Here is a 230,686-nt window from a genome sequence, read left to right on the forward strand (position 1 = left end):
TGGTCAAGGTAACTGGGGTGCTCCGGACGACCCGAAATCGTTCGCTGCGATGCGTTATACCGAAGCAAAATTATCTAAGTTTGCTGAGGTTCTTCTAGGTGAACTAGGTCAAGGCACCGTTGATTGGCAACCCAACTTTGATGGCACCATGAAAGAGCCTCAGATGTTGCCAGCACGTCTGCCTCATATCTTACTTAACGGTATTACTGGTATCGCGGTTGGTATGGCGACCGACATCCCGCCTCACAATGTACGTGAAGTGGCGAACGCGGCGATTCATTTGATTGATACGCCGAAAGCTGAACTTCCAGATGTGATGGGTTTCATTCAAGGCCCAGATTACCCGACAGAAGCTGAAATTATTTCGCCGAAGTCGGACATCGAAAAGATCTACCGTACAGGCCGTGGCAGCATCAAGATGCGCGCGGTATGGCACAAGGAAGGCTCTGATATCGTTATCACGTCTTTACCTCATCAAGTGTCAGGTGCGAAGTTACTTGAGCAAATCGCTAACCAGATGCGAGCTAAGAAGCTGCCTATGGTTGACGATCTGCGTGATGAATCAGATCACGAGAATCCAACGCGTATCGTCGTGGTTCCTCGTTCAAACCGTATCGACTGTGACCAACTGATGAGTCACTTATTCGCGTCGACGGATTTAGAGAAAAACTTCCGCGTTAACTTGAACATGATTGGTTTAGATAACCGTCCTCAAGTTAAAGGCTTAGTTCAAATCCTGAAAGAGTGGATTGAGTTCCGTCGTACGACCGTTCGTCGTCGTTTACAGTACCGTTTAGATAAAGTACTGGCTCGTTTGCACATCTTAGAAGGCTTACTTGCTGCTTACCTCAACATCGATGAAGTGATTGAGATCATTCGAACAGAAGACGAGCCGTGTCCTGTTTTGATGAACCGTTTCAACATCTCTGAAATTCAAGCCAATGCGATTCTCGATATTAAACTTCGTAACTTAGCTAAGTTAGAAGAATTTAAAATTCGAGCTGAGCAAGAAGAGCTTGAAGCTGAACGTGAAAAGCTTGAAAAGCTACTCGGTTCAGAGCGTCGCTTGAATACGCTGATCAAAAAAGAAATCCAAGCAGATGCAGATAAATACGGCGATGATCGTCGCTCACCGTTGATTGAGCGTGCTGAAGCGAAAGCGCTAACAGAACGTGACTTAGTACCAAGCGAACCAATTACGGTTGTGTTGTCTGAGAAAGGTTGGATTCGTCATGCTAAAGGGCATGAAGTTGACGCTGAAGGCTTGAACTACAAATCAGGTGATAAATTCTTAGCAAGCACTAAGGGTAAGAGTAACCAACAAGCGGTGTTCCTCGGCAGTGATGGCCGAAGCTACTCCCTTGAATCTCACTCACTGCCATCGGCACGAAGCCAAGGTGAGCCAATTACAGGCCGCTTGAATGTCAGCCCTGGTACTTCTATTCGCCAAGTGGTGATGGGAGAGAATGAACAGCTGTGGTTAGTCGGTTCTGATGCGGGTTATGGTTTTGTTTGTAAGGGCAGTGATCTGCTGTCTAAGAACAAGAGCGGTAAAGCGTTGGTTAACTTGCCACAAGCTTCTGAAGTGATGTTGCCAAGCCCGATTGCTGACTTGGACACTAACCAGATTCTGGCGATTACTAACCAAGGTCGTATGTTGTTGTTCCCGATTAAAGACCTACCTCAGTTGAGCAAAGGTAAGGGTAACAAGATCATCAACATTCCTTCTGCGAAAGCAAAAGAGCGTGAAGAGTTTGTCTCGCATCTAATGGCTATCCCAGAGAATGCGACACTGACAATCTATGCGGGTAAACGCAAGCTTGGCTTGAAACCTGCGGATCTAGAAAATTTCCGTGGTGAACGTGGTCGTCGTGGTGGTTTACTACCAAGAGGACTACAACGAGTGACGCGCATTGATATCGATGAACCTAGCGACGCTTAGTTATGACACTTAGCTCTGACACTTAGCAATGACGCTTAGCTATATAGTTAGTTTTCATTGAGTTTATAATTGGCTTGATTGATAAAAGAAAACCCAGCTTAAGAGCTGGGTTTTTTGTGTCTGGAAGTTTAACAGTGTGGGGTCGCTAACTTCATGTTAGCAATCAACATACGTATATAGGCTACAGGCGTGTATCTTCAGCGATAGTCACCTTGAGGGTCTTGTTTTCACCTTTGCGTAATACACCAACATCAATGACAGTACCTGGGCGCAGGTCAGTAACAATGTCCATTACGCTCTGTCGTCCGCTAATCTGGGTATTATTGATGCTGACAATAATATCTTGTGCTTCAAAGCCTGCATCAGCCGCAGGACCGTTCGGGTCTATCCCTAGTACCACAATACCGCCGATATTCTTATTGCCGAGTAAGCGTGACGTCACCGAGTTGATGTCTTGTCCGTCTATGCCAATATAACCACGAATCACACGACCATCAGCGATGATTTTTTGCATGATTTTATTCGCAAGTGGGTAGGGGATAGCAAATGAAATCCCGTAAGTTTCCATGTCGGTTGCTTGTTGGAAAGACGCGGTATTGATACCGACTAACTCACCTTGTGAATTGACAAGTGCACCACCGGAGTTACCTTCATTGATTGCCGCATCGGTCTGGATAAAGGCTTGATGACCATCGGCACTGATTGAAGAGCGACCGGTTGCCGAGATAATACCAAAGGTTGTGGTTTGGCCTAGGTTATACGGGTTACCGATAGCTAGAACCACATCTCCGACATTTGCAGTGTAATCTTGGTTCAGTGGAATCACTGGTAAGTTGTCACCGCTGACTCTGAGTATCGCGATATCGGTGCGCTTGTCTGAACCGACAAGCTGTGCGGCGGCTACTCGTCCGTCTTGAAGTGCCACGACTATTTGGTCGGCTTGCGCAACAACGTGAAAGTTGGTAATGATGTAGCCTTTTTCGCTAACAATGACCCCTGAACCCAAACCTTGAGTCAGTAGCTTATTGCGATCGCTTTCTGCGTATTTACGACTATAAATATTGACCACAGCGGGTGCAGCGCGTCGTACCGCTTGGTTAAATGAGATCTGAAGAGAGCCAATATTGCCGACTTGAGGACTAGTGACATCTGAAACTATAGCTGGCCTTAAGCTCGGAAATGCGAGAAGAATAAGTGCCGCTGAAACGAGTCCAAGGGAAATAGAACGAAATAGAAAGGACAGCATGTTTCCCTCTTCAACAAGTAAGGTATGGAGCATCCGTCAATGGATGACTGACTTGATTACGAGTGAAGCATAGCATTTTGATTGATCTAAAGAAAAGGGAGACTGAGTAAGTTTAAAGCAAACTTACTGAGCCTCCCTGTAATTGCGCTGACGTATGACTATCGAATAACTAGATAGATAGTCCTGTCGCCTCTTTGGATATTAAGCGCCAACACGCCAGGTTGTTTTTCAAGAATCTTTCTAAATTCAGCAAGGTTCTTAACGGATTGGCGGTTTACCCCGATGATGATGTCATCTTTAAGGAGTTGATAGGCTTCTGCTGGCGAACCTTGAGCGACACTTGATACCTTGACGCCTGTCGTTGAGTCGCTGTCGGTTGTGTTGGTGAGCTCTGCACCGGCAAGTCCTTCATGGAGCTTTTCAGCTTGTGTCTTACTATTGGTGGATTCACCCAGAGTCACATCAAAGGTCATATTCTTTCCGTCACGAACGACACCAAGTTCGATCTGTTTACCTGCGCCGAGGGTTGCGACTTTGGCTCTTAACTCGCTAAAAGTATCAATACGCTTACCATTAATAGAGACAATGACATCGCCCGCTTTCAGTCCGGCTTTGTCCGCAGCACTGTCGGGTACAATTTGGCTGACAAAGGCACCTTTGCTGGATTCATAACCAAGCGCTTCCGCCAATTCAGAGGTGACCTCTCCGCCTTGAACACCCAGCATACCGCGTTTTACTTCACCGAAATCGAGAATTTGTTCTGTCAGGTTTTTCATCATATTGGATGGGATTGCAAAGCCGATACCGACATTGCCTCCGTTAGGGCCAAGGATAGCCGTGTTGATACCAATCAGCTCACCGTTGAGATTCACTAACGCACCTCCAGAGTTACCACTGTTGATAGCGGCATCGGTTTGAATGAAGTTTTCAAAATTTTCTAGGTTTAGGCCGCTACGACCCAATGCCGAAACGATACCGGATGTCACGGTTTGACCTAGTCCAAATGGGTTGCCGATAGCCACACTAAAGTCACCAACTCGTAATTGGTCGGAGTCTGCGACTTTTATCTGGGTAAGGTTCTTGGCTGTTTCAAGTTTTAATAGCGCGATATCCGACATCTGGTCGCCGCCGATGAACTCGGCATCGTACTCTCGACCATCATGAAGTTTTACTTTGATATCGTCGGCACCATTGATGACATGGTAATTGGTAACAATATGGCCTTTCTTGGCATCAATGATCACACCAGAACCTAGCCCGCGGAATGGGCGTTCTCGTGTTTGTTCTGGACCAAAAAAGAATTGAAATTGTTCAGGGATTTGCTGACGTTGTACCTGTTTGCCTTCTACGGCAATACTAACCACAGCGGGGGTCACTTGTTCAAGCATAGGTGCAAGGCTTGGTAATTGTTCATTACCCACACTTAATGGCAGTGCGGCCGTTGCTTGAATGGGGGTGATGATTGAACTTAAGCTTAAAGTCAGTACCGATAAAGCAAGCAAAGGTTTTTTCATCATAAACTCCTCTCTAGTTTAGGTCTTAACCCTCTTATACGTTTAATAAGTATGAGAAGTTTCAAATGACCTGAGTGAAAGTTATGACTCAAAAACCTTTGTAAAGTTCACAGAAGTGTTAAATGTTTACGATGCTTTTGCTGTTACAACATCGGGAGCATCCATGATTTCTTTCTTCTGCTCTGTAAATAAACCCGTTGCGCCATTAGCGTAATCTTTCGGTTGTTCTTCAAGTGTCGCCTCTTTAACTGAAGGCTTGTCTTGTGATTTGTCCGAATGGGCTGCGGCTGTTTTCACAAATGGATTATCTTGCTCTGGCAGGTTAGGGATCAGCTCTGAGCTTGTTTTTTCCATGTGTTGGTACAGTTTTGTGTAGTCCTTACCTAAGGTGTCCAACATTTCTGCTGATTTCGCAAAGTGGTCAGCTAGCTCTTGTCGCTGCTGTTCAAGGGCAAACTTCGCGCTATCTAATTCTTTCTGTACGTTCTTTTGTTTTTTGTATTCAGGTGTCATGAGACGAGAAATAGCGACCCCTAAAATAACTCCGACTAGTAAACCGGCAACGGCATACATCCAAGGCATAACAGCTCCTTATTATTGTTTTTTAACATGTTTGTTACTGCTTAGTTACACGTGATACGGCTCCATGGTACTATGAGAAAGCCGCAGTATAAAGAGAAATGCGTGTGCGCTAGTTAGCAGTTTGATGCTGCATTATTCACCGCATAGCGACATATCTCGTACTGTTTGGGCTCATTTTTATTTGCTGTCTGATATTGCTTTCATTGTGGAAATGTCGTCATGAATCCCATTAAAAAATACGAACAAGATATAAAAGAACATGGATTTCAAAGAGATCCAGCGCAAGAGCAAGCCGTTAAATCTTTAGATGAACTCTTTCATCAATTCCAAGATTACATGAATACGCCTATTCCTCAACTGACTCGATTCCAGAAATTAATGGGCAAAAAGCCAGAGCTGCCAGAGCCACCAAAAGGCCTCTATTTTTGGGGTGGTGTCGGGCGCGGTAAAACGTACTTAATGGATACGTTCTACGATGCCTTACCGACCACAAAAAAAATGCGTGTTCACTTTCACCGCTTTATGTATCGAGTCCATGATGAGCTAAGGGCGCTAGGTAATGTTAGCGACCCGTTGCCTTTAGTCGCAGATAAGTTGAAAGAAGAAGCGGATATTATCTGTTTTGATGAATTCTTTGTTTCAGACATCACGGATGCCATGATCTTAGGCACTTTGTTCCAAGAGTTATTCGCTCGCAAGGTTATCTTAGTCGCGACCTCTAATATTCCACCTGCGGATTTGTATCGTAACGGGTTGCAGCGAGCTCGCTTCTTACCCGCTATTAAGCTTATTCAAGGCAATTGCCATATTCTTAATGTCGATAGCGGAATCGATTATCGTCTTCGTACGTTAGAACAGGCTGAGATCTATCATTACCCGCTGGATAGCCAAGCGAACATCAACCTCGAAACATATTACGCGCAGCTCGTTGGTGAAGATAAAGAGAAACTCAAACAGATTGAGGTCAATCACCGTCAACTGGATGTAGTCGAAGCGAGCGATGGTGTGCTACATGGTACGTTTGCTCAGCTTTGTCAGTCGGCTCGCAGCCAGAATGACTATATTGAACTGTCTAGGGTTTATCACACGGTTCTGCTGGCTGATGTGTTGCAAATGGGCGCGACTTCAGATGACGCAGCAAGACGCTTTATTGCGTTAGTTGATGAGTTCTATGAGCGTAACGTGAAATTGATTATTTCAGCGGAAGTGGAGCTAGAAAAGCTATATACCCATGGTCAGTTAGAATTTGAGTTTAAACGTTGTCAGTCGCGTTTAATCGAAATGCAGAGCCATGAATATTTGGCAAAAGAACACTTAAGTTAGCTTTGATTATGTCGAATAAGAAAGAGAATTAAAAAAATCGTGATTTTGTTCAAAAAGAGGTGATTTTTTCTTCGCTCTTCTCTATAATCCTGCGACCTACCGTTACTGCGGGCCTCTAGCGATGAGTAAAATCACGTTATGCCAAGAGTTTTCCAACACTCGAAGGGGTGATGATGGTAACTCTTAGACAGTGGGAATACGCGAGTATTCCTTAAGTGTAAATTTTTTAAATAGGTAATTATTAGCATGAAAACTTTCGTTGCTAAACCAGAAACTGTAAAACGCGACTGGTATGTTGTAGACGCTGAAGGCAAAACTCTTGGCCGTCTAGCAAGTGAAATCGCTTCTCGCCTACGCGGCAAGCACAAAGCAGAATACACTCCTCACGTAGACACTGGTGATTACATCATCGTTGTTAACGCTGAGAAAGTAGCTGTGACTGGTAACAAAGCTAAGGGTAAGGTTTACTACCGTCACTCTGAGTTCCCAGGTGGTCTTAAGACTATCACTTTTGAAAAGCTAATTGCTAAGAAACCAGAAATGGTTCTTGAACTAGCAGTTAAAGGTATGCTTCCACGTGGTCCTCTAGGCCGCGCGATGTACCGTAAGCTTAAAGTATACGCTGGTACTGAGCACAACCATGTTGCTCAACAACCACAAGTACTAGACATCTAATTGGGGATTAAGACAATGGCAGAGAATCAATACTACGGCACTGGTCGTCGCAAAAGCTCAGCAGCTCGTGTTTTCATCAAACCAGGCTCTGGTGAGATCGTAATCAACAAGCGTAGCCTTGATGTTTACTTCGGTCGTCCAACTTCTCGTATGGTTGTTAAACAACCTCTTGAGCTAGTTGAACTAACTGAGAAACTTGACCTTTACATCACTGTTTCTGGTGGTGGTATTTCAGGTCAAGCTGGCGCAATCCGCCACGGTATCACTCGTGCTCTTATGGAATACGATGAAACTCTACGTCCTGCTCTACGTGCAGCTGGCTATGTTACGCGTGACGCTCGTTGCGTTGAACGTAAGAAAGTTGGTCTACGTAAAGCACGTCGTAAACCTCAATTCTCTAAGCGTTAATTTTTCCTTACCGAAAAATACACGCGACCAGTTTTATTACTGGAATTGTGGTTCAAAGCTCGGCTATATGCCGAGCTTTTTGTCTTTCTGGCTCCCGCTAAACGCTTCCCCCTCCTCGTTTTATTCCTAAATTCTTATATTTTGAAAGCTTTTGTAACCCAATGTGCGCTTTGCCTCATGATTGTTACAAAAAGGTAGCTTTATCTTGTCAAAAAGTAGGGTTTTATTTATCATTTGCCGTCAATAAATAGAACTAAATACATATTTTGTTAGCCATGCTCTTTAATCGGAATTATTTCAATCCATAAGGAGCAAATGGGAGAATGTTTGGATGAGCAACGCGCCTTTAAATAACGGTCGCAGGCGTTTCTTAACCGCAACAACAGCCGTTGTTGGTGGTTTGGGAGCAGCTGCTGTAGCCGTGCCTTTTATTAAATCATGGAACCCGAGTGCCAAAGCGAAAGCTGCGGGCGCGCCGGTGGAAGTGGAAGTCAGTAAGTTAGAACCGGGACAAATGGTTCGTGTCGAGTGGCAAGGTAAACCTGTATGGGTTGTACGCCGTGCTGAGTCGGTACTAGAGAACCTAAAAGCGATCGGTGGTCAACTTCGTGACCCTCAATCTGAAACTGAACAACAACCAGACTACGCACAGAACGAGTTTCGTTCTATTAAGCCGGAGTTCTTCATTGCTGTTGGTTTCTGTACGCACTTAGGTTGTTCTCCAACTTACCTGCCAGATTCTTTTGCAGAACAAGTTCAGGGCGTTAAGTCTGGTTTCTTCTGTCCTTGTCATGGTTCAAAGTTTGATATGGCAGGTCGAGTATTCCAAGGCGTACCAGCCCCATTGAACCTTGTAGTGCCAAAGCATATGTATTTGAGTGACACTAAGATCATGATCGGTGTGGACGAGGGAGACGCATAATGCAAGGATTGCTTGATTGGGTAGAAAAACGTCTACCCGCAATGAATGCTTATAAAAAGCATTTATCTGAATACCCAATGCCTAAGAACTTTAACTTTTGGTACCTTTTCGGTTCTTTGGCAATGTTGGTACTGGTTAACCAAATCCTTACAGGTATTTGGCTAACAATGAACTACGTTCCGTCTGGTGATGGCGCATTTGCATCTGTTGAATACATCATGCGTGATGTGGAATACGGCTGGTTACTGCGTTACATGCACTCGACAGGTGCTTCGGCATTCTTCGTGGTTATCTACCTGCATATGTTCCGTGGTCTAATCTACGGTTCTTACCAAAAGCCTCGTGAGCTACTTTGGCTCTTCGGTATGTTGATCTTCTTAGTGCTTATGGCTGAGGCTTTCATGGGTTACTTACTACCATGGGGGCAAATGTCTTATTGGGGTGCTCAGGTAATCATTTCTCTGTTTGGGGCGATTCCGGTTATTGGTGATGACCTAACGCTTTGGATCCGTGGTGATTACATCATCTCTGGTGCAACGCTGAACCGTTTCTTCGCACTGCACGTTATCGCTCTACCAATCGTACTTCTGCTGCTTATCGTACTTCACGTACTAGCACTGCACGAAGTGGGTTCGAACAACCCAGATGGTATCGAGACTAAGCTTCCTAAAGGCACAATGGGTGACGACTACAAAACTCAGTTCCCATTTCACAAGGATTACACTAAGAAATACGACATCATTGACTCTGTTCCTTTCCACCCATACGGGACGGTGAAAGATATGGTCGGTGTTGCTGGTTTCCTATTCTTGTTCTGTTACGTGCTGTTCTTTAACCCAGAGATGGGTGGGTACTTCCTTGAGCCGCCTAACTTCGAAGCTGCTAACCCACTGAAAACACCTGAGCATATTGCTCCAGTTTGGTACTTCACGCCGTTCTACGCTGTACTTCGTGCTGTTCCTGATAAGCTGATAGGTGTAGTTGCAATGGGTGCATCTATTGTTGTGCTATTCCTACTGCCATGGTTCGACCGTTGTAAAGTGCGCTCTTACCGTTACCGTAGCAAACTGCATTTGATTAACATCATCCAATTCACAATAAGCTTTATTGCGCTTGGTGTACTTGGTGCGCTTCCAGCAACGCCAACGTATACGCTACTGGCTCAGATCTTTAGCTTAGGTTATTTCATGTTCTTCGTTCTACTGTGGTTCTACAGTAAAAATGAAGCGACGAAACCATTACCAGAAAGGGTGACATTCAAATGAAAAAGTGGATTGTAATTTTATTTGCTATGTTGCCGTCACTGGCGATGGCAGCGGGTGCAAGCGTACCATTAGATAAAGCAAACAATGATTTAACAGATAAAGCCTCATTGCAAAATGGCGCTAAGATGTTTATGAACTACTGTTTTGCTTGTCACTCAACGCAGTACCAGCGTTATGAACGTGTTGCGAATGATTTAGAGATCCCTGTAGATCTAATGAAGGAAAACCTGATTTTCGACCCTGAAGCGAAAATCGGTAGCTTGATGGTTAATGCTATGCCCTCTGATCAAGCGGCAAGTTGGTTTGGTGCTCCGCCTCCAGATCTAACTTTGGTTGCTCGTGTTCGTGGCGCAGATTGGCTATACACGTACCTTCGTACCTTCTATGAAGACCCATCTCGTCCGTTTGGCGTGAACAACATTGTTTTCCCAAGTGTTGGTATGCCGCACGTTCTTGAAGAGCTGCAAGGTATTCCAACACCAATCTACGATACTCATATGGTAGATGGCGAGGAAGTGACTACTGTTGTTGGCACTGAAACTGACGGTTCTGGTGAATTAAGTGCTGGTGAATACGACGAAGCAGTTCGTGACCTTGTTAACTTTTTGGTTTACTCGGGCGACCCAGTTCAACTTGAGCGTCATGCAATGGGTTGGTGGGTAATGGCCTTCTTAGTAATCTTCACTATCATCGTGATTTTGCTGAAGAAAGAGTATTGGCGTGATGTGCACTAATTATGCTATAATACCGTGCTAATTCCCAAATTATGTTAATGTTCAATGGAGGCTTTAGGCCTCCATTGTTTTTATTTAAAGTGTACTGGAGGGCTCCATGGCTGTAGCTGCCAATAAACGTTCTGTAATGACTCTTTTCTCAAGTGCTTCTGATATGTATAGCCATCAGGTGCGCATTGTTCTTGCTGAAAAAGGCGTAAGTGTTGAAGTTGAGTTGGTTGATGAAAAAAATCTACCAGCAGAGCTTGTTGAACTGAACCCGTACAAATCAGTACCTACTCTTATTGATCGTGAGCTTGCTTTATATGACTCAAAGATCATTATGGAGTACTTAGATGAGCGTTTCCCTCATCCACCGTTGATGCCTGTATACCCGGTTGCTCGTGGTAATAGTCGTCTAATGATGTACCGCATTGAGCGTAACTGGTATTCAGTTGCAGAGAAGATCGTTAAAGGCAACGCTGAAGAGTCTGAAGCAGCTCGCGTTAAACTGCGCAACGACCTACTGACTCTTGCTCCTATCTTCGCTGAGTATGAATACTTCATGAGCGAAGAATTTAGCCTAATTGATTGTTACCTAGCTCCGCTACTATGGCGTTTACCTGAGCTTGGTATCGAATTAATTGGCCCTGGTTCTAAAGAGCTTAAGATTTACATGAACCGCGTATTCGAACGTGATTCATTCCTAGCTTCTCTAACTGAAGCTGAGCGTGAGATGCGACTCGTTCGCTAAGCGTTTATGGATATTTCAAATATGACTCCACGCCGACCATATATGCTTCGTGCATTTTATGAATGGCTGGTTGATAACGAATTAACTCCACACCTTGTTGTTGAAGCAACATTACCGGGTGTAAGAGTTCCAGAAGAGTTTGTTCAAGATGGTCAGATCATTCTGAACATCGCGCCTCGTGCGGTTGGACAACTTGAACTGGGTAACGAAGCTGTGACGTTTAGTGCTCGCTTTAGTGGTCGTCCACACTCTGTGATCGTGCCGCTTTACGCAGTACAAGCGATTTATGCTCGTGAGAATGGTGCTGGTACCATGTTTGAACCTGAAGAGGCTTACATGGAATCTTTTGAAGAAGGGATTGAAGAAAGTCCTTTTGAAGAACAAGAGAAAGGCCCATCTTTGAGCGTAGCAACGGCAGACGTAGATGCTGAAGAGCCTGACTCAGATCCTGAGCCTCCTCGTCCAGCAAAAGGTCGCCCAAGCCTTCGTGTTATCAAATAACGTTAGCTAAATAACGACTCAAATAAAAAAGCAGCGACTCGTCGCTGCTTTTTCTTTTCTGCTAAATAGCATTTAATTGGTTGGCTTAAGGCTAGTTAACGGCCGTCTCTTCTTCGCCATATTCAAACGCTCGAATCACCTGCTTTACGCCTGAAACATTACGCGCAACTTCTGTCGCGATATCAGCATGCTCTCGAGAGACTAACCCAAGTAAAAACACCTCTGAATCTTCAGTGATGACCTTAACCTTGATACCGTTGAGATCAGCGTTTGCTAGAAGGGCTGACTTCACCTTGGTAGTAATCCAGCTGTCATTACTAATGGCACTGATGGTCAATGGCTCTTTTACTCGCACCTGATTATGGATGCTTTCTACACCTGCCACTTCTTTGGCTTGGTTTTCAAACGCGCGACGCTCTGAGTCAGTGGTTGCTTGCCCCATCAATACAACCGAACCTCGGTAAGAGCTCGCTGTGATACGAACGTTGCCACGATATGGCTGCTTGTTGGTGATGGCTGCGACTTCAAATTCGATATTGTTATCGTTCCAGATTTGTTTGGTGGTTCGTGTGTCAGTGACTAAGTTCGCTGTGGTTGCAGCACCAGCAATGAAAATGCCAGCACAACCAGACAGGGACAGTGTAAGTAGCGAAACACTAATCAGCTTAAACAGCCTCATAGAGGTTAATGATTTCATTGTGATGCTCCGTATATCACTCTTCGTGAGCAGGGAAGAGTACTTGATCGATTAGGTCACATAGGCAATGCAGTGTCACCATGTGTACTTCATGAATGCGTGCTGTACGGTGTGAAGGGATACGAATTTCTACATCGTGTTCGCCAAGTAAGCCTGCCATCTCACCACCATCTTTACCCGTAAAGGCGATGATCGTCATGTCACGTGTTACCGCTGCTTCCATCGCTTTGATGATGTTTTTGCTGTTACCGCTAGTAGAGATAGCCAGTAAAATATCGCCAGTTTGACCAAACGCACGTACCTGCTTAGAGAAGATCTCTTCGTAGTGATAGTCGTTGGCTACTGCCGTTAGCGTGGTGTTGTCTGCTGTGAGAGCCATTGCTGGGAGGCTAGGGCGCTCTGTTTCAAAGCGATTAAGTAGGCACGATACAAATTGCTGAGCATTCGACGCCGAACCACCATTACCACAACAAAGAATTTTGTTTCCGTTAAGCAAGGTCGCAACCATTGCTTGAGCGGCATGCGTGATTGCGTCTGGCAGTGCTTCTGCAGCCGCAATTTGGATCTGAATACTTTCTGTAAAACTTTCTTTAATGCTGTCTAGCATGTTTATCCTTGGGTAATCGCGTTTTGAATCCAGTCGATATTGTCATTCGGCCCTTCTATGGCAACGATATCAAACCTGAAATCTGTAGAGTGCACCGACAAGCCTTGCTGCATAAGCCAAACATTGGCTGTTTTGAGCAGCTTCTGTGACTTCTTTGCTGTCACCATTTCGGCGGCATGTCCGTAGCGGGTTTGCTTGCGGTATTTTACCTCAGCAAACACAACCGTGTTGTTATGGCGCATTATAAGATCAATCTCGCCACATTTAGCTATGAAGTTTTCTTGAATTAACGATAATCCGTGGCCAACTAAAAAATTTTTAGCCACGGTCTCGTATTTATCACCCACTTGTTTGTGGGTGATTGTTGGTTTGGACAGGAACTTTCGGCTAAAAAGCCCCATGCTCTGCCCAGCTGATTTCACGTTGAACAACACAGTTGTTGTCGATGGTTAACACGCCGGTTTCACCTGGAATGCTGTAACCCTGTACGGCTTTCATCTGTGGCAATGCATCCATAAGGTAGTAGGCATCCATCCCCAGTGCTTGCAGACGTTTTTGGCCGTTTGAATGTGCAGGCCATAGGTCGTTTAGCTCTTTGTTAAGTTCGTTCTTGCTCTCAACCAATAGTGGGATGTCACTGTAGAACACACCCGTTAGATCTTCGTACTGCTTGTCACCGCTGTTGCTGCGTGAGTTTGAGAACAAGGCTGGTTGGTCAGCATCTGGATTAATCGCGACTTCAATGAAAGGCTTAATCAACGTAAGCTCTGAGTTCTTCGCCACAATGTAAACAGAGTCGATATCACGACGGCTGCGCGGTTCAGTTTCTAGGTCTAGGTTAAGTAGCCCGTCCATTTGAGCGATACGTTGTTGGCTCTCTTGTAAGCCGAATACCTGATTCACATTGCGCTGAAGTTGGCGCTTGTCAGAGAATAAGGTAATCGCGACTTCGTTGTTGCTGTATTTTTTCCACTCTTTCTCAAACGCTTGCTTAACGCGGTCACCTAAACGCCCTTTTGGCGCAAGAATAAGCGGGTACTTGTAGCCTTGAGCAAAAAGGTGTTTCGCTGCCTGAGCGACTTCTTGCTCTGGCGATAGAGCGAGATAGCAAATATTGGTATCAGGTTCTAGCTGCGTCGGAATATTTAGAGCTAAAGCTGGAATCGAATTTTCGTGGTTTTTCTGCGCTTGCTGAAGCTTGGTAATATTGCTCTTAATCAGCGGGCCAACGATGAAATCTACCTTGTTCTCTTCCAGTGTCGCTTTAATTTCAGCAGCACTTTGTACGTTGGTGTCCATAACCGTTAGCGTTGCGTTTTCTTCGCGCTCTTTGTCATTCATCATCGCAAAGATGAAACCATCACGCACAAGCTGTGCTTGCTTGCCGTACTTACCCGTGAGCGGCAGTAATAGCGCAGTGCTGGTTGGTTTGCTGATCTCTAGCGCCAATATGTCAGTGATCGCCTGAGGTGTGTAGGTTGCTGCAGGATGACGAGGGTTCTCAGCCAGCCAATCAGACAGGGTTTTCTGTAGGTCTGGAAGGTTAGAGTTCAGCGTCTTCATATAAATAGCCAGTTGTAACCAACCTGCTAGAACGTCTTCTGTCGGAGAAGTCTTAAGTTCTAGAATCTCATATTGAGAGTAGCTATTCAGGTTCTGCCAAATACGGTCGGCAGTTATCTGTTGGCTTTCGTCATCAGCGTCTACGTATTCTGAATAAAGGACTAACTCACGGCTTGCTTCGAAATACTCGTTTTGCATTTCAGAAATGTTAGCGCGTAGCTCGTGATAATCTTTCCACTGCTCGTTCGGAAGCTTCCACCAAGGCTGAAAGTTCAGCTGGCTGTACGCTTGCTGTGGTTGCGAGTTATTCACCAGCAGTTGAGCGCGAGCTAATTGCCATTCTGCTTGTTGAATTTCACTCAGCTCTTGTTTGGCTAAGCGCTTGATAAGCAGAGTCGCTTGATCGGTTTTTCCAGCTTGCACAGAAGCCTTAAGTGCCATGATTAACCAGTCGTTTTGTAGACTTCCTTTGCTACTATCCGCCTGCATCATGTAACTTTCAGTTGATTGTGCTGGATCTAGTGTAATATCAACACGCGTTGGTGCTTGAGGACCTGAAGAACAAGCCGCCAATGTAATTGCTAATGCAATTGGAGTTAGTAAGCGTGGTACACTGAGTCTCTTATGGTTCATCGTTGCCATGAGTTCTTTAAATTCCGTATAAATTTGTATCTATATTAATCGTTGAAGTGATGGTAAACAAATGACAGATAACAAAACCTTGCTCACAGAGAGCCCAACTCTCTACATTGTGCCAACCCCAATCGGAAATTTGGGAGATATCACTCAAAGAGCAATTGAAATTTTATCAAGTGTCGATGTTATTGCAGCCGAAGACACACGCCACACGGGTAAGCTGCTTGCTCACTTCAATATATCAACCAGAACGTTCGCTTTACATGATCATAATGAACAAACTAAAGCACAAGTTCTAGTCGAAAGGTTATTAGAAGGTCAGTCTATCGCATTAGTCTCTGATGCGGGTACTCCTTTAATCAGTGATCCAGGTTACCATCTTGTTTCACAATGTCGTCAAGCGGGTGTGAGAGTTGTGCCACTTCCTGGTGCTTGTGCTGTGATTACCGCACTAAGTGCGTCAGGTTTACCGTCGGATCGTTTCAGCTTTGAAGGCTTCTTGCCACCAAAGAGTAAGGGGCGCAAAGATAAGTTCTTAGAGATTGCAAAAGCAGAGCGCACATGTATTTTCTACGAATCACCGCACCGTATTACGGATTCTCTGCAGGACATGCTAGAGATCTTAGGACCAGACCGTGAGGTCGTGTTGGCTCGTGAGCTAACCAAGACATTTGAAACCATTCAAGGTTTACCATTAGGTGAGTTGATTGAGTGGATAGAAGAAGACTCGAACCGCAAACGTGGTGAGATGGTGTTGCTGATCCATGGTCACCGTGAAGAAGCGAGCACCGATCTGCCAGACGAAGCAACTCGCACCCTTGGTATTCTAACCAAAGAGTTACCCCTTAAAAAAGCGGCGGCGATGACAGCAGAAATCTACAATCTGAAAAAGAACGCTTTATACAAATGGGGCTTAGAGCATCTAGACAACTAGATACCTCTTTGTTGATATACCTCTTTATAGAGTAGATAACCTTTATTAAAAAAGCTTCTGAGGAATGATGGTATTACCGTTATTCCTCTTTTTTTGTCTAGATTGTGTAAAAATTATGCGTTCGATTAGAGGTTTGCAGCATATTTGTGATCTCGCTAGACACTGCTCACTAATCTCTATACAATCCGCCCTCGGAGTTGAACGGGTAATCGCTGCTTTGCTGATGTCCTTCGGGAGACTGACGTTGAGGTCCTTCGGGAAACTGACGTTGAAGTCCTTCGGGAGACTGGTAGAGGGGAGGAACGTCCGGGCTCCATAGAGCAGGGTGCCAGATAACGTCTGGGGGGCGCGAGCCCACGACAAGTGCAGCAGAGAGAAGACCGCCGATGGCCTCATTTCTTCGGAAGAGGCACAGGTAAGGCTGAAAGGGTGCGGTAAGAGCGCACCGTGCGGCTGGCAACAGTTCGTAGCAAGGTAAACTCCACCCGGAGCAAGATCAAATAGGCCCTCGCATTGCGCTGCTCGCGTATGGGGGCGGGTAGATTGCTTGAGCCTGTGAGCGATTGCAGGCCTAGACGAATGGTTACCGCCGCGCAAGCGGAACAGAACCCGGCGTATGTGTCAACTCCACCTATATAAAGAACCCATCATTACTTAACGGTAGTGATGGGTTTTTTGCTTTATATTGACGTAAATTATTTAGATTTCCTTAGAATCCTTCACCCTGATATGAGCTTGGGTCAAAAATTCCCAAAGCCTATACACAATATGGTGGAGATACGGCGTGAAATCAGTACACTAAAACGTTAATAGAACAAATTATTGCCGAACTAATGGCTCAATCCACTCACTGAGAAGACTATGACAGAAGCATTCAAACATATTTCAGTATTGCTTAACGAATCTATTGACGGACTTGCGATCAAACCTGACGGTACCTACATCGATGGTACTTTTGGCCGAGGTGGTCATAGCCGTACAATCCTGTCTAAACTGGGCGAGAATGGACGACTCTTTAGTATCGACCGCGATCCACAAGCGATTGCAGAAGCTCAGAAGATTGATGACCCTCGTTTTACGATTATTCACGGCCCATTCTCAGGTATGGCTGAATATGCAGAGCGTTATGACTTAGTCGGTCAAGTGGATGGTGTTTTACTGGATTTAGGTGTTTCTTCACCACAGCTAGATGATGCTGAACGTGGTTTTAGCTTCATGAAAGATGGCCCGCTAGACATGCGTATGGATCCAACAACGGGTATTCCGGTTTCTCAGTGGCTAGTTGATGCGGATCTTGATGACATTACATGGGTTATTCGTGAGTTCGGTGAAGACAAACACGCTCGTCGTATCGCGAAAGGCATCATCGCTTATCAAGAGAATGAAGAGAACGAACCGCTAACGCGTACTGGTCAACTGGCTAAGCTTATCTCTGACGTCGCTCCAAAGAGCTTCAAAGAGAAAAAGCACCCAGCGACACGTGCTTTCCAAGCATTCCGTATCTACATCAATAGCGAACTTGAAGAGATCGATACCGCACTGAAAGGTGCAGCAAGCATTCTTGCTCCTCAAGGTCGTATCTCTGTTATCAGCTTTCACTCTCTTGAAGACCGTATGGTTAAGCGCTTCATCCGTAAAGAGAGCCAAGGGCCACAAGTTCCTCACGGTTTACCGCTAACAGAAGATCAAATTAAAGCTTTAGGCAGTGCCGATCTAAAACCAATTGGTAAAGCGATCAAGCCTTCTAAAGATGAAGTGGATGAGAATACTCGTTCGCGTAGCTCAGTACTACGAATCGCAGAAAAGCTATAGTCAATGAAGACCTCCAAGCCTAACTTAGCCAAGATAATATTTTTTGATTTGATCTCCGTGGGCAAGGTTCCATTGGTACTTCTTATCTGTATCTTTGCGAGTGCGATGGGGGTCGTTCTTACGACACATAATTCACGTCAGGCGATCACGAAAAAAGACATGGCATTAGTGGAACGAGAACAGCTTGATGATGAGTGGCGAAATTTAATGCTTGAAGAGACGGCTTTGGCTGAACATAGCCGCGTTCAAGCATCGGCAAAACGAGAGCTAGACATGAAACGTCCAGACTCTGACAAAGAAGTTGTGATCACACTGAAATGACCGGTAAAAAGGAAAAAGCACCCGCTAAACCCGTTAAGAAATCAACGAAAGAGCGAGTGAAGAGCGAAAAGGATTCGGATCCAATTCTTATTAAATGGCGTTTCAACGTCGTTATTGCTTTCGTGTTTCTTGCCTTTGCTGCACTCGTTGGTCGTGTGGCTTACATCCAAATTATTGAACCAGATAACTTAATCCGTCAGGGCGATCTTCGCTCGGTACGTGTTAAGGCTATTCCTTCCGCCCGCGGCATTATCTCAGACCGCAATGGCGAACCGCTTGCTGTGAGTGTTCCAGTTGAGGCGGTATGGGCCGACCCGAAAACGATTTTCGATAAAAATGGCATGGCCCAATTTAATCGTTGGTATGCGTTAGCTGATGTACTTGGCTTAGAACGACAATCGATGATCGACAAGATCTCTAGCAACAAATCCCGCCGATTTGTTTACCTACAAAGACAAGTTAGCCCAGCGATGGCTAAGTATATTCGTGAACTAAAGCTGGTGGGTGTTGGCCTGAAAGCGGAATCTCGACGTTACTACCCCGCAGGCGAAGTCAGTGCACACCTTATCGGTGTTACCGGAATTGACGGGCACGGTTTAGAAGGCGTTGAACGCAGCTATGACAAATGGCTCACGGGTGAAGCGGGTAAGCGGACGATTCGTAAAGATCGCTATGGACGCGTTGTTGAAAACATTGCTTTAGAAGAGCGTGAAGAAGGCAAACCACTCGAATTAACGATCGATCAACGATTACAAGCCATTGCTTATCGAGCGATTAAGCAGGCCGTGGCCGATCACAAGGCGACTTCAGGCTCTGCGGTATTACTCGATGTAAAAACGGGTGCCGTGTTAGCCATGGTTAATGCCCCTTCTTATAATCCGAACAACCGCGCTGATTTACAAAGCTTCAAAATGCGTAACCGCGTGCTCACCGATGCCATGGAACCTGGCTCGACCGTGAAACCTTTTGTGGTTTTGGCGGCGCTAGAGAACGGCACTGCAGACCCAGATATCGTGATTGATACTGGCAATGGCATTATGCAGATCGGTGGTAGTCGCGTACGAGATTCTTCTAAAGTTGGTAAGGCTGACTTAGCGCTGATCCTCAAGAAGTCGAGTAACATCGGTGTTGCTAAATTGGCGCTTAACATGCCACTTGAAGCTTTGCTTGGTATGTACAGTTCAGTTGGTCTAGGCGAGATGTCTGGGCTGAATTTGGTTGGTGAAACGAGCGGTATTTTCCCGAATCGCCGTCGTTGGTCAAAGTTTGAAATTGCGACCTTAGCGTTCGGTTATGGCTTGTCTGTTACGCCGATGCAGTTGGCACATGCCTATGCGACGTTAGCTAACAAAGGTTTGTATGAGCCGATTCATATTATTAAGAGTAACGACCAAGATTTTTCTAAGCAAATCATCAAGCGCGAGAACGCTGAACTGGTTTTGAATATGCTAGAAGGGGTGACTCAAAAAGGCGGTACGGCGACAAGAGCTGCCGTTCCGGGTTACCGCGTTGCAGCCAAAACGGGTACATCACGTAAGGCTGAAGCGGGCGGCTACAGTGATGAATACATCGCGGTTACCGCAGGCTTTGCTCCAGTTAGTGATCCAAGAGTGGCATTGGTTGTTGTGGTCAATGAACCTCAAGGCGACCTTTACTATGGTGGTTCAGTCGCAGCCCCCGTCTTTTCTGAAATCATGAAGGGCGCACTGCAAATAATGAACGTCCCTGCTGATGAAAATAAGTTTCAAGAATAGAGTTAATCAGGATTCAATATGAGTAATAGCCTCACGCTGTCATCTTTACTTTCTCCTTGGGGAGACTTTGGTTCACCTGAACTGGAATCGATTGCTGTTGAGCAATTGGAGCTAGATAGCCGAGCCATCAAGGAAGGTGATATTTTTGTTGCCGTAGTCGGACATGCTGTTGATGGCCGTCGTTTTATCGACAAAGCGGTCGCACTGGGAACTCATGCTGTTATTGCACAGGCCGATGCTGAAAAGCCTCATGGTCTGATTGAATGGTTGGATACTGTCCCTGTTATTTACATTAACAACCTTAACTTGGTGCTATCTGAGTTAGCTGGTCGTGTTTACTCGTGTCAAGCGACTAAGTTGATTGGTGTTACCGGCACCAATGGCAAAACCACCATCACCCAACTGATTGCTCAATGGCTTGATCTCGTCGGTCAACGCTCAGCGGTAATGGGTACGACAGGTAATGGTTTCTTAGATAATCTAAAAACCGCAGCGAATACCACAGGCAGTGCGATTGAAATACAGCGCACACTGAGTGAGTTAGCTGCAGAAAAAGCTGTCTACACGGCAATGGAAATATCTTCTCACGGTTTGGTGCAAGGTCGAGTAAAGGCTTTGGACTTTGAGGTAGGTGTATTTACTAACTTGAGTCGTGATCATCTTGATTACCATGGCACGATGGAAGAGTACGCATTGGCTAAGAAGAGCCTGTTTACTCAACATAAATGCAAGCACGCAGTGATCAATGTGGATGACGAAGTGGGTAAAGCTTGGATGCCGGACTTATCCAATGCTATTGCAGTCTCACTGTTACCGCTAACGGGCTATCAACAGTCGGTGTGGGCATCTGATGTCGGTTATGCAGAAACCGGTATTAAGCTCTCTTTCGATGGTAGTTGGGGACAAGGGAAGCTTTCTGCTCCACTGATTGGTCAGTTCAACGCATCAAACGTACTGGTTGCTTTTGCTACTTTGCTTTCTTTGGGTATCGAAAAGCAAACCTTGGTCGACACTGCGCCTCAGCTTCAACCTGTGATTGGCCGAATGGAGCTTTTCCAAGTTCCCAACAAAGCAAAAGTAGTTGTCGATTATGCTCATACGCCCGATGCGCTAGAGAAAGCATTGGCAGCACTGCGCGTGCATTGCTCAGGAAAACTGTGGGCAATCTTTGGTTGTGGTGGAGATCGAGACACTGGTAAGCGCCCAATGATGGCTGCGACCGCAGAGCAGTTCGCCGATAAAATCATTATTTCAGATGATAACCCTCGTAGCGAAGAACCGACACTGATTGTCAAAGACATGCTAGCTGGCTTAAGCAAACCTGAAGCTGCGTTTGTCGAACACGATCGCTACCAAGCGGTTAAGTTTGCGCTTGAGCAGGCAGGCAGCGATGACATTATTCTTCTGGCTGGTAAAGGCCATGAGGATTACCAAGTATTGAAAGATAAAACGGTACATTACTCAGACCGAGAGTCTGCGCTTCAACTTTTAGGTATTTCATAATGATTGATGTATCACTTGAGCAAATCTGCTCCGTGGTCAGTGGTGAGCTGATCAAAGCGGGCAACTCGAACAATAACGTAATCAATGCAGTTTCAACGGATACTCGTACCGTTGAAGAAGGCGCCTTGTTTGTCGCTATCGTTGGAGAGCGTTTCGACGCGCATGACTTTTGCCATCAAGCCGTTGAGGCAAACGCGAGCGCGTTGTTAGTCGAACGAAAACTTGACCTAAATATTACTCAAGTTGTTGTCGAAGACACTAAACTTGCTTTAGGTGAACTAAGTGCTTGGATTCACAAACAATGTGACGTGCCAACGATGGCGATTACAGGCAGCTGTGGCAAAACGACCGTTAAAGAGATGGTGGCGAGCATTTTACAGCAGCGTGGCAAGGTGCTGTTTACGGCGGGTAACTTCAATAATGATATTGGTGTGCCTTTGACCTTGTTACGCAGTGAACCCAATGATGACTATGCAGTGATCGAATTAGGCGCTAACCATATTGGTGAAATTGCCTACACCACTCAGCTAGTGAAGCCACAAGTTGCCTTAGTTAATAATGTAGCCGCGGCTCATTTAGAAGGCTTTGGTTCGATTGATGGTGTGAAGCAAGCGAAAGGTGAAATTTTTCAGGGGCTTGCTGCTGGTGATACTGCTATTGTTAATTTAGAGAGCAACGGTGGTGATTTTTGGAATGAAGTACTTGCGGATAAAGCGGTGCTGACATTTTCTGAAGGTAGTCGTGAAGCCGATTATTTTGCTGAAAATATCGAAATCAACGACCAAGGCGAAGCTTGCTTTGATATGCAAACACCACAAGGTGCTACGGCTGTTGAACTTGGTATTATTGGTCAGCATAACGTGGCGAACGCGTTGGCAGCTGCAGCGTTGAGCATTCAATTTGGTGCAACGCTTGATGAAATAAAAAGTGGTTTAGCGAATCTTATCTCGGTTAAAGGGCGAGTTGAGGTTCAACAATTAAGTCAGAATATCAAGCTGATAGATGACAGTTATAATGCCAGCGTACCCGCGATGAAGGCGGCAGCCAAACTGCTGTCGAGCTTCAAAGGTCAACGTTGGTTTATTTTAGGTAATATGGCTGAATTAGGCGACGAAAGTCTTGCACTTCACCGTCAAGTCGGTGAATATGCTGCCCCATTCGCTTTTGAGCATGTACTCACTTACGGTGATGATACCAAGGTGATTAGTGAGGTCTGTAACGGTACCCACTTTGCAACGCATCAAGCGATGATCGCGCACATAGAGCAGCACTTACGCTTGCCAGAAAACGCGTCACATACCTTGTTGGTAAAAGGCGCGAATAGTGCAGGAATGAGTAAAATAGCCGCTGCTTTAAAGGAGAATTTTTCATGATAATTTGGCTTGCAGAGCTACTACAGCCACACCTTTCTTTTTTCCGTTTGTTCGAATACCTATCGTTTCGTGCAATCGCGAGTATTTTGACGGCGCTATGTCTGTCGCTGTGGATGGGACCTCGTTTAATTGAGCGTCTGCAAATGCTACAAATTGGCCAAGTTGTTCGTAATGACGGCCCTGAATCTCACTTTAGCAAACGTGGTACACCAACCATGGGTGGCGTGATGATCCTAGCTGCCATTATTATTACAGTATTAATGTGGTCTGATCTTTCTAACCCTTACGTTTGGGCGGTATTAGTGGTACTTGCTGGTTATGGCGCGGTCGGTTTTGTTGATGACTACCGTAAAGTGGTTCGTAAAAACACCGATGGCTTGATTGCTCGCTGGAAGTACTTCTGGCAATCTGCGATTGCATTGGTTGTGGCATTTGCTCTGTATGCTCACGGGCACGATACTGCAGCAACTCAATTAGTGGTTCCTTTCTTTAAAGATGTGATGCCACAGCTTGGTTTATTGTACATCGTACTGACTTATTTTGTTATTGTGGGTACCAGTAACGCGGTAAACCTAACAGACGGCCTAGATGGTTTGGCCATTATGCCAACGGTGATGGTTGCTGCTGGTTTTGCTGTAATTGCATGGGCAACAGGTAATGTTAACTTTGCAGCATATCTACACATTCCATACATCCCATACACTTCTGAGCTTGTGGTTGTATGTACTGCTATCGTCGGTGCCGGACTTGGCTTCCTATGGTTCAACACTTACCCAGCGCAAGTATTCATGGGCGATGTTGGCTCACTAGCGCTTGGTGGTGCACTGGGTGTGATCGCGGTGTTAGTTCGCCAAGAGTTGGTACTGGTTATCATGGGCGGTGTGTTTGTAATGGAGACCTTGTCAGTTATTCTGCAGGTGGGCTCTTACAAATTGCGTGGTCAGCGTATTTTCCGCATGGCTCCGATTCACCACCACTATGAACTGAAAGGTTGGCCAGAGCCGCGCGTAATCGTGCGCTTTTGGATCATCTCAATGGTATTAGTACTGGTTGGCCTAGCGACACTGAAAGTTCGTTAATCTTATGTGAGCCTCTGATTAGAGGCTCTTTAAAACTATTAAGAGCATCTTGTTTAAATGGAACGTTGGCAAAATATTCAAAATGTAGTGGTTGTGGGGCTCGGTATTACCGGGCTCTCTGTCGTTAAACATCTCGTAAAATATCAGCCTCATACTCATGTGAAGGTGATTGATACTCGAGAGCTACCACCAGGAAAGAAATCTTTACCTGAATCGGTAGAACTGCATTCTGGAAGTTGGAATACCCAATGGTTGGCTGAGGCTGACTTGGTGATTGCTAACCCAGGTATCGCCTTAGCGACCCCTGAAATACAAGATGTTATTCAAGCGGGTGTTCCGGTTGTTGGTGATATTGAACTGTTTGGCTGGGCGGTAGACAAACCCGTTGTGGCTATCACGGGTTCCAACGGCAAGAGCACGGTGACCGATCTAACGGGTGTACTTGCTAAGGCTGCTGGTCTTAACGTTGGTGTTGGTGGCAACATCGGTATTCCTGCCTTAGACCTTCTTGAGCTTGATGCTGACTTATATGTCCTTGAGCTTTCAAGCTTTCAGCTAGAGACAACATCCAGTTTAAATCTTGCAGCGGCGGCCTTTTTGAACTTGTCAGAAGATCATATGGATCGCTACCAAGGCATGGCCGATTACCGCGATGCTAAATTAAGAATTTTTAACAACGCTCAGTACGCGATTGTAAACCGCGAAGACAAAGAGACTTATCCTGACCACAGTATGCCATTAGTGACATTCGGACTCGACGACCAAGAGTTTGGTGTGGCGACGATTGATGGTACTGAATGGCTGGTGGATAACAGCAAGCCAGTACTTCCTACTCAAGATTTAACATTGGTTGGACGTCACAATGTGGCAAATGCGCTAGTCTCGCTAGCACTGCTTAAACAAGTCGGTATTGATTACAGCAAAAGCCTTGAAGCTCTGAAGGCCTACAACGGTTTAACGCATCGTTGCCAAGTGGTGGCTGATAAGCGTTCTATTAAGTGGGTTAACGACTCGAAAGCAACCAACGTAGCCAGTACATTAGCGGCTCTGTCGGGCTTAGAATATCAAGGCACCTTGTATCTTCTGGTTGGTGGTGTAGGTAAGGGCGCTGATTTTAGTGAGCTTGAACCTGTGTTGTCACAGCTAGAGCGTGTTCAACTGTGTTGCTTCGGTGAAGATGCCGCGCAATTTATGCCATTGCATCCATCGGCTAAGACGTTTGATACCATGCGTGACATTATCGAGAGTGTCTCGAAGCTGTTAGTTACCGGTGATATGGTGATGTTGTCTCCAGCGTGTGCGAGCTTCGATCAATTTAATAACTTCATGGCAAGAGGTGATGCGTTCACTGACCTTGCCCATGAGTATGCCTAACGTGTTGAAGGACTAACATTCAGTGCAAAGAGTGAAAGAGATTAATCAATCCATTTGGCAATGGCTAAACCGTGCCACACCAGAGGCGCTCTACGATCGTCAGTTGGTATGGATTGCTCTTGGACTGATGCTGACCGGATTGGTAATGGTAACGTCTGCTTCGTTCCCAATCAGTGCTCGTTTAACTGATCAGCCGTTTCACTTTATGTTCCGCCATGCCATTTTCCTTGTGTTGGCGTTAATCGTATCCAGCGTCATATTGCAAATTCCAATGAAACGTTGGTTTCAATACAGTATGTACTTATTGGGTTTATCCTTCTTTTTGCTGGTCGTGGTATTGGCTGTCGGTAAGTCGGTTAACGGTGCATCGCGCTGGATCCCTCTTGGATTATTTAACTTACAACCCGCTGAAGTAGCTAAGTTGTCGCTGTTTATCTTTATGGCGGGTTATTTAGTTCGTAAACAAGACGAAGTGAGAAAAACCTTCTTCGGTGGCTTTGGTAAACCGATCATGGTATTCGGTGCTTTTGCTGTGTTACTACTTGGCCAGCCCGATTTAGGTACAGTAGTTGTAATGCTGGTGACCTTGTTCGGAATGTTATTTATCGCAGGAGCCAAACTTTCACAGTTTATTGCCTTGATGGTGGCGGGTATTGCTGCGGTCGTTGGCTTGATTGTTATAGAACCTTATCGTGTTCGACGTGTTACCTCATTTTGGGAACCGTGGAATGACCCGTTTGGCAGTGGCTACCAGTTAACTCAATCGCTAATGGCATTTGGTCGTGGTGATTGGATGGGGCAAGGCCTTGGAAACTCGGTTCAGAAGTTAGAATATTTACCAGAAGCACATACCGATTTTGTGTTTGCGGTATTAGCTGAAGAGTTGGGTTTTGTTGGCGTGACCTTAGTGCTGATCCTTATTTTTAGTTTGGTGCTTAAAGCCATTTTAATTGGCAAAAAAGCCTTCGAGAACGACCAGTTATTCAGTGGTTATCTTGCCTTTGGTATTGGTATTTGGTTTGCTTTTCAGACGCTTGTTAACGTAGGTGCCGCTTCAGGTATCGTTCCAACCAAAGGTCTGACATTGCCATTGATCAGTTACGGCGGGTCAAGTTTGATTGTGATGTCGGTGGCGGTTTCGATGCTGCTACGTATCGATCATGAGTGCCGAATACAACAAAAAGAACAAGCCGACAATCAAAACGAATTAGTAGAATAAGAATCTAACGTGATGAAAAAAAACAAAAAACTTTTAGTGATGGCTGGTGGTACTGGCGGTCACGTTTTCCCTGGCTTAGCGGTGGCTAAAAAGCTTCAGCAACAAGGTTGGGAAATTCGCTGGTTAGGAACAGCGGACAGAATGGAAGCGGATCTGGTGCCAAAACATGGTATTGAGATCGACTTCATCAAGGTGAAAGGCCTGCGTGGTCAAGGCATTAGCAAGCTAATTAAAGCGCCATTCCAGATTATTAATGCCATACTTCAAGCAAGACAGCACATCAAAGCATGGCAACCAGATGTGGTACTTGGAATGGGTGGTTACGTGAGTGGCCCCGGTGGTATCGCGGCATGGTTATCCGGTATTCCTGTAGTTTTGCATGAACAAAATGCAGTGGCAGGTTTAACCAACCAATGGCTATCTAAAATTGCTAAAAAAGTATTCCAAGCTTTCCCTGGTGCTTTTCCAACGGCTGACGTTGTTGGTAACCCTGTGCGTGAAGATGTTGTTGCCTTAGCTGAACCCGAGCAACGCATGGCAGAGCGTGACGGCGATATTCGAATCCTAGTTATGGGTGGCAGTCAGGGCGCTAAGATCCTGAACGATACCTTGCCTGTTTCCATGGCCCAGCTTGGTGAAGGTTTTACTGTGGTGCATCAAGCCGGTAAAAACAATCAACAGCAAGTGATTGAACAATACAAATCACATTCTGTAGATAATGTTCAAGTAACTGAATTTATTGATGATGTGGCGCAAGCTTATGAATGGGCAGATCTATTAGTTTGTCGTTCAGGTGCATTAACCGTATCTGAAGTGTCAGCCGCTGGTGTTGGCTCTATCTTCGTTCCGTTTATGCATAAAGACAGACAGCAAGCGTTGAATGCCGATCACCTAGTTGAATGTGGCGCAGCGTTAATGATTGAACAGCCTCAACTAACGGCTGATAAGCTAGCGAACACGATTGCTCAGCTTGATAGAAATGAATTAAAAATGATGGCAACAAAAGCTCGTCAAGCAGCCAAGCTTGATGCTGATGTGACCGTCGCTGAAGCGATTAAAGCTTTAGCAAAATAATGAGATTGAATTGATGACGATTGAACATACCCAAGACTTAGCGCAAATCCGTGCAATGGTGCCAGAGATGCGCCGTGTTAAATCTATCCACTTCATCGGTATTGGTGGCGCAGGAATGAGCGGGATTGCTGAAGTCTTGCTTAATGAAGGCTACCAGATCACGGGTTCTGATATTGCTCAAAACCCAGTGACCGATCGTTTAGTTAGCAAGGGTGCTACCGTTTACATCGGCCACCAAGCAAGTAACGTTGCTGATGCAAGTGTGGTGGTGGTTTCAACCGCTATCAACGAAGAAAACCCAGAGATTATTGCTGCTCGTGAAGCGCGTACACCTATCGTTCGTCGTGCAGAAATGCTGGCTGAGCTGATGCGTTTTCGTCATGGCATTGCTGTGGCAGGTACGCACGGTAAAACCACTACGACCGCGCTAGTGACACAAATATATTCGGAAGCGGGTTTAGATCCAACTTTCGTAAACGGTGGTTTGGTAAAAAGTGTTGGTACCAATGCTCGCCTAGGTTCGAGTCGTATTCTTATCGCTGAAGCCGATGAAAGTGATGCGTCATTCTTACACCTGCAACCAATGGTTAGTATTGTGACTAACATTGAAGCGGATCATATGGATACCTACGGCGGCGATTTTGAAACGCTAAAGCAGACGTTTATTGATTTCTTACACAATCTGCCATTCTACGGTCAGGCTGTGATGTGTGTGGATGATCCGGTAGTACGTGAGCTTATTCCTCAGGTGAGCCGCCAAGTGATTACCTACGGCTTCTCAGAAGACGCTGATATCCGCATTGAAAACTATGTACAACAAGGTCAGCAAGGCAAGTTTACGGTTGTTCGCAAAGGTAAAGCCAATCTCGATATTACGTTGAACATTCCCGGTCGCCATAACGCACTGAACGCATCAGCGGCGATTGCGGTTGCGACGGAAGATGACATCAGCGATGAAGCGATTCTAAAAGCGATGGCTGGAACGGAAGGCACTGGCCGTCGTTTCGATCACCTTGGTGAATATGAAACGGGTAAAGGTGTTGCAATGCTGGTCGATGATTACGGCCATCACCCAACCGAAGTTGATGTCACCATTCAAGCTGCACGAAGTGGTTGGACTGATAAACGTCTTGTGATGATCTTCCAACCGCACCGTTATAGCCGCACTCGCGATCTGTATGATGACTTCGCGAACGTTCTTGAGCAGGTTGATGTGCTTATTCTGTTAGATGTTTATTCTGCAGGTGAGAAACCTATTGCAGGGGCTGACGGACGCTCGTTAAGTCGAACTATTCGTGGGCGTGGTAAGATTGATCCCATCTTTGTTGCTGATATCAACACGCTGCCGTCGGTTTTAGCCAACGTTATTCAAGGCGGAGACCTTGTTTTAACACAGGGTGCTGGTGATGTTGGTCGTGTAGCGAAGCAACTTGAATCGCTACAATTAGACATTAATAAGATGCAAAACGCGTAACAGAATACTGTATACAGACTGTGGTTGATCGCTCACTTCTTGCGATTGACCTAAAATTGACCAAAAATCTTATTATCAACGTTTGATAGTTTGATTTTGCTCAGTATAATTCATAGGTTAAAGTAAGTGCTTTTACCTCTATTACGAAGATAGGGAATAGAATTGCGAACCAACGACAGGGAATGCGGGCTTTGGTAGAAAGTACTTTTAGCGAAAACCGCCACCTATTCAGTTTACCATCGCTAAAGAAACACGCTGTAGGCGGGTCTTTTTTTGTCATGGTACTGCTATTCATTGGATTTCTTTTCTATACCACACTGACTTGGATGTGGGACGATCAGCGATTGCCTCTCTCCAAAATAGTACTTCAAGGCGACTTAACTTACGTAACTGCTGGTGATGTTCAACATGCCTTTGGCGAGCTAGAGCATATTGGAACGTTCATGTCGCAAGACATCGGTGTGTTGCAAGACAGTTTAGAAGCGTTACCTTGGGTTTCAGTGGTGTCCATTCGTAAGCAGTGGCCAGACACAATAAAAGTATTTTTGACTGAGTATCATGCAGCAGCAATCTGGAACGGTAACATGCTGTTGAATGACAATGGTCAGGTGTTTAATGGTGATATCGGTCTTTTGAAGGGCGATAGAGTCAAGCTTTACGGCCCAGACGGCACCAGCCAAAAAGTGATAGAAAAGTGGCGACAAATAACTCCTTTGATTAACAATCTAGGGTTAACCGTTACTTCGCTCGTTCTCAATGAGCGTCGCGCTTGGCAAATAATCCTAGATAACGGTATCCGTTTAGAACTAGGTAAAGATTCTTTAGATGAGCGTGTTGAACGCTTCATTTCGCTTTACAACGAACTTGGTAGTAAAGCGAATCAAGTGAGCTACATCGACCTCAGGTATGATACGGGAGCCGCTGTAGGCTGGTTTCCAGAGCAAGAGTTAGAAGAGAGCACAGATGACTAAGACCGCAGATGACAACATAATCGTTGGTCTTGATATAGGCACTGCGACCATATCAGCTCTAGTTGGTGAAATATTGCCTGATGGTCAAATCAATATCATTGGTTCAGGGCAAAGCCCATCCAGAGGTATGGATAAAGGTGGTGTAAACGACCTAGAGTCGGTAGTGAAGTCAGTTCAGCGAGCCATTGATCAAGCAGAGTTGATGGCGGAATGCCAAATCAGCAATGTGTTTATCTCGCTATCGGGCAAACATATCGCAAGCCGAATTGAAAAAGGCATGGGCACTATTTCTGATGAAGAGGTGTCTCAAGACGATATGGATCGAGCGATCCATACCGCGAAATCAATTAAAATAGGTGATGAGCAGAGAATTCTGCACGTGATCCCACAAGAATTTACCATCGATTATCAAGAGGGGATCAAGAATCCACTTGGTTTATCTGGTGTTCGAATGGAAGTCAGTGTTCACCTAATTTCTTGCCATAGCGACATGGCGAGAAACATTATTAAAGCTGTTGAACGATGTGGTCTCACTGTAGAACAAATCGTGTTTTCAGGACTTGCCTCAAGTAATGCGGTAATTACTGACGACGAGAGAGAGCTTGGAGTATGTGTTGTTGATATTGGTGCTGGTACGATGGATATTTCCATTTGGACTGGCGGCGCATTGCGACACACAGAAGTCTTTTCCTACGCAGGAAATGCAGTAACCAGTGATATTGCCTTCGCTTTCGGCACGCCAGTGAGCGATGCTGAAGAGATAAAAGTAAACCACGGTTGCGCTCTGAGTGAACTCGTAAGCAAGGATGATTCTGTTAACGTCCCTAGTGTAGGTGGCCGTCCATCGAGAAGTTTGCAAAGACAAACTTTGTCGGAAGTGATTGAACCACGTTACACTGAACTTATGGGTCTCGTTAACCAAACTATTGATACGGTTCAATTACAGCTACGAGATGAAGGTATTAAACACCACCTTGCAGCTGGCGTCGTTCTCACTGGTGGAGCGGCACAAATTGACGGATTGGTAGAGTGTGCGGAACGTGTTTTCCGCAATCAAGTTCGAGTTGGTAAGCCGTTAGAAGTTAGTGGCTTAACTGACTATGTTAAAGAGCCGTATCATTCTACGGCGGTTGGTTTACTTCATTACGCAAGAGATTGTCAGATAAGTGATGAGGGTGATTACAGCGAACCTAAGCGTTCAGCACCTTCTATGTCAGGCTTGTTTGGTAAATTGCGTAATTGGATACAAAAAGAGTTTTAACCTGAGTTGCAGGAAAAAACGGAGATAACACATGTTTGAACCGATGATGGAAATGTCTGACGATGCAGTAATTAAAGTCGTTGGAGTTGGTGGCGGTGGCGGTAATGCTGTTGAGCACATGGTACGTGAATCGATCGAAGGCGTAGAGTTCATCAGTGTTAATACTGATGCTCAAGCCCTTCGTAAAACGAGCGTGAGCAGCGTGATCCAAATTGGTGGTGATATCACTAAAGGTTTGGGCGCTGGTGCAAATCCACAAGTAGGCCGTGATGCAGCTCTCGAAGATCGAGAAAGAATTAAAGAAGTTCTAACTGGCGCCGATATGGTATTTATCGCAGCTGGTATGGGCGGTGGTACAGGTACAGGTGCTGCTCCAGTTATTGCTGAAGTTGCGAAAGAGTTGGGTGTGCTAACGGTTGCTGTTGTAACTAAGCCATTTAGCTTTGAAGGCAAAAAGCGTTTAGCGTTTGCTGAGCAAGGTATCGAAGAGCTTTCTAAACATGTGGATTCTTTAATTACGATTCCAAATGAAAAGCTACTTAAAGTACTTGGCCGTGGCGTAACACTGCTAGAAGCTTTCGCAAGTGCAAATGATGTACTTAAAAACGCTGTACAAGGTATCGCTGAGCTAATTACTCGCCCTGGTATGATTAACGTCGATTTCGCGGATGTTCGCACTGTGATGTCGGAAATGGGTCATGCAATGATGGGTAGCGGTATCGCAAAAGGTGAAGACCGTGCTGAAGAAGCTGCTGAAACGGCAATTTCTAGCCCATTACTAGAAGACATCGACCTAGCTGGCGCGCGTGGCGTTCTTGTGAACATCACTGCAGGCCTAGATATGCGTTTAGATGAATTCGAGACTGTGGGTAATACAGTTAAGGCATTCGCTTCTGATAACGCAACGGTTGTTATTGGTACCTCTCTAGACCCTGATATGACGGATGAAATCCGTGTAACTGTTGTTGCAACAGGTATCGGCACAGAGAAAAAACCAGACATTACTCTAGTTGCTGGTGGTAAAGCAAAAGTAGCGCCAACGCCTCAACCTCAAGTTGCTGTTCAAACGGCAGCAAAAGTGGAAGAGAAAGTGGCACAACCATTGCAGGAAAAAACTGAGGTAAAACCTCAAGTTAAACCACAGCCAACAACGTCACCTGTTTCTTCGGGTACAGGCGCTAGCCAGAGTGCAGCACCTAAAGCTGAGAAAGAGAGCGGATATTTAGATATTCCAGCATTTTTACGACGTCAGGCTGATTAACAAATACCCAAAATTTGACTATCGTCGAATTAATGGTAAAATTCGCGGTTGGTAAATACTGACCGTGATTTGTAGCACTGATAACGAGGCAAGCAGATGATCAGACAACGTACTCTGAAAGAAATTGTGAAAACAACTGGTGTGGGTCTCCACTCTGGTCGTAAAGTCACACTTACTCTTCGCCCGGCAGCTGCAAATACAGGTATTGTTTATCGTCGTACAGATGTAAATCCACCTGTAGATTTCCCAGCTGATCCAGCATCAGTTCGTGACACTATGTTATGTACTGCTCTTGTTAATGACGAAGGCGTACGTATCTCTACAGTGGAGCACCTTAACGCAGCTCTAGCTGGAATGGGTATCGACAACATTATTGTTGAAGTCGATGCTCCAGAAATTCCAATTATGGATGGTAGCGCAAGCCCATTTGTATACTTGCTACAGCAAGCGGGTGTTGAAACACTGAATGCAGCGAAGCGTTTTATTCGAATCAAAAAGCCTATCCGTTTTGAAGATGGCGATAAGTGGGCAGAGTTTGTTCCATTTAACGGCTTCCGTATGGACTTTGAGATCGACTTTAACCACCCTGCGATTGAATCGGATGAGCAACGTTTGTTGTTTGATTTCTCATCACAAGGTTTTGTGAAGCAGATTTCTCGCGCTCGTACTTTCGGTTTCATGCGTGATATTGAGTACCTTCAGTCTCAAAACCTAGTACTTGGCGGTAGCTTTGATAATGCTATCGTACTGGACGAATACCGAATTCTTAATGAAGAAGGCCTTCGTTTCGACAATGAGTTTGTAACTCATAAAGTATTGGATGCGATTGGTGACCTTTACATGTGTGGACACGCTATTATTGGTGAGTTCCGTGCATACAAATCAGGTCACGGCCTAAATAACCAACTTTTACGTGCAGTTCTTGCTGACGCAGAAGCTTGGGAGTGGGCAACATTCGAAGAAGAAGCTGGCTCTCCAGTTGCTTTCGCAGAACCGGGTATGGTTCTAGCGTAATTGTTGTTTACAACAATATAAGATTTCAAAAACCAGGCCATTGGCCTGGTTTTTTTGTATCTATTTTCCAGATACAGTGTCGTTAACCTCCGGAAATTGCTGGCTAATGGGCTGCTGTCTGCTTAATCCATCAGCAATTAGAAAGAAAAGTTCCAAGCACATCAAACAAATGGTGTTCTAAATGGTCGTTAGTGTGAAAATTACTTACACTAAAGGGCATTAATTTTAACTCAAGCCTTGAAAACTCTACTCTCAAGTACAATATCAAAGATACTAGATTTATCTCAGTATCCTTGGTTAGTAACTGAAGACTAGTTCATAGCTAGTAGAGACTGACGGCATTTAAAATAGATCGCGGACGATCTGAGAACGAAGAGATTCCAAGCACATGATTACTAAGCTGCTGACAAAGGTAATTGGCAGTCGCAATGACAGAACACTGCGCCGCCTTAGAAAAATTGTAAAAGAAATTAATAACTACGAACCAACGTTTGAAGCACTTTCTGATGAAGAGCTAAAAGCAAAAACGGTTGAGTTTCGTGAGCGCTTAGATAAAGGTGAATCGTTAGATCAACTTCTACCTGAAGCTTTCGCTACGGTACGTGAAGCGTCTAAGCGTGTTTACGGCATGCGTCACTTTGACGTGCAAATGATTGGTGGCATGGTTCTAAATGCTGGCCAAATTGCAGAGATGCGTACTGGTGAAGGTAAGACACTTACCGCAACCCTACCAGCTTATCTAAACGCGCTACCAAGCAAAGGTGTTCACGTAATAACGGTGAACGATTACCTAGCGAAGCGTGATGCGGAAACAAACCGTCCATTATTTGAATTCCTTGGCATGACTGTTGGCGTGAATGTGGCAAACATGGCTCCGCCAGAGAAAAAAGAAGCGTACCAAGCGGATATCCTATACGGAACAAACAACGAGTTTGGTTTTGATTATCTGCGTGACAACATGGCTTTCCGTGCTGAAGACCGAGTTCAACGTGAGCGCTTCTTCGCAGTAGTCGATGAGGTTGACTCAATCTTAATTGATGAAGCTCGTACTCCGTTAATTATCTCTGGCCCAGCTGAAGATAGTTCTGACCTTTATACGCGCATTAACACTCTAATTCCTTCTCTAGAGCGTCAAGATAAAGAAGATTCAGAAGAGTACCGTGGTGAAGGTCACTACACCATGGACGAAAAATCAAAACAGGTTCACCTGACTGAAAACGGTCAAGAATTTGTAGAAGAACTAATGGTCAAAAACGGCTTGATGGAAGAGGGTGACACACTTTACTCTCCAACCAATATCAGCCTATTGCACCACGTGAATGCTGCGCTTCGTGCACACGTATTGTTTGAGAAAAACGTCGACTACATCGTTACTGAAGAAGGCGAAGTGGTTATCGTTGATGAACATACTGGTCGTACTATGCCAGGTCGTCGTTGGTCTGAAGGTTTACACCAAGCTGTTGAAGCTAAAGAAGGTGTGAAGATTCAAAATGAAAACCAAACGCTAGCATCGATTACATTCCAGAACTTCTTCCGACTGTACGAAAAACTGTCAGGCATGACAGGTACTGCTGATACTGAAGCTTTCGAGTTCCAGTCTATCTACGGCCTAGAAACGGTAGTTATCCCAACCAACAAGCCTATGGTTCGTAACGATATGCCAGATGTGGTTTATCGTACTGAAGAAGACAAGTTCAATGCGATCATTGAAGACATCAAAGACCGTGTTGCAGCTGGTCAGCCATCACTGGTTGGTACGGTTTCTATCGAGAAATCTGAACTGCTGTCTAACGCACTGAAAAAAGCAAAAATTAAGCACAACGTACTAAATGCTAAGTTCCACGAGATGGAAGCTGAGATCGTTGCGCAGGCTGGTATGCCGAGTGCGGTAACTATCGCAACTAACATGGCAGGTCGTGGTACCGATATCGTGTTAGGTGGTAGCTGGCAGGCACAAATTGAGAAGCTAGATAATCCAACGAAAGAGCAGATCGACAAGATCAAAGCTGACTGGAGAGTTGTCCACGATACAGTTCTTGAGTCAGGTGGTCTGCACATCATTGGTACTGAGCGTCATGAATCTCGCCGTATCGATAACCAGCTACGTGGTCGTTCTGGTCGTCAAGGTGATGCGGGTTCTTCTCGTTTCTACCTATCAATGGAAGATTCTCTACTACGTATCTTTACGTCTGATCGTATGGCTGGTCTTATCCAAAGTGGTATGGACGAAGGCGAAGCGATTGAATCTAAGATGCTGTCTCGCTCAATTGAAAAAGCTCAACGTAAAGTGGAAGGTCGTAACTTCGACATCCGTAAGCAGCTTCTTGAGTACGATGATGTAGCCAATGACCAACGTAAGGTTGTTTATGAGCTACGTGATGAACTGATGAGTTCTGATGACATCAGCGAGATGATCGAACACAACCGTGAAGATGTACTGGCGTCAGTCATTGATGAATACATCGCTCCTCAATCTCTTGAAGACATGTGGGATATCGCGGGTCTGCAAGATCGTCTGAAGAATGACTTCGACCTAGACTTTGATATTCAAGGTTGGTTAGACGAAGACGACAAGCTTTATGAAGAAGCATTGCGTGAGCGTATTCTTGGTATGGCGGTAGATTCGTACAAACAGAAAGAAGAAGTGGTTGGTGCTCAAGTACTGCGTAACTTCGAGAAGTCTGTGATGCTACAAACGCTAGACGGTCTTTGGAAAGAGCACTTGGCTGCGATGGATCACCTTCGTCAAGGTATCCACTTACGTGGTTATGCTCAGAAGAACCCGAAACAAGAGTACAAGCGTGAGTCGTTTGAACTGTTTGAAGGCCTACTCGATGTGCTGAAAACAGATGTTGTAACCATCCTTTCTAAAGTTCGCGTTCAGCAACAAGAAGAAGTTGAAAAGATGGAAGCTCAACGTCAAGCTCAAGCTGAACAAGCGGCGCGTCGTGCACAAGCACAACACGCAACGGCTGAAAACCAGCTAGCTGACGATGAAGCGGATGCGGCATCTCCACAAACAGTAGTACGCGATGAGCGTAAAGTGGGTCGTAACGAACCATGCCCATGTGGAAGTGGTAAGAAGTACAAACAGTGTCACGGTAAAATTGACTAAGTTTGGTGAATCTTCGCTGTAACGGATAATTGCAGTGTCGGAGGTACTCACTTACTAACGGTATTCACTTACTAACGTAAGCTCCGCGCCTCCTCCTTGCACTTAACACGTTACAACTTAGCTTCATAAAAACTTACTGTTATTAAAAAGAGTCGCTTAGGCGGCTCTTTTTGTATGTAAATTTCATGACTTATTTTTTGTCGAAAGGAAAGTCGTCATTCCCTATAGCGAGGAACGAGCGCAGTAGGGAATCTTGTTTGATAGTTTGGCTTAAGGTTGTTGTATTAGCTTCCCAACTCAGTCGTTGCTCCTTCTGGAGGGTGACGAATTTAGGGGCAACGTAGGCCAAGCGTTTATTAAGGAACATCATCACATGAAAAGAATCCATATTGTCGCGGGTATTATCTTCAACCAAGATAAGTCACAGGTCTTTATCACTAAACGCCCAGACGACAAGCACAAAGGCGGTTTCTGGGAATTCCCTGGTGGTAAAGTAGAAGCGGGCGAAACGATTGAGCAGGCGATGGCTCGTGAACTTGACGAAGAGATTGGCATTAAGGTGACAGATCAGTCTCTGTTTGAGCACCTTGAATTTGATTACAGTGACAAGTCGCTTAAGTTTGATTTCATTCTTGTGACTGATTTCGAGCAACAGCCTTATGGTAAAGAAGGGCAACAAGGTGAATGGGTCGATCTTGAATCATTGAGCCAATACGCATTCCCTGAAGCGAATGTGCCAATTTTAGAGCGAGTAATAAAAGAGTTTTCGTAATTGCTAGCCTGAGTTTGAGATTGTTGTTAGTTTAAAGAGATTAATCGAATGAACGTTGCTGCGACAGATGAGCAGTAATGGTAACCAAAACAATGGAGATATTCGCAGTGGTAAGAATTGCAATTGCAGGAGCAGCTGGCCGTATGGGTCGTAACTTGGTGAAAGCCGCTCACCAAAATTCAGAAGCAAGCGTTGGCGCTGGTTCAGAGCGCCCAGAGTCATCTTTGGTCGGTGTTGATGTTGGCGAGTTATGCGGTGAAGGCCGTTTTGATGTAGCTCTAGTCGATGACCTTTCGAAAGCGATTGAAGAGTTTGACGTGATCGCCGACTTTACCGCACCTGTGAGCACATTAGCGAATATTGAACTTTGTAAACGTCACGGAAAGAAGCTAATTATCGGTACGACAGGTTTCTCTGAAGAAGAGAAACAGGTGATTGATGCGGCGTCAAAAGAGATGCCTATCGTAATGGCTCCTAACTACAGCGTTGGTGTAAACCTAGTATTCAAGCTGCTAGAAAAGGCCGCTAAAGTGATGGGCGATTACTGTGATGTTGAAATCGTAGAGGCTCACCATCGCCATAAAGTCGATGCGCCGTCAGGCACTGCGATTGGTATGGGCGAAGCGATTGCTGGTGCGATGGGCAATGATCTAAACGATGTCGCTGTATGGTCACGCGAAGGCATTACGGGCGAGCGTACAAAAGATGAGATCGGTTTTGCGACCATTCGTGCCGGTGACATCATTGGTGAGCATACCGCTATGTTTGCTGATATTGGCGAGCGCGTTGAAATTACCCATAAAGCAACGGATAGAATGACCTTTGCCAATGGTGCGATCAAGGCGGCTGTTTGGCTAAATGACAAGCCAGCAGGCTTTTATACCATGACGGATGTCCTTGGTTTGAATGACCTGTAAATAGATATTTATGCGCTGGCAATTGCCGGCGCTTTCTTTGTTTGGTGGCTTTTCCTTAATAATCTCTCTTCTACGATCTTCCTTCTACTTTCTTTTTATCGCCATTTTTTCTCTATTTTTGTGCTATTTATGCGGTCTTTGGTGTGTTTTTTGTTTTAGGTCTTTAAATTACCATGTTTTCTCTTGGTATTTATCGATTGCGTTTTGTTGCTGATATTTTTGGCACTCTATGGTTAGCTAAAATGACGGGTTAAAATTAGAAAATCGTAATATTCCTATTAATAGAGTATAAAAGTTGAACTTTTGAAGCTTTGATGGGGGAAATTGAATTAGTTCTTACAAATGTTTAATTTCTTTCTCGTTAAATGTTGACACGTATCACGCAGATCACTAGAATATCGCCAATTTGTCTAATTTCCATAAACACGCAGTTTTTGGTGTTACAGGAAGGTAGATTTGCAAATTAAATCAATTTTAATGCATTTTTATTTCTGGAGGTTGTCTTGAAGAAGTCAGCACTACTCGTCCTAGAAGATGGGACAGTATTTCACGGTGAAGCCATTGGCGCTGTAGGTTCTGCAGTTGGTGAAGTCGTTTTTAATACCTCGATGACGGGGTACCAAGAAATCCTCACTGATCCTTCCTATTCTCAACAAATCGTTACCCTTACTTACCCTCACATTGGCAATACCGGAACCAATTCCGAAGACGAAGAATCTTCTTCAATCCACGCTCAAGGCCTTGTGATTCGCGATCTCCCTCTAATCGCTTCTAACTTCCGTAATGAACAATCCCTTTCTGATTACCTTAAGTCGCAAAACGTTGTTGGTATCGCTGATATCGATACTCGTAAGCTGACGCGTATTCTTCGTGAAAAAGGTGCTCAAAACGGTTGTATCGTAGCGGGTAACAATTTAGACGAAGCTTTGGCTCTAGCTAAAGCAAAAGAATTCCCTGGCCTGAAAGGTATGGACCTTGCGAAAGAAGTTACAACAAAAGAAGCGTATCAATGGAAACAAGGTTCGTGGACGCTTACGGGTGGACTTCCTGAAGCGAAAGCAGACTCTGAATTGCCATACCACGTTGTTGCTTATGACTTCGGTGCAAAACGAAACATCTTACGAATGCTTGTTGACCGCGGCTGCCGCCTAACGGTTGTTCCTGCTGAAACTTCAGCAGAAGAAGTACTCGCTCTGAACCCAGACGGTGTTTTCCTTTCAAATGGCCCTGGTGACCCAGAACCATGTACTTACGCAATTGAAGCAACAAAAGTGTTCCTAGAAAAAGGTTTACCAATCTTTGGTATCTGTCTAGGTCACCAGATTCTTGCTCTTGCGTCAGGCGCTAAGACAGTGAAGATGAAGTTTGGTCACCACGGTGCAAACCACCCGGTTAAAGATTTAGATCGTGATGTTGTGATGATTACTTCACAAAACCATGGCTTTGCTGCTGACGAAGATACGCTTCCAGAGACATTACGAGCGACTCATAAGTCTCTATTTGATGGTTCTCTACAAGGTATCCACCGTACAGATAAGCCAGCATTTAGCTTCCAAGGTCACCCAGAAGCAAGCCCAGGTCCAGAAGATGCGGCACCGCTATTCGACCACTTCATTGAATTAATTAACCAGTCTGTTGCAAACAAACAAGACAAAGCGTAATCCGGAGTAGTAGATAATGCCAAAACGTACTGACATTAAAAGTGTTCTAATTCTAGGTGCTGGTCCGATTGTTATCGGTCAAGCATGTGAGTTTGATTACTCTGGTGCTCAAGCTTGTAAAGCACTTCGCGAAGAAGGCTACCGAGTTATTCTTGTAAACTCGAACCCAGCGACAATCATGACTGACCCAGACATGGCTGATGCGACTTACATCGAACCTATCCAATGGGAAGTGGTTCGTAACATCATCGCTAAAGAGAAGCCAGATGCAGTTCTACCGACAATGGGCGGCCAAACTGCACTTAACTGTGCGTTAGATTTAGAAAAATACGGCGTACTTGAAGAGTTCGGCGTAGAGATGATTGGCGCAACTGCTGACGCTATCGATAAAGCTGAAGACCGCTCTCGTTTTGATAAAGCAATGAAATCGATTGGTCTTGAGTGTCCAACAGCTGATACAGCGAAAACGATGGAAGAAGCTTACAAAGTTCAAGAAATGGTTGGTTTCCCTTGTATCATTCGTCCGTCGTTTACGATGGGTGGTACAGGCGGTGGTATCGCTTATAACAAAGAAGAATTTGAAGAAATCTGTCGTCGTGGTTTGGACCTATCTCCAACCAACGAACTTCTTATCGATGAATCACTTATCGGTTGGAAAGAGTACGAGATGGAAGTGGTTCGCGACAAGAACGACAACTGCATCATCGTATGTGCGATTGAAAACTTTGACCCAATGGGTATTCACACTGGTGACTCGATCACAGTAGCTCCGGCTCAAACGCTAACAGACAAAGAATACCAACTAATGCGTAACGCATCTCTAGCAGTACTGCGTGAGATTGGTGTTGAAACCGGTGGTTCAAACGTACAGTTTGGTATCAACCCGAAAGATGGCCGTATGGTTATCATCGAGATGAATCCACGTGTATCTCGTTCTTCTGCACTTGCTTCTAAAGCAACAGGTTTCCCAATCGCTAAGATTGCAGCGAAACTGGCTGTTGGCTTTACGCTAGACGAGCTAATGAATGACATCACTGGCGGCGCAACGCCAGCATCATTCGAACCAACAATCGACTACGTAGTAACTAAGATTCCTCGTTTTAACTTCGAGAAGTTTGCAGGTGCTAACGACCGTCTAACGACTCAAATGAAGTCGGTTGGTGAAGTTATGGCTATCGGCCGTAACCAACAAGAATCTCTACAGAAAGCACTTCGCGGTCTAGAAGTTGGCGCAACTGGTTTCGACGAAATGGTCGACCTAGATGCACCTGACGCTCTAACGACGATTCGCCATGAACTTAAAGAAGCTGGTTCTGACCGTATTTGGTACATCGCAGATGCTTTCCGTGCTGGTATGTCAGTTGATGGTGTATTCAACCTAACGCAAATTGACCGCTGGTTCCTAGTTCAAATCGAAGACATCGTAAAACTAGAGCAAGAACTTAAAGCGAAAGGCTTTGCTGGTCTGAATAAAGACGAGCTAATGAAGCTTAAGCGTAAAGGTTTTGCTGATGCTCGCCTGTCTAAGATTCTAGGTGTGGCAGAAAGTGAAATTCGTCGTCTACGTGACCAATACGATATTCACCCAGTCTATAAGCGTGTAGATACATGTGCGGCTGAGTTCTCTTCTGATACGGCTTACATGTACTCATCTTACGATGACGAATGTGAATCGAACCCAACAGACAAAGAGAAAATCATGATCTTAGGCGGCGGTCCAAACCGTATCGGCCAAGGTATTGAATTCGATTACTGTTGTGTACACGCATCTTTAGCACTACGTGAAGATGGCTACGAAACAATCATGGTTAACTGTAACCCTGAGACCGTTTCGACAGACTACGATACGTCTGACCGTCTGTACTTCGAACCAGTAACTCTGGAAGACGTACTAGCAATCGTTCGTGTTGAGAAGCCAAAAGGCGTTATCGTTCAGTACGGTGGTCAAACACCACTGAAACTGGCTCGTGAGCTTGAAGCTGCTGGCGTACCAATCATTGGTACTAGCCCAGACGCAATCGACCGTGCCGAAGACCGTGAGCGTTTCCAAGTTGCTGTTGACCGTCTTGGTCTTCTACAACCAGAAAACGCGACAGTAACAACAATGGAGCAAGCGGTAGAGAAATCTCGCGAAATCGGCTTCCCATTGGTTGTTCGTCCTTCTTATGTTCTTGGTGGTCGTGCGATGGAAATCGTATACGACGAGCAAGACTTACGTCGCTACTTTAACGAAGCAGTAAGTGTTTCAAACGAATCTCCAGTACTGCTTGATAGCTTCCTAGATGATGCAATTGAAGTCGACGTTGATGCGATTTGTGACGGTGAGCGCGTTGTTATTGCGGGTATCATGGAGCATATCGAACAAGCGGGTGTTCACTCAGGTGACTCAGCATGTTCTCTTCCTGCTTACACGCTAAGCCAAGAAATCCAAGACGTAATGCGTGAGCAAGTTGAAAAGCTAGCGTTCGAGTTGGGTGTTCGTGGTCTAATGAATACGCAGTTTGCTGTTAAGAACAACGAAGTGTACCTAATCGAGGTTAACCCTCGTGCAGCACGTACAGTACCGTTCGTATCGAAAGCAACAGGCGCAGCAGTCGCTAAGATTGCAGCTCGTGTTATGGCGGGTCAATCGCTAGAGTCTCAAGGCTTTACGAAAGAAATCATCCCACCATACTACTCAGTGAAAGAAGTTGTTCTTCCGTTCAACAAATTCCCTGGTGTTGACCCACTATTAGGCCCAGAAATGCGCTCTACTGGTGAAGTTATGGGTGTTGGTGCAACGTTTGCTGAAGCATACTCTAAAGCTGAATTAGGTTGTGGCAACATCTACCCAGAAGGCGGCCGTGCACTTCTTTCTGTTCGCGAAGGCGACAAAGAGCGTGTTGTTGACCTAGCATCTAAGCTATCTAAGCTTGGCTACCAGCTAGACGCAACACACGGTACTGCAGTTATCCTTGGCGAAGCGGGTATCAACCCACGTCTAGTAAACAAGGTACACGAAGGTCGTCCTCATATTCTTGACCGTATCAAGAACAATGAGTACACGTACATCGTGAACACTGCGGCTGGCCGTCAAGCGATTGAAGATTCTAAAGTTCTTCGTCGTGGCGCACTGGCTGAGAAAGTGAACTACACGACGACGCTAAATGCTGCATTTGCGACTTGTATGGCGCACACTGCAGACGCGAAAACGTCAGTAACTTCAGTTCAAGAACTGCACGCACAGGTTAAAGCTTCTCTAGCTTAATTGACTAACGTGTATCGCTGTTAAGCGGATATAAATGCTCAAAGCCCACTCTTCGGAGTGGGCTTTTTTATGCCTGTCATCTGGTGAAAGTCTGGTAATGGCTAAATGATGAAAATTTGGAATAGGTTACAATCTTGTGTTTCGTTGTTGATTGTTTGCTCACGGTGGTAAGTTGTCGCTACACGAGAATTTAAGGCGTTGGGTATATGGAAATCACTCTAGAAATATTGGCTATCTTGTTTGTAGTTGCAACGGCGGCAGGCTTTATTGATGCAATGGCTGGCGGCGGTGGATTATTGACTCTACCAGCATTGCTAGCGGCTGGAGTACCACCAACGCAGGCACTGGCAACCAACAAACTTCAAAGTTCTTTTGGCAGCTTCTCCGCTAGTTGGTATTTCGTACGCAATGGTATCGTGAACATAAAAGAGATGCGTCTTGCCATTCTCTGTACCTTTATCGGTTCTGCGATTGGTGCTGAGTTAGTGCAGCATATTGATGCGAGCTTATTGACGAGCATGATCCCCTTACTGCTTATCGCCATCTCTCTCTATTTCCTATTAGCACCCCAAACTAGAGCGTCTGAAGGTAAGCAAAAGATCTCTGAAGCCGTGTTTGCTTTGTGTATTGGTGGCGGTGTTGGTTTCTATGATGGCTTCTTTGGCCCAGGAACGGGTTCTATTTTCACCGTCTGTTTTGTCGCTATCGGCCATTTCTCTTTAGTGGATGCAACGGCACGTACTAAGGTTCTTAATTTCACTTCGAATATCGCAGCTTTAATCTTCTTTATTTTGGCTGGTTTGCCAATTTGGGAATTAGGCTTAGTGATGGCGGTTGGTGGCTTTATGGGCGCTCAGCTTGGCGCTAAAGTCGTGATGACAAAAGGGCAGAAATGGATTCGCCCCCTTGTAATCGTGATGTCTATGTTAATGGCGTCTAAACTGCTTTGGGAACAGCATCAACAATGGATTCTATCAGTATTTTAACTCGTGGAGACTGATAGCTGTTCGGCCTTACACAGATATGAATCGGTCGAATCAATCCCTTCAATTCGGCAAAACTAAACAGGTATTGAGGCTCAATATTGAGTGTTTTTACGATAGAGAGCGGGATCAACGCTGGCCCTGTCCCACCCAGCGCTAACTGGGCTGCTGCCGTGTAAGCATCCATCTCCATCAAGGGTTTGATGCCGAACTTTTCAAGCACAGATAACTGATACGAGTTTGCCGGATTGGTCATGTCGTTAGTGATAACCATTGGAGGAAGCTCCGTTAATGGCGACTTACTCACTATGTAAAACGGCTCATCAAACAGGTGGAATGTCATTAACCCATGATGCGGTGGCAGTAAACCAGCACACAACCCTAAGGTCGCCTTGCCAGATTGCACTCTCTCTATGATTCTTGGGGTATGGTTCGTGGTAATGGTGATGTATTTATCTTGTTGGATAAATTGGCCCATCATCTCACCTAGATAACCCGCGATCAGCGACTTAGAGCTATCTAAGGTGATGAGAGTGGTATCTTCCAACTCTTGTTGCTCATAGATAAGCCCTCTAAGTTCATTGAATGCAGGGCCTATACTCTCGATGAGCGCGATCGCGTCCGGCGTCAGTTTGATTTGTCGGCCACTCGGCTCTATGAGTTTCTTACCTAACTTCTTTTCTAAATTTGCAATCCGTTTGCTGACCGCTGATTGGCTGATATAAAGCAAACTGCCGGTGCGGCTCATGGTCTTTGCTTTGCTCAGCACCAATAGAGTTTCGATTCCTTCGAGTAGCATTTAGTGATATTCATGAAAGTTGGGAATGATTGAACCAAGTTACCTTAAACACCATTCATTCTCTAGTCTGAGCTTATAGATATCAGACAAGCTAGGATTTTTGACGTTAGCTCGTTAATTAGGAAATTAGCTAGTTAGATTTTCTTAACTAGACTCGCAATGCGTTGACCAAAATAGAAAGCGGTTTTTAGATCATTACTGTTAATGTGATTATTGGTGCTCTCAGCCGTTTGATCATTACTGGCGACTAAACCAATACTTGAACCTGTGCGATTCAAACCTAGGTCATCAATATGCTTTGAGATATCAAGCCCTGCCCAAATCATGCCATGCTGACAAGCCAGGGTGAAAAAGCTTAGCAAGGTTTGTTGCTGCTCACCGTTAAGGCTACCACCAGTAGTGAAACCTGCAGCGAGCTTATTTCGCCATGCTTTCTTACAGTAGGTATCACTGCTCGCATCCATAAAGCTCTTAAATTGAGCTGCTGGTGATCCCATGTAGGTTGGCGCGCCAAAGATAATCGCATCACAATTGTCTAATGCGCTGAGCTTATCGTCATTGTCATATCTTCCTTCGACTATTTCAGAAGAGAGCACCTCGATGAGCAGTGCTGAGTTAGATTGTTGAGTGTTAATGCCTTCTGCGATTGTCTCAGCGACTTGCTTAGTCGCTCCATTCTTAGAGAAGAAAACAATGCCCACTTTATTGATACTCATTTTGAACTCCTTATTGGCAGACTATATTAGTAAATAAAATAATTTATAAAGATATTTATTTACTAATATAGCCTGTTAACTAGGTAAGTAAACAAAAAGAATTACTAACTCATAAGCTAAGAGCTAAGAGCTAAGAGCTAAGAGCTAAGAGCTAAGAGCTATGAACTAACAAGCTAACTAAATTGAGTGTCAGGAAAAAAGGGGGATCTTTGAAAGGGGAAATTGAGGGGATAAGTAATTTGAAAGCGAATTAAAAAAGGCCCCTTTGCGGAGCCTCTTAGTCATCGTTCTATCTATTTGATAGCGAAGGTTGGCAATGACAAGTGCCAGCGAATAGCGCCAAGCCTAATCAATAGTGTTGTGAACACACCGGCTAAAAATGCGGTTTCTGAATCGTGCCCCATGAGAATCGCCATGGTATGGAAAGCACCACCAATGATACAAGCCGTAGCGTAGACTTCACTTCTTAAGATCATCGGCACTTCACGGGCAAGCACGTCACGGATAATACCGCCACCACAGCCTGTGATAACACCCATGATAATAGCCACTAATGCCGAGTCTTGATAATTCAGCGCTTTCTCAACACCAATGCCAACAAATACGGCTAAGCCGATCGCATCACATACTGGCAGGATCCACCAAGCCAGACGCTTTGGACGTCTTACTATAATCATGGTCAGCAAACAGGTGGTGATGATGACCCAAAGGTAGGTGGTATCGGTGATCCAAAACACGGGAGTTGCACCCAGTGCCATGTCACGAATCGTACCGCCGCCAATCGCGGTTACGCTACCTAAAACGGCGACACCAAAGGGATCCATTTTAAGACGGCCCGCGACAAATACGCCTGAGACAGCAAAAATGGCAGTGCCAAATAAATCGATAATATAAAGCAGCATGGAGTCCATGATACTGGTGCTCTTATAGTTAAAATTGTAGGGACAGGTCGGTGGCGAATTGTACGAAAAAACGCAGCAAATAGTTAGTGATTTTGCCTAGCTCTATCGAAGAAATCGCATACTTGTTGGATCGCTTTCAAAGTTCTTGTCGTCGGGCGATTAATCCAGTCAGAGTTGAGTGACCAAATCTGATTTTGAGCGACTGCTGGGATCTCGTCCTCCCAAGTTTGCCACATGGTTCCATTCTCAATGGCATGCTGAGAAGTGAAGATCACTTGCGGTTTCCTTAATACAACTTGTTCAATACCAACTTGCGGATAAGGGGAAGCACTGTCTTCGAAAATATTCTGGCCGCCACAAAATTCAAACACCTCACTTGGCCAGTGCCCTTGAGCGACGGAGATGATCGGCTTTTCACTTAGCTGGTAAAAATAATTTACGGGCTCGGCGTTTTTATATTTTAGCCTTAACGCGTTGAGTTGTTCTCTGTATTTTTGGGCATTGTTCTCGCCGATACTAGGGTCAGCGGAATATTGGCTGAGTTGATCAATATTGGTCGCGATGCTGTCTAAGCTTTTGGTTCTTGAGTAGTAAATATTGAAACCAAATTGCTCTAGCTTTGCGAGTTCTCTGGGTGGGTTACCAGCAGGCCACGCGAGAATGAGATCAGGTTGAAGCGCGATGATTTTCTCAACCTTGATACCTTGATAGTTCGCTACTTTTTCAAGCTTATCGGCTTGTGGTGGGTAATCACTTCTCTCACTTACCGCAACAAGATTGTCGCCCAAACCTGCGCTATACGCGAGTTCAGTAGCATGAGGAGCAAGGCTTACTACGCGTTGAGCGGGCTGTACTTTTTCTGGAGCCAGTGATGTTTCTTCTGCAAATGATAAAGGTAGCCATAAGCTGGAAGACAAAAGAGTAAGGCTTGTAACAAGTGCTGAACGTTTCACTCTAAATCCCTTGGTGAACAAATAGTAAGATTAGGCTTTGTAAAAATATCCAGATAGCGATGCGGCCAAATAATAGCTTCTGAACCTGAGATAAATGCAGGGCTGATGGGGCTATTCTGCCGCCTAATTTTGCACGAATGGCTTTGGTATTGTCGTAAATCGCAGGGCCGCCCAATGACAGCTCAAGCTTGTTACCTACAGCGGTGATTAACCATGCCGGGCCGGGCAGTGGCCAAGATGAGCTTTGGACCAACATCATTTTAAATGTGTGTGTGGCTTTATCACCACATACGATCATCAAAGCAAACAGACGCATCGGTATGAATTCGAGGATAGCGACTATCTTGATAGCCGTTGAGCCGAACGGAGCAAATCGCTTGCGACTTGGCGACCAAGCTCGAGCTAACTCGACAACAAGGCGATACATTAAAGCCGCAATTCCACCACCAATGGCGTACCAGAATAAAACACATACCACATTGCGAGCGTAACCCATGATGATGGTTTCAGCAGCGGCTTTGCCAAGCCCAAGTGATGAAAGTGATTCGGTTTGACGATTTACAACCGGAGCCAGTAACTGACGAGCGGCAGCTTTATCTTCTCGACCAAGCGCTTTGATCAGCTGATTTGCTAGCTTTTCATTATTGCGCCAATCAATCGCCAGTAATAACAGCGCTAATTCAAACAGTTGAGATTGCCAAACCAGTGGTTGCAGTGCCAATAGAATTATCAGAGTCGGCAGTACCATTACGCCCCAGGCTAATGTGCCCGAGATTAAGCTTTGGGAATAGTTTTGGTTGTTATTAACCTTGCTTGCTAAAAGCTCAGCAAACTTATGCCATAAGGTCGTAGGGTGTGCGGCATGGGGGATAGGTAAAATCAAATGAAAAAGCAGTGCTCCCCACATTACAAGGAGCACGCCATTTGCAAATACCTGATCAAACAGTGTTTGCATGTCTAGTCGCTTACTTTAGTAGGGCAACCATCTTGATAACCATCTCAGAAGAGCTTTGTGCTGCTAGTGGCAGGAACTCTTCGAAGCTCATTGGTGATTCTTTGTCTGCAACGTCAGAGATTGCACGAACGACCACGAATGGTACTTGGAATTGGTGACAAGCTTGAGCGATAGCAGATGCTTCCATCTCTACAGCAACGACAGATGGGAAGTGCTTGCGGATGAACGCTTGGCGTTCTGCTGTGCAAACAAATGCGTCGCCAGTACAGATAAGACCGCGAACAGCGTGCTTATCTTCCATTTGTGCTAGTGCTTGTTCAGCAACAGCCATCAGTTTGTCGTCCGCTTTGAACGCTGCAGGTTGACCTGCCATTTGGCCGATTTCGTAACCGAAAGCTGTAACATCTGCATCGTGGTGACGAACTTCAGTTGAGATAACCACATCGCCAAGGTTCAGTGTTGAATCAAAACCGCCAGCAGAGCCCGTGTTCAGTACTACGTCTGGCTGGTATTCGCTTAGTAAGATTGAAGTACCCACTGCAGCGGCTACTTTACCAATGCCTGATTGAAGCAAAACAACGTCAACACCATTTATCTGACCAGAGAAAAAGGTACAACCGCCTTTATTAACTTCAGTAATGTCTGAAATTGCTGCCTTTAGGATCGCAACTTCTTGCTCCATTGCGCCAATGATGCCGATTTTCATGTGTAGTCTCTTAATAAATAATATTTAAACAGTAGAGCGAAATTGTAGCATGGATAAGAAGTGTCGAGCGACTGCCCAGAGGCACTTCTCATCCGAATAGCAGCGATTTATCTGCGTATTCTTTTATCTATTTGATCAGGCCTTCGCTTTTTAAGCTAGCGCGAAGTTGTTCAGCACGCTTTCGGTTTACGCCAAAATCAGAGTGACCAGTACGAGACTCTGAACGCACGATCAGTTTGCCATCAGTGATCTTAAGTTCTAAGTCATCGACAAAGCGCATGATGCGAGAAGTGCATTCAACACGCAGGTAATCTTCTGTTTTACTCGCGGTTTTCGATCCCGGTAAGGTTAGCGCAACCTGCTCAATGGCATCTAAGTTTGCTGAATCTGATAACTCAAACGCGGCCAATGTATGTTGTTCACGGTCATCTTGAGTTGATACGCAGTTTGGTTTGTCTCCACAAGGTGATGAAGTTCTGTCTTTCATGTCCGTGATTCCTTGGCTACAAGCGGTTAAAGTCAAAAGAGATAGAGAAAGGAGAGCGGCTTTTTTCATAGTGTTTCCTATGGCGTTGTTTTAATTGTAGTTATAGGTATTGGCTTGTTTGCGATTGTTTACGTATTTTCGATATGCTTGTGATAAACGTATCTAATTCAAAAAAGGATCCATCATTGGATCCTTTTTTTATAGTAACGAGCTGAGTAATAAAGGAAACCTTAGATTAGTCACACTTCTAGGTAATCCAATATTCCTTCCGCTGCTTTACGGCCTTCGTCGATAGCGGTCACGACTAAGTCAGATCCTCGAACCGCATCACCACCTGCAAAGATCTTACTGTTGGTGGTTTGGTATTGAAATTCTTGTTTACCGGGAGCCTTGATGCGACCCCATTGGTCGAGCTCTACACCGAATGGTTCTAGCCACTCCATTGCATGAGGTTGGAAACCAAATGCCATGATAACGGCGTCTGCTTCAAGAACATGCTCACTGCCTTCTACAGGTTCCGGACGACGACGACCTGCGTCATCGGGTTCACCTAGCGCCGTTTTCACCACTTTGACGCCAGTAACATGACCAGATGAATCGGTTTCCAATGCTAATGGCTGAAGGTTGAACATGAACTTCACGCCTTCTTCTTTTGCATTCTTCACTTCACGGCGAGAGCCTGGCATATTCGCTTCATCTCGACGATAAGCACAAACAACATTCGCAGCGTGCTGACGAATAGACGTTCGAACACAGTCCATCGCAGTATCACCACCACCAAGCACGACCACTTTTTTGCCTTTCATGTCGATGAATGGCGTTGGATTATCCAGCTCCATGACCTTGTAGGTATTGGAAACAAGGAAGGGTAGAGCATCATAAACGCCCGGTGCTTCTTCGTTGTCTAACCCAGCGCGCATGTTTTTATAAGTACCGACCCCTAAGAAAACAGCATCATAGTCATCGACAAGTTGTTGTAGTTGAACGTCTTTACCGACTTCGGTATTCATCTTAAATTCAACGCCCATCCCACTAAAGATACGGCGACGGTTTTCCATGATGCCTTTCTCGAGTTTGAACGATGGGATACCAAACGTTAGTAGGCCACCGATCTCCGGGTAGCGGTCAAATACCACGGCCTTCACACCGTTTCGAACTAAGATATCAGCTGCAGCAAGACCAGCGGGGCCAGCGCCAATGATCGCGACCTTTTTGTCGGTCCATTCAACGTGAGACATGTCTGGTTTCCAGCCCATCTCAAACGCTTTGTCATTGATGTATTTTTCAATGTTGCCGATGGTTACTGCGCCGAAATCGTCGTTGAGGGTACAAGATCCTTCACATAGACGATCTTGAGGACAAACTCGGCCGCAAACCTCAGGCAAGCTGTTGGTTTGGTGGGACAGCTCAGCCGCTTCGATAATGCGTCCCTCATTGGCAAGTTTGAGCCATTGAGGGATGTAGTTATGGACTGGGCACTTCCATTCACAGTAGGGGTTACCACAGTCTAAACAGCGGTCGGCCTGTGCCTTAGCTTGTTGCTTCGTGAAAGGTTCGTAGATCTCTACAAACTCAATCTTACGTATCTTGATTGGTTTCTTCGCTGGGTCTACGCGATTCACATCAATAAATTGGTATACATTCTGGCTCATGATTGGCTCCTTCCAATTATTGCGCTTGAACACGAAGTTCAGCAGAGCTGCGGCTTTGGTGACCGAGCAAGGTGTTGAGATCCGCCGTCTTCGGCTTCACTAGGTAGAACTTTGGAATCCATTCATCAAAGTTCGCCAGAATAGCTTCAGCGTGTACTGAGCCAGTCTCTTCTAAGTGCTCCGCAATCAGGCCGCGTAGATGTTCTTGGTGGATAAATAGATCAGACAGAGAAAGTGCTTCGACCGATTCGTTGTTTACACGGCCTTGGAAGTCGTCATTCTTGTCCATCACATAAGCGAAACCACCTGTCATACCGGCGCCGAAGTTCACTCCAGTTGCGCCAAGAATCGCTACAATACCGCCTGTCATGTATTCACAAGCGTTGTCGCCTGCGCCTTCAATCACGGCAACAGTACCTGAGTTACGCACGCCAAATCGCTCGCCCGCAGTACCCGCAGCGAACAGCTTGCCTCCGGTCGCACCATACAAGCAGGTATTGCCGATGATGGTCGCTTCATTACAAGTAAACGCTGTGCCTTGGTGAGGTTTGATAACCACCTTACCGCCCGCCATGCCTTTGCCGACATAGTCATTGGCATCGCCTGTCAGATACAGCTCTACGCCTCCGGCGTTCCAAACCGCAAAGGATTGGCCTGCTGTACCATCGAGATACAACTTAATTGGTGAGCCAGCCATACCTTGGTTACCGTAACGTTTGGCAATTTCACCAGAGATACGAGCGCCAATCGAGCGATCGGTGTTGATTACGTTGTAGTAAAGGCTGGTGGATTGACGTTTCTCAATCGCATCAATGGCATCATCAAGTATCTGTTGGTTGAGCTGAGCTTTATCAAATGGTGCGTTTGGCTCGGTCCAAAACAGTGGGTGACCTTCTGGAGATACCGGAGCTTCGAGTATTGAAGAGAGATCAAGTTTGCTCTGTTTCGCTGTGAGGCCTTGAACGGCTTCAAGGAGATCCGTGCGACCAATCAGGTCTGTCAGTTTTTCTACGCCAAGCTCCGCAAGGTATTGGCGAACTTCATCAGCTAAGCCAGTAAAGTAGTTCACTACCATGTCTGGCAGGCCTTTGAAGTATTCACGGCGTAGTGTTTCATCTTGAGTCGCAACGCCCGTTGCACAGTTGTTTAGGTGACAAATTCGTAAGAACTTACAACCCATCGCGACCATTGGTGCAGTGCCGAAACCAAAGCTTTCAGCACCGAGAATCGCGCCCTTGATAACATCGAGTCCGGTTTTTAAACCACCATCGACTTGCAAGCGGATCTTATGGCGTAGGCCGTTTGCGACTAGTGCTTGTTGAGTCTCCGCTAAGCCAAGCTCCCAAGGACAACCTGCGTATTTCACTGAAGTCAGCGGGCTTGCCGCGGTACCACCGTCGTAACCGGAGATCGTAATTAAGTCGGCATAGGCTTTCGCCACACCAGTAGCAATGGTGCCCACACCCGGTTCCGATACTAACTTCACTGAAACCAAGGCTTTAGGGTTCACTTGCTTAAGGTCGAAAATAAGCTGCGCCAGATCCTCGATAGAATAAATATCGTGGTGCGGAGGAGGGGAGATCAGTGTTACCCCTTGAACTGAGTATCTCAGTTTGGCGATTTCTGCGGTGACTTTATGCCCTGGCAGTTGGCCACCTTCGCCCGGCTTCGCACCTTGTGCGACTTTGATTTGCAAAACATCCGCATTGGTTAAGTAATGTGGCGTCACACCAAAACGACCGGAAGCTATCTGCTTGATTCGAGAATTACGATCAGTACCAAAGCGTCGTGGATCTTCACCACCTTCACCAGAGTTGGAGTAGCCTCCTAATCGATTCATCGCCATGGCCAGTGCTTCATGAGCTTCAGGGCTTAAGGCACCAATCGACATCGCTGCAGAGTCGAAGCGCTTAAAGAGATCGCTACTCGGCTCGACTTGTTCTAGTGGCAGAGGTTGATCGGCTTTTTTGAGGCTCATTAAGTCGCGCAGCATAGCAGCAGGACGAGCATTAACTTGCTTCGCAAAAGATTGGTAGTCGGATGTTTCACCTGTCTTTACGGCGGTTTGCAAGGTACTGACTACATCTGGGTTGTACGCGTGGTATTCGCCGCCATGTACGTATTTGAGTAAGCCACCATGTTCCAGTGGTTTACGTTTAGTCCATGCTTTACGAGATAGGTTATAGATATCTTGTTGGAAGTCGCTAAAGCTAGCGCCTTGGATACGAGTCGTTACACCTCGGAAACACAAGTCAACGACATCGGTATGCAAACCGACCGCCTCAAATAACTGCGAGCAGCGATAAGAAGCAATCGTCGAGATACCCATCTTCGACATGATCTTATACAGACCTTTGTTGATGCCGTTTTGGTAATTTTGCAATGCAGTGCGATAGTCTTTATTTAATGAACCGTCGTCCAGCATTTTGCCCAATGCTTCATAAGCGAGATATGGATAAACTGCGGTTGCACCGAAGCCAAGCAGAACTGCAAATTGGTGCGGGTCACGTGCGGTTGCAGTCTCAACCACGATGTTAGCATCACAACGTAGGTTGTTGTCAGCAAGTCTGGTTTGCACCGCACCGACAGCCATCGCTGCTGGAACCGGCAGCTTGCCTTTCTCTAAGTGCTTGTCTGAAAGTACAATCAAAACAGCACCATCACGGACCTCTTGCACCGCACGATCACACAAGTCATTAATGGCTTGTTCGAGATCTTTATCAGCAGGATCATAATGCATGCTAAGAATCGCGTGGCCATAGTGTTTTTGATTTAACTGCAGAAGTTGCTGCATGTCAGAGTAGACCAGAACGGGCGAATTAAATGTCACACGATAGGCGTGACCGTCGGTTTCGCAGAACACGTTCATCTCTTGGCCGATACTGGTGGCTAAAGACATAACATGCTTTTCACGCAGTGGGTCAATCGGTGGGTTGGTGACCTGTGCAAACATTTGACGGAAATAGTCAGTGACGAGACGCTCTTTCGAAGAGAGCACAGCCATCGGCGTATCATCGCCCATCGAGCCTACTGCCTCTTGTCCCATATCACCAAGCACACGCAGTACTTGGTCCGACTCTTCGTTGCTCATCGCAAACTGTTTTTGGTAGGTCTTGAGCGTGTCATCGTCAAAGCTGCGCTTACCGACTTGCTCATCGGGCAGATCGGAAAACGGTGTGAGTTTGTGAACGTTCTTTTCCATCCACTCTTTATAAGGGTGGCGACCTTTAAGGTCATTGTCGATCTCGTTAGATTGCCACAGTTTACCGCGGCGTGTATCTATGACGAGTAGTTCACCTGGGCCGACACGCCCTTTCTCTGCCACTTCGTCTGGCGCGTAATTCCAGATGCCCACTTCAGAGGCCAGTGTGATCAGGTTGTCTTTGGTAATCACATAACGCGCAGGGCGTAAGCCGTTTCTATCTAGGTTACACGCAGCGTAACGACCATCAGAAAGGACGATACCTGCAGGGCCATCCCACGGTTCCATGTGCTTGGAGTTGAAGTCGTAGAATGCACGCAGATCGGGATCCATGTCTGGGTGGTTTTGCCAAGCGGGCGGCACGAGCATACGCATCGCTCGGAATACATCCATACCACCGGCAAGGAACAGGTCGAGCATGTTATCTAGGCTTGATGAATCTGAGCCTGTCTCATTCACAAAGGGTGCGGCCGTTTGTAAATCGGGCAGCAGTGGTGAAGAGAATTTATAGGCACGAGCTTTAGCCCACTGACGGTTACCTTCGATGGTATTGATCTCACCATTGTGCGCCAAATAGCGGAATGGCTGAGCCAGTGGCCAACGCGGCTGAGTATTGGTAGAGAAGCGCTGGTGGAACAGGCATATCGCCGATTCCATACGTAAGTCAGCAAGATCGAGGTAAAATCGCGGAAGATCGGCCGGCATACAAAGACCTTTGTAAACCATGACTTGTGTCGAAAGGCTACAAATATAGAAATCTTTGTCTTCGGTGATCTGCTTTTCAATTCGACGACGAGCGATGTAAAGGCGTCGTTCAATATCGCGTTCACGCCACCCCGCAGGTGCTGAGATAAACACTTGCTGAATATTAGGAACGGAATCTTTTGCGATTGGGCCTAATACGTCGGTGTTGGTCGGCACGACACGCCAACCTGCAACGGTTAACGTTTCTTGAGCGAGTTCTTTATTGACGATGTCTTGCGCGGATTGCGCTTTGATTGGGTCTTGGCTGAAGAAAATCATGCCGACAGCGTATTGCTTGCCGAGCTTGAAGTTATTCTCTTCTGCAATAATTCTGAGATAAGAGTCTGGCTTCTGTAGCAATAAGCCACAGCCATCTCCTGTTTTACCATCCGCAGCAATACCACCACGGTGTGTCATGCGATCGAGGGCTGAAATAGCAGTTCGTACCAACTTATGACTCGGTTGGCCTTCCATTTGCGCTATTAAACCAAATCCACAGTTGTCTTTTTCAAGACTAGGATCATATAGAGCCATTGCAATTCTCCCTTTTGCTTCTCTGTCATCCAGACAGTAAATGACTAACTATTCATATACTTGTTATTTTTTATAAGCTTATAGTTTGTCTTTAGCTAGTTAAAACGTTATTGGTTGTGTTAACAAAACCGATTGGTTTTATTTTCACCAGCTTTACAACGTATAGCTAATTGTGTTTAAGGTCAAGTTCATGGTTAATTATCATGCGTAAACGCGATTAACCACGTAATAATCTAAAATAGTAGAGTGATATCAAAGGGATATAAAAGGTAGGTGTTAATGGGATTTAACATGTGCAACGAAGGGAATGTCGCAGGAGCCGTAAGGCAGATAGAAAAAAGGCTAGCATCGAGTGCTAGCCAAACATAAAAGTTAGGAAGGGTGTTGCTTTTCCTCTAGGCTAACGTCATCGACGCTAGCCCGAGAAATATTATGCGGAAAGCATGAGTGAATCTGCTTTCGCTTCTAAGTTTGAGTTACCCATTAAGAAGTCATCAATGGCAATTGCACATTCACGACCTTCATTAATACAACGTACAACCAGAGATTGGCCAGTACGCATATCACCAGCCGCGAAAACGCCTTTCTGGTTTGTCGCAAAACCTTCAGAAGCGACGTTACCGCGCTCGTCCAGTTTAATGTCTAGTTGAGCAAGCACGCCTGTTGGCTCTGGGTGTAAGAAGCCCATTGCAAGGAATGCCATGTCACATGGAATAACACGTTCAGAGTTCGCTACTTCATCAAAACCTGGACGTTCGCCTGGTTTTGCGTCTTGCCAAACGATGTCAGCGATACGTAGACCCGTTACTTGACCTTGATCGTCGCTAATGAACTCTTTGGTTAAGATGTTCCAATGACGTTCACAACCTTCTTCGTGAGAAGTGGTGGTTTTCATGATCATTGGGTATTGAGGCCAAGGCATATTTGCAGGGCGTTTCTCTGGTGGGATCGGCATGATCTCAACCTGAGTAATGCTTGCTGCTTTATGACGGTTTGATGTGCCTACACAGTCAGAGCCCGTATCACCACCACCGATAACCACAATGTGCTTATCTTTAGCGTGAAGCTCTTCTGTTTTTAGGTCTAAGTCGTTGGCACGGCGGTTGTTTTGACCAAGGAATTCCATGGCAAAGTGAACGCCTTTCAGCTCACGACCTGGGATTGGCAAGTCACGTGGAACCGTAGAACCACCTGTTAGCAATACCACATCAAACTCTTGGCGTAGCTGTTGAGCATTAACATCAACACCGATGTGTTGGTTCACTTTAAACTCAACGCCAGCTTCAGCCATTAGGTTGATCTTACGATCAATTACGTCCATACCCAGTTTGAAATCTGGGATACCGAAGCGAAGTAGACCACCCACTTTCTCGTCACGTTCAAATACCGTTACCGAGTGACCTGCACTGTTTAGCTGTTCAGCTGCGGCTAAGCCTGCTGGGCCTGAACCGATAACTGCGACAGTTTTCCCTGTGCGAGAGCGTGGTGTTTTAGGCTTTGCGTACCCTTCACGGTACGCAGTTTCTACAATCGTTTTCTCGATATTACAGATAGTGATTGGGTCTTGGTTGATGCCAAGAACACAGGCACTTTCACAAGGAGCAGGACAAACACGACCTGTAAACTCAGGGAAGTTATTGGTAGAGCTAAGAATGTTCCAAGCCTCTTCCCAGCTGTCGCGGTAAACAGCGTCATTGAATTCTGGGATGATGTTACCAATCGGACAGCCGTTGTGACAGAAAGGTACGCCACAGTCCATACAACGAGATGCTTGAGTATTGATCTTTTCACCAAACTCTTCGTTAAGTACGAACTCTTTGTTGTCTTCAATTCGAACTGACGGGTCGAGCTTCTTTGGAAGCTCACGACCGTGTTCTAAAAATCCAGTAGGCTTACCCATTATACTGCCTCCACTTCTTCCGTTTGTGCCTGTTGTGCTTCAGCTTTACGCTTTTGAAGAACCGCTTTGTAGTCGCGTGGCATTACTTTAACTAGCGATGCAACACTTGCTTCAAAGTTGTCTAGGAAAGACTGAGCAACTTCACTTCCTGTGAATTCAACATGCTTAGTTAGCATATCCAGTAGAAGATCTTTATCTTCTTGTTCAATTGGATCTAGGTCTACAAGTTCTGCGTTGAGCTTGGTCTCGAAGTCACCCGCTTTATCCCAAACATAAGCGACACCGCCACTCATACCTGCAGCAAAGTTGCGACCCGTTGAACCAAGGATAATTGCCGCACCACCAGTCATGTATTCACAACCGTGGTCACCAACACCCTCAACAACAACCTTCGCGCCAGAGTTACGAACACAGAAACGTTCGCCAGCCATACCGCGAATGAAAGACTCACCAGAGGTTGCACCGTAGAAACATACGTTACCAACCACGATGTTATCTTCAGCAACGATAGTAGATCTTGCATCTGGGTACAGTACCAACGTACCGCCAGACAGACCTTTACCCCAGTAATCGTTCGCGTCGCCTTCTACTTCGAACTTAACGCCTTTCGCAAGGAACGCACCGAAAGATTGACCTGCACTACCGTGGAACTTAACGTTCATTGGCTGTGGTAAACCTTGGTCTTTGTAAACCTTCGAGATTTCGTTCGACAGCATCGTGCCTGCTGAACGGTCCGTGTTGATGATAGGGAACTGAGCGGTAACCGCTTCACCTTTCTCAAGCGCTGGGATTGCAGCCTGAATCAACTTACGGTCTAGAACGTCTTCAAGATTATGATTCTGTGTTGTCTGGTTGTAGATACCATCTTCTGCACGAGCCTGCTCAATGTGCAGTACCGGTGTTAGATCTAGGTTCTTGTACTTCCAGTGACCGATGTCATCACGAACTTTAAGTTTGTGCGATTGACCTACCATCTCATCAATAGAGCGGAAGCCAAGTTCAGCCATTACTTCACGTAGACCTTCAGCCATGTATTGGAAGAACGTTACTACGTCTTCTACGCGGCCGTCGAAACGCTCACGAAGAGTTTTGTTCTGTGTTGCGATACCAACAGGACATGTATTCTTGTGACACTTACGCATCATGATACAGCCTTCAACAACTAGAGCGGCTGTTGCTACGCCCCATTCTTCAGCACCAAGTAACGTTGCGACTGCAAGGTCACGTGGTGTTTTCATCTGACCATCAGACTGAACAACGATACGGTTACGTAGGCCGTTTTTCAGTAGTGTTTGGTGCGTTTCCGCTAGACCTAATTCCCAAGGCAGACCGGTGTGACGGATAGAAGACATCGGAGATGCACCCGTACCACCATCAAAACCTGCGATAAGTACCACGTCAGCTTTCGCTTTCGCTACACCCGATGCAATCGTACCTACGCCAGCTTCCGATACTAGTTTCACGTTTACACGGCCGTTACGGTTCGCGTTTTTCAGATCGTAGATCAGCTGAGCCAAATCTTCGATTGAGTAGATATCGTGATGTGGCGGTGGAGAGATAAGACCTACGCCCGGAGTCGAGTGACGCGTTGCGCCGATCCAGTCATCAACCTTATCACCAGGTAGTTGACCACCTTCGCCAGGTTTCGCACCTTGAGCCATCTTGATTTGCAGCTCATCAGCGTTAGATAGGTAGTAAGACGTTACACCAAAGCGACCAGAAGCCACCTGTTTGATTGCTGAACGTTCCCAGTCGCCATTTTCTTTACGCTCGAAACGTGCTGGGTCTTCACCACCTTCACCTGAGTTCGACTTCGCGCCAATGCGGTTCATTGCAACAGCGAGTGTTGAGTGAGCCTCATGCGAGATTGAACCGAAGCTCATTGCGCCTGTTGCGAAACGCTTAAGGATTTTCTCAATAGGTTCTACTTCCGCTAGAGGAATAGAGCCTGCTGGGTTCTTGATGAAATCAAGTTGGCTACGTAGTGTTGCTGCGTTGTCGCCTTGAGCATCAACGGCGTTCGCGTACTTCTTGAATTGACCGTAATCTTTGTTACGCGTCGATTCTTGAAGTAGAGAAATTGTTTCTGGGTTGAATAAGTGCTTCTCACCACGTTGTTTCCACTGGTAAACACCGCCAACATCAAGAACTTGAGCTGGGATTTCACGAGCAGGGTAACCAACACGGTGACGAACTAATACTTCTCGTGCGATATCGTCGATCGTTAGACCTTGGATACGAGAAACAGTACCAGTGAAGTATTTTTCAACCACTGATTTGCTAACACCAAGTGCTTCAAAGATTTGAGCGCCGTGGTAAGACTGCAGCGTAGAGATACCCATCTTCGAGAAGATCTTCAGTAGACCGCCGTTAACACCCTTACGGTAGTTATCGAATAACTCACGTGGATGAACGTTTGGATCTAGCTTCTTAGTACGTTGAAGTTCAACAATCGTTTCGATAACTAGGTATGGGTTAACTGCGTTTGCACCGTAACCGATCAAGGTTGCAAAGTGGTGTGTCTCACGCGCGTCACCCGTTTCAACAACGATGTCACACTTAGCACGTAGCCCTTTACGGATTAGATGGTGGTGAACTGCGCCAACCGCCAGCATTGCTGGGATAGCTGCGTGGTTTGAGTTAACCGCACGGTCAGTTAGTAGGATGATAGAGTAGCCATCAATAACCGCATCTTCCGCATATTGGCAGATCCGTTTAAGTGCGCGCTCTAACTTACCTTGGTCTCCGTTTGCTTGGAATACGATATCCAGCGTCTTCGATTGAAGGTGCTCATTATCGATTGCACGCAGTTTCTCTAACTCTGAGTTAGAAAGAACTGGAGACTCAAGTTCCACTTTTTGACAGTGTTCAGGCGTTTCAGCAAGTAGGTTCTGATCTTTACCTAGGTAAGTGTTCAGAGACATAACCATACGCTCACGAATCGGGTCGATCGGCGGGTTAGTTACTTGTGCAAACAACTGCTTAAAGTAGTTTGAAAGGTGCTGCGATTGATGAGAAAGAATCGCTAGCGGCCAGTCAGCACCCATTGCAGAAAGTGGCTCGTAGCCTGTTTTTGCAAGAGGGAGAATGATTTCGTTTACTTCTTCAGAGCTCACACCAAACGATTGTTGTTTGTGTAGCAGTTTCTCTGGAGAAGGTTGGTTAAATTCGTTGCTCGCATCCGGTAGCTTTTTCAAGCTCAGAAGGTTCTCTTCAACCCATTTTTCGTAGGGTTGCGATTTAGCGATACCGTCTTTCACTTCTTCATCAGAAATGATGCGACCTTGCTCAAGGTCAGCAACGAAGATACGACCAGGCTGTAGACGACCACGATATTCAACGTTTTCAGGTGCGATCTCAACAACACCAGACTCAGACGCCATCACTAGGAAGTCGTCTTTAGTTACTGTGTAGCGAGAAGGACGCAGACCGTTACGGTCAAGAGTTGCACCAACTTGAACACCATCGGTGAAACATACTGACGCTGGGCCATCCCATGGTTCCATTACGTTCGCGTGGTACTGGTAGAACGCACGACGAGTTGGATCCATGTTTTTGTTTTCTTGCCATGCTTCCGGGATCATCATCATCAACGCATGTGGCAGAGTACGACCTGAAAGAACAAGTAGCTCAAGCGCCATATCGAAGTTTGATGAGTCTGAGCTACCTTCTTGACAGATAGGAAGCAGCATGTCGATTTCAGCTTGTGTAAACAGATCCGATTCTAGGATTGCTTCACGTGCTTTCATCCAGTTCAGGTTGCCGCGAACCGTATTGATTTCGCCATTATGCGCGATGTAACGGAAAGGCTGAGCTAGACGCCAACGAGGGAATGTATTGGTAGAAAAGCGAGAGTGTACGAGTGCTAGAGCTGTCACCATAGTTGGGTTTTGCAGATCTAGGAAGTACTGAGGAACTTGTTCAGTTGTTAGCTGACCTTTGTACACCAATGTCTTGTAAGACATAGAGTTGATGTAGAAGTCATCACCGATATTTGAAACGCTTTCTAGGCATACACGAACCGTGTAGTTACGTAGAACATACAGTTTACGCTCAAGCTCTTCTGGTGTGATACCAGGGCCGCCAGAAATAAATACGTGTTCAAATTGAGGTTCAGTGCTTAATGGGTCAGCACCAATCATTGAATTGTCAGTTGGAAGTTCACGGTAGCCGATAACTTCTAACTCAAGGCGTTGTGCATTGCGTTCTAGAATGTCACGACACTGTGCACGTTTGTATTCATCTTTAGGGAAAAGTACAACACCAACACCATATTTTTCAAAAGATGGCAGTTTAATTCCAAGCTTTACGGCTTCTTCTAGTAAGAATTCGTGCGGCTTCTGTAGCAGGATACCTGCACCATCACCAGAACACGGATCGCAGCCTTGGCCGCCACGGTGTTCCATACGTGCAAGCATATCGAGTGCTTGAGTTACTACATCATGAGATTTGCGATTCTTTAGATGCGCAACAAAACCGATACCACAAGCGTCATGCTCCAATTCAGGAGTATACAGACCCTGTGAGTTCTGCTCTTGATCTACCATAGATACATCCTTCCAGTTAAATCTAGGCGCAACTTATTTGTATTAAGTTAGCCTTGTCCTTTTATATTTATGGGTCTAAACCTGCCTATGCTGGCGGTTTGAATCCTTTCCGTATCTCGCAGGAAAAGTATTGCGAGAAAAACAATCCTTAGTGATATCCGTTTATTTTTAGCCACAAACTAGTGGTTTATATAGGTGGGATATGGGTATCACCGACTTATTGGCAAGTTTTAGATGTAAGTAAATACTCAAAAATAGCCAATATGTGTAAGTATCCTACAATTTTGTCTAGGCGAATTGCAATGAAAGTTGGTCCATGTAGACCATTTTTTTCGTTTTATTTTGAATTTAATGTCTAACAAATGTGCAACATTAGGCAAATAGAGCCGATTTTTTGCATGTTTATTGATATTTGATAGGTTGCTCGCAAAAAGCCTTGCGTAAACTAATTGGTCGAATTTTGCAGGGATGTAATTTTTTTTCAGAAAAAGACTGAGATTCATTTTTATTTACTTGAGCACTTTGAAAATATGCAATTACACGAGTTGGTTAATACTATCGGCCAAGACCTTCAACGTCGTTATGGCGAAAAGGTTCACAAGCTGACACTTCATGGTGGTTTTAGCTGCCCAAATCGAGACGGCACAATCGGTCGCGGTGGTTGCACTTTTTGCAATGTGGCGTCTTTTTCCGACGAACAAACTCAGATTCAAAGTATTGCCGATCAATTAAAAGACCGTGCGGGTGAGATTGCCCGTGCTAAGAAGTATCTTGCTTACTTTCAGGCATACACCAGCACTTATGCTGAAGTGCAGGTGCTCAAGAACATGTACGAAGAAGCCCTTAAAGCTCCGGGTGCCAATATTGTTGGCCTTTGCGTTGGTACAAGACCCGATTGCGTGCCTGATTCTGTATTGGAACTGCTGTCGGGTTACGTGAAACAAGGCTATGAGATTTGGCTAGAGCTCGGGCTACAAACGGCCAATGATAAAACCCTCAAGCGAATTAACCGTGGCCACGATTTTGCGGTGTATGAAACGATCACTCGGCGCGCTCGTGCTTTGGGGATCAAGATATGTACCCACCTTATTGTTGGCCTGCCCAAAGAAACCAAAGCGGATAACCTTGAAACTTTAGATAAGGTATTAGCCGTTGGCACCGACGGTATTAAGCTACACGGGCTCCATATAGTAGAGGGCAGTACCATGGCTAAGGCGTGGAAGGCCGGAAAGCTAGAAGCACCAAGCCTTGAGGAGTACATTGATATCGCGACTGAGGTGATTCAACGGACTCCAGCAAACGTGGTTTATCACCGAGTATCTTCTGCGGCGAGGCGCCCGACGTTACTCTCACCTTTGTGGTGTGAGAACCGTTGGTTAGCGATGACTGAGATTGGCCGTTCGCTTGATAAAACTGGCGCACAAGGCATCAAAACTGGCTCTGCATTCGAGTACACACTGCCCGTTTTAAACGCAGTCAATTGATAGAAAATGGTGACTGTCGGTAACAGCAGATAAAACCAACAAATAGTGGTAACATTTCCCTCACAGATTTTATGGTATAGATTGAGAGTAAATGGAACTGGTAATGACTTGGTTGTGGGACAGGGCGTATGGCTACGGTATTTATATCGTTGTTGTATTGCTGATTGCTCTCATCTGCTGGCATCTTTATTCACGTTATCAGTCGCATCTTGAAAAACTTCTACTTGCTACTCCATCGCCACTCTACTTTGTTGATGTTCGAAGTGGAGAGATCTTATATGCCAATCGCCAAGCTATGCAGCTGCTTGGTATTCGCCAAATTGGCGTTAACTTTCGATTCCCTACCGTTGAAAGCGAGAATAGCTTTCGTCATTACTTAACCAATCACATCAACTCTCGATCATTTGAGCAGGTCTCTCTGTGGGCGCTGTCTGAATTTGAGTCCTTTAAGATCAATTTGGTTGGTCGCAGGATCCGTTTTAGAAGCAAGAAAGCGTGGATGATTCACGCATCACCGTATAAAAATACAGATGAAGAGGTGTCTCAAGAAGTTCGTGAGCTTAATGTCGCGCGTACCGCTTTGGATTCTTTATCTGAGCTGATCTATGTAAAAGATCAAAAGGGTGAGTTGGTGACGAGTAATCGCTCGTTTAAAAAGTTTTGGCATGGTCGCTCAGAAGAGGGCACTTTGAGTGTTTCTGGCGGGGCTTTAAAAGGTCGAGTCAGTGAACGTTCGTGGACAACGGATCAAGACGGTAAGGGATGTTTGCTTGAAACCTACCAAAGTGTCTTGCTCTCGCAAGATGGATCAACCATAGGCACGCTCTCAATTAGCCATGATGTGACCGATTGGCACGACATGCAGCAAAAGCTGCGCGGTGAAATGGAAAAGCGAAAAGATACTGAAGTCGCGCTTGCCCAACGTGACACCATCCTCCAAAACATCTTGGAAGCGAGCCCTGACTCGATTGGTATCTTCAACGAAAATATGGTTTACCAAGCATGTAATAAGCCATTTGTGGCTGCGCTGGGTATCTCTGAAGTGAGTGATTTAGTCGGCAAGCGTCTGCAAGATGTGGTGCCTAATAGTATGTATATGCGTATTTCAGACACCGATCACCAAGTGCTTCATCAAGGTAAGTCATTACGCTATATCGATAAGGTTGTCTCTAGTGATGGTGAATACACTTGGTATGATGTGGTGAAATCACCGTTTAAAGATCTGGCATCAAGCACTAATGGTGTGTTGATCATGGCGCGTGATATTACAGAACGTTACCTTGCGGAGCAGAAACTTGAAGAAGCCAACCTTGAACTTGAGCGTCTTAGCTTTATGGACAGCCTGACTCAGGTTTCCAACCGCCGTCGTTTTGATGAACAGCTTTCGACGCTGTGGCATTATCATGTGCGTGAGAAATTACCACTGACGATTATGCTGTGTGACATCGATTTCTTCAAAGGTTACAACGATTTTTACGGACATCAACAAGGTGATGATGCTCTGATCCAAGTCTCTCAGGCATTTAAGCAGGTGCTGAACCGTTCATCGGATTGTGTGGCTCGTTACGGTGGTGAAGAGTTCGGCTTTATTCTACCGAATACCACGGCTGAGGGTGCTCAGCTGGTGGCACAGCGTATCCATGATGGGATCCTTAAATTGGAACTGGCGCATGAGAAATCGAATGTCTCTGAATTCATCACTGTGAGTATTGGTATTATCTCTTACATTCCGACACCTGATGATGAAATGGATTCGGCGGTTGCCTTGGCTGACAGTGCGTTGTATCAAGCTAAATCCGACGGTCGAAACCGTTCGATGGTGCATCCTTCCTCAATTCGATAAGCGCATTTATCTCTTGCTGCCCCTCTATTTATCCCACTTATCTGTTTTAAACAATATAACTGTAGCTCTCTTGCTGCGTGTGATGTAGCTAGCTTACCTCCTCTCTTTAAACAGGGTAGAATATTGCTAGTCTTATCGCATGGAGCGTTAAATGAAACCCATGAAAAATCTCGCTCAGTATTACGTGGATCTACTCGTAAAACTGGGGATTGTCCGCTTTTCTATCTTACTCGCCTTAGCGCTTGTAGCCCTCGCAGTTGTTGTGCAAGTGGGTATAACCCTCGCACTCAAAGGTAATGTTGATGATATCGACATTGTCCGTTCGGTTTTCTTCGGTTTAGTGATCACGCCTTGGGCGGTTTATTTCCTATCAGTGGTCGTTGATCAGCTGGAAGAGTCTCGTCAAAGGTTGGCGAAATTGGTCTCTAAGCTTGGTGACATGCGAGAGCGAGATCAAGAGCTCAACAATAAACTGCAACTCAATATCGAGAAGCTTAATCAAGAAATTGAAGAGCGTGAAAAAGCGGAAGAAGCGCGTGCAGAAGCAATGCACGATCTCGAAAATGAGGTGTTCCAGCGTGAGCGAACTCAGCTTGAACTTGCAGAGCGTACGGCACTGCTACGCTCATTTATTGATGCCTCTCCTGATCTTATTTACTATCGCAATGAAGATGGTGTGTTTTCGGGTTGTAACCGTGCAGTTGAAGAGCTTACTGGCAAGACAGAAAAAGATCTCGTTGGCTTAACGCCTTGGGATGTGTATAGCAAAGAGATCGCTCAACAAGTTGTTGAAACCGATAAGAAGGTATTTGCTGACAACCAAGCGCTGACTTATGACCAATGGTTGGAATACCCTGATGGTCGTAAGAGCTACTTCGAACTGCGTAAGGTGCCTTTCTACAGTAAAGAAGGTCGTCACTTGGGCTTGGTCGGTTTTGGCCGTGATATTACTGAGCGTAAAGAGCACCAAGAGTCACTGGAGAAAGCCAGTCGTGATAAGACCACCTTTATCTCAACCATTAGCCACGAGTTAAGAACGCCGCTCAATGGCATCATCGGCTTGAGTCGTATGTTGTTGGATAGCCAACTGACGACCGAGCAGCGCAAGCAGATGCAAACCATCAAGGTGAGCGCGGTGACATTGGGTAATATCTTTAACGATATTATCGATATGGACAAATTTGATCGTCGTAAACTTGAGTTATTCCCAACTCCACTCAACTTTGAAGATTTCGTTGTCGAGATCGAGAGTATTTCTGCGTTAATGGCAGAGCAAAAAGGGTTAAGGTTTGATCTTGAAAGGTTATCGGATCTTCCTGCTGCGGTCGAAGTGGATGGTACTCGTCTTAGACAGGTGTTGTGGAACCTTGTCAGCAACGCCATGAAGTTCACCAAAGATGGTGGTGTGGTGATGACAGTCAGCGCTGAAGTTGATGGCGACTTTGCCAACATCACGATGGAAGTAGAAGACACCGGAATTGGTATTCCTGAAAGTGAAATTGAGAAGATCTTCGCGATGTACTACCAGGTGAAGTCGGGAACAGATAATCTACACGCTGTAGGTACCGGAATTGGTCTTGCCGTGTCTCAACAGCTGATCAATATGATGGATGGTCACATTGAAGTCACCAGTGAAGAGGGCTTTGGTAGTACCTTTACGGTTTCGATTCGAGTGCCTGTTAATCACGATACTCAGGCTCTGATCAAAACGCCAAGAAAGCAGTCCAATCTTAAGATCTTCATGGTCGAAGATATTGAGCTTAATATCACAGTAGCTCGTTCTCTACTTGAAAGCCTTGGTCATGAAGTGACAGTCGTAATGACGGGTAAAGAGGCGCAAATCGTTTTCAACCCGAAAGATTATGACTTGGTATTACTGGATATCCAGTTACCAGATATGACGGGCTTCGATATTGCTCAATATTACCGCGAGAAATATAGCAAGCTGCCGCCTTTGGTGGCATTAACCGCAAACGTATTAAACAACAAGCAAGAATACTTCCAGAAAGGCATGGACGAAGCCATCAGTAAACCACTGTCGGTTCGTGCAATCCAGGATGTCATCAGCGATCTTATCGAGGATGCGCCAGAGGTTATTGAGAAAGCCAAGGGTATTGATACAGCAAAGGATGTTGAAAAAGTCACCAGTGTTGAAAAAATAACAGGTGTTAAGAAAGTAACCGGTGCTGAGAAAGTAACAGCGAGTAAGCCTGCTCTTTCAACGATTGATACCACTTTGCTTGATATTGATATGCTAGAGTCTTATGTTGACATTGTCGGGTCGAAACCGGTTTTGGACAGCATCGTGATGTTTGAAGATATGATGCCGGAATATATGGAAATATTGAACTCCAACATGGTGGCAAAAGATCAAGACAGCATCGTTTCTGAAGCGCATAAGATTAAAGGTGCGGCAGGTTCAATTGGTCTGAAGCGCATACAGCAAGTTGCTCAGAAAGCTCAATCTCCAGATATGCCTGCGTGGTGGGAGAACATTTCAGATTGGGTTGATGAAATAAATAACGAATACCAGAATGACATTGAAGTATTAAAGAGTTGGTTAAATCAAAGGTAGAAGAATAATGAAAAAATTAGCATTCGCCGCATGTGTCGTGGCATTAGCGGGTTGTTCTGCACCACAAGTAGAGTGGCAGCAGGATAACCAAGTAGAAATATCTGCAGCGACAGTCACAATGAAAAGCAACCTGTGGCACAACAAGATGCCTACGATTGGAGAGGCTCAAGATAAGACTCTGCATGGTTCTATCTACCTAGAGTCTGACTCACAACTACCAGCAACGCTTGCGGTTGAGAGTGTGACGGTTAAACAAGGTGCGGATACCTTGTTGGTAACAGCTGACGATCTTGATTTAAGAACACACAGTGAAACTCAGTGGGAAGTCGCTTTTGTATGGCAGCTAGAGATCGACAGTGACAAACCTGTTGATGTTGCGATTGAACTCAAAGACGGCGAAACCGTGAAGTGGCTCGTCGAGAAAGACGTTAAGGTTGATACGGTTTACTAAAACCTTAGCGATCAATGAACAATAAAAAAGGGAGAATGCGTTGGCATTCTCCCTTTTTAATCACTATTGATTACGCTTCGACTGTTAGAAGTACTATTGGTTTACAAGTACTATCAGTTTATAAGTGCTAACGGTTTAGAACAGCTAACCGACGACAAGAACTAAACGGCCCGAAGCGCGAATCGAATTAGTCTTCTAGGTCACCACAAAAGCGGTAGCCTTCACCGTGAATCGTTGCGATGATTTCTGGCGTACCAGAAACAGACTCAAAGTGTTTACGAATACGACGGATTGTTACGTCTACAGTACGATCGTGTGGCTTAAGCTCACGGCCAGTCATCTTCTTAAGAAGGTCTGCACGTGTTTGGATCTTACCTGGGTTCTCACAGAAGTGAAGTAGAGCACGGAACTCTGAACGAGGTAGCTTGTAGCCTTCGCCATCTGGGCTAACCAGAGAACGACTGTTGATGTCTAGTACCCAACCATTGAACTCGTACTTCTCAACGCTACGCTTTTCTTCTTGAACAGAGCTTGTGCTCATTGAACGGTTAAGAAGGTTGCGTGCACGGATAGTCAGTTCACGAGGGTTGAAAGGCTTAGTGATGTAGTCATCAGCGCCGATCTCTAGGCCAAGGATCTTATCAACTTCATTATCACGACCCGTTAAGAACATAAGCGCTACATTTGCTTGCTCACGTAGTTCACGCGCAAGTAGTAGGCCATTCTTACCAGGAAGGTTGATGTCCATAATTACAAGGTTAACTTGGTTGTCAGATAGCACTTGGTGCATCTCTTCACCGTCGCTAGCCTCAAAAACAGCATATCCCTCTGCTTCAAAAATACTCTTTAGAGTGTTACGAGTTACTTGCTCATCTTCAACGATAAGAATCTGCGGGGTTTGCATTTGGCGGTACCTAAATTTGTGACGAAACTGTGCTAATAGAATAAATTCTAGGCAAAAACATAACATACAGGTAATGTATTTTTGATGATAACTTAAAGTTTTCAAAAAAACACTTACTTCCAGCTATCTGCCTTCCTTGAAGTATTGCCCAATAACGTAGATCCAGTACGCCTTTTAATCATTCTTTTAGTGATTGCAGAGGATTCTATAATGTTAACAGCATGCTAACAACGCGAGAATGTTAATTCCATTCACTTTGTTGATTTACATCAATTGCCGTATCGCAACAAACTTTAATAGTATGGCTACAACTTAACCAATGTTATGGTGATTATTTAGCAGCAAAACCAGAATGATTATTCGAGATAGTTCTTACATCTCGCCTGCTAAAGACCAGATTATGAACCAAGGAAGCTGAAAGCTGTCCTTAGAGTCTAGTAGATAAATATGCTCAATCAACTTTTATTCAGTAATAAATTGAGCATAGAATGATGAAAACAAAGGATTAATTTTAATAACATATAAAAGCATAGAGGCTCGCCTGACTTAATAGGTAACGCCTTACTCACGGAGGATATATGCACGATATAACACCCGACTTGTGTGATGAATTTGAGAGCAAAGTCACCCAACTGAACATGCCATTGCAGAACTTCGGTCAACGTGGTGCGTTCTGGGGGAAAATTGTAACAGTTCGTTGTTATCACGATAATTCCAAGGTTCGCGAGGTTTTAGAGACTGACGGCAGTGGCAAAGTGCTCGTCGTAGACGGTAATGGCTCGTGTCAGAAAGCACTGCTTGGTGATCAATTGGCGATTCTAGCTATAGAAAACGGTTGGGAAGGCGTGATTGTGAATGGTGCGGTTCGTGATGTAGCGATGATGGCGCAGATGGATCTTGGTATTCAAGCGCTTGGGGCATCACCATTTAAAACCGAGAAGCACGGTGTTGGGCAAGTTAATGTCACGCTCACGGTACACAATCAACTGATTCAACCTGGTGACTATATATATGCTGATTGGAATGGTGTGCTAATTTCAACGGAATTGTTGATTGAATCTTAACGGGCTTATCAATCACGAAATGAGATAGATTAGAAACGAAATCCTAATCCCACTTCAACACCTTGCTGCCACTCTTCATAATCAAGGGTGGCATGCAAATCTAGATTGTCGGTCAGTTGTACTCGGCTTGAAACCTCAGCGGCGACCGACTTTTCACTGTCCTCGGTTTCATCTTTATAAGTGTGTAGAGAACTGTTGAAAGAGACTCTCTCTGAGAATTGATAGCTGACACCACTCAAGAATCCACTCTCATATTTTAGTGAATCACTATTAATACGTGTACCGACATAAAGGTCGACATCAGCAAACAGACTATAAGAATAGCCACTATCGACTTTCCAAGTGTCAAAACTTTCACTCGATGCATTTTGTGTTGAGATAAAAAACTTATGGGCAGAACGATCGATTTGACTGGGTAGCAAAGGCAAATTATTTAACAGAGGTAGGCTGTTCGCTGAACAAACAACAGGCATAGCAAAGGCTAAAAGAATAAGTAATCTCTTCACTTCCCACTCCTGATGTCATTATTATTGTTCTTCGAACGTTATCGTTCAATTAAAGCACAAGATCTGTACGTTCGCTGCACAATCGATATAGCATTTTGTTATGGCTATATATGCAATGGGTTAACTTTGTTGTTCTGATATCAAACCCAATCTTTGAATTGTAGGCTTATAGCCGCTGTTTTATCCTTGAAATGGCGGTTTGCTCTGAAAAATGGTGTGAATGTAAAAAAAAATCAACTTTTCATTGACGTGTAGTGCTAAAAATTGATACACGTAGAGTAAAGCACAAGCAGAGAATTTGATATGCAGCACGGAAGCCACCTAGTAATGACCACCACCATTATTATTACCGACATTCACATTGTTGGGGCAGGCTGCTAAGTAACGGATTTTAAAAAAAAGGCCTGTATCCAACAAGATACAGGCCTTTTTTTGTACCATTTTTATGACTTATGGAGAAAGGGATGCGCGTTTTAAAGTTTGGAGGTTCATCATTAGCTGATGCAGATCGTTTTTTACGAGCAGCAGATATCATCGCTAATAATGCCCAGCAAGAAGAGCTAGCCGTTGTACTATCGGCTCCAGGAAAAACAACCAATAAGCTGGTTGCTGTAATTGAAGCAGCACTAAAAAATGGTGAAGCAGACGTACAGATCACCGAGATCGAATCATCATTCGCTGCATTGTTTGCAGAGATTCAAGCGGTATTGCCGTCAGTCGATGGCTCTGCATTTCAAGAGCAGGTCGATACCTCTCTTGCTCAACTTAAGCAGTTCGTGAATGGTATTAACCTATTGGGTATGTGTCCAAATCACGTAAATGCTCGCATCATAAGTAAAGGTGAGCGAATTTCAATCCAGTTGATGAAAGCGGTACTTGAAGCGAAAGGCCAACCGGCAAGCCTGATTGACCCAGTTCAATACCTATACGCTAAAGGTGACCACCTTGAAGCGATGGTCGACGTGGATGTTTCAACTCAGAACTTCCGTCAATCACCGCTTCCAGAAGGTCACGTAAACATCATGCCGGGCTTTACGGCTGGTAATGAAAAAGGTGAGTTAGTAACGCTTGGTCGCAATGGCTCTGATTATTCAGCAGCGGTTCTAGCGGCATGTCTACGCGCTGATTGTTGTGAGATCTGGACAGATGTCGATGGTGTTTACAACTGTGATCCACGCTTAGTGGATGACGCTCGTCTGCTTAAATCGCTTAGCTACCAAGAAGCGATGGAGCTTTCTTACTTCGGCGCTTCGGTTCTACATCCGAAGACTATCGCTCCTATCGCGCAATTCCATATTCCTTGCCTAATCAAAAACAGCTTCAACCCACAGGGTGCAGGTACTTTGATCGGCCAAGACACTGGCGAAGATAACCTAGCAATCAAAGGCATCACTACGCTAAGTGACCTAACGATGGTTAACGTGTCAGGCCCAGGTATGAAGGGCATGGTAGGTATGGCGAGTCGTGTATTCGGCGCGATGTCTTCTGCTGGCGTTTCTATCGTCCTTATTACTCAATCTTCTTCAGAGTACAGCATCAGCTTCTGTATTGAATCGGCTGACAAAGTGAAAGCGAAGCAAGTGCTGTCAGATGCGTTTGAACTTGAACTTAAAGATGGCTTATTAGAGCCTGTTGAGTTCATGGATGATGTTGCGATTGTGACGCTGGTGGGTGACGGTATGCGTACTTCACGTGGCGTTGCTTCTCAGTTCTTCTCTTCTTTAGCTGAAGTAAACGTCAACATCGTTGCTATCGCGCAAGGTTCTTCTGAGCGTGCGATCTCTGCGGTTATTCCTGAAGACAAAATCTCTGAAGCGATCAAAGCGTGTCACGAGAACCTATTTAACTCAAAGCACTTCCTTGACGTATTCGTTGTTGGTGTTGGTGGTGTTGGTGGTGAGCTTGTTGACCAGATCCAACGTCAACAAGGCAAACTGGCTGAAAAAGGCATCGTGATTCGCGTATGTGGTTTAGCAAACAGTAAAGGCTTGTTGCTAGATAGCGATGGTCTGCCGCTAGAGCAGTGGCGTGATCGAATGTCGAGCGCGACAGAAGAGTTTAGCTTAGCGCGCTTAAATGCACTTGTTCAACGTAACCACATTATCAATCCAGTATTGGTTGACTGTACGTCTAGCGAAGGCATTGCGGCGCAATACGCTGATTTCCTAGCGGCTGGTTTCCACGTGGTAACACCAAATAAGAAAGCAAATACAGCGAGCATGGCTTACTACCATCAGCTTCGTGAAGTTGCACGTAATTCACGTCGTAAGTTGATGTACGAGACAACAGTAGGCGCAGGTCTACCGGTCATCGAAAACCTACAGAACCTAATCTCTGCGGGTGATGAACTTGAGAAATTCAACGGCATTCTTTCTGGTTCACTGTCTTACATCTTCGGTAAGCTTGATGAAGGTATGACACTCAGTCAAGCAACCAATATTGCAAAAGATAACGGCTTTACTGAACCGGATCCTCGTGATGATTTATCGGGTATGGATGTGGCGCGTAAACTGCTTATTCTCGCTCGAGAAGCGGGCATGGCACTTGAGCTTGAAGATGTTGAAGTTGACCAAGCATTGCCACCGGGTTTTGATGATTCAGGCACGGTTGAAGAGTTTATGGCTCGCTTGCCAGAAGCGGATGCTTACTTCCAAGAACAGTCAGCGATCGCAGCAGAAGAAGGCAAAGTGCTTCGTTATGTTGGTGAAATCGCCGATGGTAAGTGTAAAGTTCGTATTGCAGCTGTTGATGGCGACGACCCAATGTTCAAGATTAAAGATGGCGAGAACGCATTAGCATTCTACAGCCGTTACTACCAACCGATCCCTCTAGTATTACGTGGTTACGGTGCGGGTACTGAAGTTACAGCAGCAGGCGTATTCTCTGATGTGATGCGTACTCTTGGTTGGAAATTAGGAGTTTAGGAATGAGTTCAAGTGATATGGATGTTGTTGTTTATGCGCCTGCATCAATCGGCAATGTCAGTGTAGGGTTTGATGTGCTGGGGGCAGCTGTGTCTCCAGTGGATGGCACGCTGCTCGGTGACCTAGTTATGGTTAAAGCAGGTGATGAATCATTCTCACTAAAAACAGCAGGCAGTTTTGTTTCTAAGCTGCCAACTGAAACCAAAGAAAACATTGTCTACGACTGCTGGGTTGTGTTCTCTCGAGAGCTTGTTAAAAAAGGCGTTGCGGTTAAGCCTTTGGAAATGACACTAGAAAAGAACATGCCTATTGGTTCTGGTTTAGGTTCAAGTGCTTGTTCAATTGTTGCGGCACTGGATGCTTTAAACCGTTTTCATGGTCAGCCACTGAATGAAACTGAACTGCTTGCTCTGATGGGCGAAATGGAAGGTAAAATTTCAGGTGGCATCCACTACGATAACGTTGCACCCTGTTACCTTGGTGGTGTGCAATTAATGCTGGAAGAGTTAGGTATCATTAGTCAAGAAGTGCCATGTTTTGATGACTGGTACTGGGTAATGGCATATCCGGGCATTAAGGTTTCAACGGCAGAAGCTCGCGAGATTCTACCTTCTCAATATCGTCGCCAAGATGTCATTGCTCATGGTCGCCATTTAGCGGGTTTCATCCATGCTTGCCACTCTGGTCAGCCAGAGCTAGCAGCGAAGATGATCAAAGACGTGATTGCTGAACCATATCGTGAGAAACTGCTTCCAGGGTTTGCTGATGCGCGTAAATACGCAACCTCAGCTGGAGCGCTTGCTACTGGGATCTCCGGTAGTGGTCCAACTCTATTTAGCATTTGCAAAGAACAAGATGTCGCCGAGCGTGTTGCACGCTGGTTAGAACAAAATTACGTACAAAACGAAGAAGGATTCGTCCACGTTTGTCGCTTAGATAAGCAAGGTTCGATCGTTACAGGAAGTGAGTTATGAAGCTGTACAACATCAAAGAAAATGACGAGCAAGTCTCTTTTGGCCAAGCCGTTCGTCAAGGTCTAGGCCGCAATCAAGGTCTATTTTTCCCATCTGAACTGCCAAAGTTTGATGATATCGATGCGCTGCTAGCAGAGGACTTTGTCCCTCGTAGTTCAAAGATTCTTTCTGCTTTAATCGGCGATGAGCTACCAAAAGAACAGGTTGCTCAATTGGTAGATGCGGCGTTCCAGTTCCCTGCACCTATCAAGCAAGTAAAAGATGGTGTTTACGCGCTTGAGCTTTTCCACGGCCCAACACTCGCGTTTAAAGATTTTGGTGGCCGCTTTATGGCTCAATCTTTAGCAGCTGTTTCAGATGGTGGTCAAATCACTATTTTAACGGCAACATCAGGTGATACTGGTGCGGCGGTTGCGCACGCTTTCTACGGTATGGAAGACATCAATGTTGTGATCCTTTACCCGAAAGGCAAGATCAGCCCACTGCAAGAGAAGCTGTTTTGTACGCTAGGTAAGAACATCCATACTGTGGCGATCGATGGCGACTTTGATGCGTGTCAGGCGCTAGTGAAAGATGCATTTGACGATGCTGAGCTGCGTAAAGAGATTGGCCTTAACTCGGCAAACTCTATCAACATCAGCCGTTTAATGGCTCAGATCTGTTACTACTTTGAGGCGGCTTCTCAGCTGACTAAAGAGCAACGTGAAGACCTAGTTATTTCTGTACCAAGTGGTAACTTTGGTAACCTAACGGCTGGTCTATTAGCTAAAGCGCTAGGTCTACCTGTTAAGCGTTTCATCGCAGCAACCAATGAAAATGACACGGTTCCTCGTTACCTAGAAACAGGTCAATGGGATCCAAAGCCAACGGTAGCAACAACATCAAACGCGATGGACGTAAGCCAACCAAACAACTGGCCTCGTATCGAAGAGCTTTGCCAACTGAAAGGTTGGGGCTTAGATACACTAGGTAAAGGTAAGGTATCTGACGAGCAAAGTGCTGAGTCAGTACGTGACTTAAAAGCACAGGGTTACCTATGTGAACCACATGGTGCGATTGCTTACCGTCTACTGGAAGAGCAACTGCAAGAGAACGAAACTGGTCTGTTCTTGTGTACTGCACACCCAGCGAAATTCAAAGAAGTGGTTGATGATATTTTAGGTACGGATATTGAACTGCCAGGCCCGCTAGCAAAACACGCGGCGATGGAGTTGTTATCTGAAGATCTTGATAATGATTTTGAAGCGCTAAAAGTAGTGCTTCGTCGAGTTCAACCGTAACGTACATCTGTATTGTTGAACAAATAAAAACGGCGCTCAATGAGCGCCGTTTTTGTATTCTAATTCAAGCTCTAAAAATTATAGAGACTCAGTGAACGTACGTGCGATAACGTCACGTTGCTGTTCAGTCGTTAGAGAGTTGAAACGTACAGCGTAACCCGATACACGGATAGTTAGCTGTGGGTAGTTCTCTGGGTTAGCAACTGCATCTTCTAACGTTTCACGCTTAAGAACGTTAACGTTGAGGTGTTGACCGCCTTCGATGCGTGGTGCTGCTTCGATTGCAACTTCACGGCTTTCGTAGTCGCCTAGGTCTGCAGCTGAGATAACTTGGTCAGCTTCGAAACCTGCAGTAGCAACAACACAACGAGCTTCATTCTTTTCGTTGTCTAGTAGCCAGATTGAGTTTAGTAGGTCATCGTTTGCTGCTTTAGTAATTTGAATACCTTGGATCATAACTATCTCCTAGTCCACTGAATGTGGTTTGATTATGGTGTTAACTTTCGATTTTTGTTGAGCTGGGTAATATATACCTAATATCTGTAAGGTTAACATTGATTTAAGTCAAAAAACAACCAAAAACCATATTTTTACAAAGGTGATTATATTGAGGTAAATCAATAAAACCTTTGAAAACAAAGTAATTACAAAATATTTTAAAGTATAAAAAATATTTAACAGTCTTATTTGTTGTAAGTTTACTACATTTGTTGTGTTTTTATTGAACTACAAACGATACGACCCTTTATTTATTAAGCATTCTGAAAGTGTAAAGTGATTTAATGACAAACAATAATTCATCCTCAAAACCTCAAACCAATATTAAGTTTATTGGTGCTCATGTGTCTGCTGCTGGTGGTGTTGATCAAGCGCCAATGCGCGCAAGAGAGATCGGTGCCAATGCTTTTGCGCTGTTTACCAAAAACCAAAGACAGTGGGCAGCAAAGCCGCTGGAAGCGAAAACCATTAGTGCGTTTAAAGCCAACTGTAAGATGTTGGGCTTTAGTGCTGAGAATATTCTTCCTCATGACTCCTACCTTATTAACCTAGGAGCACCAGAAGAAGAGAAGCTAGAGAAATCACGTGCGGCTTTTATTGATGAAATGGAGCGTTGTAACCAACTAGGACTCACGCTTTTGAATTTTCATCCTGGGAGTCATTTGAAGAAAATCTCAGAAAGCGAATGTTTGGCCAAGATCGCTGAGTCTATCAACTTGGCTCACCAAGCGGTGCCTGATGTCATTGCAGTGATTGAGAATACCTCAGGGCAGGGGACTAATCTGGGTTGGAGATTTGAGCACCTAGCAGAGATCATCGACCAAGTAGAAGATAAGTCGCGTGTCGGTGTGTGTTTAGATACTTGCCATACGTTTACGGCCGGTTATGACTTACGAACAAAAGAAGCGTGTGAGCATACTTTTGCTGAGTTCGAGCGCATTGTGGGTATGCACTATCTAAGAGCAATGCACATCAATGATTCAAAAGCTGAGTTTGCGAGCCGAGTCGATCGACATCATTCTTTAGGAAAAGGCGAGATTGGCTGGGATTGTTTTGAGTATATTGCCTCGGATTCTCGCTTTAATGGTATTCCTCTTATCTTGGAAACCATTGATTCAACGATCTGGAAAGAGGAAATTCAACAACTTAGAATGTTCCATCGCTCAGCAACGGCAGTGAGCGAAGAAGCGTAATAATAGAGGGGGAAATTTATTTCCGTCTATTTCTAAAAATTGGCACCTTTCTTTCATAGTACTAAAGTGAATATGTAGTTCACGATGTCTTACAGGAGGTGCCTTTATGTATTCAATCACCCAAACTTCAACTGTTGCTGTCGCACGCCGTTTACCAACACCAAACCGTCACGTGCATAACCACGGGCACCATCGTACACAGCAGAAAAGTGGTTAATCGAGATAAACACAACTTGAACTGATTATTATGATTCATCAACAAGTGAACCCTACACATCATGTTTATTGATAGCTGTATGAGGTATAACTAGAGCCTAATTTAGGACAGTTAGCCGATACAGCTATTTTTTTGTCTGGCGAAAGCCGCTAGAAACCTTGATGATTGGGAAGTAAAACGATGAGCGCACCAAAGACTTGGGAATCCATTATTAATGATGAACGTGACAAAGAGTACTTTCAGAGTGTGCTCGCGTTTGTTGAACAGCAACGCAATAGTGGGAAAACCGTCTACCCTCCTCAAGAGCAGGTGTTCAGTGCTTTTGATATGACGCCTTTTGAGTCTGTACGCGTGGTTATCCTTGGGCAAGACCCTTATCACGGTGCCAACCAAGCTCACGGCTTAGCATTCTCTGTGCTGCCTGGCGTTAAAATCCCACCGTCTCTACGTAATATGTACAAAGAACTCGCACAAGATATAGACGGCTTTGAGATCCCGAGTCATGGTTACCTCGACACTTGGGCATCTCAAGGGGTATTAATGTTGAATACGGTACTGACAGTAGAAGAGGCAAAAGCACACTCACATGCTAAGTGTGGTTGGGAAACCTTTACCGATGCCATCATTGCTGAGCTAAATCAGCGTTCTGAGCCGATCATATTCTTATTCTGGGGCGCGCATGCCCAAAAGAAAGGCCAAGCTATTGATGAAAACAAGCATCATGTTTTGGTCGCTCCTCATCCATCGCCATTATCCGCCCGTCGTGGCTTCTTTGGTTGTCAGCATTTCTCAACAACCAACAAGCTACTTTCTTCTATGGATCAACAACCTATAGATTGGCGATTACCAACAGAGTTGTAGGTTGGTGGTTTTCTGAGCAGGGTCAAATCATAAATGAGTATCTTCGTATACACTTGTAAATAGTAGGTGTAATGGAGTGCAATACTATGATGATTGAAAGGATAAGACGAGAGCATGGCTATATGGCTCGTTTGCTCGCGATACTCAACAATAAGTTAGAGCATCTAAAACAAGAGCGAGAAATAAACTATAGCTTGATCGCAGAGGTGGTTCATTATCTCATGAACCATTCAGATAAGGTGCATCACCCGAAAGAAGACGTTATTTATCGTTACTACCTCAAGCAATATGGCAGCGAGCAAATGATTGAAGACTTGGAGCTGGAACATCAATTGCTTTCTGAGAAAACAGCGGACTTTTTAGGTGTGGTCGATATGATCCTCCAAGATGCGGTTGTTCCTCAACAAGTCTTTATTGAACAGCTTGAAGCCTTTGTTAAAGCTCAACGAAAGCACATGGAATATGAAGAGAAGCATGTGTTACCGATGATTGTGAAGGCATTCACGGTCAAAGATTGGCAAGAAGTAGAGTCTCAATGGCTTCAACCGGAAGACGACCCTGTCTTTGGAGAGACAATTGCCGATCAGTACCGCCAACTTGCGGCTCGTGTTCGACAGAATGAGCAAGAGTGCGTGTAGCCCGTTGTCGTATTGAAACGCTGCTATTATTAGGCGCTCTCTATTAAGACGCTCGCTTTCAAATTGTGCTCTAAATCGAAGAGTGGTTTCATACAATAAAAAAGGCACCTGTATAGGTGCCTTTTGCTATCTGATTTCTTGTCGTGCAGATTAAAGCTTTATATCATCAAGGCTAAAATCGAGACCGAGATTCATCTCTCTGAGCTCTTTCTCAAGCTGTCTACGATCGTTGATTGCCTCGATTTCACGCCATTTACGCTTGAGTGGTTTAGAGCGAGTTTTTTGAGTTGCACGAGGCATTTCTAGTTCTGATAGTTCATCGAATTGAAAGCTATCCATAAGCCATATCTCCTTCCGTGGGAATCGTTCTTACGAACCATTAAATATCATATTTAGGTTCACAATAACCTTGATTTGTTTCTCATTTGTTTCAAATCTATGAAGGTTTTGTTCTGTTTTCTTATGCATGCTCACACATTGCGGGGATTTTTATGTACAAAAAACAAGCAAACAAACCTAAGTAAACGATTAAATTAGGGGTTATGGAATGTTAATTCATTGTGCGAATGGAATGGTATTTTTACTACACTGCATTTAAGTGCGTATTGCGCCGTGCGGTAGCGGGTTCTCATTGCCCTAGAAAAAAATACAGATCTTCACTATACCTTGTAAAACCTAGGCTGACGTCATCTTTATAGGATGTCGTTCTTGTTTTGGTGGTACCTTGGTTGTTGTTGATATTATGTCCCGATAATGTGACTTTTATTGGGCTGTATTGTTGAAAATTGTGTTAACAAAAGGTGTGTTATTAGTGAAATGTCATTTTAATATAAATGCATTTGCATATTGATTTTTAGGCCATCTCGCTGCATTATCCGCCCGTCAAAAAATACACTGATACGTAAAATGGATGCATGAAGCGACATTTACAATCTAGATCGCAACAAATAAATATAAATCTAATGCCGACACAACTATTGACACTGGCATAGGTGATCTAGAGGAAGGCTCGGACGCAAGATCGGTGCTTAAACTCAATTACGAGGTTCACGTGACAGACTTAATCAATTTGATGAACGATCTCCTTTGGGGATCTATCTTAGTTTACTTACTCGTTGGTGTGGGTATCTACTTCACTGTACGACTAGGCTTCATTCAATTCCGCCATTTCGGCCACATGTTCTCTGTTCTTAGAAACAGCCGTAAAGCAGACAGTGCTGGTATCTCTTCTTTCCAAGCTCTTTGTACTAGTCTTGCTGCTCGTGTAGGTACAGGTAACATGGCAGGTGTTGCTGTGGCACTAACCGCCGGTGGCCCTGGTGCTATCTTCTGGATGTGGCTAATCGCCATGCTAGGTATGGCAACATCATTTGCTGAAAGCACACTAGCTCAGCTATACAAAACGCGTGATAACGACGGTAACTACCGTGGCGGCCCTGCATACTACATGGAGAAAGGCCTAGGTATGCGTTGGATGGGGGTTCTATTCTCTATCTTCCTAATCATCGCATTTGGTCTAGTATTCAACGCGGTTCAAGCGAACGCGATTGCAAGTGCAATGAACACGGCATTCGACTTTGAGCGTGGCTACGTTGGTGTTGGTATCGTAATTATCTCTGCATTCGTTATCTTCGGTGGTATCCGTAAGATTGCCCGCACTGCAGAAATCATTGTTCCAATCATGGCACTGGCTTACTTAGCTATCGCTATCTACGTAATGCTAATGAACATTGAGAAAGTGCCTGAAGTTCTGGCTCTTATCTTCAAGAGTGCATTCGGTCTGCAAGAAGCAGCAGCTGGTGGCCTAGGTTACGCGATCGCACAAGCGATGATTAACGGCATCAAACGTGGTTTGTTCTCGAACGAAGCGGGTATGGGTTCTGCGCCAAACGCAGCAGCTTCTGCTACGCCTTACCCACCGCACCCTGCATCGCAAGGTTATGTGCAAATGCTAGGTGTGTTCATGGACACAATTGTTATCTGTTCTGCAACAGTAGCAATCATCCTGATGTCTGGTGAATATGTACCACACGGTGAAGTAACGGGTATCGAACTCACGCAACGTGCACTAACGGCACAAGTGGGCGAATGGGGTGGCATCTTTGTAGCGGTAGCGATTTTCTTCTTCGCTTTCACTTCAATCATTGCAAACTACTCGTACGCTGAAACAAACCTTATCTTCCTAGAGCACAACAACAAGAAGGGCCTCGTGCTGTTCCGTATCGTTGTACTGGGTATGGTTATGTTCGGTTCTTTGGCGACATTGCCAACGGTATGGGCATTGGCTGACGTATCGATGGGTCTAATGGCGATTGTGAACTTGGTAGCGATCATCTTGCTATCGGGCATCGTGATTAAGCTAGCGAAAGACTACAACCGTCAATTAGACGCGGGTAAAGTACCCACGTTTGATGCGGATGATTTCCCAGAGCTTAAGGCTCAATTGGAAGATGGTATCTGGGTTAACAACAAGAAGAAGTAATCTTGTTGGAGTGATTCATCACTCATCCTAAAATCATTAGAAAGGCTAAGGTTTCGACCTTAGCCTTTTTCTTTGCCTGCGATTTCTATCTGTTTGCAATTTCTATCTGTCTGCGATTTTTCTTGGTGAGTAATTTTTACTTTGTCTGCGACTTTTTCTTTGCAAGCGACCTTTTCTTTGTAAGCGACTTATAGCTAGATCTGTCTATCAAAGTAATAGGAAGAGTCATAAAGACAAGTTGATGTTTTTTCTATACTCTAGCTGCATCCAGTTAGATAACCGATTAGGGTAAAGTTATGTTAGTTGTCGTTTCTCCAGCCAAGACATTAGATTACGAATCACCATTAGCGACTGAGCGCTTCAGCCAGCCAGAGTTTGTTGAACACTCTGCAGAGCTTATTGAAGAGTGCCGCAAGCTGACACCTGCTGATGTTTCAGCTCTGATGAAAGTAAGCGATAAGATTGCTGGGCTGAACGTAGCGCGCTTTGAGCAATGGAGCGAGACCTTTACCCAAGACAACGCACGCCAAGCAATCCTAGCCTTTAAGGGCGATGTGTACACTGGCTTAGATGCTGAAACACTGTCGGACGATGATTTTGACTACGCACAGAATCACCTGCGCATGCTTTCTGGCTTATATGGGTTATTGAAGCCATTGGATTTGATGCAGCCTTACCGCCTAGAGATGGGCACACGCTTAGCTAATGAGCGTGGCACTAACTTGTACCAGTTCTGGGGCAATATCATCACTGATAAGCTGAATGAAGCGTTGAATGCTCAAGGCGACAATGTATTGATCAACCTTGCATCGAACGAATACTTTAAAGCGGTGAAGCCGAAGAGCCTTGATGGTCAAATCATCACGCCAGTTTTTAAAGACTGTAAGAATGGCCAATACAAGGTGATCAGTTTTTACGCGAAAAAAGCGCGTGGGATGATGGCTCGCTACATCATTGAAAAAAAAATCGATTCAGTGGAAGCGCTGACCAAATTTGATACGGCGGGTTACTACTTCGTTGAAGAAGAGTCGAATGCGAAAGAGCTTGTCTTCAAGCGTGAAGAGCAAAACTAGTAGCTCTTGGTTAATTAGTCACTCTTAGTTAATGAGTTCCTCTCGGTTTGAGTCTGAAATTAAAATTAGAGGCCTAGTTATTTAGCCTGATAACAAGCCAGACAATAATAAACCAGACAAAGAAAAGCCCCATGCAGATAACTGCATGGGGCTTTTTATTGAATCATTGAAAGGCGGTTAGATTACTTGTTCTTAACGGCTTTCTTTTTCTTAGCGATTTTCTTTTTCTTAGCAATTTTTTGCTTTGCGACCGCTTTCTTGTCTTCTTTCTTCGGTTTCTTCTTCTTCGTTACCGCGGCTTTCTTATGCGTTGGGCGCATGCCTTCGATGAAGCGTTCTTTGATCGCATCTTCAGTGTAACGAGCCACACGTTCAATCATTAGCTGATCGTGCGCTTCAATGATAGAAACCGCGTTACCTTTCTTACCTGCACGAGCCGTACGGCCTATACGGTGAAGGTAGACATCTGCAGTACGCGGCATGTCGTAGTTAATAACGTGGCTCACATCTGGAAGATCGATACCACGAGCTGCGACGTCAGTTGCCAGCAGTACGTTGATAGAACCATCGCGGAAACGAGAAATCGCGTTGTTACGACGATCTTGAGGCATTTCACCTTGGATCCATACACATGGAATCTGTGCACTTTCTAGTTGACCTCGTAGCTCACCTAGGCGATCACGCGTCTTCAAGAAGATGATGCTGCGTTCAGCTTGCTCTGTGATGATATGTTTTAGGATATCAAGCTTGTGCTTAGCTGAATCGGCGCGGTGATACCATTGAGTGATCTTCTTACGTTCACGCAGTGATGATTTAGCATCGATCTCTGCTGGGTTTTTCAGTAGATCTTCAGTGAAACCTTCAATGCCTTTACCTTCTAGCGTTGCTGAGAACAGTAAAGTTTGTTTACGCCAGCGACACTCTGCAGACAGACGGTCAACAACAGGGCCAAAGCCCATGTCTAGCATACGGTCGGCTTCATCGAGAACCAGCCATTCAATCGCACGACAATCGAAACGCTCGCCTTCGATGTACTCCATTAGACGACCGGGTGTTGCCACCACGATATCTTGTGTTGTACTTAAGATGTCAGCGTGCTCTTGGTACATCACACCGCCCGTGATCGTAAAGATGTTCAGGCTAGTGTATTTAGCAAGCTCACGTGCTTGTTCGGTGATCTGCATTGCTAGCTCACGCGTTGGCGTCAGGATAAGCATACGTGCAGGGCCAGATTTCTTACGTGGGAAATCTAGTAGGTATTGCAGTGCTGGCAATACAAATGATGCTGTTTTACCAGTACCTGTTGGCGCAGAAGCCAAAACGTCTCTTCCATCTAACGCTTGCGGGATTGCTTCAGCTTGTATCTGTGTTGGACGTTCGTAGCCCATTTCGTCAATTGCTTTAAGCAGCTCTTGGTTTAGATCGAGTTCTGCAAAGGTTCTGATCACTGTTGTTTCTCCACAAGCAATAAATGTTTCTGCCTCAAAAAGCAGACGATAAAAAAGAGTAGTCGGACATTATAGAAGCATTAGTGATTAGGATCACATGGTATTTGCTACATCTTGAGATAAAAATCTTTAGTAAGGGCAATAAATGCCTCGTTATAACCGCCATCGTGATGGATCGTAAGCGATTCACGCTGCAAATCTTGCTCACAAACAGGATCTTTAGACAATTCAAACAGGACTCGAATTGCCGGTTTTCTGTCTGTTGTTTTTACATCAAGGCGCTTCGCTAGGTACCAACCACATTGTTGGGCAAGCTTGATGAAGCCTTCTCCCTCGGTCGTCGGCAGTATAAAACTGGCTGTGGCGGCATCGGTCGTTATCTCGAAACAACGCTGAGCAAGCTCAAGGTGATCCAAGCTGTTGGTGTGCCTCGCGGTGGCTCTTTGGCTTTGCTGTGCCTGCTCTCCAGAGTTGAAGTAGGGCGGATTACAAATTATTGCATCAAATCGTTGCGAGAAATCCGTGGTTAACACGCTGCCATGATGAAGGGAGATGCGATCTTGCCAAGGCGACTGCTCAATATTGACGGTTGCAGCATCAATAGCGTGCTGATCAATATCTATCGCAGAGATTGAAGCATCCTCAAAACGCTGCGCGGCCATCAAGGCCAACAGACCTGTTCCTGTTCCAATATCGAGTACACATGATCTTTGTGGCAGGCTTACCCAAGCGCCAAGTAACACGCCATCGGTACTGACGGGCATGCCACTTTGTCCTCCGTAAATAGAGAATTTTTTGAAATTGAAGCTTTTGGTTTCGGTTTTTTTGTCTTTCATGAATGTTCTGGATATCGATATATTTTAAGTGATTAGCTCTAATGTTAATTAATTGTATGGCTCAATGTTCTATTTGAGAATTCATTGTTGTTAATTATGGTTAGTTTATAATTATGGCAATATTTCCATATCTAGTGGAATCCACTGCTTTTGGTTCTCAAATGCAAATTTATATGGTGTTTTTTTGTGGTGACTTGCAGCTAGCCAAGTGTTTCGTCATTATGCGCGACTATTTTATAGATTGATTGGCAGCTTCTTGCTGTAACATTCACGTAAGCACAACATAAATTCATAAATATAATTAAGGATTATCTGTGAAACAGAGTCTAAAACTAACAGATATAATGGCATTGGGCTTTATGCTTTTTGCGTTTTTCTTAGGTGCGGGTAACATCATCTTCCCACCTCTTGCTGGCCAATTAGCTGGTGACCACTTTCTTCCAGCGATGTCTGGTTTCCTGCTGACCGCCGTTGGTCTGCCGTTAATCACTATCGTCGCAGTTGCAGTGGCTGGTGGCTCTTGGGGTCATCTAACCAAAGATCTTCCAAAGCGAGCTGCAACTATCATGGCTGTGCTGATCTTTATCATCATCGGTCCTGCATTTGCTGCGCCACGTACCGGCCTTGTTGCTTATGAGATGGCGGTGAAACCGTTCTTCATCGATGCCTCTCAAGCTCACCTCACTCTTTTTTCGATTGCATTCTTTGTGGTAGCGATGTTCTTCTCATGGTCGCAAGGTAAGCTTATCGACGTAATCGGTAAGGTACTGACACCTGCACTATTTGTTGGTTTGGTTGTACTGGCAGTTGCTGTGTTCGTTAACCCACAAGGCGACATTCTTGCGGCTCACGGTGAGTACATTACTCAGCCACTGACCAAAGGTTTCCTTGAAGGCTACAACACCATGGATACGTTTGCTTCATTGATGTTTGGTATGCTGATCGTTGATGCGATTCGCAGCAAGGGCATTACTGATCGTGCAGCGACGACTAAGTACCTTATCAGCGCAGGTTGTATTGCCGCGGCTGGTCTAGCGTTTGTTTACATCTCTTTGTTCTTCCTAGGCGCAACAAGTGCAACAGTTGCAGCGGGTGCGGACAATGGCGGTGCTATCTTAAGCCTTTACGTTCAATCACTGTTTGGCCCATCAGGTCAGCTAGTGCTTTCGGTGATCGTATTACTGGCGTGTCTAACAACGGCGATTGGCCTTGTTTCAGCATGTTCTGATTACTTCAGCTCGCTCACGCCTTTGTCTTACAAGACTTGGGTAATCATTAATGGTGTAGCTTGTGCAACCGTAGCGAACGTTGGTCTTTCTCAACTGATTTCTCTGTCTGTTCCAGTACTGTTTGCATTGTATCCAGTCGCTATCGCGTTGGTTGCTCTGACGTTCTTGCGTAGCCGTTTCCCTAATCCAAAAGCCGCTTACCGTGTGGTTGTATTAGTGTCTCTACTGTTTGCTCTTATTGATGGTGCTAAAGTAGCGGGTGTCGATGTGTCTGCACTTAAGATGCTGCCATTGTTCGAGATTGGTATGGGTTGGTTGCTTCCAACTGCTGCTGCAATCATCTGTATGTTCTTTGTTGGTAAAGCAACAGAACAAGAGATGGCTGAAGAGACCGTTTAATCTTCCGTTGAGATTAAATCGTTAGTCTGTATTCAATACAAAGTTGAATGGAAAAGGCCTCATTACTTCGCAGTAATGAGGCCTTTTTGTATCTAATCGATGATGTTCTTTCTGCCTGAAGCTCTTAGCCTTGAACTCTTAGCCTTGAACTCTTAGCTCGTAGTTCTTAGTTCTGAACTCTAAGGAAGCAGAACTTATAGCTTTTCGCTGTACTCGACGAGTACTTGTTCAACCCAAGTTGCGATACGTTCGTCGCTGAGTTCGTACTGTGAATCTTCATCCAGAGCCAAACCAACAAACTGAGACTTGTCTTCTGTTAATGCTTTAGATGCTTCGAATTCGTAGCTGTCATCGTTTGGCCAGAAGCCGACAAACTCAGCGCCTGCGGTTTTCAATTCATCATGCAATAGACCCATCGCATCTAAGAACCACTCACCGTAGCCCTCTTGGTCACCTAGACCAAACAGAGCCACAACCTTGCCTTTCATAGGCGTTGTTGCGATGTCTTCCCACAACTCATTCCAGTCTTCTTGAATTTCACCGAAATCCCACGTTGAGATACCAAGCAGTAAAAGGTCGTAGTCCGCCATAAAAGAAAGAGGGGTTTCTTTCACGTTATGGATATCAACTAGGTCTTCACCAATAATGCCGCGAATTTTCTCTGCTGCCATTTCGGTATAGCAGGTGGTTGAGCCGTAAAATAATCCAATTTTCATAGCAAACGTTCGATTTTAATTTCAGATGGCGAATTCTAACCATAAATCGACTTCGATTGCAGCGATTATCCGCTCAAGTCGTAATTTTTATGGCATTCATATTTGCTCTGACATACTCTCAAAACAGTTTCCAATATTGTGAGTAACACTATGCAGTCGCCTCAAGGGCAGAGCGCAGACCACGGTCTCGTTGAGCAGTTTTTAGATGCTATGTGGATGGAGAGGGGGTTATCGGAGAATACGCTTGTCTCATATCGTACCGACTTGTCCAAGCTTCTAACGTGGATGGAAAAGAACAATTACCGCCTCGACTTTATTAGCCTTTCAGGGCTACAGGATTATCAAGGCTGGTTAGCCGACGCCGATTTTAAGCAGACTTCCCGTGCTCGCATGTTGTCGGCGATTCGTCGCTTGTTCCAATACTTGCACCGCGAGAAAGTGAGAGGCGATGATCCTAGTGCATTGTTGATCAGCCCTAAGCTGCCACAACGCTTGCCAAAAGATTTGAGTGAAGAGCAAGTTAATGCACTGCTAGAGGCGCCTGATCCCAATGACCCTATTGAGCTTCGCGATAAAGCGATGCTTGAGTTATTATATGCAACTGGTCTTCGTGTTACCGAGTTAGTCAGTTTGACGATGGAAAATATCAGCCTAAGACAAGGCGTGGTGCGTGTTATTGGTAAAGGCGGTAAAGAGCGCTTGGTGCCAATGGGCGAAAATGCCGTGGACTGGATTGAGACTTTTATTGAACAAGGTCGGCCACAACTGCTCGGCGAAAACAGTTCTGATGTGGTTTTTCCGAGTAAACGCGCCAAGCAAATGACCCGTCAGACGTTCTGGTATCGTATTAAGCATTACTCGGTTGTTGCTGGTATAGATACAGAGCTATTGTCACCACACGTATTAAGACACGCTTTTGCGACTCATTTACTGAACTATGGTGCAGATCTCAGGGTCGTACAGATGTTGCTTGGGCATAGTGACTTATCGACAACCCAAATTTATACTCACGTGGCGACCGAAAGGCTGAAGCAAATTCACGCGCAGCATCACCCACGTGCTTAAATCCATTTATTTTTAAGGTGAACTTAATGAGCGTATTACGCCGTCTTCCTCTATTAGTGCTTCCTCTCATGATTACTGCATGTAATGCATCAGAAGCGAAAGTAGAACAAACATCAACAGCCGTAGAAGTTGCTCCAGCTCAAGCTATTGATACAGCAGCGTTAACTCAGCGTTTTGAAAAAATCGGTATCAAGGTAGAGAAGATCGTTCCTTCAGACATCGATGGCCTATTAGAAATTCAAACTAACAGTGGCATTATCTTTTCTTCTCCAGAGGGCGATCACTTTCTAGCCGGCACTCTTTACTCTCTGGATGATAACGGCAAATTCAGTGACGTTCTGGCTGAGCGTCAAGCTCCACTTAATGCTGAAAAGGTCGCAGCGATGTCGGATACGGTTATCGAATATAAAGCCGATAACGAAAAGTACGTTGTGACGGTATTTACTGACATTACCTGTGGTTACTGTGTTCGTCTGCACAGCCAAATGCAAGGCTATAACGATCTAGGTATTACCGTTCGTTACATGGCTTACCCACGCCAAGGTGCAACAGGACAAGTTGCCGATCAAATGGCAGCAATCTGGGCTTCAGATGATCCAAAAACAGCCATGCACGATGCTAAAGTAAACCGTCAAATGCCAGCGTCTGGTAAAGACCTAGCAGAGCAGAAGCAGATCATCGCTAAACAATACCAACTAGGTCGTGAGCTTGGCATCAATGGCACACCTGCTATCGTGCTAGCAAGTGGTGAGTTGGTGAGTGGTTACTTACCGCCAGCACAACTTCTTCAACGTTTAGAGCAATAATATCGTTTCTGTATTGCCAATTTATCCCCCATGTTTTTGATTTAAGGAGTGGCCTGATTGATATCGGGCCCATTTTTATATGATAGAGATCCAACGCCGCCCTGAGGTCGACACTTCAGTCTTACCTGCTCACTTACCTGACTTGTTAAAGCGCATTTATGTGAGTCGCGGAATCGACAGTGCTGACCAACTAGAGACAGCAGCGAAAGGCTTGCACTCTTATCAAAAACTGGGCGGCATTGATGCTGCGGTTGAATTGTTGTTCGAAGCCATTCAGCAGCAAAAACGCATCATCATTGTTGGTGACTTTGATGCCGATGGCGCAACCAGTTCGGCGTTGTCTGTGCTTGCTCTGCGTATGTTGGGTAGCTCTAACGTTGATTATCTAGTACCTAACCGTTTTGAAGATGGTTATGGCTTGAGCCCTGAGGTTGTCGAACAGGCGATCGAACTTGGTGCTGAAGTGATCATGACAGTCGACAACGGTGTCTCTTCGATTGACGGTGTCCGTTTCGCTAAAGAGAAAGGGCTAGACGTTCTGGTTACTGATCATCACTTACCGGGCAATGAACTGCCAATCGCCGATGCGATGGTCAATCCGAACCTAGAAAGCTGTGCATTTCCTTCAAAAGCGCTAGCGGGTGTTGGCGTCGCCTTTTATCTGATGATGGCGTTGTGTGTTCACATGCGTAAGTTGGGTTGGTTTGCTCAACACGGTATGACAGAGCCCAAGTTGATGGAACTGATTGACCTAGTGGCACTGGGTACTGTTGCGGATGTGGTTCCACTTGATGAAAATAACCGAATCTTGGTGCACCAAGGGCTACAACGCATTCGTGCGGGTAAAGCTCGTCCGGGTATTCAAGCCTTGATTGAAATTGCTAAGCGAGATGCTAAGCGATTGGTTGCCTCCGATTTTGGTTTTGCGCTTGGTCCACGTATCAATGCGGCTGGCCGATTGGATGACATGTCTTTTGGTGTTGAGTTGTTGATGAGCAATAACATTCACGCCGCGCGTCGAATGGCCAGCGAGTTAGATGGCTTGAACCAAACACGTAAAGAGATTGAAGAGGGCATGAAACAAGAGGCGATGGCTTTTTGTGAGCGCCTTGAGTTCGGTAAAGACGATTTGCCTTCCGGCTTAGCTCTGCTCCAACGTGATTGGCACCAAGGTGTGATTGGTATTTTGGCTTCGCGTATCAAAGACAAATACCACCGCCCAGTAATCGCATTTGCTGATGGTGGTGAAGGCAGCATTAAGGGTTCATGTCGTTCGATTCCAGGTTTGCACATGCGCGATGCGCTAGACAGAATCGATACTCAAAACCCTGGCCTAATCTTGAAGTTTGGTGGTCACGCAATGGCAGCTGGCTTAACCATTATGGAAAAAGACTTCGAGCGATTCAGCAAGATGTTTGATGACGTTGTGCGTAAAGAACTCGGTGAGACAGCACTGAAGGGTATTATCTTGTCTGATGGTGAGCTGTTACCTGAAGAGTTCTCAATGCATACCGCTGAAACGTTGCGTTCTGGTGGTCCGTGGGGCCAAGCTTTCCCAGAACCCATCTTTGATGGTGAGTTTAAAGTGCTGCATCAAAAACTGGTAGGTGAAAAGCACCTTAAATTGATGCTAGAACCTCTATACAAAGGCCACCCAACCAATGTGATGATTGATGGTATTGCTTTCAATGTTGATTTACGTCGCTGGCCTGATGCGTCCGTGAAAACGGTTCATCTTGCATTTAAGCTGGATATCAACGAGTTTCGTGGCAACCAATCGTTGCAGTTGATGGTTGACCATATTGAAGCCAAATAGTTGAAGCCAAATAGCGTTATTGTTCACTGAATGATGTTCATCATTTAGCCCCAAATTCAACGAGCTCTGTTCAAAAACAGGGCTTGTTTTCTTTCTTTCCCTTACAAATTTCACGTGTTTTTTCTGTCTGTCAATTTTATATTCCATTAAGTTGTTGAATCTTGGCTTTCCGCTCTAAAAAATTCTGTATCTCCGTCACACTTTTGAGTACAATTCTTCGGTTAAATTCTACTCATAAATGATGAGCTAAAATGTTTGAAATCAATCCTATTAAAAACCGTCTGCAGGATGTGTCTGAACGCACAAATATCCTGAGGGGGTATCTTTGACTATGACGCTAGAAAAGAGCGTCTAGAAGAAGTAAACGCAGAATTAGAACAACCGGATGTATGGAACGAACCTGAGCGTGCTCAAGCGCTAGGTAAAGAACGTTCTGCATTGGAAGCAGTAGTAGAAACGATCGACCAACTTGACCAAGGTGTTGAGGATGTTGAGGGGCTATTAGAGCTTGCGGTTGAAGAAGAAGACCAAGAAACGTTTGACGAAATCGAACCAGAACTGGCAGAGCTAGAAGCTAAGCTAGAAAAACTGGAATTCCGTCGTATGTTTGCTGGCGATCACGACGCATCAGATTGCTACATCGATTTACAGTCAGGCTCGGGCGGTACAGAAGCTCAAGACTGGACTTCAATGATGTTGCGTATGTACTTACGTTGGGCAGATTCGAAAGGCTTCAAGACTGAAGTGATCGAAGTGTCTGATGGTGATGTTGCTGGTCTTAAAGGCGCAACGGTACGTATTTCTGGTGAATACGCTTATGGTTGGTTACGTACAGAGACAGGTGTTCACCGTCTAGTTCGTAAGTCACCATTTGATTCAAGTGGCCGTCGTCATACTTCATTTGCATCTGCGTTTATCTACCCAGAGATTGATGACAACATTACGATCGATATTAATCCTTCTGACTTACGTATTGACGTATACCGTGCCTCTGGTGCTGGTGGTCAACACGTAAACACCACGGAATCGGCGGTACGTATTACTCACGTTCCAACCAACACCGTGGTTCAATGTCAGAATGACCGTTCGCAGCATAAGAACAAAGACCAAGCGATGAAGCAGCTACGTGCTAAGCTTTTTGAACTTGAGATTCAAAAACAAAATGCTGAAAAACAAGCGAGCGAAGAAACGAAATCAGACATTGGTTGGGGCAGTCAAATCCGCTCTTACGTACTGGATGATTCTCGTATCAAAGATTTGCGCACCGGCATCGAAAACCGTAATACTCAAGCGGTTCTTGACGGTGACTTAGACAAGTTTATTGAAGCTAGCCTGAAATCAGGTCTGTAAGCTTTACCAACTATTAAGCTTTACCAATAATATTGGTAAAAATGCCTATATTTTCAAAAATATAGCTGTCCAAATTATAAAAGCAAGGTACATCTCTAATGACTGATGCTGTTCAAAACGAAAACGCACAAGAAGCTTCTTCACCTGAAGAGAACAAACTAATCGCTGAGCGCCGTAGCAAGCTGGATCACATCCGCTTAAACTGCAAAGCGAACGGTCACCCAAATGATTTCCGTCGCGAGCACCTAGCTGGCGATCTTCAAGCGGAATTCGGTGAGAAGACTAAGGAAGAGCTAGAAGAGCTTAACCACATCGTTGCGATCGCTGGTCGTGTCATGGCGAAGCGTGGTCCATTCCTTGCGATTCAAGAAACTTCTGGTCGTATCCAAGCATACGCAGCGAAAGACGTACAAAAAGTACTGAAAGAGAAGTACCAAGGCCTAGATATCGGTGACATCATCGGTGTTAAAGGTGCGCTTCACAAATCTGGTAAAGGTGACCTTTACGTGAACATGGAAGAGTTTGAACTGCTAACTAAAGCACTTCGTCCTCTACCAGAGAAGTTCCACGGTCTAACTGACCAAGAGATGCGTTACCGTCAGCGTTACGTTGACCTAATCGTGAACGAAGACTCTCGTAACACATTCATCGTGCGTTCTAAGCTTGTGTCTTCAATCCGTAACTTCATGAGCTCAAAAGGCTACCTAGAAGTTGAAACGCCAATGATGCACGTGATCCCGGGCGGTGCTACAGCACGTCCATTCATCACTCATCACAACGCATTAGACATCGACATGTACCTACGTGTTGCACCTGAGCTTTACCTTAAGCGTCTAGTGGTTGGTGGTTTTGACCGTGTATTCGAGATCAACCGTAACTTCCGTAACGAAGGTCTTTCTCCACGTCACAACCCAGAATTCACAATGATGGAATTCTACCAAGCGTACTCTGACTACAAAGATCTAATGGATCTAACGGAAGAGATGCTAAGCACAGCAGCGATGGACGTTCTTGGTTCTACTTCTATGCCTTACGGTGACGAAACGGTTGAGTTCGGTGGCACTTACGCTCGCATGAGCATGTTCGATGCAATCAAACACTACACGCCTGAAAATGCAAACATTCAAGCTCTGACTGAAGATGATCTTCAGAACAGAGAATTGATGGTTAAAATTGCAGAAGAAGTGGGTCTGTACGTTGAGAAATTCTGGACTTGTGGTCAGCTTCTTGAAGAGATCTTTGGTGAAACGGCTGAGCCTCAGCTAATTCAACCAACATTCATCACGGGTTACCCAGCGGACATCTCTCCATTGGCTCGTCGTAGCGACAGCAACCCATTCTTCACAGACCGCTTTGAGTTCTTTATCGGTGGCCGTGAAGTAGCGAATGGTTTCTCTGAGCTTAACGATGCACAAGACCAAGATGAGCGTTTTAAAGCGCAAGTTAACGCAAAAGACGCGGGTGATGACGAAGCGATGTACTACGATGCAGACTACATTACTGCACTAGAGCACGGCTTACCGCCAACAGCGGGTCAAGGTATTGGTATCGATCGTCTAGCGATGCTATTTACAAATACGCACACAATCCGTGACGTGATCTTGTTCCCGGCAATGCGTCCACAAGCGTAATATTCGCTTATGGGATGTAACAGCCCATCTAATTAAAAAAGCCACCTTCGGGTGGCTTTTTCTGTTTTTAGGCTGCAAAACCTAGCCTGTACCGCACTCTTGATTCGAAAAACCATTATTTCTGACATAGTCTTACTATTGAGACATAAAATCTAAGATAGTCTCACTACTATACGTCCTGCGCTGAATACGATCTCGTGGCATTTTGTCGAACGATGAAGCAGTGACTCGTATTAGCTTGATTTAAATAAAAATAGAATAAGGAAGAAGGATGGGAACTCAATTTAAGATGGATTCCTTACCAGGTTCTCTTATCGTCGTTGGTGGTGCGTACGAACCCTGGTTATCAGTGTTAGAGCAAGTGGGTTGGCAATGTACCCAGTGTGCAGATTTACGAAAAGCCGATGCCTTGATTGCTGACATTGGCCCATGCATTGGCATTGTGGATCTTAGTCATGATGAGTTTAGCCTTAACGGTATCGCTAATCTCGTGAGCAACAACAAGCAAGTAAGATGGCTCGCCTTTATTCGTGAATCGCAATTGAGCTCTGATACCATTTGCCAATTTATCGTGAACTTCTGTATCGACTTTTTCACGGCGCCAATCCCAGATGCCCAGTTATTGAGTACCATTGGTCACCAATTGGGTATGCTCAAGCTTGAGCAGAAAGTATGGCCAAACTACGGCATCAACAACAATATGGGTTTGCTTGGCGACTCTGTGGCTGTGAAGCGTTTGAGAGACCAAGTAAAGCGCATTGGGCCGACTGATGTCAGTATCCTGATTTACGGAGAGAGTGGAGCAGGAAAAGAGACGGTTGCACGCTCAATTCATCAAAACTCTTCGCGAGCGCAGAAGCCATTTTTAACGGTCAATTGTCGTGCCTTATCTGAAATGAGAATAGAGGCCGAGGTATTTGGTATCTCAGCACAGCCCGCTGCAGCACCTTGTCTGTTGGAAGAAGCCGACGGCGGAACCATCTTACTTAATGATGTATTGGCGATGCCACGTAATCAGCAGTTGAACCTGCTGCGTTTCTTACAAGAAGGTAAAATTGAAACTGCGGATGGTCCTAAGCCTGTCGATGTGCGCATTCTGGCCGCGAACTCTTCTGATATCGAAAAGGCATTGATCGAGGGCGACTTCAATGAAGAGCTTTATCATTACATCAATGTTCTGCGTATTCACGTTCCGAGCTTAAAAGAGCGAGTGAGTGATATTTCAGTACTGGCTAATCATTTTCTACGTGAGTATTCAAAAGAGTTTAATGCTCAAGCGAAGAGCTTTTCAGACGATGCTATCCGCTCGATGAATCGTTATCACTGGCCGGGCAATGTGCGTGAGCTGATGAATCAAATTAAGCGTGTCGTGCTGATGTCGGATGCGGTGATCATTGACGATCAACAACTTGATTTACCAAAACAGAATGATGAGCGCCGTAGTCTCAAAAGTATCCGTGAGCGTTCAGAGCGAGATGCGTTGCTGATTGTTCTGGAATCTTATGGTGGTCAAGTATCGTTGGCCGCTAAGGAGCTTGGAGTTTCGCGTGCAACCATGTACCGATTGCTGAATAAACATAGCCTGATTTCTGAAGGTGTTGTTTAGAGCTCTCTATTCATTGATTCTATCCAGTTAGTGTAAATCTAAGAGCCACGCATGATGCGTGGTTTTTTATATCCATTGCTACAACTTATCGTTGATCGTTGATCGTTGACTGCTGACAGATTGATAGATTGAGCTATTGGAGGTTCGGTCTTTAAGAGAGATGTTCTGTGATTTTATATAATCATAGTGAATATGTTATATATAAAGTGATATGCAACTAATATTTTGGGTGAATCATTTGTTTTGAAATTGTTAATCAATTATCGGTTGAATAATATACTCACTTGGTTAGACTTTAACCGTGAAAGCAATGGTTTAACAAAGACTTATTTGCTTTTATTATCTCATTTCTTTTTGGATTTTTTAGTTAGTTTGGAGGCGCAAATGAAACATTTCGATTTTATACAGCATATTTGCGCGTCGTTTGATCCGTGTACTGACATGGTGACAGTTATGTCACAAACATCAGCCATGGCCGATCGAAACACCCAAGATAAACCTAACTAATAGATCCGTACCCTTATTTGGCTGCGGAAAAATAGCAGCTAAGTGAGAAGCCCTCATACTATCTAATACGCTATTTTTCCTCAGTTTATTTTACAACTGGAGAGTTATTATGCGTCACTCAGTATACTTAAAACTAGCAACAGTCCTTATCCGTGCAGATCTTCGTCGTGAAGAACGTGAATGGCAACGAAAAGTTCGTCGTAGTTCATACGATCTACCATGGAACAATACTCATTTATTGAGAGATATTGGCCTTGAAGCCGATGGTCGACCAATTGGTTTTTCTGAACCTGAAGTCGTTACGATTGAACGTCGAGTTCGTCACCTTCGTCGAGTCTTAAGCGCACGAATACCGACGTAACCTTGTGGGGTGATAGCGCCTTTCACCCCTTAAGATAAATATCAGTGATAGTTGTGGCGTCGGAAGTGCAAGCTTTTGAACTAAAACTGGCCAAAAAAGAGAAGCACTTGCTTCTCTTTTTTGCTTTTTTAAGCCGTTATGTGTGCTTTTTTAAGTCGTTATCTAGTAAAGAAAAAGAGTTCTACTACGCTTTATAGAGCAAGGGAGGCCGGCTATGCAAAAGCATCAATTAGACATGTGGTTACATGGAGAGCACAAAGACTCTTATCAAACACCGAAGGTATACGTTATTGGCTGTTCCGATATCTCGGAATATCTATTAGCAGTGGAATATAAACACAAGCTAGAACCGGTAAAGCAAGACGGTGAGCCGCTTCACTTTGGATCCTTGGATCAAGTGAAAGAAGAGTTGCTCCGGCTCGGTTTTGAAAAGGCGTATCTTCGCTTACACAACGCCTATGATGAGTTTGGTAATGAGCCGAGCCAAAGCTACTGTGATATTGAACTGGCGCTCAAACCTCATTAGAGAGCGTTTGTAGCTAGAGATTGATTCTAGTTACAGGCGGTTTGTAACATACTGATAGTTTGGTCCATCTATGCTAGATAAGAGCTCTATGCGTAATGGGTTGTCAGCAATTTATGGGTGAATTGAGTCCGTAGATAGAAACCACGTGGCTTAGTCTTGATAGGTTTTCCACTTGCACCGTAAGCTTCTGTTAACACGCGACTGTTGGCCGCTTTTGGTCGCAAATGCAGTGCTTCGCCGTGTCTTGCTGTTATCTGTTCAACATTACCCAACACGATTAACTCCATCAGTTCTTCCCAGTCTCTTTTCAGGAGTTCGTTTTCAGCTAGGCTTGGTGTCCAGAGTAATGGGGAGCCAACATGCCTTTCTGCCAGCGGGATCTCTCTTTCTCCCTCAACTGGGATCCACAACACTTTAGACAGCTTGTTTCGAACGTGACTGGTTTCCCAAGTTATGCCTTGCACGCCCATCAATGGAGCGACACAAACAAAGGTGGTTTCGAGTGGCTTTCCAGAGTAGCCAATCGGGATGCTTTTAAGCTCGATACCGAGTTTGGCAAAATCTTGTTCTGGTTTACTGCCTGCGGGCGCACCCAAGTGCCATTCCAATAGCTGTCCAACCCAGCCTTTATCACGCTTGAGGTCGTTTGGCATCACCATCTCAGCTTCATCGGCGAGCTCTTTAAAGGTCATTCCGGCGATAGCATACGCTCTGTCTAGCAGCTCTTGTTGTGTTTGTGGTTCTGGTTTCATAATAAAAGACATGATCAAAAAAATGATTTTACCAGAAGTTATCACCATATGACGACTGGTTAAGAAATGATCTCCTTGTTAGGAAAGGGATCAAACTCATGGTTATCCACAGGACATAAAGGTAATTAATTGAAATATTAATTTAGTGGATAAATAAACAGGGGTTTATGGTGGATTAAATGCTTGCCAAATGGGGTTCAAAATGAATCTTTCGCTTACTAGTGTGGATAAACATCGGAGTGGTTGATCTTTAACCATGTTCTGTTTTTGAAAGATCTTTTACTTTTCTAATGTTTTTAAAAATGAAATTATAATTCTAATCAATTGATTTTTAATTAAATAAATTATATTTACTCGACTTGGTGTTTTTGATGTTGATGAATCTATGGATTAAAAAAAACGATTGCGGGTAATTCTTCACATAGTTATTCACAGAAAAGGTGAATAAATGTGGTCTATGTCTCACTCTTGTGTGGGTAACTAGAATTTGAGCAAAACTTATCCATATTCTTAGTTAATATTCATAAATATAGCGCTTGTCACGTCACTAAGTTTGCTCCGATTGGGGATATGTGGAAAAATCAGAGTAATTAAAAATTTAGATAGAGGTTGGCCAGTGATAGATGGCGATGGTTACCGATTAAATGTTGGTATTGTAATCTGTAACAACCATGGTCAGGTCTTCTGGGCTAAACGATACGGGCAACATTCATGGCAATTCCCTCAAGGGGGAATAGATGAAGGTGAAACTCCGGAACAGGCAATGTACCGCGAGTTGTATGAAGAGGTTGGCCTTACTAAAAAGGATGTAAAGATCGTCGCGACAAGTCGTCATTGGTTACGCTATAAGCTGCCCAAACGACTGGTTCGGTGGGATTCTAAACCTGTCTGTATTGGACAAAAACAGAAGTGGTTCCTTTTACGCTTAGATTGCGATGAATCGCAGATCAATATGCAGCGTGGAAGTACACCTGAGTTTGATGGTTGGCGTTGGGTGAGTTACTGGTACCCAGTTCGACAAGTTGTTTCTTTCAAGCGAGATGTTTACCGTCGAGCGATGAAAGAATTCGCATCTTTAGCAATGCCGTTTAAAGAGCGAAAAACAAAAGGAAAACGCAAATTGCGTAGAGGTTAAGCATGCTCAGTCAACTAAGGGAAATAGTTGAACACGTATCAAGAGTTGAAGATGTGTCGACGGCTCTTGATATTTTGGTTAAAGAGACATGCAGTGCGATGCAGACGGAATGTTGCACCGTGTATTTGGCAAATAATGATATGCAGCGTCTTGAGTTGATGGCAACTCAAGGCCTGATCTTCAAAGGCAATAGCATTCACATTGGTTTTGACGAAGGTCTGGTTGGCCTTGTCAAAAGAAGTGCTGAACCTATCAACCTTGCACAAGCGTCTGCTCACCCTGCTTATAAGTTTTTTCCAGAGCTTGGAGAAAAGGTTTATCACTCTTTTCTCGGCACTCCGATTATCCATCGTAAGCAAGTGCTTGGCGTATTGGTCATTCAACAGAAGTCTCCTCGTTTATTCAGTGAGATGGAAGAATCCTTCCTTGTCACACTCTCAGCACAACTTGCGGTCATTGTGGCGCACGCTCAAACTCAAGGCCATTGGCTTTTAGAGCAACAGAAGCTACCTAAGATTAAAGGTATTGCAGCTTCATCGGGCGTTGCGATTGGTGATTTATGGTGGGATAACACTCAGCCTGAACTCACCGATGTTTATCCAGCATCGACGCTTAATGTTGAAAGAGAGCATGAAATGCTGGCAGTCGCCGTCGAAAATGCTCTCAATGACTTTAAGCGAATGCGAAAGCGCCTAGATAGTGAAATCAATAAAGACGCGTTGGCGATCTTTGACCTGTTTACTCACTTACTCAACGATCCCATGTTGCGTAAGGATCTTAAGAGCCAAATCCAGAAAGGCGATAAAGCCGATTGGGCATTAAGGCAGGTTGTTGAGAGTTACTCGAATCGCTTTGCTCGTATGTCAGACGTGTACCTTCGTGAGAGGGCACAAGACATCCGAGAGCTTGGTCAAAGATTGCTCTATTTCCTTCACAATTCTGAACATGAACTTCGCACGCTAGATAAGCCAATTATTTTGGTGGTTCGAGAGTTAACGGCTTCGGTATTGGCCTCTATTCCCAAAGAAAAACTTTTAGCTGTTATTTCTTTGGAAGGTGCGGCGAACTCACATGCCGCGATTTTATCTCGAGCTTTGGGTATTCCTTCTGTTATGGGGGTTAACCTAAATCTTGCTCAAGCTAATGGTAAGCAAGCGATTGTCGACGGCTATAGTGGCGAGATCTTTATTGAGCCGACTCAAAACCTGCTCAAAGAATATCAAGGGCTGATTTTAGAAGAGAGTGAGCTCTCTTCTATGGTCAATCGAGAACTATACTTACCGGCAAAAACGCAAGACAACCAGCAAGTCGAGATCTTGCTTAATGCGGGCTTGAGTGCCGACACCAATATCGCTATCAACCAAGGCGTTGATGGGGTGGGGCTGTATCGAACCGAAATTTCTTTCTTGTTGCAGCAGAGGTTTCCGTCAGAGGACGAACAGTTCAAGCAATACCGTTCTGTACTCGCGAGCTACCCTGAGAAGCAAGTGGTGATGCGTACACTCGATATCGGTGGCGATAAGGCCTTACCTTATTTTCCAATCGAAGAGGACAACCCATTTCTTGGCTGGCGTGGTATTCGTTTTACGCTCGATCATCCTGACATCTTTATTATTCAGTTACGTGCCATGCTACGTGCGAGCTGTGAAAGCCATAACTTGAGTATTTTGCTGCCGATGATCTCTGGTGCTCAGGAACTGGATGACGCGCTACAACTTATTGAACAAGCGTATGACGAAGTGCATGAGCTTGATAACCGAGTGCGTATGCCTCGCGTTGGTATCATGATTGAAGTGCCATCAATGCTTTACATACTGCCGCTGATTGCTGATAAGGTCGACTTTGTTTCAGTCGGTACCAACGACTTAACTCAATATTTATTAGCGGTTGATCGGAACAATTCACGAGTATCTGATGTCTATGAATCAATGCACCCAGCGGTGATCATGGCATTAAAACAAATTCATGATACTTGTAAGCAACATCAATTACCTGTGTGTATTTGTGGCGAGCTAGCCGGTGATCCTATGGGCGCGTTGTTACTGATTGGGTTGGGGTATGAGACGTTAAGTATGAATACCTCAAATGTCGCGAGGACTAAATATTTGATTCGCCAATCTAACTTGAGTGAATTACAGGATTTGGCAAATAGAGCGCTTTCAAAACCATATGGTAGTGACATATATAGTATGATGCTGAACTATTTCGAAGAGCGTGAATTTACAGGCTTCATTCGAGCAGGTAAAAAATAGGATTTAACGTGTCATATGAACTGATAGGCTTGTTAGCAGGCCTTGGTGCTATTGTTGGTGTTTTAGCTGGCTTGCTAGGCATTGGCGGTGGTTTGCTGGTAGTTCCTGCCTTGCTGTTTTTGCTTCCTAAAGCGGGTATTCCTCAAGAGTTTGCGATGCAAATGGCATTGGCAACCTCGTTATCAACCATTATTGTTACCTCAGGGTCGTCTGCGATTAACCATTTAAAATTGGGTAATGTGGAGCTTTTTGTCGTTAAGTGGTTGATGCCTGGCGTGGTGATTGGTGGTTTCCTAGGTTCTTTTGTCGCCGACGTTATTCCTGCTCAATATCTGCCAAAAGTCTTTGGTGTGATTGTCTTGGTATTGGCGTTGCAGATGTTGTTGTCGATCCGCTCTAAGAGTCAAAAGTTGATGCCGGGTTCAGCTAAGACCATGTTATGTGGTGGCGGTATTGGTTTGGTTTCAAGCTTGGCTGGTATTGGTGGTGGTTCTTTATCGGTACCCTTCCTTAATCATCACGGTGTGGAAATGCGCAAAGCGGTTGGCTCATCCTCTGTATGTGGTTGTGTTATCGCGATTTCGGGAATGTTAGGCTTTATTTGGCATGGCTCTTCTGTCGATGATCTTCCGGCGTATAGCTTGGGTTATGTTTATCTACCGGCTTTGATCGCGATATCTTGTACCTCAGTTCTGACCACACGAGTTGGCGCTAAACTGGCCACTCAATTGCCAACCCCCGTGCTGAAGAAATTCTTTGCGGTATTTTTAATGTTTATAGCAGCCACTATGCTGCTGTAGTGTTTTTTCTGTTAGCTGTTGAGTTAACCGTTATTCAATTTTAGATAGAGAGCCAAGTATGTCTCAGGGTTTTATCGAATTCCCAAATATCGATCCTGTTCTTATTGAACTAGGACCAATCTCAGTTCGTTGGTACGGCCTAATGTACCTTGTCGGTTTTATGTTTGCTCTTTGGTTAGCAAATCGCCGAGCTGATCAACCCGGTAGTGGTTGGACTCGAGAGCAAGTATCAGACTTACTGTTTGCCGGATTTCTAGGTGTGGTATTGGGTGGTCGTATTGGCTACGTACTTTTCTACAACTTTGGCCTTTTCATTGAAGATCCACTCTACCTATTTAAGGTATGGACTGGCGGTATGTCTTTCCACGGTGGTTTGATTGGTGTGATCACCGCGATGTTTTGGTATGCCAAAAAGAACGGTCGAACCTTCTTTGGTGTCGCTGACATGATTGCACCATTAGTGCCATTTGGTTTAGGTATGGGGCGTATGGGCAACTTCATGAACAGTGAGCTATGGGGGCGTGTGACTGATGTGCCATGGGCGATTGTATTCCCTAACGGTGGTCCACTTCCTCGTCACCCATCTCAGCTTTATGAAATGGCGCTTGAAGGTATTGTACTGTTCTTCATCTTGAACTGGTTCATTAAAAAGCCGCGTCCTCTTGGTTCTGTATCAGGGTTATTCCTAGCAGGATATGGTACATTCCGCTTCCTAGTTGAATACGTACGTGAACCTGATGCTCAGCTAGGTTTGTTCGGTGGATTTATCTCTATGGGACAAATTTTGTCACTGCCAATGGTTATCATCGGTGTGCTGATGATGGTTTGGGCATACAAGCGTGGTCACTACAAAGATGAATTACCACAACAAACGAAGTAAGGAATTGGTGTGAAACAGTATTTAGATCTCTGTCAGCGTATCGTTAATGACGGTACTTGGATTGAAAATGAACGCACAGGCAAGCGCTGCCTAACCGTAATCAATGCTGACCTTGAATATGATGTTGGTAATAACCAATTCCCACTGGTAACAACACGTAAAAGTTTCTGGAAAGCCGCAGTTGCTGAGCTGCTTGGCTATATCCGCGGTTACGACAATGCTGAAGATTTTCGCAAACTAGGGACTAAAACTTGGGATGCGAATTCTAACCTGAATGAAGCATGGCTGAATAACCCTTACCGCAAGGGTGAAGACGACATGGGCCGTGTTTATGGCGTTCAAGGACGTGCATGGGCAAAACCTGACGGCGGTCATATCGACCAACTGAAGAAGATTGTTGATGATCTAACAAACGGCATTGATGACCGCGGCGAGATCTTAAACTTCTATAACCCAGGTGAGTTCCACATGGGTTGTTTGCGTCCGTGTATGTATAGCCACCACTTCTCTCTGCTTGGTGACACTTTGTACCTAAACAGTACTCAGCGCTCTTGTGATGTTCCATTAGGCCTGAACTTCAACATGGTGCAAGTGTATGTGTTCCTAGCAATCATGGCACAAATCACTGGTAAGAAAGCCGGTGTGGCTTACCACAAGCTGGTTAATGCACATATCTACGAAGATCAACTCGCACCTATGCGTGATATCCAGTTGAAGCGTGAGCCTTTAGCTGGGCCAACATTCCATATCAATCCTGAGATTAAGTCTTTAGAAGATTTGGAAACGTGGGTGACGATGGATGACTTCTGGGTTGAAGGCTACGAATGCCACGAAGCGATTAAGTACCCATTCTCGGTTTAATCTAATCTGCTTTGATTGACTGATTGATCGAAAGGCTGCCTCTGCGCAGCCTTTTTTATTTCTGATGCTTGGCTTGCTTACCATTCGTAAAACCAATAATCTTGAGTGGTCTTTTCTAACCACAGAACTACTATGACTCGCTCGCATTGCTTTGTATTGCAACACGACTTTCCTATTGCTTTCTACCCTGATAAAAACCAGTTGGTGATTGATAGTGAAGAGATTCATTTAGAGCCACTACAAGCAAGGCTGCTCAGCTATTTCATCGAGAAGCGCGGGCAAGTGGTTAGTACGCAGCAGATAGCTGCTGATGTGTGGCAAAGAACTCAAGTGTCTGACAACTTGGTCAGACAGGTCATCAGTTTATTGCGCAGTCAGCTTCTGGATAAAGCACGTCCGTATCGCATCATTCAAACCATTCCTAAGCAAGGTTATCTGTTTGATATTGAGATAATTCAGCCTAGCGTTGAGACTACTCCTGCAGAAGATATACTCCCACCTGAAACTAAAGTTGTTGTTTCTAAGCCCAAAAATAAAACTATCGCTTTTATTACAACCGCTGTATTAGCGTTCGGTTTGATCGCAATTTTGGCATGGAAAAGCGATGTCCCAACCAATGACACTGTGGGTATTGCCGCTCATCAAAGTAATGTGATTCCCGTTTATATCCATGATATTACGCTCGATTCTGCGGACGATTATGAGATGTCGGAAAGTGTATACAACTATCTTTTCTATGGATTGAATTCGGCTAAAAACTTATCGGGTTACCACTTCTCTCAGCTATCGAAACAGGGCAAGCAATCACTTGCCAATAATGGTGTCGAACTTAAAGGTTGGCTCAAGAAAAAGGGCGGTGACTATGTACTGAGCGTGCTGATACAAAACAACCGCCAGCCCAATCAAAGCCAGAAAGTGGAAAAGAGCTTTAGCCAAGACAACTTCTTTGATGCCATTGGGGATGTGATTCTTGAGATTAAAGCCATAATTGCCCCTATGAGTTCAGAATACGGCGTAGTCAGTCATCGAGTGACCGCTATTGATAACTACGATGATTGGAAGGTTATTTCAGAGGGGATATCGCTTTTCTACCAAGGCAAAGGTGGACAGCCATTTGCAGAGATCGCACTTCAGTTGGATACGATTCAACAGCAAGGAAGAGACAATTATCTGGTCAATGCCTTATTGTCGTATTCGGAATCTTTGGCTTATTTGCAAAGTCATGAGCAAGAAGATCGCGAACATGCACTGCAACTGGCAAAGCAAGCCTTTGAGATGAATCCGCGTTGTGATATTGCCAACCTTACGTTGGGTCTTGCACTGTTAATCAACCAACATGCTAATCAAGCTTTCCCTTACCTTTTTTATGCTGCCGAAAGTACACCGAGCCCAATCAGTTTTTATCTACTTAGTGTGGCTGACAAGCTGTCGGATAACCCCGAAGGTTCGCAATACAACTATCAGCGCTATACCGAAGTGAAAAAAGAGTATAATGGCCAACTGTTTGATCTTATTAAATCTTTATAAAAAACAAACCTTTCCTAAACCATATAATTCTCTTTGAAGTGAAGACGTTGAGTTACCGCTAATAGTAACGGCTCTTCCGCAAGGTTTTCTTGTGCCGACAGGCTTCTCAACATGTTTGATTATTGTTTGGACTCAGGCTCGATTGCCTTGCATCAAGCGTAAAAACATCGACTTCCACATACTGGTAACCAAATCATTAATTATTTGGGGTACACACATGTTGAAGAAGTTTGCTTTTCAGATCATTCCAATTCAGATCTTCTTATTCGTCTTTTGGTTCAAAAATGGCTTTATCGATAAAGTGATGGGCGTTGTGCTTGGCTTTATTACGCCAGATACCGCTTATTCAGGTGACACTTGGGCTGGCTGGAAAGGCTATATTGTAGGAACTTGGGATAAGAGCCAAATCGGTCATGCTCTGCTGAGTCCAACATTCGATTTTATGTTCCCGATTTTGATTGCTTTGCAATGTGTGCCGTTTTTACTGGTTCTTCGTTCGGTGATCGCTGGTGAATTCATGGCTGGTAAAGAACGCCCGTGGTTACTCTATGCAGCTTTTTCTTCTCTATTCGTGACAAGTTGTATGGCTTTCACTCAAACCATCACTGGCGCAAGCGACGGACAGTATTTATGGCAATTTATCGGCTTTGGCATGGTTGCCATTATGTATCTGCGTAATGAGCAAGGTAAGTAAGCGTTTTTTTAGATGCGAATAAACGAGATGCGGGATACGAAGAGCTAGAACTGAGTCCTCTGGTGAGTAATATTTTCTCTGCCGATTTTCTCATATTTCGAATTTGCTTTTAGCTCTTCGTTACTCGTTCACTCGCATCCAGTATCTGCTTTTTGCTTCCCTCATCTGCTCTTAAACAGAAAAAGCCCGCAACCTAGGAGGTTGCGGGCTTTGTTATAAGCGATGTGTCTTGTTAGCGGTTAAGCTATCTAATTATTTAGCGATTAAGCCGTCAGTGCTAACACGGTACCAGGCAGTACAAGGAATACCGCAATAAGGTAACCAGCCACTACAGATTTATTCTTCACAGCCATGTCAGAAATAATATCAGCGGCTTTTACTGGTAGTTCACGTAGGAACGGAATACCAAAGATGAATACCGTTGCCATGATGTTGAACACCAAGTGTACTAGAGCAATCTGTAGTGCGAATACTGCGAACTCACCAGATACAGCTGTCGCTGCTAATAGCGCGGTAATACACGTACCGATGTTTGCACCCAGAGTGAATGGGTAAACGTCACGTACTTTAAGAACCCCTGAACCTACTAGTGGAACCATCAAGCTTGTTGTCGTAGAAGAAGACTGAACAAGGATAGTAACGATAGAGCCAGAAGCGATACCGTGGATAGGACCACGACCGATTGCGTTCTTTAGAATCTCACGAGCACGACCCACCATCAGGCTCTTCATTAGCTTACCCATTACCGTGATAGCTACGAAGATAGTCGCGATACCTAGAACGATAAGCATGATACCGCCAACAGTGTCGCCAAATGTCGATAGTGGCTCTTTAATCGCACTGACTACTGGTTTAGTGATTGGCTTGATGAAGTTAAGACCACCCATGCTCATATCACCTGTTGCTAGCATCGGTGATACTAACCAGTGAGAAATCTTCTCTAGAATACCAAACGCCATCTCTAGTGGTAGGAAGATAGCAACAGCTAATAGGTTAAAGAAGTCGTGAATCGTCGCACTTGCGAATGCACGTTTGAACTCGTCTTTACAACGAACATGACCAAGGCTAACTAGCGTATTGGTTACTGTAGTACCAATGTTCGCACCCATGATCATAGGGATTGCTAGCTCAACAGGTAAACCACCTGCCACAAGGCCAACGATAATTGAAGTAACTGTACTTGATGATTGAATAAGTGCTGTTGCCACTAAACCAATCATTAAGCCTGCAACTGGGTGTGAAGCAAATTCGAAAAGAACCTTTGCTTGCTCGCCTGTTGCCCATTTGAAGCCTGTACCAACCATTGAAACTGAAAGTAATAGTAGGTAAAGCATGAATGCCAAGTTAGCCCAGCGTAGCCAACGAGTTGTGCTCGAGATAGGCGCTGCTGCAGTAGTAGCTTGGTTCATAATGTTTTCTCCATTGGACCGTTTAAGTCTGTGTTTGGTCTGTTTGTTTAATCTGAGCGTGATGTTAGAGAACAAATATTTCAGTAATATTACATTTTGGTTTAGGTGAGACTTTTTTGTGATGATTTGCCCTTTAAATATTTGGTCTTGAAATGATCTTATCTTAACTTGTTGTTTTTATTGGATTTTATTTGTATTTTTGATAGGTGATATAGATCTTAAAAGTTAGAGAAAAATTAAAAATAATTGCTGAAATATTACATTATGAAATCAGACACTTCGAAAAAATAAGTGGTAATAACTAGTTTGGTTAGGTTTTTCCGAGTTTGTTGAGCGAAGGTGTCATATTTGATATAACAAGGGTATCTACTCTTTTATTACGGCACATCTATGTCGCACCTCAACTATAACCACCTTTATTACTTCTGGATGGTTTGCAAGCAAGGCTCTGTTACTAAAGCAGCAGAAGCTCTATTCCTAACACCACAAACGGTAACAGGTCAGATAAAAGCGTTAGAAGAGCGTATGGATGGCAAGTTGACCAAGCGCAATGGTCGCAGTGTTGAGCCTACAGAGCTTGGACAGCTAGTCTTTAAATATTCCGATCGTATGTTTGGCCTGAGCTACGAGATGTTGGATATCGTGAATTACAGCCAGCACTCCAATATTCTGTTTGATGTTGGTGTTGCAGATGCGCTGTCTAAAAGGCTTGTCAGCAAGATTCTGATGTCGACTATTCCCCCAGATAACAGTATTCATTTACGCTGCTTTGAATCGACCCATGAAATGCTACTTGAGCAACTGTCTCAACATAAGCTCGATATGATCTTGTCTGACTGTCCGGTGGATTCTAGTCAAAGTCCTGGCCTGTTTAGTAAGAAGTTGGGTGAGAGTGGAATGAGTTTTTTCAGTTCGGGTAAGGTTGAAGGTGTTAGCTTCCCGGCTGTATTAGAGCAAAGAAAGCTTTTGATCCCAGGAAGTCGAACCTCGATGGGGCGTAAAGTGCTGCAATGGTTTGATAGACAAGGACTTAAACCCGATATTTTGGGTGAGTTTGATGACGCGGCATTGATGAAGGCCTTTGCTCGTTATCACGATGACGCTATCTTCTTAGCACCTACGCTTTATATGTCTGAAGTTGAAGAGGATTCATCACTGCAGTTATTGGTTGGTATTGAAGAGTTAAAAGAGGAGTACTACGTCATATTTGCTGAGAGGATGATCCAACATCCAGCAGTAAAAAATGTATGTGACGCAGATTTTAGCAAATTGTTCGAGTGAGGCGGTTTGTTAATGAATTGATATCGATTATCATAACGCCACCATATGCCGGAAATACTAATAGCCGTAGTTGGTGTAAAGGTTGTAGGGAGCCAAACTATGAACTTAAAAGAGATGGAGAAGAACTCAGCGCAAGCTGTGATTCTACTCAAAGCCATGGCCAACGAGCGTCGCTTACAGATTTTGTGCCTATTACATGGTACTGAACTGTCAGTTGGGGAGTTGTGTGGCAAGTTGGAACTGAGTCAGTCTGCTTTATCTCAACATCTTGCTTGGTTGAGAAGAGATGGTTTGGTCGAAACTCGCAAAGAAGCTCAAACTGTGTATTACACATTGAGCAGTGAAGAAGTAAAAGCGATGATTAACCTACTGCATGGTATTTACTGCAAGTAGCTTATTGCTGGTAGGAGGGGGATTTCTTATCAGTGATAGAATGACACAAGGAAGTGTCAGTATTTCATGTCGAATGTTAGTGCCTATCTATTTACCTACCTATTTATCTATTTTCTTGTCTGTTTATTTTCTAGTTGTCTGTTTTTTATATGCTTAGTTGTCTATCGGTCAGCGATATATCTTGTAGTCAGCGATAGGCCTTTAGTAAGCGATAGGCCTTTAGTAAGCGATATACCTTTTAGTCAGCAAATGCGTGTCAGTTAGCCAAATGCCTTTTAGTAAGTAAGTATCTGTCGGTAAACCACGTGCTTTTAAGTAAGCTAAGTAATGTTCAGTAAGAAAAATCGCTGTGTTACTCAAAATTTAGATATAAAAAAACCGGCCGAGGCCGGTTTTTTTCGTTTTGCGTTGTAATCAAATTTCTATTAAAGAGCTTTGATTGCAGCAGCGAAACGAGACTTATGACGTGCAGCTTTATTCTTATGAATAAGGCCTTTAGTCGCCATGCGGTCTAGAAGAGGTGTAACTTCTACAAGAGCAGCAGTTGCAGCTTCTTTATTGCCAGCTTCAATAGCTGCAATAGTTTTTTTCATGTAAGTGCGCATCATAGAACGACGGCTAGCATTGTGCTGGCGACGTTTCTCAGCTTGGATAGCGCGCTTCTTAGCAGATTTACTGTTTGCCAAGGTCTAACTCCCAAAAACTTAGTTCGGTGACAATTTAAGGGCGAGGACTATCCCTCATAGGCGCTTAATTGTCAAATGATTTGTGCAAAAACCAATCTCAGCCAAAACAAATTTTGGTATGGAAAGGTCATCGCGGTTAAGATGGCGGGGATTCTAACAGCATTTTTAGACCAATGCTAATAATTATGCTTCTAAGGACAGGATAGTATTTATCCTTGCTTGAAAGTAATCAACCAGTGTCAGAGGTTTCTGTGAGTAAACGACTATTAAAGTCAGGCCTGATTGTCAGTGCAATGACTTTTGTTTCCCGTGTGTTGGGGCTAGTACGTGATGTAGTAGTAGCAAATTTGATGGGAGCAGGAGCGAGTGCCGACGTATTTTTCTTCGCTAATAAAATTCCTAATTTCTTACGTCGACTTTTTGCAGAAGGTGCGTTTTCTCAAGCGTTTGTTCCTGTATTAACAGAATATCACGCCGCAGGTGATAAAGATAAGACACGAGATTTAATTGCTAAAGTGTCGGGTACGCTCGGGGTTTTAGTGTCTATAGTGACCGTTATCGGAGTCTTGGGCTCGGGTGTGATCACTGCGATGTTTGGTGCAGGTTGGTTTATCGACTGGTTGAATGACGGCCCAGCAGCCCCTAAATTTGAGCTGGCGAGCTTTATGCTCAAGATTACCTTTCCTTATTTATGGTTTATTACCTTTGTTGCCTTATCTGGTGCAATCCTCAATACCATGGGTAAATTTGCGGTTTCGTCATTTACACCTGTTTTCTTGAACGTAATGATCATTGCTTGTGCTTGGTTTCTTGCTCCTAATTTAGAACAGCCTGAAATTGGCTTGGCAATCGGTGTGTTTCTTGGTGGTTTAGTCCAATTCCTTTTCCAAATGCCTTTCTTGATAAAAGCGGGTGTTCTGGTTAAGCCGAAGTGGGGCTGGAGAGATCCGGGCGTTGTAAAGATCCGCACGCTAATGATCCCAGCTCTGTTCGGTGTATCGGTCAGCCAAATTAACTTATTGTTTGATACCTTTATTGCTAGCTTCCTAGCGACCGGTTCGATCAGTTGGTTGTATTATTCAGACCGACTGCTTGAATTCCCACTAGGTCTATTCGGTATTGCGATTGCAACTGTCATTCTTCCTGCTTTGTCTCGTAAACACGTTGAAGCTCAAGGTGAAGGGTTTGCGCACACAATGGACTGGGGTGTGCGTATGGTGTTGCTGCTTGGCATTCCTGCGATGTTAGGCCTGATAGTGTTAGCTAAGCCGATGCTGATGGTGCTCTTCATGCGTGGTGAGTTTTCGCCACATGATGTACAGCAAGCATCAATGTCATTGGTTGCTTACGCATCGGGTTTGCTTAACTTCATGCTGATTAAAGTGTTAGCTCCGGGCTATTACTCTCGCCAAGATACTAAAACCCCTGTGAAGTACGGCATTATCGCTATGGTTACCAACATGGTGTTCAACGCGATCTTTGCTTACTTCTATGGTTATGTTGGTTTGGCGATTGCGACGGCCTTGTCTGCCTTTGTGAATATGACCTTGCTATATCGGGGTTTACATCTTGCGGGTGTCTATCAATTAACTAAGACAACCTTGTTGTTTAGTGCCAAGTTGCTTGTCTCTGGCGTAGTGATGGTCGCGGCGATTTTATGGCAGTTGGATAATATGCAACATTGGCTTGAATGGAGCTTTAGCCAGAGAGCGCTGACATTAACAGGCTTGATTGGACTTGGTGGCTTTGTTTATATTGTTTCGGTACTGATTTTAGGTATCCGAGTAAAACATTTAAAAGCAGCGACAGATTAATACTGATTAGTATATAATCCGTCGGTTTCACACAATAAATGATGCAAATAACAGGTTTTAGCTGATCATAATGGAACTGATCCGAGGTATACACAATATTAAAGCGCAGCATCATGGCTGTGTATTAACCATAGGTAACTTCGATGGTGTTCATTTAGGACATCAAGAGGTTCTGAGTCAGGTTTCTAAACAAGCTGCAGCATTAGGGCTCCCTTCTGTTGTCATGACGTTTGAACCACAGCCTATGGAGCTGTTTGCCCGAGGTAAAGCGCCAGCACGTTTAACTCGCTTACGAGATAAATATGTGCAACTGAGTAAGCTAGATATCAGTCGGTTGTTGTGTGTGAATTTTAATCAGTATTTTGCAAGCTTATCCGCAGAAGCATTCATTAAGGATCTTTTGGTTGATAAGCTTGGTGTGAAATTCTTAGTGGTTGGTGACGATTTTTGCTTTGGCAAAGGTCGAACAGGTAATTTCGCGATGCTTAAAGAAGCAGGTGAAAAATATGGTTTTGAGGTGGTAAGCACCCAAAGCTATTGCTTAAATCAATTACGAGTAAGCAGTACTGAGATACGGAATGCACTAGCGGTCGATGATTTGGCTGCAAGTGCTACCATGTTAGGGCGTGACTACAGTATTAGTGGTCGTGTGTCTCATGGTCGTAAATTAGGGAGAACTATCGGTTTCCCTACCGCTAACATTCCATTAAAACGTTGTGTTTCTCCTGTATCGGGAGTGTATGTTGTTGAAGCATTGGATATCGACGGTGTTCCTGTCGGTGGCGTTGCTAATATTGGACAACGACCAACGGTTAATGGTGTAAGGCAGCAATTAGAAGTGCACTTTTTTGACTTTAAAGCCAATTTATATGGTAAACAGTTAGAAGTACGACTTTTGCACAAACTGCGCGACGAGATAAAATTTGAATCGTTCGACGCACTAAAGAATCAAATAGAATTGGATGCTGAAGCCGCAAGGGTGTGGCTGCTTCAGCTAAAGAATTAGTCGGATGATTCCACCGATTAACATAATGTCTAACTTCGCCCAATATAACGGAATTAAGAATCGATGAGTGATTATAAAGATACCCTGAACTTACCAGAAACAGGGTTCCCAATGCGCGGCAATCTGGCAAATCGTGAACCAGAAATGCTGAAGCGTTGGTACAAAGAAGATCTTTACGGTGAAATCCGTAAGGCAAAGAAAGGTAAAAAATCTTTCGTGCTGCATGATGGCCCTCCATACGCGAACGGCGACATTCACATTGGCCACGCGCTGAATAAGATTCTTAAAGACATTATTATCAAATCTAAGACCCTTTCTGGTTTTGATGCACCGTACATCCCAGGTTGGGACTGTCACGGTCTTCCAATCGAGTTAATGGTTGAGAAGAAGAAAGGTAAGCCTGGTCAGAAGATTTCAGCTGCTGAATTCCGCGAAGAGTGTCGTAAGTACGCTGCGGGCCAAGTTGAAGGTCAGAAAGAGAGCTTCAAACGTCTTGGTATCATGGGCGAGTGGGATAAACCTTACCGCACTATGGATTTCGGCACTGAAGCGAACATCATTCGTTCTCTAGGCAAAATCGCAGACAAAGGTCACCTTCTTAAAGGTTTTAAACCCGTTCACTGGTGTACTGACTGTGGTTCTGCTTTGGCTGAAGCTGAAGTTGAATATAAAGATAAAGTTTCTCCATCTATCGATGTGAAATTTACAGCAGCTGACGAAGCGGCGCTTCTAGAGAAGTTTACTCTAGCGGAAGGTCACGCGGGTCAGGGCGAAATCTCTATCGTTATCTGGACGACAACACCGTGGACTCTGCCTGCTAACCGCGCAGTATGTCTACGTGATGATCTTGAATACGTACTTATCCAAGTTGAAGCGAATGGCGAACAGCCAGCTCAACGTATCGTTGTTGCTTCTGAACTAGCAAAAGACGTAATGGATCGTACAGGTATCGAGCACTTCCATAACCTTGGTTTTGCGACTGGTGCTGATCTTGAGCTTTCTCAGTTCAACCACCCGTTCTACGATTTTACTGTTCCTGCTGTTCTTGGCGACCACGTTACAACGGATTCAGGTACTGGTGTGGTTCACACTGCGCCTGGTCATGGTCAAGAGGATTTCGTGGTTGGTAAGAAGTACGACCTAGAAATCGCTAACCCAGTAGGTTCAAACGGCGTTTACCTGCCAGATACTGAGCTATTTGCTGGTCAGCATGTATTCAAAGCGAACGATTCTGTTTTAGAAGTTCTAAAAGAGAAAGGTGCACTACTGCATCACCACGCTTACGAGCACAGCTACCCACACTGTTGGAGACATAAAACTCCAATCATCTTCCGTGCAACACCGCAGTGGTTCATCTCTATGGATCAAGCTGGCCTACGTGCAAAAGCACTAGAGTCAACGAAGAGTGTTGAATGGATGCCAGAATGGGGTCAAAGCCGTATCGAAGGTATGATCGAAGGTCGCCCTGAGTGGTGTATCTCTCGTCAACGTACTTGGGGTGTGCCAATTGCTCTGTTCGTTCATAAAGAAACATCAGAACTTCACCCAGATAGCCCAGCTCTTATTGAAAAAGTAGCGAAGCTTGTGGAAGAAAAAGGCATTCAAGCTTGGTGGGATGTAGATGCTGCTGAACTTATGGGTGCTGAAGACGCTGACAAGTACGAGAAAGTACTTGATACGTTAGACGTATGGTTCGACTCAGGTGTAACGCACTTCTCTGTTGTGGATTCTCGTGAAGAGTACAACTTCCCGAATGAAGAAAGAACGCACAGTGCTGATCTGTACCTTGAAGGTTCTGACCAACACCGTGGCTGGTTCCAGTCATCTTTGATTTCATCTATCGCGATGAAAGACGAAGCACCATACAAGCAAGTGCTAACGCACGGTTTCGTGGTTGATGGTAACGGCCGTAAGATGTCTAAATCTATCGGTAACGTTGTTGCTCCTAAAGATGTAACCAACAAGCTAGGCGCAGATATCCTACGTCTATGGGTTGCTTCTACGGATTACACTAACGAAGTTGCGGTTTCTGACGAGATCCTTAAGCGTTCTGCTGATGCTTACCGTCGTATTCGTAACACGGCTCGTTTCTTCCTAGCGAACTTGAACGGTTTCAACCCTGAAACTGACCTAGTGCCTGCTGAAGAAATGGTAGCACTTGATCGCTGGGCTGTTGGCCGTGCTCAAGCTGCACAAGAAGAGATTGTTAAAGCATACGGTGAGTACAACACTCACGGTGTGACTCAACGTCTAATGCAGTTCTGTTCTATCGAAATGGGTTCTTTCTACCTAGACGTAATTAAAGACCGTCAGTACACAGCGAAACAGGGCAGCCATGCTCAACGTAGCTGTCAAACGGCGCTTTACTACATTGTAGAAGCTCTAGTTCGTTGGATGGCGCCTATCATGTCGTTCACTGCAGATGAAATCTGGAACGAGATGCCTGGCGAGCGCGACACGTTTGTATTCACAGGCGAGTGGTTCGAAGGCCTATTTGGTCTTGCTGACGACGAAGAGCTAAGCAACGAATTCTGGACTGAAATCCAGTCAGTTCGTGGCGCAGTGAACAAGCTTCTTGAAGATGCTCGTAAAGAGAAAACGATCGGTGGTGCATTGCAGGCTGAAGTGACTCTATACGCTGACGACGCACTGGCTGCTAAAATCAACAAGCTAGAAGATGAGCTACGTTTCGTACTTATCACCTCTGCTGCTGTTGTTAAGCCGCTTAGCGACAAGTCTGATACAGCTCAAGCGACAGACGTTGCAGGTTTATACGTTGAAGTCGCAGCAACTGAAGCTGAGAAGTGTGACCGTTGCTGGCACCACACTCCAGATGTAGGCACAATCGAAGGTCACGAGAAAATTTGTGGTCGTTGTGTGTCGAACATCGACGGTGAAGGCGAAGTGCGTAAATACGCATAACGACTCAGAGAAAGACTGAACTTTTTGTAAAAATCATAGCCCCAGTATCAACTGGGGTTATTTTTAATTATAGGAAATGTGTTTAACCGAGTGGAGTGCTCATCATCCCTTAAACAGGATGATTAAATGGGTACTGGCTTCGTAAATACTAGGAATAGAAATGAGTGAAGTTTCGTTAAAACAATCTGGTGTGCGTTGGTTATGGCTGGCTCTGTTGGTGTTCCTTGCTGATATCGGTATCAAACTCTTTGTCATGGACAACATGGGTTATGGCTGGGCAAACCGTATTGAGGTGTTGCCATTCTTTAACTTTTTGTATGTCCATAACTATGGTGCAGCATTTAGCTTTCTGAGCGATCAGAGTGGCTGGCAGCGTTGGTTATTTACTGGTATCGCCTTTGCGGTAACGGGCATGCTGACATACTGGATGAGCAAACTACCTGCGGCAGAGAAGTGGAATAACATTGCTTATGCGATCATCATTGGTGGCGCGGTAGGTAACGTATTTGACCGAGTAGTACACGGCTTTGTTGTCGATTACTTAGATTTCTACTGGGGTACTTACCATTGGCCTGCATTCAACTTGGCTGATATGGGGATCTGTATCGGTGCTGCGATGATTATCTTAGATGGCTTTCGCAAGAAAGATGAAAGTAAATAGGCGACTCAAGCATTAATGAGTATTAAGTAAATCGCTTTTAAATAGATTGCCCTAAAGTCAGTCTATGACTCACAGAATAGAATAGCCCTAAGCGCTGTCGGTTGATTCCGACGGCGCTTTTTTTTATGCTTCAGTCAACAAGGAAGCAAAGCACAGCGCATCCTCAAATAATAAAGAAATCTAAGGAAAGTAACGTGGCAGCAATTAAAAATGATTCAGCAGTAACTCTACATTTTACGATTAAAATGAAGGATGGTTCAGTTGCCGATAGCACCGAAAATATGGGCAAGCCCGCTAAGTTCGTTATGGGTGATGGTAGCCTAAGCGAAAACTTCGAAGCGTGTTTGCTTGGGCTTGAAGCTGGGACGGAAAAGTCTATCGAACTGAAAGCACAAGATGCGTTTGGTATGCCTAACCCAGACCATATCCACCACATGGATAAAGCGAAGTTTGCTGGTGGTACTGATGTTGAAGTCGGTACTATCATGGCTTTCTCAGGTCCTGACGGTATGGAGATCCCGGGTATTATCACTGATATTGCAGGTGATTCAGTGACCGTTGATTTTAATCACCCACTAGCAGGCCAAGACGTTACGTTTGACGTCAACATCTTAGCGGTGGATTAACTATTTTAGCGGTGGACTAACTATCTTAGCGTTAGAATCGCTATCTTGACGGTTGAATAACATCACCTTACAGCTGTGATGTAACCCAGAGCTTCACTGTCTAGGCGCTTCACTGTAGAATGCGAGCCTCGCTGACAGCGAACTCTATAGAAGCAACCTTAGTACCGCGGTAAATGATGAGCAATGAAATGAAAATAATGTTAGCTAACCCTCGTGGCTTTTGTGCCGGTGTCGATCGTGCGATCAGTATTGTTGAGCGTGCACTCGAAATGTACCAGCCACCGATCTATGTTCGTCATGAAGTGGTACACAACCGCTTTGTTGTTGAAGGGCTAAAGCAACGTGGTGCTATTTTTGTCGAAGAGTTAAGTGAAGTGCCAGACGATAACATCGTGATCTTCTCTGCTCACGGTGTTTCTCAAGCCGTTCGTAAAGAAGCGAAAGAGCGCGAACTCACCGTATTTGATGCAACGTGTCCTTTGGTAACCAAAGTCCATATGGAAGTTGCTCGTGCGAGCCGCAAGCATATGGAAGTGGTTCTGATTGGTCACGCGGGTCACCCAGAAGTGGAAGGCACCATGGGTCAGTACGCTAGCCAAACAGGTGGAATGTACTTGGTTGAGAAACCAGAGGACGTACAGAACCTAGTGGTGAATGATCCAAGTAACCTGCATTACGTTAGCCAAACCACGTTGTCAGTTGATGAAACTGCAGACGTGATTGAAGAGCTGCGTCGAGTGTTCCCTGAGATCCAAGGCCCACGTAAAGACGACATCTGCTACGCGACTCAAAACCGTCAGGACGCAATTCGTGAGATGGCCGGTGATGTTGATGTGGTGATAGTTGTTGGTTCTAAGAACTCATCGAACTCAACTCGTTTAAAAGAGCTAGCTGAGAAGCTCGGTACGCCAGGTTATCTAACAGACTGCCCTGAAGACATTCAAACTGAATGGGTTGAAGGAAAAAAGAAAATCGGTGTAACAGCCGGTGCTTCTGCTCCTGAAGAGTTGGTAAACCAAATCTTAGATCGTATTCGTGAGCTGGGTGCTACCGAGGTTGAGGAGATTCAAGGTCGTGAAGAGAACATGTTCTTCGAAGTACCGAAAGAGCTGCAGATTAAGCAAGTCGACTAATCACTATTGATGTGTGACAAGATCGATTCGCAAACACTATTGATTTGTAAACAGCAGGAAGCCAACGTTGATGCGTTGGCTTTTTTGATCGCGCTTTAGAACAAGGCGTCGAATTTCTAACGGGTTACTGGAGACCGAGCTGCTCTTTTAAGGCTTTTAGATAGCGACGACTGACAGGCACTTCAAAACCGGTCAGCGTGATGATCTCCGCTAACCCATTCTCTAACAGTTTGATCTCTTGGATCGATTTTATGTTGATCAAGTATTGTCGATGACAGCGGATTAAGTCGGTTTTTTCTTCCAAGATCTTTAGGGTTAACTGCGATGTTGCTGTTTGTGATGAGCTACGAACATGAACACCACTGATATCGGAATAAGCACACTCGACCGTTTGGCTTGCCATGATCACAATACGGTTATGGCCGATGCACGGGATTTGCTCTAAGTGACAGGGAGCAATCGCAGAGATATCTTGTTCCGGTGTTTTCTGGTTTTGTTTTATGACCTTGTTAAGACGACAAACGCTCTTGTTTAATCGACAGGGTTCAACTGGCTTAAGTAGGTAGTCAAAAGCATTATCCTCGAACGCTTGGATCGCATATTGGTCGTAGGCGGTCACGAATACCACGTAAGGCATCGTGTCTGGATCAAGCATGCTTAACAGTTCAATCCCGGTAACCTGCGGCATTTGGATATCCAAATACACCACGTCAGGCTTAAGCAGATTGATCTGTTTAAGTCCTTCGATCGCGTTACTTGCTTGGCCGATGATTTCCACTTCTCCTGTTTCGGTCAGTAGTTCAATCAGTTCTTCGCGAGCAAAAAGCTCATCATCGACAACTAATGCCTTTAACATCCTACAATCTTCATCTTGGTTCTATCCCTGCTTGATTCACGCTTATCTTTTAAATGTCTGCTTCTAAATGTTTCAACTCGGAGCGATTCGTCTCCGAAAATACCTTTATTTTAGTATAGGTATGATAAAGCTCATTCGAGTGAATTGCTGTGGTTGAGATTCTATTTTTAGTGCTGAATCTTGTCCAAAGAAATTAGTGAGTCGTTTATCAACAATTTCCATCCCTAAACCGACATGGTCTTGAGAAGGCTTTTGATAGTTGCCTGCATTGTCTTCCACGATCAGCTTAAATCCACCCTCGAAGGCTTCGCTATAGATCTTCACTTGGCCGCCTTCCAGCATGTTAGAAATCCCATGTTTGATGGCGTTTTCAACCAGTGGCTGCAGGGTAAAGCTTGGCAGTTGCGACTCGTACAGTTGTGGGTCGATATCCCATTCCACTTCTAATCGATCGGTAAAGCGTGCTTTCTCTATGGTTAGATACGCATTCACGTGTGCCAGTTCATCTTTGAGTTTTACAGTGTTGATGTTCTGCTTCAGGTTACTTCTAAAGAAGTGAGACAGATGCTGAATTAGCTCCCGAGCTTTATCTGGGTCGCGACGTGTCACTGCGCTGATGGTGTTAAGCGCATTGAACAAGAAATGTGGGTTCACTTGAGCGTGCAGCAGTTTTATTTCTGCTTGGGTAAGTAGCGTTTGCTGTTGTTGATAATTACTAAACAGGATCTGGCTCGACAATAGCTGAGCGATACCTTCACCCATCGACATATTGATGGTCGAGAATAGTTTCAACTTTGGTTCATACAGTTTGATGGTTCCGATGACTTCGTTTCCTGCTCTTAACGGGATAATTAGCGCGGAGCCTAACTTACAATCCTGCGAAAGGGAGCATTGGTATGGATTCTCTTTGCCATCAAGGTAGATGATGTCGTTCTGTTCCATCGAAGTGAGCGTGCTCTGCGATGAAATAGGGGTGTTCGGAATATGGTGTTCATCACCAATGCCGATGAACGCTAGGATTTTTTCTCGGTCGGTGATTGCCACCGCACCAACGTTGGTCTCTTCGTAAATGATACGCACGATTTTTTGCGCATTATCCGAATTGAATCCACCATGCAAAATACCCACTGAACGCTCGGCGATGGTTAATGCGCGGCGTGAGAAAGTTGCCGAATACTTCTCGAAGATGGTTTTCCGATCTTGGATGATGCTCATGAACAGCGCCGCACCGACCGAGTTAGCAATGATCATTGGCGCGGCAATATCAGAAACCAGAGCGTAGGACTGCTCGAATGGTTTCGCGACCGCTAACAGAATTAGCATTTGAATAATCTCTGCAAACAAGGTAACAGAGAAAACCACCAATGGATTAAACAGCTGGCTCGCTTTGTTCTTTCTGACGAGATAAACGTGCAATAGGCCGCCAATCAAGCCTTCAGCTGTGGTGGAAATAGCACAAGCCAAGTCTGTGAATCCGCCTAATGAGTAACGGTGAATACCGCCAGTAAAGCCGACGGCAAAGCCAACGACAGGGCCGCCAAATAGACCACCCATGACCGCACCCATCGCGCGCGTATTGGCTATCGCGTCATTAATCTGTAGTCCAAAATAGGTGCCCATAATACAGAACAGAGAAAACAGAACATAACAGCTGACTTTATGACTTAAGCGTGAAGAGATGCTCAACAAAGGGAGAATCAGTGGAGTTTTACTTAGCATGTAAGCAATTACTAAGTAAACACAGGTTTGTTGCAGCAGAGAGAGAATGAGTTCCATATTTTCACCTATTGAGACGCTGGTTAAGTGTAAAGCTCATTGCGTGGTAACGGTAGCTTTGCTTGTGTTTTCGTTGGTTATATCGAGTGACGATTGCTTGTCGGGCGGAGATACCAATATTGATGTACTAATGCTGAGATACAGTAAAGCCCATCACAGAGGACGGGCTTTAGTCATAATTTCCACGAATCACTGGGTGATTACGGGAGCAAGCGAAGTGTGTTTGGCTTGTTCTTTCGTCTCTCTATGAAGACGTGTCTCTTGTTCTCAAGAGTCTGAAAGAACTAGGCGGTTTTGGTGACGCCTTTTGCTTCTTTTTCTTCTTCATCAGCAAGGTCGATATCGCCTTTGCCTTTTGAAATTTTGATAACGTAAGCCGCAATTCCGAATGCACTCACCACGCCGATGATGGTTGAAAGCTGCATTGGTAGACCGAAGCCCAGTTGGCTGTTGTTGAGGATAAATGTGATACACACAGATGTCATGAACACAGCTGGAACCGTTGTTACCCAGTGTAGTTTATTGTGACGAAGTAGGTAAGCCGAAGCTGTCCATAGCATCATGACTGCTGTTGATTGGTTAGCAAAACCGAAGTAGCGCCAGATGATGCCGAAGTCTACTTGAGTCAGGATGCCACCGATAACGAACAGTGGTAGAGCCATCAGTAGGCGGTTACGCAGTGTCTTCTGTTCCATGTTGAAGTATTCAGCAAGGATAAGACGGCTTGAACGGAACGCTGTATCACCAGAAGTGATAGGTAGGATAACCACGCCAAGGAAAGCAAGGATACCGCCGAACACACCCAATAGACCAAATGAAGCGCTGTATACCACGTTACCTGGGCCGCCGTTTGCAATCGCGTCAGACAAAGACTCAACAGAACCGAAGAACGACAGAGCAAGTGCACACCAGATTAGAGCGATGATGCCTTCACCAATCATTGCACCGTAGAATACGAAGCGACCGTTCTTCTCGTTTTCCATACAACGCGCCATCAAAGGAGACTGAGTTGCGTGGAAGCCAGAAATAGCACCACATGCGATAGTGATGAATAGAGCAGGCCAAAGTGGTAGGTCATTCGGGTTCATGTTGGTGAACATGTCTTTCATCTCGAAGCCACCCATGATTTGGTGCTCGTCAGATAGACCAATCGCAGTGATTAGGCCAACAGACATAAAGATAAGTAGTGCACCGAACAGTGGGTAGAAGCGACCAATGATTTTATCGACAGGGACAATCGTTGCGATGATGTAGTAAGCAAAGATGATGACAACCATAGTGCTGGTAGACATCACGAAATCAGTTTGGTCGTTCACTAGGTTAGTGATCATGCCTGCTGGAGCAGAAACGAATACCACACCAACCAGAAGCAGTAGAACAATGGCAAAGATGTTCATAAAGTGTTTTGCGCCATTGCCTAGGTAACGTCCAGTGATGGTTGGAACCGAAGCGCCACCATTGCGGATAGATAACATACCTGAGAAGTAGTCGTGTACGGCACCTGCGAAGATACAACCTAGCACGATCCAAAGCATTGCTGCTGGGCCGTAAAGGGCACCCATGATAGGGCCGAAGATTGGACCTACACCTGCAATGTTAAGCAGTTGAACTAGGTAAACCTTTGGCGTCGACATTGGAACGAAGTCCACGCCGTCTTGCTTAGTATGAGCTGGTGTTTGACGCTTTTCATTGATACCGAAAATCTTCTCGATAAAGGCACCGTAAATAAAGTAGCCACCAATGAGTGCTGCAACACAGGTAAGAAACCACATCATAATTTGTTATCCCTGAATGTATTAATTAAGTCAGGGTGTATATTAAAGGAGTGTATGAGAAGAAACTTCCGCTATGAGAGTGAGTGGTCGAATAGCTAATTAAGTGGTGTTATAACTGATTGAGCGGTTTGTTCTCTTGCTGAAGAGGACAACAATAGACAATGAGTGGACATCAGTACGTGTTCAGCGGAGAATCGCCACAATGGCAGCGCTTCGTCAGGAAGTGGTGAAGTAACAATATAAAGGATTGAAATGAAAAAAATAATAGCACTATTCGCCGTGGCATTTAGCCTTGCAGGATGCAGCGCCAATGTTCAAGATTTAGCGGCCGAAGGCAATTGGCAAGAGATTGGCTATCGTGACGGGATCAAAGGTAACACTCAACGTTCTTACCAAGAGATGACTAAGCTTGGAACGGTAGACCAATCAAGCTACAGCAAAGGTTACTATCTAGGTGTTGCTGAATACTGCAACCCAAACCATGCTTATCAAATTGGCTTATCTGGCCAGGTTTATGAAGGCGTTTGTTCAGGTACGGAAGACGCTCAACGTTTCCGTATGGAATGGCAGCGCGGCTGGGATGAGTTTTCTAACGACTACTAAGCTCAAACTAGCGATTAGAAAATAAAAAGACCAGTGCCGCATGTGTACTGGTCTTTTGTATGTCGTTAAAGTAGCTGTCTAAATGAGAAGCTACAAACCAAATTAAGATTACTGATTATTCTCGACCGCTTTTCTCAAGAAACCATTTTGTTGATCAAGTTGAGCCTTAGCTGATTCTAACCCCAGCCCTGTCAGAATCATCAAAATAGACAGTTTTACATCATAATCGGTGGTTTTAAGTGTCGAAACTGCAAGGGCTTTATCACACTCCGTCGCTTGGATAACGATACGAGCAGCGCGGGCAACCAATTTTTCATTGGTTGCTTTTACGTCGACCATCAGATTTTGGTAGCTCTTACCGATACGAATCATGCTGGCAGTCGTTAGCATATTTAGCACTAATTTTTGCGCCGTACCTGATTTGAGGCGTGTTGAGCCAGTCAATGCTTCCGGGCCAACCACTGGGCTTATCGCGATTTGAGCAATCTCAGCAATCGGAGAGCCAGGGTTACAAGACAGCGCAACCGTCACCGCGCCAATCTGATTGGCGTAGTTTAGTGCACCAATTACGTAAGGTGTGCGGCCACTAGCCGCGATACCTACCACGACATCATTTTCTGAAAACTGAATTGCATTCAGATCTTCAATACCGAGAGTCAGCGAGTCTTCAGCGCCTTCTTTGGCTTTTAAAATCGCTTCGGGTCCGCCAGCGATGAGGCCGATAACCATCTTGTCTGAAACGCCAAAAGTCGGAGGGCATTCTGAGGCATCTAAAACACCTAGTCGGCCACTGGTGCCTGCACCCATATAAATCAGTCGACCACCGTTTTGAAAAGCGTGAGCGATCTTATCAACCGCTTTCGCTATCTGGGGCAGTTCCGCTTCGATCGCCAGTGGAACCTGTTTGTCTTGTTGGTTAATCTTTTCAACCACTTCGAGAGAGGTGAGCAGATCAATATCCATAGTGTCAGGGTTTCTCCCCTCCGAAACGAGGTGCGAGAGCGCTGATATGAGAGCGTCGTTACTCATAATGATCCTTAAATGGTGATTCTAAAATGGTGGTTCTAAAGTTGTTTAGTCAGCACGATATAGAACGCCTAGAGAGGCAGGTCTACTTGCGCCAGTCACTTCTGGTAAATTACTTGGCAGTTGATGAACATGACGTTGAGCAAGCCAAGCAAAGGCCATCGCTTCCATGTAATCGGCATCAACGCCTTTAGTGGTCGTCGACTCAACCTCCCAGCTAGGAAGCAGTTCAGACAGTCTCTTCATCAACAATGGATTTCTCGTACCACCGCCACACACATACAGTGCAGGTTGGTTACCCAGGCGATAAGTCTCCACTTCATTGGCTATCGTCAATGCGGTGTATTCACAAAGCGTGCGCTGAACATCTTCTGCTGCAAGATCTTTAAATTCTGTTAATTGTTGCTCTAGCCACGGTAGATTAAATAGCTCTCTGCCGGTGCTTTTCGGTGGCATTTGAGATAGATAAGATTCGTTCAACATCTGTTCGAGTAAGGCTTGATTGAGTTGGCCTTTTAGCGCGAACCGTGCATCACGGTCAAACTTCTCACCCGTGTGTTTATCTACCCAAGCGTCCATCAACATATTGCCCGGGCCAGTATCATAACCAAGAGTTGGCTGATTCGGGCGCAGCACTGAAATATTCGATATACCACCAATATTCAACACCACAACCGAGCTGTCTTGCGGGTGAAAGATCGTATGGTGAAACGCTGGTACTAGTGGCGCACCTTGCCCGCCAAGCGCCATGTCTTTGCGTCTGAAGTCGGCGACGGTTTGTATCTCTGTTTTCGCGGCAATGATATTGGCATCGCCCAGCTGCATGGTAAATGGCGAATCACCTGTTGGCTGATGGAATACCGTTTGACCATGATTACCAATCGCACTCACAGAGGATGCAGGTGTACCTGACTTATCGAGAAGTTGCAGAACTGCATCAGCAAATAGATGACCAAGCTGGTGGTCTAGTTCACCAATATCAATCAAATCCGTTTTCTGACCAATACAAACTTCAAGCAGACGGGCTTTGAGACCATCTGGCATCGGGAACTCATCATGAGCCAGTAATGTAATGCTCTCGTCTTCAATCGAGACTAACGCTGTATCAACGCCGTCCATACTCGTTCCCGACATCACACCGATATACAGTTCTTTATGATCCATTCCTAAGCTCTTGCCCTGCATTCTTAAAGTCTTCCACAGATTGGTTTAAAAACATTGTAAAGCAAATTTAAAGAGAATAATCTCGGGAAGTTTATGAAATTAGGTTTAATAAGGGATAAATATGGGACCGTTGTGGGTAGATGTTGCGGGCTATGAGCTAACAGCTGAAGACAGAGAAATTTTAGAGCATCCAACCGTTGGTGGTCTCATCTTATTTGCTCGAAACTACCACGATAGCAAACAGCTTTCGGCGTTAAACAAAGAGATCCGCAAGGTAGCGAAACGTCCTATTTTGATTGGTGTTGACCAAGAAGGTGGCCGAGTTCAGCGCTTCCGCGATGGATTTTCAATTATCCCTGCCGCTCAAGAATTCGCGACTAAGAATAATGGTGAGCAGTTAGCAGAACAAGCCGGTTGGTTGATGGCGGCGGAATTGATTGCCCATGGTATCGATCTTAGCTTTGCGCCTGTATTAGATAAAGGTCACGACTGTAAAGCGATTGGTAGCCGAGCGTTTGGTGAAGATATTGATACCATTGTTCGCCACAGCAGTGCTTTTATTAAGGGCATGAAATCGGTTGGCATGGCGACAACAGGGAAGCACTTCCCAGGACACGGCGGCGTGATTGCTGACTCACACCTTGAAACGCCTTACGATCCTAGAGACGACATCTTTGAAACTGACATGGCCATTTTCAAGGCTCAAATTGAAGCTGGAATATTAGATGCGATGATGCCTGCGCACGTGGTTTTTTCTCACTATGATGACCAGCCAGCGAGTGGCTCTGAATATTGGCTGAAGAAAGTATTAAGACAGCAACTTGGGTTTAAAGGTCTAATTTTCTCTGATGACTTAACCATGGAAGGCGCTGCGATTATGGGCGGCCCTGCCGACAGAGCGAAGGCTGCTCTGAATGCGGGGTGTGACATGGTGTTGATGTGTAATAAACGAGATGCACAAATTGAAGCTCTTGATCACTTAGCTATTCAAAAGGTGCCTTTAGCCAACTCATTGCTTAAAAAGCACAGCTTTGACTTACCGACTCTTCACTCGGACAGTCGATGGAAAAAGGCCTCAGAGCAAATTAAGCGAATGTTAAACGCTGGGTGATAAATAAACACTCTATAAGTTTGAAGAAGGCGATATGAGAAATATCGCCTTTTTTGTATGTGTGGGGCGAGGTTTAAACTGGTTTGTGTATCAGAGTGAATTAAAGAGGGTGTGTAAATTTAATTTTACAGTAAATGTTTTTTATTGTTTACACTTGCAATCGTTTTTGTAGCTGTTATTGTGTTTTTAAAGATTGTTAGCCCAAATGGAAATGTTGGGTGTAAAAATAAATATACAGGTTGAGTTATGCAGAAAAGTGAATTAAGCAATGTCAATATCATCGACGAACAGGTACTGATTACTCCAGAGGAGTTAAAAGCAAAACTGCCTTTGAGTGATAATGCTCGTCGTTTCATTCAAGAGTCTCGTGAAACTATAGCAAATATCATTCATAAGAAAGATCATCGCATGCTTGTAGTATGTGGCCCATGTTCTATCCATGATATTGAAGCTGCGAAAGAATACGCGAAACGCTTAAAAGCTTTATCTGAGCAGCTTAGCGACCAACTGTATATTGTAATGCGTGTTTACTTTGAGAAGCCTCGTACCACTGTTGGTTGGAAAGGCTTGATCAATGACCCTCACCTAGATGGCACTTTCGATATTGAGCATGGTCTGCATGTTGGTCGTGAGCTACTTGTTGAACTCGCTGAGATGGAAATTCCACTAGCGACAGAAGCGCTAGATCCAATTAGCCCGCAATACCTAGCAGATACATTCAGCTGGGCAGCAATCGGCGCTCGTACGACTGAGTCACAAACCCACCGCGAAATGGCGAGTGGTCTTTCAATGCCAATCGGCTTTAAGAATGGTACGGATGGCAATCTAGGTACTGCAATCAATGCAATGCAGGCGGCTTCTTCTAGCCACCGTTTCATGGGTATCAGCCGTGAAGGTCAAGTCGCACTACTCACGACGCAAGGTAACCCAAATGGTCACGTAATTTTACGTGGCGGTAAGCAGACGAACTACGATTCAGTATCTGTACACGAATGTGAGCAAGAGCTGGGTAAGTCTGGCTTAGAGGCGGCACTAATGGTTGACTGTAGCCATGCGAACTCTCGTAAAGATTTCCGTCGCCAACCGCTGGTGGCTGAAGATGTCATCCATCAGATTCGTGAAGGTAATAAGTCGATTATCGGCCTGATGATTGAGAGCCATATTAACGAAGGAAACCAATCTTCAGATATACCTCTCAATGAGATGAAATACGGGGTATCTATTACCGACGCGTGTATCAATTGGGATTCAACTGAGGCACTATTGAAACATGCACATACGGAATTAGTCCCGTTCTTAGAGAACCGCTTGAAAGGTTAGTCAGAGTTTAAATTTAAGTGCCTCATCTAATGGGGCATTTTAAGATCTGTTGCTAACGAACCTGCATCAGTGCGGGCTTTTAGATTAGCACGGGCTTATAGATTAGTAAGGAATAAAATGGCCGTTGAACTGAACGAATTACGCGACCAAATCGATGCTGTCGATAAACAAATGTTGGATTTACTGGCTCAACGACTGGCTCTAGTAGAGAAAGTCGGAGAAGTAAAAAGTGAACATGGTTTACCTATTTATGTACCAGAGCGCGAAGCTGCGATGCTGGCGTCTCGTCGTCAAGAAGCCGAGAAAATAGGGGTTCCACCGCAGTTAATCGAAGATATTTTGCGTCGTACGATGCGTGAGTCTTATGCCAGTGAAAAAGATTCTGGTTTTAAGTGCCTTAACCCAGAGTTACGTTCAGTGGTTATCGTTGGTGGTAATGGTCAACTTGGTGGTCTGTTTGGCCGTATGTTCAAGCTTTCTGGCTACGAAGTGAAAATCCTTGGCAGCCAAGATTGGGATAAAGCCGATGAGATCTTAGATAATGCCGGCCTTGTGGTTGTTACGGTTCCAATTCACCTAACGGAAGGTGTGATTGCGAAGCTGGGGAACCTACCAAGCGATTGTATTCTTTGTGATTTGACGTCGATTAAATCAAAGCCTCTACAAGCCATGATGAACATGCACCAAGGCCCTGTGGTTGGATTACACCCAATGTTTGGTCCTGACGTTCCAAGCCTTGCGAAACAAGTGATTGTTTACAGTGATGGACGTGGTTCTGAAAGCTACCAATGGTTGCTGAATCAATTTGGTATTTGGGGCGCGAGCCTTTGTCAGATGGATGCCGCGGAACACGATCACGGCATGACTCTGATTCAAGCACTTCGTCACTTCACCTCTTTTGCTTACGGCTTGCACCTGAGTAAAGAAAATCCAAACATTGATCAGCTTCTGAAGCTAAGTTCGCCAATCTACCGACTGGAGATTGCGATGGTTGGCCGTCTGTTTGCTCAAGACCCGAACTTATACGGTGATATTATTCTTTCTTCGGATGAGAATATTGAGATGATTCGACGTTTCCACAGTCGTTTCGGCGAAGCATTAGAAATCTTGGATGGGAAAGATAAAGCCAAGTTTGTTGATAGCTTTAATCAAGTCAGTGATTGGTTTGGTGACTACTCACAGCAGTTCTTGCAAGAGAGCCAAAATCTTTTAAAACAAGCACATGACTCGATTCACCGAGGTTAACCTTGGTTTGAAATTATAAAAAAGAGCGACCTGATGGTCGCTCTTTTTTTATCTAATTCAGGACTAAAAGTAGTTGGCCTACAGTAGGCTAAAAGCAATTAGATCATCATAGGCCAAATCAACTGGCCCTAATAATCAATAGCTAATAACCAACAGCTAATAACTAGTTAGTCGCGATAGGCTTTTTAGTATCTTCACTTGATACGGTGTCGATGGTCGAGCTAATGTAAGGCACATTCGTCAGGTTGATCTGCAAGCGAACCACATTATCAATCAGCTGAACCAGTGGACCCCACTTAACCTTTTTCTCTTTCTCGAACACGTAGTTGAAGTTTTCTGGTGTCCAATCCATTAGGTATTGCGGATTTAGTGAGCGACCAAGGAAGCGTACTTCATAATGCAGGTGTGGCCCGGTTGAGTTACCTGAGTTACCACAACTCGCAATCACATCACCTTTACTAACAAACTGACCGCTGCGAACTTTGAATTTTTGTAGGTGCGCGTAAGAACTCATGAAGCCGAACGAGTGACGCATAGTAATAAAGTTACCGAAGCCTTTTTTACTTGGGCGTACCGTTTCAATGACTCCATCTGCAGGCGCGACAATATCTTCACCACGCTTACATGTCAGATCGATACCAGTATGTACATGGCGTTTACCTGAAATAGGGTTAGTGCGGCTACCATAAGAAGAAGATATACGTTGATAAGCCATAGGACTGTCGTTTGGAATCAAACGGAACATCGTCGCTCTTACTGCTGAATCTACCGCAGCCGCATCAATGCGATCTTCTAAAGAGACATCATCGGTAAGCAGCTCTTCATCGGCAAGGCCAAGTACTGATTCCACATCGAATACACGTTTACCAAGCAGTTGAATGGTGCCTTCTTTCTCGGTGAGTGTTTGTGATAACGAGTGATTGGTTTCTACCTGCTCAGCGTAAAGAAACTCGGTTTGCTCTTTTTCAACAATCAGCGTTTCAATCAACTGTTGTGCGTCGCCCGCTTGCATTGCGAGCTCTTGTTTACCTTCGAAATGCATGTATGCAGCTCCGCCAATTAACAGCGGCACTGAAAAAATCGCAGTGGTGCACATGAGCACGGCTTTTCGGCCGAAGTAAAACGTCTGTTCCCCATTGTTAGAGGGAATAGTAATGGAAATTTTTTTAGACATGGTTCTGTATTAACTAAATGCTTCTAATAGAAAAAGGTAATGGAGATATTATTCCTGACCTAAATCGGTAAGGTGTTCAATCTCTCTATAAAGCAGTTCATCGTCGCCGACATTAAGCTCAACAAGGCGCTTAAGGTGGCTAATACTATCAATATCTAAATGCTCTATGCGTAAACGCATTGAGGTATTGATGGTAGAGACTATCGTTGCTTCTAACTGAATATTGATATCACTGTTGGTGAGCTTAAAGCTGACTTGAACAGGAGCATCGTGGCTGAGTTGCTGCCATTTATCACATTGAATGAGTAAACCATGGAGAGATAAGTCTTGCACTGAGCCTGATACATTTACTTGTCCTTGTGAGATCTCAGTCGGGACTTGATAAATAACTCGTGAAAATTGACGTCTTTCAAGCATAGGTAATTTCTCTATATCAATAGGTAAATAGTAAGCCAGATATATCAAAGGCCGCTATTATCGCGGCCTTTGTTCAAAATACAAGCTAATTTACTTAGTAATACGCTTGTACTTGATACGGTGCGGTTCAGCCGCTTGTGCACCCAGAGTCTTCTTCAGCCACTCTGTGTACTCAGTATAGTTACCTTCGTAGAAGTTAACTTGACCTTCATCACGGTAGTCTAAGATATGGGTCGCAATACGGTCAAGGAACCAACGGTCATGCGAGATAACCATTGCACAGCCAGGGAACTCAAGCAGCGCTTCTTCAAGTGCTCGTAGAGTTTCGACATCAAGGTCATTGGTTGGCTCATCGAGTAGCAGTACGTTACCGCCCGCTTTTAGCAGTTTCGCTAGGTGAACACGGTTACGTTCACCACCAGAAAGCTGACCGATGATTTTCTGTTGGTCGTTGCCTTTGAAGTTGAAGCGAGAGCAGTATGCACGAGCAGGGATTTCGAAGTTGTTGATCTTAATGATATCAGCGCCTTCAGAGATCTCTTGGAATACTGTTTTGGTGTCATCCATGCTGTCACGGAACTGATCAACAGAAGCAAGCTTAACCGTTTCGCCTAGTTCAACTGTACCTGAATCTGGCTGTTCTGCGCCGCTTAGCATCTTGAATAGTGTTGATTTACCTGCACCGTTGGCACCCACGATACCGACGATAGCGCCTTTAGGCATGCTGAACGATAGGTCATCGATAAGAACGCGATCACCAAATGACTTAGTTAGGTTCTTAACTTCAAGTACCTTGTCACCTAAACGCTCGCCTGGCGGGATGAACAGTTCGTTGGTTTCGTTACGCTTCTGGTATTGGCCAGTCGTTAGTTCTTCAAAACGAGCCATACGAGCTTTAGACTTAGCCTGACGGCCTTTAGGATTCTGACGCACCCACTCAAGTTCTTTCTCAATAGTCTTTTGACGTGCGCTTTCGCCTGATTTTTCTTGTTTCAGACGCTCATCTTTCTGCTCTAGCCAAGATGTGTAGTTACCTTCCCATGGAATACCTTCACCACGGTCAAGCTCAAGAATCCAGCCAGCAGCGTTATCTAAGAAGTAACGGTCGTGGGTAATTGCCACAACAGTACCGCTGTAATCAACAAGGAAGTGCTCAAGCCAAGCAACTGATTCTGCATCCAAGTGGTTGGTTGGTTCATCAAGAAGCAGCATGTCTGGCTTCTCTAGAAGTAGACGACAGATCGCAACACGACGACGTTCACCACCTGATAGGAATTCGATTTTCGCATCCCACTCAGGAAGACGAAGTGCGTCAGCTGCGCGCTCTAGAGCTGTCTCTAGGTTGTGACCGTCTTTTGCTTGGATCAGCGCTTCAAGCTCGCCTTGTTCTTTAGCAAGAGCGTCAAAATCTGCATCTGGTTCTGCGTAAGCTGCGTAAACTGCATCGATACGCTTAAGCGCGTCTGCAACATCAGAAACCGCTTCTTCTACGATTTCACGAACTGTTTTTGATTCGTCTAGTACAGGCTCTTGCGGTAGGTAACCGACTTTAAGACCTTGTTGTGCACGAGCTTCACCATCAATATCAGTATCAATACCAGCCATGATACGTAGTAGGGTAGATTTACCTGAACCATTTAGACCCAAAACACCGATTTTAGCGCCAGGAAAAAAGCTAAGAGAAATGTCTTTAAGAATTTGACGCTTAGGTGGAACAGTTTTGCTCACCCGAGACATGGTATATACGTATTCAGCCATTGCCGATCGATCCTAATTTATTGTTCAAAATTGTCGGCTATTTTATACCAATATCCCCAAAGATGTTACTCCTAGGACAGAAAAGCCATTCTTGAACTAATCCTTACCTATTATTGTCACATTGGTCATTAAAACTATATTTAATAAGCTTCTGAGGCGAAGTGTTAAATATTAATAATATTTACACTCAAACTCTTTACATTTGATGTGATGTCGGGCGTAAATAGACTTCACGTATTCATACACGCACTAAGGAAAGAGCGAATGTTTTTCCGCATTGGTAATACGAAAATTGCTGTGGCTGCATCGGCAATTTTGTCTTCATTTTCACTGGCTCCGATGGTTATGGCTAGCAATGCCTCCGAGCTTGAAATGCAGCGTGATGTTTATGACAGAGCGCAAGAGGTTTTAGACAACCGTGATCTAGAAGCTTACTCTGCGCTACGTAACAAAATTCAAACATATCCGTTAACGCCTTACACGGATTATCGTGCCTTTCTCATAGGCCTAGGTGATCGCACACCTGTTGAAGTCGATGCTTTTATTGAAGAGAGTAAAGCGCTGCCATTTTCGAATCGTATGCGCGCACCTTACTTAGATTCATTGGCCTCTCAAAAGCAATGGCAAACGATCCTTGAATTTCAGACCCAAGAGCCAGTTGGTGAAAAATACCAATGTATCTATTATCGAGCGCATTATGAGCAAGGTAATCAAGAGATCGCCTTTAAAGGGGCGAAACAGCTTTGGTTAAGTGGCAGTGGTGTTGATGACGCTTGTGATCCACTTTTTGAAGGATGGGATAAAGCCGGTCTAAGAACGGATGACCTGATCCTCGAAAGGATGCTGTTAGCGTTTGAAGGCCGTAACGGTAAGCTGATGACCTATCTGATTAAGCAATTAGATCATGATGAGTCAATTGCTCAAGCTAAGCAGATGAAGGCGCTGTACAACAAGCCTGAAAATGTGCTCGCGTTTGCTAAGAAGCACCCTGCGAATGAATTCTATCAAGCTCAAACCGAATTTGGTTTCGAGAAGCTAGCAAGGAAATCAGCAAGCAGCGCTCAAGAGGTTTTTGATGATGTTGTGAAAGCTCAAAAGTTTTCGAAAGAAAAATCCCAAGAGCTAGCGGACTACCTAACGTTCCGCTTGATCAATACCGACTCTGAAGAGTTGATGGCGTGGCGAGACAAAATGCTCGAGAGTTCATCAAAGCAAGTCTTGTTGGAAAGACGTGCTCGTTTAGCTATTCAGCATGCAGATTGGACTGGCTTGAAAGAGTGGATAGCGCGCTTAGATGATAAGCATCAGGCTTCGCTTCGCTGGCAGTATTGGCAGGGTAGAGCAGAGATAGCACTCGGTGATACTGCTAAGGGTAACAAACGACTGTCAGATATCTTGGGTCAGCGTAATTTCTACAGTGTGGCTGCGGCTAAGCAGTTAGGTAAGCCAGTTCAGTACCCAACATCGACACTCAAATACAACGCTGAAACAGTAAAGCCATTTGAGACTTCTTTGGTTCGAATCGGCGAGCTGATTGACCGAGATAAAATTGCGGCAGCGAAGAGTGAATGGCGTTGGTTGTTAACCAATGCTGATAAAGATCAGAAATCAATGCTTGCCGCTCATGCTGCGACGCAGCGTTGGAACCACTTTACAGTGACTGCGAGCATCTCTGCGAAGATGTGGGACAACATCGCTTTACGCTTTCCTGTTGCTCATAAGTGGTGGTTTAACTTCTACGCAGAAAAGCACGATATAGACCCGATTACCTTAATGTCTTTAGCGAGGCAAGAGAGTGCGATGGATTCAGAGGCTCGCTCTCCAGTTGGCGCGCGTGGCATCATGCAAATTATGCCAAAGACGGCGCAATATACGGCTAAAAAACATAAGATTAAGTACCAGGACAGCGATGATCTTTATGATGTCGGCAAGAACATTGAGATTGGTAGCCACTATCTAGATGGCCTATTAGCTCAATATGATAACAACCGTATTTTTGCATTTGCTGCTTATAATGCAGGCCCGAGTCGTGTGAAACAATGGCGTTCACGCAGCGATGAAAAGCTCGATGCATTTGCTTTTATCGAAATGATTCCATTCAAAGAGACTCGTGGTTACGTTCAGAATATCTTGATGTTTGAGACCTACTATCGAGATATCTTGGGCGAGAAAGGGGTGTTTTTAGCGCCCCATGAGGCCGAAACGAAATACTAAGGGGTCGGTACTTTCTCCGAAACTGAGTAATATTAAAGGCAGTGAGTGCGAACCAGTTCCACTTGCTGCCTTTTTACATTGGATCAAAGCAAGTGTTTCGGTATAAAGTGTTAAACGCTTTCAATCATTAAGCGGCTACTTCAAGCCAAAATTTAAAAGTAAGTGTAGAGATATGGCATCACAACCTGAATATGAGAATTGGCAACAACTAATGGATTTGGTAAAAACAGCGGCTGAGAAAGATCAGCATGAACTGTTGTTGACCATGATGATGACACCTGATGAGCGAGACGCTTTGGTCGCTCGAGTGAATATTCTTTGTGAACTCATGAAAGGGGACATGTCACAAAGACAGGTGAGCCAAATGTTAGGTGTGGGTGTGGCTACGATCACGCGAGGCTCTAATGAGCTAAAGGCTAAATCTGAGCAAGAGAAAGCGGCAATTGCAGAGCTGTTACTCAAGTAAGCATTTAAACAGTAAGCCTTAAGAACTTGATAAAAACGCTAACCATAGGTTAGCGTTTTTTGTTTTTATCCCGCTTAATGTTATTACCTCTAGAGAGGCGAAATATCGTGTTTCTTAAACAAGACTAAGCAGGGAAGTGCTTAGGGTTAACAAATGGGATCAGCGCTAGTATTAAAGCCTGGCTATATACAGAACTGCGAGATAGTTGGTTATGTGTCAATAAGCCAATCGCACCGCCTTTTTGCTTGATGTTGTCGGTGCCGAATACTTCATCCATCACATCACCTAGCTCATTCGCATGCTGGAGTTTATCAAGCACAACGGGTGGCAGCATCAAGCTTGCAGATCGAGATTCTCCGCGCTGACCGTTTGCTTCAACGACCATCCAAGCAAATGTAACCTTTCCTTCTATTCCAGACTCTAATCCAACATAAAAATCCGCATCAGGTTGAGCTTGAGTTGCGTTGTGAACGCGATTTACCGCACCTTGATAGGTTTCGTCGTTGCTCATCGGTTGATCGGCGACACCGCTAGGGACGCTGATGCCTTTGAAATCAAATTCAGTATCAGGAAAAGCAGATAAGAATGCACTTTTAACGGCGTTAATTTTAGCTGGGTTCAGCGATGCGATGATTACAGATTTCATGTATTGGATTCTTTTTGTTATCGATTAAATTGAGTTGATGCTGTCGGTACCAATCACTCAGTTCTTCTAATGGCATAGGTTTACCGAAGTAATAGCCTTGTAGCATATCGCACTGTGCTTCTTGCAACCACTGATGCATGCTTTCAGTTTCGATGCCCTCGGCTGTGACCTTCTTACCCTGAGCATGACATAACCCGATAACCGGTTTCACTATGTTCTGATTATCGGTCTCAATTAAGGTGTCTAAAAAGGCTTTATCGAGCTTAATTTTTTGAGTTGGATACTGCACCAGTTGAGTGATGGAGGTGTAGCCAGATCCAAAGTCATCAATGGCTAATCGATAGCCCATATCAGATAGTTCGTTAAGCAGCGGAAAGCCTTCAGAGTTTGAGTAAAAGGTTTCGGTAATTTCAAAATCAATCAAACTTGGCGGAATTCGATTTAAATCGGCGTGCTCTTTGATGAAGTCAGCAAGATCAGTCGTTTCAATCCCAGCAGAAGATAAGTTAATCGACAACTGAATTGCGTGATCAAACTGAGCCTGAAGTCGATGAAAAGAAGCAAATGCATTCTGAATGACCCACTGATCAACCTGATCGAATAATCCAGTTTGCTCGGCAATTGGAATGAATTCATCAGGTGGAACCAAGCCTAGTTGCTCCGAATTCCAACGTAATAACACCTCAACACCAATAACATGGGTTCCTGTTGAATCCATGTACGGCATATAAACGAGCCTAAATTCATCATCAAAGTTCTTGTCTCTGAGTGCGCGTTCAATGTTTGCTTGGCGTTGAATCGCTTTGTCTAAATCTCGTGAATAGTCAGCAAATTGGTTTTTACCTGCGCGTTTGGCTTGGTACATCGCGGTATCAGCGTTCGACAGTAGCTTTTCGATGGAGTGGCCATCATTGGGGTAGGTAGCAATACCAATACTGACCGTGATCGGAAAGCTCCCTGATTCTGTGATAAAACCTTTTTGTAGTGGCGTCAGTAAGCTATCAGAGAATCTATGCGCGATATTCCCTTGGCGAGTAGGCGCGTTAATGTACACAACGAACTCGTCTCCAGAAAGTCGGGCTGGCATACAATGAGCGTCAAACTCTGTTTTATAGTGGCTACAAATATCTGAAATACGCTGAGCAAAACTGACTAGAATGGAGTCGCCGATTTGATGTCCATATTTGTCGTTCACAAACTTGAAGTTATCTAGGTCAAAGTAGAGAACCCAGGTTTTGGTATTCGAGCTAGGCTTGGGTAATGATTGCTGAACGAAGGTTTGAAATTGATGCCTATTGGCTATTTGGGTTAATTGATCATTCTCGGCCAATAGCTTGGTCTGTTGGTAGGTGTTATCTAACTCTTGGTACATGTCATAAAAACGCTGTGATAGGCGGCCAAGCTCATCACGAGTGCCTAAGCGTTCGATGTTCTTACGTTGTTTTTTTTCGACTTGCTGCAGTTGTCGGTCGAGTCGTGTTATCGGGGATATCACACTGCGAGACAAAAGCATGAGTAGCAGAGCAACCGTCACAAACGCGGATAGTGCAAAGGACAAACTCAGCTTATTCCAAATTGATTCGAGCTTGTTTTCCAATAGGAATGGCGCTGGGTCAACTGTGGCGTATAGTTCTGGCGCAAGCTTGACTGAGTGGGTGACATTATTTTCCAGAGAAACCGCTATAGATGTGAAGAATAAGCTGGTTTGGTAGTCGAACTCTATCTGTTTTCTCAGCGCATTAAATTTATCGAGAGAGACTGACACAACAACAAAGAACACATCGTCGGGGTGATTGTTTGCGGTTGGGAAAATCGTTTTTTTGTCTACCTTTTCGTAGTGAACCAACATCCCTTCACCTTGAGAGTTTTGAATATAGTTGGTACTTGATGCTGCTAAGGTGTCTTGATAGTACTGATCCACAAAATCCAATATTTTGCTGTCAATCTGAGTGCGTGAGTCGCTGTTATTATCAGCGTAATAACTCAACTTTCGCTGACTATTGAGAAGCGCTAACCCGGTATAGCTTTCATCGTCATCTTGCAAGAAGTGTATGGCTTCTCGAAGGTTACTAACCAGTTCAAGATCGCGAGATAAGTTTTGTTCAGTGAGAAAGTAACGCTTCACCATGTCACTTTGGGTCAAGGTGTAAGAGTAGCTATTTAGGAACGAGCGAGACTGTCGAAAATATCCTGCCAACTTTTCCATGTTCAGCTGAAGTGCGTTGTCTTCGCGTTTGATAAAACTGCTTTTCTGCGTTGAATAAATAATATAGCTAGAAGCTGCGGTACTGATCAGTATCACAGGGGTTATCAGTAGTAAGATTTTCGTACTTAGCTTCATAGTTAATGACAACACTATTTATAATTTAAGCGCGTAAGTTTATGTTACTTAATACTTACTCGCTATTAATTACACGTAGTTCGATGATTTCCTGTGAAGGGGGTAAGGTTTTGTCTTTATTGATAAAAAAGCCACTAATGAGTTTTTTGTTAAGAAGGTGTTGAATGGTGTGGGTTGGAAGGCATGTACAGCCAGTGAAATAATCGAGTCATGTCTCAGGAATACGTAGTGTGAGTATTCCTGAGTACGAGTTATTCCACTAGCCGCTGGTTTTAGCATTTGGCCTACTGTAGGCCAAATGCATATAGCAGATTTAAACTTATGCCAGCTTTAAACGTTTGTTCGTTAAAAACTTATGTTCGCCAAAGCTTATGTTTGCCAACAGCTTATATTCGCTGAAAACTTATGTTTGTTAAGAGCTTATGTTTGTTAAAAGCTATGACAACTTAACCTGCGTCGCTTTGATGTTTTCACTTGGATAACAACCCAACACTTTTAGGTGACGAGTAATGGCAGTTAGTTCTGTTATCGCTTGCTGCATATTATCTGCATCCAAGTGTGCTTCTAAATCAACGTAGAACATCTCTTCCCATGGGTTACCCATGATAGGACGAGATTCCAGCTTAGTCATGTTGATACCCAAGCGTTGTAGGATTAGTAGAGTTTCTACCAAAGAACCCGCCTCTTGAGAAGTCGACATGATCAGTGTCGTTTTAGCTGGGATTTGAGTTGATACTTCTACCGGCTTACGCGCCACAACGATGAAACGAGTGTGGTTCTCAGTTTGGTTTGCAATGTTGCCTTGGATTGGCTGAAGCCCATAAAGCTTGCCGCTCGATGCATTGCCAATTGCTGCCACATCATCGCCCTCCAGATCTTTAACCTTCTTCATTGCATCAGCTGTACTTGCGCAAGACTCAAGGCTGACACCTTTAAGACGACTCAAAAATTCGCTGCACTGTTGGTGAGGTTGTGGGTGTGAATAGAGGGTTTTGATGTCTTCTAAACGAATATCATTTTTCGCAACTAAGCAGTGTTCGATAGGCTGAGACAGCTCACCCACGATGTATAGCGTTGTATGTTGCAGAAGGTCATAAACTTCGTTGATTGAACCAGAACTGGTGTTCTCAATCGGCAGCACACCGTAATCGGCATGACCAGATTCCACCGTCGATGCCACTTCTTTGAAGTGATTGCAGTTAAGCTCTATCAATTCCATATTCTTGCGGCTGAAATATTCACGGCTAGCAAGATGAGAATATGAACCTTTAGAACCTAAGAATGCAACTCGAGCCAGAGGTTTACGGCTTTGCGGGTTCGCTAGGTTTTGTAAGTATGACTGCTGTAGTAAAACCGAATCTTCGATGATGGTGTGAAACAGTTTAGTAATGTACTGCGCATCAAGCTCATATTTATCTTTGCCGTTGTTAATCAGCTTAACCAGAAGCTGCTGCTCACGAACGGCATCGCGTACAGGTTTTGATGTTTCTACCTTGCTTTTCGCAACTTCGATACTGAGTTTGCGACGTTCGGAAAGTAAACTCAGCAGTTCGTCATCTAAATCATTAAGACGAAGGCGGATATCATCCAGTGAAATTGAACGGTCAGTCATAAATGTGTCCTTATAAAAAAGCCTCCCTAGTGTGGGAGGCTTCTTGTTCGTTTTTGACTTGTTTTTCTAAAACGACTCAGCCTCCGATTTACGGAAGAAAAAAGAAGTCAAAAATAAACAAAGATTGAGTGTGCATAAAAAGTGATTTTTTTATGAATGTTTAAACACAATAAGCAAGCGAGCTACGAGCGTCAAGCAAAAAAATAGCGCCCTGAGGCGCTATTTTTTAATCTGTTCTCTTTCCTTATTCTACTTCAGCTTCTAGCTCTTCGATTTCAGGCTTTTCAGCGCGGCGCGCTTCAGGTTTATGGCGTAGCTTGTTGAGTTGACGCTCTAGTTTTTGTTCTACTTCGTTGATAGCTACGTAGAGGTCGTCATGGATTGATGAAGCAACAAGTTGGCCTTTTGGTACGGTTAGAACCGCTTCAAATTTTTTCTTCTTGTTTGGTTCTTCGCTAAAGCTCGCTTGGCAGCCAATGATGTCTACTTGCCATTTATCCAGCTTTTTAAATTTGCTTTCTATGTGATCACGGATTGCAGAGGTAATGTCGATGTTTTTACCAGTGATGTTCATTTTCATAGAAGTTTTCCTCTGTTGTATCCCTCATGGGTTAACTTCAGATTACGACTTTCAGGAATAAAGAATGTGATCTAGATCTTGTTTTGGTTGGGTGGGATAAGCATTAAAATCAAATGTGATCTCACGCAAGTCTTAGTATCTTTTTGGCGAAAAATGCTTGTTATCTCTATGAAAAACGATAACTTGGAGGCAAGGCTTCGCTAAAAATTAAACCAGTTTTTAGGGGCGCCTTACAGCTTATTGAAAGTGTTTGATTGAAATTTACTCAATAGTGTTTTGTGATGTAGATCTCGTAATGTATATCGCTATATAAGCTTTCTCTGAATTTGATAAGCAAAAGCCGCATAAGTTTTCTTATGCGGCTTTTGTGTTTTTAATTTACCTTAGTACCTTAGTACCTTAGTACCTTAGTACCTTAGTACCTTTGATCCTCAGGCTCTTAGGGTTTAAGACAAACTAATCGTTGGTTTTTAGTAGTCTCGCTGTCCCATTTTCTCGGATAGCATTGATAGCTTGTAACTGCTTATAGATTACAAAGTAACGGTTGATGTTGGCGACATAGGTCACCGGTTCTTTGCTCACGTATTTACGAGTGATGATTTCTACGTTTTTAAACCAGATGTTTGGGTTGTAACCTTTCTGCTTGGCAATGCGCCTCATCTTTCTGATCTTAGCAGGACCAGCGTTGTAAGAAGCCAAAGTGAAGTAGATTTGGTTATCTGGCGTAATGGCAGGGTCGTCAAAATACCTGTCCTTAATGAAACGCATGTATTTCACGCCCGCATGGATGTTGTTATCCACCTTATGTATGTTTTTGATGTTGACGTTTTTGTCTTTGGCGGTACTCGGCAACACCTGCATCACACCAATTGCCCCGCGATGAGAAACCCTACTCTGATCAAGTCCTGACTCTTGGAAACCTTGTGCAGACATCATCAAAGGGTCGAATTCGTATTTACTCGAATACTTTTCAAAAACATCTGACAGCTTAGCCACTCGGTCTATTTTATTTGGGTTGAGCGCTCTACCTAACCAGCGAGTGTTGTCGATGTATTTCTGATAGATAACATTTCCAAGTAGGGTACCTGTTCGTGCCGTCTTGACGTATTTGTTGATCTCTTTTTTTAGTTGAGGGCTATTTTTTCTTAATGCCCACGCTATTTGGCCATTTTCACGTAAGGGTAAATCGTGATGGACCTGAATGTTTTCCATTACGTCAGTCCATAACTTTGCTTTATGGCTATCTAGGATTGTGCCTTGTATATAGCCTTGGTTGACCAACTCTATCAGCTCGTAGTCTTGCAATGACTCCTCAATAAAGTGGACATGCAGCGGTGGTAAGTCTAATTCATTCAGTTCTTTATTGACTCTTTGTACACTCTCGAAGTAACTCGAACTTGCACGGATCCAAACCTCTTTACCGCTCAGTTGCTTGATTTCGGTGATAGGAGCTGAGTTCTTTCCTGTGATAATCAGTTCTTTTCCATCTTTAATCATTGGGTCGGAAAAATCGATGATTCGCAATCGCTTGTCGGTGATCGTCAGGTTCGCGACAGCGACGTCGCCATAACCAGATTCTAATGAGGGAAGTAGATCATCTCGCTGCACTGGGATAATTTGAACATTGAGGTAGGGATGCTTCTTACGAAGGCTCTTCTCAAAGTGGTAGAGCATTTCAGCCACGATGCCTTTTGGTTTGCCATCCTCGATATAATAAAAACCAAGATCAGCAGACACGAGCACTCTAACCGTCCCTTTGGTTTTGAGCTCATCTAAGTCACCCATGTAAGGCTTGTTGCTTAACGGGGACAGTTCTAATGCGTAGGATAATTGGCTAAATAGCGATATCCAGATAAATAATAACAACCTACTCACATCCACACTCCATGTTGATGTTTTGTTAAAAGTTATCTTTTGAAGATACCGTGTATTATGCGATTCATCAAGTTTACGAAATTAAGTTCAAAAAAAACGCGCTAATAAATTAGCGCGTTTTCGAATAAATATGACAACGTTGATTAAGGCAGTGGGTTTAACTCAATCAATTTTTCTGTTCTTGAAGCTGCGTCTTCTAAACCTAGTTGTTTATAAGCTTCTAACTGAATATCCAAAGACTTACGTGCAGCAATGGTGTCTGGGTAAGTCTTCTGCAGCTCTTGTGTTCGGTTTACAGCTGCAATCCAAGCTTCACGGCGTAGGTAGAAATCAGCGGTTGCTAAGTCATACTCTGCGAGGCGGTTCTTAAGTGCGAACATGCGTTTTTGCGCATCTTCCGCATAAGGGCTGCTAGGGAAGCGTTCCAGTAGTCGTTTGAAGTCAGCAAACGCGAGTTTCACTGGCTCTGGATCTCGGTCACTACGGTCGATATTAAAAATGTCGTGCATGAAGTTACGGTCTTGTGCCATGTGCGTTAGGCCGCGCATGTAAAGCACCCAGTCTTGTTTTTCATGAGTCGGGTTTAAGCGTAGGAATCGAGAAATGGTGGCAAGGCCTAACGCCAAGTCATCATTTTTGTAGTAAGCGTAAATCAGATCTAGCTGTACTTGTTCCGAATAGGCGCCGAATGGGTAACGAGAGTCTAAAGCTTCTAGCTTTTCGATTGCAGAAAGCCAGCTACCGCTCTGTAGGGACTCTTGAGCGTCAGAGTAAAGAACCGATGGTGGTACATCCGGTACTATTTCTTCAGTACTTGAACAGCCAACTAAGAGTGATACGGCTAATAGACCCGATAAAGTAAGGTGTTTCATGTCAGGCGTCGATTCCTTGAATTAAATATTTCGTAAGCTTCCGTTACTTTCTAACCAGTAACAGATACAATGATGCAATTATTCTATTTTATCCATACTAATGGGTATTAGTCTCACGGTTTTTAAAAAAGTTCGATATGGCTCAGCAGATAACATTAACAGACACAGTAAAAAGCAGCCAGTTAGGTCAACGTTTAGACCAAGCTGTCGCTGAACTATTTACCGATTTTTCTCGCTCTCGTATTAAAGAGTGGCTTCTTGACGGCAAAATCCAAGTGGATGGCGAAGTTATCACTAAACCGCGCACCATAGTTTTGGGCGGTGAAGCGATCATCCTACAAGCGGAGCTTGCAGATGAAGAGCGCTGGGAAGCACAAGATATTCCGCTAAACATTGTCTATGAAGATGATGATTTATTGGTTATCAATAAGCCTCGCGATCTGGTTGTACACCCAGGCGCAGGTACGCCGGATGGAACCATACTAAACGCATTGCTTTTCCATTACCCTCAGATTGCAGAAGTACCTCGTGCGGGTATTGTGCACCGTCTTGATAAAGACACAACCGGTCTTATGGTTGTGGCTAAGACGGTTCCAGCTCAAACTCGCCTTGTACGTGCTCTTGCTAAACGTCGTATTACTCGTGAATATGAAGCAATTGCTATTGGTAAAATGACCGCGGGTGGTGTGGTTGAGAAAGGCATTAGCCGTCATGCAACTAAACGTACTTTAATGGACGTGAATGAATTGGGTAAGCCTGCGGTAACTCACTACCGTGTTGCGGAGCACTTCCGCGAACATACTCGTATTCGTCTACGCCTAGAAACGGGTCGTACTCACCAAATCCGTGTTCACATGTCATACCTTCAGCATCCGCTGTTAGGTGATATTGCATACGGTGGTCGTGCACGTATACCAAAAGGTGCATCTGAAGAGCTGACGACAATGATTCGTTCTTTTGATCGCCAAGCGCTGCATGCTGTAATGCTTAAATTTGTTCACCCTATTACTGGTGAAGAAGTTGAGTTCCACGCACCTGTGCCAAATGACATGGTTGTGATGGCAGAAGCATTACGTGTTGATGCTCGCGAAAATCACGAAGACGACATTTAATCATGTCAATGATCATCCCTGACTGGAACGCTCCTCAAAACGTGAAAGCATTTGCTTCGACTCGTTTCGATGGTTGTTCTACGGGTGCTTATCAAGGGTTAAACCTCGGTATGCACGTTGGGGATGATACTTCGCTTGTTGAAAGCAATCGAGCATGGCTAAAGCAACAATCTAAGATGCCCACGGCTCCAGTATGGCTAAATCAAACTCACTCAACGGATGTCGTTACGGTTTTAGAACCGGTGACGAATGTTCTTGATGCTGATGGTGCATTTACCTCTGCAAAGGGTGTTGTGTGTTCAGCGATGACGGCTGATTGCTTGCCAGTAATTCTTACTGATACCAAAGGCACTCAAGTCGCGGCTGTTCATGCGGGTTGGCGTGGTCTTGCTGGTGGCATTCTTGAAAATGCCGTCGCAAAGTTTTCAAATCTAGATTCAGATAATCAGATCATGGCTTGGCTTGGCCCTGCAATTGGCAAAGATGCATTTGAGGTTGGCAACGATGTGTTGGAAGCTTTTGTTCGTTTTGACCCTCAAGCTAAATTAGCATTTCAAGCCAAAGCTGAACCTGGCAAATGGCTGGCAAACATGTCTCAACTCGCGACTCAACGATTAATGAAAGTTGGCGTGACTTCAGTGACAGACTCGAATCTATGTACATACGCAGATTCAGATGCTTTCTATTCTTATCGCCGTGATGGCATTACTGGACGTCAGGCTACATTTATTTGGTTAGAGTAATCTCTGGCTAGCACAACCACTCATCCAGCTCATTTATATTTTCATATAAGCTCTATTCTTCACTCTTATCCCTTGAAAATCCGCGTTACCGTATCCATCTTCTAACCATAAGATAAACATATCTAAGAGTAGGAAGGTTGGCATGCGTCTCGATCGGTTCACTAGTAAATTCCAAATTGCGATATCTGATGCTCAGTCGCTCGCATTAGGTCGTGATCATCAATATATAGAACCTGTACACCTAATGGTGTCTTTGCTTAATCAAGATGGCAGTGCGATTCGTCCATTGCTTACTATGCTGAACATTGATGTTGTTCAATTGCGTTCTAAATTGAGCGAAATATTAGACCGAGTGCCAAAAGTAAGTGGTATCGGTGGTGATGTTCAGCTTTCGAATGCCATGGGAACGTTGTTCAACCTATGTGACAAGGTCGCGCAAAAGCGCCAAGACAGTTACATATCTTCAGAAGTATTCCTACTCGCTGCAATTGAAGACAAAGGCCCTTTAGGGAACTTACTTAAAGAGTTAGGCCTTACTGAGCAAAAACTATCTCAAGCTATCGAGCAAGTTCGTGGTGGTCAAAAAGTCGATGACCCGAATGCGGAAGATAGACGCCAAGCATTAGAGAAATTCACCATTGATCTGACTGAAAGAGCAGAGCAAGGCAAACTAGATCCTGTGATTGGTCGAGACGATGAAATCCGTCGTACTATCCAAGTACTTCAACGCCGTACTAAGAATAACCCCGTTATTATTGGTGAACCTGGTGTCGGAAAAACGGCAATCGTTGAAGGTTTGGCGCAGCGCATTATCAATAATGAAGTACCGGAAGGCTTGAGAGGGCGACGAGTTCTTTCATTAGACATGGGCTCTTTGATTGCAGGTGCTAAATATCGTGGTGAATTTGAAGAGCGCTTGAAATCGGTTCTCAACGAATTATCGAAAGAAGAGGGCAACATTATTCTCTTCATCGATGAAATTCACACCATGGTAGGAGCAGGTAAAGGCGAAGGCTCTATGGACGCCGGTAATATGCTGAAACCAGCATTGGCTCGTGGTGAGCTGCATTGTGTAGGCGCAACGACACTCGATGAACATCGTCAGTATATAGAGAAAGATCCTGCATTAGAGCGTCGATTCCAAAAAGTGATAGTCGATGAGCCAACCGTTGAAGACACAGTTGCGATTCTTCGTGGTTTAAAAGAGCGTTATGAACTTCACCACCATGTAGAAATTACTGACCCAGCTATCGTAGCGGCGGCAACGTTATCTCACCGATACGTTTCAGACCGTCAGTTACCAGATAAGGCGATTGATCTCATTGATGAAGCGGCTTCGAGTATTCGAATGCAGATCGACTCAAAACCTGAGTCACTGGATAAGCTCGAGCGTAAAATCATTCAATTGAAGATCGAACAGCAAGCTCTGACGAATGAAAATGATGAGGCCAGTGAAAAACGTCTGCGCACGCTACAAAGTGAACTTTCTGAGAAAGAACGCGATTTCGCAGAACTTGAAGAAGTTTGGAACGCTGAAAAAGCGGCGCTGTCTGGTACGCAACATATTAAATCAGAGCTAGAACAAGCTCGAATGGATATGGATTTTGCACGACGTGCTGGTGACCTTAACCGTATGTCTGAATTGCAATATGGACGAATCCCAGAATTGGAGAAGCAGTTAGATCTCGCGACTCAAGCTGAAATGCAAGAAATGACCTTGTTACGTAACAAGGTGACTGACGCTGAGATTGCCGATGTCCTTTCAAAGCAAACCGGTATTCCTGTTTCTAAAATGCTAGAAGCAGAAAAAGAGAAGCTTCTGAAAATGGAAGGCGTTCTGCATAAGCGAGTTATCGGTCAAGCGGAAGCGGTCGAAGTCGTATCGAATGCGATTCGTCGTAGCCGTGCTGGTTTATCTGATCCGAATAAGCCAATTGGTTCGTTCTTATTTTTAGGACCAACTGGTGTCGGTAAAACGGAGCTGTGCAAAACATTGGCGAACTTTATGTTCGATAGTGAAGATGCGATGGTGCGTATCGATATGTCTGAGTTTATGGAGAAACACTCTGTTGCTCGTTTAGTCGGCGCTCCTCCGGGTTATGTAGGTTATGAAGAAGGTGGATACTTAACCGAAGCGGTACGTCGCAAGCCTTATTCTGTCATTTTGCTTGATGAGGTAGAGAAAGCACACCCTGATGTTTTCAATATTCTATTGCAGGTTTTAGATGATGGACGATTAACTGACGGACAAGGTCGCACGGTCGATTTTAGAAATACCGTGGTAATAATGACATCGAACCTAGGTTCAACTCGTATTCAAGAGAACTTCAATACATTGGATTACCAAGGGATTAAAAATGAGGTTATGGAAGTGGTCGGTAAACATTTCCGTCCTGAGTTTTTGAACCGTGTTGACGAAAGTGTGGTGTTCCATCCATTAGGTCAAGAGCACATCGAGTCAATTGCCGCAATTCAGCTTGAGCATTTGAAGAAACGAATGGAAGACAACGGCTATGAGCTTGAAGTTTCGGACAAAGCACTGAAGTTGATCTCTCAAGTCGGTTTTGATCCTGTCTATGGTGCGAGGCCTCTTAAAAGAGCAATTCAGCAGAGTGTTGAGAACCCATTAGCGAAAGCGATACTTGCAGGGAAAATCAATCCGGATAAGAAAGTGCAGCTATTAGTGAATAACGACCGAATTATTGCTCACCAATAATCAAGGTAAGAACGATAGGTACGATTAGTCGAAATTAAGACGTAATCGTACCTATTTTGAACGCTTTGTGTGAATAGTGTCCGAACGATCGCCTGCTGCGGTCTTTTTTCGTTTTTGGCCTTGTGCAAAGGGGGATTCTCTCTATAATGCGCCTCCGTTGCCAGGGATAACTAAGCGGTTTGAACTAAGTAACGAGACGACATTAAGCATTTAAGATGCTTTGAAAAATTAGCTGGAAAAAGTGTTTGACACTGGAACCCAATTCGCTAGAATGGCCGTCCACTTAGAGAGGCTCCTTACTAAAAGGAACGCTCAATAAGTAAAGCTCTTTAACAATTTAAACCTATCAATCTGTGTGGGCACTCGTTGATGAATATCAAAACGTTTTATCTTCCCTTTTTATTAAGAGAAGTAAAACAGATTCCTCGGAATCAACTTTGGTTTCAATGAACTGAGTGACCAATACGAATAACTACTTTCTCTTGTAGAAAGAAAGTATTTGGCACAGTCAATTCATTACCATTCTGTTGGAATGGTAATAGCTTTAGAATTACATGTTCATCAATCTTTTTCGAAAGAGCGAATGAGTATTAGTTTTGAAGTCAGTATTCATTGAGCCGACAAAATCTTAAATTGAAGAGTTTGATCATGGCTCAGATTGAACGCTGGCGGCAGGCCTAACACATGCAAGTCGAGCGGAAACGACAACATTGAATCTTCGGAGGATTTGTTGGGCGTCGAGCGGCGGACGGGTGAGTAATGCCTAGGAAATTGCCTTGATGTGGGGGATAACCATTGGAAACGATGGCTAATACCGCATAATGCCTACGGGCCAAAGAGGGGGATCTTCGGACCTCTCGCGTCAAGATATGCCTAGGTGGGATTAGCTAGTTGGTGAGGTAATGGCTCACCAAGGCGACGATCCCTAGCTGGTCTGAGAGGATGATCAGCCACACTGGAACTGAGACACGGTCCAGACTCCTACGGGAGGCAGCAGTGGGGAATATTGCACAATGGGCGAAAGCCTGATGCAGCCATGCCGCGTGTATGAAGAAGGCCTTCGGGTTGTAAAGTACTTTCAGTTGTGAGGAAGGGTGTGTAGTTAATAGCTGCGCATCTTGACGTTAGCAACAGAAGAAGCACCGGCTAACTCCGTGCCAGCAGCCGCGGTAATACGGAGGGTGCGAGCGTTAATCGGAATTACTGGGCGTAAAGCGCATGCAGGTGGTTCATTAAGTCAGATGTGAAAGCCCGGGGCTCAACCTCGGAACTGCATTTGAAACTGGTGAACTAGAGTGCTGTAGAGGGGGGTAGAATTTCAGGTGTAGCGGTGAAATGCGTAGAGATCTGAAGGAATACCAGTGGCGAAGGCGGCCCCCTGGACAGACACTGACACTCAGATGCGAAAGCGTGGGGAGCAAACAGGATTAGATACCCTGGTAGTCCACGCCGTAAACGATGTCTACTTGGAGGTTGTGGCCTTGAGCCGTGGCTTTCGGAGCTAACGCGTTAAGTAGACCGCCTGGGGAGTACGGTCGCAAGATTAAAACTCAAATGAATTGACGGGGGCCCGCACAAGCGGTGGAGCATGTGGTTTAATTCGATGCAACGCGAAGAACCTTACCTACTCTTGACATCCAGAGAAGCCAGCGGAGACGCAGGTGTGCCTTCGGGAACTCTGAGACAGGTGCTGCATGGCTGTCGTCAGCTCGTGTTGTGAAATGTTGGGTTAAGTCCCGCAACGAGCGCAACCCTTATCCTTGTTTGCCAGCGAGTAATGTCGGGAACTCCAGGGAGACTGCCGGTGATAAACCGGAGGAAGGTGGGGACGACGTCAAGTCATCATGGCCCTTACGAGTAGGGCTACACACGTGCTACAATGGCGCATACAGAGGGCAGCAAGCTAGCGATAGTGAGCGAATCCCAAAAAGTGCGTCGTAGTCCGGATTGGAGTCTGCAACTCGACTCCATGAAGTCGGAATCGCTAGTAATCGTGAATCAGAATGTCACGGTGAATACGTTCCCGGGCCTTGTACACACCGCCCGTCACACCATGGGAGTGGGCTGCAAAAGAAGTGGGTAGTTTAACCTTTCGGGGAGGACGCTCACCACTTTGTGGTTCATGACTGGGGTGAAGTCGTAACAAGGTAGCCCTAGGGGAACCTGGGGCTGGATCACCTCCTTATACGAAGATAGTCACGATGAGTGTCCACACAGATTGATTAGGTTTAGAAAGTTTAAGAGTAGAAATACTTTTCCAGATGGGGCTATAGCTCAGCTGGGAGAGCGCCTCGCTGGCAGCGAGGAGGTCTGCGGTTCGATCCCGCATAGCTCCACCATCTTTAAGTGTTTTTATCTGAAAATATTTAAAAATGGTTCATTAGTTTGAATCAAGCTCTTTAACAATTTGGAAAGCTGACTGATTGATTTACTTGCGAGTAATTCAATCAAATTTAAAAGTTCTCAATGTTTATCTTTCATTAGATAAACACAACAAACACATTCAAGTGTCTTGTATTCGAATCAAACTTTAGTTTGATTCACAATTGAGTCCGGCAAACAGTTATCAAGAATTAACCCTTCTTGATGACAACCAAAAACCTTGGTTAGTTGCCATACGCTAAGACCCTTTCGGGTTGTATGGTTAAGTGACTAAGCGTACACGGTGGATGCCTTGGCAGTCAGAGGCGATGAAAGGCGTAATAACTTGCGATAAGCCCAGATTAGGTAGTAATAACCTTTTGAGTCTGGGATTCCTGAATGGGGAAACCCACTTGCATAAGCAAGTATCCTGTTGTGAATACATAGCAACAGGAGGCAAACCGGGGGAACTGAAACATCTAAGTACCCCGAGGAAGAGAAATCAACCGAGATTCCGAAAGTAGCGGCGAGCGAAATTGGATTAGCCCTTAAGCTTTTAATGAGACAGACGAAGGCTCTGGAAAGTGCCGCAGTAAAGGGTGATAGCCCCGTAGTCGACATCTCATAATCAGTGAAAACGAGTAGGGCGGGACACGTGATATCCTGTCTGAATATGGGGGGACCATCCTCCAAGGCTAAATACTACTGACTGACCGATAGTGAACCAGTACCGTGAGGGAAAGGCGAAAAGAACCCCTGTGAGGGGAGTGAAATAGAACCTGAAACCGTGTACGTACAAGCAGTAGGAGCACCTTCGTGGTGTGACTGCGTACCTTTTGTATAATGGGTCAGCGACTTAATTTTAGTAGCAAGGTTAACCGTTTAGGGGAGCCGTAGGGAAACCGAGTCTTAACTGGGCGTACAGTTGCTAGGATTAGACCCGAAACCAGGTGATCTAGCCATGGGCAGGTTGAAGGTTGAGTAACATCAACTGGAGGACCGAACCGACTAATGTTGAAAAATTAGCGGATGACTTGTGGCTAGGGGTGAAAGGCCAATCAAACCTGGAGATAGCTGGTTCTCCCCGAAAGCTATTTAGGTAGCGCCTCGGACGAATACTACTGGGGGTAGAGCACTGTTAAGGCTAGGGGGTCATCCCGACTTACCAACCCTTTGCAAACTCCGAATACCAGTAAGTACTATCCGGGAGACACACGGCGGGTGCTAACGTCCGTCGTGGAGAGGGAAACAACCCAGACCGCCAGCTAAGGTCCCAAAGTATAGCTAAGTGGGAAACGATGTGGGAAGGCTCAGACAGCCAGGATGTTGGCTTAGAAGCAGCCATCATTTAAAGAAAGCGTAATAGCTCACTGGTCGAGTCGGCCTGCGCGGAAGATGTAACGGGGCTAAGCTATACACCGAAGCTGCGGCTACGTACCTTAGGGTATGTGGGGTAGGGGAGCGTTCTGTAAGCCGTTGAAGGTGGTCTGTAAGGGCTGCTGGAGGTATCAGAAGTGCGAATGCTGACATGAGTAACGATAAAGGGAGTGAAAAACTCCCTCGCCGGAAGACCAAGGGTTCCTGTCCAACGTTAATCGGGGCAGGGTAAGTCGACTCCTAAGGCGAGGCCGAAAGGCGTAGTCGATGGGAAACGGGTTAATATTCCCGTACTTCTTACAATTGCGATGGGGGGACGGAGAAGGCTAGGTGGGCCTGGCGACGGTTGTCCAGGTTCAAGTATGTAGGCGGGTGGTTTAGGTAAATCCGGACCACTATTAACGCTGAGATACGATGTCGAGCTACTACGGTAGTGAAGTCATTGATGCCATGCTTCCAGGAAAAGCCTCTAAGCTTCAGATTGTAAGGAATCGTACCCCAAACCGACACAGGTGGTCGGGTAGAGAATACCAAGGCGCTTGAGAGAACTCGGGTGAAGGAACTAGGCAAAATGGTACCGTAACTTCGGGAGAAGGTACGCTCTTATCAGTGAAGTCCCTTGCGGATGGAGCAGACGAGAGTCGCAGATACCAGGTGGCTGCAACTGTTTATTAAAAACACAGCACTGTGCAAAATCGTAAGATGACGTATACGGTGTGACGCCTGCCCGGTGCCGGAAGGTTAATTGATGGGGTTAGTCTTCGGACGAAGCTCTTGATCGAAGCCCCGGTAAACGGCGGCCGTAACTATAACGGTCCTAAGGTAGCGAAATTCCTTGTCGGGTAAGTTCCGACCTGCACGAATGGCGTAATGATGGCCACGCTGTCTCCACCCGAGACTCAGTGAAATTGAAATCGCTGTGAAGATGCAGTGTACCCGCGGCTAGACGGAAAGACCCCGTGAACCTTTACTACAGCTTGGCACTGAACATTGAACCTACATGTGTAGGATAGGTGGGAGACTATGAAATTGCGTCGCTAGATGTGATGGAGTCGTCCTTGAAATACCACCCTTGTAGTTTTGATGTTCTAACGTTGGTCCCTGAATCGGGATTACGGACAGTGCCTGGTGGGTAGTTTGACTGGGGCGGTCTCCTCCCAAAGAGTAACGGAGGAGCACGAAGGTGGGCTAAACACGGTTGGACATCGTGTGGTTAGTGCAATGGCATAAGCCCGCTTGACTGCGAGAATGACAATTCGAGCAGGTGCGAAAGCAGGTCATAGTGATCCGGTGGTTCTGAATGGAAGGGCCATCGCTCAACGGATAAAAGGTACTCCGGGGATAACAGGCTGATACCGCCCAAGAGTTCATATCGACGGCGGTGTTTGGCACCTCGATGTCGGCTCATCACATCCTGGGGCTGAAGTCGGTCCCAAGGGTATGGCTGTTCGCCATTTAAAGTGGTACGCGAGCTGGGTTTAGAACGTCGTGAGACAGTTCGGTCCCTATCTGCCGTGGGCGTTGGAAAATTGAAAGGGGCTGCTCCTAGTACGAGAGGACCGGAGTGGACGAACCTCTGGTGTTCGGGTTGTCATGCCAATGGCATTGCCCGGTAGCTAAGTTCGGAATCGATAACCGCTGAAAGCATCTAAGCGGGAAGCGAGCCTTGAGATGAGTTTTCCCTGGCACTATAAGTGTCCTAAAGGGTTGTCGTAGACTACGACGTTGATAGGCAGGGTGTGTAAGTGCTGCGAGGCATTGAGCTAACCTGTACTAATTGCCCGTGAGGCTTAACCATACAACACCCAAGGGGTTTTGTGGACTCAGAAGTACCAGACCTTGAATGAGTTTGAAGAGAAACTTTTATAGCTCTATTAAATAGAGAAGCAGCTTTCCGAATTTTAAAATTTGCTTGGCGACCATAGCATTGTGGACCCACCTGATTCCATGCCGAACTCAGAAGTGAAACACAATAGCGCCGATGGTAGTGTGGGGTTTCCCCATGTGAGAGTAGGACATCGCCAGGCTTTAAATTAAATCTTTAGGTTGACCGACCTGGAGATATGGACGCTCACTTAGTGAGTTGACCACTGCGGAGTGGTAGTTCAGTTGGTTAGAATACCGGCCTGTCACGCCGGGGGTCGCGGGTTCGAGTCCCGTCCACTCCGCCACTTATTCAGAGGTTCAGCTCTTTAAAACTGAAATAGGGGTGTAGCTCCAATTGGCAGAGCAGCGGATTCCAAATCCGCGTGTTGGGAGTTCGAATCTCTCCACCCCTGCCATATTTAAGGCTCTAGCAGAAATGCTAGAGCCTTTTTGCTTTCTGAATCTAACATACGTCATTAGCAGAGCAGCGGACTTTCCTACTTACCAAAACAGCGCGTGTTGGGAGTTCGAACGCCAGTCCTGTCGAACCTCCGGAGTGCCGGCTCAGTTCCCCCTGCCATATTTAAGGCTCTAGACTGCGCGTCCCGGCAGAAATGCTCGAGCCTCTTTGTTTTCTATTATTTGGATATTAACCATCTCTCCAAATAAAAACCTCTCTTTATCTTCAAAATATCATCCTCGATATGCACCTATTTCCTAATGACGGCTAGTATGAAAATAGAGATCATTTATTTGGAATTGTTATGAGGTTATTTTGTACATCAGCTCTTATCTTTTGTTCGTTTTACGTATCGGCAACCCCATGGGAAAAAGAAAAGAGCCCGACAAGAAATTCAACCTCATCTATCGGTAGTTACGCTAATGGCTGTCTAGACGGTGCGCAGGCTTTGCCAATTGACGGTCAAGGTTACCAAGTAATTCGTCCTCAGAGAGAGCGCTACTATGGACATACAGAGGCCATTCAGTTTATTGAAAGGCTAGGTGTGACCGCGAGCGAACAGCTCAACACTAATTTATTGGTTGGTGATATTTCTCTACCTCGAGGAGGGCGCTTTTCGTCTGGTCATTCAAGTCACCAGACTGGCTTGGATATTGATATATGGTTAAGGCTCACTGATAAGAGGCTGTCCGAAAATGAACTCGCTGTTCCTAAGCCAATCAGCGTTGTCGATCTTACCAACTACAAATTGCGCAAATCGAATTGGACTGATGATCACTTCCAAGTCATTCGCTATGCCGCCAAAGATGAAAAAGTGGTGCGTATTTTTGTCCATCCAGTGATTAAACAAGCTCTTTGTGAACAAGAAGATCCTGATGCCAATGATAGAACCTGGTTAGGCAAAATCAGACCTTGGTGGGGGCATCATTCCCATTTTCATGTTCGCTTAAAATGCCCTAAAGGCAGTTATAACTGTATCGCTCAAGCAAACCCGCCAAAAGGTGATGGTTGTGGCGATGAACTTGCAAGTTGGGCTCCGCAGACCATTCCAGTTCCTCCACCTAAAAAAGTGGCTAAAACTAAGAAAAAAAAGAAAGTTAAAGTGATGCCGAGTCAGTGTTTGGCCTTGATATCGAATAGGTAATGTATTTATCGAGGTGTTTTACAGTGGTAATGCCACTGGTTTTCGTGATTCTAAAACTGGAGAAATGTCACACTTTTGTCTAGAGTTTATAAACACGTAATTAAGAACATCGTTTGATATTAAAAAAACAACAACGACAACAGTAGGAACAATGGCGAATTTGATAACGTTTGGTCAGGGATGGAGAGTTTTGGGGTGAAAGATACGGCTTATGTGCAGTTGTGAAATCAGAGTCTGATACCCGTCGATAGATAATTCAAGGATAAGACTATGACTATGATTTGTGCAAAGGAATTTTCAGAATGGTTACGACATAGGTTCAGTACGGAAAACTCAGGTATTTCTATCTCAAGAGATGATATTAATCAACTGACCGGTAGACAACGATTAGACCCTAGTTTCGTCAATGATGTGCACTATGAATTAATGCAGTATGGAATGGCATTTGTAACAGACACCAGTAGGGAAAATTTTTATCTTGTTCCTATAGCGCAAGCGATAAATTGGCGAGAGCGACTCGAATATCAATTTGAAAAAGAGCTCTTCTGCAATATTTATCCAATTGGTAAATCGGGATAAAAAAAAGGTTCAACTTATGGTTAAGTTGAACCTTTTCTTTTTTAGGTCAAGCCTTGAATGATAACAAACTTCTCTAGTAGCTCGTCGTCAGTTTCAATATGGTTTGGGTCAGTGATTATGCACTTTGTAATAGGGCACACTGACTGACATGTTGGCTTCTCATAGTGACCTTTACACTCAGTACATAAATCAGGATCGATTTCGAAGATACTGTCACCCATCGTGATTGCGCCATTTGGGCATTCTGGGTCACACATATCGCAGTTTATGCACTTGTCAGTTATTAACAGAGCCATTGCTTTCTTCTCAGTAGAGTTTCTAGGTAAAGTTATTTACCTGAAGCGTTACGTGTATCTTGGCCTGCGCTCAAGTTACGCATTAACAAACCAAATTCTAGGTCAAGGTCAGCCGGTACTGGAATAAATACAAAGTGACCGTTACCTTTTGCGTCATCTACTGGCTGAGATTTACGGTTCTCCATAACTTCTAACTTGAAAACGATGTTACCTTTTGGTGTCATCATTTCTAAGCTATCGCCAACTAGGAACTTGTTCTTCACTTCGACTTCCGCTAAGTCACCACGGCGGTTGCCAGTGAATTCACCTACGAATTGTTGAGTATCTGAGATTGAGTAACCGTACTCGTAGTTTTGGTATGTGTCGTGAGTGTGGCGACGCAAGAAACCTTCAGTGTAGCCACGGTGAGCTAGGCTCTCTAGCGTGCCCATAAGGCTTTCATCAAATGGTTTGCCAGCTACCGCATCATCGATAGCTTTACGGTAGACCTGTGCTGTACGTGCACAGTAGTAGAAAGACTTAGTGCGGCCTTCAATCTTCAATGAGTGAACACCCATCTTAGTTAAGCGCTCTACGTGTTGGATTGCGCGAAGATCTTTTGAGTTCATGATGTAAGTACCATGCTCATCTTCAAACGCTGCCATTTTCTCTTCAGGTTTGTGTGATTCAGAAAGTAAAACGACTTCATCAGTTGGTTTACCAAGGCCTAGTGTGTTGTCAGGGCGCTCGTCTTGAACTTCAATACCTTGAGTTTCTACTTCTTGAATAGCAACGCCTGTAGGGTTTGCTTCAACGATCTGACCGTTTTCGTCTTCTTTCGCAGCTTCGGTTTTGTATTCCCAACGACAAGCGTTAGTACAAGTACCTTGGTTTGGATCGCGTTTGTTCATGTAACCAGAAAGTAGGCAACGACCTGAGTAAGCCATGCATAGAGCACCGTGAACAAAGATTTCTAGCTCAGTTTCTGGGCAGTGTTCGCGAATCTCTTCGATTTCTTCAAGAGATAGCTCACGAGATAGGATCACACGCTCAACGCCTTGAGTTGACCAGAACTTAACGGTCGCCCAGTTTACTGCATTTGCTTGAACTGAAAGATGGATCGGCATTTCAGGGAATGATTCACGTACCATCATGATAAGACCTGGGTCTGACATGATAAGTGCGTCTGGGCCCATCTCAACAACTGGCTTAAGGTCGCGAATGAATGTTTTTAATTTAGAGTTGTGTGGCTGAATGTTACATACAACATATAACTTTTTGCCTTGAGCATGAGCTTCATCGATACCGATTTGTAGGTTTTCGTGATTGAACTCGTTGTTACGAACACGAAGGCTGTAACGTGGCTGGCCAGCGTATACTGCATCTGCGCCGTAGGCGAATGCGTAACGCATGTTTTTAAGGCTTCCTGCCGGTGATAATAGTTCAGGTACAAATGGTTTTTGTGTAGTCATTGCTTCGTTCTCTAATCTGATCTCAAGTCAGGTTGATACCACCAAGTGATATCAAAGGGGCGCAAATTTTACGCTAAAATGAGTTTGGTTGATAGCCCTAAAGATAACAATGGTATTGCGAAGAGTGTTGTTAGGTGTTGATAAGCGGGGTGGAGAAGAAAACAAGCTCAGATATCGTCGACACCTGAGCTCTAAATCGAAACAATTAAGCGTTAGGTTGAGTTAACCCGCCTAATGATTCAAATAGGTTTGGAAGGAAAACACTGAACTCACCACAAAGTAGAGAGAAGTCTGCATCAAAACGCGCAGCTTGATCTTCGCGAGGAATATCGTCGTTCTCATCTTTTAGTTCATCACTGAATTTCAGGCGCTTGATGCTGCCATCTTCAGCAAGGATGAACTCAATGCGATCTTGCCAGTTGATCAGAAGCTTAGTCACAACTTTGTTGGCTTCAATGTGGTTTTTAATCTCATCCGCTTCTAGTTCTTGTTTCTTAACTCGAACAATGCCGCCGTCTTCTTGGATTGATTTAAGCTCTGCTTCATCAAGCATAGTGATACCTTGAGGCGTATCACCTGATTTAACCCACTCAGTTAACGTTGTTTCAATCGCTTGCTCTGGAATTGCAGGTACTACTGGCAGGCTGCCCATTGTCTTACGTAGCAATGCCAATACATCTTCTGCTTTTTTGTAGCTACTAGCATCAACTACAATAAAGCCTTCTTTCGGCATGATCAGTGCGTAAGTGAAATTACTGCGGCTGAAAGCGCGAGGAAGAAGATCGATGATGATGTCTTCTTTTAGGCTGTCTTTCTCTTTCTTTTTCAGAGGAGTACCAGACTCCGCTTCAAGCGTTTCTACTTTTGCATTCAATGAATCTTTGATCACAGAAGCTGGAAGCATTTTCTCTTCTTTCTTTGCACAGATTAGAATGCGGTTTTCTGATACGTGCGTCATCATATCGCCGTGTCTACCCATCGCATTTACCCAACCAAACTTCTGTTTGTCTTGGCTACCACAAGGGGTAAAACGGAACTCTTCAAGTTGTTTCTCTAACTGATCTGCGTTGAAGTCTATATCACGATTAAAGCGATAGACGAGGCAATTCTTAAACCACATAAATATTTCTCATACCTTTATCTGAAGACGCTCATCATAGGAGATTTCGATCCATTTGTCTTATACCTGCAATAAAAATTAAAAGTGAAATGTTTGAGACAGTTATATGAAAATTTGTTTTCAAAGGTCACAAAAGTGTCATAATTAAACCAGATAATGCAATGCGTTGATTAAATACTAAGGCTATTCAATTATGTCGAGAAGGATTCTGGTCGTTGAAGATGAAGCACCTATTCGTGAGATGTTGTGTTTTGTACTTGAGCAAAAAGGCTACCAAGCAGTAGAGGCTGAAGATTACGATACAGCGGTAAACAAGCTATGTGAACCTTTCCCAGATCTAGTATTACTAGATTGGATGCTACCTGGCGGTAGCGGGATAAACTTTATCAAGCACATGAAGCGTGAAGAGTTAACTCGCAACATCCCAGTGGTGATGCTGACGGCTCGTGGCGAAGAAGAAGATAAGGTGCGTGGTTTAGAAGTGGGCGCTGATGATTACATCACCAAGCCATTTTCACCAAAAGAGCTCGTGGCTCGTCTGAAAGCGGTTATCCGTCGTGTAACGCCTACTGCACTAGAAGATGTGATTGATGTACAAGGCCTTAAGCTAGACCCAGTATCTCACCGCGTTACCGCAAGTGAAGGTCCAGTTGATATGGGCCCAACCGAATTCAAAATGCTGCATTTCTTTATGACTCACCAAGAGCGTGTGTACAGTCGAGAGCAACTACTGAACAACGTTTGGGGTACCAACGTTTACGTTGAAGATCGTACGGTAGATGTTCATATTCGACGTTTACGCAAAGCACTTGAATCTGCTGGTCATGACAAATTAATTCAAACGGTTCGCGGCGCAGGCTACCGTTTTTCTACAAAGGCTTAATGTGGCTTCACTGCCCAGTTTATGGAGTCCTGAATGGTTGAGAAGTTAACCTGGAAAAAGCTAGCTTGGGAGCTGGCTTTTTTTTACGCACCTTGGATTATAGTCGGATGGATATTCGGTTATTTACCTTGGTTATTGCTGGCTGCAACAGTATTACAGTTAGCATGGCATCTACACTATCAAATGCGTTTGTCTGCTTGGTTGTGGGATGAAAAGCGGTTAACACCCCCTTCTGGCTCTGGAAACTGGGAGTCTCTGTTTAACGGTATCTATCGTATGCAGCAGAGACAGCGTCGTAAGCGCAAAGAATTGACCAACCTTATCCGCCGTTTCAGAAACGGTGCTGAATCCCTTCCCGATGCCGTTGTGGTGTTTCGCGGTGAAGGCAATATTGTTTGGTGTAACAAGCTTGCTCAGTATTTACTGGGTTTTCGCTGGCCAGACGATTCAGGTCAACCGATCTCTAACTTGATCCGCACGCCGGACTTCATCAAGTATCTTAATAAACAAGACTTTTCAGAACCGTTAGAGATGCCTTCGCCACTTAACGTGGAGCGCATGCTTGAGCTGCGTATCGTGCCTTACACTGAAGGTGAGCATTTGATGGTAGTACGTGATGTTACCCAGCTAAAACAACTGGAAGGCATGCGTCGTAACTTTTTCGCTAACGTTTCTCACGAGCTACGCACTCCAATGACTGTACTTCAGGGCTATCTTGAAATGACGGAAGATCCAGATATGGTCGTTGGACCTATGTGGCCTAAGGCTCATGGTGTGATGACTGAGCAATTGAATCGCATGAACAGTTTGGTCAATCAGCTTCTTACTCTTTCTAAGATAGAAGCGGCGCCAATGCATGAATTGGATGAAGTGGTTAACGTTCCGGCGATGTTGGAAGTTCTTGAAAAAGAAGCCGCTAGTCTCAGTGGAGAGCGAGAACACAAGCTGGAATTTGATATTGATAAGAGCTTACGCGTATTAGCGGATGAAGATCAGTTAAGAAGTGCGATATCGAATCTGGTTTACAATGCAGTGAAATACACGCCGCCGGGTGCGACCGTAAAGGTTCGTTGGTATCAAACCAGTCAAGGTGCGTGTTTGGATGTGTCAGACACTGGAGACGGTATCGAACCACAACACTTGCATCGACTTACAGAGCGTTTCTATCGTGTTGATAAAGCACGCTCACGCGATACTGGCGGTAGTGGTCTTGGACTCGCGATTGTGAAACATGCGCTTAGTCACCATGATTCACATTTAGAAATTCAAAGTGAAGTTGGCGTTGGTAGCCGATTCCATTTCACACTACCTAATCGATTGACAGTATCATGAGTTGTTTGATACGCAGTATGCGTTTGCCAGTCTGCTCATTATTAGCGTTTACTTTGGCCAACCCTGTTCATGCCGAACAAGGTGTCGATTCTCTTCCTAATTATTCTAAGGTTCCGGGCATTTCTGGCAGCTTGTTGTCTGTCGGTTCGGATACTTTAGCGGGAATGACTACGTTATGGGTTGAAGAGTTTAAGTCTTACTACCCGAACGTGAATGCTCAAGTTCAGGCTTCTGGATCATCCACTGCACCTCCTGCATTAACGGAAGGTACTGCTCACCTTGGGCCTATGAGTCGTCCAATGCGCCTACGAGAAGTGGAAGCGTTCGAAAGGGAGCATGGCTATAAGCCGACGGCGCTTCGAGTTGCTATCGACGCGATTGGTCTTTTTGTACATCGTGATAATCCTATCGAGGGGCTTAATTTTCGCGAAATTGACAGCATATTTTCAGAGACATTGCGCTGTGGCGCGACTAAGCCGCTAAATAATTGGCAAGATTTAGGTATCAGCCAGCCATGGGCAAAACATAGATTCCAACTGTTCGGTCGTAATTCCGTTTCGGGAACCTACGGCTACTTCAAACAAAACGCATTATGTAGTGGCGACTTCAAAAACCGAGTCAATGAACAGCCAGGATCTGCGTCGGTTGTACAGTCGGTCGCTTCATCAATCAGCGGGATAGGGTACTCAGGTATTGGTTATCGAGTGGCCGGTGTTAAGTTAATTCCTATCGCAGAGTATGGTTCTGATTATGTAGAGCCGACTCGAACAAATATCTTGAGCGGTGATTACCCTCTATCTCGCTTTCTTTATGTGTATGTGAATAAGCACCCAGATAAACCACTTTCTCCTGTTGAAAGAGAGTTCCTCACTTTTGTGTTCTCAAAGCAAGGGCAAGAACTGGTAGAGAAAGATGGTTATTTAGCGATACCGTCAGAGTTTGCTGAGCAAGAGTTGGCAAAAATCGGACTCTAATTTAGGTACTATGAACGTAGAAATTTAACGTATAAACTTAACGTATGAACAGCTTGCTAGCCGCAGGCTGTTTTTATTTTGTCGGCGCATCATTCAAGCTTCAACGACCACCCAACATCTTGCCAGCGTCGTTGTTCTTCTTTGAGTTCATAATCAAGCAGTTGATTTTCAGCTAACCAGTCGATGGTATCTCCTTCTAAACACCAATTCTCATCTTGCTCAATGGTTAATTTTACATTCGGTATTGGCGATTGGCTTCGCTGTCGATTGAGCAGGATTGCTATCCTCAGTATTCGAATTAACAACGCTACCTGCCCTGTATTGAATAGCGTGAGATCCGGTAAGTAACTAAGCTTAATCGCTTTTCTTTGATAGCGAACTAATGTTGAGATCAGACGCTGCTGCTCAGTATTGAAACCGGGCATAGTCGTATGTTTAAGCAGAGAAGCTGAATGACGGTGATAACCTTGGAATGCGATACTTTGTCCAACTTCATGAAGCAATGCAGCCCATCCAATTAGATCATAAAGTTCATTATTTACCGCAGTACTCACCTGAGGTTGCGCTTGTTTCAGTAATGAAAGGGCGAGTGCTTTGACTTTCTGGCCATGAACTATGTCAACATGGTATCGAGAGACAAGCGTTTCGGCGGTTCTTGTTCGAACATCAATATCTTTAAACCGATCTTCCATGTCATAAAGAACCCCTTCTCTTAAGGCACTATCGGAGAAATGCAATTCATTGATGTTGAGCATATCCATAACTGCTGAAAGAATGGTGACACCAGCGGCAAACACCGGCTTTCTTTCATCACTTAAACCTGAAAGGTCTAATCCCTTAGATGATGGAAATTCACATAAGTGGTTCTTCAAATAGGATAGGCGTTGCGGCGTAATGAGACCATCGGTGAACCCTAAGCCAATGAGTACCTCTTTTATTGATTTAGCCGTCCCTGATGAGCCAAAGGCAACTTCCCAAGAGATTTGTTTGTATTCTTCAATTAATGGCATCAACAGGCGAGTAGCAGAGACATAAGTATCGGAGAAGTGCTGTGATGTCAGCCCTCCATCGGCAAAGAAGCGCTGAGTAAAACTGACGCATCCCATCGGTAAGCTACGCATTATTTGGGGTGTAAAGCCTTGCCCTGCGACGATTTCGGTACTCCCGCCACCGATATCAATAACTAATTTGGACTCGGAAGCGGCTTGAGTGTGCTCTACGCCGTTATAGATAATTCGAGCTTCTTCTTGACCTGAGATGATCTCTATTGGAAAAGGAAACAATGGTTTAGCTTGCTCTAAGAAGTCTTTGGTATTTTTAGCCTTTCTTAGGGTATGAGTCGCGACGACTCTGACATCATCAAGTTCAAAATCCGCTAGTCGTTCTGCGAATACCTTGAGGCACTCCAATCCCCGCTCGATAGCGCTTTCGGATAAGAAGTTACGCTCATCCAACCCATCGCCTAACCTCACTTTCTGTTTATGTCTGCTGACTAATTGCAGGTGTTGATCGAATACTCGGGCAACCACCATATGAAAGCTGTTCGAACCTAAATCGATAGCGGCAATACATCGAGAATGTTTGTTATCAATTAGCGGCATGATTTCTTCTCTTGTCTGTACTTCTTGCGAGCAAGTTTCTCCATACGTTTAATATAGTGGTAAGTGGAGAGTTGTGACGTAGGGTATTCGAGTTGGTTTGCTGGTGCTTCGATGTAAGGGTTGCTCATCGCTTGGTCTAGCACTCGAGCTTTGTTGCTGTCATCGAAATGAAATTCGGTGATATCGATAATGGTTTGCTTGATCTTTGGATCTAAGATTGGAGTGGCGACTTCGATCCGATGATCGAAGTTTCGCGTCATCCAGTCAGCTGAGGATATATAGACTTTCGGCTTTCCTGCGTTACCAAAGATCATCACTCTTGGGTGTTCGAGAAAACGATCGACCACACTAACAATCTCAATTTGCTCACTGATATTGGAGACTCCCGGTACGAGAGAGCACATACCACGAATGACCATTCTCACTTTTACATTGGCTTGGCTGGCCTGATAGAGCTTCTCAATGATCTCTCGGTCGACCAAATTGTTGAGTTTTAGAGTGATGCTTGCTGGCTTGTTCTCTATCGCGTTTTGTATTTCATTATCTATCAACTGATACAGGCGTTTCCTTGTATTCTTTGGTGACACAATCAGTTGTTTGAACTGTGATTTTTGATAAGGGTTTTCAATATACTTAAAGACTTGTCTCACCTCTTGGGTCAAATCTTCATTCGCAGTGAGCAGAGAAAAATCGGTATACACGCGCGCTGTTACTTCATGAAAGTTACCAGTGCCAATATGAGCGTAATGCGCCGTATGCTTGCCTTCTTTCCGTTTAATGAGCAGCAGCTTAGAGTGGATTTTCAAACTTGGGATGCCATGGATGACTTTTATACCGGCTTCTTGCAGTTTCTTTGTCCACTGAATATTGGCTTGTTCATCAAAGCGGGCTTGCAGCTCAACGACGACAGTTATTTTCTTACCATTGTGTGCTGCATCGATGATCGAACTAAGGAGTTTTGAGCCTTCTGCAACACGGTAAACGTTTATTTTTATAGAGGTTACCTTCGGGTCAAAGGAAGCCTGCCTCACGAGTTCAGTAATGTGATTAAAGGTGTGATAAGGGTAATGCAACAAGATGTCACGAGCTTTGATCGCTTCGAAATAGTTTGGGTAGTGACTGAAATGCGCGCACTTAATCGCGGGTAGTGGACGATTAACTAAATCACGTCGATTAAGGCTTGGGAACTCAGAGAAATGTTTGAAGTTATGATAGCGACCTCCGGCGATAACACTGTCGTAGTCAGATAGTTTTAGTCTGACTTGTAAGAAACTGAGCATTTCAGCTGGCATTTCTGACTCATAGATAAGGCGTATCGGTAGTGCCGTTAAGCGCTGTTCTAAACCTAAAGACATAGATTCTAATAAGCTGCTTTCATTGTTCTCTTGAAGGTCATAATCGGCGTCACGCGTCATTTTTATAGCAAAACAACGTAATGAGTCATACTCAAAGAACCCTTTGAGCAAGTCATCTAAACAAAATCGAACTATATTATCTAACAAGATCAAAGTCGTACGCTGTGAACCAGAAGCTTCCGGTAGCTTAACAAACCGAGGGAGGGCTTCTGATGGAATTTCGAGTAACACGTATTGAGAAGATGTCTCTCGCTCAATGTCGATGGCTAAGTAACTTTGCTCGTCTTTCATAATATTGAGCAACTGGCTATCTTCGTTCAAGAGAAACGGAGTTAAATGTGGAAGCACTTTTTTCTTAAAATACTTTTTGATCCACTCACTTTGCTCTTCGCTGATTTGCTGTTCGTTGACCAGAAAAATACGATTGCGCGCCAGTTCCAATAGTAAGTCGCTATACAATTTATGGAATCGAGCATCGAGCTTACTTGCTTTGCTCTGCATTTGAGTTAGCAGAGCTTTCTGCGAGTTGGCAGGCAATTGAGGATCTTGAAGTAAGATCTTTCGTTTCACATCAGCAAATCGGACTTTGTAAAACTCATCGAGGTTTTTCGAGTAAATACCTAAAAAACGAACTCTTTCGATTAAGGGTACTGATTTGTCGGCTGCTTCTTGGAGCACTCTTTCATTGAAGGATAACCAGCTAAGTTCTTTTGTGACATAGTCTTTTTCCATCGAGATGATAATCCTTGAGTGCTGGCTATAGAGCTGATTACTTTAATTTAGAATGACAAAATTCACAAAATTCACAAAATTTATGATCTTACTTGAAGAAATATGGTCAACAAACTTGTTATTAGTTTCAGTTGTTTAACGTAACTTGTAATATAATTGTCATCTAACGTACATATTATGTCAGTAGCTAAAAAAAGGTAGATAAACAGATGGCTTCAGCCCAATTTTCATTGAAAGAGCGCGACAAAAAAAGATGGTTGAAAGATCGTCTCGTCCGTTTTTCGGTGACATGTGGTGCAGTCAGTGTTCTAGCTGCTCTGGTGCTGATCTTTGTTTACTTGGCGATGGTCATTTTACCGGTATTTTCTGATACTGGTTTAGAGACTGACCAAGTCGTGAAGACCGTTGCTGTAGAAAAGCCTATCGCCTTATCCGTAGATGAATACGGTCAGCATGCGTTTACTATCGAAAAATCCGGTTTGGTTCAGTTTTGGGATTTAGAGTCTCAAAATACACATTCTTACTTTGAGCGTAGTGTTTTAGCTAACCCCATCGCTTTTTCTCGAAATACCCCATCTGAAAATTGGTTTGCCTTTGCCGATAGCGTAAGCAACCTTACCTTTTTCTACCCTGAGTATAGTGCGCCCGTGCTGCAAAAGGGTAGTGAAGCCGATCCTAAAATTGAGCAAATCGATCTCCCTGAACCATTTTTAAATGATGAATCATCAAACGGAGCAACAATCGAAAAATTCGCGTTCTCTAAGAATGGACGTGGTATCACGGTTGCCGCTCAGTTAAGCGATCAACGAGTTTTGGTTAAGTGGTACCAGAGTGATCTTACTGGTCAGTATGTTTTTCAAAAGAGACAATGGTTGTCGGATAAGTTGGGTTTACAGCAACAGTTGTTAGTCACACCTGATGGTCAAACCTTATATCTCCGAGCACAATCGGATTTAGTGATATTAAAGCTATCAGATAGCGGCTTCAATGTTCGTGAAGTGATTGATCTTAGCTTGAATGATGCAAAGCACTCGGTGAAAAGTATCGATTTACTGTCTGGAGCTTATTCACTGTTGGTTACGCATGAGGACGGACAGGTTTCTCAGTGGTTTGATGTACTCAAAGATGAAAAGCGTAGCCTGACCCATATTCGAGACTTCCAACTTGCTGAACAAGTGCAATTTATTCTGCCCGATACTTATAGAAAAGGTTTTTATAGTTTCTATAAGAACGGCACATTACAAAGCCACTATACGACCAGTGAAAAGCTGTCGCTGTTCGAGCGCGCATTTGATAAGTCACCACAATTAGCGGCTATGTCTGCCAACGAACTGCATCTGGCTACGTTGATTGATGGCACCATCAGTGTGGCTAAGGTCGATAACGAATATCCGCAAATATCATTCTCATCGCTTTGGCAAAAAGTCTGGTACGAAAGCTACCCAGAGCCGCAATACGTTTGGCAATCAACGTCGGCGAACGATGACTTTGAAGAAAAATTCAGTTTAGTCCCTATCACGTTTGGTACCATCAAGGCCGCTCTGTTTGCGATGATGTTTGCCGTGCCAGTTGCTGTGCTCGGAGCCATTTACACCGCATACTTTATGTCTCCAAGAATGCGAAGAGTCGTGAAGCCGTCGATAGAACTGATGGAAGCTCTTCCGACCGTTATCATAGGGTTCTTGGCTGGGCTTTGGTTTGCTCCAATTGTCGAAACGCATCTAACGGCAGTCTTCTCATTAATGGTGTTGTTACCACTGAGCACATTGTTGACTGGACTTGTTTGGTACTGTTTGCCGAAGATGGTGACGAGCCGCTTCGCTAATGGTTGGCACGCCTTGATATTGATTCCGGTATTGATGATTACCGTGGTCGCTGTATTTGCTGGTGGACACAGCATTGAAGCCTTGTTGTTTGACGGTGATATTCGTACCTTCTTAGCTAGCTATGGCATCGACTTTGATCAACGTAATGCGCTGGTGGTTGGTTTCGCTATGGGCTTCGCTGTCATCCCTACCATTTTCACGATTGCAGAAGACGCTATTTTCTCTGTGCCAAAACATTTATCCGATGGCTCACTGGCTTTGGGAGCGACGGCGTGGCAGACACTTATCTATGTGGTGTTATTAACGGCTAGCCCAGGTATTTTTTCAGCAGTTATGATGGGACTTGGGAGAGCGGTTGGCGAAACCATGATCGTTTTGATGGCTACAGGTAACACCCCAATTCTTGACTGGAATATTTTGGAAGGGATGAGAACGTTATCGGCAACGATTGCTGTTGAATTACCAGAATCTGAGGTGGGCGGTTCTCATTTCCGCTTGCTGTTCTTGGCTGCACTCTTGCTGTTTATCTTTACATTCGCGGTGAACTCAGTTGCTGAGTGGGTTAGACAAAGACTGAGAGATAAATATCGTGCGCTGTAGTTTTAAAGGTTCACCTCAATCTCTATCAATGGCTGTTAGCTGTTTGATTAGCGTATCTCACGAAGTTGGCTCTTTCTTGGGTTCAGCACGTCAGAGCAAGGTCGTTCATGATGAATAAACTGAAGTCATTATTGTCTTGGATTAAATCAGGCTCTCCGTGGATTTGGCTTACGGGCGGTGCAGTGAGCATCAGTATGCTCTCTGTTCTTGGCCTAATGCTGTTGATTGGCTGGAAGGGTTTAACCTATTTTTGGCCAGCTCCTTTGTATCAATGGCAAGTCGACTCCAAAGATTTGTCGTTAGTGGTCGATCTTGACGAAACGGTATCAAAGCAAGATGTATTGATTGGTCAGTTATATGAACGTAAATACATCCCGATAGAGCAAGTTCCACAAGTACACGACCTCTTGTCGCCTCAAAATTTGTCGACGGGACTAATTCAGCGCTTAAGTATCAAAGTCGCCAACAGAGAACTGTACCCTGCGGACTTTGTTTCTATTCTGGATGTTAACTTACGAGAACCAACAACTCCGCTTGATTGGATTGTGATTGAACGAAGTCGAGGTGGTTATTTCTTTGGTAAACCGGTTGGTTTTAAAACCGCTTCTGGCACCTTTGATTCGAACATAGACCAAAAATTCGAACAAGGCTTGGCGTTCGCTGATACGTTACGTAAAGAAACGTCGCGTGTTGTGAACCAAGAAATCCGCAATATCAGTTGGCAATTGGAAAATCTGCGCTTAGAAAAACGTAAGCTTGAACTCAATGAGTCAGTGAGCGATGAATACCTTAAAACTTATACTCAAACTAAACTGGAACTAAATCGCCAGTTAGCGGAAGCAGAAGTAAAGCTTGAGCATCTTAGAACACAGCTCAATGTCGAAAGCTTGTTGGTGGAAGATATGACAGGAGAGCAGGTTGAAATTTCGCTCAGTCATATCTTGGATTATTGGTACCCGAATAATATGTCTTATCTTGAAAAGGTTGGGCATTGGGGCAAGCAAGTTTGGAAGTTTTTATCTGAAAACCCACGAGACTCAAACTCTGAAGGTGGGGTGTTTCCTGCGATCTTCGGCACTGTGTTGCTGGTTATTCTCATGTCGATCGTAGTGATGCCACTTGGTGTCGTTGCTGCTATTTATCTTCATGAATATGCAAAAAACAACGCACTGACTCGTTTGATCCGTATTGCTGTAATTAACTTAGCGGGTGTACCGTCGATTGTGTATGGCGTATTCGGCTTAGGTTTCTTCGTCTATACCATCGGTGGTTCTATCGATTCTTTGTTTTATGCAGAGCGATTGCCAGCACCGACATTTGGTACTCCAGGTCTTTTATGGTCTGCATTGACCTTGGCGGTATTAACATTGCCCGTTGTTATTGTAACAACGGAAGAGGGCTTAACGCGTATCCCTAGCTCGGTGAGGCATGGTTCATTGGCGCTTGGTGCTACTCAGTTTGAGACCCTTTGGCGTATTGTTTTACCGATGGCAAGCCCTGCGATTATCACGGGGTTGATATTGGCCATCGCGAGAGCTGCGGGGGAAGTGGCTCCATTAATGCTGGTAGGTGTTGTGAAGCTAGCATCAAGCTTACCTGTAGATGGTCAGTTCCCATATCTACACTTAGAGAGAAAGTTCATGCACTTAGGCTTTCATATCTACGATGTTGGTTTTCAAACATCTAATATCGAAGCGGCACGACCTTTAGTGTATGCGACTTCATTTTTATTGGTTACGGTTATCGTTGGACTGAATTTAACAGCCATTAATATCCGTAATAACTTGCGTGAAAAATACCGAACCTTAGGACAAGATTAAATGTTCTCGATTAATGAAACCTTGGGTTACCAAGCACCACTTGATGTTCACAACCTGAAGGATGAGCAAATTGCTATCTCGATTGAAGGGCTGAATCTTTATTATAAAGAGAGCCAAGCACTCGATGATATTTCAATGCAGATCCCTAAGGGGCAGGTGACGGCTTTTATCGGCCCTTCTGGCTGTGGTAAGTCGACTCTTTTGCGCTGCATTAATCGCATGAACGATCTTGTTGAAGGCTGTAAGGTTTCAGGAAAAGTGAAGCTTCATGGTAAGAACGTGTATCACCCTAAGGTGGATGTCGCGACTTTACGACGTCGTGTCGGCATGGTGTTTCAACGTCCAAACCCTTTCCCTAAATCTATCTATGAGAATGTGGTTTATGGATTGAGGTTGCAAGGTGTGAGCAACAGCCGAGATCTTGATGATGCAGTTGAACGCTCTCTGCGCGCCGCGGCGTTGTGGGATGAAGTGAAAGACCGTTTGCATGAAAACGCTTTTGGTTTATCGGGTGGTCAACAGCAGCGTTTGGTTATCGCTCGTGCGGTTGCCATCGAACCTGAAGTGTTGTTATTGGATGAGCCAACATCGGCACTCGATCCGATTTCGACATTGACGATTGAAGAGTTGATCAACGAACTTAAGACTCAATACACCGTTGTTATTGTTACTCATAACATGCAGCAGGCAGCTCGTGTGAGTGACCACACCGCTTTTATCCATATGGGTAAGTTGATCGAGTACTCAGATACTGATTCTATATTTACTTCGCCATTGAAAAATCAAACGGAAGACTACATTACAGGTAGGTACGGCTAACGTTTAAGTTCGCGCTATCTAGAGCTAAGTCACTCTGAAATAAACGACTTTATTCATTTCTTTTAAGGAGCTGACATGCATTTTGGTCGCCACATCTCAGGACAGTTTAATGTCGAATTAGAATCTATCCGTACACACGTATTAACTATGGGTGGATTGGTAGAGCAGCAGTTGTCATTTGCGATGCAAGCGCTTCATAAAGATGACTCGGAACTGGCCAAAAAAGTAATTCGTGACGACCATAAAGTGAATGCGATGGAAGTTTCAATCGATGAAGCATGTACTCGTATTATTGCTAAGCGTCAGCCGACTGCCAAAGATCTGCGTTTGATTATGGCGATCATCAAAACCATTACTGATCTAGAACGTATTGGCGATGTGGCTTCTAAAATCGCACAGGGTGCGATTGAGATCCCTTCTACGAAAGAGCAAAAGTTTCACGTCTCGTTAGAGCCATTGTGTCGTCAGGCAATTACTATGTTGCATCAAGTATTAGATGCTTTTGCTCGTATGGATGTCGATGCTGCGGCAGAAGTACATAAACTTGATGATAAGCTGGATGCGGAATACGAGGCCGTCATTCGTCAGTTGATGACGTACATGATGGAAGATCCTAAGAACATCCCCAATATCCTACAAGTGATGTGGTCAGCCCGTGCGATTGAGCGAGTGGGAGATCGTTGCCAAAATATCTGTGAATACATTATTTACTTTGTGAAGGGTAAAGATGTACGCCACCTTGGTGATCAAAGCCTAGATGACGCACTGAAGTAGGTATTAACTTTAGAATCGAATAATTGCACCAAGGTTAAGGTTGATTGTTGTGTCGTAAGGCACGAACGTCTTATTGTGATCAAAAATATTCATATCAACACCAGCACGTAGCCCAAGCATTGGTGTCGCTTGGTACACGTAGGCACCGCCTAGGCTTAAACCATGTGCTGTCTTCTCTTCTACTTCACCTGAGCGTGTTTTCGTTCCATCATAACTTGCCACACCAATTTCAGCCTGAAAGCCATGGATTTGGTTTCTTCCAAACATGTTCTGGATACCAACACGATACGCATCAACCGTTTCATCATATCGATCGCTGTCATACCAAAGATGAGAGTAGCTTAGGTAAATGGCGCCTAGATTTGCAACATCAGTAATACCCGCCTGGATCCCAAAACCATGATAAGCGCCGATTTTTACTTCAGGAGATAGGTGAAGACCACTTGCTGAAACGGAAGTAGAAAGGACGGTAATTAAAAGCAGGGGAGACTTTATCTTCATAAAAATACCTAGAGAAATTAGCCGTCCTTGGCTGCAATGAATTTTGATTTGAATAGATTGGCTTTAGAACTTTCGCTCGAAGGCGGTCAAAGCCTGGATAAGGTGTTAAACCAAGGAAATGATTGATCATAAAAAGCCAGCGTAGACGCTAGCTTTTTCTATTAATTAGAAACGGTAACCGACAGTCCATGAGAATGTGTCGTAATCTACGTCATCGTAACTCGCGAATTCAAAGCGCATGTCAGTGTATAGGTGTTGTCCGAATTCAGCTCGACCACCTAAACCAATAACAAAGCTGGTATCGTTGTATGATTCAGTCCACTTGTGATCAACGATGCTAATTGAATTATCTTCGCTTTGACGTGCTAGGCCAAGGACACCATAAGGTTTCAAAGAGAAGCCATCTAATTCAAATTTATAACCGATGTCAGCGTCAACTTGGAACTTGTAACCATCGACTTCAGCTTTGAAACCTTCAACGCTTTCATCGTCACTGTTAGTTGCGTAAGAAACGTTAATACCTACGATACGGTTAAACTCATAACCATATTCAAGTTTGATGCCGTTACCCCAATCAACAGTGTCGTCTGTTAGCCAGTCGGCAACTTGAGTTTTGTTGTAACCGATACCAACACGGTGTTGGCTGTCAAAGTTGTTTGCAAGAGCAAGAGCAGGAACAGAAAGAAGTGAAGCTGAAATAAGGGTAGTAAGTGCAATTTTCATATTAGTCTCTATTTAGGGTTTAACTGCACGATCCTTCGTAGTTCAGTATCCGTTTTGATAGAGCTAATATTAAACCGTGTTTTACTTTTAGGCTAAGTAGCTGTTTTTATTTCACTGATAATTTTTACTTATTATTCTGAGCCAATAGAGCTCGCTGTATGATGTCAAACAGCCAGTTGGTTAAAGGTGAGTTTCGATTCTTTGCGTGCAAATAACTGTAGACCGGAGTCTTCAGCGTTTTTCCGTCGACTGAGACATCTATCCCGCGTAATGTCGGATAGTTTTCTACTGGGAAAAGGTTGGAGTGGGGCATGTACATATCAGTATGTTGAATGACGTCGATCAGAGCCATGACCAACTCACTGCGAAAACCGATACTATGCTCGATGGAGAGGTCAGTTAAAATCTGAGACGCCAAGCTAAAATTGTCATTCCAACCTGGTGTTACTAATGATGCGATTTCGTACCCTGCCATGTCATATGGAGTTATGGTGTCTTGCTTTAAAGGGTGCTCTTTCCTAACAAATATACGTCCTGTTAATTCAATGAGCTGCCTTGTATAGACTTCTTTACTTGTCTTTTCTCCCAGGTAGCTTACTCCCATCAAAACCTCATCTTTTTGTATATCTGAGACAGACGAGTTTGACCATGGAACAAGCTTTAATTTAGCGTTTGGTGCTTGTGCTCTTATATCTTTAAAAAGTGAGCCAGACAGACAAGAAAGCACCACTGGAGATAGGGCGATTTTCAACGTGTAATCAATCTCTTTCGGGTCAAAAGCGTTCGATGTATTAATCGCGATAGATAGACCGTCCATGAACGGTTTGATTTGATTCGTGAGCTGCTCTGAAAATGCCGTAGGTTGTAAGCCTCCATGAACCTTTACGAAAAGGTCGTCGTTGAAGTGGTGTCTTAGCTTTTGTAGGGCTTGGCTAACCGCTGGCTGAGAAACGAATAAACGTTCCGCAGCCTTTCTGGTGTTTTTTTCTTGATAAACAATAAGAAATGTTCGTAACAGGTTTAAATCAAGAGAGCTGAATAAGTCTTTAGCCATATCTATCCATGAAAATTTTCTGTGCTATTTAATCTAATATACGTCAGTCAGTTAGATTAGTCAGTGTGGTTCTCTTCGATTTTTGGTAGCGACTATTGTCCTAAAGCGGTGAGGGCAGCTCTTACATCGGATATCTTATTCGCATCAGTCACGGGGATCTGATAATCATCAATATCATCACTGCCCATTTGAGCACTTGAGTTGCTTTCCATTAGACTTGGTCTTGTCGATTTACCTGAAAGGTGAAGTGCAGGTACTTGGGTGGTGCTTTGAATCATTTTCGCATTTGTTGCGTTGACGCCAGCCCCAGCCATGATGTCGATTCTGCCATCGGCTTGTTTGACCATATCTGCGAGCACATTGATGCCTTGCTCAGCATTAGCAGCAAGCCCTGATGTTAGGATTCTTTCAGATCCAAGTGTGATGACCTGTTCTAATGCTGTTTGGTAATCAGAGCTTTGATCAATGGCTCTATGAAACGTCATTCCAAGCTTCAATGAGTGCGCTTTGTCAGCCAGTTGATGCATTTTTGGCATATCAATACTTCCGTTCGGCGCTAATACACCAAGTACGACTCCATCCAACCCAGCACTTGCACAAGCTTCAATATCTTCAAGCATACATAGCATATCGTCATTATCGAAAATGAAGTCGCCTTGTCTTGGTCGTATCATCGCGTAGACAGGAACGGACGAAATTTTTGCCGCTTGTTTCATCATTCCGAAGCTTGGAGTTAACCCGCCAAGTGCCAATGAAGAGCAAAGCTCAATTCGATTCGCGCCACCAGACAGCGCGTTGTGTAGAGATTCTAAGTTATCGATACAGACTTCAATTTCGATGTTCATCATGTTTATCCGTTTAAAAAAGATACTGATGAAATCATAGCAACCTAGATACGGATATGAATAGGTGGTAGCAGAGGAAAATAGGGGCAAAGTTTGTTTTTGTAACTACCTCAATTAAGTGATGCTGAGGGAGCTTAGGGGAAATGAAAAGCCGTCGAATCGATATGAAAAAAGCCCGAAGCGTTAACTTCGGGCTTTTAATAGGACTTTACTTCTTAACTGATTGGCGGTGCGCTTTGCGCTATTAGCTTATGCTTTATTTCTCTTTATAGAGAGTCTTCCAACCATTAACCCGTGTTGAGTTCGGGCTTAAGAGGTAATTACTTGCTTAGGTCGTCAGCGTGCTCAGATAGGAACGCTGCAACACCTGTTGGTGATGCGTCCATACCTGCTTTGCCTTCTTCCCATTGTGCAGGACAAACTTCACCGTTCTTCTCGTGGAAGTTTAGTGCATCTACCATGCGTAGCATTTCGTCGATGTTACGACCTAGTGGAAGATCGTTAACTACTTGGTGACGTACAAGGCCGTCAGCGTCGATTAGGAAAGAACCACGGAAAGCAACGCCTGCTTCTGGGTGCTCAACATCGTATGCTTTGCAGATCTCGTGCTTAACGTCAGCAATTAGAGGGTATTTAACTTGACCGATACCGCCATCAGCGATAGCAGTGTTACGCCATGCGTTGTGAGAGAATTGTGAATCGATAGAAACACCAATTACTTCAACGCCTTTAGCTTGGAAATCTTCTAGACGGTTGTCGAAAGCGATTAGCTCTGAAGGACAAACGAAAGTGAAGTCTAGTGGGTAGAAGAAAACTACAGCTTTCTTACCTTTAGTGAATTCTGCGAAGTTGAAGTTATCAACGATCTCACCGTTACCTAGAACAGCTGCTGCAGTAAAGTCAGGGGCTTGACGACCTACTAGTACCATTTGGAATCTCCTAAAAAATTAGTTGGCCCAACACATCTTTGTTTGGGCTCCGTTTCTACGGGACAAACTATAGTACAATCGGTACTATAGAAAAAAGCGAATTAAATAGATTAAGTTAATCGAAAAAAGCGATGAGCCTAATCTTTGTCCAGTCCTTAGGTCTACTGACCTTTACGTAAATTATCCTACTCATATTACAAAGTAATTTCATGAATAAATGGCCAAGTCTTAAGCAGCTTCACTATCTTGTTACCCTTCACGAAACCCGTCATTTTAGCGATGCTGCGGATCGCTGTTTCGTCAGTCAATCTACGCTAAGTAAAGGTATTCAAAACCTCGAAGAGCTGATTGGTTGTCCTCTTTATGAGAAGAAAGATAAAAAGAGCCCATTGGTTTTCACTCAAGCGGGTGAGCTGGTGGTTAAGCACGGTCGAGAGCTATTGGCGAAAGGGCAAGATCTTGTCGAACTTGGAAACTTGTGTAATGGGGATGCGATGCAAGGGCAGCTAAGAGTCGGGTGTATCCCTACCATTGCGCCATTTCTTCTGTGTGATTTGGTTCAAGAAGCCAATCATCGTTTTCCTCAGTTGAACTTACTGTTACGTGAAGACACGACGACTAACTTATTGGCTGCATTACGTCATGGTGAGTTAGATGTGCTGATTCTGGCTCTGCCTGTCGATATCGACAACATGGAGAGTAAAGTTGTTGGGCAAGACCCGTTCAGAATGGTGATCAGTCGTAATCAAGCAGATGGCATTCGTGTTCCGATTAAATACGATGACTTGCCAGATGAGTCTGTATTTTTGCTAGAGAACGAGCACTGCTTAACCGAGCACGCGGTATCAGCTTGTAAGTTAACCGATAAAGAGAAGATAAATCCGTTCACAGCCACAAGCCTCCACACATTGGTGCAAATGGTAGCAAATGGTTTAGGAACCACCTTTATTCCGCAGATGGCTATCGATCACGGCTTATTGGAAAACCAAAACCTAGTGGTTATTGATCCTCCTGGTCAGCAAGCGTACCGAGATATCGGCCTTGTATGGCGCCCGAGCTCTTCGCGTCTCGAGACATTCCATCAGTTAGCGGATGTGGTGTCTGAGTTGTTATAAAAAAACTAGAACATCAAAACAAAAAGAGCGGCTATTTTAGCTGCTCTTTTTGTCTGTTCATTTGAGAAGAAAAACGCCACAAAATGTGGCGTTGGAAATTTATTTACAGCGTTAGATTTTGAAAAAACTCAGTAAGTCTTTTTGTTTCACTGCTAATGAAGATAGCTCCTCACTTGCTTGTTTGCTTTGTTCGATTCCTGAGACATTTTGGTGAACGATATCAAAGGTCAAAGAAACATTTTGTGAAATATCCTGTGTGACTCCTGATTGCTCTTCAGATGCTGTTGCTACTTGTGTATTCATATCTGAAATCAGGCCAACAGACTCCGTAATTGATGCAAATGCCGTTCTAAGCTGCTCACTATAATTACGAGATTCGACGGCTAGGGAAAGGTTAGATTGCATGAACTGGTTGGCATCTTTCGCTTGCGCTTGAAGTCGAGATATTATCTCTTGAATGTCGACCGTTGATTGTTGTGTTTTAGCCGCCAGAGAACGAACTTCATCAGCAACGACAGCAAAACCACGCCCTTGCTCACCAGCTCGTGCGGCCTCAATGGCTGCGTTGAGTGCTAGCAAGTTCGTTTGCTCAGAGATGGAGTTGATCACTTCAATAACAGTACCGATCTCTACCGAGTATTCTTGCAGTTGATTTACGATATTTGATGTCTCTTCGATTGAGTCTTCAACCTTGCGAGATATATCATCTGAGGCATCGAGTGAAACGCCGCCCTTTTTAACATTGGAAGTTGCACCCGTTGCCGCGTTCTCAGCACTAGCTGCATTATGGCTAACCTCATTCGCAGTACTAGAAAGTTCATTGATGGCTGTTGCTATTTGCTCCATTTGGCTCAGTTCTTGTTGAGCATTCCCTTCTGTTTGACTCATCACGGCCGTTAACTCGACTGAAGCCGCTGAAACATTGTCTGAAATTTGGTGGAAACCATCGATGATACGACGTAGCTCTTGGCGCATCTCTAAAATGTTTGCGTATATACCCGTTTCTTTACCTGTTATTGGAATCTGTTTTGAAAGGTCACCGGAAGCGACTTCCTCTACAATTGCTTGAATATCGCTAGGCTCTCCCCCTACGACTTTCCAGACGCTACGATAAATCGAGATGGCAATGCCAAGGGCAATCGCGATAACAATAATTGAAAGAGCACCTAAGATAAATTGAGCATTTGAAAATCGTTCAACCATGCTTGGTCCTACAGAGTCTTGTTGTGACTTGGTAGATAGCTTTATTTCTTCAATTGTTTTCGCCGCATTGCTACCTGCAATATCAAGGGTTCCAGAAACGATGTTGTTTCGTTCCTTTATCGTGTTAACAACTTCTGAAAAAGTGACTCGGTAGGTTTTAAAGGCATTATTAAAATCAGCTAAGTAACGAATTTGCTCGGCTGACATCAATTGAGATTCTATGGTTTCTACGAGAAATGTGGCGGACGCAAACTCTTTTTGAGCTCGTTGAGCATCTTCTATTTTGTTGCTAGTCAAAAATTTAGAAGCATACAATCGTGATAACAACACATGTTGTTGAAGTTGCCCTGAACTGACAGCAACTTCTAAATCTTCTTCAGCAGAAGCTTGCGTCATCAAGTTAGTCACTGCTTGTCGCATCTTAAGACCTGATGGATCTAAGTTTTCTTTAACTAAGTTGTTCCTAGTATTGACCAGTTGCACAACCTGGTTAAAGCCCTGGCTGTATTGTTTAAGCTGCTTCTCTATCGCTAAAAACTCATTTTTATGTAGGTCGTCAATATGAGCGTCCAATACTTCGTCAATCAACTGAATTGATGTTGTGATGCGCTTATTGAGTTCTGAAGCATGCGATGCAACAGGGTTCTTTATATATTTTAATGCAGATAAACGAGCTTCCAATATGTTGGCTTGGATTCGGCCAGTGGATACACTGGTTAATGCAAGAGAACGATAGGTATTAAACCCATGACTAGATTGATAAAAGCGCAATGAAGCAACGACTGAAATAACCAAAATTAGCGCAAGAATCACGCCAAAACCCAAGGACAGCAATTTCTTTAAACTCATAAGTATCATTCCCAGAAAGGCAGTTTGTTTTTATTGTTAACAAATTTTTACATTATCCAAACGATAGATATATCAATAAATCTAATTAGAGTCTTACATTCTCATATGTAAGAACAATAAGTCAGATAGGTTTGTTGAGATGCTTATTTTTTGGAACAGGTCTCTAAGAAGAAATGAAGGGTGTGGTGAGTTTCACAGTGAATATGTGAGAGTTGGGCATGTAAAGAGCCTTGGATTGAAAGGCTCTAGGGGGTTAGCGGGTAAAACAACCTTGATTAACCTTCCGCTTCTTCTGGCTCGACTTCTTCCTGTAGCTCTAATAAGTTAATCGCTATCGTGACGAAATCACTGTCGGTGATAATGCCTACTAGTTCGTGATTTTCTACGACAGGTAAACAGCCCACTTTGTGCTTCTGCATATAGATAGCCGATTCTTTTAACCCAGCACGCGGCTCTACTGACATAACACTTTTGTGCATGATGTCGTTGAGGGGAGTGGCAAGAGTAAAAGATTGAGCTTGTGGGATGTTTTGCAGGCTGGATTCTTGAGCGGCTAGAACGTCTCGCTGTGTGACGACGCCAAGTAGTTGCCTGTCGGAATCAACGACCGGAATATGGCGGATATCAAGCGCTTCCATCATGTGCTTAGCATCGGCAAGTGAGTGTGAGCGCAATAGGGTATGAGGGTTGCGAGTCATCATATCTTCAACCTTGATCATACGAACCTCCTTCTTTTTTATTTGTTGCTATTACTATAGTTTTTTATCCAAAAAATAACTGAGATCTGACGCATTCTTGGGTGAGTTTTATGCAACTAATTCTTTAGTTTGAGGTGGTGAATCAGTAGCACTATTTTACGCCTCTTTACAATAATCCAGTGCTGTAAACCTTGCTATTGCGGCTCGTGTGCCTATACTAGCCCACTGCGAAATTTTTAGTCGTGTTTGTGATGTGTTTCTGGTAACGATTGACTTACCGTAACGATTGATCTGCAACCATGATTTATTATTCGTCAACAGCACAAATCTCATCAACTAAGACAAGACTACAAACATGCAAGTTTCAGATTTTCACTTTGACCTACCAGATGAACTCATTGCTCGCTACCCTCAAGAGGAACGCACAGCAAGCCGCCTGCTTAAATTAGATGGCAACAGCGGTAACCTAGCTGATGGTTCGTTTAAAGACGTTTTAGACTTGGTTGAGCCAGGCGATCTTGTTGTTTTTAATAATACTCGCGTGATTCCTGCTCGTGTATTCGGTCGCAAGGCCTCAGGCGGTAAGCTTGAAGTGCTAGTGGAGCGTATGCTCGATGAGAAAAGCATTCTTGCGCATGTTCGTTGTTCTAAATCACCGAAGCCGGGCACGAAGTTGTTCCTTGGTGAGAATGATGAGTATGAAGCTGAAATGGTAGCGCGTCATGATGCGTTGTTTGAAATCCATTTCACTTCCGATCAAAGCGTTCTAGAAATTCTTAACAGTGTTGGTCACATGCCACTGCCTCCTTACATCGATCGTCCTGATGAAGATGCAGATAAAGAGCGCTACCAGACTGTCTATAATGAAAAGCCGGGTGCGGTTGCAGCGCCAACAGCAGGCCTTCACTTTGATGACAAGCTAATGGCTGGCATGAAAGAAAAAGGTGTCGAGTTTGCTTACGTGACGCTTCACGTTGGTGCTGGCACGTTCCAGCCGGTAAAAGTAGATAATATTAACGATCACCACATGCACGCAGAGTACGTTGAAGTACCGCAAGAAGTGGTTGATGCCGTTGCAGCAGCAAAAGCTCGCGGCGGACGCATTATCGCTGTCGGTACAACCTCTGTGCGTTCACTAGAAAGTGCGGCTCAAGATGCATTGAAAAATGGCACTGAGTTAGTTCCTTTCTTTGGTGACACAGAAATCTTCATCTTCCCTGGTTATGAATACCAGTTGGTGGATTGCTTGATTACCAATTTCCACTTACCAGAATCAACACTGATCATGTTGGTGAGTGCATTTGCTGGTTATGACAATGTGATGGGCGCATACGATCACGCAGTGAAGAGCGAATACCGTTTCTTCAGCTACGGTGATGCGATGTTCATCAATAAGAAAACGAGCTAATTTTAGCTGGTTATAAACGATATAAGCAGAATTTACGGGTGCTAGCAGTAAGCTAGGAGTCGGGCAGGGTGTCTGTCTAATCTCTCGCAAGGAATACGCGACCGCTCCTCATAGAACTCGCTAGATTGAACTTATGTTTAGCTTAAGGTTCTGAATTATCAGTCAGATTGTTTCTCTGGCATATTGGAGGCTTCGTGAAATTAAAATACGAACTTAAAAAAACAAACAGCGGCGCACGTCGTGGTCAACTTCAGTTTGAACGTGGTAGCGTTGAAACACCAGCATTCATGCCTGTAGGTACTTACGGTACGGTTAAAGGCATGACTCCCGAAGAAGTGAAAGACACAGGTGCTGAAATCTTGCTAGGCAATACGTTCCACCTATGGTTACGCCCTGGTCAAGAAATCATGAAACTGCACGGTGACTTGCACGATTTCATGAACTGGAAAGGACCTATCCTGACTGATTCAGGCGGTTTCCAAGTATTCAGCCTAGGTGCGACGCGTAAAATCACTGAAGAGGGTGTTCACTTCCGTAACCCTGTAAACGGTGACAAGATCTTCATGGACGCTGAAAAGTCGATGGAAATCCAAAAGGATCTAGGCTCAGACATCGTAATGATCTTTGACGAATGTACGCCTTACCCTGCGACGCATAAAGAAGCTAAAGACTCAATGGAGATGTCTCTTCGTTGGGCTCAGCGTTCACGCAATCACTTTGACAAGCAAGAAAACCCGAACTCACTATTCGGTATCGTTCAAGGTGGCGTATACGAAGACCTTCGTGACGTATCCGTTAAAGGCTTAACAGAAATTGGTTTTGACGGTTACGCTGTTGGCGGCCTAGCAGTAGGCGAACCAAAAGAAGACATGCACCGTATTCTTGAGCACACATGCCCTCAACTGCCTGAAGATAAGCCACGTTACCTAATGGGCGTAGGCAAACCTGAAGACTTGGTTGAAGGTGTTCGTCGCGGTATCGACATGTTTGACTGTGTAATGCCAACGCGAAATGCACGTAATGGCCACCTGTTTGTCACTGAAGGTGTGATCAAGATCCGTAATGCGAAGCATAAAACGGATACAACACCACTAGATTCAGATTGTGACTGTTACACTTGTAAGAACTACAGCAAGTCGTACTTGCATCATTTGGATCGTTGTAACGAAATCCTAGGTGCTCGACTGAACACGATTCATAACCTGCGTTTCTACCAACGAATTATGTCAGACATTCGTCAATCTATTGATGAAGACCGTTTTGAAGAGTTCGTTGCTGAGTTCTACGCAAGAATGGGGCGTGAAGTGCCACCGTTAGGTAAAGAATCTTAGTATTTCTTTTTTTGCGAGCCCCATCTCTATTCCTAGAGATGGGGCTTGAAAATAAAGGGATACAACCCAATTAGACAAACAATTACCAAAATATAATAGAGGATGTTTTTAATGTTTATTTCTCAAGCTCACGCAGCAGTAGAAGGTGCACCAGCAGGCGGCGGTTTCGAAATGCTTATCATGCTAGGTATGTTCGCTGTGATCTTCTACTTCATGATCTACCGTCCACAAGCTAAGCGCGTAAAAGAGCATAAGAGCCTTATGTCTTCTATGGGCAAAGGCGATGAAGTTCTAACAAGCGGCGGTCTAATCGGTAAGATTACTAAGATTGCAGAAGACAGCGACTACGTTGCTATCGAACTGAACGCAAACAACGAAGTTGTTATCAAGAAAGACTTCGTTACAGCAGTGCTACCAAAAGGTACTCTGAAATCACTATAAACAGCTAGAGGATCCTCGCTGTGCTAAACCGTTATCCGTTATGGAAGTATTTGATGGTGGTGTTTGCCATCGCTATCGCCGCGTTGTACGCACTTCCGAATATATACGGTGAAGATCCGGCAGTTCAAGTTACAGGGGCGCGTGGCGCCTCTGTAGATCTGTCTACGCTGGATGCTGTCACCAATGCTCTGGAAGCAGAGAACCTTTCTACTAAATCCGTTGCTCTAGAAAACGGTTCCATTCTTGTTCGCTTTAACGATACAGATACGCAAATTAGTGCCCGTGATATCATCACAGAAGCACTAGGTGATGATGTTATCGTTGCTTTAAACCTTGCGGCTTCAACTCCTGATTGGCTTGAATCTATTGGTGCTGCACCAATGAAACTGGGTCTTGATCTACGTGGTGGTGTTCACTTCTTAATGGAAGTGGATATGGATGCTGCGATGCAAAAGCTAGTTGGCCAACAAGAAGAAGCCTTCCGTAGTGAACTTCGTGAAGAAAAAATTCGTTACCGTGCTATTCGCCCATCGGGTAAAGATGCAGTTGAAGTGATTCTACGTAACGAAGAGCAGCTTGCTGAAGCGAAATCGCTACTGCAATCTAAGCACCAAGATATGACGTTCGTAGATTCAGAATCTAATGGTCGTTTTTCTTTGGTTGCTCGTTTTACAGATGCTCGTCTTCAAGAAATCCGTAACTACGCAGTAGAGCAAAACATTACCATTTTACGTAACCGTGTTAACGAACTTGGTGTTGCTGAACCTTTGGTTCAACGTCAAGGTGCTAGCCGTATCGTAGTGGAATTGCCTGGTGTTCAAGACACGGCGCGCGCTAAAGAAATTCTTGGTGCAACGGCGACACTTGAGTTCCGTGAAGTTGATAGTAGTGCTGACTTAGCCGCTGCCGCTTCTGGTCGTGCCCCTGCGGGTAGCGAAATCAAGCAAGATCGTGATGGTCGCCCTGTGGTACTTAAGAAGCGCGTTATTCTAGGCGGTTCAAGTATTACTGATGCAAGCTCAAGTGTTGATGAATATGGTCGCCCACAAGTTAACATCTCGCTAGACAGCGAAGGTGGTAGCAAGATGTCTACATTCTCTCGTCAGAATATCGGTAAGCTTATGGCTACGGTATTTGCAGAGTACAAAGACAGCGGTCGTAAAACACCAGAAGGTCGAGTGATCTTAAGTAAGCACGAAGAAGTGATCAACCAAGCGACGATTCAATCTGCGCTAGGTCGTAACTTCCGTATTACGGGTATCGACTCAACGGCTGAAGCTCATAACTTGGCACTTTTACTACGTGCTGGTGCATTGATTGCACCTATCTCGATTGTAGAAGAACGTACGATTGGTCCATCTATGGGTCAACAAAACATCGATATGGGTATCATGGCGATGGTTTGGGGTATGGCTGCAGTAATGTTGTTTACTCTGCTTTACTACCGTACTTTCGGTTTGATTGCGAACGTTGCTCTGATGGCTAACTTGGTGTTGATTATCGGTGTTATGTCGATGATTCCGGGGGCTACTATGACTCTGCCAGGTATTGCCGGTATCGTATTGACGGTTGGTATGGCGGTCGATGCCAACGTACTTATCTTTGAGCGTATACGTGAAGAACTTCGAGATGGACGCAGTCCACAACAAGCGATTCACCAAGGTTATGCGAACGCATTTAGCACAATCGCCGATGCCAATATCACCACACTACTGACAGCAATTATTCTATTTGCTGTAGGTACAGGTGCAATTAAAGGCTTCGCGGTAACGCTGTCTATCGGTATCTTAACTTCAATGTTTACAGCTATTGTCGGAACACGTTGTATCGTGAACCTGATGTATGGCGGCAAACGCGTTAAGAAACTGTCGATCTAAGGCTAGGAATTAATATGTTTCAGATTCTAAAAGCAGAAAAAATGATCGACTTTATGCGTTGGTCAAAGGTTGCCTTTTTATTCTCAATCTTGATGATTGGTACTGCCATCTTTACCTTAACAACGAAATCGTTGAACTGGGGTCTAGATTTTACCGGTGGTACTCTGATTGAAGTGGGTTTTGAGCAACCAGCAAACCTACCTGATATCCGTAGTGCACTAGAAGCTGAAGGTTTCGGTGATGCAACGGTACAGAACTTTGGTTCTGCACGTGAGGTAATGGTTCGTTTACGTCCACGTGACGGTGTTGCTGGCGAAACGCTTGGTAACCAGATCCTGTCTGCAATTAAAGATGGTACTGGTGAGCAAGTTGAGATGCGTCGTATCGAATTCGTTGGCCCTAATGTGGGTGACGAGCTAACAGAAGCGGGTGGCCTTGCTATCCTTGTTTCTCTGATCTGTATCTTGATCTATGTGTCAGTGCGATTCGAATGGCGTTTGGCAGCAGGTGCGGTATTAGCACTGGCGCACGACGTTATCATCACACTGGGTGTGTTCTCTCTAATGCAAATTGAGGTGGATCTTACCATCGTAGCAGCCTTGCTAACGGTAGTCGGTTATTCCCTCAACGATACCATAGTAGTATTTGACCGTATTCGTGAGAACTTCCGTAAGATGCGTAAGGGTGAAGCACCCGAAGTACTGAACAGCTCAATCACACAAACATTGAGCCGTACATTGATTACTTCTGGTACAACGTTATTCGTAGTTATCGCGCTGTTCGCTCAGGGCGGTGCTATGATTCACGGCTTCGCGACTGCACTTCTATTGGGGATTACCGTTGGTACTTATTCTTCTATCTACGTTGCATCTGCACTCGCTATGAAGTTGGGTATTACGCGTGAACACCTAATGCCACCACAAGTGGATAAAGAAGGTGAAGAGTTTGACGAAATGCCTTAGGCCTTGGCTTAACAATTTTCGCTGAACCAAAAAAAACCGCTAGGCAACTAGCGGTTTTTTTACGTCTGTATTCTGTCGATAAGCTCTACGCAACTTATTGGCGAATTGCGTTGTGCTCGTCGCAGCTAACTGCCATCTTGCTCGTATCTCGTATCTCGTATCTCGTATCTCGTATCTCGTATCGCAGATACAAAAAAGCCCCGCAATAGCGAGGCTTTGAAAATCTTCTGCTCTTAACTAAAGAGCATTAACGTAAGGTCTGAATTACTTCAGCATACCTTCGTTAGAGTTCTCACGAACGTGCTTAAGAATAGACTTAACACCACGTGCGCTTGAAGCAACAACATTACCAGACGTCATGTAATCAGTACCGCCAGCAAAGTCAGTCATGATAGCGCCAGCTTCACGAGCGATTAGATCGCCAGCTGCTAGATCCCATGGCTTAAGGCCTAGTTCTAGGTAACCGTCAACACGGCCAGCCGCTAGGTAACATAGGTCAAGTGCTGGAGAGCCAGTACGACGGAAGTCCGCACAATCAACGAATAGACCAGAGATGATCTTCATGAAAGATTCAGAGTGTTGTTTTTGCTTGAATGGGAAACCAGTCGCTAGAACAGTACCTTGAAGGTCTTTAAGTTGAGTAACACGCATACGAGCGTTGTTAAGTTGAGCGCCAGAGCCACGTTGAGCTGTGAATAGCTCGTTTAGCATTGGGTCATAAACACAAGCAACTTCTGTACGACCGTTCATACGAACAGCAATAGATACAGAGAAGTGAGGGAAACCTTTTACAAAGTTGTTGGTGCCATCTAGTGGGTCAACGATCCATTGTACGTCAGAATCTTTACCTTCAGTCAGGCCTGACTCTTCAGAAATAATGCTGTGCTCTGGGTAAGATGATTTGATTGTCTCAATAATCATGTACTCAGCTTCTTGAGCAATGTTAGTAACGTAATCGTTGTTACCTTTTAGAGACGATTCGATCTTATCAGTTGTTTCTAGAGATTTAGCAATATGGTTGCCAGCTTTACGCGCAGCGCGTATCGCAATGTTTAGCATTGGATGCATATGGTTTTTCCCACAAGATGTTAAAGAACAATTTAAAGCGGCGGCGAGTATACCAAAGTTTCCCCAAAAGGGAAGTGGTTATTTTTTGAACTCTTAGTTTCACATTCCGAGAAGGGTCTGACCATTTTACTTTGCTATGTGTTAATATCTCGCGATTATTTTTAAAGTGGTGTCATATAGCATGTTAGACAATGTAAAAGTCGTTCTGGTTGGTACGTCTCATTCAGGGAATATCGGATCAGCAGCTCGCGCAATGAAAGTGATGGGTTTGAGTCAATTAGTTCTTGTAGACCCTCAATGTGAAGTTGACGAGCAGACCTTAGCACTGGCTGCGGGTGCGGGTGACATCGCAGAAAACGCGACCATTGTGTCTACATTGGATGAAGCAGTAAAAGACTGTGGTTTGGTGGTCGGTTCAAGTGCACGTTCAAGAACGCTTGAATGGCCAATGCTAGAGCCTCGTGAATGCGGACAAAAGTTTGCCGTTGAAGGTCAAAAGCACCCAGTCGCATTAGTCTTCGGCCGTGAGCGCACTGGCTTGACTAACGATGAGCTTCAGAAGTGCCACTTCCATGTATGTATCCCAGCCAACCCTGAGTACAGTTCATTGAACCTAGCGATGGCTGTGCAAACGCTAAGCTATGAAGTTCGCGTGGCACACCTTGATATGGTTGCGAGCCAATATCAGCCACAGCAACAAGATGAGTACCCACGTCACGAAGAACTAGAAATGTTCTATGAACACCTTGAAAAAGTGATCATTGATACCCAATTTATCTCTAAGGATAAACCGGGTCAGGTGATGAACAAGCTACGTCGTCTGTTCAGCCGAGCTCGTCCTGAACTGCAAGAGATCAATACTCTACGTGGCATTTTGACTTCAATTGAGAAGAGCAAAAACGACAAATAAAACCCACTCTGCTTGTAGGGATGAATACCTGACTAAAATAGTCAACTAAATACTTGACCAATTTAGTCGGGTATGGGAAAATTCCAACCACATAAACAATGTGGATACGGTGTGATATGAAACTTACATCTAAAGGAAGATATGCGGTAACAGCTATGCTAGATGTAGCACTGCATTCGCAAAAAAGCCCAGTTCCTCTGGCTGACATTTCAGAGCGACAGGGTATTTCGTTATCTTACTTAGAACAGCTATTTTCTAAGTTACGTAAAGCTGGCTTAGTTGCTAGTGTTCGTGGTCCTGGCGGTGGTTACCGTTTAGGTGCTGAAGCGAGCGACATCGCTGTCGGAACTGTGATTGCTGCAGTCGACGAATCAGTGGACGCAACTAAGTGTCACGGTCGAGCAGACTGCCAAGGTGGTAGTCGTTGTTTAACTCACACCTTATGGCGTGATTTAAGCTCCCGAATCAGCAGCTTCTTAAACGACATTACGCTCGGTGAGCTAATGAAAGATAACGAAGTTTTACAGATTTCTGATCGCCAAGATATCGATCTTGCGGTTAATAATGGTTTTGCACATAAAAATACGAGCACTACAACGATTAGTGCAGCACCTCACGGTGTTAATGCCCGCTCTTAGCGGTCAGTTTTTACATTGGAGTAGAAAATGAAACTGCCTATTTACTTTGACTATTCAGCTACATGCCCAGTCGATCCACGTGTTGCTGAAAAAATGGTTCAATGCATGACGATGGACGGTAACTTCGGTAACCCTGCATCTCGTTCACACCGTTACGGCTGGCAGGCAGAAGAATCAGTAGATAATGCTCGTGAGCAAATTGCCGATCTACTAAATGCAGACCCACGTGAAATTGTTTTCACGTCAGGTGCTACAGAGTCAGATAACCTTGCTATCAAAGGTGCAGCGCACTTTTATGAGAAGAAAGGTAAGCACGTAATTACGTGTAAAACAGAACATAAAGCGGTTCTTGATCCATGTCGCCAACTAGAGCGTGAAGGTTTTGAGGTTACATACCTTGAGCCAGAAGCTAACGGCATCATCGATCTAGACAAGCTACAAGCTGCAATGCGTGAAGATACAGTTCTTGTTTCTATCATGCACGTGAACAACGAGATTGGTGTAATCCAAGATATCGCTGCAATCGGCGAGTTATGTCGCTCACGCAAGATCATCTTCCACGTTGATGCGGCTCAGTCTGCGGGTAAAATCCCACTAGACGTAAAAGAGATGAAAGTTGACCTTATTTCATTTTCTGCACACAAAGCATATGGCCCTAAAGGCATCGGCGCTTTGTACGTTCGTCGTAAACCTCGTATTCGCCTAGAAGCGCAAATGCACGGTGGCGGTCATGAACGTGGTTTCCGTTCTGGTACGCTTGCTACTCACCAAATCGTGGGTATGGGCGAAGCGTTTGCTATCGCTAAACAAGACATGCAGAAAGATTACGATCACGCACTAGCACTTCGTGAGCGCCTACTTAAAGGTGTTCAAGATCTAGAAGCAGTAACCGTAAACGGCGACTTAGACCAACGTGTACCACACAACCTAAACGTGAGCTTTGCTTTCGTTGAAGGTGAATCTCTGCTTATGTCTCTAAAAGACCTAGCAGTATCATCAGGTTCTGCATGTACATCAGCAAGCCTAGAGCCTTCATACGTTTTACGTGCTCTTGGTCTGAACGATGAACTGGCACACAGCTCAGTACGTTTCTCATTCGGCCGTTTTACAACGGAAGAAGAAATCGACTACGCGATTGCACAAATTCGTGTAGCGGTAAATAAATTACGCGACATGTCTCCTCTATGGGATATGTATAAAGAAGGGATTGATTTGAACACTGTTGAGTGGGCTCATCACTAATCTCACGGAAATAGAGGATTCGAGGTAACTATCATGGCATATAGCGAAAAAGTAATTGATCACTACGAAAACCCACGTAACGTAGGTTCGTTTGATAAAGAAGACCCAAGTGTAGGTAGCGGCATGGTTGGCGCTCCAGCTTGTGGTGACGTAATGAAACTGCAAATCAAAGTATCTGCAGAAGGTATTATTGAAGACGCAAAATTCAAGACTTACGGCTGCGGTAGCGCAATCGCTTCTAGCTCACTAGTAACTGAGTGGGTTAAAGGTAAAAGTATTGATGAAGCAGCTGCAATCAAAAACTCTGAAATCGCAGAAGAGCTTGAGTTGCCACCAGTGAAAGTTCACTGTTCAATTCTTGCTGAAGATGCAATCAAAGCAGCGGTTGCGGATTACAAAAAGAAGCACTAATCGCTTCAATACCGTAATCACGTCGAAAAAATAAGTAATATTTGGGAGCACCCTTTGTGCTCCCACCTGAGTTCTCAATTTATATAAAACACAAGGTTGTAGTATGGCCATCACCATGACAGATACGGCAGCAAGCCGAGTTCAAGCTTTCCTAGATAACCGTGGTAAAGGTCTCGGATTACGCTTAGCAGTAAAAACTACTGGCTGTTCGGGTATGGCGTATGTACTGGAATTCGTTGACGAGCTTAACGAAGAAGACGAAGTGTTTGAGCATTCAGGTGTTAAGGTCATCATTGATCCAAAGAGCCTAGTATACCTAGATGGTACTGAGCTTGATTATGTAAAAGAAGGCCTAAACGAAGGTTTTGAATTCAACAACCCGAACGCGAAAGGCGAATGTGGTTGTGGTGAGAGCTTCAATGTTTAAACGCTTGAATCGTTAAGCGTTGTAAGCGAAGAATAAAATTAGGCTCTGAACAAAGAGCCTAAACTTAGGACCACCTTTACATGAATCATTTCGAATTATTTGGGCTACCACTTCAGTTTCAACTGGATGGTAGCCTTCTTTCTTCTCAGTTTAGAGATCTGCAACGCCAATTCCATCCTGATAAATTCGCGATAGCTTCTGAGCGAGATCGCTTATTAGCCGTGCAAAAAGCGGCACAAATCAATGATGCGTACCAGGTATTGAAGAATCCAATTAGCCGAGCAGAATACCTGCTGGTTCAACACGGTGAAGACATTCGTGGCGAACAACAAACCATGCAAGATCCGATGTTCCTGATGGAGCAGATGGAATTGCGTGAAGAGCTAGAAGACATCGCAGACAGTTCTGATCCCGAAGATGCGCTATTTGCATTTGAAGGCAAGGTTAGCAAAATGTATAAACAACAATTAAGCGCTATCCAACAAGAACTTGAAAGCGAAGCTTGGCTTGAAGCTGCAGACCGAGTAAGAAAGCTTAAGTTTATTGCAAAATTAAAGAATGAAATCGAATTAGTTGAAGATCGTTTGATCGGCTAGTTTGTATAACAAGGACACCTCCATGGCACTACTTCAGATTGCAGAACCAGGGCAAAGCGCCGCTCCTCACCAGCATAAGCTTGCTGTGGGTATTGATTTAGGTACAACAAACTCGTTGGTTGCTGCAGTACGCAGTGGCGAGGCGAGTACACTCGTTGATCAACAAGGTCGAAGCATTTTACCTTCAGTTGTTCACTACCAATCGGAATCTTATACGACTGGTAATGAAGCGCGTGCAAATGCACAGACTGATCCTAAAAATACCATTATCTCAGTTAAGCGATTAATCGGTCGTTCACTGTCAGATATTCAACAGCGATACCCGTCTCTGCCATATCAGTTTGAAGAAAGTGATAATGGTTTGCCTGTGATTCGCACAGAGCAAGGCAACAAGAACCCAATTCAAGTATCAGCAGACATTCTGCGAGCGCTAGGTCAACGTGCTGAGTCAACACTCGGTGGCGAGCTATCTGGTGCAGTGATTACCGTTCCTGCGTACTTTGATGATGCACAGCGTGCAGGTACGAAAGACGCGGCGCAACTTGCTGGTCTTCACGTGTTACGCCTTCTTAATGAACCTACTGCCGCTGCGATTGCTTACGGTCTGGATTCAGGTAAAGAAGGCGTGATTGCCGTTTATGACTTGGGTGGTGGTACGTTTGATATCTCTATCCTACGCCTATCTAAAGGTGTCTTTGAAGTTCTAGCAACCGGTGGTGACTCTGCATTAGGCGGCGACGATTTTGACCATTTGATTGCAGAACATTTCCAAGCGCAAATGGGCTTATCAGAGCTAACGGCAGAACAGAACCGTATTCTTCTAGACGCAGCAACAGAAGCGAAGATTGGCTTATCTGAAGCTGAAAGTGTTGATGTTGATGTACTAGGTTGGTCTGGTTCATTAACTCGTGAAGAGTTCGAAGAGCTCATCAAGCCACTAGTTAAGAAAACGCTACTTTCGTGCCGTCGCGCATTGAAAGATGCCGAAGTTGACGCGGATGATGTTCTAGAAGTCGTGATGGTCGGCGGTTCAACTCGTACATTGCTTGTACGCGAAATGGTCGGTGACTTTTTTGGTCGTACGCCACTAACCAGCATTAACCCTGATGAAGTAGTTGCGATTGGTGCTTCTATCCAAGCGGATATTTTAGTCGGCAACAAGCCTGACTCTGAAATGCTGTTGCTTGATGTTATCCCGCTTTCTTTAGGCATCGAGACTATGGGTGGCTTGGTCGAAAAGATCATTCCACGTAATACCACGATCCCTGTTGCTCGTGCACAAGAATTTACCACGTTCAAAGACGGTCAAACTGCAATGACAGTGCACACCGTGCAAGGCGAGCGTGAAATGGTCGACGACTGTCGTTCACTAGCTCGATTTGCTCTGAAAGGCATTCCACCAATGACAGCAGGTGCTGCGCATATTCGTGTCACTTACCAAGTGGATGCTGATGGCCTGCTATCGGTTACCGCGATGGAGAAGAGCACTGGCGTTCAAGCTGAAATCCAAGTTAAGCCTTCTTACGGTCTAAGTGACAACGAAGTGGCTAGCATGCTGAAAGATTCGATGACGTTTGCAAAAGAAGACATGCAAGCGCGTGCTCTGGCTGAGCAACGTGTAGAAGCGGATCGTGTTATCGAAGGCCTTATTGCTGCGATGCAAGCCGATGGTGACGAGCTGCTTGATGAACAAGGAAAACAACAACTTGTTCAAGCGATTGAAGCACTGATCGAAGTGCGTAATGGCGATAATTCCGATGCCATTGAACTAGAAATTAAGAATACCGACAAAGCGAGCCAAGACTTTGCTTCTCGTCGTATGGATAAATCAATTCGAGCTGCACTGTCAGGTCAGTCAGTCGATAATATTTAATAGTTAGAGAATAGATAAACATGCCAAAGATTATTGTTTTACCTCACGAAGATCTATGTCCAGAAGGCGCAGTTTTAGAAGCAAAAGCTGGTGAGACGGTTCTTGATGTTGCACTGAAGGCCGGTATTGGTATTGAACACGCATGTGAAAAGTCGTGTGCATGTACTACATGTCACGTTGTGATTCGTGAAGGTTTCGACTCATTAGAAGAAAGTGATGACCTAGAAGACGACATGCTTGATAAAGCATGGGGTCTGGAAATGGAATCTCGTCTTGGTTGCCAAGCTAAAGTGGCGGATACTGACCTGGTTGTTGAGATTCCAAAGTACACATTGAACCTAGCTTCTGAAGAGCACTAAGAACTCAGCTCGGCTAAAACTGTTAGTAAAACTGGCATAGAATATAAATCATGAAGATGACAAATCGTCGCTGATAAATATAAGGAAGTGTTATGAGCTTGAAATGGATTGATTCGCGAGATATTGCGATTGAACTATGTGATTTATACCCAGATACCGATCCTAAAACCGTACGTTTTACGGACTTGCATCAATGGGTGTTAGATCTCGAAGATTTTGATGATGAGCCGAATCATTCGAATGAGAAAATTCTAGAGGCCATTATTTTGTGCTGGATGGATGAGATGGACTAGCCCTCTTGTTCTATAATTTGGCCGTTGGTTGGAATTTATCCAATATAAAACACAGCCAAGTTAACAATTCTTACTAAAAAAAGCGGACCTTATGGTCCGTTTTTTTATCAAAATGACATTTTTCTCCTACATAATGCTAACATCAGTCCGCTAATAAAAAATAATCAGAACCACACACTCAAGGTGGTTCATGACAAGGAGAAATCATGTCTACACAGATGTCAGTATTTTTAAGTCAAGAAGCTGCCCAGCCTCAGTGGGGAGCAAGAGCTATTTTATCGTTTTCTGAAGCGGGAGCGACAATTCACATTGGTGAAGGCCACGATTTAGGGGCGGTTCAACGTGCTGGTCGTACGCTTGACGGACAAGGTATCGCATTGGTTTCACTTAGCGGTGAAGGGTGGGATTTAGAAAGCGTTTGGGCTTTCTACCAAGGCTACCGTGGACCAAAGAAAAAGAATGCATTGGAATGGGATGCACTTTCAGAAACCGACCAAGCTGAGCTAGAAGCTCGCATTCGCTCTACTGATTGGACTCGTGACATTATCAACAAAACCGCAGAAGAAGTGGCACCTCGTCAACTAGCGACGATGGCTGCGGAGTACATCAAGTCAGTGGCTCCTGCGGGCACAGTTAAAGCGAAAATCGTTAAAGACAAAGACCTACTAACCGAAGGTTGGGAAGGCATCTACGCGGTAGGCCGCGGCTCTGAGCGTACTTCTGCAATGCTTCAACTGGACTTCAACCCTACTGGCGACGAAGACGCACCTGTATTTGCTTGTCTAGTTGGTAAAGGTATCACTTTCGACTCAGGCGGTTACAGCATCAAGCCTGGTCAATTCATGACAGCAATGAAGGCTGACATGGGCGGCGCAGCAACTATTACGGGTGGTTTAGGTCTAGCGATTGAACGCGGCCTGAACAAGCGTATTAAGCTTATTCTATGTTGTGCGGAGAACATGATCTCGGGTCGTGCATTGAAGCTTGGCGACATCATTACTTACAAAAATGGTAAGACGGTTGAGATCATGAATACCGATGCGGAAGGTCGCTTGGTTCTTGCTGATGGTTTGATGTACGCAAGTGCACAAAACCCTGAGCTGATCATCGACTGTGCAACGCTAACCGGCGCGGCTAAAAATGCATTAGGTAACGACTACCACGCGCTATTGAGCTTCGATGATGAGTTGTCTCACCAAGCACTAACGGCTGCAAATCAAGAGAAAGAAGGCTTATGGCCATTGCCTCTTGCTGATTTCCACCGTGGCATGTTGCCTTCAAATTTTGCTGATCTATCAAACATCAGCTCTGGTGATTACACTCCGGGTGCAAGTACCGCTGCTGCGTTCCTTTCTTACTTTGTAGACGACTACAAAAAAGGTTGGATTCACATGGACTGCGCGGGTACTTACCGTAAATCATCAAGTGATAAGTGGGCTGCAGGCGCGACCGGTATGGGTGTTCGTACACTGGCTCGTCTTCTTATCGACCAAGCAAAATAATAATAAGAGTGAGCGGTATTTCGATACCGCTTATTCATCAACTCAGATCGAATGATCTTAGTAATTTCAGTATTTAATAACAAAAAAATGAAGTGAAGGAATCCCTATGGCTCTAGAAAGAACGTTCTCAATTGTTAAGCCGGATGCAGTTAAGCGTAACCTTGTTGGTGAAATCTACCACCGCATTGAAAAAGCAGGCCTACAGATTATTGCCGCTAAAATGGTTTCTCTTACTGAAGCGCAAGCAAGTGGCTTCTATGCAGAACATGAAGGTAAAGAGTTCTTTGGACCACTTAAAGAGTTCATGACTTCTGGTCCTATCATGGTTCAAGTACTTGAAGGCGAAAATGCGATCGCTCGTTACCGTGAACTAATGGGTAAAACTAACCCAGAAGAAGCGGCTTGCGGCACTATCCGTGCTGATTACGCAATCAGCATGCGTTACAACTCGGTACACGGCAGCGATAGCCCTGAGTCTGCAGCTCGCGAGATCGAATTCTTCTTCCCTGAATCTGAAATTTGCCCACGTCCAGCTGAATAAGCAGACAACAGCAAGTATCAATAAAGGCTTCACTTCGGTGAAGCCTTTTTCGTATGTGGACTTTGCATTCTCGATAATCTATTTAGTCGTCATTCCCGAGAGCGACGTAGGAGCGTAATCGGGAATCTTTTCTTTAATTTAGGTATTCTCAGACCGAACAAAACAATTGTTCAAGTTTTAATCGCTTAACTTTGAATGTCTTAATAAACACAGGGTTTTACAGCGCTTGTTGAAGTTGCGTAAAGCCTGTACAATTCGCGCCCTTAATTATTGTTCCGTCATTGAGAGGCATCATGACCACAGCTAAAGTCAATCTACTCGATTTTGATCGTAAAGGTCTTCGTAAATTTTTCACAGAAGAACTGAATGAGAAAGCGTTTCGAGCAGAGCAAGTGATGAAGTGGATTTATCACTTCGGTGTCGATGACTTCGAACAAATGAACAACATCAACAAAAAATTACGCGAGAAACTGCTGCATCGCTGTGAGATTGTTGCACCTATCGTTTCTGAAGCTCAGCACTCTGCAGATGGCACCATTAAATGGGCTATGAGCGTTGGTGACCAAGACGTTGAGACGGTATACATCCCAGATGGTGACCGTGCGACGCTATGTGTATCTTCACAGGTTGGTTGTGCACTAGAATGTAAATTCTGCTCTACGGCTCAACAAGGCTTCAACCGTAACCTGAAAGTTTCAGAGATCGTTGGTCAAATCTGGCGTGCTGCACGTGAAATCGGTTTAGAGAAAGATACGGGTCGTCGTCCAATTACTAACGTCGTAATGATGGGTATGGGTGAGCCTCTGCTTAACATGAAGAACCTAATTCCATCATTAGAGCTGATGCTTGATGATCTAGGATTCTCATTGTCTAAGCGTCGTGTAACAGTATCAACATCTGGTGTTGTTTCTGGTCTTGATCAGATGACAGACAACATCGATGTGGCTCTGGCGATTTCTCTACACGCACCAAACGATGCACTACGTAGCCAAATCATGCCAATCAACGACCGTTGGGATATCCAAGATTTCCTAGCATCGGTTCGTCGTTACATTGCTTCTTCAAATGCTAACCGCGGTAAAGTAACGGTTGAGTACGTTCTATTGGATCATGTGAATGATGATATGGACCACGCTCGTGAACTTGCTGAGCTAATGAAAGAGACGCCTTGTAAGATCAATTTGATTCCATTCAACCCTTATCCGGGTTCGCCTTATAAGAAGCCAAGCAACTCTCGTATTGATCGCTTCCAAAAAACGCTGATGGAATACAACTACACAGTAACGGTTCGTAAAACACGTGGCGATGATATTGATGCCGCATGTGGTCAGTTGGTTGGTGATGTCATTGATAGAACCAAGCGTACTAAAATGCTGAAAGCCGCCTCTGAAGCTAACTTAATCGCAGGTGATGTGATTCAAGTAAAAGCGGTTTAAATACCATTTAGATCTAAACAAGCCAGAAGGATTCCTTCTGGCTTGTTGCTTTTCTGGAAGGTGAATTTCCAAAAATTGGATTTTTTCCCCACGCTTTCTTACATTTTTCGTTAAATTTTGGACAAAACCATGAGCTGACGGTAAATTTTGTCGAAAGTGTTTTTGCCTTGTAATGGCATTAGCTTATGATTAAATAATCTTAAATTAATTTAAGTGCTCGCTTGTTACCCGATAATCGTCAATGTGTCTATTTAGGTTGGCTACTTGATAAACTAGCTTCCTGAGAAAGTCGCTCACCAACAGTGTGTGGTTTTCTACTTTAAGGGTTGATGAACCGGGTGACAGAAAAAATTCCACATAGTAGGTTGTAAGATTGAGCTTAAACGAAAATAAAAAATGCTCTCATCAACCTGCAATAATACTTTAGAAGTTCACTCTCTATGAACACAGAACAAGAAACACAAACGCAAGAAACTGTCGCTCCAGCAATTGAAGCGGGAACGCTGCTCAAAAATAAACGAGAATCTCTTGGTTTAACACAAAAGCAGATCTCTGATCGCTTGAAGCTACGCGTTACGCTTATCCAGCAAATTGAAGAAAACCAATTCGAGTCAGATCAGGTTGCCACCTTTATGCGTGGTTACATTCGTTCATACGCGAAATACGTCAATCTTGATGAAAAAGTCGTGTTGAACGCGCTTCATCATTCTGGTGATGCCCAACATCAAGAACAAGAAATGTTGAGCTTTTCTCGTAAGACTAAAACCGAGAAGCACAATAGCCGTATTATGCTCCTTACTTGGAGCATCTTTGCTGTGATTGTGGGTATCTCCTCTCTTTGGTGGTGGCAGAATCAACAGCAAGACACCTTATCTCAATCTTTAGCCAATACTGAAAGCTCGGAAGAGCTAGTGGTAGAAGAGTCGCTTGATCCTGAGCTGACTTCATTAGAAGTGATTGAAGCAGAGCAAAACACAGAAACATCTCCTGTTACTGAAAATTCTGATGAGCTTACTGAAGTGAGTTCAGCTGAAAATTCAGTAACTCTTGACCCTGTTGAAGTCATTGAAGAAGCACCAGAAGCAGCGGACGTTACTTCTGTTACTGCAGAATCAGAGACTGTAGCGCCTGAAGCTGTGGTTAACGAGCTAGTGATGCAGTTTTCTGCTGATTGCTGGATCCAAGTGAAAGATGCTTCGGGCAAAACGTTATCTACCGGCATTAAAAAAGCAGGCCAGACATTAAATCTTTCTGGAACTGCACCATATAAAGTGATTCTGGGTGCGCCTGAAGGCGTATCGATGACATTTGCAAGTGAACCTGTCGACCTTTCTGGGTATACTTCAGGCAAAGTAGCTAGAATAACCTTACCTTAGAGTTAATATGCAACACGAATCTCCTATTATTCGTCGCAAATCAACCCGTATTTATGTGGGTGATGTGCCGATCGGTGATGGTGCACCAATTGCTGTGCAATCCATGACCAACACAAGAACAACAGATGTCGCCGCGACCGTCGCTCAAATTCGAGCTTTGGAAAAAGTGGGGGCAGATATCGTTCGCGTATCTGTACCGACTATGGAGGCCGCTGAAGCCTTTAAGCTAATCAAGCAGCAGGTCTCTGTTCCTTTGGTTGCTGACATTCACTTCGACTACCGTATCGCTCTTAAAGTGGCAGAGTATGGGGTTGACTGTCTGCGTATCAACCCAGGTAACATCGGTAACGAAAGCCGTATTCGCTCTGTTGTGGATTGTGCTCGTGATATGAATATCCCGATTCGTATTGGTGTTAACGGCGGTTCTCTTGAAAAAGAGATCCAAGAGAAATACACAGAGCCTACAGCAGAAGCGCTGGTTGAATCTGCAATGCGTCACGTCGATATCCTAGACCGTCTGAACTTTGATCAATTCAAAGTCAGCGTGAAGGCTTCTGATGTATTCCTAGCCGTCGGTTCTTACCGTTTGCTTGCTAAGCAGATTGATCAACCACTTCACCTAGGTATTACTGAAGCGGGTGGAGCACGTGCGGGTTCTGTGAAATCGGCTGTAGGTTTGGGCATGTTATTGTCTGAAGGTATCGGCGATACGCTGCGTATCTCGCTAGCAGCAGATCCAATCGAAGAGATCAAAGTGGGCTTTGATATTCTTAAATCTTTGCGCATTCGCTCGCGTGGCATCAACTTCATTGCGTGCCCAAGCTGTTCTCGTCAAGAGTTCGATGTTATCAACACCGTTAACGCCCTTGAAGAACGCTTAGAAGACATAGTGACTCCAATGGATGTCTCTATCATCGGTTGTGTCGTTAACGGCCCTGGTGAAGCTGAAGTGTCTCACTTAGGCCTTGCGGGTAGTGCTCGTAAGAGTGCCTTCTACGAAGACGGTAAGCGTCAGAAAGAGCGTTTTGACAACGATGACCTTGTCGACAAGCTTGAAGCTAAGATTCGTGCAAAAGCGTCAGTGCTTGATAAAGCAAATCGCATTGATGTAGAAAACTTAGAAGATTAATACAACGCGATGGGGTGTGATTGTCTATTCGCACTAACACCTGGTCGTGAGAAATTACGGAATAAATACTGTGGCTAAAAATATCCAAGCAATTCGAGGCATGAACGACTGCCTTCCAACTCAATCACCACTGTGGCAGAAAGTAGAAAGCGCAGTTAAAAGTGTGGTGAGTGCATACGGTTACAACGAAGTACGTATGCCTATCGTTGAAGAAACGAACCTATTTAGCCGTGCGGTTGGTGAAGAAACTGATGTTGTTTCTAAAGAGATGTACACCTTTGATGACCGTAATGGTGATAGCCTAACGCTGCGTCCAGAAGGCACAGCAGGTTGTGTACGTTCATGTATTCAAAACAGCCTTATCAACCGTGATGAGCAGCGCCTATGGTACATGGGTCCAATGTTCCGTCACGAGCGTCCTCAAAAAGGTCGTTACCGTCAATTCCACCAATGTGGTGTTGAAGTGTTTGGCCTAGACGGTCCAGACGTTGACGCAGAACTTATCATGATGACAGCACGTCTATGGCGTGAACTAGGCATCGATAAGCACGTTCGCCTCGAGCTGAACTCAATCGGTTCTCAAGAAGATCGCGTAAGCTATCGTACAGCGTTAGTGGCTTTCCTTGAGCAACACATTGATGTGTTAGATGAAGACTGCAAACGTCGCATGCACACTAACCCTCTACGTGTACTTGATACTAAGAACCCAGATGTTCAAGCGATCTTAGGTGACGCACCTCGACTATCTGAATATTTAGGTGAAGAATCGAAGCAACATTTTGCTGGTTTGTGTGAACTTCTTGACGCTGTTGGTATCGAATACCAAGTTAATGAGCGTCTAGTACGTGGCCTAGATTACTACAACCGCACAGTATTTGAGTGGATCACTGACAGTCTTGGTGCTCAAGGTACAGTTTGTGGCGGCGGTCGTTACGATGGTCTTGTTGAGCAACTAGGTGGCAAAGCAACCAATGCTGTTGGTTTCGCAATGGGTCTAGAGCGTCTGGTTCTTATGATGGAAACGCTAGAGCTAACAGAAGTTCGCCGTAGCGTTGACGTATACGTGGTTGCTGCTGGCGAAGGTACTATGATCGCAGGCATGCAGTTAGCGAATCAATTACGCGATACCGTTGAAGGCGTACGCGTAATGAACCACTTCGGTGGTGGTAACTTCAAGAAGCAATTCAAGCGTGCTGACAAAGTAGGTGCTGTTGTAGCACTGGTACTTGGTGAGAACGAAGTTGCTGACAATACAGTTGTGCTAAAAGATCTGGTTGGCGGCGAGCAAGAAACCGTGTCTCAAACGGACGTTGCAGAGAAAGTTGCTGCGCTAATCTAATTAGCCATTGAGCAAACGCTCATCATGAATATCAACGTCAGCACTATGCTGGCGTTTAAAGAATTAAAGAGGACAGGAAGTGGAACTTTACGATAGCGAAGAGCAACAAGTTGAAGCCATTAAAGATTGGTGGAAAGAGAACGGTAAAGCCGTAATCTTTGGTGCAGTTATTGGTTTAGGCGGTCTATTTGGCTGGCGCTATTACCAAGATTCAGTCGTTGAAGCACGTGAAGTCGCTTCAGAAGGCTACACCTCTGTAATTTCAGCTCTTGATGCTAAGGGCGTTGATGCTCAATCTGATATTCAAGCTTTTATCGACGCTAACAAAGACGCTGAATACTCTGTACTTGCTGCTATGCAATTAGCAAAAGCGCAAGTTCAAGCGGGTGACCTTGCAGCTGCACTTGAACAGCTTGAGTGGGCAAAATCGGCAACTAAGGATGCGGCACTTACGCCACTACTGACTTACCGTGCTGCACGTATCAAAGCTGAGCAAGGTGAATTTGACGCAGCATTGACTGATCTTGAAGCGATGACTGACGAGTCTTGGACAGGCCGTGTTGCGGAACTGCGTGGTGATATCTCACTTCGTAAAGGCGATACAGATGCGGCTTACAGTGCTTACTCTGAAGCACAACAAGCAGCTGATGCGAGCCAAACGCTTCAAATCAAACTTGACGACCTAGCTAAATAAGGCGCTTTGAATGAAGAAGATGTTTCCAAAAGCGGCGTTGTGTGCGATTGCTCTTGGCCTATTGGCTGGCTGTGCGGGTGAAGAAGACACCGTAATCATGGCGCCAGTACCAACAGTAAATAGCGAGTTCACTCCTAGCCAGGAATGGTCTACGTCGGTTGGTGATGGTGTTGGCCACTACTTTTCAAAACTAACGCCAGAATTGGCTTACGACAAAGTGTTTGTTGCGAGCCGTGAAGGTATGGTTAAAGCGCTTGACCCTGAAACAGGTAAAGAGCTGTGGAAAGTCGATCTTGAAAAAGAAGTACTGGCTCGTTTATCGGGTGGTTTAACGGCGGCTTACGGCAAAATATTTGTTGGTTCTGAAAATGGCGAAGTGATCGCTATGGATGAATCAACCGGTGAAGAGCTGTGGCGTGTATCAGTGAATGGTGAGGTGCTTGCATCCCCAGCAACTGAAAGCAATATGGTTATTGTTCATACCAGTCGCGGTATGTTGATCGCGTTAGATCAAGAAAGCGGCGAACAAAAATGGACGATTAGCACTGAAGTTCCAAGCCTAACACTTCGTGGCGATAGCTCGCCTGTTGCTGTTTCTGGCGGTGTATTCTGGGGGACTGCAAATGGTCGTTTAGCAGCCGCAATTGTTGACCGTGGTCAGCTTATTTGGCAACAGCCAGTAGGCACACCAAAAGGTGCAACGGAAATAGATCGCTTGGTTGATGTTGATGCATCACCGATTGTTCTTGGCGGCACCCTGTATACAGTAGGTATCAATGGTCAGCTAATCGCTATCGATCTTCGTTCTGGTAAGCCAATTTGGAAGCGTAACTATTCGTCAGCGATTGACTTAGCGAGTGATGGTAGCCGTTTGTTCGTTGTTACCGACAAAGACCATGTGGTTGCGGTTGATGCGCGTAGTGGTACTGAACTTTGGAGCACTCCATTGTTAGAAAACCGCTTACTGACAGCACCTGCTATTATTAATGGTTATGTAGTTGTGGGTGATACAGAAGGTTATCTGCACTGGTTAGATCGTTCATCGGGTGAGTTTGTTGCTCAACAGCTCGTCGATGATAGCGGCTTTGCGGTTGCGCCAATTGAAATGCCTGAAGGCTACTTAGTGACGACTCGCAATGGCGATGTAAAGAAACTAACGATTAGCCAATAAAAGCGTGATACAATTCACAGTCGGCTCCTGGTTGGTAACAGCTAGGAGCCGTTTTGTTGTTATAAATTAATAAACCGTGTGGTTATAGGTAAGAGTTTAAACTTGCGATCAAGTGCTTACCTATAACTACATTTAGAGAAGAAATTGTAGAGGTTGTTATGGTACCTGTTGTTGCTCTAGTAGGGCGTCCGAACGTAGGTAAATCTACGTTATTTAACCGATTGACTCGAACTCGTGATGCATTGGTTGCGGATTTCCCTGGCTTAACGCGTGACCGTAAATACGGTCATGCTCATTTTAGCGAGCATGACTTTATTGTTATTGACACTGGTGGTATCGACGGTACCGAAGAAGGTGTTGAAACTAAAATGGCTGAACAGTCGCTAGCGGCGATTGATGAAGCTGATGTCGTTCTATTTATGGTAGATGGCCGTGCGGGTCTAACACCTTCAGACGTGGCTATTGCTAAGCACCTTCGTCAACTAGAAAAGCCTTCAATGCTAGTAGTAAACAAGGTTGATGGTATCGACCCTGATGCTGCAAGTGCTGATTTCTGGCAACTAGGCGTAGAAGACATGTACCAAATCGCTGCGGCGCACGGTCGTGGCGTAACAGCGTTGATTGATCTTGCTCTTAACCCGTTCGCAGAAGCGTTAAAAGCTGAGAATGGCGAAGTAAGCGATTTAACTGAGTTTGAAGACGAAGAAGAAGAGCAAGTTGATTTCACTGAAGAAGAAGCGGAAGAAGAATTCAAGCGCCTTCAAGATCAACCAATTAAGCTAGCGATCATTGGCCGTCCTAACGTTGGTAAATCAACACTAACTAACCGTATCCTTGGTGAAGAACGTGTTGTTGTTTACGATATGCCAGGCACAACTCGTGACTCTATCTACATTCCAATGCAGCGTGATGAGCGTGAATACGTTCTGATTGATACTGCAGGTGTTCGTCGTCGTAAAAATATCAACGAAACAGTAGAGAAGTTCTCAGTGGTTAAAACACTGAAAGCAATTGAAGATGCTAACGTTGTATTGCTGCTTATTGATGCTCGAGACAACATCTCTGATCAAGATTTAAGCTTGTTAGGCTTTGCGTTGAATGCTGGTCGTTCAATTGTTATTGCAGTAAACAAGTGGGATGGTCTAGACAGCGATGTTAAAGATCGCGTTAAGAAAGAACTAGACCGTCGTTTAGGTTTCGTTGATTTCGCACGTATTCACTTTATCTCTGCACTTCACGGTACAGGTGTTGGTCACTTGTTTGAATCTGTTCAAGAAGCTTACAAGTCAGCGACGACTCGTGTTGGTACTTCTGTGCTAACTCGTATCATGAAGATGGCGACTGATGATCACCAACCGCCTATGGTTCGTGGCCGTCGTGTTAAATTGAAATACGCGCACGCTGGTGGTTACAACCCACCGATTATCGTTATCCACGGTAACCAAGTACGTAACTTGCCAGATTCATACAAACGATTCTTGATGAACTACTACCGTCGTTCACTAGAGATTATGGGTACACCTATTCGCATTCAATTCCAGAACAGCGAGAACCCATTTGAAGCTAAGACAACCAAGCTGACAATTTCTCAAGAACGTAAACGTAAGCGTATGATGAGCATGGTTAAAGGTCGTAAGTAAACCTTTCCAATAGATTTGATACCCGAGCCTGTCTCGGGTATTTTTTTAAGCAAAATTCACGTTAAGCCATAACCTCATATCTCCATATCGTGATGGGTTAACGAATTAGACTCAATTTCAAAAGAAGAACGATATGACCACTAGCGATTCCATGACACCAGCGACATCCATGAAACCAATAATAGTTATCACACCAACCATCACTCAATTTTGTCATCAGGCTTGGCAGATCAAAGCAAAGGCGTTGTACGTTGAAAACGATGACAGCAAAACCTACCTGATCACCGACATGACACCTTTCCACCCAGTGAGTCATATTTGGCCAGATCACCCTGCAGACCAAGGCTTTGTTAATGTTGGTGACGTGCAATATCCCGTTGAAGACTGTCTTGTTGGTGCAATAGAACAATCTACTAGCAAGCTTCATATCGCAGCAGATATCCCTGTTAAGCGTGATACGGAAGGGTGGACGTTTGTGGTTGTCCACCAGCTACCTGTATCTGCTTCTATGATTAAGGTTAGCGACGAAGTCATGTTGACGGTTGATAAAGAGTATCAAGCTAGTTTGAGCCGTGGTCACAGCGCTGGCCACATCGCTTTCCTAGCCTTGAATAAAGTATTGGCTGAGAGCTACTGGCGTAAAGATGCAGATAGAAAAGATCCGCTTGGCAGTTATGACTTCAATAGCTACGCGCAAGTGACTAGCTTTGTGACTCCCGAGTTGTGTACCGATAAATATCGTTTGGGAAAAACCCTGAAGAAGCGCGGTTTGAATGTTGCAGACATGCTAACCAATCTTGATGGTATCGAAGCCGACATCAATCAGATGATTAAAGGTTGGCTCGCAGACTCGACGCCAGTAGCAATGAGACTGGAAGGTGAGGCATTAACAGACTCTCGCTATTGGGAATGGCAGTTGGATAGCGACACTTTAGTGTCTATTCCTTGTGGTGGTACTCACATCGAGAATACGTCAGAGCTTAAGTCTTTATCGGTTAAGTTAACCCAGTTAGATGACCAGCATATTGAAATGCTGACGCATGTAATACGATGATTTAGACTACAGATCGAAATGGCTTGTGCTGTTTATTTTATTTTTATATGTAACTTTTAATATAAATCACTATTTAAAATTGAAATGCAGCACATGTAACTTATGCTTTCGGTGTGTGGTGATATAAATATTCTTTTTGGGGTAGATCGCTGATCAAAATAGATAAAGCGAAAGATCAACCTATGATCTTCGATTGTGTGTACGGCTTATTTAGTGTGTTATTATTAACCAATAGCAAGCTTGCATAAGAACAAGCTGTACCCTATTACACAATTGAAAGCTTTAGTGAATGGAACAACAATTTTTATTAGAAGGCCATCGAGCCGTCAACAGTTTGCTGCGCAAGCTTGCTCTAGGGATGGATCGCAAAGATTTAAACCATAAGATCATTCAGCTTACCGAGCAGATTTTTGGGCAGCGCATGGCTTCAATTTTACTGCTCAACTCTGAGTCAAAGACTTTACACCTTGAATATGCCCCAAACCTGCCTGATTTTTACAATCAGCAGATAGAAGGGGTTGGGATTGGTGCAGGGATTGGTTCTTGTGGCGAGGCGGCTGCACTCAAGAAAGCAGTGATGGTCTCCAATATAAATACACACCCAAACTGGGCACCTTTCTTAGCCTTAACCAATCAAGCCAATTTACATGCCTGTTGGTCGGTACCTATCATCTCATCGCACGGTCATGTACTGGGTACCTTCGCCATTTATAGCCAGTACATATCTGAGCCGCATGAATTTGAGCTTGAGATCTTAGAGCTATTGGCCTCCCTATATTCGGTCGCATTAGAAAAGTTTGAACTGGAGAATCAGCTTAACTTTTTTGCCAATCGTGATTCTCTTACCCATTGCTTGAATCGTCGCGCATTGTTTAATGAAGCTGAGGAAGTGTTGGCTAAGCGATGTTTTGGTGACAAGGTTATGGCGTGTCTGTTTGTTGATGTCGATAAGTTCAAATCGATTAACGATACTTATGGTCATAGTTTTGGTGATGATGTGCTGTTGGCGGTTGCAAAAGTCCTCGATGAGGCTACCACAGCATGTGCCAAGATAGGGCGTTACGGTGGCGATGAGTTTGTGGTGTTCTCTTGCTTTGATGATCAAGAAAGCGTTGTTAGCTTCTACCACGACTTAGAGAAAGCACTGCAACAAGCGCTTTATATCAATGATGTGCAGTTCTCAGTGAGTGTTGGGTTGTCTTGTGAGAAAGATCCTCAAGGATTAGACAAGTTGATCGCACAAGCTGATAAGAACATGTATCAAATCAAGCAAGCCAAGTCTCAGCGGTAGTAGATTGTAAAAATAGTAGTGAATTAGGAAATGCTAATGAGTGAAAATATCTGCCCTAAGTGCCAGTCTGAGCTAACTTGGGATGGCAAGTATCACTGTGAAAGTTGTCAGGCTCACTTTACTAAAGTTGGGTTTTGCCCTGAGTGCAGCAGCCAACTTGAGAAGCTTCAAGCCTGTGGTGCGGCGAGCTATTTTTGTAATGCCGATTGCAACGAATTGAAGTCTAAGTCGAGAGTAAAATTCGAATTCCAACCAGCGGAATAGCCTTAAGCTACATGGTTTGAACGATTATCGTTGATGCTTTATCAAAGACCCAATACCAAAGTGTTGGGTCTTTTTTGTATCTGATGAACAGGAATGTGTCATCTTGGTTCATTCTCATCGCCACTGCACCAGCATGAAACATAGTGACATGATCGCTATGCACTCCATTGGTGTGAGTTTCTTTTAACTTCCATAAATACAATTGCTTATAAATAATTTTGTTGGTTTATAAGTTTGGCACTCTTCTTGTAACTCTGTAATTGAATAACAAAAATACAATTATGGAGTAACAATCATGAACAAGGTGTTCAATTTATCGCTAGCTGCACTGTGTACAACACTTTCATTTTCTTCTGCAACAGTGCTTGCTGCTGATGAGACCATCAAGGTCGGTGTTCTACACTCACTCTCTGGCACTATGGCGATCAGTGAAACCACGCTAAAAGATACCGTGCTAATGCTTATCGAAGAGCAGAACAAAAAGGGCGGTTTGCTTGGCAAGAAGCTAGAGCCTGTGGTGGTTGACCCTGCGTCAAACTGGCCGCTATTTGCAGAAAAAGCACGTGAGCTTATCGAAAAAGAGAAAGTGGATGTGGTGTTCGGTGGTTGGACATCGGTATCACGTAAATCCATGCTGCCTGTTTTTGAAGAGCTCAACAGCATCCTTTTCTACCCAGTACAGTATGAAGGCGAAGAGTCTTCTAAAAACGTTTTCTACACCGGTGCCGCGCCAAACCAACAAGCGATTCCTGCAGTGGATTACTTGATGGAAGAGCTTGAAGTTGAGCGTTGGGTACTTGCAGGTACCGATTACGTCTATCCACGTACCACCAATAAGATCCTTGAAGCCTACCTAAAAGATAAAGGTGTCGCAGAAGAAGACATCATGATCAACTACACGCCATTTGGTCACTCTGATTGGCAATCTATCGTTTCAGACATCAAAAAGTTCGGCGAAGCAGGCAAGAAAACCGCTGTGGTTTCTACTGTGAATGGCGATGCGAACGTACCTTTTTATAAAGAGCTTGGTGCTCAAGGCATTTCATCTGAAGACATCCCAGTTATTGCATTCTCTGTTGGTGAAGAAGAACTGTCAGGTATGGATACAGAACCACTGGTTGGTCACCTAGCGGCATGGAACTACTTCATGAGTGTTGATACCGAAGCCAATGAAGAGTTCGTTGAAACGTGGCAGTCGTTCATCAAGAGTGAAAAGCGTGTCACCAATGACCCAATGGAAGCGCACTATGTTGGCTTCAACATGTGGGCTCAAGCGGTCACTAATGCGGGCACAACCGATCCTGAATCTGTGCAAGATGCCTTGATTGGCGTGTCTGTTCCTAACCTTTCTGGCGGCTACTCTACCATGCTGCCAAACCACCACATTACTAAACCAGTCCTGATCGGTGAAATCCAAGACGATGGTCAATTCGACATTGTTTGGGAAACCACTGGACTAGTGGCGGGTGATGCTTGGTCGAGTTACTTACCTGAATCGGCAAAACTGTTCTCTAGTTGGTCGAAGCCATTCTCATGCGGTGCGTTTAACGTAGAAACGAAGAAGTGTTCTGGCGGTAACTAGAGCGTCAATTCAGGAATATTGAGCCTTCCGGTTTGGGAAGAACGCGTCTGTTTAACGGGCGAAGCGAATGGAAGGCTCATCGTTTCAGGTAACAACCACTATCCACACATCCTCCAAGTAAAAATAACAATATCTAACTTGGTTGGTTAAGGAAGCAGGGATGAAAAACGTATTAAACGTATTTAAGGCGCTGTTGCTCATAGCAGTCAGTGCTCAGTTGGCTTTTGCTGGAATAACGGATGAAGCTAGCTTTACCAAGGCGCTAGTTGGTAAGAAAACATCGGATAAAGAATTAGCTATCGATTGGGTGATTGAGACGCAAACGGAAGATGTGTCGAAACCTATTTTAGATGGCTGGTTAAACGGAAACCTTTACTACTTTAATGAGAAACAGAGCGAGCAGTACAAACAGCTCTACCTTATTCAAAGCATCAAAACAGCGACGTCAGCTCAGTCAGTATGGGATGATTCAACGCTTAATATCGAGAATGCGAGACAGTTTAAAAAGGTTCGTGTGAATAACAAACTTCGCGGCATCTTGCGCGGGGAAATTGCTTCTATTGGACTGAACAGCGGCAACCCTGATGTGCGTTATAAAGCGGTTTTGGATTTGTTAGGAACCAAAGACGCTGACATTATCGAACGACTCACTGAACTCAGAATCAATGAATCAGATGGCAAAGTAGCTGAGCTAATGGATTTGTCGTTAGCGATTTCCACCTCTCTTAATAACAGTGCCACCATTGAAGATCGTGTGGCTTCAATTGAACGAGTTGGCGACTTCAAACATTCAGTGGTTCTGAAAACACTCAATCAACTGCTTAACACTGAACAAGAGCCAAGCATTACCGCAGCAGCAGAACGTGCCATGGACGACTATCAACAAAGCCAAGCTCTGTACTCAGGTGTTGAAACCGTATTCTTTGGCTTGAGCTTAGGTTCTGTATTGGTGCTGGCGGGCATTGGCTTGGCGATTACCTTTGGTGTAATGGGCGTTATCAACATGGCTCATGGCGAGCTAATCATGATTGGCGCTTACACTACCTATGTCATGCAATTGTTGATGCCCAATCATATTGGTTTGGCACTGATACTCTCTATCCCTGCTGCGTTTATTGTTTCTGGTTTGGTGGGCATTGTGATCGAGCGAAGTGTGATTCGTCATCTTTATGGTCGCCCATTGGAAACCTTACTCGCGACCTTTGGTATCAGCTTGATCTTACAGCAAGCCGTTCGCTCGATTTTCTCTCCATTGAACCGCTCAGTAAGCACGCCTGAATGGATGTCTGGCGCACTTCAATTAAACCCAATGTTGTCTCTGACTTATAACCGACTTTATATCGTCCTGTTCTGTGGTTTGGTGTTTATGGGCTTATTAATGGTTCTGAAAAAGACACCGTTAGGCCTTCAGGTTCGTGCCGTTTCTCAAAACCGTGGTATGGCTCGTGCGATGGGGATTCGATCGGAGCGAGTTGATGCGATGACCTTCGGTTTAGGCTCTGGCGTCGCAGGTGTTGCGGGTGTAGCGCTTTCTCAACTGACTAACGTTGGCCCAAATATGGGGCAGGCGTACATCATCGACTCATTCATGGTGGTGGTATTCGGCGGGGTTGGCAACCTATGGGGCACACTAGTCGCAGGGCTCAGCCTTGGCTTATTTAATAAGATTTTAGAACCATGGGCTGGTGCGGTTCTCGCCAAAATTCTGGTACTGGTTTTCATCATTCTATTTATTCAAAAACGCCCACGCGGACTCTTCCCGCAACGTGGTCGTGCGGCTGAAGGTTAAGGACAACATCATGCAGTCAAAATCATTTGTACTTTCGGCAATGCGTGGTGACAAAGGTGGCCAACTGACCATCCTTGCCATTCTTGCGGCCGTCATTCTTATCCCGCTGGCTAACACCATGTTACCAAGTGGGCACCCGCTCCATGTCGAGACCTTCACTATCTCGCTGATGGGTAAATACCTGAGCTACGCAATGTTGGCGTTGGCGCTCGATCTTGTGTGGGGCTATCTCGGAATATTGAGTCTCGGCCACGGTGCTTTCTTTGCGCTTGGTGGTTATGCGATGGGCATGTACTTAATGCGCCAGATTGGTGACCGTGGGGTATATGGTGATCCAGTCCTACCAGATTTCATGGTGTTTCTCGATTGGTCGGTGTTGCCATGGTTCTGGCAGGGTTTCGATCAGTTCTGGTTTGCTTGTCTGATGGTGGTGTTGGTGCCGGGCGCATTGGCTTATTTGTTCGGTTATTTAGCTTTCCGTTCTCGAGTTTCAGGGGTGTATCTTTCTATCATGACTCAAGCGTTAACTTACGCATTGATGCTGGCGTTTTTCCGCAACGAAATGGGCTTTGGTGGTAACAACGGACTGACGGATTTCAAAGACATCATTGGCCTGAGCTTGCAGAGTGATGCAGTCAAGATTGGCCTGTTTGTCGCGACTGGCATCTCGCTCATTCTAAGTTACATCGCGTGTCGCATGGTGGTGACAAGCCGCTTAGGTCGTGTGGCACTGGCGATTCGTGATACCGAGTCTCGCACTCGGTTTATGGGCTACGACGTTGATGGCATCAAGTTATGGGTATTTGTTTTGTCTGCGGTTATCGCGGGTATTGCTGGTGCTTTATATGTTCCTCAAGTCGGCATCATTAACCCTGGTGAGTTTGCACCGCTCAACTCAATTGAGATTGTAGTTTGGGTTGCCTTGGGCGGTCGTGCCACTCTGTTTGGTGCCATCGTTGGTGCGCTGATCATCAACTACGCCAAGAGCTGGTTTACGGTTGAATTCCCTGAGGTGTGGTTATTTGCTCTCGGTGGTCTATTCGTTCTCTCGACCATGTACTTCCCACAAGGTGTGATTGGCTTTGTCAGTGAAAAGTGGCAACAGTTACGCAAGGCATCGAATTCGAAAGGCGAGGGGCAAGATAAGGATGATCAGCATAAAGGCAAGGAGGCGACCGCATGACCACATTTAACAGCGTAAAGGAATCCGTTCAGGCGTTCACTCGTCGGGACGAAGTCTTCGATTACCTTAAACCCGATGTTCATCCTGCCATTGATACCCGTCATAACGTGTTGTTGTACGTGGAAGGCGTTAATAAAAGCTTCGATGGTTTCCAAGCGATAAACGATCTTAACCTTTATATCAAAGAGGGCGAACTGCGCTGCATCATCGGTCCTAATGGTGCGGGTAAAACCACCATGATGGACATCATCACGGGTAAAACAAAGCCAGATACTGGTGATGTGTGGCTAGGCTCGAACATTAACTTATTGAAGATGAATGAAGCAGAAATTGCCAATGCAGGCGTTGGGCGTAAGTTTCAAAAACCGACCGTGATTGAATGTTTAACCGTGTGGCAAAACCTTGAATTAGCCATGGCGGGCGACCGCTCGGTGTGGGCAACCTTCACCGCTGTAATGTCTGGCGAACAGAAAGACAAACTGACCTCGATACTTGAGCTGATTCATTTAAAAGACGAAGCGGCGAATTTGGCAGGTAACCTGTCTCACGGTCAGAAACAGTGGTTAGAGATCGGCATGTTATTGATGCAAAACCCCAAGCTGTTGCTGGTGGATGAGCCCGTTGCAGGCATGACTCACCAAGAGATGGATCGTACCTCTGAGTTACTTAACTCACTAGCAGGCAAGCACTCGGTTGTGGTAGTCGAACACGATATGGACTTCGTGCGCTCCATTGCAAGCCATGTCACCGTGCTTCATCAAGGTCATGTGTTGGCCGAAGGCACTATGGATCAAGTGCAGGCTCACCCAGAAGTTAAACAAGTTTATCTCGGAGAATAGGATGTTAGAGGTTAAATCAGTTAATCAATATTACGGTGAGAGCCACACGCTGTGGGATTTGGACATGCAGATCCCAGAAGGCAAATGCACAGTGCTAATGGGGCGCAATGGCGTCGGAAAAACGACTCTGCTGCAATGCATCATGGGATTGGTTAAGGTCGAAAGTGGTGATATCTCATTATCGGGTGAGTCGCTGCTGAAAACCGATGCTGAAGAGCGTGCACGCCAAGGTATCGGTTATGTGCCGCAAGGTCGTCAGATCTTTCCGATGCTCACGGTTCAAGAAAACCTAGAAGTAGGCTTGCCGATTCGAGAAAAGGGCGACCGTAAGATCCCTGAGCTCATCTTCGATATATTCCCAGTGTTAAAAGAGATGCTGCATCGACGTGGTGGCGACTTATCCGGTGGTCAGCAACAACAACTCGCGATTGGTCGTGCATTGGTGGTTAACCCTAAGCTATTGATCTTAGATGAACCGACAGAAGGTATTCAGCCTAATATTGTGCAAGAGATTGGCGACATCATTCGCATGCTCAACGAGAAGATGGGACTCACTGTTCTGCTTGTTGAGCAGAAGCTGCCATTTGCGAGAAAGGTCGGTGACCGTTTTTGTATTCTCGACCGTGGGCGTCAGGTAGCAGAAGGTGAAATGAAAGGGCTTAATGAGTCCTTGATCAAGGAGTACCTGACCGTATGAGTGCTTTATTCTCTTTGAGCGAAGAAAGGGACGCTTCTCTAACCGAGGCTTTGTCTCTGAATGAAACCATCGAACAAGATATCCGAGACGGTTGGCAGGCGAGCTTAAACCTCACCTTTGTTGACCGTGGTGATAAAACCGTTTTAAAGAATCGTCAGCAGTCTGGTCCGCTTGCGGTGCAACGCCCCTTGTATCCTGATGGGGAAACGTGTCACACCTACTTACTTCATCCCCCCGGCGGAGTCGTAGGTGGTGACACACTCAATATTGAAGCGACCATCGAAAGCGGTGCACATGCGTTGATCACCACACCCGGTGCGACCAAGTTTTATCGTTCTAATAATAAGTACGCCAAGCAGAAGCAGACACTGCGAGTGAAGAAAGATGCACGCTTAGAATGGATGCCGCAAGAGAACATTTTTTTCCCTAATGCACACGTACGTTTAGACACTGAAATTCGGCTAGAAAAGGGTGCACAGTTTTGGGGTTGGGAGATGCACTGTTTTGGACGCCCTGCACAGAATGAGGGATTCGAGCATGGTCACCTCGTTGGGAAAACAGAAATCTATCTTGATAATCAAAGGCTTCTGACTGAAGGTTTTAATTTTCATGGTGGCGATAAGTTAATGATAAATATGGGGTTACTTGATTATTCAATGATGGGAACCTTTTATATCACCTCAAATGAGAAGCAAGATTTAGAGTTGGTACAGAGCTTGCTCTTATCTATTACACAGCAAGCTTCACAGCAATCAGTTACATCGAAAATGCCGAATGAGCCCACATTAATAATGGGTGCGACGCAAATCGAGGGATTGATTGTGGTGCGAGCCTTGGGTAATTGGAGTGAAGACATCCTCCAAGCCTTTGGTCAGATATGGCAAGCAACTCGCTCTCATTTGTGTGGTACGACTCCTGATTTACCAAGGATTTGGGCGACTTAGCGATTAGCCCTTTTTGTACCTAGGGCGACTTCCGGCCCTCGGTACATTTTTTAAAGCTTGCTGTGTTTGAATCCCACTTACTGCTCATGCGTTTTTGAGCACGAAGAAAACAACACTAACAGCGGGCGGCTAAATGGAATTAACACCAAGAGAAAAAGATAAGCTACTTATCTTCTGCGCAGGAATGCTGGCACAGCAGCGCAAACAAAAAGGCTTAAAACTCAACTACCCAGAATCTATTGCGCTGATCAGCAGTGCCATTCTTGAAGGTGCCCGCGAGGGTAAAACCGTTTCGGAATTGATGGATTTTGGACGCACATTGCTTACCGTCGATGACGTTATGGAGGGGATCCCTTCCATGATCCCTGATGTACAAGTCGAAGCCACTTTTCCTGATGGCACCAAGCTGGTGACCGTTCATGAACCTATCGTGTAGGGAGAAGTAATATGGCTGGTTCAACAAAACAATACTCAGGATTCGTTCCCGGAAAAGTAGAAACCGCTCCCGGTGACATCATTCTCAATGAAGGCCGCGACACGACGTCCGTTAAGGTGAAAAACATTGGCGATCGTCCTGTTCAAATTGGCTCTCATTACCACTTCTATGAAGCAAACCCTTCGCTGATCTTTGACCGAGAAGCCACTAAAGGCTTTCGACTCAATATTCCTGCTGGTACTGCAACCCGCTTTGAGCCGGGTCAGTCGCGCAGCGTCGAGTTAGTGCGTTACGCCGGTAAGTTAGAGATCTATGGCTTCCAAGGAAAGGTGATGGGCAAGCTTTAAGCGCTCTTCACGGAAATAATTAAAACAACAAAGGATTGATCATGGCGACGATATCCAGACAGGCTTACGCGGAAATGTTCGGGCCAACAGTTGGAGACCGAGTGCGTCTTGCTGACACTGATTTATGGCTAGAAGTTGAAAAGGATTACACCGTATACGGCGACGAAGTGAAGTTCGGCGGCGGTAAAGTTATCCGTGATGGACAAGGGCAAAGCCAACGTCCAAGTGCTGAGACACCGGATTTGGTGATTACCAACGCCATCGTATTAGACTACTGGGGCGTCGTAAAAGCGGATGTCGCCATCAAAGATGGTCGAGTTCAGGCATTGGGTAAAGCGGGCAACCCAGATGTTCAACCGGGCGTTGATATTGTGATTGGCCCGGGCACGGAGATTTTAGCGGGCGAAGGTTCAATCTTGACTGCTGGTGGTATTGATTCACACATTCATTTTATCTGCCCACAACAAATTGAAGAGGCGTTGGCATCCGGCGTTACTACCATGATCGGCGGTGGTACAGGGCCAAACACAGGGACCAACGCAACCACATGTACGCCGGGCCCTTGGAACATGCATCGCATGCTGGAATCGCTCGATCAGTTCCCAATGAATTTTGGTTTGTTAGGTAAAGGCAATGCAAGTCAGCCTGAAGCTCTGCGCGAGCAAGTTGCAGCGGGCGCAGTGGGTTTGAAGTTGCACGAAGACTGGGGAACCACACCTGCGTCAATCGATACCTGCTTGAGCGTTGCTGACGAGATGGACGTACAAGTGGCGATTCATACCGATACCTTGAATGAATCTGGCTTTGTTGAATCAACACTTGGCGCAATCGGCGACCGCGTGATTCATACCTATCACACCGAAGGTGCGGGTGGTGGTCATGCTCCCGATATTATTCGTGCTGCAGGTGAACCGAACGTTTTGCCCTCCTCAACCAATCCAACACGACCTTACACCATCAATACCGTCGATGAGCATTTAGATATGTTGATGGTGTGTCATCACCTTTCACCATCGATTGCTGAAGATGTCGCGTTCGCAGAGTCACGTATCCGCCGTGAAACCATTGCCGCAGAAGATATTCTTCATGACTTAGGCGCGTTCTCGATGATCGCTTCGGATTCACAAGCTATGGGGCGAGTGGGTGAAGTAATAACTCGAACTTGGCAAACCGCGCACAAGATGAAAGTTCAGCGCGGTAGCCTAAAAGAAGATTCAGACTACAGCGATAACTTCCGATTAAGACGCTATGTCGCTAAGTACACCATCAACCCAGCGATCACTCATGGTATGTCTCATGAAATCGGCTCTATTGAAGCAGGAAAGCTGGCGGATTTAGTGTTGTGGAAGCCCGCTTTCTTTGGTGTGAAACCGAGTGTGATTTTGAAAGGCGGCATGATCGCCATGGCGCCGATGGGTGACCCAAATGCTTCAATCCCAACCCCTCAGCCAGTTCACTACCGTTCAATGTTTGGTAGCTACGGCAAGGCATGTCAAAACACATCAATGCTGTTTGTCTCTAAGGAAGCCAAAGCGCAGAACATTGATAAGCAATTGGGTTTGCAGAGCTTGATTGGTGTTGTGAGCAACTGCCGAAATATCAGCAAAGCCGACATGAAGCTGAACGATTGGATGCCAAAAATTGAGGTGGATTCTCAGACGTATCAAGTACACGCCGATGGTGAACTGCTGACGTGTGAGCCTGCTGAAGAACTACCAATGGCACAACGGTATTTTCTATTTTAAGAGCTCGGCTGAAGGCTTTTATTTTAGCGCTGAGCTGAAGGCTCTTGTTCTAGCTCTTAGCTAAGGGCTTTTAGGCTGAAGGCTCCTAATTTAAACGTTATAAATCTCACAAGGAGATTGAGGTAATAGCATGATTGAACTGACTCAACTGAATACTCAAATACAAAATGCACCGGACGGCTACTTAAGCCTGCCGATCGATAGCCGCATTAAGAGCCGTCTTAAGGTGATGCTCGATGACGGGCGCAATGCCGGACTGTTTCTACCACGAGGTCATATCTTGCGTGGTGGCGAACAACTCTCAAGTGAATGCGGTTTAGTCGTAGAAGTGAAAGCGGCACCGGAAAGCGTTTCGACTGTTTACTGTGAAGACTTGCTCCTGTTAACGCGAGTGGCATATCACCTTGGTAACCGACATGTTCCTCTGCAAGTGGAAGCTGGCTGGGTTCGCTATCAACACGACCATGTTTTGGATGAAATGGTTGAAGGCTTAGGCGCGAAGGTGACCACCGAGAAACAACCGTTTGAACCAGAAGGCGGTGCTTATGGCGGTCGCTCTGGTGGACATCATCCCCATCATTAATCGAGTCATTGATGACTCACTAAACGATTTATATAACAACGATATTAATAACAATAATACCAATCACAGTAAGTAAGTGATCAACAATAGCGCAGAAAAAAGGCTTGAGAACAAGGCATAATTTTTCGATAAGTAGTTATTCTACAATCAAAAATTATAACGCAGTTATCGAGCATTTTAGCAAGCTAGGGTGAGCAATTATTTACTACGATTGGTATAAAGCAAGGAACTCGCGATGAACTTTAAAACAGCTGCAGGCTTATGCACTTTCACAATAGCTTCTCTAACAACATCGACATTGGCTTTAGCTCACCCAGGACATGGAGCACACTCAGTTCAGGAGTCTCACTCGTTTATGTCTGGCTTAACTCACCCTGTGACTGGCATGGATCATCTGATCATGCTGATCGCTTTCGGTTTATTAATTGGCGCACTTTCATTTTCCACCAAGACAAAAGCCGCTCTGATTGGCGGCGGGTTGGCGTCTTTGATGGTAGGGCTTATCTCAGGCCAAGCCTTAGGTTTCTCTGTGATTGTTGAGCCTGCCATTATCGCTTCTCTGTTTGTCGTCAGCTTATGTTTATGGCATGTATTCTCACCATCAACCAAGCGTGTAAACAGCGTATTAGTTGCTTCGATTGCTATGTTGTTTTTCCATGGTTACGCACACGGCGTTGAAGCCGCGAGCAACCTGACTCAGTTCGCAACAGGCATGAGTATCAGTGCTTTGGCTCTGATGGTTATCGGTACTTTTGTTGGTCGCGCGGTTTACTCTAAATGGTTATCAGTCGGCGTGGCTTCAGCAAGCGCACTATTGCTGTTAGGCGCGTAGGCTCTCGAACTTATTTGATTCTGGAAGACTGAGGGCACGATTATGACCACAACAGAAAATGTAGTCGTCTATCGTCTGTTTCAATTGATCAGTCCATCGTTGCCGATTGGTGGGTTCACTTATTCGCAAGGCTTAGAGTTAGCGGTTGAAGCGGGGTGGGTGACCGATCGCAACAGCATGGAACAGTGGCTTAATACCATCGTCAGTTCCAGTGTTGCAACTTTGGAATTACCTATCTTAGAGCGTCTTTATCACGCGCTAGAAAAGGGTGAAATCGATGAGATTGAGCATTGGTGTAACTACTTATACTCAAGCCGTGAAACCAGTGAATTGCGAGCGGAAGAAAAGCAGCGTGGGCAGGCATTGAACACCTTGTTGAAGCGCTTGGATATCGATATTTCGCTGGTGGATTCTGTTGATAGTCATCCAAACCAATTGTTGGGAATGTGTATGGCAGCTCAACATTGGGGTATTGATTTAGAAAGCCTCAAACAAGGTTATTTATGGAGTTGGCTTGAAAACATCGTTACCGCAGGCGTGAAACTGGTGCCTTTAGGGCAAACCGATGGTCAGTTGGCATTGATTAATATCACCAACACGTTTCCCGAGATCATTGAGAAAGCACGCTCGATAGAAGATTGGATGATAGGCAGCTTTTCGCCTTCAATGGCATTAGCGAGTTCACTGCACGAAACACAATACACACGACTATTTCGTTCGTAGCGGTTAGCGCGAACGATGTAGCAAAAAGAATATAAGGAAGTAGACAATGGAAAGTTATAAGCAACCCCTTCGAATTGGTATTGGTGGCCCGGTAGGGTCTGGTAAAACAGCGCTATTAGAAGTGCTATGTAAAGCGATTCGCGACAAGCTCAATATCGCCGTGGTAACAAATGATATCTACACCCAAGAAGATGCCAAGATACTCACACGTGCAGAGGCTCTCGAACCTGACCGCATCATTGGTGTAGAAACGGGTGGCTGCCCGCACACAGCGATTCGTGAAGATGCCTCGATGAACCTCGCGGCAGTAGAAGAGCTGGCTAAGTTACACAAGAACCTCGATGTGGTATTCGTCGAAAGCGGTGGTGACAACCTCAGTGCGACGTTCAGTCCTGAATTAGCCGACCTGACTATCTATGTAATCGATGTGGCGGAAGGGGAGAAGATCCCACGTAAAGGCGGGCCGGGTATCACGCGTTCTGATCTGCTAGTCATCAACAAGATCGATTTAGCACCGTATGTTGGTGCGTCACTTGAGGTGATGGAGCAAGACACACAACGCATGCGTCCAACCAAGCCATATGTGTTCACCAACCTAAAAGAGAGCCAAGGCTTAGATTTCATCATCAACTTTATTGTGACGGAAGGGATGCTAACCATGAAGGAGACTTCTACGACTGAGTAGGATTTGAATCAGGTCGTTTCTTTTGAAGCCAGAGATACAAAAAAGCCCTGTCGATTATCGATAGGGCTTTCTGGTTTTAAATGATTTTTAACGTCCTAGTTGAATCTAAAGCTCGCTCTTCGCGACTCTTGTTGTCACTTGCGATTCAATTACACCGTCTTCAACTTGAGTGGTGATCACTTCACCTACTTCGACGTCATTAATCGATGACACGGTCTTACTCGATTCTGAATGAGTAATGCTGTAGCCACGCTTTAACGTGGCAAGTGGACTAACGGTCTCTAACTTCTCGGCAGCCATGGCTAGCTGGTGGCGAGTGGTTAGCAGTGTTTTATCCATCGCATCTAGTAGCTTTTGCTCTGAACGTTGTAGATGCAGTTTTTGTTCACCCAAGCGCTTAACTGGCGAGTTCAATTGAAGCTGGTGCTGTTTACGTTCAACACGCTGTGCATGTTGTTTTAGGTATTGAGTCATACCACGACGCAAACGCATGTCTAGGTCATCAAGCTGCTGACTCTGCTTTTGCAGTTGGTAGCTCGGGTGTTGTTTCTCTAAGCGGTATTTCAACGTTTGAGTTGATTGTGCTTGTTTGATTAGCACATGACGAATCGCACTCACTAAACGAGCACGTTTAGACGCATAAGCTTGCTCTTTATGACTGTTGTCACGGCTAACCAATTCAGCGGCTGCTGATGGCGTTGGAGCTCGCATGTCTGCGACGAAATCGGCTATAGTGACGTCAACTTCGTGGCCAACGGCGCTGATAATCGGGATCTGACTTGCTGCAATTGTGCGTGCCACGATCTCGTTATTGAAGCACCATAAGTCTTCTAATGAACCGCCGCCACGACCAACGATCAATACGTCACACTCGTTGCGCTCATTGGCACGTCCAATCGCTTGAGCGATCTGAATCGAAGCTCCTTCACCTTGTACCATGGTCGGATACACGATGACTGGCAATGACGGGTCGCGTCTTTTCAGTACATCGAGAATATCGAAGAGGGCTGCGCCTGTTTTAGAGGTGATGACACCGACGCACTTAGGATGTTCTGGCAGAATTTGTTTACTGGACTGAGCAAATAAGCCTTCCGCCGCCAAGTTCATCTTAAGTTTTTCAAACTCTTGCTGAAGCTTACCGTCACCCTCTGGCTGCATGCTTTCGATGATTAGTTGATAGTCACCGCGTGGCTCATAAAGAGAAAGACGAGCTTTGACTAGAACTTGATTACCGTTCTGAGGCTTAAACGTTACACGGCGGTTATTGCCACGAAACATAGCGCACTTAACTTGAGCGCGAGAGTCTTTAAGCGTGAGGTACCAGTGACCAGAGACAGGTGCAGAGAAATTTGAGATTTCACCAACGAGCCAGACTATTCCCATTTCGTTTTCTAATAGGAGACGAACCTCTGAGTTGAGGCGAGAAACAGTAAAGATGTTTGGATTAGTCATAGAAGCACTATCTTTCCTTGAAGGAAGGTCTTTCTTGGAATCTCACAGGGCGTGAGTATGGAAGATAGCGGCAATATAATACATAGCAAGGGGGTAAATGCAAATTAAAAATACAAAAATGTGTAGCCAAGCGATTTCGTTGGCCGTATAATCCGTCCGCAATATCTAATCCAAATGCAGTTTGATTTTCCTTAATTGGCTGCCCTCATTAGGCGAAACGATGAGATTGGATTGTTTCTTTTTACTCCTATTATTGTGAGATATTGCAAATGCTAAGAATTGCCAAAGAAGCGCTGACATTCGACGACGTACTGCTAGTGCCAGCACACTCCACCGTTCTCCCTAATACAGCTGATCTTCGCACTCAGCTGACGAAGAATATTTCCCTAAACATCCCAATGATCTCTGCATCGATGGATACTGTGACAGAAGCTCGCCTAGCGATTGCACTGGCACAAGAAGGCGGAATAGGCTTCATTCATAAGAACATGTCTATTGAACAGCAAGCTGAAATGGTTCGCCAGGTTAAAATTTACGAAGCAGGTGTGGTTTCTCACCCTGTTACTGTAAACCCTGACGCGACAATCGCTGATGTTGTAGCCCTTACTCAAAAACACGGCTTCGCCGGTTTCCCTGTTGTTACTGAAACAAACGAACTTGTTGGTATTATTACTGGCCGTGACGTTCGCTTTGTGACTGACCTTTCTAAGAAAGTTGATGTAGTAATGACGCCTAAAGCTCGCCTTGCTTCTGTTAAAGAAGGTGCAACTCGTGAAGAAGTTCAAGAGAAAATGCACGAAGCGCGCGTTGAAAAAGTTCTTGTTGTAAATGATGACTTCCAACTAACTGGAATGATCACTGCGAAAGATTTCCATAAAGCAGAACGTAAACCAAACGCTTGTAAAGATGAGCGCGGCAGCCTACGTGTAGGTGCAGCTGTTGGTGCTGGTGCTGGTAATGAAGAGCGCGTTGCTGCTCTTGTTGAAGCTGGCGTAGACGTTCTACTTATCGACTCTTCACACGGTCACTCTGAAGGCGTACTTAACCGTATCCGTGATACGCGTGCTGCATACCCTGATCTACAAATCATCGGTGGTAACGTAGCAACTGGCGCTGGCGCTCGTGCTCTTATCGAAGCGGGTGTTAGTGCGGTTAAAGTAGGTATCGGCCCGGGTTCAATCTGTACGACTCGTATCGTTACTGGTGTTGGTGTTCCGCAAGTAACAGCAATCGCAGACGCAGCTGAAGTGGCTAACGAATACGGTATTCCAGTAATCGCAGATGGCGGCATTCGCTTCTCTGGCGATATCTGTAAAGCTATCGTTGCTGGCGCATCTTGTGTGATGGTTGGTTCAATGTTCGCTGGTACTGAAGAAGCACCGGGTGAAGTTATCCTTTACAACGGTCGTTCTTACAAGTCTTACCGTGGTATGGGTTCTCTTGGCGCTATGTCTCAAGGTTCTTCTGACCGTTACTTCCAATCTGACAACGCTGCAGACAAGCTTGTTCCAGAAGGTATTGAAGGTCGTATCGCATACAAAGGTCGTCTAAAAGAGATCGTTCACCAACAGATGGGCGGCTTACGCTCAAGCATGGGCCTAACGGGTTCTGCAACTGTTGAAGATATGCGTACTAAAGCTGAGTTTGTTCGTATCTCTGGTGCGGGCATGAAAGAATCTCACGTACACGATGTTCAAATCACGAAAGAAGCACCTAACTACCGTTTAGGTTAATAATACGTCCAAACGTTTGAATAATGTGCTGATTTAGTCGGCACATTATTTTATCTAAAGCCTGTTTTGTTGAACGTATGATTTTTGCAAAACATCGCTTTACAGATAACCTACGAAAACGTTTGCTTTATTTCTTGAAGAGTTAATCAGAGGTGAGTAAACTCGCCTCCGTTTTATCACATAGCCAATAAGACTGCTTACAATGACTAAAAATATTCATGACCAACGTATTCTAATTCTGGACTTCGGTTCTCAATACACACAGCTAGTAGCTCGTCGTATTCGTGAGATCGGTGTTTACTGTGAACTTTGGAGCTGGGACGTAGAAGAAGCGGATATTCGTGAATTCAATCCAGACGGTATCATCCTATCTGGTGGCCCTGAAAGTGTAACGGAAGAGAATTCCCCACGTGCACCTCAGTACGTATTTGATTCAGGTGTTCCTGTCTTCGGTATCTGCTACGGCATGCAAACGATGGCTGAGCAACTTGGCGGTAAAGTAGCAACGTCTACTGAGCGCGAGTTCGGCTACGCTGCTGTACAAGTAACGGGTGAATCTGCACTTTTCGCTGACCTTGAGACGACTCAAGATGTTTGGATGAGCCACGGTGACAAAGTGGTTGAAATCCCTGCTGATTTTACAAAAATCGCAGAGACAGACACTTGCCCATACGCAGCAATGGCAAACGAAGATAAGAAATACTACGGTGTTCAATTCCACCCAGAAGTAACGCACACTAAAAACGGCCTAAAAATGCTTGAGAACTTCGTTCTTAACGCGTGTGGTTGTGAAGGTCTGTGGACTTCAGCGTCTATCATTGAAGATGCAGTTGCACGTATTAAAGAACAAGTAGGTGACGATGAAGTTATCCTTGGTCTTTCTGGTGGTGTTGATTCATCTGTAGTTGCGATGCTTGCTCACCGCGCTATCGGCGACAAACTAACATGTGTATTTGTTGATAACGGCCTTCTTCGTTTAAACGAAGGCGAGCAGGTTATGGACATGTTTGGTGACAAATTCGGCCTTAACATCATTAAAGTTGATGCTGAAGAACGTTTCCTTAACGCTCTGGAAGGTGAAGCTGAACCAGAAGCGAAACGTAAGATCATCGGTCACGTATTCGTAGATATCTTCGATGAAGAGTCTAAGAAACTGAAGAATGCTAAATGGCTTGCTCAGGGTACCATCTACCCAGACGTAATTGAGTCTGCAGCATCTAAGACTGGCAAAGCACACGTAATCAAATCTCACCACAACGTTGGTGGTCTTCCTGATGATATGGAAATGGGCCTTGTTGAGCCTCTACGTGAGCTGTTTAAAGATGAAGTACGTAAGATCGGCCTAGAGCTTGGTCTCCCATACAACATGCTTTACCGCCACCCATTCCCGGGTCCAGGCCTAGGTGTTCGTGTACTTGGCGAAGTGAAGAAAGAGTACTGTGATTTACTGCGTCGCGCTGATGCTATCTTCATTGAAGAGCTTCACGCTGCTGACCTTTATCACAAAGTATCTCAAGCATTCACGGTATTCCTACCAGTACGTTCAGTTGGCGTAATGGGCGATGGCCGTAAGTACGATTGGGTTGTATCTCTACGTGCTGTAGAAACTATCGACTTCATGACTGCTCACTGGGCACACCTACCATACGACTTCTTAGGTAAGGTTTCTAACCGTATTATCAACGAAGTTAACGGCATTTCACGTGTTGTTTACGATATTTCTGGTAAGCCACCAGCAACTATCGAGTGGGAATAATCTCTTAGAGATTTAACCAGTTTTGATTAAGATCTTAAGCCTCGAACTCAGTTCGGGGCTTTTTTCTTTTCGATTCATTATATTTATTCATTGCATTAAAGGCTTATGAGCAATACCTCGAAACCAAATGAGTTGGAAACTAGATATCAGCTCAAGAAAGTATGAGACGCGTTGTTACGTGTAACTATACATAAAACTATCACTCGCACTTTTTATAAATTCATACCGCAACAGCTAGGCTATTCCCCGTGTGCCACATACTCTTTGATGGACTTATTAAGGACAGATAAGAGAATCCATCATGTTAAAAATCAAATATTTGGCGACAATAGTTGGCTGCACTTTAGCAGCTCACAGTTACGCGTCTTTGAACATTCAACCTGATCCGCAAAACCCGAATGGTTACCTTGTTGAAAAGTCGGCATTACAAGCTGCTGAACAAGCGAAAACATCCGATCCTATGTATGCGATCTGGTCACAAGCATTACAAACTCGTCCCAACAGTATTGTTGAAGCGATTGAGCCGGGTTTAGCCTCGAATCCTGAAAACGTAAAACGGGTTGAGCGTGTGTTCCCTCAATCTGAATGGGACTTCCTCACTCAGATGGCTGCGCCAGAATACACATACACTCGCTTCTTACGCGCGATTGGTAAATTCCCAGCCTTCTGTGGAGAGTACACCGATGGACGTGACTCCGACGCCATCTGTAAAAAATCCATCATCACGGCTTTTGCTCACTTCTCTCAAGAGACGGGCGGGCACATCGCAATAGACAACACCTCTGATAACCCATTAGCGCTAGAAGAGTGGCAGCAAGCACTGGTGCATGTTCGTGAAATGGGGTGGTTTGAAGGGCAAGAAGGCTACACAACAGGTTGTGGTCAGAATGATTGGCAAAATGCTCGCTGGCCATGTGCCGCAGGGCAGGGCTACTTCGGTCGTGGTGCTAAACAGCTTTCTTACCATTTTAACTACGGCGCGTTCTCGGAAGTGATGTTTGATGGTGATGCGACGGTGCTATTGAATAATCCAGGTTTGGTTGCTGATTCATGGTTGAACTTGGCTTCTGCTATCTGGTTCTTCCTTACGCCTCAAGCCCCTAAACCAGCAATGCTGCACGTGATCGACCGTACTTGGACACCATCTCAGCGTGAATTGGATGCGGGAATTGGTTATGGCTTTGGTACCACGATCAACGTGATTAATGGTGGTATCGAGTGTGGTGAGCAAAATAAAGACAAAGGCCAGCCAGTTAACCGTATTCGTTACTGGGAAGGGCTAGCAGCGCACTATCAAATTCCGGTAGAAGCGGATGAAGCCAATACTTGTTGGCAGCAGACGCCTTACGGAAGCTTGAATCTCAACGGCGCGACCGATGTGTTGTACACCAACTGGGATGGGAACTGGAAATACTACGCAGACCGCCCAGAAGGCTACTCATTTGAATGTGAGTTGGTTGGATTCCAAACGGCATATTCAGCGCTGGTGGCTGGCGATTACGAGAAGTGTGTGACTAACTTTTATGGTTCTCATGCGAGCTGGCCTGAAGTGAAAGTGGTCGACAAGCTTGATCCGGTAGACCCTGGTACTGATCCTGGTGGTAACGGTTGGAGTGCGACCAAGGTTTACAACGCTGGAGACCAAGTTACTCACAACGGTGCAACCTACGAAGCGAAATGGTGGACACAAGGGGATGACCCTGCCAATGGTGGCCCTTGGAAATTGGTTACTGGAGAGCCAACTCCACCCGTGACAGATCCATCGCCAGTTGACCCTGCACCTGTCGATCCTGCTCCGGTAGACCCAACACCAGTTGAACCACCTGTTACCGAGCCGCCTGTCGTCGTTGATCCATCAGTGTTTATCACATGGCAAGCGGGCGTTAGCCAAGTAAGCAATGGCGATAAGGTGACACATAACGGCAAGTGCTTCGTGGCTAAAAACGGCCCGGGTGTATGGGAAAGCCCTGTTCAGTCGAATTGGTTCTGGGATGAAATTAGCTGTAATTGATCGTTTGAATACTGAAAAGCGGTCTAACCGACGAGTTCAGTAGTACGACCATAATGATATAAATAATCAAAAGCCGAAAGTTTCTACTTTCGGCTTTTTTTCGTTTCGAACTTGGCTATCTAAGCAGGGCTATTGGTCTATTTGGCTATGTTGAAGCGCATTTAAAGACTAATTATCCAGTTAGAGGATAAAGTTCTGTACAAATGGTGGTTGTGAATTTATATTCAAATTTAATTTATATTTATTCTTTTTATTTTAGGGTTAAGGTGTACCTATGGAACAGACAGATATCACGTCACTCATCCCCATTGTGATTACTTTGGTGTTGTCGTTGGCGACAAGGAATGTGGTGATAGGCCTTTTTGCTGGTGTACTCAGTGGCGTTGCGATGCTTACTGGTATGTTTAGCGAACTTAACCCGCTTGATACGTTTGGTACTATGGTTAAAGGTTACCTAGTCCCTCAACTTACCGACAGCTACAACGCAGGTGTGATCATGCTGTTGGTGTTCATCGGTGGCTTTGTCGCTTTGATGGAAAAATCCGGTGGTGGTGTTGCGTTTGCAAAGCGAGTGACTCAATGGGTAAGCAATAAATGCCAAGCTCAAGTGTCTGCTTGGTTGGGTGGAATCGTTATATTTTTCTCAGACTTAGGCACCCCTTTAATTGTTGGCCCTGTTTTTCGTCCCCTTTTCGATAAACTGAAACTCTCAAGACAGAAGCTAGCATTCATCATCGACTCAACCTCGTCGCCCGTTGCTATTCTTATCCCTTTCATTGGATGGGGCGTTTACATCATGAGTCTGATTCAAAAAGAATTCACGGCGTTGAATGTCAACATGTCTGATTGGGATGCCTTCATCGGTGCGATTCCTTTTCAGTTCTACGCATTCCTAGCGATTTTCATAGTCCCGTTAGTGTCCGTTAAAGGTTTAGACTTTGGGCCAATGGCAAAAGCCGAGCGTGATTGCCAAGCGGGAATCGATACTGGCGTGAATAGCGACTCACTGAATCCGTTCTCGCATAAAAATGCAAAGGCATCTTTTGTTTGGGCTCCATTGTTAGTGATGCTGGTGGTGTTGTGTGCCATGTTAGTTCCACAAGGCTTCCCGTTTCAAAAGGTCGCGGGTTCATCGTTCAGAGCGGCTTTATCATCGGCTTATTTCTTTGCGGCGATTACCTTGATCTCGCTAATGGCTTACTACGGTGTAAGAAAGCTGTCTGATGGTGTTTCAGTGTATTTAAAAGGCATGGGAAACATGATGCCCGTAGCTATCATCTTAGTATTGGCATGGGCGTTAAGCACAGTCGGTAAAGAGCTAGGTGCAGCGGCCTATATCGCCGAGCAAGCACAGAGCGGCTTTCCATACTGGTTAGTACCAGCGGTCGCTTTTTTGTTGTCGGCGATTATTTCATTCGCAACGGGATCGTCGTGGGGAACCTTCGCGATAATGATGCCATTGGTTATTCCAACCGCGATTGCGATTGATGCACCGCTACTTGTCGCAATTGGCGCAGTGTTGTCTGGTGGTTTGTTTGGTGACCATTGCTCACCGATCTCTGAAACAACGATTCTTTCTTCAACCGGGGCAGGGTGTGACCAGTTTGAACACTTTAAGACGCAGCTTCCTTATGCGTTGATGAACGGCTTTATCGCTTTGGTTAGTTTTGTAGTGGCAGGCTTTACTGGAAGTGCACTGGTTGTGTTGGGCGCTCTTGTTGCTCAGCTTATCCTTGTGACTCTGTTAGCTAAGCGCGATGCGAGTAAAAACGCTTCTTCAGAAGTTCAATCTCAAGTGTCTGAATCTAAACCACAACAAGCGTAATTTAAGATTACAAATGAGAGACTAGATACGGGATGCGAGTAAACGAGTAGCGAAAAGCTCGCCCTATTATTACTCGTGTTTGCTATTTAGTTTCTCGCTTACTCAATCTAAACACGCTCTTCGTATTCCACATCTCGTTTACTCGCATTTAAGCAAACCACCGTCATTCCCTACAGTGAGGAACGAACGTGATAGGGAATCTCTGGCGTTTGTCGTCGGTGTTTATGTTTAAGTGCGAGATTCCAGATACCTCGTCCCTCGATTCTGGAATGACGATCTAACGAGTAGATACGTGATAGGGAATCTGTTTATTGATAGTTTCGGTGAATTAAACAAGCTGGTTATGAAACTAATTTTTCCATAAGATCATTTGTACAATCTTAGTTTGCGATAACTGGATTACCTAGTTGTACGGTTTATAGATTAAAATTTTCTGATAATTTTTATCGTTTTTTTTTAATCAACCACTTTAATAAGGTAAATTCGCAATGTCCACCAAACTAGCTAACCCAGCGCCACTAGGCTTAATGGGTTTCGGTATGACCACTATTCTTCTTAATATCCACAACGCAGGTTTCTTCCCAATCGATTCTATGATTCTTGCAATGGGTATTTTTTACGGTGGTTTGAGCCAAGTTATCGTGGGCACTATGTGTTTCAAACGTGGTGACACGTTCGGTACGACAGCATTTACTTCATACGGCTTATTTTGGTTATCTCTAGTTGGTTTGATCGTGATGCCTTACATGGGTCTTCCAGCAAGCCCTGCTGCATTCATGGGTTGGTACCTACTACTATGGGGCATCTTCACAGGCTTCATGTTCATCGGTTCTCTATGTTACCCAGTTGCGAAGCAAGTAGTATTCGGTTCACTAACGATCCTGTTCTTCCTACTTGCAGCTCGTGATTTCACTGGCAGTGAACTAATCGGCACTATCGCTGGTTTTGAAGGTATTTTCTGTGGCGCTTCAGCTATCTACTTTGCAATGGCACAAGTAATCAACAACGAGTACGGCCGCACAGTACTGCCTATCGGTGAGAAGAAAGCTCCTCAAATGGCAACACAAGAAATCGCTGCTTAATACTCTAACTCGGGAACAGTTAGTTTGTTATAAGCCGTTTATTGGTTATGAATAAAACAAAAGGGGTTAGCCGAAATGGCTAACCCCTTTTTTATGCGTTATTAATAGCGCTATTTGTTAAAGCGATCTATTTGCTAAGGAAAGCTTAAGCTGAAGGTTGCTCTACAGGTTTAGTGTCTGCAGCTTCTGCTTCAGGAGACTTACCTGTTTTACGCTTGTACTTCTCTTCCCAGTAAGTAGCACCTTTGATACCTAGTTTTACAGGATTAAATGTGTACTCAGTTACGCCTTGTTTCTGTTGCTCTTCATAATCAGCAAGTGCTTTAAGCGCTGGCTTAGACATGAAGAAGATGATCAGAATACCTACGATGTTTAACCATGCCATCAAGCCAACACCAACATCACCCATTGCCCATGCAAGGTTAGCTGTTTTGACTGTGCCATAGAAAACCGCAGTGATAAGAACAAGCTTAAGTACGAACATCATGCCAGGGATCTTGATGGTACGACGTAGGTAAGCAATATTCGTTTCTGCGATGTAGTAGTAAGCAAGAATCGTTGTAAATGCGAAGAAGAACAGAGCAAATGCGATGAATGGCTTACCAATGCCTGGTAGTGCACTTTCAATCGCAAGCTGTGTAAATACAGGACCATTCGCGCCAATGTTTGCTGCTAGGTTCTGAACAAGGAACACGCCTTCAGCGCCGCCGTGAACGTTGTAAGCACCAGTGATGATGATCATGAACGCTGTAGCAGAACATACTAGAAGAGTATCGATGTAGATAGAGAACGCTTGTACCAAACCTTGCTGAGCTGGGTGATCGACATTTGCCGCTGCCGCTGCGTGAGGACCAGTACCTTGACCCGCTTCGTTTGAGTAAACACCACGCTTAACGCCCCAACCAATTGCAGCACCAAAGCCCGCCATCGGTGTGAATGCATCGCCAAGAATCATTCCGAAAACAGCTGGCACTTGGCCGATGTTTAGCAAGATGATAACGAACGCGATAATGATGTAAGCCAATGCCATGAATGGAACAACAATTTGTGTGAAGTTCGCAATACGTTTAACACCACCAAAGATGATGAAAGCAAGGATGATAGCAACAACAGTACCAGTGAAAATTTTAGCGAAACTGAATGTACCGATAGCTGTTTCAATCATGTCGCCTGAACCAAATGCAGCTTCTACAGCATTACCAATACTGTTTGACTGAACACCTGGAAGCAAAATACCACATGCAAAAATAGTTGAGATAGCGAAGATCCATGCGTACCACTTCTGGCCCATCGCTTTTTCAATGTAGTAAGCCGGACCACCACGGAACTGGCCTTCGTCTTCTTCTTTGTAGATTTGCGCTAGCGTAGATTCTGCGTAAGCAGTCGCGGCGCCAAAGAAGGCTACAACCCACATCCAGAATACTGCACCCGGACCACCGAAACCGATAGCGGCAGCAACACCGGCAATGTTACCTGTACCTACACGGCCAGATAGCGAAACGGCAAGAGCTTGGAAAGACGAGATGCCTTTTGCAGAGCTTTTACCTGATAGTAGCAAGCGCCACATTTCAAAGAAGTGACGGATTTGAACAAATCGAGTCATGATGGAGTAGAACAAACCTGCACCTAAACATAGGTAGATAAGTACTGGACTCCAGATTATTCCATTCAAAAAATCAACGAATGACTGCATGAGTATTTTCCCTGTTAGTTTTACTTATGATTGTTTTTCGAACAACACAATACTTCACTTGTAACCCAAGTGTTAAATTATTTAACTGCGCATTAGGATTACTGTGACATAAAGCAAGTTACAGAGGA

187 protein-coding genes, 3 tRNA genes, 3 rRNA genes, 1 other RNA gene, 1 pseudogene and 2 other annotated features (1 of these 197 running past the window's edge) are annotated in these 230,686 nt (G+C 44.8%); of the genes and pseudogenes, 137 read left to right on the top strand and 58 right to left on the bottom strand.

Annotated features, from left to right (window positions below; all coding sequences use genetic code 11):
* Nucleotides 1–1,942 carry the 3' portion of a DNA topoisomerase IV subunit A gene (gene parC, locus AC3CID_RS02085; RefSeq protein ID WP_017080241.1) on the top strand. 317 nt of this gene lie to the left of the window's left edge, so the window shows 1,942 of its 2,259 coding nt (coding positions 318–2,259); its start codon lies beyond the left edge, outside the window; it ends in the stop codon at nt 1,940–1,942.
* Between the two features lie 181 nt (nt 1,943–2,123).
* Here parC and degS read toward each other — a convergent pair whose 3' ends face one another.
* From degS to zapG, 3 genes are all read right to left on the bottom strand, one after another.
* Nucleotides 2,124–3,188, bottom strand: a complete 1,065-nt coding sequence (gene degS / locus AC3CID_RS02090) for an outer membrane-stress sensor serine endopeptidase DegS (RefSeq protein ID WP_488526892.1) — start codon at nt 3,186–3,188, stop codon at nt 2,124–2,126.
* A 158-nt stretch (nt 3,189–3,346) separates the two neighbouring features.
* Entirely contained in the window at nt 3,347–4,702 is a 1,356-nt protein-coding gene (locus AC3CID_RS02095; protein ID WP_488527265.1) for a Do family serine endopeptidase, read from the bottom strand.
* 126 nt (nt 4,703–4,828) lie between these two features.
* On the bottom strand, nt 4,829–5,284 hold the full coding sequence (gene zapG, locus AC3CID_RS02100; protein WP_017077673.1) for a Z-ring associated protein ZapG: 456 nt from the start codon (nt 5,282–5,284) through the stop codon (nt 4,829–4,831).
* Nucleotides 5,285–5,503: 219 nt separating this feature from the next.
* Here zapG and zapE point away from each other — a divergent pair, with 219 nt between their 5' ends.
* From zapE to sspB, 8 genes are all read left to right on the top strand, one after another.
* Nucleotides 5,504–6,607 (top strand): cell division protein ZapE, encoded by a 1,104-nt coding sequence (gene zapE, locus AC3CID_RS02105; protein ID WP_488526893.1) that lies wholly within the window; start codon nt 5,504–5,506, stop codon nt 6,605–6,607.
* 246 nt (nt 6,608–6,853) lie between these two features.
* Nucleotides 6,854–7,282: a 50S ribosomal protein L13 gene (gene rplM / locus AC3CID_RS02110; protein WP_010434689.1), complete on the top strand. Its 429-nt coding sequence runs from the start codon at nt 6,854–6,856 to the stop codon at nt 7,280–7,282.
* A gap of 15 nt (nt 7,283–7,297) precedes the next feature.
* The gene (gene rpsI, locus AC3CID_RS02115; RefSeq protein ID WP_004740758.1) at nt 7,298–7,690 is read left to right on the top strand and encodes a 30S ribosomal protein S9; all 393 of its coding nucleotides are present in this window, start codon (nt 7,298–7,300) and stop codon (nt 7,688–7,690) included.
* Between the two features lie 331 nt (nt 7,691–8,021).
* Entirely contained in the window at nt 8,022–8,612 is a 591-nt protein-coding gene (petA, locus tag AC3CID_RS02120; protein WP_017072804.1) for a ubiquinol-cytochrome c reductase iron-sulfur subunit, read from the top strand.
* Nucleotides 8,612–9,877 carry a cytochrome b gene (locus AC3CID_RS02125; protein WP_004729830.1) on the top strand — a complete coding sequence of 422 codons (1,266 nt, stop codon included), beginning with the start codon at nt 8,612–8,614 and terminating at the stop codon, nt 9,875–9,877. The genes petA and AC3CID_RS02125 overlap by 1 nt, the downstream gene beginning before the upstream one ends.
* Nucleotides 9,874–10,611 (top strand): cytochrome c1, encoded by a 738-nt coding sequence (locus AC3CID_RS02130; protein WP_054547824.1) that lies wholly within the window; start codon nt 9,874–9,876, stop codon nt 10,609–10,611. Before AC3CID_RS02125 ends, AC3CID_RS02130 begins: the two co-directional genes overlap by 4 nt.
* Nucleotides 10,612–10,708: 97 nt before the next feature.
* Complete coding sequence (sspA, locus tag AC3CID_RS02135) at nt 10,709–11,344, top strand: stringent starvation protein SspA (RefSeq protein ID WP_010434700.1); 636 nt, start codon at nt 10,709–10,711, stop codon at nt 11,342–11,344.
* A 21-nt stretch (nt 11,345–11,365) separates the two neighbouring features.
* Nucleotides 11,366–11,845, top strand: a complete 480-nt coding sequence (gene sspB / locus AC3CID_RS02140; protein ID WP_004729819.1) for a ClpXP protease specificity-enhancing factor — start codon at nt 11,366–11,368, stop codon at nt 11,843–11,845.
* A gap of 91 nt (nt 11,846–11,936) precedes the next feature.
* Here the strand turns inward: sspB and AC3CID_RS02145 are convergent, their stop codons facing one another.
* The 4 genes from AC3CID_RS02145 to AC3CID_RS02160 are packed head-to-tail and all read right to left on the bottom strand — an operon-like array spanning nt 11,937 to nt 15,354.
* Nucleotides 11,937–12,542 carry a BON domain-containing protein gene (locus tag AC3CID_RS02145; RefSeq protein ID WP_004729818.1) on the bottom strand — a complete coding sequence of 202 codons (606 nt, stop codon included), beginning with the start codon at nt 12,540–12,542 and terminating at the stop codon, nt 11,937–11,939.
* Nucleotides 12,543–12,558: 16 nt separating this feature from the next.
* Complete coding sequence (locus AC3CID_RS02150) at nt 12,559–13,149, bottom strand: phosphoheptose isomerase (RefSeq protein ID WP_004729817.1); 591 nt, start codon at nt 13,147–13,149, stop codon at nt 12,559–12,561.
* A gap of 2 nt (nt 13,150–13,151) precedes the next feature.
* Nucleotides 13,152–13,550 carry a YraN family protein gene (locus tag AC3CID_RS02155; RefSeq protein WP_065207225.1) on the bottom strand — a complete coding sequence of 133 codons (399 nt, stop codon included), beginning with the start codon at nt 13,548–13,550 and terminating at the stop codon, nt 13,152–13,154.
* Complete coding sequence (locus tag AC3CID_RS02160) at nt 13,537–15,354, bottom strand: penicillin-binding protein activator (RefSeq protein ID WP_065207226.1); 1,818 nt, start codon at nt 15,352–15,354, stop codon at nt 13,537–13,539. The genes AC3CID_RS02155 and AC3CID_RS02160 overlap by 14 nt, the downstream gene beginning before the upstream one ends.
* A 61-nt stretch (nt 15,355–15,415) precedes the next feature.
* On the opposite strand from AC3CID_RS02160, the gene rsmI reads away from it, so the two are divergent.
* The 22 genes from rsmI to AC3CID_RS02270 all read left to right on the top strand — a co-directional run bounded on the left by rsmI (nt 15,416) and on the right by AC3CID_RS02270 (nt 44,470).
* Nucleotides 15,416–16,282 carry a 16S rRNA (cytidine(1402)-2'-O)-methyltransferase gene (rsmI, locus tag AC3CID_RS02165; RefSeq protein ID WP_004735998.1) on the top strand — a complete coding sequence of 289 codons (867 nt, stop codon included), beginning with the start codon at nt 15,416–15,418 and terminating at the stop codon, nt 16,280–16,282.
* Between the two features lie 193 nt (nt 16,283–16,475).
* Nucleotides 16,476–16,915: RNase P RNA component class A (gene rnpB / locus AC3CID_RS02170), an RNA gene on the top strand.
* A 228-nt stretch (nt 16,916–17,143) separates the two neighbouring features.
* On the top strand, nt 17,144–18,094 hold the full coding sequence (gene rsmH, locus AC3CID_RS02175) for a 16S rRNA (cytosine(1402)-N(4))-methyltransferase RsmH (RefSeq protein ID WP_054547822.1): 951 nt from the start codon (nt 17,144–17,146) through the stop codon (nt 18,092–18,094).
* A 3-nt stretch (nt 18,095–18,097) separates the two neighbouring features.
* Complete coding sequence (gene ftsL, locus AC3CID_RS02180) at nt 18,098–18,415, top strand: cell division protein FtsL (protein ID WP_004735995.1); 318 nt, start codon at nt 18,098–18,100, stop codon at nt 18,413–18,415.
* Complete coding sequence (locus AC3CID_RS02185) at nt 18,412–20,169, top strand: penicillin-binding transpeptidase domain-containing protein (RefSeq protein WP_488526894.1); 1,758 nt, start codon at nt 18,412–18,414, stop codon at nt 20,167–20,169. The genes ftsL and AC3CID_RS02185 overlap by 4 nt, the downstream gene beginning before the upstream one ends.
* A gap of 18 nt (nt 20,170–20,187) precedes the next feature.
* Nucleotides 20,188–21,672 (top strand): UDP-N-acetylmuramoyl-L-alanyl-D-glutamate--2,6-diaminopimelate ligase, encoded by a 1,485-nt coding sequence (murE, locus tag AC3CID_RS02190; RefSeq protein WP_237291150.1) that lies wholly within the window; start codon nt 20,188–20,190, stop codon nt 21,670–21,672.
* Nucleotides 21,672–23,045 (top strand): UDP-N-acetylmuramoyl-tripeptide--D-alanyl-D-alanine ligase, encoded by a 1,374-nt coding sequence (locus AC3CID_RS02195; protein ID WP_237291149.1) that lies wholly within the window; start codon nt 21,672–21,674, stop codon nt 23,043–23,045. The genes murE and AC3CID_RS02195 overlap by 1 nt, the downstream gene beginning before the upstream one ends.
* Nucleotides 23,042–24,124: a phospho-N-acetylmuramoyl-pentapeptide-transferase gene (mraY, locus tag AC3CID_RS02200; protein WP_054547819.1), complete on the top strand. Its 1,083-nt coding sequence runs from the start codon at nt 23,042–23,044 to the stop codon at nt 24,122–24,124. Before AC3CID_RS02195 ends, mraY begins: the two co-directional genes overlap by 4 nt.
* Nucleotides 24,125–24,181: 57 nt before the next feature.
* Nucleotides 24,182–25,498 carry a UDP-N-acetylmuramoyl-L-alanine--D-glutamate ligase gene (murD, locus tag AC3CID_RS02205; RefSeq protein ID WP_488526895.1) on the top strand — a complete coding sequence of 439 codons (1,317 nt, stop codon included), beginning with the start codon at nt 24,182–24,184 and terminating at the stop codon, nt 25,496–25,498.
* A 22-nt stretch (nt 25,499–25,520) separates the two neighbouring features.
* The gene (ftsW, locus tag AC3CID_RS02210) at nt 25,521–26,717 is read left to right on the top strand and encodes a cell division protein FtsW (protein WP_004735989.1); all 1,197 of its coding nucleotides are present in this window, start codon (nt 25,521–25,523) and stop codon (nt 26,715–26,717) included.
* A gap of 12 nt (nt 26,718–26,729) precedes the next feature.
* Entirely contained in the window at nt 26,730–27,791 is a 1,062-nt protein-coding gene (gene murG, locus AC3CID_RS02215) for an undecaprenyldiphospho-muramoylpentapeptide beta-N-acetylglucosaminyltransferase (protein WP_488526896.1), read from the top strand.
* A 13-nt stretch (nt 27,792–27,804) separates the two neighbouring features.
* On the top strand, nt 27,805–29,265 hold the full coding sequence (gene murC / locus AC3CID_RS02220) for a UDP-N-acetylmuramate--L-alanine ligase (protein ID WP_017084769.1): 1,461 nt from the start codon (nt 27,805–27,807) through the stop codon (nt 29,263–29,265).
* Between the two features lie 278 nt (nt 29,266–29,543).
* Nucleotides 29,544–30,236, top strand: coding sequence for a cell division protein FtsQ/DivIB (locus AC3CID_RS02225; RefSeq protein WP_004729846.1), 693 nt, complete (start codon nt 29,544–29,546; stop codon nt 30,234–30,236).
* The gene (gene ftsA / locus AC3CID_RS02230) at nt 30,229–31,497 is read left to right on the top strand and encodes a cell division protein FtsA (RefSeq protein ID WP_004729844.1); all 1,269 of its coding nucleotides are present in this window, start codon (nt 30,229–30,231) and stop codon (nt 31,495–31,497) included. Before AC3CID_RS02225 ends, ftsA begins: the two co-directional genes overlap by 8 nt.
* Before the next feature lie 31 nt (nt 31,498–31,528).
* Complete coding sequence (gene ftsZ / locus AC3CID_RS02235) at nt 31,529–32,758, top strand: cell division protein FtsZ (protein WP_017084771.1); 1,230 nt, start codon at nt 31,529–31,531, stop codon at nt 32,756–32,758.
* A gap of 96 nt (nt 32,759–32,854) precedes the next feature.
* On the top strand, nt 32,855–33,772 hold the full coding sequence (gene lpxC / locus AC3CID_RS02240; protein ID WP_017087510.1) for a UDP-3-O-acyl-N-acetylglucosamine deacetylase: 918 nt from the start codon (nt 32,855–32,857) through the stop codon (nt 33,770–33,772).
* 388 nt (nt 33,773–34,160) lie between these two features.
* Nucleotides 34,161–36,887, top strand: coding sequence for a preprotein translocase subunit SecA (secA, locus tag AC3CID_RS02245; RefSeq protein ID WP_017077687.1), 2,727 nt, complete (start codon nt 34,161–34,163; stop codon nt 36,885–36,887).
* A gap of 373 nt (nt 36,888–37,260) precedes the next feature.
* Nucleotides 37,261–37,659, top strand: coding sequence for an 8-oxo-dGTP diphosphatase MutT (gene mutT, locus AC3CID_RS02250; protein ID WP_017084773.1), 399 nt, complete (start codon nt 37,261–37,263; stop codon nt 37,657–37,659).
* A gap of 92 nt (nt 37,660–37,751) precedes the next feature.
* Nucleotides 37,752–38,576: a 4-hydroxy-tetrahydrodipicolinate reductase gene (dapB, locus tag AC3CID_RS02255; protein ID WP_488527266.1), complete on the top strand. Its 825-nt coding sequence runs from the start codon at nt 37,752–37,754 to the stop codon at nt 38,574–38,576.
* Between the two features lie 503 nt (nt 38,577–39,079).
* Nucleotides 39,080–40,237, top strand: coding sequence for a glutamine-hydrolyzing carbamoyl-phosphate synthase small subunit (gene carA / locus AC3CID_RS02260; protein WP_017072829.1), 1,158 nt, complete (start codon nt 39,080–39,082; stop codon nt 40,235–40,237).
* 16 nt (nt 40,238–40,253) lie between these two features.
* Complete coding sequence (carB, locus tag AC3CID_RS02265) at nt 40,254–43,484, top strand: carbamoyl-phosphate synthase large subunit (RefSeq protein WP_017077692.1); 3,231 nt, start codon at nt 40,254–40,256, stop codon at nt 43,482–43,484.
* 206 nt (nt 43,485–43,690) lie between these two features.
* A complete protein-coding gene (locus AC3CID_RS02270) occupies nt 43,691–44,470 on the top strand; it encodes a TSUP family transporter (protein WP_488526897.1) in 780 nt (259 codons plus the stop codon).
* On the opposite strand, the gene AC3CID_RS02275 is transcribed toward AC3CID_RS02270, so the two are convergent.
* The 11 genes from AC3CID_RS02275 to gltB (AC3CID_RS02325) all read right to left on the bottom strand — a co-directional run bounded on the left by AC3CID_RS02275 (nt 44,421) and on the right by gltB (AC3CID_RS02325) (nt 62,564).
* Nucleotides 44,421–45,266 (bottom strand): LysR family transcriptional regulator, encoded by an 846-nt coding sequence (locus tag AC3CID_RS02275; RefSeq protein ID WP_017080246.1) that lies wholly within the window; start codon nt 45,264–45,266, stop codon nt 44,421–44,423. The genes AC3CID_RS02270 and AC3CID_RS02275 overlap by 50 nt on opposite strands.
* Nucleotides 45,267–45,400: 134 nt before the next feature.
* Nucleotides 45,401–45,982, bottom strand: coding sequence for a flavodoxin family protein (locus AC3CID_RS02280; RefSeq protein WP_488526898.1), 582 nt, complete (start codon nt 45,980–45,982; stop codon nt 45,401–45,403).
* A gap of 293 nt (nt 45,983–46,275) precedes the next feature.
* Nucleotides 46,276–46,893 (bottom strand): TRIC cation channel family protein, encoded by a 618-nt coding sequence (locus AC3CID_RS02285; RefSeq protein WP_004734978.1) that lies wholly within the window; start codon nt 46,891–46,893, stop codon nt 46,276–46,278.
* Nucleotides 46,894–46,967: 74 nt separating this feature from the next.
* On the bottom strand, nt 46,968–47,837 hold the full coding sequence (btuF, locus tag AC3CID_RS02290) for a vitamin B12 ABC transporter substrate-binding protein BtuF (RefSeq protein WP_488526899.1): 870 nt from the start codon (nt 47,835–47,837) through the stop codon (nt 46,968–46,970).
* A gap of 1 nt (nt 47,838) precedes the next feature.
* The gene (locus tag AC3CID_RS02295) at nt 47,839–48,792 is read right to left on the bottom strand and encodes a cobalamin biosynthesis family protein (RefSeq protein ID WP_488526900.1); all 954 of its coding nucleotides are present in this window, start codon (nt 48,790–48,792) and stop codon (nt 47,839–47,841) included.
* Nucleotides 48,793–48,802: 10 nt separating this feature from the next.
* Entirely contained in the window at nt 48,803–49,498 is a 696-nt protein-coding gene (gene mtnN, locus AC3CID_RS02300; protein WP_017077698.1) for a 5'-methylthioadenosine/S-adenosylhomocysteine nucleosidase, read from the bottom strand.
* Nucleotides 49,499–49,625: 127 nt separating this feature from the next.
* The gene (locus AC3CID_RS02305) at nt 49,626–50,054 is read right to left on the bottom strand and encodes a DUF1499 domain-containing protein (RefSeq protein ID WP_065207238.1); all 429 of its coding nucleotides are present in this window, start codon (nt 50,052–50,054) and stop codon (nt 49,626–49,628) included.
* A 170-nt stretch (nt 50,055–50,224) separates the two neighbouring features.
* Nucleotides 50,225–51,637, bottom strand: coding sequence for an FAD-dependent oxidoreductase (locus AC3CID_RS02310; RefSeq protein ID WP_004734983.1), 1,413 nt, complete (start codon nt 51,635–51,637; stop codon nt 50,225–50,227).
* 16 nt (nt 51,638–51,653) lie between these two features.
* A complete protein-coding gene (gene gltB, locus AC3CID_RS02315) occupies nt 51,654–56,117 on the bottom strand; it encodes a glutamate synthase large subunit (protein WP_488526901.1) in 4,464 nt (1,487 codons plus the stop codon).
* Between the two features lie 430 nt (nt 56,118–56,547).
* Complete coding sequence (locus tag AC3CID_RS02320) at nt 56,548–58,017, bottom strand: glutamate synthase subunit beta (RefSeq protein WP_004734985.1); 1,470 nt, start codon at nt 58,015–58,017, stop codon at nt 56,548–56,550.
* Entirely contained in the window at nt 58,017–62,564 is a 4,548-nt protein-coding gene (gltB, locus tag AC3CID_RS02325) for a glutamate synthase large subunit (RefSeq protein WP_004734986.1), read from the bottom strand. The genes AC3CID_RS02320 and gltB (AC3CID_RS02325) overlap by 1 nt, the downstream gene beginning before the upstream one ends.
* A gap of 530 nt (nt 62,565–63,094) precedes the next feature.
* Between gltB (AC3CID_RS02325) and mnmL the strand changes: the two genes are divergently transcribed.
* The 4 genes from mnmL to AC3CID_RS02345 all read left to right on the top strand — a co-directional run bounded on the left by mnmL (nt 63,095) and on the right by AC3CID_RS02345 (nt 68,917).
* Complete coding sequence (gene mnmL, locus AC3CID_RS02330; RefSeq protein WP_017087516.1) at nt 63,095–64,048, top strand: tRNA modification radical SAM protein MnmL/YtqA; 954 nt, start codon at nt 63,095–63,097, stop codon at nt 64,046–64,048.
* A gap of 91 nt (nt 64,049–64,139) precedes the next feature.
* On the top strand, nt 64,140–65,891 hold the full coding sequence (locus AC3CID_RS02335) for a sensor domain-containing diguanylate cyclase (RefSeq protein WP_108202937.1): 1,752 nt from the start codon (nt 64,140–64,142) through the stop codon (nt 65,889–65,891).
* Nucleotides 65,892–66,042: 151 nt separating this feature from the next.
* Nucleotides 66,043–68,466, top strand: a complete 2,424-nt coding sequence (gene arcB / locus AC3CID_RS02340; RefSeq protein WP_065207243.1) for an aerobic respiration two-component sensor histidine kinase ArcB — start codon at nt 66,043–66,045, stop codon at nt 68,464–68,466.
* A gap of 7 nt (nt 68,467–68,473) precedes the next feature.
* Entirely contained in the window at nt 68,474–68,917 is a 444-nt protein-coding gene (locus tag AC3CID_RS02345) for a hypothetical protein (RefSeq protein WP_004734990.1), read from the top strand.
* A 187-nt stretch (nt 68,918–69,104) separates the two neighbouring features.
* Here AC3CID_RS02345 and arcA read toward each other — a convergent pair whose 3' ends face one another.
* Together arcA and AC3CID_RS02355 are read right to left on the bottom strand one after the other, a co-directional pair.
* On the bottom strand, nt 69,105–69,821 hold the full coding sequence (arcA, locus tag AC3CID_RS02350) for a two-component system response regulator ArcA (RefSeq protein WP_004741534.1): 717 nt from the start codon (nt 69,819–69,821) through the stop codon (nt 69,105–69,107).
* A 372-nt stretch (nt 69,822–70,193) separates the two neighbouring features.
* Nucleotides 70,194–70,352: pseudogene (locus AC3CID_RS02355) on the bottom strand (ribonuclease activity regulator protein RraA).
* A 47-nt stretch (nt 70,353–70,399) separates the two neighbouring features.
* On the opposite strand from AC3CID_RS02355, the gene AC3CID_RS02360 reads away from it, so the two are divergent.
* The gene (locus tag AC3CID_RS02360) at nt 70,400–70,885 is read left to right on the top strand and encodes a putative 4-hydroxy-4-methyl-2-oxoglutarate aldolase (protein WP_004734993.1); all 486 of its coding nucleotides are present in this window, start codon (nt 70,400–70,402) and stop codon (nt 70,883–70,885) included.
* A gap of 29 nt (nt 70,886–70,914) precedes the next feature.
* On the opposite strand, the gene AC3CID_RS02365 is transcribed toward AC3CID_RS02360, so the two are convergent.
* Complete coding sequence (locus tag AC3CID_RS02365) at nt 70,915–71,391, bottom strand: DUF7840 domain-containing protein (protein ID WP_017077706.1); 477 nt, start codon at nt 71,389–71,391, stop codon at nt 70,915–70,917.
* 316 nt (nt 71,392–71,707) lie between these two features.
* Nucleotides 71,708–71,826: a sequence feature (Thr leader region), on the top strand.
* A gap of 29 nt (nt 71,827–71,855) precedes the next feature.
* Between AC3CID_RS02365 and thrA the strand changes: the two genes are divergently transcribed.
* Genes thrA through thrC form a run of 3 tightly spaced genes read left to right on the top strand, consistent with a single transcriptional unit; the run spans nt 71,856 to nt 76,569 of the window.
* Nucleotides 71,856–74,315, top strand: a complete 2,460-nt coding sequence (gene thrA, locus AC3CID_RS02370; protein ID WP_054547806.1) for a bifunctional aspartate kinase/homoserine dehydrogenase I — start codon at nt 71,856–71,858, stop codon at nt 74,313–74,315.
* A gap of 17 nt (nt 74,316–74,332) precedes the next feature.
* Nucleotides 74,333–75,289 (top strand): homoserine kinase, encoded by a 957-nt coding sequence (gene thrB, locus AC3CID_RS02375; RefSeq protein ID WP_488527267.1) that lies wholly within the window; start codon nt 74,333–74,335, stop codon nt 75,287–75,289.
* Complete coding sequence (gene thrC / locus AC3CID_RS02380) at nt 75,286–76,569, top strand: threonine synthase (RefSeq protein WP_017077709.1); 1,284 nt, start codon at nt 75,286–75,288, stop codon at nt 76,567–76,569. The genes thrB and thrC overlap by 4 nt, the downstream gene beginning before the upstream one ends.
* Before the next feature lie 78 nt (nt 76,570–76,647).
* On the opposite strand, the gene grcA is transcribed toward thrC, so the two are convergent.
* On the bottom strand, nt 76,648–77,025 hold the full coding sequence (grcA, locus tag AC3CID_RS02385) for an autonomous glycyl radical cofactor GrcA (protein WP_004734998.1): 378 nt from the start codon (nt 77,023–77,025) through the stop codon (nt 76,648–76,650).
* Between the two features lie 326 nt (nt 77,026–77,351).
* Between grcA and nfo the strand changes: the two genes are divergently transcribed.
* The 3 genes from nfo (at nt 77,352) to AC3CID_RS02400 (ending at nt 79,976) form a co-directional block, all read left to right on the top strand.
* Nucleotides 77,352–78,260 (top strand): deoxyribonuclease IV, encoded by a 909-nt coding sequence (gene nfo, locus AC3CID_RS02390; protein WP_017080257.1) that lies wholly within the window; start codon nt 77,352–77,354, stop codon nt 78,258–78,260.
* A 397-nt stretch (nt 78,261–78,657) separates the two neighbouring features.
* On the top strand, nt 78,658–79,338 hold the full coding sequence (ung, locus tag AC3CID_RS02395; RefSeq protein ID WP_065207246.1) for a uracil-DNA glycosylase: 681 nt from the start codon (nt 78,658–78,660) through the stop codon (nt 79,336–79,338).
* Nucleotides 79,339–79,424: 86 nt separating this feature from the next.
* Nucleotides 79,425–79,976: a hemerythrin domain-containing protein gene (locus tag AC3CID_RS02400; RefSeq protein WP_054547802.1), complete on the top strand. Its 552-nt coding sequence runs from the start codon at nt 79,425–79,427 to the stop codon at nt 79,974–79,976.
* 150 nt (nt 79,977–80,126) lie between these two features.
* Here the strand turns inward: AC3CID_RS02400 and AC3CID_RS02405 are convergent, their stop codons facing one another.
* Nucleotides 80,127–80,315, bottom strand: coding sequence for a DUF3545 family protein (locus AC3CID_RS02405; protein WP_004735002.1), 189 nt, complete (start codon nt 80,313–80,315; stop codon nt 80,127–80,129).
* A gap of 712 nt (nt 80,316–81,027) precedes the next feature.
* Between AC3CID_RS02405 and AC3CID_RS02410 the strand changes: the two genes are divergently transcribed.
* Nucleotides 81,028–82,458: an alanine/glycine:cation symporter family protein gene (locus tag AC3CID_RS02410; RefSeq protein ID WP_017084788.1), complete on the top strand. Its 1,431-nt coding sequence runs from the start codon at nt 81,028–81,030 to the stop codon at nt 82,456–82,458.
* A 296-nt stretch (nt 82,459–82,754) separates the two neighbouring features.
* The gene (gene yaaA / locus AC3CID_RS02415; protein WP_372244477.1) at nt 82,755–83,531 is read left to right on the top strand and encodes a peroxide stress protein YaaA; all 777 of its coding nucleotides are present in this window, start codon (nt 82,755–82,757) and stop codon (nt 83,529–83,531) included.
* Nucleotides 83,532–83,713: 182 nt separating this feature from the next.
* Here yaaA and srmB read toward each other — a convergent pair whose 3' ends face one another.
* Nucleotides 83,714–84,979 carry an ATP-dependent RNA helicase SrmB gene (gene srmB / locus AC3CID_RS02420; protein WP_054547801.1) on the bottom strand — a complete coding sequence of 422 codons (1,266 nt, stop codon included), beginning with the start codon at nt 84,977–84,979 and terminating at the stop codon, nt 83,714–83,716.
* 107 nt (nt 84,980–85,086) lie between these two features.
* Nucleotides 85,087–85,815 carry a methyltransferase gene (locus tag AC3CID_RS02425; protein WP_372244478.1) on the bottom strand — a complete coding sequence of 243 codons (729 nt, stop codon included), beginning with the start codon at nt 85,813–85,815 and terminating at the stop codon, nt 85,087–85,089.
* Between the two features lie 314 nt (nt 85,816–86,129).
* Here AC3CID_RS02425 and brnQ point away from each other — a divergent pair, with 314 nt between their 5' ends.
* Nucleotides 86,130–87,443 carry a branched-chain amino acid transport system II carrier protein gene (brnQ, locus tag AC3CID_RS02430; protein ID WP_017077715.1) on the top strand — a complete coding sequence of 438 codons (1,314 nt, stop codon included), beginning with the start codon at nt 86,130–86,132 and terminating at the stop codon, nt 87,441–87,443.
* 194 nt (nt 87,444–87,637) lie between these two features.
* Here the strand turns inward: brnQ and fldB are convergent, their stop codons facing one another.
* Nucleotides 87,638–88,159, bottom strand: coding sequence for a flavodoxin FldB (gene fldB, locus AC3CID_RS02435; protein WP_004735008.1), 522 nt, complete (start codon nt 88,157–88,159; stop codon nt 87,638–87,640).
* Nucleotides 88,160–88,309: 150 nt separating this feature from the next.
* Here fldB and xerD point away from each other — a divergent pair, with 150 nt between their 5' ends.
* The 8 genes from xerD (at nt 88,310) to AC3CID_RS02475 (ending at nt 97,827) form a co-directional block, all read left to right on the top strand.
* Entirely contained in the window at nt 88,310–89,224 is a 915-nt protein-coding gene (gene xerD, locus AC3CID_RS02440; protein ID WP_004735009.1) for a site-specific tyrosine recombinase XerD, read from the top strand.
* 26 nt (nt 89,225–89,250) lie between these two features.
* Nucleotides 89,251–90,030 carry a thioredoxin fold domain-containing protein gene (locus AC3CID_RS02445; protein ID WP_146457901.1) on the top strand — a complete coding sequence of 260 codons (780 nt, stop codon included), beginning with the start codon at nt 89,251–89,253 and terminating at the stop codon, nt 90,028–90,030.
* A 79-nt stretch (nt 90,031–90,109) separates the two neighbouring features.
* Nucleotides 90,110–91,846, top strand: coding sequence for a single-stranded-DNA-specific exonuclease RecJ (recJ, locus tag AC3CID_RS02450; protein WP_372244479.1), 1,737 nt, complete (start codon nt 90,110–90,112; stop codon nt 91,844–91,846).
* Between the two features lie 251 nt (nt 91,847–92,097).
* A protein-coding gene (prfB, locus tag AC3CID_RS02455; RefSeq protein WP_099426155.1) for a peptide chain release factor 2 occupies nt 92,098–93,196 on the top strand; the annotation gives its coding sequence in 2 pieces (ribosomal slippage) (nt 92,098–92,172 and nt 92,174–93,196; 1,098 coding nt in all).
* Between the two features lie 98 nt (nt 93,197–93,294).
* A complete protein-coding gene (gene lysS / locus AC3CID_RS02460; protein ID WP_004735013.1) occupies nt 93,295–94,827 on the top strand; it encodes a lysine--tRNA ligase in 1,533 nt (510 codons plus the stop codon).
* 271 nt (nt 94,828–95,098) lie between these two features.
* Nucleotides 95,099–96,433 carry a cyclic-di-GMP-binding transcriptional regulator VpsR gene (vpsR, locus tag AC3CID_RS02465; protein WP_004735014.1) on the top strand — a complete coding sequence of 445 codons (1,335 nt, stop codon included), beginning with the start codon at nt 95,099–95,101 and terminating at the stop codon, nt 96,431–96,433.
* Between the two features lie 616 nt (nt 96,434–97,049).
* Nucleotides 97,050–97,301 carry a hypothetical protein gene (locus AC3CID_RS02470; protein WP_004735015.1) on the top strand — a complete coding sequence of 84 codons (252 nt, stop codon included), beginning with the start codon at nt 97,050–97,052 and terminating at the stop codon, nt 97,299–97,301.
* A gap of 214 nt (nt 97,302–97,515) precedes the next feature.
* Complete coding sequence (locus AC3CID_RS02475) at nt 97,516–97,827, top strand: DUF6482 family protein (protein ID WP_004735016.1); 312 nt, start codon at nt 97,516–97,518, stop codon at nt 97,825–97,827.
* An 86-nt stretch (nt 97,828–97,913) separates the two neighbouring features.
* On the opposite strand, the gene mutH is transcribed toward AC3CID_RS02475, so the two are convergent.
* Nucleotides 97,914–98,579 carry a DNA mismatch repair endonuclease MutH gene (gene mutH / locus AC3CID_RS02480; protein ID WP_086027492.1) on the bottom strand — a complete coding sequence of 222 codons (666 nt, stop codon included), beginning with the start codon at nt 98,577–98,579 and terminating at the stop codon, nt 97,914–97,916.
* 616 nt (nt 98,580–99,195) lie between these two features.
* On the opposite strand from mutH, the gene rppH reads away from it, so the two are divergent.
* The 7 genes from rppH (at nt 99,196) to AC3CID_RS02515 (ending at nt 106,728) form a co-directional block, all read left to right on the top strand.
* The gene (gene rppH / locus AC3CID_RS02485) at nt 99,196–99,714 is read left to right on the top strand and encodes an RNA pyrophosphohydrolase (protein WP_004735018.1); all 519 of its coding nucleotides are present in this window, start codon (nt 99,196–99,198) and stop codon (nt 99,712–99,714) included.
* Between the two features lie 2 nt (nt 99,715–99,716).
* Nucleotides 99,717–101,966 carry a phosphoenolpyruvate--protein phosphotransferase gene (ptsP, locus tag AC3CID_RS02490; RefSeq protein ID WP_004735019.1) on the top strand — a complete coding sequence of 750 codons (2,250 nt, stop codon included), beginning with the start codon at nt 99,717–99,719 and terminating at the stop codon, nt 101,964–101,966.
* An 8-nt stretch (nt 101,967–101,974) separates the two neighbouring features.
* Entirely contained in the window at nt 101,975–102,766 is a 792-nt protein-coding gene (locus AC3CID_RS02495; protein ID WP_054548383.1) for a sulfite exporter TauE/SafE family protein, read from the top strand.
* Nucleotides 102,767–102,824: 58 nt separating this feature from the next.
* The gene (lgt, locus tag AC3CID_RS02500; protein WP_054548382.1) at nt 102,825–103,646 is read left to right on the top strand and encodes a prolipoprotein diacylglyceryl transferase; all 822 of its coding nucleotides are present in this window, start codon (nt 102,825–102,827) and stop codon (nt 103,644–103,646) included.
* 9 nt (nt 103,647–103,655) lie between these two features.
* On the top strand, nt 103,656–104,507 hold the full coding sequence (locus AC3CID_RS02505; protein ID WP_009848438.1) for a thymidylate synthase: 852 nt from the start codon (nt 103,656–103,658) through the stop codon (nt 104,505–104,507).
* 132 nt (nt 104,508–104,639) lie between these two features.
* Nucleotides 104,640–106,034 (top strand): winged helix-turn-helix domain-containing protein, encoded by a 1,395-nt coding sequence (locus AC3CID_RS02510; protein ID WP_488526902.1) that lies wholly within the window; start codon nt 104,640–104,642, stop codon nt 106,032–106,034.
* Nucleotides 106,035–106,251: 217 nt separating this feature from the next.
* The gene (locus tag AC3CID_RS02515; RefSeq protein ID WP_171313351.1) at nt 106,252–106,728 is read left to right on the top strand and encodes a hypothetical protein; all 477 of its coding nucleotides are present in this window, start codon (nt 106,252–106,254) and stop codon (nt 106,726–106,728) included.
* Nucleotides 106,729–106,991: 263 nt separating this feature from the next.
* On the opposite strand, the gene AC3CID_RS02520 is transcribed toward AC3CID_RS02515, so the two are convergent.
* Nucleotides 106,992–108,137 (bottom strand): Na/Pi symporter, encoded by a 1,146-nt coding sequence (locus tag AC3CID_RS02520; RefSeq protein WP_004735026.1) that lies wholly within the window; start codon nt 108,135–108,137, stop codon nt 106,992–106,994.
* A gap of 390 nt (nt 108,138–108,527) precedes the next feature.
* Between AC3CID_RS02520 and nhaR the strand changes: the two genes are divergently transcribed.
* Nucleotides 108,528–109,418, top strand: a complete 891-nt coding sequence (gene nhaR / locus AC3CID_RS02525; protein ID WP_004735027.1) for a transcriptional activator NhaR — start codon at nt 108,528–108,530, stop codon at nt 109,416–109,418.
* Between the two features lie 99 nt (nt 109,419–109,517).
* On the top strand, nt 109,518–109,811 hold the full coding sequence (locus tag AC3CID_RS02530; RefSeq protein WP_004735028.1) for an ArsR/SmtB family transcription factor: 294 nt from the start codon (nt 109,518–109,520) through the stop codon (nt 109,809–109,811).
* Between the two features lie 425 nt (nt 109,812–110,236).
* Here the strand turns inward: AC3CID_RS02530 and rpsT are convergent, their stop codons facing one another.
* Nucleotides 110,237–110,497 (bottom strand): 30S ribosomal protein S20, encoded by a 261-nt coding sequence (rpsT, locus tag AC3CID_RS02535; RefSeq protein WP_012603273.1) that lies wholly within the window; start codon nt 110,495–110,497, stop codon nt 110,237–110,239.
* Between the two features lie 251 nt (nt 110,498–110,748).
* On the opposite strand from rpsT, the gene murJ reads away from it, so the two are divergent.
* The 6 genes from murJ (at nt 110,749) to ispH (ending at nt 118,659) form a co-directional block, all read left to right on the top strand.
* Nucleotides 110,749–112,311, top strand: a complete 1,563-nt coding sequence (gene murJ / locus AC3CID_RS02540) for a murein biosynthesis integral membrane protein MurJ (protein WP_488526903.1) — start codon at nt 110,749–110,751, stop codon at nt 112,309–112,311.
* Nucleotides 112,312–112,381: 70 nt separating this feature from the next.
* Nucleotides 112,382–113,317 (top strand): bifunctional riboflavin kinase/FAD synthetase, encoded by a 936-nt coding sequence (ribF, locus tag AC3CID_RS02545; RefSeq protein ID WP_017077722.1) that lies wholly within the window; start codon nt 112,382–112,384, stop codon nt 113,315–113,317.
* A 63-nt stretch (nt 113,318–113,380) separates the two neighbouring features.
* Nucleotides 113,381–116,239 carry an isoleucine--tRNA ligase gene (ileS, locus tag AC3CID_RS02550; protein ID WP_004735055.1) on the top strand — a complete coding sequence of 953 codons (2,859 nt, stop codon included), beginning with the start codon at nt 113,381–113,383 and terminating at the stop codon, nt 116,237–116,239.
* A 160-nt stretch (nt 116,240–116,399) separates the two neighbouring features.
* Nucleotides 116,400–116,900 (top strand): signal peptidase II, encoded by a 501-nt coding sequence (gene lspA, locus AC3CID_RS02555; RefSeq protein WP_004735054.1) that lies wholly within the window; start codon nt 116,400–116,402, stop codon nt 116,898–116,900.
* 194 nt (nt 116,901–117,094) lie between these two features.
* Nucleotides 117,095–117,526, top strand: coding sequence for an FKBP-type peptidyl-prolyl cis-trans isomerase (gene fkpB, locus AC3CID_RS02560; protein WP_146457888.1), 432 nt, complete (start codon nt 117,095–117,097; stop codon nt 117,524–117,526).
* A gap of 176 nt (nt 117,527–117,702) precedes the next feature.
* Nucleotides 117,703–118,659, top strand: a complete 957-nt coding sequence (gene ispH / locus AC3CID_RS02565) for a 4-hydroxy-3-methylbut-2-enyl diphosphate reductase (RefSeq protein ID WP_029222310.1) — start codon at nt 117,703–117,705, stop codon at nt 118,657–118,659.
* A gap of 124 nt (nt 118,660–118,783) precedes the next feature.
* Here the strand turns inward: ispH and btsR are convergent, their stop codons facing one another.
* The 3 genes from btsR to AC3CID_RS02580 all read right to left on the bottom strand — a co-directional run bounded on the left by btsR (nt 118,784) and on the right by AC3CID_RS02580 (nt 123,066).
* Complete coding sequence (gene btsR / locus AC3CID_RS02570; protein WP_237300710.1) at nt 118,784–119,515, bottom strand: two-component system response regulator BtsR; 732 nt, start codon at nt 119,513–119,515, stop codon at nt 118,784–118,786.
* Between the two features lie 105 nt (nt 119,516–119,620).
* Nucleotides 119,621–121,291 (bottom strand): sensor histidine kinase, encoded by a 1,671-nt coding sequence (locus AC3CID_RS02575; RefSeq protein ID WP_114632993.1) that lies wholly within the window; start codon nt 121,289–121,291, stop codon nt 119,621–119,623.
* Between the two features lie 284 nt (nt 121,292–121,575).
* Complete coding sequence (locus AC3CID_RS02580; protein ID WP_017077728.1) at nt 121,576–123,066, bottom strand: carbon starvation CstA family protein; 1,491 nt, start codon at nt 123,064–123,066, stop codon at nt 121,576–121,578.
* A 252-nt stretch (nt 123,067–123,318) separates the two neighbouring features.
* On the opposite strand from AC3CID_RS02580, the gene AC3CID_RS02585 reads away from it, so the two are divergent.
* Nucleotides 123,319–123,669, top strand: a complete 351-nt coding sequence (locus AC3CID_RS02585; protein WP_017091341.1) for a DUF2799 domain-containing protein — start codon at nt 123,319–123,321, stop codon at nt 123,667–123,669.
* A 108-nt stretch (nt 123,670–123,777) separates the two neighbouring features.
* Here AC3CID_RS02585 and murQ read toward each other — a convergent pair whose 3' ends face one another.
* Nucleotides 123,778–124,698, bottom strand: coding sequence for an N-acetylmuramic acid 6-phosphate etherase (murQ, locus tag AC3CID_RS02590; protein WP_428785683.1), 921 nt, complete (start codon nt 124,696–124,698; stop codon nt 123,778–123,780).
* A 45-nt stretch (nt 124,699–124,743) separates the two neighbouring features.
* On the bottom strand, nt 124,744–125,859 hold the full coding sequence (locus AC3CID_RS02595) for an anhydro-N-acetylmuramic acid kinase (RefSeq protein ID WP_488526904.1): 1,116 nt from the start codon (nt 125,857–125,859) through the stop codon (nt 124,744–124,746).
* 121 nt (nt 125,860–125,980) lie between these two features.
* On the opposite strand from AC3CID_RS02595, the gene nagZ reads away from it, so the two are divergent.
* The 3 genes from nagZ to tyrA all read left to right on the top strand — a co-directional run bounded on the left by nagZ (nt 125,981) and on the right by tyrA (nt 129,535).
* Entirely contained in the window at nt 125,981–126,970 is a 990-nt protein-coding gene (gene nagZ / locus AC3CID_RS02600; protein WP_488526905.1) for a beta-N-acetylhexosaminidase, read from the top strand.
* A 246-nt stretch (nt 126,971–127,216) separates the two neighbouring features.
* Nucleotides 127,217–128,290, top strand: coding sequence for a 3-deoxy-7-phosphoheptulonate synthase (locus tag AC3CID_RS02605; RefSeq protein ID WP_017087557.1), 1,074 nt, complete (start codon nt 127,217–127,219; stop codon nt 128,288–128,290).
* A gap of 117 nt (nt 128,291–128,407) precedes the next feature.
* On the top strand, nt 128,408–129,535 hold the full coding sequence (gene tyrA / locus AC3CID_RS02610; RefSeq protein WP_017072892.1) for a bifunctional chorismate mutase/prephenate dehydrogenase: 1,128 nt from the start codon (nt 128,408–128,410) through the stop codon (nt 129,533–129,535).
* 163 nt (nt 129,536–129,698) lie between these two features.
* On the opposite strand, the gene AC3CID_RS02615 is transcribed toward tyrA, so the two are convergent.
* The 3 genes from AC3CID_RS02615 to ettA form a co-directional block, all read right to left on the bottom strand.
* Nucleotides 129,699–130,709, bottom strand: a complete 1,011-nt coding sequence (locus AC3CID_RS02615; protein WP_488526906.1) for a M23 family metallopeptidase — start codon at nt 130,707–130,709, stop codon at nt 129,699–129,701.
* Between the two features lie 48 nt (nt 130,710–130,757).
* The gene (locus tag AC3CID_RS02620; protein ID WP_065105649.1) at nt 130,758–131,126 is read right to left on the bottom strand and encodes a PilZ domain-containing protein; all 369 of its coding nucleotides are present in this window, start codon (nt 131,124–131,126) and stop codon (nt 130,758–130,760) included.
* 90 nt (nt 131,127–131,216) lie between these two features.
* Complete coding sequence (gene ettA, locus AC3CID_RS02625; RefSeq protein WP_017110510.1) at nt 131,217–132,884, bottom strand: energy-dependent translational throttle protein EttA; 1,668 nt, start codon at nt 132,882–132,884, stop codon at nt 131,217–131,219.
* A 264-nt stretch (nt 132,885–133,148) separates the two neighbouring features.
* Between ettA and sltY the strand changes: the two genes are divergently transcribed.
* Both sltY and trpR read left to right on the top strand, forming a co-directional pair.
* Nucleotides 133,149–135,098 (top strand): murein transglycosylase, encoded by a 1,950-nt coding sequence (gene sltY, locus AC3CID_RS02630; protein WP_488526907.1) that lies wholly within the window; start codon nt 133,149–133,151, stop codon nt 135,096–135,098.
* A 172-nt stretch (nt 135,099–135,270) separates the two neighbouring features.
* Nucleotides 135,271–135,564, top strand: a complete 294-nt coding sequence (trpR, locus tag AC3CID_RS02635) for a trp operon repressor (RefSeq protein WP_017084809.1) — start codon at nt 135,271–135,273, stop codon at nt 135,562–135,564.
* Between the two features lie 124 nt (nt 135,565–135,688).
* Here the strand turns inward: trpR and yjjX are convergent, their stop codons facing one another.
* The 6 genes from yjjX to AC3CID_RS02665 all read right to left on the bottom strand — a co-directional run bounded on the left by yjjX (nt 135,689) and on the right by AC3CID_RS02665 (nt 143,490).
* Nucleotides 135,689–136,210: an inosine/xanthosine triphosphatase gene (gene yjjX / locus AC3CID_RS02640; RefSeq protein WP_004735037.1), complete on the bottom strand. Its 522-nt coding sequence runs from the start codon at nt 136,208–136,210 to the stop codon at nt 135,689–135,691.
* Nucleotides 136,173–138,551 (bottom strand): putative bifunctional diguanylate cyclase/phosphodiesterase, encoded by a 2,379-nt coding sequence (locus tag AC3CID_RS02645; RefSeq protein WP_065207264.1) that lies wholly within the window; start codon nt 138,549–138,551, stop codon nt 136,173–136,175. The genes yjjX and AC3CID_RS02645 overlap by 38 nt, the downstream gene beginning before the upstream one ends.
* Nucleotides 138,552–138,987: 436 nt before the next feature.
* Nucleotides 138,988–140,163: a prephenate dehydratase gene (gene pheA / locus AC3CID_RS02650; protein WP_004735035.1), complete on the bottom strand. Its 1,176-nt coding sequence runs from the start codon at nt 140,161–140,163 to the stop codon at nt 138,988–138,990.
* A gap of 12 nt (nt 140,164–140,175) precedes the next feature.
* Nucleotides 140,176–140,297 (bottom strand) — a sequence feature (Phe leader region).
* A 110-nt stretch (nt 140,298–140,407) separates the two neighbouring features.
* Nucleotides 140,408–140,743: a ribosome hibernation-promoting factor, HPF/YfiA family gene (gene hpf / locus AC3CID_RS02655; protein ID WP_004735034.1), complete on the bottom strand. Its 336-nt coding sequence runs from the start codon at nt 140,741–140,743 to the stop codon at nt 140,408–140,410.
* A gap of 456 nt (nt 140,744–141,199) precedes the next feature.
* Nucleotides 141,200–142,624, bottom strand: a complete 1,425-nt coding sequence (locus AC3CID_RS02660; RefSeq protein ID WP_339373939.1) for an MltF family protein — start codon at nt 142,622–142,624, stop codon at nt 141,200–141,202.
* 137 nt (nt 142,625–142,761) lie between these two features.
* Complete coding sequence (locus tag AC3CID_RS02665; RefSeq protein WP_004735032.1) at nt 142,762–143,490, bottom strand: outer membrane protein assembly factor BamD; 729 nt, start codon at nt 143,488–143,490, stop codon at nt 142,762–142,764.
* 137 nt (nt 143,491–143,627) lie between these two features.
* Here AC3CID_RS02665 and rluD point away from each other — a divergent pair, with 137 nt between their 5' ends.
* The 11 genes from rluD to AC3CID_RS02720 all read left to right on the top strand — a co-directional run bounded on the left by rluD (nt 143,628) and on the right by AC3CID_RS02720 (nt 155,848).
* Nucleotides 143,628–144,602, top strand: coding sequence for a 23S rRNA pseudouridine(1911/1915/1917) synthase RluD (gene rluD / locus AC3CID_RS02670; RefSeq protein ID WP_017077746.1), 975 nt, complete (start codon nt 143,628–143,630; stop codon nt 144,600–144,602).
* A gap of 2 nt (nt 144,603–144,604) precedes the next feature.
* Nucleotides 144,605–145,345 carry a peptidoglycan editing factor PgeF gene (gene pgeF / locus AC3CID_RS02675; protein ID WP_488526908.1) on the top strand — a complete coding sequence of 247 codons (741 nt, stop codon included), beginning with the start codon at nt 144,605–144,607 and terminating at the stop codon, nt 145,343–145,345.
* 142 nt (nt 145,346–145,487) lie between these two features.
* On the top strand, nt 145,488–148,061 hold the full coding sequence (gene clpB, locus AC3CID_RS02680; RefSeq protein WP_488526909.1) for an ATP-dependent chaperone ClpB: 2,574 nt from the start codon (nt 145,488–145,490) through the stop codon (nt 148,059–148,061).
* 630 nt (nt 148,062–148,691) lie between these two features.
* Nucleotides 148,692–150,246 (top strand): 16S ribosomal RNA (locus AC3CID_RS02685).
* 78 nt (nt 150,247–150,324) lie between these two features.
* Nucleotides 150,325–150,400, top strand: a tRNA-Ala gene (locus tag AC3CID_RS02690).
* Nucleotides 150,401–150,703: 303 nt separating this feature from the next.
* Nucleotides 150,704–153,597 (top strand): 23S ribosomal RNA (locus AC3CID_RS02695).
* Between the two features lie 113 nt (nt 153,598–153,710).
* Nucleotides 153,711–153,826 (top strand): 5S ribosomal RNA (rrf, locus tag AC3CID_RS02700).
* Together the 16S, 23S and 5S rRNA genes with 3 tRNA genes alongside form the textbook arrangement of a ribosomal RNA operon.
* Nucleotides 153,827–153,893: 67 nt before the next feature.
* Nucleotides 153,894–153,970: transfer RNA gene (locus AC3CID_RS02705), tRNA-Asp, on the top strand.
* Between the two features lie 34 nt (nt 153,971–154,004).
* Nucleotides 154,005–154,081, top strand: a tRNA-Trp gene (locus tag AC3CID_RS02710).
* 348 nt (nt 154,082–154,429) lie between these two features.
* Complete coding sequence (gene mepA / locus AC3CID_RS02715; RefSeq protein ID WP_146457618.1) at nt 154,430–155,269, top strand: penicillin-insensitive murein endopeptidase; 840 nt, start codon at nt 154,430–154,432, stop codon at nt 155,267–155,269.
* A 270-nt stretch (nt 155,270–155,539) separates the two neighbouring features.
* A complete protein-coding gene (locus tag AC3CID_RS02720) occupies nt 155,540–155,848 on the top strand; it encodes a hypothetical protein (protein ID WP_054548116.1) in 309 nt (102 codons plus the stop codon).
* A 41-nt stretch (nt 155,849–155,889) separates the two neighbouring features.
* On the opposite strand, the gene AC3CID_RS02725 is transcribed toward AC3CID_RS02720, so the two are convergent.
* The 3 genes from AC3CID_RS02725 to rdgC form a co-directional block, all read right to left on the bottom strand.
* On the bottom strand, nt 155,890–156,144 hold the full coding sequence (locus AC3CID_RS02725; RefSeq protein ID WP_004735061.1) for a YfhL family 4Fe-4S dicluster ferredoxin: 255 nt from the start codon (nt 156,142–156,144) through the stop codon (nt 155,890–155,892).
* Between the two features lie 32 nt (nt 156,145–156,176).
* Nucleotides 156,177–157,595 (bottom strand): prephenate-dependent tRNA uridine(34) hydroxylase TrhP, encoded by a 1,419-nt coding sequence (gene trhP, locus AC3CID_RS02730; protein WP_017087856.1) that lies wholly within the window; start codon nt 157,593–157,595, stop codon nt 156,177–156,179.
* 205 nt (nt 157,596–157,800) lie between these two features.
* Nucleotides 157,801–158,715 (bottom strand): recombination-associated protein RdgC, encoded by a 915-nt coding sequence (gene rdgC, locus AC3CID_RS02735; RefSeq protein ID WP_004735063.1) that lies wholly within the window; start codon nt 158,713–158,715, stop codon nt 157,801–157,803.
* 193 nt (nt 158,716–158,908) lie between these two features.
* Between rdgC and phoB the strand changes: the two genes are divergently transcribed.
* From phoB to AC3CID_RS02750, 3 genes are read left to right on the top strand one after another with little or no spacing between them, the layout of a single operon-like run.
* A complete protein-coding gene (gene phoB, locus AC3CID_RS02740; RefSeq protein WP_004735064.1) occupies nt 158,909–159,598 on the top strand; it encodes a phosphate regulon transcriptional regulator PhoB in 690 nt (229 codons plus the stop codon).
* 33 nt (nt 159,599–159,631) lie between these two features.
* Nucleotides 159,632–160,930: a phosphate regulon sensor histidine kinase PhoR gene (gene phoR, locus AC3CID_RS02745; RefSeq protein WP_237299852.1), complete on the top strand. Its 1,299-nt coding sequence runs from the start codon at nt 159,632–159,634 to the stop codon at nt 160,928–160,930.
* Nucleotides 160,927–161,904 (top strand): PstS family phosphate ABC transporter substrate-binding protein, encoded by a 978-nt coding sequence (locus AC3CID_RS02750; protein ID WP_065206961.1) that lies wholly within the window; start codon nt 160,927–160,929, stop codon nt 161,902–161,904. The genes phoR and AC3CID_RS02750 overlap by 4 nt, the downstream gene beginning before the upstream one ends.
* Before the next feature lie 89 nt (nt 161,905–161,993).
* Here AC3CID_RS02750 and ppx read toward each other — a convergent pair whose 3' ends face one another.
* Together ppx and ppk1 are read right to left on the bottom strand one after the other, a co-directional pair.
* Nucleotides 161,994–163,505, bottom strand: a complete 1,512-nt coding sequence (ppx, locus tag AC3CID_RS02755; RefSeq protein WP_488526910.1) for an exopolyphosphatase — start codon at nt 163,503–163,505, stop codon at nt 161,994–161,996.
* Nucleotides 163,496–165,592 carry a polyphosphate kinase 1 gene (gene ppk1 / locus AC3CID_RS02760; protein WP_488526911.1) on the bottom strand — a complete coding sequence of 699 codons (2,097 nt, stop codon included), beginning with the start codon at nt 165,590–165,592 and terminating at the stop codon, nt 163,496–163,498. Before ppk1 ends, ppx begins: the two co-directional genes overlap by 10 nt.
* Before the next feature lie 209 nt (nt 165,593–165,801).
* Between ppk1 and AC3CID_RS02765 the strand changes: the two genes are divergently transcribed.
* From AC3CID_RS02765 to phoU, 4 genes are all read left to right on the top strand, one after another.
* Complete coding sequence (locus AC3CID_RS02765; protein ID WP_237299846.1) at nt 165,802–168,018, top strand: ABC transporter permease subunit; 2,217 nt, start codon at nt 165,802–165,804, stop codon at nt 168,016–168,018.
* A 110-nt stretch (nt 168,019–168,128) separates the two neighbouring features.
* Nucleotides 168,129–169,838: a phosphate ABC transporter permease PstA gene (pstA, locus tag AC3CID_RS02770; protein ID WP_488527268.1), complete on the top strand. Its 1,710-nt coding sequence runs from the start codon at nt 168,129–168,131 to the stop codon at nt 169,836–169,838.
* Complete coding sequence (gene pstB / locus AC3CID_RS02775) at nt 169,839–170,657, top strand: phosphate ABC transporter ATP-binding protein PstB (RefSeq protein WP_004735071.1); 819 nt, start codon at nt 169,839–169,841, stop codon at nt 170,655–170,657. It begins immediately after the preceding gene.
* Nucleotides 170,658–170,732: 75 nt separating this feature from the next.
* Nucleotides 170,733–171,431 (top strand): phosphate signaling complex protein PhoU, encoded by a 699-nt coding sequence (gene phoU, locus AC3CID_RS02780; RefSeq protein WP_488524714.1) that lies wholly within the window; start codon nt 170,733–170,735, stop codon nt 171,429–171,431.
* A 9-nt stretch (nt 171,432–171,440) separates the two neighbouring features.
* Here the strand turns inward: phoU and AC3CID_RS02785 are convergent, their stop codons facing one another.
* From AC3CID_RS02785 to AC3CID_RS02805, 5 genes are all read right to left on the bottom strand, one after another.
* A complete protein-coding gene (locus tag AC3CID_RS02785) occupies nt 171,441–171,932 on the bottom strand; it encodes a hypothetical protein (protein WP_488526912.1) in 492 nt (163 codons plus the stop codon).
* 165 nt (nt 171,933–172,097) lie between these two features.
* Nucleotides 172,098–172,655, bottom strand: a complete 558-nt coding sequence (locus AC3CID_RS02790; RefSeq protein ID WP_488526913.1) for a porin family protein — start codon at nt 172,653–172,655, stop codon at nt 172,098–172,100.
* A 124-nt stretch (nt 172,656–172,779) separates the two neighbouring features.
* Nucleotides 172,780–173,709, bottom strand: a complete 930-nt coding sequence (locus AC3CID_RS02795; protein WP_488526914.1) for a LysR family transcriptional regulator — start codon at nt 173,707–173,709, stop codon at nt 172,780–172,782.
* A gap of 92 nt (nt 173,710–173,801) precedes the next feature.
* Nucleotides 173,802–174,554 (bottom strand): copper homeostasis protein CutC, encoded by a 753-nt coding sequence (locus AC3CID_RS02800; RefSeq protein ID WP_488527269.1) that lies wholly within the window; start codon nt 174,552–174,554, stop codon nt 173,802–173,804.
* Between the two features lie 320 nt (nt 174,555–174,874).
* Nucleotides 174,875–175,483 carry a peroxiredoxin C gene (locus AC3CID_RS02805; RefSeq protein WP_004735077.1) on the bottom strand — a complete coding sequence of 203 codons (609 nt, stop codon included), beginning with the start codon at nt 175,481–175,483 and terminating at the stop codon, nt 174,875–174,877.
* 209 nt (nt 175,484–175,692) lie between these two features.
* On the opposite strand from AC3CID_RS02805, the gene AC3CID_RS02810 reads away from it, so the two are divergent.
* The gene (locus tag AC3CID_RS02810; protein WP_004735078.1) at nt 175,693–176,598 is read left to right on the top strand and encodes a hydrogen peroxide-inducible genes activator; all 906 of its coding nucleotides are present in this window, start codon (nt 175,693–175,695) and stop codon (nt 176,596–176,598) included.
* Between the two features lie 111 nt (nt 176,599–176,709).
* Here the strand turns inward: AC3CID_RS02810 and AC3CID_RS02815 are convergent, their stop codons facing one another.
* Together AC3CID_RS02815 and AC3CID_RS02820 are read right to left on the bottom strand one after the other, a co-directional pair.
* Nucleotides 176,710–178,650 (bottom strand): HAMP domain-containing methyl-accepting chemotaxis protein, encoded by a 1,941-nt coding sequence (locus tag AC3CID_RS02815; protein WP_171311376.1) that lies wholly within the window; start codon nt 178,648–178,650, stop codon nt 176,710–176,712.
* 275 nt (nt 178,651–178,925) lie between these two features.
* Entirely contained in the window at nt 178,926–179,369 is a 444-nt protein-coding gene (locus AC3CID_RS02820; protein WP_065206952.1) for a CBS domain-containing protein, read from the bottom strand.
* 334 nt (nt 179,370–179,703) lie between these two features.
* Here AC3CID_RS02820 and queA point away from each other — a divergent pair, with 334 nt between their 5' ends.
* The 5 genes from queA to secF all read left to right on the top strand — a co-directional run bounded on the left by queA (nt 179,704) and on the right by secF (nt 185,367).
* Nucleotides 179,704–180,756, top strand: coding sequence for a tRNA preQ1(34) S-adenosylmethionine ribosyltransferase-isomerase QueA (queA, locus tag AC3CID_RS02825; RefSeq protein WP_017092445.1), 1,053 nt, complete (start codon nt 179,704–179,706; stop codon nt 180,754–180,756).
* A gap of 194 nt (nt 180,757–180,950) precedes the next feature.
* Nucleotides 180,951–182,087, top strand: a complete 1,137-nt coding sequence (gene tgt, locus AC3CID_RS02830) for a tRNA guanosine(34) transglycosylase Tgt (protein WP_004735086.1) — start codon at nt 180,951–180,953, stop codon at nt 182,085–182,087.
* 111 nt (nt 182,088–182,198) lie between these two features.
* On the top strand, nt 182,199–182,528 hold the full coding sequence (gene yajC, locus AC3CID_RS02835; protein ID WP_004735087.1) for a preprotein translocase subunit YajC: 330 nt from the start codon (nt 182,199–182,201) through the stop codon (nt 182,526–182,528).
* A 20-nt stretch (nt 182,529–182,548) separates the two neighbouring features.
* Nucleotides 182,549–184,405 (top strand): protein translocase subunit SecD, encoded by a 1,857-nt coding sequence (gene secD / locus AC3CID_RS02840; RefSeq protein WP_004735088.1) that lies wholly within the window; start codon nt 182,549–182,551, stop codon nt 184,403–184,405.
* Between the two features lie 14 nt (nt 184,406–184,419).
* Nucleotides 184,420–185,367 carry a protein translocase subunit SecF gene (gene secF, locus AC3CID_RS02845; protein WP_004735089.1) on the top strand — a complete coding sequence of 316 codons (948 nt, stop codon included), beginning with the start codon at nt 184,420–184,422 and terminating at the stop codon, nt 185,365–185,367.
* 264 nt (nt 185,368–185,631) lie between these two features.
* Here secF and suhB read toward each other — a convergent pair whose 3' ends face one another.
* A complete protein-coding gene (gene suhB, locus AC3CID_RS02850; RefSeq protein ID WP_004735090.1) occupies nt 185,632–186,435 on the bottom strand; it encodes an inositol-1-monophosphatase in 804 nt (267 codons plus the stop codon).
* A gap of 181 nt (nt 186,436–186,616) precedes the next feature.
* Here suhB and trmJ point away from each other — a divergent pair, with 181 nt between their 5' ends.
* From trmJ to ureG, 34 genes are all read left to right on the top strand, one after another.
* Nucleotides 186,617–187,345: a tRNA (cytosine(32)/uridine(32)-2'-O)-methyltransferase TrmJ gene (gene trmJ, locus AC3CID_RS02855; RefSeq protein WP_004735091.1), complete on the top strand. Its 729-nt coding sequence runs from the start codon at nt 186,617–186,619 to the stop codon at nt 187,343–187,345.
* A 116-nt stretch (nt 187,346–187,461) separates the two neighbouring features.
* Nucleotides 187,462–187,983 (top strand): Fe-S cluster assembly transcriptional regulator IscR, encoded by a 522-nt coding sequence (gene iscR / locus AC3CID_RS02860; protein WP_017079865.1) that lies wholly within the window; start codon nt 187,462–187,464, stop codon nt 187,981–187,983.
* A gap of 27 nt (nt 187,984–188,010) precedes the next feature.
* A complete protein-coding gene (locus AC3CID_RS02865; protein WP_017074110.1) occupies nt 188,011–189,225 on the top strand; it encodes an IscS subfamily cysteine desulfurase in 1,215 nt (404 codons plus the stop codon).
* Between the two features lie 33 nt (nt 189,226–189,258).
* A complete protein-coding gene (iscU, locus tag AC3CID_RS02870) occupies nt 189,259–189,636 on the top strand; it encodes a Fe-S cluster assembly scaffold IscU (protein ID WP_004735094.1) in 378 nt (125 codons plus the stop codon).
* Between the two features lie 103 nt (nt 189,637–189,739).
* Complete coding sequence (gene iscA, locus AC3CID_RS02875) at nt 189,740–190,063, top strand: iron-sulfur cluster assembly protein IscA (RefSeq protein WP_004735095.1); 324 nt, start codon at nt 189,740–189,742, stop codon at nt 190,061–190,063.
* A gap of 80 nt (nt 190,064–190,143) precedes the next feature.
* Nucleotides 190,144–190,659: a co-chaperone HscB gene (gene hscB / locus AC3CID_RS02880; RefSeq protein ID WP_009848288.1), complete on the top strand. Its 516-nt coding sequence runs from the start codon at nt 190,144–190,146 to the stop codon at nt 190,657–190,659.
* A 22-nt stretch (nt 190,660–190,681) separates the two neighbouring features.
* Complete coding sequence (hscA, locus tag AC3CID_RS02885) at nt 190,682–192,532, top strand: Fe-S protein assembly chaperone HscA (RefSeq protein ID WP_488526915.1); 1,851 nt, start codon at nt 190,682–190,684, stop codon at nt 192,530–192,532.
* 20 nt (nt 192,533–192,552) lie between these two features.
* Nucleotides 192,553–192,891, top strand: coding sequence for an ISC system 2Fe-2S type ferredoxin (gene fdx, locus AC3CID_RS02890; RefSeq protein ID WP_076644811.1), 339 nt, complete (start codon nt 192,553–192,555; stop codon nt 192,889–192,891).
* Nucleotides 192,892–192,983: 92 nt separating this feature from the next.
* A complete protein-coding gene (gene iscX, locus AC3CID_RS02895) occupies nt 192,984–193,184 on the top strand; it encodes a Fe-S cluster assembly protein IscX (protein WP_004735099.1) in 201 nt (66 codons plus the stop codon).
* Between the two features lie 206 nt (nt 193,185–193,390).
* A complete protein-coding gene (pepB, locus tag AC3CID_RS02900; RefSeq protein WP_017079868.1) occupies nt 193,391–194,686 on the top strand; it encodes an aminopeptidase PepB in 1,296 nt (431 codons plus the stop codon).
* Between the two features lie 106 nt (nt 194,687–194,792).
* Nucleotides 194,793–195,227: a nucleoside-diphosphate kinase gene (gene ndk / locus AC3CID_RS02905; protein ID WP_004735101.1), complete on the top strand. Its 435-nt coding sequence runs from the start codon at nt 194,793–194,795 to the stop codon at nt 195,225–195,227.
* Nucleotides 195,228–195,520: 293 nt separating this feature from the next.
* A complete protein-coding gene (gene rlmN, locus AC3CID_RS02910) occupies nt 195,521–196,663 on the top strand; it encodes a dual-specificity RNA methyltransferase RlmN (protein ID WP_004735102.1) in 1,143 nt (380 codons plus the stop codon).
* Nucleotides 196,664–197,103: 440 nt separating this feature from the next.
* Complete coding sequence (rodZ, locus tag AC3CID_RS02915; protein WP_171308761.1) at nt 197,104–198,039, top strand: cytoskeleton protein RodZ; 936 nt, start codon at nt 197,104–197,106, stop codon at nt 198,037–198,039.
* Between the two features lie 7 nt (nt 198,040–198,046).
* The gene (gene ispG, locus AC3CID_RS02920; RefSeq protein ID WP_004735104.1) at nt 198,047–199,168 is read left to right on the top strand and encodes a flavodoxin-dependent (E)-4-hydroxy-3-methylbut-2-enyl-diphosphate synthase; all 1,122 of its coding nucleotides are present in this window, start codon (nt 198,047–198,049) and stop codon (nt 199,166–199,168) included.
* 70 nt (nt 199,169–199,238) lie between these two features.
* On the top strand, nt 199,239–200,507 hold the full coding sequence (gene hisS / locus AC3CID_RS02925) for a histidine--tRNA ligase (RefSeq protein ID WP_054548098.1): 1,269 nt from the start codon (nt 199,239–199,241) through the stop codon (nt 200,505–200,507).
* Between the two features lie 79 nt (nt 200,508–200,586).
* Entirely contained in the window at nt 200,587–201,201 is a 615-nt protein-coding gene (locus AC3CID_RS02930; protein ID WP_004735106.1) for a YfgM family protein, read from the top strand.
* Nucleotides 201,202–201,211: 10 nt separating this feature from the next.
* Nucleotides 201,212–202,372: an outer membrane protein assembly factor BamB gene (gene bamB, locus AC3CID_RS02935; RefSeq protein WP_004735107.1), complete on the top strand. Its 1,161-nt coding sequence runs from the start codon at nt 201,212–201,214 to the stop codon at nt 202,370–202,372.
* 158 nt (nt 202,373–202,530) lie between these two features.
* Nucleotides 202,531–204,012: a ribosome biogenesis GTPase Der gene (gene der / locus AC3CID_RS02940; protein ID WP_004735108.1), complete on the top strand. Its 1,482-nt coding sequence runs from the start codon at nt 202,531–202,533 to the stop codon at nt 204,010–204,012.
* 133 nt (nt 204,013–204,145) lie between these two features.
* The gene (locus tag AC3CID_RS02945) at nt 204,146–205,066 is read left to right on the top strand and encodes an alanyl-tRNA editing protein (RefSeq protein ID WP_488526916.1); all 921 of its coding nucleotides are present in this window, start codon (nt 204,146–204,148) and stop codon (nt 205,064–205,066) included.
* Between the two features lie 289 nt (nt 205,067–205,355).
* Entirely contained in the window at nt 205,356–206,357 is a 1,002-nt protein-coding gene (locus AC3CID_RS02950) for a sensor domain-containing diguanylate cyclase (RefSeq protein WP_146457600.1), read from the top strand.
* A 36-nt stretch (nt 206,358–206,393) separates the two neighbouring features.
* Entirely contained in the window at nt 206,394–206,621 is a 228-nt protein-coding gene (locus AC3CID_RS02955) for a zinc ribbon domain-containing protein (protein WP_114633017.1), read from the top strand.
* 295 nt (nt 206,622–206,916) lie between these two features.
* Nucleotides 206,917–208,203 carry an urea ABC transporter substrate-binding protein gene (gene urtA, locus AC3CID_RS02960; protein ID WP_076650847.1) on the top strand — a complete coding sequence of 429 codons (1,287 nt, stop codon included), beginning with the start codon at nt 206,917–206,919 and terminating at the stop codon, nt 208,201–208,203.
* 160 nt (nt 208,204–208,363) lie between these two features.
* Nucleotides 208,364–209,992 (top strand): urea ABC transporter permease subunit UrtB, encoded by a 1,629-nt coding sequence (urtB, locus tag AC3CID_RS02965; protein WP_488526917.1) that lies wholly within the window; start codon nt 208,364–208,366, stop codon nt 209,990–209,992.
* A gap of 10 nt (nt 209,993–210,002) precedes the next feature.
* Nucleotides 210,003–211,175 (top strand): urea ABC transporter permease subunit UrtC, encoded by a 1,173-nt coding sequence (gene urtC / locus AC3CID_RS02970; RefSeq protein ID WP_171329513.1) that lies wholly within the window; start codon nt 210,003–210,005, stop codon nt 211,173–211,175.
* Complete coding sequence (gene urtD, locus AC3CID_RS02975) at nt 211,172–212,014, top strand: urea ABC transporter ATP-binding protein UrtD (protein WP_488526918.1); 843 nt, start codon at nt 211,172–211,174, stop codon at nt 212,012–212,014. The genes urtC and urtD overlap by 4 nt, the downstream gene beginning before the upstream one ends.
* 1 nt (nt 212,015) lies before the next feature.
* On the top strand, nt 212,016–212,711 hold the full coding sequence (gene urtE, locus AC3CID_RS02980; RefSeq protein WP_171329508.1) for an urea ABC transporter ATP-binding subunit UrtE: 696 nt from the start codon (nt 212,016–212,018) through the stop codon (nt 212,709–212,711).
* A complete protein-coding gene (locus AC3CID_RS02985) occupies nt 212,708–213,655 on the top strand; it encodes an urease accessory protein UreD (protein ID WP_054548088.1) in 948 nt (315 codons plus the stop codon). Before urtE ends, AC3CID_RS02985 begins: the two co-directional genes overlap by 4 nt.
* Before the next feature lie 133 nt (nt 213,656–213,788).
* Complete coding sequence (ureA, locus tag AC3CID_RS02990; RefSeq protein WP_004735119.1) at nt 213,789–214,091, top strand: urease subunit gamma; 303 nt, start codon at nt 213,789–213,791, stop codon at nt 214,089–214,091.
* Between the two features lie 11 nt (nt 214,092–214,102).
* Nucleotides 214,103–214,438, top strand: coding sequence for an urease subunit beta (locus tag AC3CID_RS02995; protein ID WP_145565967.1), 336 nt, complete (start codon nt 214,103–214,105; stop codon nt 214,436–214,438).
* A 41-nt stretch (nt 214,439–214,479) separates the two neighbouring features.
* Nucleotides 214,480–216,183, top strand: coding sequence for an urease subunit alpha (gene ureC / locus AC3CID_RS03000; protein ID WP_488526919.1), 1,704 nt, complete (start codon nt 214,480–214,482; stop codon nt 216,181–216,183).
* Between the two features lie 130 nt (nt 216,184–216,313).
* Nucleotides 216,314–216,766 carry an urease accessory protein UreE gene (ureE, locus tag AC3CID_RS03005; protein ID WP_488526920.1) on the top strand — a complete coding sequence of 151 codons (453 nt, stop codon included), beginning with the start codon at nt 216,314–216,316 and terminating at the stop codon, nt 216,764–216,766.
* A gap of 235 nt (nt 216,767–217,001) precedes the next feature.
* Nucleotides 217,002–217,598, top strand: a complete 597-nt coding sequence (locus AC3CID_RS03010; protein ID WP_488526921.1) for a HupE/UreJ family protein — start codon at nt 217,002–217,004, stop codon at nt 217,596–217,598.
* Between the two features lie 42 nt (nt 217,599–217,640).
* On the top strand, nt 217,641–218,321 hold the full coding sequence (locus AC3CID_RS03015) for an urease accessory protein UreF (RefSeq protein ID WP_488526922.1): 681 nt from the start codon (nt 217,641–217,643) through the stop codon (nt 218,319–218,321).
* A 46-nt stretch (nt 218,322–218,367) separates the two neighbouring features.
* The gene (gene ureG / locus AC3CID_RS03020) at nt 218,368–219,006 is read left to right on the top strand and encodes an urease accessory protein UreG (protein ID WP_065206935.1); all 639 of its coding nucleotides are present in this window, start codon (nt 218,368–218,370) and stop codon (nt 219,004–219,006) included.
* Nucleotides 219,007–219,111: 105 nt separating this feature from the next.
* On the opposite strand, the gene xseA is transcribed toward ureG, so the two are convergent.
* On the bottom strand, nt 219,112–220,458 hold the full coding sequence (gene xseA, locus AC3CID_RS03025) for an exodeoxyribonuclease VII large subunit (protein WP_473576875.1): 1,347 nt from the start codon (nt 220,456–220,458) through the stop codon (nt 219,112–219,114).
* Between the two features lie 269 nt (nt 220,459–220,727).
* Here xseA and guaB point away from each other — a divergent pair, with 269 nt between their 5' ends.
* The 5 genes from guaB (at nt 220,728) to AC3CID_RS03050 (ending at nt 228,865) form a co-directional block, all read left to right on the top strand.
* Nucleotides 220,728–222,191, top strand: coding sequence for an IMP dehydrogenase (gene guaB, locus AC3CID_RS03030; RefSeq protein ID WP_004735127.1), 1,464 nt, complete (start codon nt 220,728–220,730; stop codon nt 222,189–222,191).
* 202 nt (nt 222,192–222,393) lie between these two features.
* Entirely contained in the window at nt 222,394–223,947 is a 1,554-nt protein-coding gene (gene guaA, locus AC3CID_RS03035) for a glutamine-hydrolyzing GMP synthase (RefSeq protein WP_017079884.1), read from the top strand.
* Nucleotides 223,948–224,248: 301 nt separating this feature from the next.
* Nucleotides 224,249–225,958, top strand: a complete 1,710-nt coding sequence (locus tag AC3CID_RS03040) for a chitinase (RefSeq protein WP_488526923.1) — start codon at nt 224,249–224,251, stop codon at nt 225,956–225,958.
* Between the two features lie 274 nt (nt 225,959–226,232).
* Nucleotides 226,233–227,783 carry a Na+/H+ antiporter NhaC family protein gene (locus AC3CID_RS03045; protein WP_488526924.1) on the top strand — a complete coding sequence of 517 codons (1,551 nt, stop codon included), beginning with the start codon at nt 226,233–226,235 and terminating at the stop codon, nt 227,781–227,783.
* Nucleotides 227,784–228,271: 488 nt separating this feature from the next.
* Entirely contained in the window at nt 228,272–228,865 is a 594-nt protein-coding gene (locus AC3CID_RS03050) for an acetate uptake transporter (RefSeq protein ID WP_010440610.1), read from the top strand.
* Between the two features lie 145 nt (nt 228,866–229,010).
* On the opposite strand, the gene AC3CID_RS03055 is transcribed toward AC3CID_RS03050, so the two are convergent.
* Nucleotides 229,011–230,558, bottom strand: a complete 1,548-nt coding sequence (locus AC3CID_RS03055; RefSeq protein ID WP_017084421.1) for an alanine/glycine:cation symporter family protein — start codon at nt 230,556–230,558, stop codon at nt 229,011–229,013.
* Between the last annotated feature and the right edge of the window lie 128 nt (nt 230,559–230,686).

Source organism: Vibrio sp. QJM3NY_21 (genome assembly GCF_057785975.1).

Coding starts and splice junctions, on each gene's coding strand:
- AC3CID_RS02955 (WP_114633017.1), top strand. CDS start 206,394: ATGAGTGAAAATATCTGCCCTAAGTGCCAGTCTGAGCTAACTTGGGAT.
- AC3CID_RS02125 (WP_004729830.1), top strand. CDS start 8,612: ATGCAAGGATTGCTTGATTGGGTAGAAAAACGTCTACCCGCAATGAAT.
- urtC (WP_171329513.1), top strand. CDS start 210,003: ATGCAGTCAAAATCATTTGTACTTTCGGCAATGCGTGGTGACAAAGGT.
- ribF (WP_017077722.1), top strand. CDS start 112,382: ATGGAACTGATCCGAGGTATACACAATATTAAAGCGCAGCATCATGGC.
- ileS (WP_004735055.1), top strand. CDS start 113,381: ATGAGTGATTATAAAGATACCCTGAACTTACCAGAAACAGGGTTCCCA.
- AC3CID_RS02865 (WP_017074110.1), top strand. CDS start 188,011: ATGAAACTGCCTATTTACTTTGACTATTCAGCTACATGCCCAGTCGAT.
- AC3CID_RS02820 (WP_065206952.1), bottom strand. CDS start 179,369: ATGATCAAGGTTGAAGATATGATGACTCGCAACCCTCATACCCTATTG.
- AC3CID_RS02130 (WP_054547824.1), top strand. CDS start 9,874: ATGAAAAAGTGGATTGTAATTTTATTTGCTATGTTGCCGTCACTGGCG.
- carB (WP_017077692.1), top strand. CDS start 40,254: ATGCCAAAACGTACTGACATTAAAAGTGTTCTAATTCTAGGTGCTGGT.
- AC3CID_RS03015 (WP_488526922.1), top strand. CDS start 217,641: ATGACCACAACAGAAAATGTAGTCGTCTATCGTCTGTTTCAATTGATC.
- AC3CID_RS02295 (WP_488526900.1), bottom strand. CDS start 48,792: ATGCAAACACTGTTTGATCAGGTATTTGCAAATGGCGTGCTCCTTGTA.
- fdx (WP_076644811.1), top strand. CDS start 192,553: ATGCCAAAGATTATTGTTTTACCTCACGAAGATCTATGTCCAGAAGGC.
- ureG (WP_065206935.1), top strand. CDS start 218,368: ATGGAAAGTTATAAGCAACCCCTTCGAATTGGTATTGGTGGCCCGGTA.
- gltB (WP_004734986.1), bottom strand. CDS start 62,564: ATGGTAGATCAAGAGCAGAACTCACAGGGTCTGTATACTCCTGAATTG.
- iscA (WP_004735095.1), top strand. CDS start 189,740: ATGGCCATCACCATGACAGATACGGCAGCAAGCCGAGTTCAAGCTTTC.
- tyrA (WP_017072892.1), top strand. CDS start 128,408: ATGGCCGTTGAACTGAACGAATTACGCGACCAAATCGATGCTGTCGAT.
- AC3CID_RS02800 (WP_488527269.1), bottom strand. CDS start 174,554: ATGAACATCGAAATTGAAGTCTGTATCGATAACTTAGAATCTCTACAC.
- mepA (WP_146457618.1), top strand. CDS start 154,430: ATGAGGTTATTTTGTACATCAGCTCTTATCTTTTGTTCGTTTTACGTA.
- iscX (WP_004735099.1), top strand. CDS start 192,984: ATGAGCTTGAAATGGATTGATTCGCGAGATATTGCGATTGAACTATGT.
- ppk1 (WP_488526911.1), bottom strand. CDS start 165,592: ATGGAAAAAGACTATGTCACAAAAGAACTTAGCTGGTTATCCTTCAAT.
- mtnN (WP_017077698.1), bottom strand. CDS start 49,498: ATGAAAATCGGCATCATTGGCGCAATGGAGCAAGAAGTTGCGATCCTA.
- urtD (WP_488526918.1), top strand. CDS start 211,172: ATGACCACATTTAACAGCGTAAAGGAATCCGTTCAGGCGTTCACTCGT.
- murQ (WP_428785683.1), bottom strand. CDS start 124,698: ATGAGTAACGACGCTCTCATATCAGCGCTCTCGCACCTCGTTTCGGAG.
- fldB (WP_004735008.1), bottom strand. CDS start 88,159: ATGAAAATTGGATTATTTTACGGCTCAACCACCTGCTATACCGAAATG.
- AC3CID_RS02575 (WP_114632993.1), bottom strand. CDS start 121,291: ATGGAACTCATTCTCTCTCTGCTGCAACAAACCTGTGTTTACTTAGTA.
- yjjX (WP_004735037.1), bottom strand. CDS start 136,210: ATGAAATCTGTAATCATCGCATCGCTGAACCCAGCTAAAATTAACGCC.
- zapE (WP_488526893.1), top strand. CDS start 5,504: ATGAATCCCATTAAAAAATACGAACAAGATATAAAAGAACATGGATTT.
- mraY (WP_054547819.1), top strand. CDS start 23,042: ATGATAATTTGGCTTGCAGAGCTACTACAGCCACACCTTTCTTTTTTC.
- AC3CID_RS02950 (WP_146457600.1), top strand. CDS start 205,356: ATGGAACAACAATTTTTATTAGAAGGCCATCGAGCCGTCAACAGTTTG.
- AC3CID_RS02795 (WP_488526914.1), bottom strand. CDS start 173,709: ATGGCTAAAGACTTATTCAGCTCTCTTGATTTAAACCTGTTACGAACA.
- pstB (WP_004735071.1), top strand. CDS start 169,839: ATGTTCTCGATTAATGAAACCTTGGGTTACCAAGCACCACTTGATGTT.
- AC3CID_RS02530 (WP_004735028.1), top strand. CDS start 109,518: ATGAACTTAAAAGAGATGGAGAAGAACTCAGCGCAAGCTGTGATTCTA.
- hscB (WP_009848288.1), top strand. CDS start 190,144: ATGAATCATTTCGAATTATTTGGGCTACCACTTCAGTTTCAACTGGAT.
- AC3CID_RS02580 (WP_017077728.1), bottom strand. CDS start 123,066: ATGATGTGGTTTCTTACCTGTGTTGCAGCACTCATTGGTGGCTACTTT.
- ureE (WP_488526920.1), top strand. CDS start 216,314: ATGATTGAACTGACTCAACTGAATACTCAAATACAAAATGCACCGGAC.
- AC3CID_RS02720 (WP_054548116.1), top strand. CDS start 155,540: ATGACTATGATTTGTGCAAAGGAATTTTCAGAATGGTTACGACATAGG.
- iscU (WP_004735094.1), top strand. CDS start 189,259: ATGGCATATAGCGAAAAAGTAATTGATCACTACGAAAACCCACGTAAC.
- dapB (WP_488527266.1), top strand. CDS start 37,752: ATGGAGATATTCGCAGTGGTAAGAATTGCAATTGCAGGAGCAGCTGGC.
- thrB (WP_488527267.1), top strand. CDS start 74,333: ATGGATGTTGTTGTTTATGCGCCTGCATCAATCGGCAATGTCAGTGTA.
- AC3CID_RS02145 (WP_004729818.1), bottom strand. CDS start 12,542: ATGAAATCATTAACCTCTATGAGGCTGTTTAAGCTGATTAGTGTTTCG.
- AC3CID_RS02470 (WP_004735015.1), top strand. CDS start 97,050: ATGCGTCACTCAGTATACTTAAAACTAGCAACAGTCCTTATCCGTGCA.
- AC3CID_RS02425 (WP_372244478.1), bottom strand. CDS start 85,815: ATGAAAGACAAAAAAACCGAAACCAAAAGCTTCAATTTCAAAAAATTC.
- petA (WP_017072804.1), top strand. CDS start 8,022: ATGAGCAACGCGCCTTTAAATAACGGTCGCAGGCGTTTCTTAACCGCA.
- AC3CID_RS02320 (WP_004734985.1), bottom strand. CDS start 58,017: ATGGGTAAGCCTACTGGATTTTTAGAACACGGTCGTGAGCTTCCAAAG.
- ung (WP_065207246.1), top strand. CDS start 78,658: ATGAGCGCACCAAAGACTTGGGAATCCATTATTAATGATGAACGTGAC.
- hscA (WP_488526915.1), top strand. CDS start 190,682: ATGGCACTACTTCAGATTGCAGAACCAGGGCAAAGCGCCGCTCCTCAC.
- rsmH (WP_054547822.1), top strand. CDS start 17,144: ATGACAGAAGCATTCAAACATATTTCAGTATTGCTTAACGAATCTATT.
- AC3CID_RS02185 (WP_488526894.1), top strand. CDS start 18,412: ATGACCGGTAAAAAGGAAAAAGCACCCGCTAAACCCGTTAAGAAATCA.
- AC3CID_RS03055 (WP_017084421.1), bottom strand. CDS start 230,558: ATGCAGTCATTCGTTGATTTTTTGAATGGAATAATCTGGAGTCCAGTA.
- sspA (WP_010434700.1), top strand. CDS start 10,709: ATGGCTGTAGCTGCCAATAAACGTTCTGTAATGACTCTTTTCTCAAGT.
- murG (WP_488526896.1), top strand. CDS start 26,730: ATGAAAAAAAACAAAAAACTTTTAGTGATGGCTGGTGGTACTGGCGGT.
- pstA (WP_488527268.1), top strand. CDS start 168,129: ATGAATAAACTGAAGTCATTATTGTCTTGGATTAAATCAGGCTCTCCG.
- phoU (WP_488524714.1), top strand. CDS start 170,733: ATGCATTTTGGTCGCCACATCTCAGGACAGTTTAATGTCGAATTAGAA.
- pheA (WP_004735035.1), bottom strand. CDS start 140,163: ATGACTGACCGTTCAATTTCACTGGATGATATCCGCCTTCGTCTTAAT.
- AC3CID_RS02515 (WP_171313351.1), top strand. CDS start 106,252: ATGTTGAAGAAGTTTGCTTTTCAGATCATTCCAATTCAGATCTTCTTA.
- AC3CID_RS02360 (WP_004734993.1), top strand. CDS start 70,400: ATGCACGATATAACACCCGACTTGTGTGATGAATTTGAGAGCAAAGTC.
- hpf (WP_004735034.1), bottom strand. CDS start 140,743: ATGAAAATGAACATCACTGGTAAAAACATCGACATTACCTCTGCAATC.
- zapG (WP_017077673.1), bottom strand. CDS start 5,284: ATGCCTTGGATGTATGCCGTTGCCGGTTTACTAGTCGGAGTTATTTTA.
- ndk (WP_004735101.1), top strand. CDS start 194,793: ATGGCTCTAGAAAGAACGTTCTCAATTGTTAAGCCGGATGCAGTTAAG.
- AC3CID_RS02270 (WP_488526897.1), top strand. CDS start 43,691: ATGGAAATCACTCTAGAAATATTGGCTATCTTGTTTGTAGTTGCAACG.
- AC3CID_RS02405 (WP_004735002.1), bottom strand. CDS start 80,315: ATGGATAGCTTTCAATTCGATGAACTATCAGAACTAGAAATGCCTCGT.
- sltY (WP_488526907.1), top strand. CDS start 133,149: ATGTTTTTCCGCATTGGTAATACGAAAATTGCTGTGGCTGCATCGGCA.
- AC3CID_RS02725 (WP_004735061.1), bottom strand. CDS start 156,144: ATGGCTCTGTTAATAACTGACAAGTGCATAAACTGCGATATGTGTGAC.
- gltB (WP_488526901.1), bottom strand. CDS start 56,117: ATGGCTCTATATGATCCTAGTCTTGAAAAAGACAACTGTGGATTTGGT.
- AC3CID_RS02155 (WP_065207225.1), bottom strand. CDS start 13,550: ATGGGGCTTTTTAGCCGAAAGTTCCTGTCCAAACCAACAATCACCCAC.
- xerD (WP_004735009.1), top strand. CDS start 88,310: ATGCAGTCGCCTCAAGGGCAGAGCGCAGACCACGGTCTCGTTGAGCAG.
- nagZ (WP_488526905.1), top strand. CDS start 125,981: ATGGGACCGTTGTGGGTAGATGTTGCGGGCTATGAGCTAACAGCTGAA.
- AC3CID_RS02945 (WP_488526916.1), top strand. CDS start 204,146: ATGACCACTAGCGATTCCATGACACCAGCGACATCCATGAAACCAATA.
- grcA (WP_004734998.1), bottom strand. CDS start 77,025: ATGATCCAAGGTATTCAAATTACTAAAGCAGCAAACGATGACCTACTA.
- ispG (WP_004735104.1), top strand. CDS start 198,047: ATGCAACACGAATCTCCTATTATTCGTCGCAAATCAACCCGTATTTAT.
- AC3CID_RS02815 (WP_171311376.1), bottom strand. CDS start 178,650: ATGAGTTTAAAGAAATTGCTGTCCTTGGGTTTTGGCGTGATTCTTGCG.
- AC3CID_RS02790 (WP_488526913.1), bottom strand. CDS start 172,655: ATGAAAATTGCACTTACTACCCTTATTTCAGCTTCACTTCTTTCTGTT.
- rdgC (WP_004735063.1), bottom strand. CDS start 158,715: ATGTGGTTTAAGAATTGCCTCGTCTATCGCTTTAATCGTGATATAGAC.
- yajC (WP_004735087.1), top strand. CDS start 182,199: ATGTTTATTTCTCAAGCTCACGCAGCAGTAGAAGGTGCACCAGCAGGC.
- lysS (WP_004735013.1), top strand. CDS start 93,295: ATGACTGATGCTGTTCAAAACGAAAACGCACAAGAAGCTTCTTCACCT.
- nhaR (WP_004735027.1), top strand. CDS start 108,528: ATGTCGCACCTCAACTATAACCACCTTTATTACTTCTGGATGGTTTGC.
- secF (WP_004735089.1), top strand. CDS start 184,420: ATGTTTCAGATTCTAAAAGCAGAAAAAATGATCGACTTTATGCGTTGG.
- AC3CID_RS02785 (WP_488526912.1), bottom strand. CDS start 171,932: ATGAAGATAAAGTCTCCCCTGCTTTTAATTACCGTCCTTTCTACTTCC.
- bamB (WP_004735107.1), top strand. CDS start 201,212: ATGAAGAAGATGTTTCCAAAAGCGGCGTTGTGTGCGATTGCTCTTGGC.
- AC3CID_RS03050 (WP_010440610.1), top strand. CDS start 228,272: ATGTCCACCAAACTAGCTAACCCAGCGCCACTAGGCTTAATGGGTTTC.
- ppx (WP_488526910.1), bottom strand. CDS start 163,505: ATGCCGCTAATTGATAACAAACATTCTCGATGTATTGCCGCTATCGAT.
- iscR (WP_017079865.1), top strand. CDS start 187,462: ATGAAACTTACATCTAAAGGAAGATATGCGGTAACAGCTATGCTAGAT.
- secA (WP_017077687.1), top strand. CDS start 34,161: ATGATTACTAAGCTGCTGACAAAGGTAATTGGCAGTCGCAATGACAGA.
- AC3CID_RS02280 (WP_488526898.1), bottom strand. CDS start 45,982: ATGAGTATCAATAAAGTGGGCATTGTTTTCTTCTCTAAGAATGGAGCG.
- guaB (WP_004735127.1), top strand. CDS start 220,728: ATGCTAAGAATTGCCAAAGAAGCGCTGACATTCGACGACGTACTGCTA.
- AC3CID_RS02305 (WP_065207238.1), bottom strand. CDS start 50,054: ATGAAAAAAGCCGCTCTCCTTTCTCTATCTCTTTTGACTTTAACCGCT.
- pgeF (WP_488526908.1), top strand. CDS start 144,605: ATGTCAATGATCATCCCTGACTGGAACGCTCCTCAAAACGTGAAAGCA.
- trpR (WP_017084809.1), top strand. CDS start 135,271: ATGGCATCACAACCTGAATATGAGAATTGGCAACAACTAATGGATTTG.
- AC3CID_RS02765 (WP_237299846.1), top strand. CDS start 165,802: ATGGCTTCAGCCCAATTTTCATTGAAAGAGCGCGACAAAAAAAGATGG.
- ettA (WP_017110510.1), bottom strand. CDS start 132,884: ATGGCTGAATACGTATATACCATGTCTCGGGTGAGCAAAACTGTTCCA.
- AC3CID_RS02475 (WP_004735016.1), top strand. CDS start 97,516: ATGCAAAAGCATCAATTAGACATGTGGTTACATGGAGAGCACAAAGAC.
- AC3CID_RS03040 (WP_488526923.1), top strand. CDS start 224,249: ATGTTAAAAATCAAATATTTGGCGACAATAGTTGGCTGCACTTTAGCA.
- ureC (WP_488526919.1), top strand. CDS start 214,480: ATGGCGACGATATCCAGACAGGCTTACGCGGAAATGTTCGGGCCAACA.
- AC3CID_RS02645 (WP_065207264.1), bottom strand. CDS start 138,551: ATGAAGCTAAGTACGAAAATCTTACTACTGATAACCCCTGTGATACTG.
- AC3CID_RS02520 (WP_004735026.1), bottom strand. CDS start 108,137: ATGAACCAAGCTACTACTGCAGCAGCGCCTATCTCGAGCACAACTCGT.
- AC3CID_RS02750 (WP_065206961.1), top strand. CDS start 160,927: ATGAGTTGTTTGATACGCAGTATGCGTTTGCCAGTCTGCTCATTATTA.
- AC3CID_RS03045 (WP_488526924.1), top strand. CDS start 226,233: ATGGAACAGACAGATATCACGTCACTCATCCCCATTGTGATTACTTTG.
- suhB (WP_004735090.1), bottom strand. CDS start 186,435: ATGCATCCAATGCTAAACATTGCGATACGCGCTGCGCGTAAAGCTGGC.
- ftsA (WP_004729844.1), top strand. CDS start 30,229: ATGACTAAGACCGCAGATGACAACATAATCGTTGGTCTTGATATAGGC.
- AC3CID_RS02345 (WP_004734990.1), top strand. CDS start 68,474: ATGAAAAAATTAGCATTCGCCGCATGTGTCGTGGCATTAGCGGGTTGT.
- pepB (WP_017079868.1), top strand. CDS start 193,391: ATGTCTACACAGATGTCAGTATTTTTAAGTCAAGAAGCTGCCCAGCCT.
- recJ (WP_372244479.1), top strand. CDS start 90,110: ATGATAGAGATCCAACGCCGCCCTGAGGTCGACACTTCAGTCTTACCT.
- lspA (WP_004735054.1), top strand. CDS start 116,400: ATGAGTGAAGTTTCGTTAAAACAATCTGGTGTGCGTTGGTTATGGCTG.
- AC3CID_RS02310 (WP_004734983.1), bottom strand. CDS start 51,637: ATGAGCCAGAATGTATACCAATTTATTGATGTGAATCGCGTAGACCCA.
- AC3CID_RS02665 (WP_004735032.1), bottom strand. CDS start 143,490: ATGAAACACCTTACTTTATCGGGTCTATTAGCCGTATCACTCTTAGTT.
- xseA (WP_473576875.1), bottom strand. CDS start 220,458: ATGACTAATCCAAACATCTTTACTGTTTCTCGCCTCAACTCAGAGGTT.
- AC3CID_RS02805 (WP_004735077.1), bottom strand. CDS start 175,483: ATGGTACTAGTAGGTCGTCAAGCCCCTGACTTTACTGCAGCAGCTGTT.
- guaA (WP_017079884.1), top strand. CDS start 222,394: ATGACTAAAAATATTCATGACCAACGTATTCTAATTCTGGACTTCGGT.
- urtB (WP_488526917.1), top strand. CDS start 208,364: ATGAAAAACGTATTAAACGTATTTAAGGCGCTGTTGCTCATAGCAGTC.
- der (WP_004735108.1), top strand. CDS start 202,531: ATGGTACCTGTTGTTGCTCTAGTAGGGCGTCCGAACGTAGGTAAATCT.
- mnmL (WP_017087516.1), top strand. CDS start 63,095: ATGCAATTACACGAGTTGGTTAATACTATCGGCCAAGACCTTCAACGT.
- AC3CID_RS02400 (WP_054547802.1), top strand. CDS start 79,425: ATGATGATTGAAAGGATAAGACGAGAGCATGGCTATATGGCTCGTTTG.
- lpxC (WP_017087510.1), top strand. CDS start 32,855: ATGATCAGACAACGTACTCTGAAAGAAATTGTGAAAACAACTGGTGTG.
- degS (WP_488526892.1), bottom strand. CDS start 3,188: ATGCTGTCCTTTCTATTTCGTTCTATTTCCCTTGGACTCGTTTCAGCG.
- arcB (WP_065207243.1), top strand. CDS start 66,043: ATGAAACCCATGAAAAATCTCGCTCAGTATTACGTGGATCTACTCGTA.
- rodZ (WP_171308761.1), top strand. CDS start 197,104: ATGAACACAGAACAAGAAACACAAACGCAAGAAACTGTCGCTCCAGCA.
- btsR (WP_237300710.1), bottom strand. CDS start 119,515: ATGTTAAAGGCATTAGTTGTCGATGATGAGCTTTTTGCTCGCGAAGAA.
- murD (WP_488526895.1), top strand. CDS start 24,182: ATGGAACGTTGGCAAAATATTCAAAATGTAGTGGTTGTGGGGCTCGGT.
- AC3CID_RS02095 (WP_488527265.1), bottom strand. CDS start 4,702: ATGAAAAAACCTTTGCTTGCTTTATCGGTACTGACTTTAAGCTTAAGT.
- phoR (WP_237299852.1), top strand. CDS start 159,632: ATGGTTGAGAAGTTAACCTGGAAAAAGCTAGCTTGGGAGCTGGCTTTT.
- clpB (WP_488526909.1), top strand. CDS start 145,488: ATGCGTCTCGATCGGTTCACTAGTAAATTCCAAATTGCGATATCTGAT.
- thrA (WP_054547806.1), top strand. CDS start 71,856: ATGCGCGTTTTAAAGTTTGGAGGTTCATCATTAGCTGATGCAGATCGT.
- AC3CID_RS02595 (WP_488526904.1), bottom strand. CDS start 125,859: ATGGATCATAAAGAACTGTATATCGGTGTGATGTCGGGAACGAGTATG.
- AC3CID_RS03010 (WP_488526921.1), top strand. CDS start 217,002: ATGAACTTTAAAACAGCTGCAGGCTTATGCACTTTCACAATAGCTTCT.
- AC3CID_RS02985 (WP_054548088.1), top strand. CDS start 212,708: ATGAGTGCTTTATTCTCTTTGAGCGAAGAAAGGGACGCTTCTCTAACC.
- ftsZ (WP_017084771.1), top strand. CDS start 31,529: ATGTTTGAACCGATGATGGAAATGTCTGACGATGCAGTAATTAAAGTC.
- AC3CID_RS02620 (WP_065105649.1), bottom strand. CDS start 131,126: ATGCTTGAAAGACGTCAATTTTCACGAGTTATTTATCAAGTCCCGACT.
- AC3CID_RS02335 (WP_108202937.1), top strand. CDS start 64,140: ATGGAACTGGTAATGACTTGGTTGTGGGACAGGGCGTATGGCTACGGT.
- urtA (WP_076650847.1), top strand. CDS start 206,917: ATGAACAAGGTGTTCAATTTATCGCTAGCTGCACTGTGTACAACACTT.
- AC3CID_RS02275 (WP_017080246.1), bottom strand. CDS start 45,266: ATGCTACTCGAAGGAATCGAAACTCTATTGGTGCTGAGCAAAGCAAAG.
- rpsI (WP_004740758.1), top strand. CDS start 7,298: ATGGCAGAGAATCAATACTACGGCACTGGTCGTCGCAAAAGCTCAGCA.
- urtE (WP_171329508.1), top strand. CDS start 212,016: ATGTTAGAGGTTAAATCAGTTAATCAATATTACGGTGAGAGCCACACG.
- AC3CID_RS02150 (WP_004729817.1), bottom strand. CDS start 13,149: ATGCTAGACAGCATTAAAGAAAGTTTTACAGAAAGTATTCAGATCCAA.
- murC (WP_017084769.1), top strand. CDS start 27,805: ATGACGATTGAACATACCCAAGACTTAGCGCAAATCCGTGCAATGGTG.
- yaaA (WP_372244477.1), top strand. CDS start 82,755: ATGTTAGTTGTCGTTTCTCCAGCCAAGACATTAGATTACGAATCACCA.
- rlmN (WP_004735102.1), top strand. CDS start 195,521: ATGACCACAGCTAAAGTCAATCTACTCGATTTTGATCGTAAAGGTCTT.
- vpsR (WP_004735014.1), top strand. CDS start 95,099: ATGGGAACTCAATTTAAGATGGATTCCTTACCAGGTTCTCTTATCGTC.
- AC3CID_RS02810 (WP_004735078.1), top strand. CDS start 175,693: ATGAATAAATGGCCAAGTCTTAAGCAGCTTCACTATCTTGTTACCCTT.
- AC3CID_RS02585 (WP_017091341.1), top strand. CDS start 123,319: ATGAAAAAAATAATAGCACTATTCGCCGTGGCATTTAGCCTTGCAGGA.
- AC3CID_RS02510 (WP_488526902.1), top strand. CDS start 104,640: ATGACTCGCTCGCATTGCTTTGTATTGCAACACGACTTTCCTATTGCT.
- queA (WP_017092445.1), top strand. CDS start 179,704: ATGCAAGTTTCAGATTTTCACTTTGACCTACCAGATGAACTCATTGCT.
- mutT (WP_017084773.1), top strand. CDS start 37,261: ATGAAAAGAATCCATATTGTCGCGGGTATTATCTTCAACCAAGATAAG.
- phoB (WP_004735064.1), top strand. CDS start 158,909: ATGTCGAGAAGGATTCTGGTCGTTGAAGATGAAGCACCTATTCGTGAG.
- ispH (WP_029222310.1), top strand. CDS start 117,703: ATGAGCAATGAAATGAAAATAATGTTAGCTAACCCTCGTGGCTTTTGT.
- AC3CID_RS02445 (WP_146457901.1), top strand. CDS start 89,251: ATGAGCGTATTACGCCGTCTTCCTCTATTAGTGCTTCCTCTCATGATT.
- lgt (WP_054548382.1), top strand. CDS start 102,825: ATGTCTCAGGGTTTTATCGAATTCCCAAATATCGATCCTGTTCTTATT.
- arcA (WP_004741534.1), bottom strand. CDS start 69,821: ATGCAAACCCCGCAGATTCTTATCGTTGAAGATGAGCAAGTAACTCGT.
- AC3CID_RS02225 (WP_004729846.1), top strand. CDS start 29,544: ATGGTACTGCTATTCATTGGATTTCTTTTCTATACCACACTGACTTGG.
- thrC (WP_017077709.1), top strand. CDS start 75,286: ATGAAGCTGTACAACATCAAAGAAAATGACGAGCAAGTCTCTTTTGGC.
- AC3CID_RS02195 (WP_237291149.1), top strand. CDS start 21,672: ATGATTGATGTATCACTTGAGCAAATCTGCTCCGTGGTCAGTGGTGAG.
- rsmI (WP_004735998.1), top strand. CDS start 15,416: ATGACAGATAACAAAACCTTGCTCACAGAGAGCCCAACTCTCTACATT.
- trhP (WP_017087856.1), bottom strand. CDS start 157,595: ATGACTACACAAAAACCATTTGTACCTGAACTATTATCACCGGCAGGA.
- rplM (WP_010434689.1), top strand. CDS start 6,854: ATGAAAACTTTCGTTGCTAAACCAGAAACTGTAAAACGCGACTGGTAT.
- rluD (WP_017077746.1), top strand. CDS start 143,628: ATGGCTCAGCAGATAACATTAACAGACACAGTAAAAAGCAGCCAGTTA.
- sspB (WP_004729819.1), top strand. CDS start 11,366: ATGACTCCACGCCGACCATATATGCTTCGTGCATTTTATGAATGGCTG.
- AC3CID_RS02160 (WP_065207226.1), bottom strand. CDS start 15,354: ATGGCAACGATGAACCATAAGAGACTCAGTGTACCACGCTTACTAACT.
- AC3CID_RS02285 (WP_004734978.1), bottom strand. CDS start 46,893: ATGGACTCCATGCTGCTTTATATTATCGATTTATTTGGCACTGCCATT.
- mutH (WP_086027492.1), bottom strand. CDS start 98,579: ATGAAACCAGAACCACAAACACAACAAGAGCTGCTAGACAGAGCGTAT.
- nfo (WP_017080257.1), top strand. CDS start 77,352: ATGACAAACAATAATTCATCCTCAAAACCTCAAACCAATATTAAGTTT.
- ftsL (WP_004735995.1), top strand. CDS start 18,098: ATGAAGACCTCCAAGCCTAACTTAGCCAAGATAATATTTTTTGATTTG.
- trmJ (WP_004735091.1), top strand. CDS start 186,617: ATGTTAGACAATGTAAAAGTCGTTCTGGTTGGTACGTCTCATTCAGGG.
- murE (WP_237291150.1), top strand. CDS start 20,188: ATGAGTAATAGCCTCACGCTGTCATCTTTACTTTCTCCTTGGGGAGAC.
- ptsP (WP_004735019.1), top strand. CDS start 99,717: ATGCTCAGTCAACTAAGGGAAATAGTTGAACACGTATCAAGAGTTGAA.
- AC3CID_RS02995 (WP_145565967.1), top strand. CDS start 214,103: ATGGCTGGTTCAACAAAACAATACTCAGGATTCGTTCCCGGAAAAGTA.
- AC3CID_RS02605 (WP_017087557.1), top strand. CDS start 127,217: ATGCAGAAAAGTGAATTAAGCAATGTCAATATCATCGACGAACAGGTA.
- AC3CID_RS02615 (WP_488526906.1), bottom strand. CDS start 130,709: ATGTCTAAAAAAATTTCCATTACTATTCCCTCTAACAATGGGGAACAG.
- ureA (WP_004735119.1), top strand. CDS start 213,789: ATGGAATTAACACCAAGAGAAAAAGATAAGCTACTTATCTTCTGCGCA.